The organism is Roseomonas sp. F4 (assembly GCF_053891155.1).
In genome coordinates this window covers 1-218,925 of record NZ_JBSSHK010000001.1, presented here as the reverse complement: position 1 = coordinate 218,925, position 218,925 = coordinate 1, and the positions used below count along the sequence as shown (strand labels likewise).

Below are 218,925 nucleotides of genomic sequence, written 5' to 3'. Positions count from 1 at the left end.
CCGCGCAGGTCTCCGCCTCATAGCGGAAGCTGTGGTCACGCAGGGTCTGGACGATGAAGGGCAGATCGCCCCGCGCATCCTGCCCGGTCCAGCGCAGAGTCCGCAGCAGATAGGTCGCCGCGGTCAGTGGATTGCCCAGGCGTCGTTCGAGACGGGCCATTTCCCGGAACAGGGCCAGGCGGCCCGCCCGGTGGCTCGGCACCAGGCTGGTGAGATACCGTAGTTTCGCCTCGGCCTCCTTCGCCGAGCGGTCGGGCATATCCCGCAGCTTCGCCATGCTCTGCGGCAGGGCGGACAGGCCGTGCAGCTGCCTGGATCGGGCCAGCAGGTCATTGATCCGGTTGAAGGAGCTGCTGTGCCGCCCGAGTTGCGTGCCCACGACGTCTCGAAGCTGCCAGGCCAGGGCCGCGCCCTTCCCCATCAGCCCCGGCGCGGACAGCACGGCGCGGATGCGCGCGCGACTTTCCGCCGGAAGCAGGACCCCGGACCGCGGACCCGCCACCGCCCGGACCCAGCCACCGAAACTGTGCACGCCCTGCCGCATCGCGGTCTTCGCCCGCAGCCGGGGATTCGTGCGGGCATCGACCAGACCCGGCGCAAGCTGCGCCGCGAGTTCAATGGCGGCTTCCCGCGCCCTGACATCCGTGGCGCCGCCGGGCAGGTGGATGCCCGAGAGCGAGGCATGATCCGGTTGCAGCGCGGCCCGCTGCAAAGCCTCCGCCAGCGCGTCGCGATGGCCATCATAGTCCCGCAGGATCGTCTCCGCGGTATCGGCCAGGCCGCGGGAACAGTCGATCGCCGACACCGTCCAATCCAGGGAGGGCAATTGCTCGCGCAGCCAGTCCGACACGCCAGCCCGGTCGGAGACGACCGTCGGGCAGCCCGCGCAGAGCGCTTCCAGCGCCGTCAGGTTGAAGGTGTCGTGGCGCGAGGGCACCAGCAGCAGCGTGCGGTCCTGGAATTGCGCCTGCATCGCCGTCGATGACAGCCCACCGGGCATCTCCAGCCGATGCTCCAGGCCACGCAGACGCGCGACGCTTCGCAGCGTGGCTTCCGATCCCACGCCCGTCCGGTTTGGCCCATCGGGTCCGATCAGCAAAAGGCGCCGGTAGAGATCCGGCGGCAGGCACCAGGCGGCGTCGATGAAAAGGTCAGGACCTTTCCACTTCTCCCGCCGTCCCGCGAAGACAAGGTCCGGCGCCCCTTCCCCACGCGATGCTGGCCGTGGGGCCGGCGCGCCGGTGACGACGAGGGGGTCGAGGTGATTCACCTCCAGCGGCGCCCTGCGCCGCCAGGCGGCGGCATAGCGCCGGCTGATCGCATAGCGCGCATCGGCGCCACGGAACTGCAGGCTTTCGCGCAGCCGCAACTCGGCCAGCGCCGAGGCCTGATCGCCGCCGCCCGGCCAGCCACCGCGGAAGGCATCGGAGAGCGTGCCATGGAGCGAGACCGCGACGACGCCGACGCGACATTGCTCCAGGGCCAAGGCGGGACGGATGAAGGGCCCGATCTGGGCGTAGTCCGGGGCATCGACGACGTCGAAATCGACCCGGCCGAGGGTCTCGGCAACGGACTGCGCCATGTTGCGCGCGATGTGCCAGACCCAGAGAAAATGCCGTTGTGCCGCAGGCACCGCCTGCGGCACCGGCGTCAGATGCCAGGTCAGCGGGATGCCGAAGGCATTGCCAGGGCGTGGCGCATCAGCGGCTTCATCGCGGCGGAAGTAGAAGAACGCGTCCTGCGGCCGTTGTTCGATGATTCGCCGGTAGACCGACTGGCCACCACCCACCTGCCCGAACAGATCGCTGTCCAGGATAAGAACGCTGCGTCCACCGGGTCCGGGGACCGGCCTGGCCGAATGCGCTGGAGCCGACATGGAATCAACCCCTCAGGATGGTGGCGCCCAATGTGTCCAGACCGACCGGGATCAGGGAATGGTCGGCCATGCCCGCGCGGAAGCCGGGCTGGCGATCCGGCGGCACCAGCATCAGCAGGAAGCCCCCGGCGCCCGCGCCGCAGAGCTTGCCGCCCAGCGCGCCGGCCGCGCGCGCCTTGTCATACAGGGCATCGATCTGGGGCGAGGAGACCTTGGAGGACAGGCGCTTCTTCGTCTCCCACCCTTCATGCAGCATGGCGCCGAATTCGCGCAGCATGGCTTCGGGATCGCTGCCTTCCAGCACCGTCTGCGCCTGATCGACCAGCGCCAGCAGATGGGTGAGGTCCTTGTCGGAGGCGCCGGACTTCGTCTTCTCCATCTGCTCCTCCAATGTCGCGGAGGCGAAGCGGGTCATGCCGGTATAGACGAGGAAGAGCGAGGTGGTGAGCGCCGCCTGACAGTCCGACGTCATCTGGATCGGGCTGATGCGGGTGCGGCTGCCCTCGAAATCGAAGCGGTTCAGCCCGCCGAAGGCGGCGTGGTGCTGGTCCTGCACGCCGCAATTCTCGCCCAGCAGACCGCGCTCGACATGCACCGCCTCCCGCGCCAGATCCATCTTGGTGGCGCCACGGCCCAGCAGTTCGAACAGTAGGTTCACGAAGCCGACGGTGAAACTCGACGAGGAGCCCAGGCCGCTGCGCGCCGGCAGGTCGGCCATGATGGAGATATCGAGCGGGCTGCCATAGCCGTAATGCCGGATCGCTTCCCGCACCACGGGATGCTCGATCGCATCCAGCTCCGTCACCTGTTCCATCTTGGAGTAGGAGATGCGGTAGCGGTAGTCGAGGATATTGGTCAGCCGCAGCGCCGCGACATAGACGTACTGGTCGATCGCCATGCCGAGAACGGCGCCACGCGCGCGCGCAAAATACTCGGGGTAGTCGGTGCCGCCGCCGAAGAAGGACACACGCAGCGGCGTGCGGGAGACGGTCATCATGGGCGGGACGTCTCTGCCTTATGGGCCGCGAGGATCTGCGCGACGCCCTGTTCCACACTCAACTTCGGATGCCAGCCGGTCTTCGCCAGGAAGCGGCTGGAATCGAGGCTCTTGTAGCCAGCGCCCTGGAAGGAGCCCGGCGGGCTGACGATGCGCGCATCCCAGTGCAGCGCCGCCAGGATGGCACGCGCGCATTCGCCGATCTCGACCGGCGCGTTCGGGGTCACGTTCAGCACGCAATCGGAGAAGGCCGCATCGGCGGCGATGATGGCGTCGATCTGGTCATGCGCATGCAGAAGGTCGCGGACCGTGCGCGGGTTCCCCCAGACCTCGAATTCCGTGGCGCCGCTCGCCTGCGTGCGGATGGCGCGGTCGATCATCGCAGCCATGAAATGCGCGCGGTTGTCCTCGGTATGGGCATACGGGCCGTAGACGGTGGCGAGCACGCAATGCAGCCAGGACATGCCGTACTGCTTGCCGAAGACCTCGCAGCCCGTCGCCAGCAACTCCTTCGCCAGGGCGTAGCCCTGCACGGAAGGATGCGGCCGGCCGATGCCGAATTCCGTCTCCGGCGTCGCATGATCGGTCTCGGCATAGGTGCAGGAGGAGCCGAGCGAAACCAGCTTCGCCTGCGGCTGATGCGCCCGCCAGGCGTCGAGCACGTTCAGATGAATGCGGGCATTGTCGCGCAGCAATTCGCCCTGAATGCCGAACTGAATCTGGCCGGTGCGCTGCTTGGTGATGGCATGGAAAATCCGCCCAGCCTTCGGCGCCTCGCGGAAGACGCGATCGACCACGGCAGCATCGGTGAAGTCGCCGGCGGCGCGGCCGACGGCGTGGACCGGCCAACCCTCGGCGGTCCATCGCTCGACAAGGTTGCGGCCGAGAAAACCGTCGGCGCCGAGGATGATGGTCGGACTATCGGCGTAGGGCATCGCGATACCAGGCAAGGGTTGCAGCCATGCCGTCATCCAAGGGGCGGAACGGCGCGAGGCCCGGCAGAACCTGTCGCAACTTTGTGGCAGTGGCGCGGCGGACCTTCACGCCGCGATTGCCGGCGGCCGGCGGCGAGGTCAGCTTGATGGGGCGCTGCCGGCCCGCCGCGCGCATGGCGCATTCGGCCAGGTCACGCACCGTGCGGGTCTCGCCAAAGGCGAGGTTCACCGCTTCCGTCACGCCGCGCAGCTTCAGCGATTCGACGAAAGCCAGGGCGGCGTCGCCCGCATAGATGAAATCGCGTTCGGCATCCGGGTCGCCACGTACCTCGAATTCCGGGGCGTCGCCGGCGGCGCGGATGACGAAGGCGGTGGCGACATGCGCCTCCGCCTCATCCAGCGTGTCATGCGGGCCGTATGGATTGGTCAGGCGGAAGCTGATCGTGCTGATGCCGGCGCGGCGGCGCCACAACTCGCCGGTGATCTCGCCCCAGCGCTTGGACCAGGCATAGGCGGCCTCGCCATCATGCGGCCAGTCATTCAGGTCGAGCGGCAGCGCATCATCCTGCACCGCCCAGCTCGCCGGATAGACGGCGGAGGAGGAGGCGGCGCGGATTTCAGAAATGCCGCGCGCCATGGCGAAGCGGTAGACCTGCTCGGTCATCGCCAGATTGGCGCTGAGGATGGCTTCCTGCTGCTTGCCAAACTGGGAGGCATAGTAGCGGAAGGCCGCGACATGGATGATCGCTGTGCCTTCCGGCAATGCCGGCAACCCATCCACCGCCGCGGCCGCGACCGTCATGGTGCAGCCCGGCACAGGGGCACCGGAGGCTGTCACGCCAACCACCATTGGCACCTGGCCGGCCAGCGCATCGACCACGTTGCGCCCGATGAAGCCGCTGGCGCCCCAGACGAGAACCGCGGGCGGCAGGGTCACGCGGACTCCTTTCCGTAGGCATGCACCTTCGGAATCGGCACCACGAGTTCGCCACCACCGGCCAGGTATTCGCGCTCCTTCACCAGGAACTCATTGATGAAATTCCAGGCGAGGACGAGGTAGGCGTCCGGTCGCGCGCCTTCCTCCGCTTCGATCGGAATGCGCACGCCGGGAATGGCGAGGCCGACCTTCATCGGATTCTTCTCGACCGCCTTCTGCACCAGGTCGGGACCGATGCCGAAGCTGTTGAGCAGCGTCGCGCCCTTGGCCGGCGCGCCATAGGCCCAGACCGACTTCCCGGCGCTCTTGTAGCCTTCGAGCAGCGCGACAAGGCGCTTGCGCAGGTCGAGCACATTGTCGGCGAAGTGGCGATAGGTCTCGATTTTGCCAAAGCCCTTGCGGATTTCCTCTGCCTGCATGGCTCGCACGCTGTCACCCACCGGGCGCACACCCTTGCGTGTCACATGCGCCTCGATCGAGCCACCATGGATGTCGACCAGGCTGGCCTCGAACACCTCCAGCCCATGCTGTTCCAGCAAGGCGGAGAGCGACTTCAGCGTGTAGTAGCAGAGGTGCTCGTGATAGACCTGATCGAAGGCAGTGTTCTCCACCATGCCGCCGAGATAGATCGCCTGCACCACGAAGACGCCGTCATCCGACAGCAGGCTCGCGATGCCTTCGACGACGCTGTGCAGCTCCTCCAGATGGAAGAACACGCCGGCGGCGGTGATGACCTTGGCCGGGCCGTGCTGCTTCAGGATGTCGGCGCAGCATGCGGCGTTGAAGAAGCGGTGCCAGGTCGGCACGCCCGCGTCCTGCGCCAGCTTCGCCACATTGCCGGCCGCTTCCACGCCCAGCACGCGGGCGCCGCTGAAGGCCCATTGCTTCAGCCAGGTGCCGTCATTGCTGCCGATATCGACGACGAGGTCGTCCGCCTTCACATCATAGGCGGCGGCAATACGCTGGCTGGTCGCCAGGAAATGCGCCGGCAGCGTCTTGGTGGTACCGGAGACGTAGGGGTAGTCGGTGAACATCGATTCCTTGGGAATCGTATGGTCGATCTGCACCATGCTGCAGTCGCGGCAGAAGCCGACGCGCAGCGGGTAATGCGGCTCCACCCCCGGGGCGAGGTCCGGGCGCACCAGGCGGTTGCAATGCGGCTGGTCGCCCAGGTCGATCACCAGCTCCACGCGATGCCCGCCGCAGCAACGGCAGGTCATATCGAGCATCACGCCGGGCGGCGGCACAACCATGCGGGATTTCACCTCAGACATTGGCAAAGCGCCCGTTGCGCAGCATGCGGTAGCCCTTGATGAGTTCCTGGATGCCCTTGTCCAGACCGTGGTCTGGCGCCCAGCCGGTCGCTTCCAGCTTGTCGTTGGAGACGACGTAGTCGCGCTTGTCGGGGTCCTCCCCCACCGGCGCTTCCAGCCAGACGAAGCCCGGCACATGCTTGGCGATGCGGTCGCAGAGCTGCGCCTTGGACAGGTTGGCTTCCGACAGCCCCACATTATAGGCCTGCTGGCGCATCGCATCGACATTGTCGATGCCGTGCATGAACGCCTTCACCACGTCCCGGATATGGATGTAGTTGCGGCGGAAATGCGCCTCGAACAAAACGACCGCACGATCGTTCACCGCGCGCCAGGTGAAGTCGTTCACCAGCAGGTCGAGCCGCATGCGCGGCGCCATGCCGAAGACGGTTGCGAGGCGGAAGGACAGGGAGTTGGGATGCGACAGCACCGCCTCCTCCGCATCCACCTTGGTGCGGCCATAGAGCGAGACCGGGCGCAGCGGCGTTTCTTCCGTGCAGAAGGCATTGCCCTCACCCACGCCGTAGCCGGAATTGGTGGTGGGATAGGCGATCAGCTGGTTCGGGCTGGCACGCTTCACCAGGTCCCGCACCGCGTCGCGGTTCAGCGTGCTGGCGCCGATCTCGTCGCGCGCGCAGAGCGGCGCGCCGACCAGGGCGGCGAGCGGAATGGCGATATCGGCCTCGCGCAGCAAGGGCTCCACCACCCGCATGTCACGGCAATCGCCCCGCACGGGGGTGAAATTCGGATCGGCGCAGGAATGGGCCAGAAAAGGCTCGCCGGCGGCAAATGTATCCAAGACGGTGACCTGCCAGCCGCGGGCGAGAAGCGCGGGAACCAGCATCGACCCAATGTAACCGGCCCCGCCGGTGACGAGCACGCGCATCTGTTTGTTTTCCTCAGGCAACCGCGTCCGAGCCGCGTATAGGATGGGCCATAGCCAGGAGCAACCTGGAGTGGCAGGTCAGCATTCGGTGAGAAGCGTCTGTAGCAACGTTCCCGGATTGTGATGCGCACGCCAGGCCGGGGCGCCCCGCCGGGCGGCTTCGGTCAGGCTGGGCAGCCGGTCCAGCGCCTCCGCCAGGCGGGGGCCTACAGCCGCACCGGGGGGGATGGCAACGGCCCGCTCCGCTCCCGCGGCCTCCGCCATCCAGCAGCCATCCGGCACCACCGCGGGCAGACCCAGCGCCAGCGCCTCGGCCAGGATGCCGCTGCTGCGGGCGCCATAGACGGCGCCGTCATAGGGCAGCAGCAGAAGGTCGGCGGCGGCCATCAATGCGGCGTAATCCGCGGGCTCCAACGCCCGTTCCACCAGGGTAACGTCGCCGCGGGCGCGCAGCGACCGTTGCGCTTGCTGCACCAGGGGATCCGCCTCCGCCCCTACTGGCCCGGACTGCACGGTGAAGCGCGCCCGGCCGGCCACGGCGGCGATCGCCTCCGGCAATCGTGAAAACCCCTTCTCGGCGCGGGCGCCGCCGGAAAACACCACATGCGGCAATCCGCCCGCCGGGCGCGCGTCCGGCATCGGCGGCACCTCCACGGGCAGCGGCACCGGGCGCACCGCCAGTCCGGACAGGTCGGCGAATTGGCGGGCCAGGGGTTCGGTATCGGCGAACAGCCGCAGATCAGCGCCGAAACGGGCCTGCAGCCGGGCGAACAAGGCGCGCAGCGGCTCCGGCGCCGGGTCATCCGCCTCCATCTCCGCCGGCATGCGGCGCAGCACCACCAGCAGCGTCACGGCGGGCAGGCCGGGCGTGGTGGCCACGGAATGCAGATTGGCGCCGGAGACGCTGTGCAGCAGCAGCCGGTCGCCGGGCCCGGCGCCGATCCGGCTCAGCTCCGCCGCCAGCTCCTGCCCCAGCGCATCCGCCGCGCGTCCCTGGCGCAGCCGCCGACGCAGCGCCCGCAGCGGCGGCGCGACCAGCCCGGCCAGCGGCGCCGGCAGATGCGAGGCGAGCCCGAAGGCCAGCCGCCGCCCCATCCCGCCGCCGCCCGCACTTTGATAGCGCGCGCCGAACACGGCGCGGACCGGAATGCGCCCCGCCTCTATCGTGCCTGTAAAACCCTGCCCGGCCAGCACCAGCGGCGCCAGCCCGGCCGCCAAGGCCGCCCCCGCCACCGCCGCGCTGTAGGACAGGTGATGCCCCGCCGGCCCGTTGAGACCGGGATCGGCAATCACGAACATCACGCGGGCAGCAGCCGGGCCAGGAAAGCGTCCAGGTCGCCGCCGGTGAAAAGATGCCCCGGCAGGCCACAGGCCGCGGCCGCATCCAGGTCGGACTGCTTGTCGCCGATCAGGAAGGAGCCTTCCGCCACCACCGGCCAGCCGGCGAGCAGATCCTGCACCATGCCCGGATTGGGCTTCCGGCGGCGGCAATCCAGCCGGTATTGCGGCAGCGGGGCCTCCGGATGGTTCGGGCTGTATTCGAAGGCATCGACATGCGCGCCGGCCGCGGCCAGCACGCCGGCCATCCAGCCATGCATCACATGGATCTGGCTTTCCGGAAACTTGCCCTTGGCGACACCCGCCTGATTGGTCACGACGAAGACGAACCAGCCTGCGTCATTGGCCCGCTTCACCGCCGCCGCCGCGCCGGGCATCCAGCGCACCTGGGCCGGGTCATGTGGCCAGCCTGTATCCTCGATCAGCACCCCGTCGCGGTCCAGGAACAGCGCCCGGCGATGGGCCATGGCCGGGATCACGGTCTGAGCGGCGGCTAGGTCCTCGGGGATGCCGATGTCGATGAAAGCGCCATCATAAAGCCCGCCGCGCAGCATCCCGGCCTGGGCCAGCTTCGGAAAGACGTCCGATTCCAGCGAGACGGCCCCCGGGCCGATATGGTCCAGGATCGGTTTGCGCAGCCAGTAGATGCCGCCATTGATTGGCCCGGTCCGCTCCGGGCTGCGGGCGGCAAAGCCCGAGATGCGACCCTCATCCGAGACCTCCACCGTGCCATAGCGGGCGCCCGGCGCGGTGCGGCGCAGCGCCAGGGTGGCCAGCGCGTCGCCGGCATGCAGCGGCAGGTCCAGCAGGTTCACGTCGAAACGGGTATCGCCGTTCAGCAGCAGGAATTCGTCTTCCAGCCGACCGGCGAACAGGCGCAATCCGCCGCCGGTGCCCAGCGGCTCCGGCTCCACCACCACCTCCACCCGGCTGCCGCGGACCATCTGGCCGTCATAGCGGTCGCGGATGGTGTGGCCGAGATAGCCGGCCATCAGGGTGATGCGGGGAATGCCGAATCGCGCCACCTCCTCCACCAGCCAGTCGAGGAAGGGGCGGCCCGCGACCTCCACCATCGGCTTGGGGATGGCATCGGTCAGCGCGCCGAGGCGCGTGCCGCGGCCGCCAACCAAAATGGCCGCCTGCCGCGGCAACCCATCACGCATCGGCGATCCGGGCTTCCACGGCGGCGCAGTAGCAATGGTACAGGGCCAGATGCACCTGCTGGATCGCCGGCGTGGACTTGGACGGCACCGCCAGCAGATGGTCGGACACCGCCGCCATCTTGCCACCACCCTGGCCGGTCAGGCCGATGGTCGCCATGCCGAGCTTCCGCGCGGCTTCGAAGGCCAGCACCACATTCTCCGAATTGCCGGAGGTGGACAGGCCGAGAATCACGCCGCCGGCCTCGCCATAGGCTTCCACCTGGCGGGCGAAGACGGTGGCGTAGCTGTAGTCGTTGGACCAGGCCGTCAGCACCGCGGGGTTGGAGGACAGGCAAATCGCCTTCAGCGCGCGGCGTTCCCGCAGGAAGCGCCCCACCATCTCACCCACAATGTGCTGCGCATCGGCGGCGGAGCCACCATTGCCGCAAACCAGCAGCGGCTTGCCCGCCATCAGAGCCGTGACCGTGGCCGTAACGGCCGCATCCATCGCGGCATCCAGCCCCTGGGCACGGGTACTGGCCAGCAGCGCCTCCGCCTCCGCGAGCCAGGCATCGAGCGTAATCATTTCGGATAGGAACCTTCCGGCGTGGTGTTTCCTGCCCGTGGTCCTAACCCGCTTACCCCCGCCGGTCGAGCCTGGACGCCACAGAATGACACGGCTAGAGGTGGGACAAATCAATTTGAGGTTGGAATGCGCGCCAGGATTCTCGACCTGATCCGAGGTGCCAAGGGCCTCACCGCCCTGATCCGACAGATCGCAGTACGGAACGCCCGCGGGGCTGCTCTGGACCTGCCAATGCTGGCACAGCATGGTTCCGGCTTCGAGAATCGCCGCCGCAATCCCCGGAACGGCCCGATCGACGAAAACGACCGCTCGCATCCGTCCATCGCATTCCGCCTCGTCGCCCGCCGCGCCTGACCTCACGGAACTGACCCATGCGCCGTCTGATCCTCGACACCCTGCGCCGCGCCACCGGCACCCTACAGCTCCGCCAGAGCGTGACCTTGTTGGAGGAGGAAGTCGCCCGGGCGCTGCGCCTGCCCGGCGCCGCACCCACCCCGCATGGGGCGGAGCTGGCGCGGCTGGCGCGGCATGCGGATTTTCCGCTGCAAGCCTGGTGGGAACGGTCCCTGTGGGAACCGGTGGTGCAGCTTGCGGTGCGCGACCATGTGCGGCCGGGCGACATCGCCTTCGATGTCGGCGCCAATGCGGGCGCCTTCGCCATGCAGATGTCCCGCCAGGCCGGGCCGCGCGGCACCATCTGCGCCTTCGAGGCCAGTCCCCGCATCATCGGCCGCACCCATCACAACATGGTCGCGGCGGGCTGCCACAATGTCACGCTGTACCACCGGGCCATCTGGAATCGCAGCGGCGACTTCGTGCATATCGCCGAGGGCAGCCACCTGAATGATCGCGTCGAGCAGGGCGCCGGCGGCATTCCCGTGCCCACTTTGGCGCTGGATGATTTCATCGCCGCCACCGGCCTCAGCCCCAGCTTCATCAAGATGGACATCGAGGGGGCGGAGCTGGACGCCCTGCGAGGCAGTGCGAAGCTGATCGCGGAGGGCCGGCCCATCATGGCGCTGGAACAGGCGCCGGATGACATGCGTTGCCATGAACTGCTGATCGCGGCGGGCTACCTCGCCGTCGATCTCGGCAGCTATCGCCGCATCACCAAAGGCGAGGATTTCTCCAATCCGACCGGGGTGAACAACGTGCTGTTCGTGCCGTCGGAGAAGACCGGCGACTCGCCCTACTTCGATCCGCGGCAGGAAGTGGTGGCCCGACTGCCCGCCGCCGCCTTCACCCGCGACGCGGCCGGCGGGGCGAGGCTGACGGAGGCCATGTCATTGCCGGCCGGGCGCTATCTGGTGCGCGCCGATTTCGCCGCCTCCGGGCGCAACAATGAGGTCTATGCCGGCATCGAGGCGGATGGCGAGACCGTGTTCCGCTACCACACCTTCACCGCCTTCATGGCGGAATGCTATCGCGACTGGGTCGTGCAGCTCGATCGCCCGGGCCGCATCACCCCCTTCCTGCGCTTCCTGAACGGCAGCGATGCCACGCTGGACTGGCGCGGGGCGGAAGTGCTGCGGCTACCCGCCTTCGACCATGTGGCGCCGCCGCTGATCTTCTGACGGCTGAGGGCCGGCGAGGACCAAGGCCCGCTCCACCCCGCCAAGATCCGGGCGGCAGGATAGCGGCAGCAGTCCTGCCTCCCGGGCCAGGGATTCCACAGCGGCGCGCTGACCCTGGCCGAGTTCCAGCACCGCCACGCCGCCCGGCGCCAGCAGCCCTGGCAGGGCGGCGGTGAGCATGCGGTAGGCATCGAGCCCATCCGCCCCGCCATCCAGCGCCAGCGCGGGCTCATGCCGCGCCACCTCCGGCATCAAGTCCTGGATGGTGGCGGTTTCGATATAGGGGGGGTTCGACAGCACGAGGTCGAAGCGCCCGGCCAGCGCCGTGGCCCAGTCCCCGGCCAGGAAGGCGCTGCGGTCCGCAAGGCCATTGGCAGCGGCATTTGCCGCCGCCAGTGCCGCCGCCGCAGGCGCACGGTCCACACCGATGCCGAAGGCGTTCGGGCGCTCCGACAGCACCGCGAGCAGCAGGCAGCCCGTGCCGGTGCCCAGGTCCAGCACACGCAGCGCCGCCGCCAGGTCCGGCAGGGCTTCCAGCGCCGCCTCCACCAGCGATTCGGAATCGGGGCGCGGGATCAGCGTGGCGGGCGAGACGGCGAGGTCCAGCGTCCAGAACCCCTGCCGGCCCAGGATATGCGCCATCGGCACATGGGCCAGGCGGGCCTTCAGGGCGGGGCCAAATCGGGCGACGGCCTCCGGCGGCACCATCGCGCGGGGATCACGCAAAAGCTGTTCGGAGGTGGCGCCCATGGCATGGGCGAGCAGCAGGCGGGCTTCCAGGCGCGGGCTATCGATGGCGGCCGCCCGCAGAAGCTGGCCCGCCTGACAGAGGAAGGCGCCGACCGTCTCGCCCGGCTCAGGACCCTTGGGTTCGCAGGCGCTCATTCGCCCTCGGCGGCCAGGCGGGCGGCCTCATCCTCCGCGGTCAGGGCGCCGATGATGTCCTCGAATTCGCCCAGCATCACGCGGTCGATCTTGTGCAGCGTCAGGCCGATGCGATGGTCCGTCACCCGGCCCTGGGGAAAGTTGTAGGTGCGGATGCGCTCGGACCGGTCACCGGTGCCGACCTGGCCCTTGCGGTCGGCCGCGCGGACGCCGGCGACCCGCGCACGCTCGGCCTCATAGAGCCGGGCACGCAGCACCTTCATGGCCTTGGCCTTGTTCTTGTGCTGCGACTTCTCCTCCTGCATCGCCACCACGACGCCGGAGGGGATGTGGGTGATGCGGACGGCACTGTCGGTCTTGTTCACATGCTGCCCGCCGGCGCCGGAGGCACGGTAGGTGTCGATGCGCAGATCACCCTCATTGATATGGACGTCCACCTCCTCCGCCTCCGGCAGCACGGCGACGGTGACGGTGGAGGTGTGGATGCGGCCCTGGGTTTCCGTCGCCGGCACACGCTGCACGCGATGCACGCCCGATTCGAACTTCAGCTTGGCGAAGACCCCCCGCCCCTCGATGCCCGCGGTCGCGCCCTTCACGCCGCCGAGGTCGCTGGCGTCGTAATCCAGGATCTCGAAGCGCCAGCCCTGGGTCGCGGCATAGCGCTGATAGGCGCCGAAAAGCTCCGCCGCGAACAGCGCCGCCTCGTCGCCGCCGGCGGCGGGGCGGATTTCCAGGATGGCGCTGCGGCTGTCGGCGGCGTCGCGCGGCAGCAGCATCAGGCGGATTTCGCGTTCCAGCCGCGGCAGGCTGTCGCGCAACTCGTAGTACTCGGCCTCGGCCAGCTCCCGCATTTCCGGGTCCGCCAGCATGGCCTCCGCCTCGTCCCGCGCCTTCTCGGCGGCGCGATAGGCTGAGACCTTCTCGACCAGCGGATCAAGTTCGGAAAGCTCCTTGGACAGCGCGCCGACCTGCGCGCCATCGGCGGTGTTCAGCGCGTGCCGCACCTCATCCGCCCGGCTCAGCAGCCGGTCGAGTTTTTGCGGGAGGCTCATGCGCTCAGGCGGCTGACCGCCTCGGCCAGGGGGATGGTCGCCTGGCTGCCGGCATCGAGGTCCCGCAGCTGCACCTGGCCCTGCGCCAGCTCATCCTCACCCAGGATCAGCGCAGCGCGGGCGGAGAGCTTGTTGGCCCGCTCCATCCGACGCTTCAGATTGCCCTTATAGGCGATCTCGGCCGGGATGCCGGCGCGGCGCAATTCCTGCAGCAGGCCGAGCGCCGCGACTTCCTGCGCCTCCCCCACCGGGATCACCGCGACGGGGCGCGGCGCCGGCGGCGTGGCGGCGAGCAGCATGGACAGCCGCTCCACCCCCGCCGCCCAGCCGACGCAGGGAGTCGCCGGACCGCCCATTTCCTCCACCAGCCCGTCATAGCGACCACCCGCCATCACGGTGCCCTGGGCGCCGAGGCGGTCGGTGACGAATTCGAAGGCGGTGTGGCTGTAATAGTCGAGCCCCCGCACGATCCGCGGATTTTTTCGAACCGGCACGCCAAAGGTCGCCAAGTGGCGCAGTACCGCCTCGAAGAAGGCCGAGGCCTTTTCGGTCAGGAAGGGCTCGATGGTCGGCGCGGTGGCGACGATGCGCCGGTCGCCCTCATCCTTGCTGTCCAGGATGCGCATCGGGTTTTTGGCCAGTCGCACCTGGCTGTCCTGGGACAGCCCCGACTGATGCGCGGTGAAATGCTCCACCAGCGCGGCACGATAGGCGTCGCGGCTTTCCGCGTCGCCTAGCGTGTTGATCTCCAGCACCACGCCCTCGCTGATGCCGAGGTCCTGCAGGATGTGCCAGCCGGCGGCGATCACTTCGGCATCCGCCAGCGGCTCAGCCGCGCCCAGCACCTCGGCGCCGATCTGGTGGAACTGGCGGTAACGGCCCTTCTGGGGGCGCTCGTAGCGGAACATGGGGCCGGCGTAGAAGACCTTGCGCGGCAGGTTGGACTGGGTCAGGCCGTTGGAGACCAGGGCGCGGCAGATGCCGGCGGTGTTTTCCGGCCGCAGGGTGATGGAATCACCGCCGCGATCCTCGAAGGAATACATCTCCTTGGACACGACGTCAGAGGTCTCGCCCAGGCTGCGGGCGAAGACGCCGGTGGCCTCGAAGATCGGGGTCGCCCATTCCTCATAGCCATAGAGCGCGGTGATGCGCCGCGCGGCCGAGATCACGTGGTGATGTGCGCGAAAATCCTCACCGATCAGGTCACGGGTGCCGCGGACGGGCTGGAGCGGAGGGTTTGCCATGGCATGGCGGGTAGAACGGCGCGCGGGCGTCGGCAAGAGGCTGGCGCGTCAGGCCCCTTCATCTGGCGGAACCAGGGGGCGCAGGCGGCTAACCAGGGGCGACAACTCAGCCGTCACGATCCGCCAGACCAGGTCGAGATCCACCTAGGTATAGTCATGCACGATCCGGTGGCGCATGCCCGCCATGGCCTGCCACGGGACATCCGGATGGGCCGCCTTGAAGCCAGGCGTCATCCGCCAGGCCGCCTCGTCCAGACCTTCCGCGAAGCGCAGCGCGGACTCCGCCGACTTCAGGATATCCCGCAGCAAGGCGGCATCGTCGCGCGGCGCGCGAGTCACGCGGCGAACAGCAGTTGGGCATCGCCCAGGATGCGGACACGGCGGAACGCAGTCTGGCTCTTCTCGATCGCCGGCCGGTCGATCAGGTCCACCCGGCGGCCGAACAGGGCCTCGAGGGCGTCCTTCAGATCGGCAAAATTGGCAAAGTCGAACCGCGCCTCGGGCGTGAACTACACCAGCAGGTCCACATCGCTGCTCGCGGGGTCGAAATCCTCCCCCCGCGCAGCGGAGCCAAAAACCTCCAGGCGGGTCACGCCAAAGCGCCGGCACAGCGCCGCGATCTCCGCCTGATGGGCGAGGATCGAGGGATGCATGGACCTACTCCGCCGCCTGCGCCGTCTCGGCCGCCGCCGCGGTCTCGGCGTCCTTCGCCGCCTTCATCGCCGCCGCCCGCGCTTCCACCAACTGCACGATGTGCTCCACCATCTCGTCAGTCTTCACCGTGTGGCTGGTCTTGCCCATGCCATAGACCATGTGCGTGCCCGCGCCGCCGCCGGTCAGGCCGATATCGGTCATCAGCGCCTCGCCGGGCCCATTCACCACGCAGCCAATGATGCTGAGGGAAATCGGCTGATCGATGTGGGACAGCCGGTCCTCCAGCTTCTCCACCGTGCGGATCACGTCAAAACCCTGCCGGGCGCAGGAGGGGCAGGAGATCACCTTCACCCCGCGATGGCGGATATGCAGCGATTTCAGCAGGTCCCAGCCCACCGAGACTTCTTCTTCAGGCTCCGCGCTAAGCGAAACCCGCAGCGTGTCGCCAATGCCGGCCCAGAGCAGCGATCCGAGACCGATGGAGGACTTCACCGTGCCCGCCCGCCGCCCGCCGGCCTCGGTGATGCCGATATGCAGCGGATGGTCGCAGGCCTCCGCCAGCTGCTGATAGGCCGCCACGGCCAGGAAGACGTCGGAGGCCTTCACGCTGATCTTGAAGTTGTCAAAACCTTCCTGGAGCAGATGGTCGGCGTGCCAGAGGGCGCTTTCCACCAGCGCCTCCGGGTTCGGCTCGCCGTATTTCTCCAGGAGGTGCTTCTCCAGGCTGCCCGCATTCACGCCGATGCGGATGGAACAGCCATGGTCACGGGCGGCCTGCACCACCTCCTTGACCCGTTCCTTGCTGCCGATATTGCCCGGGTTGATGCGCAGGCAGGCGGCACCGGCCTGGGCGGCCTCGATGGCGCGGCGGTAGTGGAAATGCACATCCGCGACGATCGGGACATTCACCTCCCGCACGATCTCGGCCAGGGCCGCGGTGGCCTCCGGCGTCGGGACGGAGACGCGGACGATATCGACCCCGGCCAGTTCCGACTTGCGGATCTGTGCGATGGTCGCGGCCGCATCCTCGGTCGGCGTGTTGGTCATGGTCTGGACGGTGATCGGGCTGTCGCCGCCGACCGGGACCTTGCCGACATGGATCAGCCGCGACTTGCGGCGGGTGATCTGCTGATAGGGTCGGTAGGCCATGCGGTTTCCCTGCGATCTTCCCAGCGGGCGTTCGTCCCGGGCCGGCTCAGCATAGGCTCCCCGGCCTGCCCCTCACAGGGCCTGGCCGGCGACGCATCTCAGCGCGTGCCGCCCCCGGTCGTTCCGGTTCCGGTCGCGCCGACCCCGGCTGTGCCAGTGCCGTTCCCCGTCGCCGGGGCACGGTTGCGGAGGCGGTCGGGGGCGAGGGAGATGTTGCGCCGCACGCCCACCTGTCCGTCCAACGCCTCGGAAATGGCACCGTCCACCACGATGTCCAGGCCTTGCGCCCGGCCGGTATCGAGCAGCAGCCCCTCCCGCACCGGCACCGCCCAGAATTCGCCGGGACGCAGCACGCGATTGACCAGCACCTGGCCGGAACGGCCTTCCCGCACCTGCACCCAGGCGCCGTCGGGGCCATCCGTCCGGGCGCGCAACGCCACGCGGGTGCCTTCGGGCAGACCGGGGATGACAATGGCCGGCGGTGCCACTGGGGCGGCCGCGACCGGCGCGGCGGCGGTTGGTGCGGGCTGTACCACAGGCGGCGGCACCGGCACGGTGGCGGCCTGTGCCGCGGTATTGGCGCCGGCGCCGGGGGCCCCGCCGCCCAGCGGCGGCAATGCGCCCATGGGCAGGGTGCCGACCGGCGGTGTGCCACCGGCCGACGCACGCGCGGCATCCCGCCCCGGCAATTGCGCGCGGCCCTGCTCGGCAGCCGCTTCAAGACGTTCCGGCACGGGTGGCACCGCATCGACCATGCGGTTGCCGGTGCCCGAGATATTGTACCAGGCGACATAGGCACAGATCGCCAGCACCGCGCCCACCACCACCACGGCACCGGCCGGCACGCCGCGTTCCGGCACGGGTTCAGGGAAGACCAGGTTGGTCTTGCCGTTCACCGCCGCGCCGGACATGTCGCGGAAGCGGCGCACCATCTCATCCGCATCGAGGCCGAGCGCCACCGCATAGGCCCGAACGAAACCGACCGCATAGGCCGGGCCAGGCAGGTCGCGCACACGGCCTTCTTCCAACGCTTCCAGATAGGGGCGGCGGATGCGCAGGCGCTGCGCCATCTCCTCCACGGACAGGCCGAGGGAGAGGCGCGAGTCGCGCAGCTCCTCGCCCACGCGGGCGGCTTCAGCGCCGCTGGTGTCGATGTGACGGGAGGTGCGTTTCATGTCATAGGCCACGGCTGAGACACCTAGCGCGGGGCCATTCAGCCCGCAAACCGATTCCGGTGCAGGCGGCGCAGAATCTCAGGGACGCCGCGCAGCCAACTGCCAGGACAGGGATTTATCCCGAATAATCTAGCCCCGCCGCGCAGCCAGCGCGACGGCCGCTTGTGTGACAAGTTCCTGAACGATCTCGGCCACGGGCTGTTCCCGCGTCACCAGGCCCACGCTCTGCCCGGCCATCAGAGATCCGTTCTCGACATCGCCATCGATCACCGCGCGACGCAGCGCGCCGGCCCAGAAATGCTCGATTTCCAGCTGCGCCGCGCCTTTCTCCACCTCGCCGGCCAGGAAGCGGCTGATGGTCGCGGCCTGATGCTCCAGGAAGCGCTTCGTGCCGCCATTCTGCAAGGCGCGGACAGGAATCACCGGGAACCGCTCATCCAGCTGGATGGTCGGCAGCGCATCCCGCGCCGCGCCACGGATGAAGGCCTTCTTGAAGGCCGGATGGGCAATGGATTCCGTGGCGCAGACGAAACGGGTGCCGAGCTGCGCGCCGGCCGCCCCCATTTCCAGATAGGAGAGGATCGCCTCCCCCCGCCCGATGCCGCCTGCAACAAACACGGGCACGTCGCGAATATGCGGCAGGATCTCCTGCGCCAGGACGGTCAGCGAAACCGGCCCGATATGGCCGCCGGCCTCGCTTCCCTCGATCACCAGCGCATCGGCGCCGGAGCGCACCAGCTTCTTGGCCAAGGCGAGGGCGGGGGCGAAACACATCACCTTGGCGCCGCCATCCTTGGCCGCCTTGATGGCGGAGCCGGGCGGGATGCCGCCGGCGAAGACGATGTGGCCCACCTTGTGGTCGATACAGGTCTGCACCAGCTGGTCCAGCCGCGGGTGCATGGTGATCAGGTTCACGCCGAACGGCTTGGTCGTCAGCGCCTGGGTGGCGACGATTTCCTGCGCCAGCCGGTCAGGCTCCATCGCGCCACAGGCGATCACGCCGAAGGCGCCGGCATTGGACAGGGCCGCGACCAGGTTGCGCTCGCTGACCCAGGACATGGCCCCACCCATGATGGCGTAGCGGCTGCCGAAGAAGGCAGCGCCGCGCGCCATCAGCGCATCGACGGCGGCGAACGCCTCGGGCGGCGCGGCGGCGGGGGTGTCAGCCGGCACGCCGGCGGGGGCCTGGGTCAACAGCGCATCCATCCTCTCAGCCCTCTCCGCGCCGGGCGGGCTCGGGCCCGTCCAGGCCATAGGCGGTGTGCAGGGCGCGCACCGCCAGTTCCGTGTAGTCGGCGGCCACCAGCACGCTGACCTTGATCTCGCTGGTCGAAATGACCTGGATGTTGATGCCCTTCTCCGACAGCGTCTTGAACATGGTGGCGGCGACGCCCGCATGGGTGCGCATGCCGATGCCCACGACGGAGATCTTGGCCACGTCAGGGTCGGCGATCAGCGCCTCGAAGCCGATCGCCTCCTGCTGCTTCTCCAGCAGGTCGCGGGCGCGGGGCAGGTCCGACCGGCCGAGGGTGAAGGTCATGTCCGTACTGCCATCGGCGCCGATGTTCTGCACGATCATGTCCACATTCACATTGGCCGCCGAGAGCGGGCCGAAGACGGAGGCGGCGATGCCCGGCCGGTCCGGCACGCTGCGAAGCGTCACCTTGGCCTCGTCGCGCGAATAGGCGATGCCGGAGACGATGGGCTGTTCCACGATTTCATCCTCATCCACGACAAGCGAGCCGGGCTTGTCCTCGAAGCTCGAAAGCACCTGAACCCGCACCCGCTGCTTCATCGCCAGCTCGACGGAACGGGTCTGCAACACCTTGGCCCCCACCGAGGCCAGTTCCAGCATTTCCTCATAGGAAATGCGTTCCAGCTTGCGGGCGCGGGGCACGATGCGTGGGTCGGTGGTATAGACGCCATCGACATCCGTATAGATATCGCAACGATCCGCTTTCACCGCCGCGGCGATGGCCACCGCGGACAGGTCGGACCCGCCGCGGCCCAGCGTGGTCACCCGGTTGTCCGGGCCGATGCCCTGAAAGCCGGCGACGACCGGCACCTGGCCCATCTTCATCCGCTCGATCAGCAGCGCACCCTCGATGCTGTCCACCCGGGCCTTGCCATGGGCATTGTCGGTGCGGATCGGCACCTGCCAGCCCTGCCAGGACCGGGCATCGACGCCCGCCGTCTGCAAGGCGATGGCAAGCAGGCCAATGGTCACCTGTTCGCCGGTCGCCACCACCGTGTCGTATTCCCGCGCATCATGCAGCGGTGACAGTTCCTGGCACCATTTCACCAGCTGGTTGGTCACGCCGGACATGGCGGAGACCACCACGGCCACCTCATGGCCAGCCTCGACCTCGCGCTTCACGCGCTGCGCGACATTACGGATACGGTCGAGATCGGCGACGGAGGTGCCGCCGAACTTCATCACGATGCGGGCCATGCTCGGGTCCGGGGGGTGGGTCCAGATAGCTTGGCGAGGCAACCCCTGTTGCGCCTCGCCGGGGCGCGGACAGATAACGGGGGGATCGCCGGCGGGCAACCATGACGCGGAGGGATGCAGCCATGACGAACAGCGCAGCGGCGAAAATCGGCACCACGGTGGAGGCCGAGCGCCGCAAATTCGATGCGCTGGCGGGCGAATGGTGGAATCCCGACGGCCCGATGCGCCCGCTGCACCGGATGAACCCGCTGCGCACCGGCTGGATCGCCGATCGCCTCGGCGGGCGCGACCTGACCGGCACGACCATCCTGGATGTCGGCTGCGGCGCCGGTCTGGCCTCGGAAGCCTTCGCCCGCATGGGCGCGACCGTGACCGGCCTGGATGCGGCCGGCGCGGCGCTGGAGGCCGCGCGGGACCATGCCGCCGCCGATGGCCTGTCCATCGACTACCGCCAGGGCGGGCCGGAGGATCTGCTGGCGGAGGGCCGGCGCTTCGATGCCGTGGTGGCGCTGGAGGTGATCGAGCATGTCGAGGACCGTGCCCAGTTCCTGGGCGCGCTGGCGGCGCTGGCGAAGCCGGAGGCGCCGATCTTCCTCTCGACGCTCAATCGCACCGCGCGGTCCTTCCTGATGGCCAAGCTCGGCGCCGAATATCTGCTGCGGCTGCTGCCGGTGGGCACCCATGACTGGCGGATGTTCATCACGCCCGGGGAGCTGGGCGCGGCTTTGCGCCCGACCGGCTACCGGATCACCGACCTGGCCGGGATGCGCATGTCCGCCACCGGCCAATGGTCGGAGACGAAGGATCTCGGGGTGAATTACCTGGCGATGGCGCGGCGCGGATAGTCCGGCCCCCATCCGTCCGAATCAGCCGGGCTGCGGCGCGAACCAGCTTTCGAACCGGGCAAAGGTCACCTCGGCGCCGGCGATCATCCGGGCCAGCCGCCCGGCCTCCGCCCCGCAGGCCTCGATGGCGGCGCAGCATTCGCGCCACATCACCCCGTGTCGGGCGCCATAGCCCAGCAAAAAGCTGCGCCCCACCTCCCCCGGCAGCACCCCATCCAGGGCGCGCGCCAGATGCTGCCCGCCCAGGGTGGAGCCCTCCAGCACATAGAGGCAGCCCATGGCGAAGCCGGCGCAGGATGGTTCCGGCAGCGCCGCCACCGGGGCGACCGGCGCCGCGCGCAGGGCGACGAGGTCCGCCACCAGCAGGGGGGACCGCCGGCGCTGGTCCAGCGCGATTCCGTAGGGGGTGAGCGAAGGTCCGCCGCTCAGAACCGCCTCGACCCCCAGATGGAAGCCCAGCAGCCGGCGCAGCAGCCCCACATATTCGGCGGGCCCGATGCGGCCCGCGGCCAGCCGCGCGAAGACCGGTACGCCATGCAACCGCTCATGCACCGCGCCGGTGGCCTGCCGAAGGGCCTGTCGGGCAGCGTCGCCGGGCATGGCCTCAGCCATCCTCGGCAGGGGGCGGGGCGCTGCCATGGCGGATCAGCGTTTCGAGCACGGTGGCCGTGCGGGCGACGGAGGCGCGGACCGATTCGAGCAGATCCGGCATCTGCGCCACGTCCACCCCGTCGGCGATCTCCAGCGCCGCGAGCTGCGCGTTCTCCACCACCGAGGCGAGGATCGCCTGATAGGCGAGGTCCGCCTGACGGTCGAAACGGCCGGCGGGGCGTCGGCTGCCTTCCTCGATCCCGGCCTGGAAGCGGCGGCGCGCCGCCTCCGCCGCCTTGCGCTCGGCCAGATCGTTGAAAAGGAAGACAAAGCCCAGCACGCGGTCGGGGGCGGAAAACACCGGATCGGCCCGCACCAGCACAGGGCGCCCCCCGGTCTGGCCGGCACCCTGGCCATCGGCCAGCCGCACCTCTCCGCGCCAGGACCGGCGATTCTCCAGCACGTCGCGCAACCGCCGGCCGACATCGGCGGAATCGGCGAAATAGGGCAGCAGATGGTCGATGCGGCGCGGCGCGGCGCCGCGCAGGCCCGGCAACAGCCGGTCGAAGGCCTCGTTGCGCAGGTCGATATTGCCGGCAGGGTCGCAGATCACCACCGGCTGGGCGGAAAGCCCGACTTGGCGCCGCACCTGGGCGAGCTGGTCCTCCGCAATCAGCATGCGGACGGAGCGGAATTGCAGCACCACATCGGTGACCGTGTCGCCGATCAGCCGCGCGGTGGCGAGATCCTTGGGCGACCAGGGCTCCGCCCGCCCCTCCACCACCTGGTTCCACTTGGCAAAGGACCGGCGCGGCGACAGGTCACGGGGGTCATCGCCCACCGTCACCGGCTTGGTCGGATCACCGCCCCAGGTGACGGTGGAGACCTGTTCCGGCCGGAACCAGATCAGATACTCCCCCGGCGCGGTGGAAATCGGCGCCGCCAGCACCCCGCTGGCCACCCGGGTCAGCCCGGCCAGATGCGGCGCATCGACCGACAGGGCGGCGGTCGCGATCACCGGCGCCCGCGGCCGGCTGTCCAGCCATTTGCCCAGGTCGCGCAGCCCGGCGGTGCCGGGCACCTCGCCGGCGGTCTGCGTGCTGCCCTCGAACAGCAGCGCGGCGCCGCTGGCCCCCAGCGGCAGCAGCAGGGTCTGGGCATTGTCGAACAGCGCGGTGCGCCAGTCGCCGTCGCGGGTGATCGCCTCGATCATCCGCTGTTCCAGCCGGCGCACGGCGAGCTCGGCCTGCGACTGGACGAAGGATTCCAGCGCGGCGATGCGGGTGCCCACGGCCTCCGCCAGCAATTCGGTGACGGCGCGCAGCGCGAAGGGAATGCGGCGCGGGGTCTGGTGGTGGCAGGAAATCAGCCCCCAGAGCCGCCCGCCCACCAGGATGGAGGCGACCAGCGTCGCGCCCACGCCCATGTTCTTCACATACTGGACATGCATGGGGGAGGTGCTGCGCAGGATGCACAGCGACATGTCCAGATCCTGCCCGGTCAGCGGCGACAGGCGGGGCTCCAGCGGCACGGGCGCGTAGTGGATATCCGTCACCACCCGGACGCGGCTGCGGATATACAGCCGCCGCGCGATGGCCGGGATGTCGGAGGCCGGGTAGCGATTGCCGAGATAGGGCTCCATCCCCGCTGCATGTTCCTCGGCGAGGACCTCGCCATGGCCGTCCTCGTCGAAGCGATAGACCATGACGCGGTCATAGCCGGTCAGGCCGCGGAAGATGCGGCACAGCTCCTCGCAAAGCGGGCGCAGGGCATAGCTGCCGAGAATCGCCTGCAAGGCGGGCTCCAGCCGCTGCGTCGCGTCGCCATCCTGCGCCGCGCGTTCCAGCTCCAGGATCAGGCCGCCGCCGGCGGGGCGGTGGATCTGCGCATCCAGCGCCACGCCCGCCTGGCCCGGCGGGATGCGCGCGGCCGCCGGCACCACGTCCAGCGCATCGGCCAGGAGCGGGGCGATGGCGCGGGCGATGTCAGGCGCGATGGCGCCGAGGCGCTGGCCCTGGGCCGGGGCGGGAAGGCCCAGAAAGGCGGCGGCGTTGGCGCTGGCTTGCAGCACCGTCAGCTCCGGCTCCCGCAGCAGCAGCAGGGCGCCATGCGGCTGGATCGAGGCGGCGAGATGGATCTGCTCCCGCTCGCAATTCGACAGATCGGCCGTGCCGAAGGCAGGGGAACCGGCGGATGCGCCGGGCAGGTCGATGGTCACCTCGGGCCGTCCTCGCTGACCTCGCGCGCTTCGCCGATGTCGTAGCGCTCCAGCTTGGCATAGAGGCTCTGGCGGCTCAGCCCCAGCGCATCGGCCGCCGCGGTGCGGTTGCCATTGGCCAGACGCAGCGCCTGTTCGATGCAGGCACGTTCCACCAGCGCCGCGGTATTGCGCACCATGGTGGGCAGCGGCACCCGGCCGACATCATTGGCCAGCATCCCGAGCGCGGTGCGCAGCGCGGCGGCCTCGCCGGAGGGCAGCACGCGGCGGCCGACGTCGCGGATGATGAGGCCGGTCATGCGCAGCCCGTCGCGGCTGACGGCGCAGCCGGAGATCTCCACCTCGACATCCGAGCCCAGATTGCCGGTGAGCTGGGTGGTGAACAGCCGGGCTTCCCCATGCTGGGCAATGGTGGCCAGCAGCACGGAAGCGTCCATGCCCGGCTGGGCCAGCCAGCGGTCCAGGCGTTCACCGATGATGGAGGCCTCGGTCCCGGCCTCGGCGAGGTCGAGGAATGCGCGATTGGCGCGGCGGATAGTGCCCTCCGCATCCAGCGCCACGAAGCCGTCGGGCAGATCCTCCAGCAACTCGTCGCCGCGCAGCTTCTGGGCGCGCGGCAAGGTGGCGGCCGCGGCGGTGGCGGCGGGGCTGAGCTGAATCAGGAAGACCGGCCCCGGCGTGCGCGCCATCAGCGAGGCGCGCAACAGCCAGGGCGTCGCCTCCGCGCCCAGATGCACCATGATGCCGGGCGCGCGGCCCTGTTCCCGGGCGCGCAGCAGCACGTCCCGCAGCGCGGCGCGGTCGCGCGGCGCGACCTCGTCCGAGAAATTCCAGCCCGGCGCCATGCCGAGTTCGCGGATCGCGGCCGGATTGGCCTCGACGATGCGGAGGGTGGAGGCGGCGATCACCAGCACGGCCTCGCTGGAGGCATCGAACAGCAGGCGGGACCGGGTCTCGATCTCGCGCAACTTCCAGTAATCCTGTTCGCGGGCCTGCTGCGCCGCGACCAGCCGCGATTGCAGCTCCGCCACCGCCTGCAAATTCTTGCCAACGGCGATCAGCCCGGCCTGCCCGCCGAGGCGGACGGTGGTGTATTCAATCGGCAGTTCGAGGCCGGAGGGAAAGCGCTGGGTGATCTGGAGATATGCGGAGACGCCGCTGGCGCGCGCATCCTCCACCATCCGCCGCACCTGCAGTCCCGCGATCTCCCCCACCGTCTCCATCCAGGGGCGGCCCAGCCATTCCTGCACCCGCTCCGAGGGGATGGCGTCGGACAGGCTGGCGTCACGAATCACACCTTCCCAGTCGAGGCTCAGGGTGATGTCGGGCTGGATGACGGCGACACGGGTCATGCGGGAATCCGATTGATCGGCCATCCCAGGGCGAACCTCCGCGGCGGCTGACGCATCGGCGGCGCTGGGATACGGCACGACGAGGTGTGTACCCATATGGCGACGCAGTCCACATGGATAAAGCGCCTTGCCTTCTACCTGGGGATTCGTCACCCAAACGTCAATCCAAATTGACGACAAATCTTGCGATTTCTCTGTATTTGTCCATTCAAGTTGACATCGCGGGGACCATGCCGCCCAATCCTGGCATGACATTGCGTGGCGATTCACCGGTCCTGGTGGTAGGGGCCGGGATTGGCGGACTCGCGACCGCCATCCATCTGGCCGCCGCCGGGCGCCCCGTGCTGCTGCTGGAACGCGCAGCGGCGCCGGGTGGGCGGATTCGCCGGCTGTATCCCGGCGGGCTGGCGGTGGAAGCCGGGCCCGCGGTGCTGACCCTGCTACCGGTGTTCCAGGCGCTGTTCGCCACCGGCGGGGCGCGGCTGGAGGATCATCTGACGCTCCGCCCCCTCGCCGTGCTGGGCCGCCATATCTGGCCGGATGGGCGGCAGCTCGACCTGCTGGCGGATCGGAGGGCGGCGGAAGCGGCGATCGGCGATTTCGCCGGCCCGGCCGCCGCCCGCGGCTTCCGCGCCTTCATGGCCCGCGCCACACGCTGCCACGACGCGCTGGAAGCCCCCTTCCTGATGGCGCAGCGGCCCGGGATGCTGGCGCTGGGTGCCCTGGCGGGCAAGCTCGGCACCTCCCCCTTCGGCACGCTCTGGGATGCGCTGGGGCGGGAGTTCGACGATCCTCGGCTGCGCCAGGTGTTCGGCCGGATGGCGGCCTATGTCGGCTCCTCCCCGCTGCTCGCCCCGGCCACGCTGATGCTGGTGGCACACGTGGAAATGTCCGGCCTGCACAGTGTCGAAGGCGGCATGGGCCGGCTGGCGGAGGCGTTGGCGGCGGTGGCTGTGGCGCGCGGGGTGGAAATTCGCCACGGCGCGGCGGTGGCGGAGCTGTTGGTGCAGGGCGGCCGGATCGCCGGGCTGCGCCTGGCCGATGAGACGCGGATCGCGGCACGCCAGGTGGTGCTGGCCACCGATGCGGCGAGCCTCGCCGCCGGGCATTTCGGCGCGGCGGCGGCAAAGGCGGTGCCCCGCCTGCCGGCGGCGCGGCGGTCCTTCTCCGCCTTCGGCTGGGCCATGGCCGGGCGGGTGGAGGGGCCGGACCTGCCGCGCCAGACGGTGTTTCATCCGGCCGACCCCGTGGCCGAATACGCCGCCCTCGCCCGGGGCCAGATGCCGGAGGTGCCGACCGTGACCCTCTGGGCGCAGGCGCGGCACGACCCCGCCCCCGCCCCCGAGGAGGCGGAACCGCTGATGGCCCTGGTCGCCGCCCCGGCCCGCGCCGATGCGCGGCCGGCAGACCCGGCCCCGGCGGAAGCCGCCAGCCTGGCCGCCATGGCGCGTGCCGGCGTGACACTGCGGCGCGATGCCGTGCTGGCGGTGACGCCGCGGGATTATGAGGCGGAGGCGCCTGGCACAGGTGGCGCGCTCTACGGCCAGGCGGTGCATGGCTGGCAATCCATCTTCAGCCGGCCGGCGGCGCGCACCGCCTTGCCCGGCCTGTATCTCGCGGGCGGCACCACCCATCCGGGGGCGGGGCTGGCCATGGCGGCGCTGTCCGGGCGGCTGGCGGCGGCGGCGGTGATGGGGGATCGTGGATGACGGCAGCGGGCTGGGCTTTCGATCGCAAGGCGATGCCGCGCGGCTATGGCTGGTGGTATCTGGACGCGCTGAGCGCCGATGGCCGACACGGGCTGACCATCATCGCCTTCATCGGCACCGTCTTCTCGCCCTGGTACAGCCTGGCCAAGCGCGGCGGCGCGGCGGCGGACCCGGAGGATCATTGCTGCCTGCATGTGGCGCTGTATGGCGCGCCCGGCGGCTGGGCGATGACCGATCGCCGGCGCGGCGCGCTGCGGCAAAGCGCGGATCATCTTCAGATCGGCCCAAGTTCGCTGCACTGGGATGGGCAGGCCCTGACCGTGCAATTCGAGGAGGTCACCGCCCCCCTGCCCCGCCCACTGCGCGGCACCGTGGTGCTGCGGCCGGAGGCGCTGTCCAACCGCGCCTTCCAGCTTGATTCCGATGGGCGGCACCACTGGCACCCGATCGCGGCCCGTGCCTCGGTGGAGGTGACGCTGGACAGTCCGGCGCTGCGCTGGTCCGGCGCGGCCTATTTCGACACGAACTGGGGCAGTGCCCCCTTGGAACAGGATTTTGTCGGCTGGGACTGGTGCCGGGCGCCAATGCCCGACGCCACCGCCATCCTCTACAACACCCAGCGGCGGGACGGGACGGAACAGGCCCTGGCCCTGCGGGTGGGGCGGGACGGCGCGGTGACGGATTTCGATCCGCCGCAGCCCGTGGAGCTGCCCCGGACCTTCTGGCGCATCGCCCGGCCAAGCCGGGCGGAAGGCGGGCAGGCACGGCTGGTGCGGACCCTGGTGGATGCGCCCTTCTATTCGCGCTCCGAAATCCGCACCCGGCTGCTGGGGCAGGAGGCGACGGCGATCCATGAAAGCCTGTCGCTGGACCGCTTCGCCTCCCCCGCCATGTACGCCATGCTGCCCTTCCGGGTGCCCCGGCCACTGCGATGAATGTCGCGGCCGGCATCTTCCGCCGGCCGAGCGGCCGAAGGGCCGCCGCCGCCAATGCGGCGAATGGCCGTGGTTCAGCGCCGCAGGCGCTGCGCCAGGTCGAACAGATGCGCCGCCAGGGCGGCGATCAGCGCCATCGCGACGAAGGGCCAGCCGGCCCCGGTCAGCGCCGCGCGCAGCGCCAGCACCAGGGCCACGCCCGGCAGCACCAACCCCGCCAGCGCCAGCGGGGCCAGGCCGCGCCCCGTCCGGCGGCGCCAGGCCAGCAGCAGCAGCGCCTCCGCCGCCAGCACCAGCAGGATGAGGTCGGCGACACGGCCAGAGGCGAAGAAATCCGCCATCACGTCCTGCCGTACACAACCGAAACTGACCGAGGTTTCATCGACCACCACCTTGCGCTACCACAGCCGCCTGCCACTTTGGCGATGTGGGGCGGGCCACAACACGCCGCTTGTCGGCACATGTCCAGGAACCAAAGGCCGGTCTTCACACTTTGGACCGGCACGGGCGGACTTCTAAGGAGGATGCTTCGAATGCGCTTTCTGACTTTGACCCTGACCACGGCCCTCGCTCTCGCCCCTTTCGCCGCCAAGGCGCAGGAAGGCGATGCCGCCGCCGGCCAGCGGGTGTTCAACCAGTGCCGTGCCTGCCACACGATCAATGAGGGCGGCCGCAACGGCGTCGGCCCGAACCTGCATGGCATCGTCGGCCGTGCCGCCGGTTCGGTGGAGGGCTTCCGCTATTCCGCGAATATGCAGGAATGGCGCACCGGCCAGACCTGGACCGAGGAAAATCTCCGCACCTATATCGCCAATCCCAAGGACGTCTTGCCCCGCGGCAGCATGTCCTTCGTCGGCCTGCGCAACCCGACGCAGCTCAACGACCTGATCGCCTATCTCAAGACCAACCCCTGAAAGGTCATTCGGACCGCCGCGTGACGCGGCCGGTCCGAAAGCCCTTGCGGCAAGGCGCGCCGGAAGGTGAGCCGGACGGCGTTATCGATACCGCCGTCCGGGACCGACGCGTGACTAGACACTTTCTCCCGCCAGGCCGATCTGCTCGAGCGCGATCGGAAACTGGCGCACCCTTACGCCCGTCGCGTGCCAGACCGCATTGGCAATGGCGCCGGCGGTGCCGGTGATGCCGATCTCCCCAACACCCTTGACGCCGAGCGCGTTAACATGGGGGTCCTCCTCCTCGACGAGGATCGCCTCAAGCGAAGGCACGTCCGCGTTCACCGGAATGTGGTATTCGGCGAAATCGGCATTCATCACCCGCCCCGTGCGGGGGTCCATCGCGGCGCGTTCGTGCAGCGCGAAGGAGACGCCCCAGATCATGCCGCCATAATACTGGCTGCGCACCATCCGCGGATTGATGATCCGGCCCGCGGCAAAGGCGCCGACCAGCCGGGTCACGCGGATCTGGCCGAGTTCGGGGTCCACCTTCACCTCGGCGAAGACCGCGCCATGCGCGTGCATGGCGTAATGCTCCGCCGCGGTCGGGTCCGCCGCCGCGCGGCCACGCCCCTCCACCATGTCGAGCCCGGCCCGCGCCAGGATGTCGGCATAGGCCTCGCTACGGCTGGCATCGTCCCAGCGGACCAGCCGGCCAGCGCGCGGCACCACGCCGACATTGCCCGCGCCGAACAGCGGGGAGCGGGGGTCCGCCACCGCCAGTTCCGTCAGCCGCGCGATCGCCTGCTCGCCAGCCGCATGGATGGCGCTGCCCGCCGTGGCGGTATGCGCGGAGCCACCCGCGATGCCGGCATTCGGCAGGTCGGAGCGGCCGCCGCGAAACTCTAGCTTCTCGACATCAAGCCCGAGGCTGTCGGCCGCGATCTGCGCGAAGGCCGTCCAGGCCCCCTGCCCCATGTCATGCGTGCCGGCTTCCATCAGCGCGCTGCCGTCGCGTCGCAACACGGCGCGGGCCTCGCCCTGGAAGATCAGCGCCGGAAAGGTGGCGGTGCCCATGCCCCAGCCGACCAGCAACCCGTTCTCATCCCGCATCTGGCGCGGCGCCAGCGGGCGGCCCTGCCAGCCGAAGCGTTTCGCACCCGCCGCATAGCATTCGCGCAGCGCCTTGGAGGAGAAGGGCTTGTTCGAGATCGGCTCGACCTCGGCGTAGTTCTTCAACCGGAAGTCCAGCGGATCCATGCCGCAGGCCTGCGCCAACTCATCCATCGCGCTTTCCAGCGCGATGCTGCCGCTCGCCTCGCCCGGGGCGCGCATGAAGCCCGGCGTGCCGGTGTCCAACCGCACCGCCTCGCTGGTCGTCGCGATCGCCGGCGCCGCATAGAGGCCCTGCGAGGCGGAACCGGCGGGTTCCAGGAAATCATCGAAGCGGCTCGTCGCGGTGCGCAGATGATGATGGATGGCGGTCAGCGCGCCGTCGGACGCGGCGCCGAGCCGCAGGGTCTGGCGCGTCGCCGAGCGATGGGTGACGGGGCCGTACATCTGCGCCCGCGTCAGCACCAGCTTCACCGGCCGTCCGACCATCCGCGCCGCGAGCATGCCAAGCACCTGCGGCCCGGCCAGCAGCTTCGAGCCGAAGCCGCCACCGATGAAGGGGCTGCGGATATCGATGCCCTCCATCGGAATGCCCAACAGCGCGGCCAGGCGCATCTGTGTCAGGGCGAAGCCCTGCGTCGGCATGTCGAGCGACAGCGCCTCGCCATCCCAGCTTGCCACAACGCCATGCGGCTCCATCGCATTGTGGAACTGCATCGGCGTCTCATAGGTCGCCTCGATCCGATGCGCCGCCGCCGCCAGCCCACCCTCGACATCGCCATGCCGCACCTCCGCCGGCGCGCCGACGCCGACCGTTTCCGGCACGTAGGTTTCGGGCGCATCCAGCGTCACCTGGACAGGCTCGGCTTCATAGCGCGGGGATAGCAGCGCGGCGCCTTCCGTCGCGGCCTCCAGCGTCTCGGCCACCACCACGGCGATGGGCTGCCCCGCATAGCGCACGCGGTCGTTCTGCAGCAGGTCCAGCTTGAAGGAGAAGGGCACGGATTTGTCGTCCGGGTCCTGGGCCAAAGCGGGGCGATTGTCCGGCGTCATCACCTCCACCACGCCGGGATGCGCAAGCGCGGCCGCGACGTCGAGGAAGGCGACGCGCCCGCGGGCGATGCGGCTGCTGGCGACCACCGCATAGAGCATCCCCGCCGGATGGTTGTCGGCGGCGAAGCGGGCCTGGCCCGTGACCTTCAGCGCACCGTCGCGGCGTGTGATCGGCTGGCCGATGCTGGAGCCATGTCGCATGCGGTGGGTGTCAGACATGGAGACCTCCATGGGTGGGGGCGAAGGGAGAGCCCGGCAGCGCCGGCAGACGCGCCGGCGTGCCGGCGGCTGCGAGCGTCAGCGCGCGCACCGCGATGCGGCGCGCCAGCTCGATCTTGAAGGCGTTGTCGCCGGAGGGCCGCGCCTCCTCCAGCGCGATCTCCGCCGCGCGCCGGAACGCCGCGGCATCCGGTGTGGCACCGGCCAGCGCCGCTTCCGCGGCCAATGCGCGCCAGGGCTTGGCGGCGACACCGCCAAGCGCCAGCCGCGCCTCGACAATCAGGCCGTCCTCCAACCGCAGCGCGGCGGCGGCCGAGACCACGGCGAAGGCGTAGGAGGTGCGTTCGCGCAGTTTGACGTAGCGCGCATGGGCGGCGAAGGCGGCCGCCGCCGCCGGCAGGCGCAGTGCGACCACAAGTTCGCCGCGTGTCAGCGCGCTCTCCCGCTCCGGCGTGTTGCCGGGCAGCAGATGGAAGTCAGCCAGCGCCATCTCGCGCCGGCCCTCCGGCCCTTCCAGCTCCACCACGGCGCCGAGCGCCACGAGCGGCACGCAGAAATCGGAGGGATGGGTCGCGATGCAGTGCTCGCTCCAGCCCATCACCGCATGCAGGCGATTCTCGCCATCCCGCGCATCGCAGCCGCTGCCGGCTTCACGGCGGTTGCAGGCGCTGGCAGTGTCCTGGAAATAGGCGCAGCGCGTGCGTTGCAGCAGGTTGCCCCCGACCGTCGCCGCATTGCGCAGCTGCGCCGAGGCGCCGGAGAGCAGCGCCTCCGCCACCGAGGGAAAGCGCTGCCGGAAGTCGGGGTCCTGCGCCAGGTCGGCATTGCGCACCTGCGCGCCGATCCGCACATCGCCATTCGGCAGTTGCTCGATGATGTCGAGCTCCGGAAGGTGGTTCAGGTCGATCAGCCGGTCCGGCCGCGCGACGCCGAGCTTCATCAGGTCGAGCAGATTGGTACCGGCGGCGAGATAGGCGCTGCCCGGGATCGCGGCGGCGGCGACGGCCTCCGCGACGCTGCGCGGCCGCAGATATTCGAAGCGGTTCATGCGGCCTTCTCCTGGCTGTCATGGGTCATGATCTGCGTGGCCTCGACCACCGCCTCCGTGATCCCGCGATAGGCACCGCAGCGGCAGAGATTGCCGCTCATGCCCTCCCGCACCCTTTCGGGATCGTCGCCGGCCTGGCCTTCGCCGATCAGGCCGATGGCGCTCATGATCTGGCCGGGGGTGCAGAAGCCGCATTGGAAGGCGTCATGGGCGATGAAGGAGGCCTGCACCGGGTGCAGCACGCCACCCTCCGCCAGGCCCTCGATGGTCAGGATCTCCGCCCCGTCATGGCTGATCGCCAACGCCAGGCAGGCATTCACGCGGCGCCCGTTGAGCAGGATGGTGCAGGCGCCGCACTGGCCGCGATCGCAGCCCTTCTTGGTGCCGGTAAGGTCCAGCCGCTCCCGCAGCAGGTCAAGAATGGTGACACGGGGATCGTCGATGTCGACCCGATGGGGGACACGGTTCACGGTGAGAGTGACCGACAAGCTCATGCGGAGCCTCCGATGAGGGCGGTTTCGGGGGTAGGCCGGCCGGCCAGAGCCACCTAGGTTTGGCCGGCACGGGATTCAGGCGGGTGCGGGGGCTACCCGCCGGGCCGTCGCGAGGTCATATACGGAGGGCGCCTCCGCTTGCAAGGCGCAGGCGGAGCGCCCCTCCGTTTTATTTTTGAGGAGATCCAGGTCACCCATGACCGACGAGGCAGGCCAGCGCGAGCGCAAGCCGCGGGCCGATTCCATCCGCAACCGCGAACGGGTGTTGGAGGCGGCGAAGATCGTGTTCAGCCAGGGCGGCACCGAAGCGGGGCTCGCGGCCGTGGCACGGCAGGCCGGCGTGGGCATCGGCACGCTTTACCGGCACTTCCCGACCCGCGAGGCGCTCTATGAGGCGGTCTACCGGCGCGAGGTGGAGCAGTTGTGGGAACTGGGCCGGGAGCTTGCCGCGTCGGCGCGGCACCTGGAGGGGCTGCGCCGCCTGCTGGAAGCGCTGGTGCAGCTCGTCGCGACCAAGAAGGGCATGGCCGCGACCCTTGCCTTGTCCGCGCACAAGCCGCCGGAGCTGATGGCCTTCACCACCAGCCGGCTGAACGAGGCGATCGGGATGCTGCTGCACCCGGCGGCCGCGGCCGGCGAGGTCCGGGCGGATATCAGCCCGGAGGATCTGCTTCGGACGGTGGTCGGGCTCTGCTACCTGCAGGAGGGGCCGGGCTGGCAGGCGCAGGCGATGCGCCTGCTCGATGTGTTCCTGGACGGGCTGCGGAAGAGGCCCGGCGATCCGCCGGACCATAGCTGACGAAGAACGCGGCGCGGCGGTCGCCTGATCGTCACGCCTGGGGGCGGCGCGGATGCTCCAGGAAGAAACGGAGCATTTCGCGCGACGCATCGGGTCCGCGCGGATCGGTATAGGATCCGGCGGGGCTGCCGCCGGACCAGGCATGACCGCCGCCATGGACCAGCCATTGCTCATGCAGCGGCTGGCCCTCCGTATCGCGATGGATGGTGCGGCTATAGGCATGGCCGCCCGGCACCTCCCCGCGCAGCAATTCGGTGCGCAGGGTGCCGGCCCCGGCGGATTGGGCGATGACCTGGTCGCCGTTGCGGGGGTGCACCGTCGGGTCCTGGTCCGCATGGAAGACGATGGTCGGGACGGTGCCCGGGTTGGCCGGCCCCGATACCGCCGCACCTTGGCGCATCGCCGCGAAGGCGGATGGCATGTCCCGCGCCGCGCCGCAGGCCAGCCCGGAATGGACCCCGGCCGCCGCATAGAGATCCGGATAGGCCTGGGCCATGATGGCCGCCGCGGCGCCGCCCGCGGAAAGCCCGGCGACATAGACCCGGCTCGGGTCGATCGCATGGTCGCGCATGACCTGGCGGGTGATGCCGGCGATCAGCGCGGGCTCGCCCTGGTCCCGCCGCTGGTCGGCGGGGCTGAACCAGTTCCAGCATTTCTGGGCATTGGCCGATTGCGTCTGGCCCGGATAGACGACCAGGCAGCCCTGCGCCTCAGCCAACTCGTTCATGCGCGTGCCGGCGGCGAAGTCGTCGGGCGACTGGGTGCAGCCGTGCAACATGACCAGCAGCGGCATCGCCGCGCCCCGATAGCCGGACGGGATATAGAGCTTGTAGCCGCGCTGCCCGGCCTCATTGCCAAAGGACCCCGCCAGGAAGCGGGCGCCGTCGGGCAGCGGCTGGGCCGCCGCCGGCCTGGGGCCGCGCATCCAGCTCGTGCCCGGCCCGGCCGCCGCCCGGCGCGGGCTCTGGGTGGGAGGGGGCGAGGCCGCGCCCGTCTCGGGGTCGACCTCGAACAGGCGGGGCTGGCGCCCGGCCGCCGGTGCGGAGGCCTTCGACGGGATGGTCTCCGCCGGCGCCTCGCCGCGCAGCAGCCGCTGCAACAGCGCGGTGGCCTCGGTCAGCTTGCCTTCGCGGGTGAGGCGGGTGGCCTCGATCATGGGGTTCGGGATCGCGTTCATCTGGATGCCTTCGCTGCGGGATGGGCCGGCCGGGCGCAAGCGGCCGCGTTCCGCAATCCGTTGTGGAATGCCGGTGGGGGTGGAGTCGGAGGTTGGCCGTCCCTTCGCGGGGACGGGGGTTCAGCGCATGCGGTCGGCGAGTGCGGCCTTCACCGCGGCGCTGGCCTGGAGCGCGCCGAGAACGGAGATCGAGGCGATCGTCGCCTGGGCCAGTTCCGGCGTGACATCCGTCGCGATGCTGGCAAGGCCCAGCACCCGGATATCCAGCCGCTGCCCCGCCGCGCGGGCGGCCTCCAGATCGGCGCGGCTGAAATGCCGCAGCCCGAGGTCCAGGCTTTTGCGGGCGACGGATTGTCGGGCGGCGTCCGCATGCCGCTCGATCTGGTTGCGGATCGCGGTGCGGATGAAATCGGTGCGGTTCGAATAGAAGCCGTCCTGGACCAGCAGGTCGACATGGCCGAGGTCGACATAGCCCAGGTTGATGGTGATTTTCTCGGTATCGCCGCCGGCCTTGGGCCGGAGTTCATGCACATTGCCGACCATCGAAACCATCCATCCACCATCCATGTGGATGGTAGATGGATGTCGTCAGTCGTCTTTCAAGCGGGACCCGCCGCCGGGTCTCAGGCCCCGGCGCGCTGGCGTACCTGCTCCAGATCCGCCGTCGCCACCACCACGCCATCCCGGCGCTGGCGATGCAGGGATGCCATCTCCCGGTCTCCGGGCGCCATCACCGGCGCGGCGGGATCGGCGGCCGGCGTGCTGTGCAGGATGCCGACGAAGTCATTCATCCGTTCCCGCAGCAATTCGGGCGTGGCGAGCTTGCTGGTGTCGATCAGAATGAAGACATGGCCGAGATTCTGGGCCGCGCCCGGATTCTTGTCCCAGGCCTGCACATGGGTGAGGTAGGCGGCGCCGGAGAGCAGGCCGGCCAGCAGGTCGACCATCACGGCCAGACCGTAGCCCTTATGGCCGCCGACCGGCAGCAGGAAGCCTTCCAGCCCCTTCTTCGGGTCCGTAGTGGGCTTGCCATCCGCATCCGTGGCCCAGCCTTCAGGCATCGTCTCGCCCTGCTGCAGCAGCTTGCGGATCTTGGCCCGCGCCGCAACGCTCAGCGCGATATCCAGGATGATCGGATCGCCGCCCGGGTTCGGCACGCCGATCCCCATCGGGTTGTTGCCGACGCGCGTATCCTTGCCGCCCCAGGGGGCGATGGTGGTGGTGGCGTTGCTGGCGATGATGCTGGCGAAGCCTTGCTCGGCCGCCAGATACGCATAGGGCAGGATCGGCCCGAAATGGTTGCTGCCACGGGCGAAGGCGGCGCCGATGCCGACCTCCCGCGCGCTGGTCATCGCGGCCTCCAGCGCCCGCATGCCGATCAGCGGGCCGATGCCGTTGCGGCCATCGACCATGGACAGGCCCGGCGCCATGCGCGCCACCTGGATATCCGCTTGCGCATCGATGCCGCCGACCACGACCCGGTCGAGATATTGCGGCACGCGGCTGATGCCATGCGTGCGCACGCCGAACAGATCGGCCAGCACCAGCACCTGGGCGGTCAGGGCAGCGTCGTCCTGGCGCATGCCGCCTTGCGTGAGGGCCTGCGTCGCCAGTGCCAGAAGCTCGGCTTCCGGAAGGGTGGTCTCGGTCATACCGCCTCGCAGATCAGTTTGAAGTGGGTCGGATGTTCCAGGTCCTCGGCGAACCAAGCGGTGATGCCGGCGCGCCGCTCGCCCACGAATTGCGGGCGCCCCGCCTCGTCCAGCCGCAGGCTCAGATCGTGGCCGGGGATCAGCAGCGTGCCAGGCACGCGACGCCACAGCTCCCAGATCATGGCGATGGAGGCCTCGCTGACCGCCTCGTCATAGGTCATGTCGGTCTTGCCCGAGATCAGCTCCGCCCGGTTCTTCGCCGCATCGCCGGTGAAGATCACCGGCAAGGGATTGCTGGTCAGGTGGAAGATCAGGCAGCCGGGCGTGTGGCCAGGGGCGAGATGCGCGGTCAGGCCGGGCAGGAATTCCTCCCCCGCCGCGATGCGGCGCAGGCGCGGGTCGCGCGCCAGCGCTTGCACATAAAGTTCCGGCAACGGGTCAAAGCCGGGTGGCTGGGCCACCGCCCAGTCCAGCTCGACTGCACCGATCCACAGCGCTGCCTTCGGGAACAGGGTGAAGTTCACCGAATGGTCGTAATGCGCATGGGTCAGCACGACGTCGGTGACGTCCTCCGGCGCCACGCCATGATCGGCCAACTGCTTCGCCAGGTGCTTGCGCACCCCGAAGGCGCCGACGTCGATCAGGATCGTCCGCGTTTCCGACCGCAGCAGGGCGATGGTGCTCCAGCCCAGTCCGCCATGGCAGACGGATTTGCCGGGAAAACCCTGCACCAGGATGTCGATCCGGTACATCGCGCTCAGCCTTCGACGGAGATATTGGCGCGCGTGATGATCTCCGCGAATTTCTGCGTCTCATCCGCCACGAAGCTACGCATCTGGTCCTGCGTCATCGGGCGGGGGATGGCGCCCTGTTCGACCAGCTTGGCCGCCAAGGTGGGATCAGCGATGGCGGCCGCGGCGGCTTCCGCGATCCGCGCCTGGATCGGCGCCGGGACGCCGGCCGGGCAGAACGTCCCGAACCAGTTGATCAGCTCATAGCCCGCCATGCCCGGCGCCTCGGCCAGCGGTGCCACCTCGGGCAGCTGCGGCATGCGGTCCCGCGAGGTGACGGCGACGGCCCGAATCTGCCCGGCCTGGATCAGCGGCAAGGCGGCGCCGAGGCTGCTGAAGCTCATCGTCACGCGGCCGGCGGCGACATCGGTGACGGCCGGGGCGGAGCCGCGATAGGGCACGTGCAGCACATCGGTGCCGGCCATGAAGTTCATCAACTCGCCAGCCAGCTGCTGCGGATTGCCGATGCCGGAGGAGGAGAAGCTGAGCTTGCCGCGATTGGCCTTGCAGTAGGCGATCAGCTCGGCCGGCGTGCGCACCGCGAGCGAGGCCGGCACCACCACCAGGCAGGGGATGGTCCCGGCCAGGGCGATCGGCGCGAGTTCGCGCGCCGGGTCGTAGGACATGCGGTCCTTGTAGAGCGAGGGATTCACCGCGATCTCGCCGGCTGCCGCCATCAGCAGCGAATAGCCATCCGGCGCGGCGCGGGCGACCGCATTGGCGGCGATCATCGCGCTGGCGCCGGGGCGGTTCTCCACCACCACAGGCTGGCCGAGCGCGGGGCGCATCTGCTCGCCGATCAGACGGGCGAAGATGTCCACGCCGCCGCCCGGCGGATAGCCCACCAGCATGCGCAGCGGCCGATCGGGAAAGCCGCCCTGCGCCAGGGCCGAACGGGATGCGAGCAAGCCCGCCGCGGCGGCAGCCCCAAAAAGACGACGTGTCAGCATGACTTGGTTTCCCTTTGCTTGTTGTCCTGGCTGCGGGGTTGCAAAGCCCTGCGCAGGATTTCCGGAATGATGCCGCCGCCCCGGATCAGGGCGACGTCCAGCGCCGTTTCCAGCAAGGCCATCGCCTCGCCGGTCTCCGTGGTGCCATCGGCGCGGTGCAGGCGCAGCGTCACCGGCGCGCGGGGCGCGAGCCGTGTGGGGTCCGCCAACACCTCGATGCGGTCGCCGGGCCGCAGCGCCAGCCCCACCGCATCCCATCCCTGCGGCAGGCGCAGCGGCAGGATGCCCATGCCGATCAGATTGGCGCGGTGGATGCGCTCGAAGCTCGCCGCGATCACGGCGCGGACGCCGAGCAGACGCAGCCCCTTGGCGGCCCAGTCGCGAGAGGAGCCGGCGCCGTAGCGCTCCCCGGCCACCACCACCACCGGATCGCCGGCGGCAGCGTATCGCGCGGCGGCCTGCCACACTGGCAGCGTCTCCTCGCCGATCCGCGTATGGCCGGGCGGCGCGCCGGGGGCCAGGTGGTTCACCAAGGTGCGGTTGGTGAAAAGCCCGCGCAGCATCACCTCCCAATTCCCGCGGCGGGCGGCATAGACATTGAGGTCCCGCGCATCCCCCCCCCGCTCCAGCAGCCAGGCGGCGGCATCGCTGCGCGGCGGAATCGCGCCGGCCGGGGAGATGTGGTCGGTGGTCACGTCATCGCCCAGCACCAGCAGAGGATGCGCAAGATAGGCAGGCGTGGCCTCCGTGCCGAAGTCGACGAAGGGCGGCCGGCGCAGATAGGTGGAGGCGGGGTCCCAGGGAAAGCGCGCGCCGGAGGGCGCCTCCAGCGCCGCCCAGGGGCCGGAAGCCTCGGCCTCGGCATGGGCGCTCGCGGCATCCCCCGGGTCATTGGCGACGGCGAGCAGCGCCTGCACCTCCGCCTGGCTGGGCCAGAGTTGCGCCAGATGCACCGGCGCGCCATCCGGCCCGGTGCCGAGCGCATCCCGCGTCACATCGATCCCCGCCCGTCCGGCCAGCGCGAAGGCGATCACCAGCGGCGGCGAGGCCAGCAGCGCCTGTTCGATCTGCGCATGCACGCGGCCCGGGAAATTGCGGTTGCCGGAGAGCACGGCGACGGGTCGCAGCCCGGCCTCCACCGCCGTCGCCATCACCGGCAGCAGCGGCCCGGCATTGCCGATGCAGGTGGTGCAGCCATAGGCGGCGATGCCAAAACCCAGCGCCTCCAGATCCTCCAGCAGCCCCGCCCGCTTCAGGCGCAGCGCCGCCGCCGGCGATCCGGGCGCGAGCGAGGTCTTCACCCAGGGCGCCGGCTTCAGGCCGAGCGCGCGCGCCTTGCGCGCCAGCAGCCCGGCGGCGACCAGCAGGCCGAGATCGGTGGTATTGGTGCAGGAGGTGATGGCCGCCAGCGCCACCGCATCCGCCGGCAGGCTGCCATCGCCCGGCGGCAGGCCCGCCAGCGCCGTCGCGACCGCCCCGGCCTCCATGCGGTCCTGCGGGCGCCGCGGACCAGCCAGGCTGGGGCGCAGGCTGGCGAGGTAGATCTCGATGGTCTCGGTATAGCGCGGCGCCGCATCCGGCGCGTACCAGAGGCCCTGGGCGCGGGCATAGGCCTCGATCAGCGCGCATTGCGCGGCTTCGCGGCCATTGTCGCGCAGATAGGCTAGGGTGCGCGCATCGATCGGGAAGCAGCCGGTGGTCGCGCCATATTCGGGCGCCATATTGGCCACCACGGCGCGTTCCCCGGCGGAGAGGCTGGCGATGCCGGGGCCGAAGAATTCGACGAACTGGCCGGCGACGCCCGCACGGCGCAGCCGCTCCGTCACCACCAGCGCCAGATCGGTCGCCAGCACGCCCTCCGGCAGCGCGCCCGTCAGCCGCACGCCGAACACATCCGGCAGGCGCAGCGACAGCGGCACGCCGAACATAACGCCCTCCGCCTCGATGCCGCCGACGCCCCAGCCGAGCACGCCGAGACCATTGACCATCGGCGTGTGGCTGTCGGTGCCGACCAGCGTGTCCGGGATGGCGATGCCATCCTCCACGGAGACGACCGTGGCGAGGCGTTCCAAGTTGATGGTGTGCAGGATGCCAGTGCCGGGCGGGAAGACACGAAAGCCGTGCAGCGCGCCGGCGGCCCATTTCATGAAGCGGTAGCGCTCGCCATTGCGCTCGAACTCGCGCGCCATGTTCCGCGCCAGGGCATCCGGCACGCCGGACACGTCGATGGCCACGGAGTGATCCACCGATGTTTCGACCGGGCAGAGCGGGTTCAGCCGCGAGGGATCGCCGCCTGCTTCCGCCAGGGCATCCCGCATCGCCGCGATATCGGCCAGGGCCGGGCCGCAGGTGGTGTCGTGCATCAGGATGCGGCGCGGCACGAAGGGAATTTCCGCCTCGCTGCGCCCAATCGCGGGCCAGGCGAGGATCGCCGCGCGGCCGGCGCGGGCGACCTCCGGATCGGGTTGGCGCAGCAGGTTTTCCAGCAGCACCCGGTGGCACCAGGGAAGGCTCGGCAGGCTGGCCCCCGCCGCGGCCGGCAGGTCCACCCGCAGGCAGGGCGTGAAGGCGCCGGTCAGGCGCACCAGGGGCGCTTCTGCTATCGTCATTCGCTCCCTCCCAGGGGCTGTCCCGCCTAAATTGCATAATAATCGCCTAAAATGCAATGCTTCCCTCTCTGCCTTTCTGCTGGAGACCCGCCATGCCCGATGCCAGCCCGCCGCGTGGGACCGCCGCCGAGCTTGCCGCGAGCATTGCCGGCGACATCGCTGCGGGCGCGCTGCCGGCTGGCCTGCATCTGGCGACCCAGCCGCTGGCGGACCGCTACGGTGTCTCCCGCTTTCCGGTCGCCCAGGCGCTGCGGCATCTGGCGAGCCAGGGCGTGGTGGTGGCGGAGCCGCGACGCGGCTTTTTCGTCGCCGCCGATGCCGTGGCGCGGCTGGCGGGCGCCGCTGCGCCGCCACAGGGACTCAACGCCACCTATTTCGCGATCGCCGAGGATCGTCTGTCAGGTCGCCTGCCCGACAGCATTTCCGAAGCCGCGATGCGGGAACGCTATGGCCTGAGCAAGGGCGCGCTGGCGCAGTTGCTGGACCGGATCGCCGCCGAGGGCTGGGCGGAACGTCGGCCCGGCTATGGCTGGCGCTTTTCCTCCGTCCTGACCACGCCGGATGCCATGGGCCAGACCTATCGCCTGCGCCAGGCGATCGAACCGGCGAGCCTGATGGAGCCCGGCTATCACCTGGAGCCCGCGACGGTAACGCGGCTACGCCTGGTGGAGCAGCACATGCTGGCCGGCGGCATCGAGACCGCGACCGCCGATGCGCTGTATGAACGTGGCGTGCGCTTCCATGAGGCGATTGTCGGCGCCTCCGGCAACCCGTTTTTCCTGGAGGCGCTGCAACGGGTGAATCGAATCCGCCGGCTGCTGGTCTATCGTTCCCTGGTCGATCGCCGGCGCTTCTGGCGCCAGGCGGAGGAGCATCTGGCGATTCTCGACCTGTTGCAGCAGAAGCGCCAGGCGGAGGCCGCGACGCTGCTGCGCGAACATCTCGGCCATGTCGTCGAGAGCCTGGAAGCCATGCGCCCGCTGATGGAGAAGGGGCGGTAGGCGCGTTCAGAGAATCTCGGCACTTGCGGCGAGGCGCATCAGCACCTGGCAGGCCGCGTCGAAATCCTCCATCCGCATCGCCTCATCCGGATTGTGGCTGCCATGCTGGTTGCGGATGAACAGCATGGCGGAGGGTATGCCGGCCTTGGCGAAGGCCGAGGCATCGTGGCCGCCCCCGCTCGGCATGCGACGATGCGCAATGCCGAGGTCCCGCGCCGCATGTTCCAGCGCCGCCATCAGGCCCGGATCGAGCGGCGTCGGCGCGCCGGAACTCTCCGGCCCCAGTTCGAAGCGCACGCCGCGCCGGGCCGCGATCTCCGCGACCAGGCGGTGCAGCGCCGCGAACAGCAGGTCGAGCGCCTGCTGGTCCACGCTGCGGACATCGAGCTTGAACTCGGCCTCGCCGGCAATCTTGGTGAAGCCGGCCTGCGCCGTGGTCGCCATGACGCAGAAGGTGCAGACCAGCTCACGCCCCGCAGCCTCCAGCGCCACCCATTCCTGCTCCAGCCGATAGGCCAGCTCCGCCAGGGCGGCGGCGGCATCGTGGCGATAGCGGCGCGGCGTGGCGCCGGAGTGGTTCCATTCGCCGATCACCCGCGCGAAACGGTGGCGGCGGCTGCCCGGTATGCCGGTGACGATGGCCAGGGGCAGGCCCTCCGCCTCCAGCACCGGCCCCTGTTCGATATGCAGCTCGATGAAGGCGGCGGTGTTTTCGGCACTGATCTCGACGCCGCCGGCGGCGCACCAGTCGGGATCGAAGCCCGCCTCGCGCATCGCTTGGCCCAGGGTGATCGGCGCATCCATCCGACGCACATCCAGCGCCTCCGCGGGAAACTGGCCCACGGCGGCGCGGGAGCCGGGGCAGCCGAAGGGAAACCAGGCGCCGGCTTCCTCGGCGCGGATCGCCATCACCTCGATATCGCGCGGCGGCACGAAGCCGGCCCGCTGCATGCCAGCCACCACCGCCAGCCCGGCCAGCACGCCGGCGACACCGTCGTAGTCGCCACCCTGCGGCACGCTGTCGAGATGGCTGCCGATGAGCAGGCGTTTTGCCGCGGGATCGCGCCCGGCCAGCCGGAGATAGAGATTGCCGGCGGGATCGGTGCGGGTCGCAAGGCCGATCGCCAGGCCGGCATCGCGCAGCAGGCCATGCGCCATGGCCTCGCCCGGCCCGTAGGCCTCGCGGGTGACGCCGCCGGCCGGATGGGCGGTGGCCTCGTGGATCTGCCTGAACAGGGTTTGGGCGAAATAGGTGTCGGGGAGGAGGTTCATCGTGCGCGCAGCAAAGCGCTTACGCGGCACCTGTTCCAGAAGCAGCTTTCCTGGCGCTGGGCCTCAGGATGCCTCGGGCTGTGCCGGATGAGGCTGTGCCAGTGCGCCGGCCTCCCGCAGCAGCCAGTCGCGCAGGGCGGCCAGCGGCGCGTCCCCGGCCCGGCCCGGCAGATGCGCCAGGTGCCAGCCGGTGCCGCGCCGCAAGGGCGGCACCATGGGCACCGGGTTCACCAGCCGTCCCGAATCCAGCTCCGGCTGCACCAGCCCGATATCCGCCAAAGCGACACCCAGCCCATGCATCGCCGCCTGTGGCGGCAGCAGGGAGGAGCCGAAGCGCAAGGGGCGCTCCGGCCGCAGCGCGCGCAGCCCGGCATGGGCGAACCACTCCTCCCAGTCGCCGGGCGCGGTGTCGGAGACCAGCAGCGTTTCGCGGGCCAGTTGCCGGGGCTCCGCCAGGTCGCGCGCGGCCAGCCAGGCCGGCGCGCAGACCGGCACCAGCCGGTCCGGAAACAACAGATGCGTGGCCAGATCGGGCCAGGGGCCACGACCATGCAGAATGGCGGCATCCGGCACCGGCGCCACGCCGCGCAACTCCGGCGTGTCGATCCCGGTGGACAGGCGCAGTTCCAGCTCGGGCTGCTCGCGATGCAGGCGGGGCAGCCTTGGCAGCATCCAGCCAATGGCGAAGGAGGTCTGCGCAAAGACCGAAAGCTGGGCGCGCGGCCGGGGTGACAGGGCGCGGGCGATGCCGGCTTCCATGCTGTCCAGCGCCTCCGTCAGCACCGGCACCAGGGCGCGGCCATCGGCCGTCAGGGTCAGGGACCGGGGACCGCGCTCGAACAATTTGCGGCCCAGCCCGGCTTCCAGCAGCTGGACATGCCGGCTGATCGCCCCGGCCGTGACCGCCAGCTCGCCCGCCGCCGCGGCGAAGCCACCCAGCCGCGCAGCAGCCTCAAAGGCGCGAAGGGCATTCAGCGGGGGCAATTGGCGGCGCATGCAGGCCCATTAAAGCTGAGGCTGGGGGTCATAACAACTGGTTTGCCTAAGCCAAGCGGGCCGCGCAGTTTGGCCGCAGGAAATCCAGCCACGGCGAACCCAAGCCGGAGTACCCCCATGCGACGCCATGCCGCCGCCCTGCTGGTCCTGTTCGCCTCCCTCCCCGCCACTGCGCAGGAGCTGCGCCTCGGCGTCTCCTCCGAGATCACCTCGGCCGATCCGCATTTCCAGTCGGCCAGCCCCAACAATGCGCTGTGGCGCCACATCTATGAACCGCTGGTCGGGCTGTCCGACACCGGCGACAGCGTGCCGGCGCTGGCCGAAAGCTGGAAGCTGCTGGACCCGACGAGCTGGGAATTCACCCTGCGGGAGGGCGCGCGCTTTTCCGATGGCACGCCCGTGACCGCCGAGGATGTCGCCTTTTCCCTGCGCCGCCCGCCGCTGGTGACGAACAGCCCCTCCTCGCTCGCGGTGCATGTGCGCAGCATTGCCGAGATCACGGTGGTCGATGCGCGCACCCTGCGGCTGCGCACGGCGCAGCCAGACCCGATCCTGCTGCAGAACCTGGCCGCCGTGGCCGTGGTTTCGCGCCGCGCCGCGGAAGGCAAGCCAAGCAATGCCTTCGCCACCGGCGCCGGCATCGGCAGCGGCCCCTTCCGCTTCGTCGCCTGGACGCCGGGCGAGCATTGGGTGATCGAGCGCAACCCGCTGGCCGAGGCGCCGGCACCCTGGGCGCGCGCGACCTTCCGGGCGGTCTCCGGCAATGCCGCGCGGACCGCGGGGCTGCTGGCGGGCGACCTGGATGTCATCGAACAGGTGCCCACCTCCGATCTGCCGCGCATCCGCGCCGACCAGCGCTTCACCCTCGTCTCCGGCGTCTCGACCCGGCTGATCTATCTGCAACCCGACACCGCGCGGCAGATCTCGCCACAGGTCAGCGGGCCGGATGGCGAGGCGCTGGATCGCAACCCGCTGCGCGACCTGCGGGTGCGCCGGGCGATGAGCCTGGCGATCGACCGCCAGGCGCTGGCCGAGCGGATCATGGAAGGCCAGGCCGTGCCGGCCGGCCAATTCCTGCCGGATGGCTTCTTCGGCACCTCCGACAGCCTGCGCCCGGATGCGGCGGACCCCGCCGCGGCCCGGCGCCTGCTGGCGGAAGCGGGCTGGCCGCGGGGTTTGCGTCTGGTGCTGGCCGGGCCGAACAACCGCTATGTGAACGACCGGGCAGTGTTGCAGACCGTGGCGCAGATGTTCACCCGCATCGGCATCCGCACCGAGGTCCAGGCCGAGCCCTTCGCCGTCTTCATCCCGCGCCTCGCCCGTCAGGAGGCCTCGCTGGCGCTGGCCGGCCTCGCCACCGTCTATGGCGATGCGGGGCGGCAGATCGCCGGGCTGGCGGCGAGCTTCGATGCCGGGCGCGGCGCCGGCAACTTCAATTACCTGCGCTATGCCAACCCCACGCTGGATGCGGTGCTGGATCAGGTACGGGGGGAAATGGACCCGGCCCGGCGGCGCGACCTGACGGCCCAGGCCAGTGAGATGGCGATCGCCGACCTGTCGGTGATTCCGCTGTATTTCCAGAAGGCGTCCTGGGCGCTGCGGCGGGGCCTGACCATGCCGGCGCATCCGGCCGAATATACCATCGCCACCACCATCCGGCCGGAGTGAGTCGCTTGCCGCATCCTGACATCGCCCGCACGCCGGGCCCCTTCGCCAACCGATCCCGAGCCGTGGCCCATCGCCTGCCCGGCGGCGGCGGTACCATCTGGGCGCTGGCCACCGCGCGTGACAAAAGCGCGGGGGTCGAGGCGCAGACGGCGGATGTGCTGGAGGTGATCGACGGCTATCTGGCCGCCGCCGGCACCGATCGGACCCGCCTGCTGCGGGCCGAGGTCTTCATGGCCGACCTCAGCCAGAAGGCCGCGATGGACGCGGCCTGGACCCGCTGGATCCCGGCCGATGAGGGCCCGGTGCGCAGCGCCGTGCAGACGCCAATGCCCGCCGGCGACCTGGTCGAGATCATCGTCACCGCCGCCCTGCCCGGAGAAGCCCCATGACCCGCCGCGACATCCTGCCCCCCGGCATATTCGGACAGAACCGCACCATGGTGACGCCGCATTACGCGGTTATGCCGCCCGAGGGCATTCTGGAAAGCCGCCTGCCGGGTTTTGCGGGCACCAAGGTGCATTTCCACACCTCCCCCGCCATGGGCGCGAACTTCGCCCAGGCGCTGCTGGTGATGCAGGAGGGTGGCGGCACCACCGCGCCCATCGAGGACGGGCTGGAGCATTTCTTTTATGTGCTGGCCGGCGAGGTGGAGTGCGGCGCCGATGATGAGCAGCGCCGCCTCGGCGCCGGCGGCTTCGCCTATGTGCAGGGCGGCCGCGCCTATGGTCTCCGCGCCCTGGCTGCCGAGGCGCGCGTCATCTGGATCAAGCGGCCCTACCAGCCGGCGCCAGGGATCGCACCGCGCGGAAGCTTCTTCGGAAGCCGGGATGCGGCGCCGCGCGTCAACAAGCACACCAGGGGTCGCAACTGGCAGGCGCTGCTCGGCGAGGCGGACCTCGCCATGGACATGGAGGTGAACATCCTGTCCTTCGCGCCCGGCACCTACTTCCCCTTCGTCGAGACCCACATCATGCAGCACGGCCTGTACATGCTGGAGGGCCAAGGGCTGTATCTGCTCGGGCGCGAATGGCACGAATGCTGGGCCGGCGATTTCATCTGGATGGGCGCCTATGTGCCGCAGCAGTTCTACGCCACCGGCTGGGGTGAGACGGCCTATCTCCTCTACAAGGACGTGAACCGCGACGTGCGGTTCTGACCCAGCGCGTCACGCCAACGCGCGCATATCCGCGAGCGCCTTGGCCGCCGCCGTCTTCATGAAGCCCTGGTCGGAGGAATAGACGAAGGCGGTGGCGCCGATGCCGGCCAGCCACTCGGCCTCCTTCATCCCGCCGACGAAGACCATCACCGGCTTGCCGGCGCGCTTCGCGGCGGCGGCGATGCGCTCCACCGCATCGCGGATCGGCGGCGCGTCATTGGTCGGCGCGCCGAGCGCGGCGGTAAGGTCGCCACGGCCGATGAACAGCGCATCGATGCCGGGCGTCGCGGCGATGGCGTCGATCTCATCCAGCGCCTCGGGATCCTCGATCTGCGCGACCACGGTGGCGGCCGCGTCGGCGGCCTCGATGTAATCCCACATCTTGCCGCCACCATAGCCGGCGGCGCGGACGCTGCCGGAATAGCCGCGCTTGCCGCCACGATAGCGGCAGGCGGCGGCCACCTGCGCGGCCAGGGCGGCGCTGGCGACATGTGGGACCAGGACGCCCGTCGCGCCGCAATCCAGCACCGAGAGAAGATGGTGCGGCGCCGGGCTGGGCACGCGCACCAGGCCGGCGGCGCCGGTGGCGCGGGCGGCGAACAGCGCCGCATCGGTGGCGGCGCGGTCGAAGGGCGAATGCTCCTCATCCACCACTACGAAATCGAAGCCGATGCCGCCCAGGATTTCGGTGGCATGCAGCGTAGGCGTCTTGATGAAGCTGCCCACCAGGCGTTCGCCGCGCGCCAGCCGGCTGCGGAAGCTGTTTTCGGGAAGAGGCATGAGGCTATGTCCTGACGGCTGGCGTTGACGGCAAAGTCTTGTTTCGATAAACAGAACAAGATTATTGTTGATAGAAACACTTGCCGGGACCGCCAGCACTGTCAAGCCGGCCCGGGGAGACCCTGCATGCCGCGCATCGACGGACCGACCCATGGCGAGGGGCTTCAAGCGGTGGCGATGGCCCTGCTGATCCTGGAACATCTGGCGCGGCAGCGCGGCGATGTCGGCGTCACCGAACTCGCCCGCGCACTGGAGACCACGAAAAGCCGCATCCACCGCCATCTGCGCACGCTGCTGGAGGCCGGCTACATCGTGCAGGCGCAGGAACGCTACCGCATCGGCCACCGCCTGGTGACGCTGGGCCGCGCCGTGTCCGAGAACTTCGACCTGGCCACCGTGGCGCGGGAGGAGATGCGCGCGCTGCGCGACCGCGTCGGCCAGACGGTGGTGCTCAGCCGGGCTGAGCCGGCGGGCGCGGTGGTGCTGGCGACGCTGCCGGGCCAGGACATGATCGAGATTTCCGCGAAGACCGGCGCCTTGATGGCCATGCATTGCACCGCCCAGGGCAAGCTGACCCTGGCCCATGCGGAGGCGGCGCTGCGCGATCGCGTGCTGCTCTCCCGCCTCGACATGCGCACCCCGCACACCATCACCGATCCGGACAAGCTGCGCGGCGAGCTGGACCGCATCCGCGCGCAGGGATGGGCCGCGGCGGCGGAGGAAAGCATGGTCGGCGTGAACGCCCTTGCCGCGCCGATCTACGAAGGTGGCGGTGGCATGGTCGGCGCCATCGCCCTGCTCGGCTCCATCCAGTTCATCCGGCGCGAGCCCGCGGCCGCGCAGATCCAGCAGGTGCGGGAGGCGGCGGCGCGAATCTCCACGCGCCTCGGCTGGGTGCTTGACAGCGCTGCGGGGTGACAACAAGACTGGCACATCAGAAGAAACTCTGTCTCGTTCAACGGAACAAGACAGGCTGGAGCAAACGCCATGGCCTATCATGCCTCCGACCCCCGCGCCGCCCTCGCCCCAGCCAGCGGCACCAAGGCGGTGGACGGCCCCTACGCCCCCGCGGACTACGCCAAGTTCTACGAAACCCAGCCGCAGGAGGAGGCGAATGGCGCCCGAACCTGGCTGGTGCGCGGCCGCAACTTCATCATCGCCTATTCCGAAGTGACGGAAGGCGCGGTGCTGGCGCGTCAGGGCCAGCCGGATGAGTATGTGCTGCTGCTGCCCGATCCCGGCCTGTCCGCCACCATCACCGCCGGCGCGGAGACGAAGACCGTCGAGGGCCACTCGCTCGCCTTCATCCCGCCGGGCGACAGCCGGATCACGCTGAACGGCAAGGGCCGCATCGTGCGGCTGTTCACGCCGCGCTCCGCCGATCTCGCCGCGCGTTGCAGCAATGCCGATCGCTATCTGGAACCAGACCCGCGCATTCCGCCGCTGCAGGACTGGCCGACGCCGCCGGATGGCTTCCGCATCCGCGACTATACGCTGAACGTACCGAAGGAGCCGGGGCGCTTCGGCCGCATCTGGCGCTGCACCACCTTCATGGTGAACTACCTGGACCCCGCCGCCGGCGCGCGCGACATCCGCAAGCTGTCGCCGCACCACCATGACGATTTCGAGCAATGCTCGCTGGTGCTCAACGGCTCCTACACCCACCACATCCGCTGGCCCTGGACGCCGGACCAGACCCAGTGGCGGGAGGATGAGCACGAGCTGTGCGGCGCCCCCTCCGTCACCGTCATCCCGCCGCCGAGCATCCACACCTCCCGCGCCGAGGAGGCCGGGCAGATGGTGGATATCTTCTGCCCGCCGCGCATGGACTTCTCCGCCAAGCCCGGCTGGGTGCTGAACGCCGCGGACTACCCGATGCCGAAGGGCTGATCCGCGGATCATGGGCCGGCCGCCTCAGCCCGAGGTCGGCCGGCTGCCCTTGAACAGCGGCTTCGTCGTCCGCGCCGCATAAAGCCAGCGCCCATCGGCGCCGCGTACGCATTCATCCGTCACCGCGCCGATCAGGATCGGCGGTTCCGACATCAGCGGCGGCACGCCATCCTCGGCATAGAGGCACATGGTCCATTCGGCCGTGGCGTGGTCGGCATCGTGCACCGTGACGTGGAAATTATGGATCAGGTGCCGCGCCACGCGCTCCCCGCGCCCCTCTCGCTCCGCATAGAAGCCACGGATCGCGTCGCGGCCTTTCCGCGCCTTGTGGCTGGTGGTGTAGACGCCGTCCTCGGTGAACAGCTCATGCGCCTTGCGGCCCCAGTTGGAATCCACATCGTGCCAGAAGGCGATGTTGAGGATTTCCAGCTCCTGCCGGATGCGCAGCTCGTCGATAGCCATGGCCTGATATGTCCTGTCTACAGGTAGTCGGTGAATTTCGCCGGATCGACCAGCTCGCCCCGGCAAAGCCCTTCCAGCGCCGCCTCGACCATCGCGATGCGGGCTTCACGCGTGCTGGCGCCGGCATGGGGGGTGGAGAGCAGGTTGGGATGGCGCAGCAGCCGGTCATCCTCAGGCGGCTCCTGCGCGAAGACATCGAGGCAGGCTGCCGTCAGCGCGCCGCTTTCCAGCCGCGCGAGCAGGGCCGCCTCGTTGACGATGCCGCCGCGGCAGGTGTTCACCAGCACGCAGTCCGGCCGCAGCCGCGCCAGCGTCGCCGCATTGTAGAGATCTTCGGTCGCAGGGCTGCGCGGGATGTGCAGCGACAGCACCTCCGCCCTCTCCCACAATTCGTCGAGGGAGACCGGCGTGACGCCGTTGGCCTGGTAGAAGTCCGGATAGTCGCGCAGGTCATGCGCCAGGATGGTGCAGCCGAAGGGCTTCAGCAGCCGCACCACCTCCTTGCCGATATGGCCGCAGCCATGCAGGCCGACGACGCGGCCCGTCAGGCTGCGACCGACGCGGGTGCGCGGCCTTTCGCCATTGCGCATGGCAAGGCTGAGCGGCGCCACCCAGCGCAGCCCGGCGATCATGAAGCACAGCGCGAGTTCCGCCACCGCCAGGCGGTTGACGCCGGGCGTGAAGCCCAGCCGCACGCCGTGCCGCTGGCAGGCCAGCAGGTCCACCGTGTTCAGCCCGACGCCGAAGATGCCGATGTCGCGGATATGCGGCAGGGCCCGCAGCATGCGGTCGCTCACCACATCGCCGCCCATGATCGCGCAGTCGCAATCGGCCAGGAAGGCGATGACCTCGTCTTCCGACATCCGGTGCCGGATGTCCTCGTTGAACTTCGCCTGCGGATACTGATCCAGGATCAGCGCGCGCATATAGGGCACGCTGCCAATGGCACCGTTGGTGACGCCGGGTCGGGAGAACACGTTCACTCCACGGAGATATTCGCGGCGGCGATGATGGGACGCCACAGTTCCACCTCCGCCACCATCCGGCGGGACAGCTCCGCCGGCGTGCCGCCGAGCTGGGTCAGGCCCAGCGGCGCCAGCAGCGACCGCGTCTCGTCCATGGCGAGATAGGCATTGCTCGCCGCATTCAGCTTCTCCACCGCATCCGCCGGCATCCGCGCCGGACCAAGCAGGGAGATCCAGCCGGTGGCCCGGTAATCCGCCACGCCCTGCGCCTGGATCGGCGGCACGCCCGGCAGTTGCGGAATCGCCTCCGCCGAGGTGACGCCCAAGGCGCGCAACGTGCCCGCCTGGATATGCGGCAGATAGGTGGTGACCAGGTCGATCCCCATATCCACCGCGCCGGCCAGCAGGTCGTTGGTCAGCGGGGCGGAGCCGCGATAGGGCACCAGGTTCAGCCGGATGCCGGTGCGATGCATCAGCAATTCGATGGCGAGATGCGCGGCAGAGCCAAGCGGCGGCGTGCCGCAATTCACCTTGTCCGGATTCGCCTTCGCGAAGGCGATCAGTTCCTGCACGTTGCGATAGGGCATCTGGCTGCGCGCCGCCATGACGATCGGCAGTTCCGCAAGCAGCGCGATCGGTGTCAGGTCCGTCGTCGGGTTGAAGGGCATCGACTTGAACAGCAGGGTGTTGTTCGTGATCGGGCCATTGGTGGTGATCATCAGCGTATGCCCATCCGGCGCCGCGCGGGCGACGGAGGCGGCGCCGATATTGCCATTGGCGCCGGAGCGGTTTTCCACCACGAAGGGCTGCCCAAAGCGTTCGGAGAAGTTGCGCGACACGGCGCGCGCCAGCACGTCGGTGGACCCACCCGCCGGCCAGGGCACGACGACGGTGACGGGCCGGTTCGGCCAGGCCTGGGCCGCCGCGGGACGCGCCGCGGCGATCAGGCCTGCGCCGAGGGCTAAACCGCCGATCCGCCGCCTTGTGATGCTGGACATGTGCTTCCTCCGTGGAGTTTCTTGATTGTCAGGCGCCGAAATACAGCCGCATCGGCGTGTCGCCGGTGATCAGTCGGCGCGTCGCCGCATCCGGCACCCAGTCCCGCAGATCCGCGATGGTCTGGGCATAGGTCACGCGGTCCTCGAAGGCGGCGAAGGGCCAGTCGCTGGCCCACATCAGCCTTTCCCCGCCCGAGACGCGCAGCAGCGCCTGGGCGTAGCTGCGCGTCTGGTCGCGCGACGGCATGCGAAAGCCGCCCGACATCTTCACCCAGGTGCGGCCGCGTTCCACCGCCGCCAGCAGCGCCTTGAAGCCGGGGCAGTTCACGCCCAGCGCTTCGTCCGGCTTGCCGAAATGGTCGATCACCAGCTTCACGCCGGCGCCTTCCACCGCCTCGATCACCTGCGGCAGCATCGGGCTGCTGACCAGGGTGTGCACATGCCAGTCCAGGTCACGCACACGACGCAGCAGCAGGCGGTATTCCGGGCTGGTCAGGTCGGGCGGATTGGGCACACGGCGGAAGAACAGGCGGATGCCGACGATGCCATCGGCCTTCATCCGTTCCAGCGTGTACATATCCGTCTCCGGCTGCACGAAGGCGGTGCCGCGCAGGCGCGGATGACGGCGCAGGGAGCGGATGACGTAGTCGTTGTACTGGCCATAGAGGCTCGCCGCCGCGACCACGCCGAAGCCGATGCCGTGGCGGTCCATCACCTCGATGAACTGCTCGGCGGAGGCATCCTCCGGCGGGTGATGCCAGGCCCAGGGGGTGATGGGCATGTCCTTGGTGTAGACGTGAAAATGCGTGTCCACGAGCGGCGTATCGGTGGCGGTCTCAGTCATTCACGGGGAATCCCTGCGCGTGCGGCCATGGCCTGCCAGAGCGGCACTTCGGCCCGCAGCCGCATGGCCAGCGCCTCCGGACCATCCAGCAATGTCTCCGCCCCCAGCTCCGTCATGCGTGCCGTGAGCACGGAGCCGCGGCGCAGCGGCGCCAGCTCCCGCATCAGCGTCGCCACCGCGGATTGCGGCAGGTCGCGCGGTCCGAACAGACCGAACCACAGCTCCACGCCGTCATAGCTCGGCACCAGCTCCGGAATGGCGGGCGTGTCGGGCAGCAGGGCGCTGCGGGCGCGGGCGCAGCTGGCCAGGGCGCGCAGCCGGCCGCCGCGAATATGTGGCAGCACCTCGATCGGACTGAGGAAGCCGCTATCGACCTCTCCGGCCAGCAGCGCCGTGGCGGAAGGGGCGGAGCCGCGATAGGGCACATGCAACAGATCCAGCCCGGCCCGGCCGCGCAGCAACTCCCCCGCCAGATGCACGGTGGTGCCGATGCCGGAGGAGCCGAAGCTGACCTGGCCCGGCGCTTCCTTCGCGCGGGACAGGTAGGCGGCCAAGTCGCGGAACGGCGAATCCGCCCGCACCACCAGCAGGATCGGGGATGCCGCCGTCAGCGTGATCGGCACCAGATCGGCCAGCGGATCGAAGCCCGGGTCGCGTTGCAACGCGGGCAGAATGGCGACGGCGGAGGTGGTGTGCAGCAGCATCTGCGCATCGGCGGATTGCGCCACGCTGCGGATGCCCAGCGCGCCGCCGGCGCCGGATCGGTTTTCCACCACGAAGGGCTTGCCGAGTTGCCGTGCGAGGTGGTCTGCGATGATGCGCGCCGGGATGTCCGTGGTGCCGCCCGGGGCGAAGGGGACGACGATGCGCACGCCCCGAGCCGGCCAGGCATCCTGCGCCAGGGCAGGCGCTGCGAGCGCGCCCAGGCCGGCCGCCAGCAAGGTGCGGCGTCGTGGAGCCAGGGCGAATGGAAGGGCAGCCGCGAACGGGCCGGACGACATGGCTTTCCTCCGCGGCGCGTGGTTCCGCGCCGTTTCGGTCAAGCTATCGACTTCGGCGGGGCCATCCAGCGCGACGCGCGTGCATTCCGCATTCCGGAATGGCGGGCATCGCCGCCGCCCGGCCGAGCCACGCCGTGCTTAGCTGCCGCGCGATGGAGGATGACGACGCATGCGGGTGATCGAGATAAGGGGCAAGGGCGGGCCAGAGGTATTGGCGCTGGCGGACCGGCCGGTGCCGTCCTGCGGGCCGGGGGAAGTGCTGGTGCGCGTCGCCGCCGCCGGGGTGAATCGGCCGGATGTGCAGCAGCGCAAGGGGCTCTACCCGCCCCCGCCCGGCGTCACCGACATCCCCGGCCTCGACGTTGCCGGAGTGGTGGAAGCGGTGGCGCCTGATGTCACCTGGCCACGCCCTGGCGATGCCGTCTGCGCGCTGGTCGCGGGCGGTGGCTATGCCGAGTTCTGCCTGGTGCCGGCGCCGCAATGCATGCCGATCCCGCGCGGCTTCACCTTCGCCCAGGCGGCAACGCTGCCGGAGGTGTTCTTCACCGCCTGGAACAACGTGTTCTGGCTCGGCCGCATCGCGGAAGGCGAGACGCTTCTGGTCCAGGGCGGCACCAGCGGCGTCGGCATGGCGGCGATGCAGATGGCCCGCCAATTGCGCAACGCCACCGTCATCGCCACCAGCAGCTCCGCCACCAAGCGCGCCGTCTGCCTGGAATACGGCGCGCATCATGTGGTCGATTACCGGGACGCCGATTGGCCGGAGCAGGTGCGCGCCCTGACCGGCGGTGCCGGGGTGGATGTGATCCTGGATGGCCAGGGCGGCGACTATACGCCGCTGGAGATGGCGTTGCTGGCGCCCGATGGCCGGCTGGTGCTGATCGCCAGCCACCGCGCGCCCAAGGCGGAGATCAGCACGCGTGACATCTACATCCGCCGCCTGACACTGACCGGATCCACCCTGCGCGCCCGCCCCGCCGCCTATAAGGGCCGCATCGCGCGGGAGCTGGTGGAGCAGGTCTGGCCGCTGCTGGAGGATGGTCGCATCCGCACCCATATCTGCGGCATCCACAGGCTGGAGGATGCGGCCACCGCGCAGGCCGTGCTGGATGCCAACGCGCAGATCGGCAAGCTGGTTCTGACCGTCTCCGACCTGGCGGAGACCCTGCCGCGGGCGGTCTAGCCGCCCATTCCGGCATGCGGAACGCGGACACTTCGCCCTCTGCGCCACCAAAAGCCCGCACTAGCTTCCCTCGCGAGAAGGCGAGGAAACGATATGCGGGCCGAAGGCCAAGACATTGCGCCCGAAACGGCGCGCTTCACCGTGCCGCCCTTGGCATGCGACGCCCATTGCCACGTCTTCGGCCCGGCCAACCGCTTCCCCTACGCCCCCAGCCGTCGCTACACGCCGGAGGACAAGCCGAAGGAGGTGCTGGCGGCGCTGCACCGGCGGCTCGGCCTGCAACGCGCGGTGATCGTTCAGGCGAGCTGCCACGGCACCGACAACCGCGCGATGGTGGATGCGCTGCGCAGCGATCCCACCCGCTATCGCGGCGTCGCCATGATCGACGATGCAACGACCGACGCCGAACTGCGAGAGATGCAGGGTGCCGGCGTGCGCGGCATCCGCTTCAACTTCATCAAGGCGCTGGGCGGCGCGCCGGACATGGCGCTGTTCCACCGCGCGGCGGATCGCGCCAGGCCGCTCGGCTGGCACATGGTCATGCAATTGCAGGGCGATGGCGTGCCGGAGATGGCGGAGGTGATCCGCGGACTTCGCATGCCGGTGGTGATCGACCATATGGGCCGCGTCGATCCCGCGCTCGGCGTCGAGGGCCCCGCCTTCCGCACGCTGCTCGATCTGCTGGATGACGAACGGATCTGGGTGAAGCTGAGCGGCATCGAGCGCATGACGCGCACGCCCTTCACCGAGGCCCTGCCCTTCGCCCGCGCCCTGCTGCGCGCCGCGCCGCATCGCGTGCTGTGGGGCACCGATTTCCCACATCCCAACCTGACTACGCCGGTGGATGAGATGGAATTGCTGAACCTGATCCCGGACTTCGCGCCGCGGGAGGAGGATCGGCAGCGCCTGCTGGTGGACAACCCCGCCACGCTCTACGGCTTCTGAAAGGCCCATCATGCCGGCCGTTGACTCCCATGCCCATGCCTTCGACCTCACCCGCCAGGGTTGGGGCGGCGATCGTGGCTTCGATATCCAGCCGAACGAGCTCGGCACCGCACCGCAGTTCCTGCACATGCTGGAAACGCACGGCTTCACCCATGGCGTGCTGATCAACCCACTGGGCGGCTACGGCGCCAACAACAGCTACATGCTCGAAGCCATCGCAGCATCGGGTGGCAGGCTGAAGGGCGTCGCGCTGCTGCCGGATGCGACGACGGAGGACGAGATCCAGCGCATGGTCGCCGGCGGCATCGTCGGCATCCGCTTCAACCTGGACTTTCCGACCAGCCCACCCCTGCTCGGCCCGGTGGGAGAGCGCGCCCTGGCCCGGGCGCGGGAGGTCGGCTGGTTCGCGCAGATTCACTACCACCACGGCGAATCGCTGATCGCGGCCATGCCCACGCTGCGCGCGGCGAAGCTGCCCGTCATCATCGACCATTCCGGCCGGCCGGAACTGGCGGACGGGCTGCGCCAGCAGGGCTTCCGGGCGCTGCTGGAACTCGGCCGCAGCAGCGATGCCATCATCAAGCTGTCCGGCGTGTTTCGCTTCAGCGAGACCGGCTCGCCCTATGCCGACACCGATCCCTATATCGCGGCGCTGGTCGAGGCCTTTGGCATCGATCGCTGCATCTGGGGGTCGGACTGGCCCTTCCTGCGCGCCAAGGCCCGCACCGATTTCGGTCCGCTTCTCGCGGCCCTGCACAGGGTCGTGCCGAATGCGGCGGATCGCGAGAAGATTCTCTGGACCAATCCGTCGCGGCTTTTCCGCATGACGTCGTGACAGCAAGCAAGGGAGGGCTTCGATGACCATCACCCGACGCGGTGCCCTGGCGGCGGCGAGCCTTGTCACTTCAGCCCTGGCTTTGGCCACGCGATCCGCCCGCGCCCAGGCCTATCCGAACCGCGCCATCCGCGTGATCGTGCCCTATGCGGCCGGCGGCGCGGACCAGTTCATCCGGCCGCTACAGGCCCGGCTGACCCAGGCGCTCGGCCAGCCCATCGTCATCGAGTCCGTCACCGGCGGCGGCGGTGCCATTGGTGCCAACCGGGTCCGCACCGCGGCGGCCGATGGCTACACGCTGCTCTTCGCCGGCACCGGCGCGCTGACGGCGGTGCCGCGGCTGCAACGGCTGGGCTATTCCATCGCGGATTTCGCGCCGATCGCCAATCTGATCGCCATCCCCTATGTGCTGGCGGGCCGCCAGGGCGCGCGCTTCAACGACTTCGCCGGCTTCCTGCGTGAAGCCCGCGCCAAGCCGGAAGGGCTGACCTACGGCACGCCCGGCGTCGGCAGCACGCCGCATCTGGTGGCGGAGGCGATGGCCAAGGCGGCCGGCGTGAAGCTGCTGCACGTGCCCTATTCCGGCATCTCCACCGCCGTGGTGGCGCTGCTGGCGGGCGACATCGATCTGGTGATGGGCGCGCCCAGCAATATCATGCCGCTGGTGGAACGCGGCGTGGTGCCGCTGGCGCAGACAGGCACGCGCCGCATCGCCGTGCTGCGGGACCTGCCGACGCTGCATGAATCCGGGCTGGAGGTGGACCTCGTCACCCGCTTCGGATTCTTCGCGCCGAAGGGCACGGAGGACGCGGTGATCGCGCGCTGGTCGCAGCTTCTGCTGGAGGGCGGCGCCGACCCTGCCTATGCGCAGGCCATGCAGCGCGCCTTCAACGAGGTGGAGTTGCTGGACCAGGCGCATTTCCAGAGCTTCCTGGCGGCGGAGGATGCGGCGACGGCGCAGCTTCTGGCCGCGCTGAACCTGACCGGCGGCTGACAACAGGAGCGAAGCGGATGAGCGACGTGAACCAGGGCGCCCTCGGCCCCTACGGCCTGCGCGGCAAGGTCGCGGTGATCACCGGCGGCAGCAGCGGCATCGGCGCGGCCTCCGCCCGCCGCCTGGCGGAGCAGGGGGCGACGATCGCCATCGGCTACAACAGCGGCCGCGACCGGGCGGAGGCATTGGCCGCGGAACTGCCGGGCGACGGCCATATCGCCCTGCACCTGCCAATGGCCGACGCCGCCGCGATCCGTGCGGCGGCGGCGGAGGTTGAGGCGAAGCTCGGACGGGCGGATGTGCTGGTGAATTCAGCGGGCACCACCCGCGCCGTGCCGCATGCCGATCTGGACGCGCTGGATGACGAAACCTTCGACCGCATCCTCATCACCAATGTCCGCGGCCCCTATTCCACCATCCGCGCCTTCGCGCCGCTGCTGAAGCGCAGCGGCGATGCGGTGATCGTCAATATCTCCTCCCTGGCCGCGATGAACGGGCTGGGCAGCAGCATCGCCTATTGCGCCTCCAAGGCCGCGCTGGACACGATGGGCCTGTCGCTGGCCCGCGTGCTCGGGCCTGAAATCCGCGTCATCGGCATCTCTCCCGCGGCCGTCGATACCGGCTTCGTGCCGGGCCGCAGCCGCGATGCCGTGCTGAAGCAGGCGGCGCTGACCCCGTTGAAAATCGTCTGCCAGGCGGATGACGTGGCGCTCGCGGTGGTCGCCGCTGTCACCCATTTGCGGCTTACCACCGGCACCGCGCTGCTGGTGGACTGCGGCCGGCATCTCTGAGGGCCGGCGCTTGGAGATCATCGACGCGCAGATCCACGAGCCGGTCGCAGGCAAACCCTTCGATCCTCCGCTCGACCCGGCGACGCGCGATGCCGTGCATGTGGAACTGGCGCGGGAAGCCATCGATTGCATGCGGATCGACCGCGCCGTGGTGGTGGCGCGCCGCGCCTTCAACGAGGCCTGCATCGCACGCTATCCGGAACTGTTCGCGGCGGTGGAGGTGATGGATCACGCCGCCGAAGATCTGGAAGCCCGGATGGCGGGCTTCCGCGCCCGCAAAGGCATGCTCGGCTGTCGCACGCTGGTGACGAACTATGCCGAGGTGCGGCGTGACCCGAACGTGGCGCTGCGGCTGAACGACAGCTTCCAGGGCGGCGGCTTCGATCGCTACTGGGCGTTGGCGGCGCGATACGACATCCCGATGTTCTTCTCCGCCCATGGTTTCGCGGCAGCGCTGCGGCCACTAGCGGAGCGGCATCCGGACCTGACCATCATCATTGACCACTTCGGCATCACCCAGTCCCTGCGGCGAGAGATTGGGGGCGATCGTTGGGCCGCCTTGCCTGCACTGCTGGAACTGGCACGCTATCCGAAGGTCTTCGTGAAGTGGTGCGGCGTGCCGCTCGTCTCCCGCGCCGCGTTTCCGCACGACGATGTCTGGCCCCATCTGCACCGCATCCTGCGCGCCTTCGGGCCGGAACGCTGCATGTGGGCCAGCGACTTCACGCGGCTGCGCTGGGGTGTGCCGGATCGCGCGGGCGCCACGGGCGTGCCGCCGCGCGCGGACTGGAAATCCTACGCCGACGCACTGCACCACCTGCTGCACACGGGTGAGATCTCGTCGCAGGACAAGGAACAATTGTTCAGCGGCGCGGTCCGTCGCGCGCTGCGCTGGACCAGGGAGGATTAGGCCCATGCCCATCACACGCCGCCACGCGCTTGCCGCCACGGCCGCCGCCTTCGCAGCCGCGCCGGCCCTGGCACAGGACTATCCCAGCCGGCCCATCCGCGTGATCGTGCCCTATGCCGCGGGCGGCACGGATCAGTACATCCGCCTGCTGCAAAACGATTTCGCGCAGCGCCTCGGCCAGCCCGTGGTGATCGAATCCGTGGTCGGTGGCGGGGGTGGCATCGGTGCCAATCGCGTCCGCACCAGCGCGCCGGATGGCTATACGCTGCTCTTCGGCGGCACCGCCGCGCTCACCGTCGTGCCGCGCATCCAGAACCAGCCCTATACGGCGATGGATTTCGCGCCGATCTGCAATCTGGTCGCGCTGCCGATCATCGTCGCGGCCAAGCGAGGCTTCCGCCATCGCACGGCGCGCGACATGCTGGCCGCCGCGCGCGCGCAGCCCGAAAGCATCTCCTTCGGCTCGCCCGGCATCGGCAGCTCCCCACATCTGGCGGGCGAAGCGATGGCGCGGGCGGCCGGGGTGAAGCTGCTGCATGTGCCCTATGCGGGCATCGCGCCGGCCATGACGGCGCTGCTTTCGGGCGACATCGACCTGGTGGTGGGGGCGCCCGGCATCATCATGCCGACCGTCGAATCCCACGGCATCCTGCCGCTGGCCCAGACCGGCGCCAGCCGCAGCGCCGCGCTGCCCGATCTGGTCGCGCTGACGGAGCTGGGGCTGGATGTGGATCTGGTGACGCGCTTCGGCTTCTTCGCGCCGAAGCAGACGCCGGAGCCGATTCTCGACCGGCTGAGCCAGCTTTTCCGCGAGGCGGCCGCGACGCCCGATTACGCCCAGGCGATGCAACGCGCCTTCAATGAGGTCCTGTTGCAGGACCGCGCGCAATTCACCCAGGCCCTTGTCGCGGAGGACCGGGCAATGGCGACGCTGATCGAACAGCTCAACCTGCGCTGAACCGCCTCAGGCATAGACGATGCCGCAGCCCGGCCCGGCGGGCACGGCGATCACGCCGTCCTCGATGGGCAGCGGCGTGAAGGGGTCGTCCAGTATGTGGTCATGCTCCGACAGCTCGCAGGCGAAGGGCAGGTTCCGCAGCGACGCGGCGGCATGGGCGGAGGCGCCCTGCAACAGCGCCGGCCCGAAGGCCGCGCCCATCCGGGTGGCGATCTGCCCGGCTTCCAGGATGCGCGCGGCGGTGACGAAGTTGCGCACGCCGCCGAGCTTGGTGAGCTTCAGGTTCACCACATCGGCGACGCGCCCCTGCACCACCCGGAGCACATCAGCCACCGTCTCCACCGTCTCATCCGCCTCGATCGGCACCGGCAGCGTGTGGGTGATCAGCGCGAGCCCGGCCCAGTCCGCCGCTGGCACCGGCTGTTCCACCAAGGCGATGTCCTGCGGCTCCAGCCGCCGCCAGGCCGCCAGGAAGCCCTTGGCGCTATAGGACTGGTTCGGATCGAGCGTCAGCGTCACCTCCGCGCCGACCGCCGCCCGCACCTCCGCCACGCGCCGCGCATCCAGCGCCGCATCGCCGGCCAGCTTCAGCTTCAGCGTGCGATAGCCCTTCGCCACCAGCGCAGCCGCCGCGGCCGCCATCTCCGCCGGAGCCTTGATCGGCAGGATGCGCGATTGCGGAATGCGGTCCCGGTAGCGCCCGCCCAGCAGTGCCGACAGCGGCAGGCCGGCGCGCCGGGCCTGAAGATCATGCAGTGCCATGTCGATCGCCGCCTTGACCGAGCGGTTGCCGACCAGCGTCGCCTCGACAAGATCCATGATCGCGGCCAGATCCGCGGGATCGCGCCCGACCAGCAGCGGCCGCAGGAAGTGCAGCGCGGCCTCCGCACCCGGCCCATGGGTGGTGATCGCGGGAATCGCATGGGCATAGCCCAGGCCGGTCACGCCATCCTCATCGGTCAGCACGATCACCCAACCCTGCAATTCCGCGACCGTCGCGCGCGCGAATTTCCAGCCCGGATCGGCCTGGCGCTGGGTGCAGGGGCGCAGTTCGGCTGTGACTATGGGCACCCGTCATTCTCCCGCTTTGGCTACTGAAGCTGCCATACCCTTCGACTCGCTCCCCGCGAAATCGGCCGATATTCCGGAATGCGGAACGTCGTGAGATAGTCGGACGAGGCGCCGGATCGCACATTAGATTGGCGCCAGGGAGCTGTTGTCGGGACAGCGAGGCGCGCCGCTGCGCCCGCAAATGCCGCGCTGAAGACGGACCGCAGAACCCCCGATCCCGCCAGGAGCCCTCGCCAATGCCTGTTTCACAGCCTCCGCCATGCCCGGCCAGGCGCCATCTTCTGCTGCTGGGGCCTCTGCTGCTCTCCGCCGGCCTGGCGCGGCCGGCCCAGGCTGCCTTCCCGGATCGGCCGATACGGCTGATCGTCGCCTATGCCGCCGGCGGCACCGGCGATCTGGTGGGGCGGCTGGTGGGGGAAGCGCTGTCGGCGCGGCTCGGCGTGCCGGTGGTGGTGGAAAATCAGGGCGGCGCCGGCGGCGCCATCGCCGCCCGCGCGGTCAGCCGCGCCGCGCCGGACGGCTATACGATGCTGCTCGCCGGCAATGCGATCTTCGCGATCCTGCCGCATATGGCCAATGTCGGCTTCGACCCGGTGAACGACTTCACCGCCATCGCCAATATCAGCGAATCGCAGCGCCTTCTCGCCGTGCGTCCCGGCCTGCCGGTGACGACGCTGGCCGAGCTGGTGGAGTACGGGAAGCGCAACCAGGGACGGCTGAACTACGGCTCCTCCGGCATTGGATCGACGCTGCATGTGATGACGGAGATGTTCCGTCGTGAAGCAGGCTTCGCCGCCGAGCACATCCCCTTCCGCGGCTCCGCCCCAGCGGTGCAGGCGATGCTGAGCGGCGATGTCGACTTCATGATCGACACGGTGGTGATCCAGCACGTGCAGCAGGGACGCCTGCGCGGCCTGGCCGCCGTCGGCGACCGCCGCCTTCCGCAATTTCCGGACATCCCCACCCTCGCCGAACAGGGCTACCCGAATGTCCGCACCTCCGGCTGGCAGGCGCTGATGGGGCCGGCGAACATGCCGCCCGATCTCGTCACGCTGCTCGCCGGCCATGTCGAGACGATGCTGCGCGATACGGCCTTCCTCGAACGCCTCGCCCGCGTCGGCGTCGTGCCCAGCTACCGCACACCGGCACAGCTCGCGGAGGATCTGCGGGAGGATACGCGGCAATTCGGCGCCATCATCCGCAGCAGCGGGATCTCCGCCGAATGACTGTCAGCCTGAACCGCCGCACCGCCGACTGGGCCGCCAACCTCTCGCTCGACAGCGTGCCGCCCGACGTCGTGGAAAGCACGAAGCTGCGCATCCTCGACCTGATCGGCGTCATGCTGGCCGCGAAGCCACTTCCCCTCGTCACCGCCGCGCGCCGCGCCGCGCTGGCGCTGGAAGGCGGCGGCGGCGCGCATATCCTGGGCGAGGCGGAAGACGTCGCACCCATGGCCGCCGCCTTCGTCAACGGCGTGATGACCGCCGTGCTCGAATTCGACGATACCCATATCGAAAGCTTCATCCACCCGACCGCGCCCTGCGTCTCCGTCGCCTTCCCCGAAGCGCAGCGCCGCCACCTCTCCGGCCGCCAACTCATCGAAGCCGTGCTGGTGGGCAGCGAGCTGACCTGCCGGCTGGGCCGCATCACGCCCGTGCGGCTGCACAACCTCGGCTTCCATCCCACCGCCGTCTTCGGCGTCTTCGGCGGCGCCTATACGCTCGCCAAGCTGCGCGGGCTGGATGCAGACATCACCGCCAACGCCATCGGCGCGGCCGGCAGCCTCTCCTCCGGCATCAACGCCTCCTTCGAAGACGGCAGCTCCACCAAGATGATGCATGTGGGCTTCGCCGCCACCGGCGCCCTGCGCGCCGTGGCACTGGCCCAGGCCGGCATCTCCGGCCCCGATCCGGTCTTCGACGGCCGCTTCGGCTGGTTCCGCAGCCATATCCAGGGCCGCGACGACCTGCGCTTCGACGCGCTCTGCGACGGCCTCGGCTCATCCTGGGAGGTGCTGAACATCGCCTCCAAGGTCCACCCCTGCGCCTTCACCATGATGCCGCATATCGAAGCCGCCATCGCCCTGCGCGACACCCACAACCTGCGGCCCGAGGACATCGCCCAGGTCATCTGTCAGATCGGCAAGCGCTCCTTCCCCACCATGTGCGAACCCGCAGCCGACAAGCGCCGCCCCGCCACCACCTGGCACGGCCGCATCAGCCTGCAACACACCGTCGCCGAAGCCCTCGCCCTCGGCCGCATGGACAAGGACGCCTACGCCGAATCCAGCCTGCGCGACCCTGTCATCAACGCCCTCGCCGACAAGGTGATCTACGAGGACGACCCCACCACCGAACCCACCCGCTCCGGCGGCTGCGTCACCGTGCTGCTGCACGACGGCCGCCGCCTGACCCACCGCATCACCGACATGCGCGGCACCCGCCACAACCCCCTGTCCCAGACCGACATCATCACCAAATTCCAAGCCAACACCCGCGACACCCTCACCCCCACCCAGGCCGAAACAGCCATCACCCAACTGCTGCAACTCGACCGCCTGGACGACATCGCGCCGGTGCTGGAAGGAGTGAGGGTGCGCGGGTGATCGCAGGGAGGGCGCTGCCCTCCCCGCACCCCTCCCGCGAAGGGGCAGTGGCCCCTTCGAACCCAGGGATGAGGGGCAGGATGGAGGAGGGGCATGGCGGAAGCGTCGGGCCAAGCGGTCGCGCCGCGCCCCTCCTCCATCCTGCCCCTTAACGGGATTCCAAAGGGACCACTGTCCCTTTGGCGGGGGTGCAGGGGGCAGCGCCCCCTGCAAGCAACCCACGCAACCTCAGCCCCTGTCAGCCACCCGCTGCGGTATTCGCGCCCAGGCCGGCGAGTTGGGCGGCGTTGGTGCTGACCATTTTGCGGACGTCGTCGGGGCTGTAGCCGATGGACAGGCACAGGCCGATGATTTGGCGGAAGCCTTCGACCGGCAGGGGTGCGTTGGTTTGGCCGAGGTCGGAGCCGAAGAAGGTGCGGTCGATGCCGGCGGCGTCGATGAGGGCTTTGAGGAAGGCTTCGTCGTAGACCTTCATGCGGTTCGGGATGAACATGCAGATCGAGTGTTCGATCCAGGCGCCCATCGAGACCAGTTCCTTCACGTCGGAGAGGGAGGCGCCGACGGTGTAGCTGGGGTGGTTGACCAGAAGGCGGGTGCAGCCGCGTTTCTTGGCTTCGTCGAACAGGGGCCAGACTTCGCTGATGTGCAGGTGGCCGCAGGACAGGACGACGTCGTGTTCGGCGATGATGTCGAGTACGTGCTTGACCGGGTCGAGCAGATCTCCGCGTGCGTCCAGCACGGACAGGCCGATCTGCTTCAGCATTTTGCCCTTGGTCGGCAGCAGGGATTTGCGGTGGCCTTCGCGGATGTGGTTGGCGGCGGAGACGGTGGGCATCCAGACCACTTTGGCGCCGGTCTTCACGGCGGGTTCGACGGCGAAGGGGTTGATGCCGCCGACCGAGTTGTTCAGCACGATGCTGCCGATGGGTTCGGCGATGGTGGCCTTGCCGGCTTCCTTCAGCACGTCGACGAAGGGGCCGGTGGGGTAGTAGTGGTCCTTGAACAGCACGGCGCGCATGCCGGCGGCGGCGCCTTGTTCCAGCGCTTCCTCATGGTTCAGCGCGCGGGCCATGACGGAGGGGCCGCTGTGGCAATGCAGGTCGATGGCGCCTTGCATCAGGCTTTCGATCAACTGCGGGTCGGCATTCATCGCGACGGCTCCTTTTCACGCATGGCATAGCGGCGGGTGCCGTGGTGGCGGCCCGCTGTCCTGCAGTTCTGTCCCGTGGGGCTGGTCATCCGTCGGCGAGGCTAGGGGCCGGCCCGGGCCGGGGGGAGTGCAATCTCCCCGCTTTCCGCATCGCGGAATCGGCGTCAGGCGCCGGGGGTCTGGCCCTGCTGCAGCCGTTCCATGGAGGCGGTGATTTGCCGGCTGGCGTCCTGCAAGGCGGGCACCAGTTCCTCGACCAGGACGGTATGGCTGACGACGGAGCGGAAGTAGCTGAGGCCCAGCGTGCCGGCGACCGATTCGCCCAGCATGATCGGCACCGCGACGGTGTTGGAATTGCGCGGTTCCACCTTCGGGTCGCGCTGCGCATAGCCCTGCCGCCGCACCATCGCGATCATGCCTTGCACCACGCGGTCCAGGTTCGGGGGGTTGTCCTCGGGGTCGGTGGAGGCGGCGAGCAGACGCAGCAGGATCTGCCGTTCTTCCTCCGGGCAGAAGGCGAGGTAGGCGCGGCCGATGGCGCGCGTCACCAGGCTGAAGCGCACGCCGACCGTGGCGTGGAAGGGGGAGACGGCGCTGTCGGCCATGGTGCTGACGCTGATGACCACGCGCCCCTGGTCCGGCACGGCGATCGCCACCGGCCATTTCAGCCGGCGGGTCAGATCCACCGCCCAGGGGCGTCCGGCTTCCGCCACCAGGGGTCCGCCATGGAAGCCGGAGCTGAGGGTGGCGACCTGGGAGGTAATGCGATAGCCCAGGCCGCGCTCGCCTTTCGCCACCAGCCCGGCCGTGGTCAGCGTGCCGAGCAGGCGCATGATGGTGGGCTTGGGCAGGTCGGTCGCGCGGTGAAGCTGGTCCACCGTGGTGTGGCGCTGGCGGTTCAGCTCCTTCAGCAGGTCCAGCGCCCGCAGCACCGATTGGACGGGAGGGCCGCTCATGCCGGGGCCGGCCAGCCGGTCGCGCCGCCGTCGCCCCTTGGACGGGGCCTGGTGTCGATGGACTGCATTGTTTCCTTCCCGGCAAGCGCGGCTTGCGGCCGCATTCCGCATGCTGGAACGACGCCAAGTCAAGCGCGGCGCCCGCAGCGCGGCTTTGCCTTCCGCCCTGCGGAACGCAACCACGCCGCGCTTGTCGCCGCCTTGCGGGCCTGGACAGGTTGCGCAGGCGTGCCGGGCGCGCGCCCGGATGCCGTCCAGGAGGAAATGACATGACCCCGTCCCAAGCCGCGAAAGTCGGCCGCCGCGGGCTGCTCGGTGCTTCGCTGCTGCTGCCCGGCCTTTCCGCGCGCGCCGCGAACTTTCCTTCCGGCCCCATCCGAATCGTCATCGGCTTCGGCCCCGGCGGCCTGGCGGATCTGACCGCGCGCTTGGTGGGGGAGCAGTTGGCCCAGCGCCTCGGCCAGCAGGTGGTGGTGGACAACCGCCCGGGGGCTGGTGGCGCCGTGGCCGCGCGCATCGGCGCGACGGCGGAACCGGATGGCCAGACGCTGATGATCCTCAGTACGGGCAATGCGATCAACAAGTCGCTGTTCCGCACCCTGCCCTATGACCCGGTGGCGGATTTCACCGCCATTTCCGCCATGGTTTCCTTCGACCTGCTGCTGCTGACCGGCGCCCATTCGCCGCTGCGCAGCGTGCAGCAGGTGCTGGCGGCCGGGCGTGGCGGCGGGCGGCTCGCCATCGGCACCATCAGCCCGGGCAGCACGCAGAACCTGGCGGCGGAATGGCTGCGCGTCGCCGCCGGGCTGGATGCCACCGTCATCCCCTATCGCACCACGCCGGAGGTGCTGACGGCCGCCCAGCGCGGCGATGTGCAGATCGCCTTCGAATCCTACGCCGCCGTGCGCGGCGCGCTGGAGGCCGGGCAGCTTCGCGCCGTCGCCAGCACCGGCGAAAGGCGGTCCCAATTGCTGCCGGATTTGCCGACGCTGCGGGAATCCGGCCTCGCCGACTATGCCGTCACCGGCTGGAACGCGCTGTTCGCGCCGGCGCGCACGCCGCAGCCGATCATCGATCTGCTGAACGGCCATCTGCGGGAGATCCTGGCCATGCCGGCGATGCGCACCCGGCTGCTCGGCCTGGGTGTGGAGCCCGCGCCCAATACGCCGGCCGAGATGGGCGCGCTGCTGCGGCACGACATCGCGCTCTGGGCCCAGGTGATCGACCGTGCGGCCATCGAGCGGCAGTGAAGGGAAAGACACCATGACCGTCACGACCCCGACCCGCCGTCGGCTACTGGCCACGGCGGGCGCGCTGGCGACCACGCTCGCCGCGCAGCCCGCTTGCGCCGCCGACTATCCGAACCAGCCGATCCGCCTGATCGTCCCCTTCCCGCCCGGCGGCACCGTCGATGTCACGGCGCGGCTGGTAATGGGCAAGGTGGCGGAGCTGTTGGGCGCTTCCATCATCATCGACAGCGCCCCGGGCGCCGGCGGCAATGTCGGCACACAGCGCGTGGCCCGCGCCGCGCCGGATGGCTACACGCTGCTGTTCACCGCGCCCAACCACACGATCAATCCAAGCCTCGGCACGACCAGCGGCTTCGAGCCGGAGCGCGACTTCATCCCGGTCTCGCTGGTCGCGCAGATCGCAGAGCTGCTGATCGCACCGCGGTCGGCGCCCTTCACCAGCTTCGCCGAATTCGTCGCCTATGCCCGCGCCAATCCCGGCAAGCTCACCTATTCCTCCGCCGGCATCGGATCACATCCGCATGTGACGATGGAGCTGATGCTGCGCCGGCTGGGGCTGGATGTGCTGCATGTGCCCTATCGCGGCGCGGCGCCGGCCTTCACCGACCTGGTGGCCGGCCGCGTGCAGCTCAAGCTCGACAGCCTGGCAACGTCGGCCGCCAGCCTGGCCGATGGGTCGATCCGGGCGCTGGCGATCGCCAGCAAGGAACGCTCCCCGAAACTGCCGGAGGTGCCCACCGTCGCGGAAAGCGGCCTGCCGGGCTTCGAGGGGATTCTCTGGATGGGCGTCGTCGCGCCGACCGGCACGCCGCCCGAGGCCATCGCCACCCTGTCGCGCGCTCTGATTGCCGCCGCTCAGGCGCCGGAGGTGATGGAGCGGCTGGACCGCGCGGGTGTCGAGCCGGTGGGCAACACGCCTGAGGAATTCCGCGCCCTCATCGCCCGCGAGATCCCGCTGTGGCGCGAGGTGATCCGCGCCGCCAACATCCGCCCCGAGTGAAAGCAGACCGCATGCCCCCGTTGACGCCACCGCCCGATCCCAATCCGAAGACGCCGCGGCTGGTCTGCCCGCCTGGCGCGGTGGATGGGCAGGTGCATCTGTTCGGCCCCGCCACGGAGTACCCTTTCGACCCCGGCAGCAAATACATCTCGGAGGATGCGCTGCCGGAGACCTGCATCGCCCTGCACAAGACGCTGGGCATCGCACACGGCGTGATCGTCAGCGGCGGCGGCTACGGCATGGACACAACCCATCTGGAACACACGCTGGCGCGCTTCCCGGCGCATTTCCGCGGCGTCGCTTTGCTGAAGCCGGAAACGCCGCAGGCGGAGATGGTGCGGCTGCACGCATTGGGCGTGCGTGGCCTGCGATTCGTCAGTCCGCATCACGGCGCGCATCTGCCGCATCTTTCGGAAACCGCGGCGGCGATGGCGGCGGAGCTCGGCTGGGTGGTGCAGTTCTACCCCTCGCCGCGCGACCTGGAGGATTTCGCGGATCGGCTGATGGCGCTGCCCGGCCCGGTGGTGCTGGACCATTTCGGCGCGGTGCCGGCGGCAGGCGGCACCGACCAGCCGGCCTTCCGCACCCTGCTGCGGATGCTGGACAGCGGCCGGGTCTGGGTGCGGCTGTCCGGGCCGATGCGCTGCACCGCGGAGGACTTCCCCTATGCCTCCGTCACGCCGATGGCCCAGGCGCTGGTCCGGCATGCGCCGGACCGGCTGATCTGGGGGTCCGACTGGCCGCATGTGAACATGCGCGGCCGGATCATGCCGAATGACGGCGATCTGCTGGACCTGATGCTGGACTGGGCGCCGGAGGAAGCGGTGCGCAACCGCATCCTCTCGGACAATGCGAGGAAGCTCTACGACTTCCCCGGCTGAGCCGCCTCAGCCCGGCGGCGGCGCCGTCCGGGCCATGGCCGGCATGGCGGAGACCTTCGCGTACCATGCCTCCAGCTTCGGATGGCCGGGCCGCCAGGGCTCATTGGCATAGCGGAAGTCGAGATAGCCGAGCGCGCAGGCGATGGTGATCTCGCCGATGGTGGTCAGCGCGCCCAGGCTGTCCGCCTCCGCCTCCAGGGCGTCGAGCGCGCGGCTCACCTTGCCCTGCTGCACGGCGATGTAGTCGCGGCGGCCCTCATCCAGTGGCAGCGCGATCTCCCGCCGGCGGGGCTGCGTCGCATCCATGATGCCGTCGCCCAGCGCCTGCTGGCGCAGCGCGGTCCAGCGCGCGGGGCCGGCGGCGGGGAACAGCTTCGGCGCATCGCCGATGCTGTCGAGATATTCACAGACCACCGGGCTGTCATACAGCGACAGGCCGTCATCCGTGACCAGGGTCGGGATCTTCGACAGCGGGTTGTGGTCGAGCAGCGCCGGGTCCTTGCCGGCATCCTTCCAGGCCTCGATGCGGCCGTCGATGCCGCGCTGGATGGCGCAGGCCATTGCCTTCCGGACATAGGGGCTGTTGGGCGAAACGGTGAGCTTCATGATGGGCGTTTCCTCGGGCGTCGCCGCGACTTTCGGCCGGGACGCGCCGGCCGGCAAGCCGCCGGCGGCGCGCTCAGCCCGCCGCCCGGGTCGTTTGCAGGCTCATTTCATGCAGCAGCCAGCCGGAGAACATCACCGCCTCCGGCCGCACCCGGCCCGGCGGCATCAGCAGCCAGTAGTAATCCTCGGTTGCCACAGGCGCCTCGCACAAGGCCACCAGCCGCCCGTCCCGCACCTCCTCCTCCACCAGCATCGGCGCGACGATGACCAGGCCGATGCCCTCGATGGCGGCCTGGATCGCCAGGCTGGTGCTCTCGAAGGCCACGGTGCGGTTGGGAAGGGTAACGCCGGCGGCAGCACCCCAGCTGGCCCAGTCGCGCGGCCGGGCGAGGCTCAGCAGCAGCGTCGCCTCCGCGAAGCTTCCGGCGAGGGCGGCGGCGACGGAGGGAGAGGCGTAGGGCGCCACCACATAGTTCTGCAGCCGCGTCGCCCCCGGCACCGGGCTGGCCGCGGCCCCCATGCGCACCGCCACGTCCACCGGATCATTGGCGAAATCCACCGGCTGGAGCGAGGTGGTGACCTCCACCGCATGGCTGGATTGCAGGCGGTAGTAGTTCGGCAGGCGCGGGATCAGCCAGCGCAGCGTCCAGGTGGTATAGGCCCGCACCCGTAGCGAGCCGGTGGGCGGGCGCAGCAGCGCCTCCGTCGCGCCGTGCAGCAGCGCGAATCCCTCCCGCAGCCCGGTGGCGTAGCGTTCCCCCACCTCGGTCAGGACGATGCGATTGGCCTTGCGCGCCACCAGCGCCACGCCCAGCCAGGCCTCCAGCGCCTGGATGCGCTTGCTGATGGCGGGCTGGCTGACATTCAGCCGCGCGGCGGCCTGGGTCAGGCTCGCGGTTTCCCCAACCAGGGCGAAGGCGCGCAGATCATCCAGCGGCGGCAGCCGGTTCAGCATCACCCAGCCTAATCCTGGCTTGGCCTAGCCGTCAATCTGGCCGCCTGTCGCCGCCCTCGTCCGGCGCCCATGCTGGGCCATGGGTGGAGGAAACAGGACATGGATGATGGGCAGGACAGGCCGCCTGGCCAATGCGCGGCGCTGTTCGACACGCGCCTGACCCGGCTGTTCGGCATCCGCCACCCGATCCTGGCGGGCGGGCTGATGTGGCTGGCGGATGCGCCCTATGTCGCCGCGGTGGTGCGCGGCGGCGGGATGGGCTTCATCACCTCCCGCTCCCTGCCCGACCTGCCGGCCTTCAAGGCGGAGCTGGCGCGCTGCGCGGCGCTGTCGGGCGGGCTGCCCTTCGGCGTGAACCTCTCCACCTCCCGCCACACCGCCGTGCCGCTGATGACCTATCTGGAGGCGGCGCTGGCCGCCGGCGTGCGGCATTTTGAAACCGCCGGCCGCGCCCCGGCGGATGACCTGATCCGCGCCATCCGCGATGCCGGCGCCGTGGTCATCCATAAGGTGCCGACGCTGCGCCACGCGCTGACGGCGGAACGCCTCGGCGTCGATGCCGTCGCGCTGGTCGGCATGGAATGCGGCGGGCATCCCGGCATCAACACGCATATGCCCACCATGCTCGGCGGCACCATCGCCGCCACGCGGCTGCGCATTCCCTTCGCCATCGGCGGTGGCATCGGCACCGGGCAGCAGATCCTGGCCGCGCTGGCGCTCGGCGCCGATGCGGTGGTGATGGGCACCCGCTTCCTCGGCGGCGCGGAGCTGACCGCGCACCCTGCCTACAAGGCCCGCATGGTGACGGCCGGGGAGGACGACAGCGTCACCGCCTTCGCCGGCAACCAGCCCATGGGTGGTGCCTGGCGCGTGCTGGACAATGCCACGCTGCGCGAAGTGCGGCGGCGGGAGGAAGCGGGCCTGACCACCCATGCCGACTTCGCGGACCTCATCGCCGGCCCCGTCAGCCGCGATGGTGCCTACCGCGACGGCGACGTCGATCGCGGCATGCTCTCCATGGGACCGGCCGTCTGCTTCATCGACCGGGTGGAGCCGATCGGCGCGATCATCGACCGGCTGATGGCGGAAGCCGCTGCCGCCCAGGCCCGGCTGGCCAAGCTAAGCCGGACATAGGCCAACTTGGAGTTGGTCTAGCCTGAGGCATTCCCCTCTATCGGCGGCGCCACGCCCTGACCACCATCCGCCGCATCGGGAGAACGACCAGAAATGACAACGCACCATGCCGGCTGACCCCATGCCGGCGGCACCGGCCCTCCACGCGCCCTGGGCGATGCGCGACAAGGTCGCCTTCGCCGGCATCGGCACCACCCGCTACGGCAATTTCCCGGAGACCGATTCCTACGGTCTGGGCTGCGAGGCGCTGAACGCGGCGCTGGAAGATGCCGGGCTGGAGCCTGGCGATATCGACGGCCTCATCGTCAACCGCATGCCCTCCTATGAGCGCTTCGCGGAGATGATGGGCATCAATCCGCAATACTGCCTGCTGACCGAAGCGCCGGGCCGCTTTTCCGGCGTGTCGCTGGCGCTCGCCGCGCAGGCCATCGTCTCCGGCGCCGCGAAGACCGTGGCGCTGGTCTATGGCAATAACGGCCGCTCCGTCCGCATGATGTATGGCGGCGGCGACAGCCAGTGGAGCCCCTGGGGCATGACCAGCCCCGGCGCCATCCACGCCATGATGTGGCGCCGCCACATGCACCAATACGGCACGACGCATGAGGATCTCGGCTGGATCGCGGAGGCCTTCCGCCACCATGCCTGCCTGAACCCGGATGCCGTGATGCATGGCCGTCCGATCACGCGGGAGGATCACGCCAAGGCCCGGCCGATCTGCGAACCTTTGCAGCTGCTGGACTACTGCCTGATCAATGACGGCGCCGTCGCCTGGATCCTGACCAGCGCAGAACGCGCGCGGGATATGAAGCGCCCGCCGGTGCTGCTCTCCGGCTATTCGCGGCAGGACGCCTTCCACTACGGCAGCGCGCCGCCGGACGACTTCTGGCAGCCGACGCTCGGCGTCTGTCAGAACGTCTACGACCGCGCCGGCATCGGGCGGGAGGAGATCCAGGGCCTCGGCATCTACGACAACTTCTCGCCGACGGTGATGTTCAGCCTGGAAGGCCTCGGCTTCTGCAAGCCGGGCGAAGGCGGCGATTTTGTCCGGGATGGCACGCTGCGCCTCGGCACCGGCCGCTGGCCCACCAACACCTCCGGCGGGCATCTCTCCGACAGCTACATGCAGGGCTGGGGAATCATCGCCGAATGCGTGCGCCAGCTGCGTGACGATTGCGGCGACCGGCAGATCCCGAACGCCCAGGCGATGCAATACATCTGCGCCACCAACATCGCGCAGAGCCTGATCCTGAGGAGGGATGCATGAGCCTCGCGACACGCCTGGCGCCGGTCGTCGACAACTGGAACCGGCCCTTCTGGGATGCCTGCCGCGAGCGCCGGCTGATCCTGCAACGCTGCACCGCCACCGGCCGCTGCTTCTTCCCGCCCGCCCCGGTCTCGCCATTCACCGGCAAGCCGGAATGGAGCTGGGTCGATGCCTCCGGCCAGGGGGAGCTGTGGTCCTTCGTGGTGTTCCACCAGAACTACTTCGCCGGGATGAAGGATGAACTGCCCTATCCGGTGGCGATGGTGAAGCTGGCGGAAGGCCCCTTCCTGCTGACCAATCTGGACGGCATGACGGCGGCGGAGGCGAAGATCGGCATGCGCCTGTCCGTGCGCTTCCCGGGCGGCCCCGGCGATTTCCTGCTGCCGCAATTCGGCCCTGCGGAGGTCGCGGCATGAGCGGCCCGATCCTGGTCACCCGCCACGACGGCTGGGCGGAAATCCGCATCGACCGCGAGGCCAAGCGCAATGCCATGGACCGCGCCAGCCGGCAGGGCCTGCTGGAAGCCTTCGAAGCACTGCGGGAGAACACGCGCGCCATCGTGCTGACCGGCACCGGCGCCGCCTTCTGCGCCGGCATGGACCTGAAGGAGCGGGAGGCGGATCGCCTGGCCGGCATCGAGGGTGCCGGCGAGGAATGGATCGCCGTGAACATGGCGATCCGTAGCCATCCGGCGATCTTCATCGCCGCGGTGAACGGCCTGGCACTGGGCGGCGGTGCCACGCTGATCAATTGCTGCGACCTGGCCATCGCCAGCACCAAGGCCAGCATCGGCTGCCCGGAGATGGGCTTCGCCACCTATCCCGGCATGGCCGGCCCGGCGATCCAGCTCTCGGGCATCACCCGCAAGCAGGCGGCCTGGATGGTGCTGACCACCAACCGCATCGACGGCGCCACCGCCGAGCGCTGGGGCATGGTGACGGAGGTGATGGAGCCCGACCGCCTGCTGCCCCGCGCGGCGGAGATCGCGCAGCAGGTCGCGCGCTTCGACGGCGTGGCCCTGGCCGAGAGCAAGAAGGCACTCGACCGCATCCCCGCCATCATCACCGATTGGCAGGAGGCGATGGATCACGGCCAGATGGTCAACCTGACCATCCGGTCCCGCACCTCCGCCCAGGCCGAGGGCAATGCCCGCTTCGCCGCCGGCATCAAGAATCCCGGCCAGGGGGCCTGAGGCGATGCGGGCGCCCTTCGCCGGCTATCGCGTGCTGGACCTCTCCGCCCAGGCGGCACAATTGCCGCATGCCCTGGCCGTCGCCATGGCGGCGCAGCTCGCCGCGCGGTTCGGCGCGGAGGTGGTGCGCCCCGCGGCAGAAGGCGATCTGCTGACCGGCCTGCCGCCGCTGCTGCCGGATGGCGGCAGCGCGCTGACCCATTTCCTGCTCGCCGGCCGCAGCGCGGCCGCCAGTGGCCCCTTCCACGCGGCGATCGGCGACAGCGGCGCCCTGCTTTCGGCCGAGGCGCCGCTGAAAGTGCGCGTCAGCGTCTTCGCCGCTGGGGACGACCCGCCGATGAGCGAGCTCGGGCTGATGGCGCTGTCCGGCATCCTGGCGGCGGTGCAGCCGCGCCAGGGCCTGCCGGCACGGCTCGGTGGGCATCAGGCGGCCTATGCCGGCGGCCTGGCGGCCTTCACCGCCCTGGCAGCCGGGTTGCGCGCCGGGCTGCCCGACACGGCCGATGTCTCGCTGTTCGATGTCGCCTGCTGGCTGAACTGGAAGGCCGCGGCCTCCGTGCTGCTGTTAGGGGAGGAAGCCGCCGGGCGGCAGCAGCGCGGCGACTGGCACACCCTGCCCGCCCGCGATGGCGATGTCTGCCTCGTCTATATGGCGAAGGACTGGCCGGCGCTGCGCGACATGGTGGGCGATCCGCGCCTTCTGGAACCCCGCTTCGCGACGCAGAAGGGCCGCGGCGAACATCTGGCGGCGCTGGATGCCATCCTGATGCCCTGGTTCGCCAGCCGTAGCCGCGCGGAGATCACCGCCGCCGCCCAGGCGCGACGCATTCCGGTGGGACCCGTGCTGACGCCCAGGGAGTTGCTGACGGATCGCCAATATGCCGCGCGCCGCTTCCTGGCCGCCGATGGTACGCCGCGCCTGCCCCTGTTGTGGAACGGCGCCCCACCCGAATGGAACAGGGGGGCGCTGGACAATGCCGCCTGATGCAAGGCCGCTCAGCGGCATCCGCGTGGTCGATCTCGGCTGGCTGACGGCCGGTGCCGCCAGCGCCACCCTGCTGCTCGACCTGGGCGCGGATGTGGTGAAGGTCGAAGGCCCCGGCGCGCTCGACCCGTTCCGCGACTGGGTGGGGGCGGAGCCCGGCAGCGACTGGTGGAACAACTCCCCCTTCTACAACTTCACCAATCGCGGCAAGCGCTCGCTCTGCCTCGATCTGAAGGACCCGCGTGGCCAGGCGGCGCTGCTGCGCGTGCTGGAAGGCGCCGATGTGCTGGTGGAGAATTACCGCCGCGGGGTGCTGGCCGCCTTCGGCCTGGCGCCCGCCATGCTGCGCCAGCGCTTCCCGCGCCTCGTCATCGTCAGCATATCCTCCCAGGGGGAGGATGGGCCGGATCGGGACCTGGTCTCCTTCGGTTCGACACTGGAAGGCACCGCCGGCCTCGCGGCGCTGACCGGCCATCCGGACAGCGAACCGGTGATCACCGGCCGCAACATCAACTACCCGGACCAGGTGGTCTGTCTTTTCGCCGCCGGTGCCATCGTCGCCGCGCTGATGCAGCGCGACGCGACCGGACAGGGCGCGCATCTCGATCTGTCGCAGCGCGAACTGACCTCCTTCCTGCTGGGGGAGGAGCTGATCGCCGCCAGCGCCGGGGCGCCCAGCGGTCGCCGCGGCAATGACGATGCCACCGATGCCGCCCAGGCCGTGCGCCGGGGCGCGGAAGGTGTCGAGGCGGCCTGGACCGGCGGCAAGGCCCAGGTGCGGGACGGCACGATGGTGGCGCGCTCCGCCGATTTCCGCGCCGGCACGGCGATCCTGCGCGATCCGCGAGGGGTGCCCGCCAAGGGCGTGCCCTTCCGCTTCGCCAGCCACCCGCCGGCGCTGACCAGCGGCACCGCGCCGCTGGGCGCGGACAACCGCGCCGTGCTCGCCGAGGCGGGCTTGGACGAGGCGGAGATCACCGCACTGGAACAGGCGGGGATTGCCGCCACCGCACCACGGCGAGGACCGGCCGCCTGACGGATGGCCTGACGGATGGATAGCCCGGGACGACCGCAACTGGCGCCCGGAATTGGGAGGAAACAACATGCACAGAAGAACATTGCTCGCGGCCGCCGCTGGCTTGGCCCTGGCCAGCCCGGCCATCGCCCAGAACTGGCCCAGCCGGCCGATCCGGCTGGTCATCCCCTACCCGCCCGGCGGCGGCACCGACATCGCCGGCCGCATCATCGCGCACCGCCTCAGCACCGTCTGGGGGCAGACGGTGGTGGTGGAGAATCGCGGCGGCGCCGGGGGCATGATCGGCACCCGCGCGGTCGGGCAGGCGGAGCCGGATGGCTATACGCTGCTGTTCAACGGCACCACCTCCGTCGTCCGCGACAATTTCGATCCGCGCAGCGTGGTGGATCACGTCGTCCGCGTCGCGGCGACCCACAACATCCTGGTGATCAACCGCACCATCCCCGCGACCACGGTGCCGGAATTCATCGCCTATCTGAAAGCCAACCCCGGCAAGGTGAACCATGGCACCGCAGGGCCCCTGGCCTCCCAGCACCTGGCGGCGGTGATGTTCGACCTGCTGGCCGGCACCCGGATGGAGAATGTGCACTACCGCGGCACCGGCCCCTCCGTCGTCGGCATCCTGGGCAATGAGGTGCAGTGCATGTTCGGCTCGATGAGCGCCGTGCTGCCGCTGATCCAGGATGGCAAGCTGGTGGCGCTGGCCACCTCCTCCGCCAGCCGGTCGCAGCTACTGCCGAGCCTGCCGACGGTGGGGGACTTCGTGCCGGGCTATGCGTCGGAGCTGACCTATTCGCTCTGCACGCCGCTGGGCGCCACACCCGCCCTGAAGCGACGGCTTGAGGAGACGGTGAAGGTGGCGTTGGACAATCCGGCGGTCGTCGAGGAACTGCGCATCCGTGGCTTCGAGCCGGCCTATGAGATCGGCGACAGCCTGCACAATTCCATCGCCGCCGATATGGCGCTTTGGGCGGATGTGACCCGCCGCGCCGGCATCAGCCTCGACTGACGCCACGCCCGGGTGTGATCCGCTGGCCCCCGGGCCAGCGGATCACACCGCGCCTCGTCCCGGGCCGTGGCGGCCCATAGGTGCCAGAAGGCTAAGAGGAGATGAATCAGGGTAGGCGACGCTCATCGCGCATAAGTGAAGTGGTTACATCCCGCAACCAGCGCACCTTCCGCCGCGTTCCAGCGCATGATGTTGCAGTGCGATACGCGAGCAGCCCCTCCTGCAGGACGCCACCAATGACCGAGCGTGAACTGGACCAGAAGATCGCTGAGCTGGACCGCCTGCTGAACGACCCGGAAACGCGCATGGATCCGCACAAGGTCTGGGCGCTGCTGGCGGAGATCAGCCGGCAGGCCGTGCCGCAGGCCCCGTCCGGCGGGTCGCAGCACCTGCGCGGCATGAGCCTTCAGCCCTAAGCCTTTCGCCGCGCCGCGATCAGGAATTCGCGGTTGCCCTCGGGACCCAGCAGCGGACTCGCCTCGACCCCCAGCACCTGCCAGCCCGGCAGTTCCGACCACCAGTGGCGAATGCCGGCGCAGACGCTGTCATGCACCCGGGCATCGCGCACCACGCCACCCTTGGCGACATTCGGCCCCACCTCGAATTGCGGTTTGATCAATGCCACGGCCCAGGCTCCGGGCCCGGCCAGACCGAGGGCGGCGGGCAGCACCGTGCGCAGGCCGATGAAACTGGCATCGCAGACCACGGCGCCCGGCGGCTCCGGGATGTTGGTGGTGTCGATGTAACGGGCATTGGTCCGTTCCATCACCACGACCCGGGGATCGTTGCGCAGCTTCCAGGCGAGCTGCCCATGGCCGACATCCACCGCATAGACCTTCGCCGCGCCGTGATGCAGCAGCACATCGGTGAAGCCGCCGGTGGAGGAGCCGACATCCAGCGCCGTGATCCCCTGGGCCTTCAGCCCGAAATGGTCGATGGCATGGGCCAGCTTCACCCCGCCGCGCGACACCCAGGGATGGTCCTGGCCGCGCACCTCCAGCGGCTGGTCCGGCTTCACCATGTCCCCGGCCTTGGCGATGCGGGCGGTGTCGGAAAAGACCTTGCCGGCCAGGATCAGCGCCTGGGCCTTGGTGCGGGTTTCGACCAGGCCCCGATCGACCAGCGCCTGATCCGCCCGCTGCTTCGGAACGGCGGCCATCAGGCGGCGAAACGCGCCAGCGCGGTGCGATCCACCGTGATGCCCAGCCCCGGCCCCTGCGGCACCCGCACCACGCCGCCCGTGAAGCCGATCGGCTCCACCAGCAGCGCGTCCCGCACCGGATGCGGCGACCGGTCCAGTTCCAGCAGCGGTGGGCGGGGGAACAGGCCAGGGGGATTGTCCGGGATCACCGCCAGCAGGTGCAGGGAGGCCGCGAGCGCCACGCCGGTGCCCCAGACATGCGGGTTGATGCGGACCCCGAAGGCATTGGCCATGTCGGCGATCTTCTTCAACTCCGATATGCCGCCACAGGCGGCGACGTCCGGTTGCAGGATATCCGCCACGCGCCGGGTGATCATGTCCCGGAAGCCCCAGCGGGTGAAACTGGCCTCGCCCCCCGCCACGGGGATGGGCTGGCCACGCTTCACCTCCAGATAGCCGTCGAGGTCCTCTGGCTGCACCGGCTCCTCGAACCAGCTGATGTCGCATTCGGCCACGGCGCGACCATAGGCGATGGCGGCCGGCACGTCATAGGCATGGTTGCAATCGACCAGCAGCCCGATGTTCGGTCCGATGGCCTGGCGGAAGTCGCGGGTCAGGGCGATATCCTCCGCCAGGCCCCAGCCGGTCTTCAGCTTGAGGATGGAGAATCCCTCCTCGAGCCGGTCCTCGGCCTCCTCCGTCAGGTAGCGCAGGTGGTCCTGGCGTTCGCGGCGGTAGAAGCCAGTGGCATAGGCCTGCACCTCCATCCGCAGCGGGCCGCCGAGCAGCTTGTGCACGGGCACGCCAAAGGCCTGTCCGGCGATATCCCATAATGCGATGTCGAGCGCGCTGATCGCCTCGATCACCAGCCCGCGCTGCCCGTGGTCGCGCAGCCGGTTGTACATCGCCTGCCACAGAGCCTCCCGCGCCAAAGCGTCCTGGCCGATCAGCAGCGGGGCAAGCCAGGCGCAGATCGGCGCGGTCAGTTCCGGCGGCCCAAAAGCCTCGCCCCAGCCGGTGATGCCATCCTCCGTCACCACCTCCACCAGCATGGCACCGCGCCGGCGATACCAGGCCTGGGAATAAGCGAAGGGCTCGGCGAGGTCCGCCATCAGCACATGCGGCGTGACGGACCTGATCCTCGTCGCGCGCATCAGGCGCGCGCCGGTTGGGCCTTGGCCTCCGCCATGCCGAGCGCCGCACGCGCGGTGGCGACGATGTGCCGCGCATTCAGCCCGGCCTGGTCGTACTGCACCTTGGGCGCCGCATGGTCGATGAAGCTGTCGGGCAGCACCATCGGCCGGAACTTGGTCTGTCCGTCCAGCATCCCCTTCCAGAGGAGGTGATGCGCCACCAGGCCGCCAAAACCGCCGACCGAGCCTTCCTCGATGGTGATCAGCACCTCGTGGTTCTTCGCCAGGCGCTCGACCAGCGCGGTGTCCAGCGGCTTGGCGAAGCGGGCATCGGCGACGGTACAGGTCAGGCCCTGCGCCGCCAGCTCATCCGCCGCCTTCAGGCATTCGGCCAGGCGGGTGCCATAGGACAGTATGGCGATGGCCGTCCCTTCCCGCAGCACCCGGCCGCGGCCGATTTCCAGAGGCGTGCCGCGGGCGGGCAGGGCCAGGCCGAGGCCCTCGCCGCGCGGGTAGCGGAAGGCGCTGGGGCGGTCGTCGATCTGGGCCGCGGTGGCCACCATATGCATCAGCTCGACCTCATCGGCCGCCGCCATCAGCACCATGTTCGGCAGGCAACCGAGATAGGCGATGTCGAAGCTGCCGGCATGGGTGGCGCCATCCGCCCCCACCAGCCCGGCGCGATCCATGGCGAAGCGCACCGGCAGGGATTGCAGCGCCACGTCATGCACCACCTGGTCATAGGCGCGCTGGAGGAAGGTGGAATAGATCGCCACGAAGGGTTTGAGACCCTCCGTCGCCATGCCCGCCGCGCAGGTCACGGCGTGCTGCTCCGCGATGCCCACATCGAAGCAGCGCTTCGGGAACTTTTTCGCGAAAAGGTCGAGCCCGGTGCCCGCCGGCATGGCCGCGTTCAGCGAGACGATGCGTTCATCCGCCTCCGCCTCCGCGATCAGGGCATTCGCAAAAACCTTGGTGTAGCTGGGCGGGCCGGGCGGGGCCTTGGCCTGTTCGCCGGTGATGACGTTGAACTTCTGGACGCCGTGATACTTGTCGGCGCTGGCCTCGGCAGGAGCGTAGCCCTTGCCCTTCTGCGTCACGACATGCAGCAGGATCGGCAGCGCATCCTCGGCATCGCGCAGGTTGCGCAGCACGGGCAGCAGGTGGTCCAGGTCGTGCCCGTCGATCGGGCCCACGTAATAAAAGCCCAGCTCCTCGAACAGTGTGCCGCCGGTCAGCAAGCCGCGGGCGAATTCCTCCGCCCGGCGGGCCGTGCGTTCCAGCGGGCGGGGGAAGCGCCGGGCCAGCTTGGCCATCATCTCCCGCACCGAGAGGAAGGGGCGGGAGGAGACGACCTTCGACAGATAGGCGCTCATCGCCCCCACCGGCGGGGCGATCGACATGTCGTTGTCGTTCAGGATGACGATCAGCCGCGCCTTGGCCGCGCCGGCATTGTTCATCGCCTCATAGGCCATGCCGGCGGACATCGAGCCGTCACCGATGATGGCGATGACCTGCCGGTCGTCGCCCTTGAGGTCGCGCGCCATCGCCATGCCGAGGCCGGCGGAGATGGAGGTGGAGGAGTGCGCCGCGCCGAACGGGTCGTATTCGCTCTCGGCCCGCCGGGTGAAGCCGGACAGCCCGCCCTCCTGCCGCAGCGTGCGGATGCGGTCGCGCCGGCCGGTCAGGATCTTATGCGGATAGGCCTGGTGGCCGACATCCCAGATCAGCCGGTCGCGCGGCGTGTCGAACACCGCATGGACCGCGACCGTCAGCTCCACCACCCCCAGCGAGGCGCCCAGATGGCCGCCGGTCTGGCTGACGGCGTCGATGGTCTCCGCCCGCAGCTCCTCCGCCAGTTGCTTGAGCTGCTCCCCCGAATAGTTGCGGAGATCGGCCGGGGTTCGGACGCGATCGAGCAGGGGGGTCGCGGGGGGCGCCATGGCTGTCAGCTCTTCCTCTCGATGGTGTAGGTGGCGAGGTCCCGCAACAGATCGGCACGGTCGCCAAAACTGTCCAGGTGGTCCCGCGCCTGGGCGACCAGGCGTTCGGCCTGCATCCGGGCGCGATCCAGCCCGAGCAGGCCCAGCAGCGTGGCCTTTCCGGCCGCCGCATCCTTGCCCGTGCGCTTGCCGGTTTCCGCCGGGCTGGCCGTGGCGTCCAATAGATCATCCGCGATCTGGAAGGCGGCCCCCACATCCCGGCCATAGGCGGCCAGGGCGTTGCGCTGGGCGAGCGGCGCCTTGCCGAGGATGGCACCGGCTTCCGCCGCGAATTCGATCAGGCGCCCGGTCTTCAGCAATTGCAGCCGGCCGACCTGCACCTCATCCAGGGGTTCATCGGCCGCCTCCGCCAGCATGTCCAGCATCTGCCCACCGCACATGCCGCGCGCCCCGGCCGCCTTGGCCAGGCAGCGCACCAGTTCGATCCGCACGGCGGTGTCGGCATGCGTCTCCTCCTCCGCCAGCGTGCCGAAGGCCAACGCCTGCAAGGCGTCGCCGGCGATGATGGCGGTGGCCTCGTCATAGGCCTTGTGCAGGGTCGGCTTGCCGCGGCGCAGGTCGTCATCGTCCATCGCCGGCAGGTCGTCATGCACCAGCGAATAGGCGTGCAGCATCTCGATCGCCGCCGCGACGCGCAAAGCCGCCTGGCGGGAGACGCCGAATTGCCGCGCCCCTTCCAGCACCAGGAAGCCGCGCAGCCGCTTGCCGCCGCCGATCACGGCATAGCGCATGGCGGCCAGCAGCGGGCCCTCCGGCCCTTCGGCCTGGGGCAAAATGAAGTCCAGCGTATGGTCGATATCCCGTGCGGCCTCGGCCAAAGCGGCGGCGAGCGGCGTGGTCGTTGCGGTAGCGGGCATCACGCCATGTCACGCAGGCTGCCGGCGGTGCCGGGGGCGGATTCGACGATGGCCTGCACCTTGGCCTCGGCCTCCGCCAGCTTCGCCTCGCAATGGCGGCGCAGCGCGGCACCACGTTCATAGGCCGCCACCGCTTCCTCCAGCCGGCCCTTGCCCGATTCCAGGTCCTTCACGATCCCCTCCAGCTCCGCCAGTGCCTCCTCGAAGGAGAGGGAGGCGACCTGCCTTGCCGTGTCAGGCTGAGTTGACATCAGTCTTGTCTTCCATGGGAAGGAAAAAACATACAGGGGCGGCGATTGACCCGGAAGGGCAGCGCCGCACGGGTCAGGCGCGCATCAGCGCCCGCACATGGGCCGCTGTGGAAAGCGCCAATGCATCAAGGTCATAGCCGCCTTCCAGCAGGCTCACCAGCCGGCCTTGGGCATAACGGTCGGCGATGGCGCAGAGTTCGGTGGTCAGCCAGGCGAAATCCGCCTCCCGCACCCGGAGCTGGGCGAGTGGGTCGGCGGCATGGGCGTCAAATCCGGCTGACACCACGACCAGTTCCGGCGCGAAGGTTTCGAGCGCCGGCAGGAGTTGGTCGCGCCAGGCGGCGCGGAAGGCGGCACCATCGGCGCCGGGAGGCAGCAGGGCATTGTGGATATTGCCGACGCCCCTTTCGACCACATCCCCGGTGCCGGGGTAGAGCGGCCATTGGTGGCTGCTGGCGTAGAACAGGCTGGCCTCGGCCTCGAAACAGGCCTGGGTGCCGTTGCCGTGATGCACGTCGAAATCCACCACCGCGACGCGGCTCAGCCCATGCACCGCCTGGGCATGCCGCGCCGCCACCGCCGCATTGGCGAACAGACAAAAACCCATCGGCTTATTCGGTTCGGCATGATGGCCCGGCGGGCGGGTGGCGCAGAAGACGCGGCGGACCTCGCCCTTGCAGACGGCATCGACCGCGGCGACCGCCGCCCCCGCCGCCCGCAGCGCGGCTTCCGCGCTGCCGGCGCTCATCAGCGTGTCGGCATCCAGCGCGACGATCTCATCCCCCTCCGGCCGGATGCCCAGAATGGCCTCCACATAGCCGGGCGGATGCACGCGCCGGAGCTGTTCCACGGTCGCCAGGGGCGCCTCGGCACGGATCAATTCGAGGAATTCCCCCGCATCCAGCGCCCGCAGCACCGCGCGCAGCCGGTCGGGGCATTCCGGATGGCCCAATCCGGGGTCGTGCCGCAAGCAGGCCAGGTGGGTGAAGAGCAGCACGCCCATGCTCATGCCCCATCCTGGGCTGCTGGATCCTGGGCGGGCGGGTCCTCACGCTTGCGCAGCGTGAAGCGGAACAGCCCCTTCTCCTCCGAGAAGCCCACCAGCGCATGGCCGGTCTCGGCCGCATAGGCGCGAAAATCCTTCACGCTGGCCGGGTCGGTCGCCAGCACCACCAGTCGCGCGCCGGGAGCGAGCGACCGCAGGGCCTTGTTGGCCTTCAATACGGGCAGGGGGCAGCTCAGCCCTTGGACATCCAGCATCGTCTCGCTCATGCGCGGGAGTCCACCACCCCGGCCGCCCCAAGGCAAGGCCGCTTGCGGAGCCCCGCGCCGGGCGTCACTTTGGGGGCATGAGATCGCTGCCCTTCCTGTCGACGCCGCATCCGCAAGGGCTCACCCCATGACCTGGCGCATCGGTGTCGATCTGGGGGGGACCAAGACGGAAATCGCGGTGCTCGCCCCCGATGGCATGCTGCGCCTGCGCCGCCGCCTGCCCACCCCGGCCACCTATGGCGGCACCGTCGCCCAGATCGCCGGCATGGTGGTGGCGGCGGAGGCTGAGATCGGACAGACGGCCAGCATCGGCATCGGCATTCCTGGCAGCGAGAATCCGGAAACCGGGCTGATCCGCGGCGCCAATTCCACCTTCCTCAACGGCCAGCCCCTGCGCGCCGACCTGGCCGCGCGGCTGCGGCGGGCGGTGCGGCTTTCGAACGACGCCAATTGCCTGGCGATGAGCGAATTCCACGATCTGCACGGCACCGGCTTCGCCGTCATCCTCGGCACCGGCGTCGGCGGCGGGCTGGTGGTGAATGGTCAGCTGGTGGAGGGCCGCAACCGCATCGCCGGCGAATGGGGCCACACCCCCCTGCCCTGGATGACGGCGGAGGAATTCCCCGGCCCCCGCTGCTGGTGCGGCCAGCATGGCTGCATCGAGACCTTCCTCTGCGGCCCCGCCTTGGCGCGGGACGCGGATGGGCCGGAGGCGCGCGATGCCTCCCCCCTGCCCGCCCGCGCCGCCGCCGGCGATGCCCGCGCCCGCGCGGCGCTGGAGCGGCATGTGGACCGGCTGGCGCGCGCCCTGGCGGGGGTGATCAACCTGCTGGACCCGGATGTGATCGTGCTCGGCGGCGGCCTGTCCAATATGGACCACCTCTATGAGGCCCTGCCGCGGCTGATCCCCCGCCACGTCTTCTCCGACAGTTTTGCCACGCCCGTGCTGAAGGCCCGGCATGGCGACAGTTCCGGCGTGCTCGGCGCCGCGCGGCTGTGGTGAGGCAGACCATCGCCGAGGGGATGATGGCTGGCGCCACGGGCGTGATGCTCGTGGCCATGTGGCACCTGGCACGGGCGATCTGGGCGGCGTTGCGGGCGATGCTTGCAGGCCATCGCGGCAGCTGGCTGCTGTGGGATTCCGCGCGCTTCTACGACAGCAGCCGCGCCCCGCCGGCCGCGGTGCCGCATGTGCTGGCGGTGCGGGGGGCGTTCTGGCGCATGTGGCCCTGGGCCGTGACCGCCCTCGTCCTGGCCATTCCCGCGGCCCTTCTGGGCGGCGCGTAATGCAGGCGCTCTGCCGGGATTGCGGCAGGCGCGATCCGGCGGGGCCGAACTGCCCCGACTGCGGCGGCCGGCGCATCCTGCGCCACCCCGAGCTCTTCGCCCTGCATATCGCCCATATCGATTGCGACGCCTTCTACGCCAGCGTCGAGAAGCGCGACCGCCCCGAGCTGCTGACCCGCCCCGTCATCATCGGCGGCGGCCGGCGCGGCGTGGTCTCGGCCGCCTGCTATGTGGCGCGCACCAGCGGCGTGCGCAGCGCCATGCCGATGTTCAAGGCGCTCGCGCTTTGCCCCGATGCCGTCGTCATCAAGCCCGACATGGCCAAATACGTCGCCGTCGCCCGCCAGATGCGGGAGATGATGGAGACCCTGACCCCCCTGGTGCAGCCCCTTTCGATCGACGAGGCGGTGCTGGACCTTTCGGGCACCGAGGCGCTGCACCGCGCCCCGCCCGCCATCGTGCTGGCGCGCTTCGCCCGGGCGGTGGAGACGCGGCTCGGCATCACCGTCTCCATCGGCCTGGCGCCCAACCGGCTGCTGGCGAAGCTGGCGGCGGAGCGCGACAAGCCGCGCGGCTTTGGCGTGCTGGGCGCGGAGGCCGCCGAATGGCTGGCGCCGCAGCCGGTGGGGCTGCTGCCCGGGGTGGGGCCGGCGCTGGCCCGCAAACTCGGCGCCGCCGGCTTCGCCCGGCTCGGCCAATTGGCGGCACTGGAGGCGCGGGAGGCCGCCCGCCGCTTCGGCGAGGACGGCCCCAGCATGGTGGCCCGCGCCCGCGGCGAGGATACGCGGCGCGTGGACCCCGCGCGGGAGACGAAAAGCATTTCGGCCGAAACCACCTTCGATACCGACCTGCGGACTCTGGCGGAGCTGGAGGTACCGCTGTGGCGGCTGTGCGAAAAGCTCGGCCGGCGGCTCTCCGAAAAGGGTTTTGGGGCCGCCGGGGTGGTGCTGAAGCTGAAGACCGCCGCCTTCGAAAGCCGCACCCGCACGGTGCGCCTCGGCCGCCCCACCCGGCTGCCCGAAATGCTGTTCCGCGCGGCCCAGCCGATGCTGGCGAAGGAGGCGACGGGGGCGGCGTTTCGCCTGATAGGCGTGGGCGCGCAGCCGCTGGCACCGGGGAACCAGGCCGACCTGCCGGACCTGGCGGACCCGGATTCGGCGCGGCGGGCGGATAGGTGGGCGGCGGTCGAAAAACTGCGGGCGCGGTTTGGGGAGGGGGCGGTGGTGAGCGGGCGGGGGTTGCCGGGGAAGCCACGGAGCGGCTGAGCGCCGCATTTGGGACTTGTCTTTGACCAGTTGGGGCGCCATCTTCGCCCAACTGGTTTGGAGGCCTGTGGCATGCTCACCAATTATGATGCCAAGGCGGTGGCCGAGGTGATGGGCATCGCCTTTCTGCGCGACAGCAAGGCGGCGGGGGCGGGCGATTTCGTCGTCCTGAACGACACCGGCCGTAAGGCGACCGGGTCGGAGACGGCCCTGGCGGCCTCCCCCGCCTTGATCGAAAAAGCGGTCGAGCGCGGCCTGCCGCGGCAGGCGCTGCGGCATGTGGCGGAATCGCTGGCCGGCGGCGACAAGGCCAAGGCGTCGAGCCTGGAATTCGGCGTGGTGCCAAAGACCACCCTGGAACGCCGCGCCCAAAACCTCTCGCCGCAGGAAAGCGAGCGGACCGAGCGGGTGGCGCGGCTATTCGTCCATGCCCGCCGCGCCTTGGGCACCGAGGCGGAGGCGCGGGCCTTCATGACCGCGCCGCATCCGGCGCTGGAGGGGCGCAGCCCGGTGGATGCGGCGCGCACGGACCTCGGCACGCGGCGAGTGGAAGAGGTTTTGAACGCGCTGGAATACGGGCTGGCGCTCTGAGCCATGCGCCTTTGGCGCATCGTCACGGGGCCGCATCCGATCTGGTCCGGAGAGGGTGCGCGGCTGTTCGGCCAGCGCTGGAATCCGCCCGGCCTGCCCGCGATCTACACCGGCACCAGTTTTGCGCTGTGCCTGCTGGAAGTTCTGGTCCACGCCAACCGCCAGTCCCCGCCCAGTGCCGCCCGCTATGTGGAAGCGGAGGTGCCCGAGGATGTGTCGCGGGAGCGGTTTGACCCGGCGCGGCATGCGGGGTGGGACGATCCGTTTGATATCTCGGTGGCCCAGGCTTTTGGGGGCGCGTGGCTGCAGGAGGGAAGGACGGCGCTGCTGATCGTGCCGTCCGTGGTGACGGGGGGGCGGGACGACAATGTAGTGGTGAACCCGGCGCATCCTGAGTTTGGAAGAGTGCGGGTGGGGGAGGAGCGGGCGGTTATGATGGATCCGCGGATTTTTAGGGGGTGAGAACCGCAGAGCGTTCCCCTACGATCCGAAAAGCTCTTCAGACAACCGTAGCCGAGTGGTGATGGTCGAATTTAAAACCGCACAGCCACTTATCGGCGATAAATATTCGAGACCACCGGGCTTTATGGACGCCACCAAGCCGATGAGGTCCAGATGACAATTAATGGCCACAAAGATTTCATTAGGACATTGCGCAAAAATCCCGAGAAATTTACTGTTATTCATTATTCATGCCAGAATTTGAATGACGAGAATGAGGGACTTTCGCCCCGAATAACCTCTATCGGTGTTTGCCATTACCAGACCGACCAAACGGTCAGCTTCTCTGCACATTCCGTCGCTGAAGAACTCGGGATTCCACGCGGTGAGGTACGAGAACGCTTTGATGAGGTCGAGAGGAGGCTGCTGTCGAATTTCTATGCCCTGGTCCGAGATCGGCGCGAAGGTTACTGGGTTCACTGGAATATGAGAAATTTAGTTTACGGATTCGAACATCTAAGCCATCGATATGCGGTACTTACTGGTGAAAATGCTCCCACAATTCCCGCCGAAAAGCGGATCAATCTGAATGAAATGCTCATCGACAGATACGGACCTGATTATGCTGCCCACACCCGCATGAAGTCGCTGATGGAGCTGAACGGGGGCATACCACGTCACTTTCTCACAGGCCCCGAGGAGGTGGAAGCGTTCGAAAACAATGAATTCTTAAACCTCCACAACTCCACCCTTTCTAAGGTAGGTTATTTTCGCTGGGTGATTAAAGAGTTCCTGAAAGGCAGCCTCAAGACAGCGTCGCGAGGACTGGGAATCCAGCTAGACAGGCTTTTTGAGAGCAGACATGCCAAAGCGTTGGCATTACTCGGCACACTAGTTGGTCTGGGCGCCGTCGCGTTGGAGCTTCTTACGCTTCTCTTTTAGCTTGACGTCCAACAACATCAATCGTTCCGCATCATCCGCACCACCCCCGAAAAATCCACACCCCCGCCCCCCTCCTCCACAAACCTCCGATAAACCTCCAAGGCCTTCGCCCCCACCGGCACCTCCACGCCCACCTCCCCCGCCGCCCCCACAGCCAGCCCCAGATCCTTCAGCATCAGGCTGGCCGCAAACCCCGGCACATAATCCCGATTGGCCGGGCTCCCCGGCACCGGCCCCGGCACGGGGCAGTACGTCGTCAAACTCCAGCTCTGGCCTGAAGACTGCGAAGCCACATCGAACAGCGCCTGGTGCGAAAGCCCCAGCCGCTCGGCCAGCACAAAAGCCTCCGCCGTCACGATCATCGTGGCTGCCAGCATCATGTTGTTGCAGGCCTTGGCCGCCTGTCCCGCGCCCACCTCCCCGCAGTGGATCGCGGCGCGGCCCATCTGGCGCAGCACGGGTTCCACGCTGGCGAAGGCGGCCGCCGGGCCGCCGACCATGAAGGTCAGGGTCCCCGCCTCCGCCCCCATCACCCCGCCGGAAACGGGCGCATCCAGGAAGGCGCGGCCGCATGCGGCGGCCACCGCGCGGGCCGTCGCCACATCGATGGTGGAGCAATCCACCAGCACGGCATCCGGCCGGCTCGCAGCCGCCATGCCGCCCAGCCAGGCCTCCCGCACATGGGCGCCTGCCGGAAGCATGGTGAAGACGATGTCGGCGCCCGTGGCCGCCGCCGCGCCGCTCTCGGCCGCCTCCGCCCCTGGCACGGCGGCGATGGCGGCGGGGGACAGGTCGAACACCGCCACCGCATGCCCGGCCTTCACCAGGTTCCGCGCCATCGGCGCGCCCATGTTGCCGAGGCCTACGAATCCGATGCGCGCCATGGCCGCCCCTCCCCCCTTCGTTCCGGGGGGAAAGGCTAGGCCGGCTTCACCCGCGCGTCACCGCTTTCCACCACGAAGCGCCCGCGTTCCTCCAGCGGCGCGCCGGGGCGGGTGATGAAGGGCACGGCGAGGAAACTCGTCGTGCAGAGGCGGGGGGAGAAGGTGTGGCGGCAATAGCCGCGGCGGTTGTTGTGGAAGACGATATGCGGATTCGCCGCCAGCGCCGCCGCCGTGCCGCGCCGTTCCTCGCTGCCATCGCCCTCGCTGCTGATGGAGGTGGCGGTGAATTCGGCGGCGAGCGCCGGCCCCTCCGGCACCGCCGCCACCGTGGCGGCATAGGCGCTGTGCACGTCGCCGGACAGCACGACGGTATTCGCCACACCCCGGTCGCGCAGCCCGTGCAGCAGGCGGGTGCGGGCGGCCGGGTAGCCGTCCCATTTGTCCATGCTGATGGCGCCATTGGGGGAAACGCGGGCGAACATCGGCACCTGCTGCGCCAGCACCTGCCACATGGCGCGGCTGTTCGCGGCGCCATCCAGCAGCCAGGCTTCCTGCACGGGGCCGAGCATCTGCGCATCCGGCCGCGCCACCTCCGCGCAGGGCGGCTTCGTGCCGTCGCCGCAGGGCTGGTCGTCGCGCTGGCTGCGCGTGTCCAGCAGGTGCAGGGCCACGGTGCCGCCATAGGTCAGGCGGCGATGGGCGAGGATGCGCGGGCCGCGCGGCAAGGCGGAGGCGCGGACCGGCATATGCTCGTACCAGGCCTGGAAGGCGGCGGCCTTGCGCAGGTCGAAGTCCAGCCCGTGTTCGCCGCGCCCGCCAGTGTCGCCGGCCCAGTTATTCGCCACCTCATGGTCATCAAACGTCACGGCGAAGGCATGGGCGGCGGCGGCGGCGGCGAGGTCCGGGTCCTGGCGGTATTGCGCGTGGCGGTCGCGGTAGTCCGCGAGGCTCAGCGTCTCCCCGCCCCGATGGCTGCGGATGGTCGTGCGGCCGGAGGACACGGCGCCGACCGGCCGCCCGGCATATTCGTAGATGAAGTCGCCGTAGTGGAAGACGAGGTCCACCTCCTCCCGCGCAATGTGCCGCCAGGCGGTGAACAGCCCGTGCTCATAGTGCTGGCAGCCGGCGGAGACGATCCGCACGGTGGAATCGGCCTCGATCGGCGGGGCGGTGCGGGCCTGGCCGATGCGGCTGGTCTGGCCGCCGCAGAGGAAGCGGTAGAAATAGGGGCGGGAGGGGCGCAGGCCCTCGACCTCCACATGCAGGCTATGGGCGGCGTCGGGCTGGGCAATGGCCGTGCCCTGGGCGGCGAGGCGGCGGAAGCCGGGGTCCTCCGCCACCTGCCAGGCGACCTCCACCGGCAGCGGGTCCAGCCCGCCATCGGGCTGTTCGGGGACGGGGGCGAGTCGGGTCCAGATCACCAGCCCATCGCGTCGCGGATCGCCGGCGGCGACGCCCAGGCGAAAGGGGTCCTCGGCGAATCGCGGATGGGCCAGGCCGGCGCGGGACGGCCGGGGGTTGAGCGCCGCCAGCCCCGCCAAGGCCACCGCCCCGCGCAAAACGCCGCGTCGCGAAAGTTCGGCCAGATGTCGCCGCACCGATGCCATCGCCGCTCCATCTTTCTCCGCCGCAATCGCGGTGTGCCGCCAGCGGCGGCGGTGGGCAAGGGGGTGTCATCAGAGATGGGAGAGGTGATGCATCTGCCCGCTGGCAGGGTGAGGTTGGCTGGCCTATGCAAGCGGGCGATGGCCAATCCGCGCACCCTCCCCCTGTTGTTGCTGCTGGCGCTGGGCGCCTGCCGGCCAAGCTACTCCCCGGACGACTACGCCACCGCGGCGGTGCAGCAGATGAACCGCGTGGAGCAGGCCGTCATCATCGGCGTGCGGCGCGTGACGGTGACGGCGGATGGCAATACCGGCGCCGCGACCGGCGGCGCGGCGGGCGGCATCGTCGGGTCCCAGGCACCGGGCGGGAACATGGCGGGCGCCATCGGCGCGGTCGGCGGCGCGTTGGTGGGCGGGCTGCTGGGCTCGGCGACGGAGCGGGTGGCCGGCAATACCACCGCCTGGGAATACATCGTCCGCAAGCCGAATGGCGATCTGCTGTCGGTGACGCAGCGGGACGAGGTGGCGATGGCGATCGGGGAAAGGGTGCTGGTGATCGCCGGCGCCCAGGCCCGCATCATCCCGGACTATACGCAGAACGTGCCGGAGGAAGGCGCCGGCCGCGCGCCGACTCCGGGCGCCGCGGCTGCGGGTCGCCCGGCACCGGCCCGTCCGGTCCCGCCGCCCCCGGCCCCGGCGCCGGATGCCCCCGTGCCGGAAGTCCCCGTGCAGGACGCCCCAGTGCCGGACGCCCAGGCCACCCCGCCGGCTGGCAGCGCCGCGCCGACCGAGCCGGCGCCCGCGCGCGAATCCTTGCCCCCCATGGCCCCGCCATCGGTCCCGCCAGAGCCCACGGCGCCGACCCCCGTAGCGCCGCCCCCGACGCCGGACCCGATCACGCCCGAGCCCGTCACGCCCGAGCCTGCCGCGCCAGCCTCCCCCGCCCCGGAGCCTGCCGCACCGGCGCCCTGAGCGCCGGCCCCTGGCACGCGGCTTGCGCTGCCGGGGGGCATGACCCGCATCGTCCTTCTCCTCCTGCTGATCCTGCCCCTGTTTGCCAGCCGCGCCGCGCGGGCCGAGGAAGGCCTGCTCTGCCGGGCCGCGATCCAGGCGGCCGAACGCGCCGCCGGCATTCCACCGCATCTGCTGACCGCCATCGCCCGCATCGAATCCGGCCGGCGGGACCCGGAAACGGGCGCTTTCCACCCCTGGCCCTGGACCATCAATGCCGAGGGACGTGGGCAATTCTTCGCCGGCAAGGCGGCAGCGATTGCCGGGGTGCAGGCCCTGCAGGCCGGTGGCATGCGCTCCATCGACGTCGGCTGCATGCAGGTCAATCTGCGCCACCACCCGGACGCCTTCCCCAGCCTGGAAGCCGCCTTCGACCCGCTGACCAACGCCACCTATGCCGCGCGCTTCCTGACGGAGCTGCATGGCCGTCTGGGTGACTGGAACCGCGCCGTCGCCGCCTACCACTCCCAGACGCCGGAGCGGGGGGAGCCCTATCGGGAAAGGGTGATGGCCGCCTGGGCGCGGGAACAGGGCCAGCCGCATGCGCCGCTGCCCAGCCCCAGCGCCAATACCGTGACCGCCGCCGCGCAGCCCGCGCCACGGACGAGTGGCGCCGCGATGCTGTCCAACGGCGCGGAACGGGCGGCGACGGTGGCCGCGCCGGCCGGCACCCAGGGGCGTGGGCTCGACGCCTATCGCAGCCTGCCGGTGCCCATCGCCGGCCGCAGCCGCGGCCTGCTGATGGCCCGGCGCTGACATGAAAAAGGGGCGGCCCTTGCGGACCGCCCCCTCCCCGAGGTCGACCGTTCAGGCCGCCGCGCGACCCTCGCCTTCCGGCGCTGGCCGCACCTCCAGCCCATCCGGGCCGGCGGTGACCAACAGCCGCGTGCCGTCATGCAGCGTGCCGGCCAGCAGCAGATCCGCCAGCTTGTCCTGCAGGCTGCGCTGGATCACCCGCTTCAGCGGGCGGGCGCCATAGGCCGGGTCGTAGCCGGCTTCCGCCAGCCATTCCCGCGCCGACTCGTCCAGCTCCAGCGCGATCTTCCGATCCTCCAGCAGCCGGCGCAGGCCGCCGAGCTGGATATCGACGATGGAGGCCATGTCCGCCCGGGCCAAGCGGCGGAACAGCACCACCTCGTCCAGCCGGTTCAGGAATTCCGGCCGGAAGCGTTCCCGCACCGCGCGCATCACCGCCGGCCGCGCCGCCTCGATGTCCGAGCTTTCGGGCAATTCGGCGATGGCCTGGCTGCCGAGGTTGCTGGTCAGCACGATGATGGTGTTCCGGAAGTCCACCGTGCGGCCCTGCCCATCGGTCAGGCGGCCGTCATCCAGCACCTGCAGCAGGATGTTGAAGACGTCGTCATGCGCCTTCTCCACCTCGTCGAACAGGATGACCTGGTAGGGCCGGCGGCGGATGGCTTCCGTCAGCGTGCCGCCTTCCTCGTAACCCACATAGCCGGGCGGGGCGCCGATCAGCCGGGCAACGGCGTGCTTTTCCATGAACTCGGACATGTCGATCCGGGTCATGGCGCGCTCGTCATCGAACAGGAAGCTGGCCAGGGACTTCACCAGCTCCGTCTTGCCGACGCCGGTCGGGCCGAGGAACAGGAACGAACCGATGGGCCGGTTCGGGTCCTGCAAGCCGGCACGCGCGCGGCGCACGGCCTTGGCCACCGCCTCCAGCGCTTCCTCCTGGCCCACCACCCGCTTGCGCAGTTGGTCTTCCATGTGCAGCAGCTTGGCGCGCTCGCCTTCCAGCATCTTCTCCACCGGAATGCCGGTCCAGCGGCTGACGACGGCGGCAATCGCCTCCTCCGTCACCGCCTCATTCACCAGACGCGCGTCGCCGTCCCCGGCTTCCGCCAGCTTTTTCTCCAATTGCGGGATGACGCCGAAGCGCAGCTCGGACGCCTTGGCCAGGTCGCCGCGATTCTGCGCCAGGTCGAATTCCGTGCGCGCGTGGTCTAGCTGTTCCTTCAGCTTCTGGCTTTCGACAACGAGCGACTTCTCCGCCGCCCAGCGGGAGGTCATCTCGTTGGAGCGTTCCTCCAGCTCCGAAAGCTCCTTCTCCAGCTTCAGCAGGCGGTCGCGGCTGGCGGCGTCGGTTTCCTTCCGCAGCGCCTCGCGCTCGATCTTCAGCCGCATCAGGTCGCGGTCGATCGCGTCCAGCTCCTCCGGCTTGCTGTCCACCTGCATGCGCAGGCGGGACGAAGCCTCGTCCATCAGGTCGATGGCCTTGTCCGGCAGGAAGCGGTCGGTGATGTAGCGGTTGGACAGAGTCGCGGCCGCCACCAGCGCGCCATCCGTGATGCGGACGCCGTGGTGCAGCTCATACTTCTCCTTGATGCCGCGCAGGATGGAGACGGTGTCGGCGACGGAAGGCTCGCCCACCATCACCGGCTGGAAGCGACGTGCCAGCGCCGCGTCCTTCTCCACATGCTTGCGGTATTCATCGAGCGTGGTTGCGCCGACGCAGTGCAGCTCGCCGCGCGCCAGGGCCGGCTTGATGAGGTTCGACGCATCCATCGCGCCATCGGCCTTGCCCGCGCCGACCAGCGTGTGCATTTCGTCGATGAACAGCACAATGTCGCCGGCGGCCTCCTCGACCTCCTTCAACACGCCCTTCAGCCGTTCCTCGAACTCGCCGCGATATTTCGCGCCGGCCACCATGCTGCCGAGGTCGAGCGCCATCACCTTCTTGTTCTTCAGCGCCTCCGGCACGTCGCCGCGGACGATGCGCAGCGCCAGGCCCTCGACGATGGCGGTCTTGCCGACGCCGGGCTCGCCGATCAGCACGGGGTTGTTCTTGGTGCGGCGGGCGAGGACCTGGATGGTGCGACGGATTTCCTCGTCGCGGCCGATCACCGGGTCGAGCTTGCCCTCGCGCGCCAGCGCGGTCAGGTCGCGGGCATATTTCTTCAGCGCGTCGAACTGGTCCTCGGCATTCTGGCTGTCCACAGTGCGGCCCTTACGGAGCGTCGCCAGCGCGGCTTCCAGCTTGGTCGCATCTGCATTGGCGGCCCGAAGCGCGCGGCCTGCCTGGCCCTCGCTGGCGGCCAGTGCCACCAGCAGCCGGTCCTGCGCCACAAAGCTGTCGCCGGCCTTGGTGGCGGCCTGCTGCGCGGAATCCAGCACGCGGACGATATCGGGGGTGAATTGCGGCTGGCCGGCGCCGCCACCCTGCACCTTGGGCTGCTTCGCAACCTCGGCATCGACCGATTGCTTCACCACGGCGGGATCGCCGCCCGCGGCGCGTATCAGCCCGGCGGCTGCGCCCTGCTCGTCATCCAGCAGCGCCTTGAGCAGGTGCTCCGGCGTCACCCGCTGGTGGAATTCGCGAATGGCGATGGTCTGTGCGGCCTGGAGGAAGCCCCGGGCGCGTTCGGTAAATTTCTCGATGTCCATCCTACATGTCCCTCCTGTGAGCGGACGGGCCTCCCTCGCCCCCGTATGGGCAGCGAGGGCTCGCCTCTGCCGGTGATGTGGTAAGCGGGGAGGTGACGCTTCAAGGGGAATAATGCATGCGCGTGGAACGGATCACCCGCTACCCGGTCAAGGGTCTGTCGCCGGAGGCGATGGAGGAGGTGGAACTGACACCCGGCCAGGGCCTGCCGGAGGATCGCCGCTTCGCCTTCGCCCATGCCGATGCGCCCTTTGACCCCGCGGCCCCGACCTGGCTCCAGAAGCGGCATTTCGCCTGTCTGATGGCCCATGCCCGCGTCGCCCGCATCCGCTCCGCCTGGGATTCCGCCACAGGACTGCTGGCGCTGCGCGCGGAAGGCGCCGCACCGCTGGAAGCCGACCTTGGCACGGAGGCCGGCCGCGCCGCCGCCGCCGCCTGGATCACCGATTTCATGGGAGAGGAGGCGCGCGGGCCGCTGCGCCTGGCGGAGGCGCCGGGCCATGCCTTCACCGATATCGCCGCCAAGGCGGTGTCGATCATCGGGCTGAATTCGGTGAAGGCGCTGGAGGAGAAGGTGGGCATGGCGCTCGACCCGCTGCGCTTCCGCGCCAATATCCTGGTCTCGGGCGGCGCGCCCTTCGCCGAATTTGGCTGGATGGGGCGGGAGATCCTGCTCGGCGGCGCCCGGCTGCGCGTGTTCAAGCGCACGCAGCGCTGCGCGGCGACGGAGGTGAACCCCGCCACCGCCGAACGCGATGCCCGCCCACAGCGCTGGCTGCGGGAGCATTTTGGGCACATGGATATGGGTGTCTATGCGGAGGTGCTGGACGGCGGCCGCGTGGCGCTGGGCGATGCGCTGGAGCCGGTGCAGGCCGAACTGCTGGGCTGAGATCGGCAGGCCTCCCCCATTGCGGGGGAGGCAGGCCGCTCAGTTGTCGCGCTGCTCGCGCTCCCGCTGGTCGCGGGGTTCCTCCGGACCGTCATCCGAGTCGTTGGAATGGCCATTGCCATTGCCGTTCGCATGGCCCTGGCCGTTCTGGGCATAGGGGGTCATGGTCATCTCCCCCGGCTCGCTTTGCTGGCCGCCTTCGCCGCCTTCCTGGTCCGGGCCGCCCTGGTAGCGGCGCTGCGGCGGATAAGGCTGGCCGCCCTGCTGCTGCTGGGCCTGGCTCATCGCATTCAGGATGCGGAAATAATGCTCGGCGTGCTGGAAGTAGCTTTCCGCCATCACCCGGTCGCTGGCGCCAGTGGCATCGCGGCCCAGCTGCAAATACTTCTCGAACAACTGCTGCGCGGTGCCGCGCAGGCGCATGTCCGGGCCGTTGCTGTCGAAGATGTGGTTGCGGTTCATCGGCTGATGACCGCCGCCACCTCCGCCGCCGCCCCCACTGCCGCCGCCCTGGCGATACGGCCCACCGCCGCCGCCGCCCCCGCCACCATGGCGATTGCCGCCACGGCCGCGCATGCGTTTCATGTTCATCGGTATGGCGTTCGCCGTCTCGCAATCGCGCCGCCGGACTGGGCCAGGCCCTTGCCGGGAACGCGGGATTATCGGGTTGCGTCGTCGCGGCAGGCCGGCATGCGAAAAGGGAAAGCCCCGCATCGCCGACGCCCGGCCGCTTCTGCCGGCGGTGCCAGGCCGCATTCGCGCGCCGGGCTCCGCCTGGATAGCTTAGTCCGCCGTCGCCGGACCGCCAACCGGTTTTTTTACAAGCCGGGTGGCGAGACTGCGCCACAATCGTCCAAGCGTGAGGGTGACGAGGAAATTTCCTCACCAATCAAGGGTTTGCGGGCACCACACGACCGCGTGCCTTTTTCAGTTCCGGCCAACAGCCCGGGTAAAGCCCACCAGCCGCTCCACCAGCAGAACGATGGCGAGCGCGATGACGATCAGAGTCATGGCCAAGGCCGCCACCAGCGGATCGGTGCGATTCTCGGCATAGCGGAACATCTCGACCGGCAAGGTGGACAGGCGTGGGCCGACTAGGAACAGGCTGATCACGGTCTCGTCGAAGGAGACCAGGAAGCAGAGCGCTCCGGCCGCCAGCGCCCCGGGCGCCGCCAGCGGCAGGGTGACCCGCAGCGCCGCCCGGAAGCGGGTGGCGCCCAGGGTCCAGGCCGCCTCCTCCAGATCCTTCGGCACGGCGCCGAAGGCGGTGGTCATGATACGCACGGCGAAGGGCACGGCCACCATGGCATGCGCCAGCAACAACCCCGGCCAGGTCGCCGCCAGCCGCACCGGCTGCAAGGCGAGCAGCAGGGCCAGCCCCAGCACCAGGGTCGGCAGCAGCAGCGGCGCGGCGAGAAAGCCGGCCATCACCCCGCGCCCGGGAAATTCCAGCCGGGCGATCGCATAGGCCGCCGGCATTCCCGCCGCCAGCGCCACCACCGCGACACACAGCGCCAGCACCGCCGAATTGCGCAGCGCCGCCATCAGATCCGCATTGTCCAGCAGCGCCGCATACCAGCGCAGCGAGAAGCCCGGCGGCGGGAAGTTGAGGAAATCCCCCGCCGAGAAGGAGATGACGCAGACCAGCAGGGCCGGCGCCAGCAGCAGCGCATAGCCGCAGAAGGCGGCCGCGCGCAGGAACCAGCCGGGCCTCATGGCGTGGCCCTGCGCAGAGTCAGCAGCCCACGCAGCACCATGGCCAGGATCAGCGACCCCAGCAGCAGCATCGCCATGGCCGCCGCCGCCGGCCAATCCACCGTCTCCAGCGCCAGGTCGAAGATTTCGGTGGCCACCACGAAGACCCGCCCGCCGCCCATCAGCCGCGGCGTGATGAAGGCGGACACACCCAGCACGAAGGCCAGCAGGAAGGCGGCCAGCAGCGCCGGGGAGGCGAGTGGCAGCGTCACCCGCAGGAAGGTGCGGCTGCGCGTGGCGCCGAGGGTCGCCGCCGCCTCCTCCAGCCGCGAATCCAGCCGGCCGAGCCCGGCGATCAGCACCAGGCAGCAATAGGGCATCAGGCTCTCGGTCAGGCCGATCCGCACACCGGTCAGGTTGTTGATCAGCCGCACCGGATCGCTGGTAATGCCGAGCGCAGCCAGCAGGGCATTCACCATGCCCCGGTCCCCCAGAATCGCCATCCAGCCGACGATGCGGGCGGTGCCGGAGACCAGCAGCGGCGCCACCGCCATCAGCGCCATCAACCCCTGCCAGCGCGGCGGCGCGCTGCGGATCAGCAGCGTTACCGGCAGGGCCAGCGCCACCGCCGCGGCGGCGCAACCCGCGGAGAGCGTCACGGTGTTCCAGGCGAGGTCCCAGGTGAAGTCGTCGGTGACGATGCGGGCATAGGTGTCGAAGGTCCAGGCCTGCTCCATCGCCCCCATGTCGGTGGTGCGGTTGAAGCTGATCCGCGCCAGCAGCAGCACCGGCCAGACGAAGCCCGCGCCCAGGATCAGCGCGGCGGGTAGGCACAACAGAAGGCCAATCATGCCGGGAAGACCCGCATATCAGCCGCGGCGAAGCCGAGCCGCACCTCCTGCCCCGGCTGAAGCGCGGCGCCGGGGGACCCGCCGGCGACCTCGGCCAGCAGGCTGCCCGCCGCCGTCTCGCACTCCAGGGTGATGATATCGCCGGTATAGACCCGGCGCAGCACCCGGCCGGGCAGCACATTCTCCGCCGTCGCATCGGCCGCCAATGGGTGGATATGATGCGGGCGGATGAAGATCTCGGCCTTGCCGGGGGGCGGTGTCTCCGCCGCCAGCAAGGTGGCGCCGCCGGCGCGCAGCATGCCGTCGCCCAGCACCTCCGCGCCCAGAATGGCGGCGCGGCCGACGAAGGTGGCGACGAAGCGGGTGGCGGGACGTTCGAACACCTCCTCTGGCGTCGCCAGTTGTTCGATGCGGCCGTGGTTCATCACGGCCACCAGATCGGCCATGGCCAGCGCCTCCGTCTGGTCATGGGTGACGAAGACGGTGGTGGTGCCGAGTCGCTGCTGCACGGCGCGGATTTCGTCCCGCACCTCCTCCCGCAGCTTGGCGTCGAGCGCCGAGAGCGGCTCATCCAGCAGCAGCAGGTCCGGCTGCGGCGCCAGAGCGCGGGCCAGGGCCACACGCTGCTGCTGGCCGCCCGACAATTGCCGCGGCTTGCGCTGCGCCAGGGCATCGAGGCCGACCAATTCCAGCGCGCGCGCCACGCGAGGGCCGCGTTCCGCCCTTGGCACGCCGCGCATTTCCAGCCCGAAGGCGACATTGCGGGCGGCGGTCAGATGCGGGAACAGCGCATAGGATTGGAACACCACGCCCATATTGCGCTTATGCGGCGGCAGCGCCGTGACGTCCCGTCCCGCGACCAGGATGCGGCCGCCATCGGGGGCCTCCAGCCCCGCGATCATGCGCAGCGTGGTGGTCTTGCCGCAGCCGGAAGGGCCGAGCAGGGCCAGCAGCGCGCCCTGCGGCAAATCGAGCGAAATCCCATCCACCGCGGGTGTCGCGGTGCCGGGGAAGCGCCTGGTCAGGCGCTCCAGCCGAAGATGGCTCACCGGCTGCTGGCGGCGATCACTTCACGGCGCCAGCGCTGGTTCCAACTGTCGCGCAGCCGCACCATCTCCGTCCAGTCGAGCGGGATGACCCGATCGCGGAATTCCGGCGCCAAGGCGGTGCGGCGGAGGGCGGCGGGGGACACCTGGGCGCGGCTGTTGGTCGGGCCGTAGAACATGCGCTCGGTGAAGGCAGCCTGCGGTTCCGGCGACAAGGCGTGGTTCATGAAGGCCAGCGCCTGGGCGCGGTTCTTGGAATTGGCGACCACGTTGATGGTGTTGATCTGGAACACCGTGCCTTCCGACGGCAGCGTCACGCCGATGCGGCCCTGGGACTGGTCGCTGTAGAGCTGGGCGCGGGCATTCCAGCCCGTGGCGAAGCGCACCTGGTCGTTCAGGATCAGCGTATAGCCATCCGGATTGGGGTCGAAGGTCTGCACCGCCGGCGCCAGTTCCCGCAGCCGGGGCATCGCCGCGTTCAGGTTGCGCCAATTGCCGCCATTGGCATGCGCCAGGATCGCCGTCAGCGCGAGGCCCTGGATGTTCGGCGGAGCGGAGAGCGCGATGCGGCCGCGATGCTCCGGCGCCCACATGGCGGCGAGGCTGGTCGGCGCGGGGGTCACCGCGCGGCTGTCATAGACCATCACCAGATGGTCGTAGGTGACGGCCGGGCCGCATTCGCCGCCCGCCTGGCGCCCCTGCTCATCCACATCGGCGATCACCGGCAGGGTGGTGGCGTCGATTTTCTCAACCAACCCCTCGGCGCAGGCGATGGCGGCGGTGGTGACATCCATGATGACCACGTCGATCTGCGGATCGGCGCGCTGGGCGCGCAGCGTGCCGAGCATGGCCGCGCTGGTGCCGCCATCATGGTACTGCACCGCCGTGCCGCGGGCGGCGGTGAAGGGGGCGATCACGGTCTGGGTGTAGTTGTCGCGGAAGATGCCGGCATAGGCCTGCAGGGTGATGCGCCCGCCATCCTGGGCCGCGGCGATATCGGGCGCCGCCAGGGCCAGGATGGCGCAGGCGGCAAGCAAGGTTTGGCGCATGGTTGTGAGGCCCCCGGTCTTTTCCAGGCGGAGCATGGCAAGCGGTGCCCCTGCTTGCCAAGCACCCGGATCACGACCAATTGAGGTCGTTGCGCTGCCGTCTGCCTAGGGCGCGGTCAGAAAGGCGCGGATGCGGTCGGCGAGCGGTGCCATGCCGACCACGCCATTGAGATGGCCGAGCGGCCCGGTCACTTCGGCCAGCTCGGCCGGCCTACCCACCCGTTGCAGGGTCGCCAGCATCTCCCGATTGTAGTCCAGCATGAAGACGCGGTCGGTGGGGCTGGCGATGACTAGCCAGCGCGCCTGGCTGCGGCCCAATGCCGCCTCCGTGCTGGGGTATTCGTTCAGGAAAAGCTGGTTGGCGCGGGTCAGGTACAGGAAGTGGTTGGCGTCGGAGGCACGGGCGCGGGCCATCGCCGCCTCGTCCAGCACCCGCTCCGCCTCGAACCGGTCGCCCAGGCGGCGGGCGGGGTCCTGGCCTTCCGGCACGGCGCGGCCGAAGCGGGCCATGGCGGGGCGGTCCTGGGCATGCACGCTGACGATCTTCAGCGCCGCCGCCAGACCCACCAGCGGCGGCTCCCGCCCCTGGGCGTAGTAGTCGCCATTGCGCCAGTTGGGATCGAGGCGGATCGGCGCCTCCCAGATATCCAGCCAGTTGAGCATCCAGGGATCGACCTCCCCGGTGCCGATCACCGGCATCACGCGGTCGATCATCTCCGGATAGGCGACGGCCCATTCGATGGATTGCAGGGCACCCATGGAGGGGCCGGTGACCAGGGCCAGGCGGCGCACGCCCAGGCTGTCCAGCAGCCGCTTCTGCACCTCGATGAAGTCGCGCATGGAGACCACGGGGAATTCCGTGCCCCAGTTCCGTCCGGTGGTCGGGTTCACCGAGACCGGGCCGGTGGTGACCGTACGGCCATCCCGCACATTCAGGTTCACCAAAGTGTCGGAGGAGACGACGAAGTAGCGATCCGTGTCGATCGCCTTGCCCGGGCCGATGATGGCGTCCCAATAGCCGGGCGGCTGGTCGGCGGCGTAGCGGCCGAAGGCATGGCTGTTGCCGGAGAAGAAATGCGCCACGAGCACGGCATTGTCGCCGGCGGCGTTCAGCCGGCCCGCGGTCTGGTAGCCGACGCGCAGCGCGGGCAGGGTGGCGCCGGAGCGCAGGCGGTGCTCCCCGACCTCGAAGACCCGCTTTTCGACGATTTCGGTTTGGGCCAGGCCGGGCACGGCCTGGAACAGGGTGACGGCCGCCAGGGCGGCGGCCAGCAACAGGCGAAGGCGCATTCTTTTCGGTCCCCTCCCAAGGAAACGGGGGGAGCCTGGGGCCGCGGCCGGCCTCGGCGCAAGGCACCAGTTTGGGAGGGTCGCCACCCCGTCTCGCCGCCGTCTCGCCCCCCGTCTCGCACCCCGGCGCCGGGCGCGCTAAACTCGCCGCAGCAACTGCCAGCCAAGGTCCTCCCCACCATGAACCTCGCCAAGATCCCCACCGGCAAGGCCCCGCCCCATGACGTCAATGTCGTGGTGGAAATCCCCCAGGGCAGCCAGGTGAAGTATGAGCTGGACAAGGATAGCGGGGCGGTGGTGGTGGACCGGTTCCTGTTCACCCCGATGGCCTATCCGGCCGCCTATGGCTTCATCCCCGGGACGCTCGCCGATGACGGCGACCCCGCCGATGTGCTGGTGCTGACCCCGGCCCCGGTGGTGCCCGGCTGCGTCATCCGCGCCCGCCCGATCGGCGTGCTGCACATGGAAGATGAGGCCGGATCGGATGAAAAGCTGGTCTGCGTGCCGCATGACAAGGTGCACCCGATGTATTCGGGCATCACCAGCGCCGAGGAACTGCCCGAGATCACCCGGCGGTCGATCGAGCACTTCTTCGCCACCTACAAGGACCTCGAATCCGACAAGTGGGTGAAGGTCCGCGGCTGGGGCTCGGCGAACGAGGCGGCGGAAATCATCCTCGCTTCCATGGCCGCCTATGAGAAGGCAAGCGAGAAGGGCCCGGCTGAGTAACAATCGGCCCCTATTTCCCCTCCCCGACCTGATTTTTCTCGGGCCGGGATGACGGGCGGCGTGGACAGCGCGCCGCCTGACCTGCAAGCTTGCCCCGGCCCGCGGTGCGGGACGGCATCCGTGCGGCTCCCCCCGCGCCTGGAACCGGCCTGCCAAGGACCGGGGGACCAGGAAAGAAAAAGCAGGGGGAGTTCGTCGCTTGATGACGCTCGCATTGTTGCTGATTATCGCATTGGGAACGCTGTCCATCGCCTATGGCGTGGTCACGGCGAAGGAGGTGCTGGCGAGGGATGCCGGCACCGCCCGCATGCAGGAAATCGCCAAGGCCATCCAGGAAGGCGCGAATGCCTATCTGAAGCGCCAATACATCACCATCGCCGTCGTCGGCGTGGTGCTGTTCTTCGTCATTCTGGCCGCCTTCGGCTTCGGCGGGCATGCCTTTGCCGTCTCCATCGGCTTCCTGATCGGGGCGCTGCTGTCGGGGGCGGCTGGCTTCATCGGCATGAACGTCTCCGTCCGCGCCAATGTCCGCACGGCCCAGGCGGCGACGCAGTCCCTTGCCTCCGGCCTCGACGTGGCGTTCAAATCCGGCGCCATCACGGGGATGCTGGTGGCCGGCCTCGCCTTGCTGGGGGTCGCCACCTATTTCCTGATCCTGGTGCCGATCGGTGGGCAGGCGCCCAATAGCCGGCTGGTGATCGACGCGCTGGTGGCGCTGGGTTTTGGCGCCTCCCTCATCTCGATCTTTGCCCGCCTCGGCGGCGGCATCTTCACCAAGGGCGCCGATGTCGGCGGCGACATGGTTGGCAAGGTGGAAGCCGGCATCCCCGAGGATGACCCCCGCAACCCGGCCACCATCGCGGACAATGTGGGCGACAATGTCGGCGACTGCGCCGGCATGGCGGCGGACCTGTTCGAGACCTATGCCGTGACCATGGTGGCGACGATGGTGCTGGCCGCCATCTCCTTCACCGCGGAAGCGCAGATCGCGGGCATGCTGTTCCCGCTGGCCATCGGCGCGGTCTGCGTGGTGACCTCCATCGCCGGCACCTATTTCGTGAAGCTGCCGGCCAGCAACAACATTATGCACGCCATGTATCGCGGCTTCATCGTCACCGGCGCGCTGTCGCTCGCGGTGCTGCTGCCGCTTTGCTACCTGGCCTTCGGCACCGGTTCGATCACGGCCGGGGGCCATACCTTCGGAGCTTTCGCGCTGTTCCTCTGCGGCGCGGTCGGCCTCGCCGTGACGGCGGCGATCGTGGTGGTGACGGAATACTATACCGGCACCCAGTTCCGCCCGGTGCGCTCCATCGCCGAGGCGTCCCAGACCGGCCATGGCACCAATGTGATCCGTGGCCTGGCCGTGTCGATGGAAAGCACGGCGCTGCCGGCGCTGATCATCATCGCCGGCGTGCTCGCGGCCTATGGGCTGGCGGGGCTGTATGGCATCGCCATCGCGACCACGACGATGCTGGCACTGGCCGGCATGGTGGTGGCGCTGGATGCCTTCGGCCCGGTCACCGACAATGCCGGCGGCATCGCGGAGATGGCGGGGCTTCCAGCGGAGGTGCGGGTTTCCACCGATGCGCTGGACGCCGTGGGCAACACCACCAAGGCGGTGACGAAGGGCTACGCGATCGGCTCCGCCGGTCTCGGCGCGCTGGTGCTGTTCGCGGCCTATACCCAGGACCTGAACCACTTCATCGCCAATCCGCAGACCTACCCGTATTTCGCCGGGATCGGCGTGCTGAACTTCAGCCTCTCCGACCCCTATGTCGTCGTCGGCCTGCTGTTCGGCGGGCTGCTGCCCTATCTGTTCGGCGGCATGTCGATGACGGCGGTGGGTCGTGCGGCGACCGCGGTGGTGGAGGAAGTGCGGCGCCAATTCCGCGAGCATCCGGGCATCATGACCGGCGCCGAAAAACCCGATTACGGGCGCGCGGTGGACATGCTGACCAAGGCGGCGATCAAGGAGATGATCATCCCCTCGCTGCTGCCGGTGCTGTCACCGATCTTCGTCTTCGTCGTGATCCTGATGATCGGCGGCAAGGCGGCTGCCTTCTCCGCCGTCGGCGCCATGCTGCTCGGCGTGATCGTCACCGGCTTCTTCGTCGCGGTCAGCATGACCACCGGCGGCGGCGCCTGGGACAATGCCAAGAAGTACATCGAGGAAGGCCACTACGGCGGCAAGGGCAGCGAGGCCCATAAGGCCGCGGTGACCGGCGACACGGTGGGCGACCCCTATAAGGACACCTCCGGCCCCGCGGTGAACCCGATGATCAAGATCACCAACATCGTGGCCCTGCTGCTGCTGGCCGTGCTGGCGCATAGCTGAGGGCGGCCCAGGCCATTTGATTAGGGCCGGCGGAGCGATCCGCCGGCCCTTCTTTTTGCGCCCGCCGCTGTGATAGCCTGTCGCTCATGGGCGCCATCCGAACCATCCTGCTGACCGACGAACAGATCGAGGCCGAGCGCCGCCTGACGGAGGCCGGAATCCACGTTGAAGCCGGCGAAATCTTCTCAGCCGGGCTCCGGGCCCTAGCGGAGGAGGCGGTGGTCGAACGCATCATCCGCGAACAGATCGACCCTGTCGCGGAGGCCATGCTGAGCGACCCAGCCGACGCTCTCCCTGCGGATCAGGTCTTCCGCGAACTGCGCGCACGTCTCGGGACGCGTTGAAACGACTGGAATTCACCCGCGCCGCGCGTCAGGACCTGTTCGAGCTTCAGGACCAGATCATCGCAGAGGGCGGGGAGGCGCGCGCCCTCGCCTATCTGGACCGCTTGATGCGGCGCTGCGCGACGCTGGAAGTCTTCCCGGAGGCGGGGCGCCCCAGGGGCACGCATGGCACCCGCAGCCTCGCCTTCGAACGGCGCGTGGTGATGATCTATCGGCTGCGGGGCGAGGCGGTGCGCATCCTCCGCGTGCTGTATGGCGGGCGGGACCTGCCCTGGTAGGGCGTCCTACCGCCCCCTGAACACCGGCTTCCGCTTCTCCACAAACGCCCGCGTCGCCTCCCGGAAATCCTCCGTGTAGGGGAAGCTCTTGCCCGCCTCGTAATCCTCCGCCGTCAGCGGCAGTTCCCCGCGCAGGCGCTGCAGCGCCCGCTTGTGAAAGCGGTTGGCGAGCGGGGCGCCCTGGGCGATGCGGTGCGCCATGGCCACCGCCTCCGCCTGCACATCCTCATCCGCCACCAGGCGCGATAGCAGGCCCTTTTCATAGGCCTCGGCCCCGGTGAAGACGCGGCCTTCCACCAGCAGCTCCATGGCAACGGCATAGCCGACCGATTGCAGGATCGGGTCCAACTCCTCATAGGCATAGAAGATGTTCAGGTTCCGCGCCGGGATGCCGATGCGGGTCGCCGGGCCGCCGACCCGGAAATCCGCCATCGTCGCCAGCCCCGCGCCACCGCCCATGGTCCAGCCGCGGCAGGCGGCGACCACCGGATGGCGGCATACCCGCAGCGACTGGAAGCTGCGGCCGATCTCGGCGGCATAGACCGCTTCCCGCTCCGGCGTCCCGCGCTCCGTCTCGAAGGCGGCGATGTCGGCGCCGGCGCAGAAGGCGTCCTCGCCGGCGCCCCGCAGCACGACGCAGCGCAGGCTGTCATCGGCCGAACAGGATTCCATGGCCTCGGCCAGGGCGATCCACATGGGCAGGTCCATCGCATTGCGCTTGGCCGGCCGGTCGATGGTGAGGATGGCGACGGCGCCATCGCGCGCCTGGGTGATGAGAGGATGGGGCATGGCGGCGACCGTAACGCCGGTGCGGCGGCTCGGCCAGAGGGCGTCAGGCAACCTCCGCTCCCTCCATCCGTTCTGACCCCACAGCCAAGGACATCCCAGCATGACCCAGACACGCACAGACCAGGCGGCCCGCGACAAGGTGTGGGAGCTGATTCGCGACATCGAGGTGGCGACCATGGTGACCCTCGACGGCGAGGGCCATATGCGCGGCCGCCCGATGCGCGCCGTGGAGATGAAGGAATTCGACGGTACGCTGTGGTTCTTCACCGCCGCCGGCTCCCCCAAGGCGGAAGAGATTCGCCAGGATGAGCGCGTGCTGCTGGCCTATGCCGAGCCCTCCGACCAGAACTACGTCTCCGTCTCCGGCTCCGCGCGCATCATCCGCGACGTGGCGCAGCAGAAGGCGATGTGGTCGGAGCCGCTGCGCACCTGGTTCCCCGGCGGTCCGGAAGACCCGAATGCGGCCCTGCTGAAGGTGGAGGTCGAGGGCGCGGAATACTGGGACGCCCCCTCCTCCACCTTGCTGCACGCCTATGGCTATGTGAAGGCGCGCCTCACCGGCGAACCGCCGAAGGCCGGCGAGAACGACAAGGTGTCCTTCAAGCGTCCGGCGTAACACCGGAGAGTTCAGCGACCAGCGCGCCCACCGAGGCGCTGTCCAGCCCGCCACGGCCGGAGGTGCAGAGCGCCTCCAGCATCTGCGCCGTCAGCGCCGTGGCGGGGGCGAAGACGGCGTGGTCGCGCATGGCGGTGGCGGACAGGCGCAAATCCTTGCGCATCAGCTCCGCCCGGAAGCCCGGCGCGAAATTGCCAGCCAGCATGCGGGCGGCGTGATTTTCCATGACGAAGCTGGCGGCGCTGCCGCCGCGCAACGCCTGGCGCATCTTTTCGCCATCCAGCCCCGCCTTGGCGCCCAGCGCCAGGGCTTCGGCCACAGCCAACATGGTCGTCGCCACGATCAGCTGATTGGCGGATTTGCACACCTGGCCGGCCCCGGCCGGGCCGAGATGGGTCAGGGTCTTGCCCATGGCCCGGAAACAGTGCTCAGCGCGGGCGAAAGCCGCCTCGTCGCCACCCACCATGCAGGTCAAGGTACCGTCCAGCGCGCCCTTCGGCCCGCCGGAAACCGGGCTGTCCAGCAGCAGCGCGCCAGTTTCCTCAGCCAGCCGCCGGGCGAATCCCGTGGCGGCGGCGGCCGAGATGGTCGAGAAATCCACCACCACCGTGCCGGGCGCCACGCCCTTCGCCACGCCCTCCGGCCCGAACAGCACCGCTTCCACATCCGGCGTGTCCGGCAGGCAGAGCGCGATGAACTGCGCGCCCCGCGCCGCCTCCGCCGGGCTGTCCGCCCAGCGGGCCCCGGCGGCCTCCAGCGCCGCCGCCTTGCCGCGGCTGCGGTTGGTGACGGTCAGGGCGAAGCCGGCGCGCGCCAGATTGGCGGCCATGGCGGCGCCCATCACGCCGAGGCCAATGAAGGCGGCGGGGGCGGGCGGCTGGATCGTCTCGGTCATGCTGTCTTCCTGGTCAGGTGCGGCGCATCGCGGCGCGGATATTGTCGAGCAGCGTGTCCATGTCGCGCTGGAAGTCGACGCCATTGGCATAGCCATCGGCCTCCCCGGTCTGCTCCATGAAGCGCAGCCAGCCGGGCGCCGTCATGGCCTGGCGGAAACGGTCATGCAGATAGGTCACCATCTCCGGCGTCATCCCCGCCGGGCCGACCCAGCCCTTCATATTGTCCGCCACCAGATCCACCCCCAGCTCCCGCAGCGTCGGCACCTGCGGATAGGCCGGCATCCTTTGCGCGGAGGCGCAGGCCAGCGGCAGGATGTCGCCGGAGGCCGCAAGCCCGCGCAGCTCGTCCGAGGCCTGCACCACCAGATCCACCTGCCCCGCCAGCACCGCCTGCTGCTGCGGGCCGCCGCCGGCATAGGGCACGTGCAGCAGCTCCGTCCCCGTCGCCCGGCCGAGCATGATGAAAATGGAATGCGACAGCGTGCCGACGCCGGAGGACCCATGGGTCAGCGCCTCCGGCCGCACTTTTGCGGCCTCGATCGCCTGCTGCATGGTGGTGAAGCGGCCGCCGCGGCCGCGGGCGCAGATGAAGTGGGCGTTGCGGGTCAGGCGGATGACGGAGGTGAAGGACCGCTTCGGATCATAGGGCAGGTCGCGATGCGCGGGCAGCGAGGTGCTCTCCGACCCGCCGGCGATCAGCAGCGTATGGCCATCCGGCGCCGCGCGGCTGACCGCCTCGGCGGCGATGGCCCCGCCGGCGCCCGGGCGGTTCACCACGACCAGCGGCTGGGGGAACAGCGGCGCGGCGGCCTCCGCGATGCTGCGGGCGATGATGTCGGAGCCGCCGCCCGGCGCGAAACCGACGATCAGCTGGATCGGGCGGGTCGGCTGCCAGCCGGATTGCGCCCTTGCGGCGCCGATGCAGGGCAGGACCAATGGGGCGGCCAGCAGGCCACGGCGGCTCAGCTTCATGGAAGGTCTCCCGGTTGCGGCCGTCTGCGCGGCGCGTCCGGAAACCATGCCGTCCCTGCCAACTGTCGGCAACCTCGCAGGCGCCGTGCGGGGTTCAGTCCCCGTCGTCGGGGATGTTGAGCTGGATGCCGCAGGCCTTGCAATGCACCGCATCCGTATCGTGCCGGCCGAGGCCGCAGCTCGGGCACCGAAAACTCACCTTGATCGGCCGGAACAGCGCCTGCGCCAGTCGCAGGAACAGCGTGACGCCGGCCAGCATGATCAGCACGGTCAGCAACCTGCCGCCCGTCCCCTCCAGCGTGATGTCGCCGAAGCCCGTGGTGGTGAGGGCGGCCACTGTGAAATACAGCGCATCCGCCCAGTTCGCGATGTCCGGGTTGCGGTTGTGCTGCGTCGCATGGACGAGGCCGGTCATCACGGCGATGAAGACCAGCAGATCGGCGGCGGCGATCGGCGCCTCCGGATTGCGGCGGAACACCGGCAGGTCGCGGCGCAGCTTGGCCAGCAGCCGGGCGGAGCGCAGCAGCCGCAGCGTCCGAAGGCTGCGCAAAAAACCCCAGCCGGGGGCGAAGGGCGCCAGCAGGAAGGCCATCACGGCGAGCAGGTCGGCGATGCCGGCGGGGTGCGTGATCTCCCGCCAGGGCCGAGGGCTGGCGCGCAGACGCAGGACCAATTCGGTGCCGAGCACCAGGCCGAAGGCGAAATCGACCAGCCGCAACACCGGCCCCTGCGGCAGGAAGGATTCGACAATGACCCAGAGCAGCGCCGCGAGATCCAGCGCCAGCAGCCCATAGCCGGCGCGGATGCCGACCCGGCCGGCGATCCTGTCGAAGGCGCCGACCTCGCTCGACATCAGCGCGTCGGCTTGGGCGGGGTCACGCCGTAGTCATAGAAGCCGCGACCGGATTTGCGGCCGAGCCAACCGGCCTCGACATATTTTTGCAGCAGCGGGCTGGGACGGTATTTCGGGTCGCCCATGCCTTCCTGCAGCACGCGCAGCACGGCGAGGCAGGTGTCCAGGCCGATATAATCCGCCAGTTCCAGCGGGCCCATCGGGTGATTGCAGCCCAGCTTCATGCCGGCATCGATGGAGGCGACATCGCCCACCCCCTCATGCAGGGCGAAGCAGGCCTCGTTGATCATCGGCAGCAGGATGCGGTTGACGATGAAGGCCGGGTAGTCGGCGGCATAGGCCACCGTCTTGCCCATCTTTTCCGCGAGTGCGGCCACCGCCTGCACCGTCGCATCATCGGTCGCCAGGCCACGGATGACTTCGACCAGCTTCATCAGCGGCACGGGGTTGAAAAAATGCATGCCGACGAAGGCGCCCGGCCGATCCGTCGCCGCCGCCAGACGGGTGATCGGGATGGAGGAGGTGTTCGACGCCACCAGCGCCCCGGCCTTCAGATGCGGCGTGAGGGTCGCGAAAATCTTGTGCTTGATGTCCTCGCGCTCGGTCGCGGCCTCGATCACCAGGTCGCAATCGCCGAAGGCGGCGTAGTCCGTGCTGGTGGAGATGCGCGCCAGGGCGGCGTCGCGGTCGGCCTGGGTCAGCGTGCCCTTCGACACCTGCCGGTCCATGTTCTTGGCCAGCGTGGCCATGCCCTTGTCCAGCGCGGCCTGCGCCACGTCGAGCAGCACCACCGTCAGCCCGGACTGGGCGGCGACATGGGCGATGCCATTGCCCATCTGGCCGGCCCCGATGACGCCGATTTTTTGCAACTCTGCCATCGTGGTCTCCGCCGGGTGGATATGGCGCGCCCTCTCCACCCAACGGGGGAGAGGGATGGAGTGAGGGGGGCTCCCCAGGACAAAGCAATCCCGGTCGATGGTGCCGTCCTCATTCATGGTCTGTGGCGCGGGCGGCGGAGCCCCCCTCACCCAACCCTCTCCCCCCTAAGTGGGGGGAGAGGGCTTAAGCGGGCTACTTCTGGTCCAGGGCGGCTTCCAGCTCCGGGATGATCTTGAAGACGTCGCCGACCAGGCCGTAATCGGCCACCTGGAAGATCGGCGCCTCCTCGTCCTTGTTGATGGCGACGATCACCTTGCTGTCCTTCATGCCGGCCAGGTGCTGGATCGCGCCCGAGATGCCGAAGGCCATGTAGAGCTCCGGCGCCACGATCTTGCCGGTCTGGCCGACCTGCATGTCGTTCGGCGCATAGCCCGCATCGACCGCGGCGCGGGATGCGCCGATGGCGGCGCCGAGCCGGTCGGCGATGCCGTCCAGGATCTTGAAGTTGTCAGCCGAGCCCATGGCGCGGCCGCCGGAGATCACCACCCGCGCGGCGGTCAGTTCCGGCCGTTCCAGCTTCACCAGCTCAGCGCCGACGAAGCTCGACAGGCCCGGATCGGCGGCGGCGGTGGCGGCTTCCACCGGGGCGCTGCCACCCTCGGCGGGCACCGGGTCGAAGCTGGCGGCGCGCACCGTCAGCACCTTCTTGGCGTCGGCGGTCTTCACCGTGGCCAGCGCATTGCCGGCATAGATGAAGCGACGGAAGGTGTCGGGGCCTTCGACGCCGGCAACGTCGGAGATGATCTGCACATCCAGCAGGGCGGCGACGCGCGGCATCACGTTCTTGCCGGCGGCGCTGCCCGGGGCCAGCAGATGGTCATAGGCCGGGGCGAGAGAGACCAGCAGCGCCGCCACCGGCTCCGCCAGCCCTTCGGCGGTCGGGCCGCCATCGGCGACCAGCACCTTGGCCACGCCCGGAAGCTGCGCGGCGGCGGCGGCGTCGGACTGCGCCAGCACCAGCACATGCACATCGCCGCCCAGCTTCTGCGCCGCCGCGACGGTGCTGCGGGTGGGGGTGGAGACGGTTTCGCCGCGATCGGCGAGCACGAGCACGGCCATGATCAGATCACCTTCGCTTCGTTGCGCAGCTTGTCGACCAGTTCGGCGACGCTGCCGACCTTCTTGCCGGCCTGGCGCTTCGGCGGCTCCTCCACCTTCAGCACGGTCAGGCGCGGCGCGGCGTCGACGCCGAGATCGGCCGGCTTCACCGTCTCGATCGGCTTCTTGCGGGCCTTCATGATGTTGGGGAGCGAGGCATAGCGCGGCTCGTTCAGGCGGAGATCCGCCGTGACGATGGCCGGCAGCTTGAGGGAGACGGTCTCAAGCCCGCCATCGACCTCACGGGTCACCTTGGCGGCGCCATCCGCGATCTCGACCTTGCTGGCAAAGGTGCCCTGGCCCCAGCCCATCAGCGCCGCCAGCATCTGGCCGGTGGCGTTCATGTCGTCATCGATGGCCTGCTTGCCCATGATGACCAGTTCCGGCGCCTCCTTGGCGACCAGCGCCTTCAGGATCTTGGCGACGGCGAGCGGTTCCACCACGCCATCCACCTCGACCAGGATGCCGCGATCGGCGCCCATGGCCAGCGCGGTGCGGATCTGTTCCTGGGCCGCGGTCGGGCCGACGGAGACGGCGATGATCTCGGTGGCAACGCCCTTTTCCTTCAGGCGCACGGCTTCCTCGACCGCGATCTCGTCGAACGGGTTCATCGACATCTTGACGTTCGCCGTCTCGACGCCGGAGCCATCCGCCTTCACGCGGACCTTCACGTTGTAGTCCACCACCCGCTTCACGGGGACGAGGATTTTCATTCTGTGCCGGGTCCCTGGTCGTTGCGCGGCGCGCTGTCTCGGCGCCGGGCGCCTTTCGCGGCTGCGAAAGACGTGACGAAAACGGCGCCGACCATAGGGCCGGCGCCTCGCGCGGGCAAGGCGGCGGCGGCCATTCGGGCGCCTGGACCGGTCATCCGACCGGCCCGCCGATCCTAGCCCCGCGCCATCAGCAGCAGCAGGAACAGCACCAGCGTCACGCCCTGCATCGTCACGCGCCAGCGCATCAGGCGGTTGGAACGGGTGCCGCCCCCGGCCTCGCTGCGCGCCAGGCCCAGCATGCCGGCCAGCATCACGCCAAGGGTGGCGAACATGGACACGCCCACAAGGACGGTGAGGAAAGTTGTCATGGACGCCAAGATGGCACGTCCCGCGATGGCGGCAAGCCGCCCGGGCTATTTCCGGGCGCCGGCGATGGCGAAGGCGCCGACCAGCACCGCGACGACGCACATGGCAAAGCCCGCGGCATAGCTGCCGGTCAGGCCGATCAGGCCGGAAAAGGCGGGCGGGGCCACCAGCATGGTCATGCCGAAGGCGAAGGACAGTGCCGCGGTGGCGCCCCCCACCTGGCCCGGCGGGGCCAGCCGCGCGGCTTCCGCCAGCATCACGCCGTTCCAGCCGATCGCGGTGCCACCCATCAGCATCCCGGCCGCGATCACCAGCACCCCCGGCCAGTCCGGCCCGGCGAAGACCAGCGCCACCCCGGCCACCGCCGCGGCCAGGCCGCAGACCGCCATGACCGGCGGGGCGCCGAAGCGATCCGCCAGCACCGCCCAGAAGATGCGCCCGAACACCCCGGCCGCCTGAGCCAAAGCCAGGCGCAGCCCGGCCTCGGCCAGGCTGGTGCCCAGGCTCGCCACCTGGAAGGCGACGAAGAAGGTGGAAAAGCAGAATTGCGCGATGCCGTAGCCGCAGGCCATCACCGTCAGCCGCGCCAGCGCCTTGTCGCTGCGCAGCAGGCTGAGATTGGCCGCCGATTCGCGCAGCACGGCCAGCAGCCCGGCGCTCGCCCCGGGCCGGTCGCGGCCGCCATCCAGCCCGGCCCGCAGCGGCTGGATCAGCAGCGCCACCAGGAAGGCGATGGCCGCCATGCACAGGATGGCGATGCGCCAGCCGGCCAGCAGCGCGATGGCCGGGGCCAAAGCGGCGACCACCATGGCCCCCAGCGGCACCCCCGCCTGCTTCAGGCTGAACACCAGCGCCCGACGCCGCGCCGGCGTATGCGCGGCGATCAGATGGCTGCCGCCGGGCGTCACCGGCCCATGCCCCATGCCGGCCAGCACGGCGGAGGCCGCGAGCGCCGCCGGATGGCCGAGCGCGGCCAGCGCGATGCCGCAGCCCAGAACCACCATGGCGACCTGCAACATCCGCACCCCGCCCCAACGGCGGATCAGCGGCCCGGTCAGCGGCCCGGTCACCAGGGCCCCGGCATAGACCAGGGCGGTGTGCAGCCCGGCCAGGCTCGCCGGCACCCCGGTTTCCGCCGCCATGGCCGGCGCCAGCACCGGCACGGTCAGGAAGGCGCCCATCCCGGCCAGATGCGCCGCCATCAAGGCCAGCATGATCATGGGCAGGGAGGGGGCGTTGGATGTCACCGCCGCATCCTCCGTCGGGATCGGTTGCACCGCAACATGGCGTGACGCAATTCCCTGGATGCGGTGCCGCAAGGATGAAGGGTTGACCGGGGATGGTCGGAAGGGGTTCACCCCCGCATATGCGCGTCCTCCTCCGTCTCCTCCCCCTGCTGGCCCTGCTGCTTGGCGGGCCGGTCCTCTCCCAGACCCCGGCGGCAGCGCCCGCGCCCGCCGCCGCCCCGGCCTCGGCGGAGATGGACCGGCTGCTCGCCACGCTGCGCAACGACGCCGCGCGCGCCGAATTGCTGCGCAACCTGGAAGCGTTGCTGGCCGCGCAGCGCGCCGGCGCCCCGGCCGCGACGCCGGACGCGGCCGCCGCCACCCCCGCGACCCCGCCGGCCGCGCCCGCCGCGGTAGAGGAGCCGGTGCTGTTGGCGCCGAACACGCTGGGCGCGCAGTTGCTGATGGGCGCCTCTCAGCGCCTGCAGAGCATTTCCGAAAGCCTGGTGGCGGCGGCGGAGGCGGCGACGGACCTGCCCTCCGTCGCCCGCTGGGCGTCCGACCTGGCGCGCGACCCGGTCACCCAGACCCGCGTGATCGACGCCGCCTGGAAGCTGATGCTGCTGTTCGGCGCCGGGCTGATCGCGGAATGGCTGGCGCGGCGCAGCCTGCGCCGCTGGTCCGAACGGCTGGATTCCATGGCGCCCGCGGCGGACGACCCCTGGACCTGGATGCGCCGGGTGCCGCTGGTGCTGGCCCGGCTGGTGCTGGACCTGCTGCCGCTGGTCGCCTTCGCCGTCATCTCCTACGGCATGATCGGCGCGGTGCGGCCGCTGCCGACCACCGAACTGGTGCTGCTGACCGCCAACAACGCCTATATCGCGCTGCGGGCGGTGATGGCCGTCTCCCGCATGCTGTTCTCCCCGGCGTCGAGCCATCTGCGGCTGGTGCCCTGCCTGGACGAGACGGCGGCCTATGTCACGGTCTGGGTGCGCCGCATCGCCAGCATCGCCATCTTCAGCTACGCGGTGGCTGAAGCCGGGCTGCTGTTCGGCCTGCCCTGGGCGGCTTACGACGGCATCCTGCGGCTGGCGGCGCTGGTCGTCTCGCTGCTGCTGATCATCGTCATCCTGCAGAATCGCGCCGCCATGGCCGATCTGCTGCGCGCGCCGGAGCTGAAGCCCGGCGACCAGCCGGACCGCATGCGCCGGCTGATGCGCACGCTGCGCGACCGCCTGGCCGAGATCTGGCATCTGGTCGCCATTCTCTGGCTGATGGCGCTCTGGGGCGTCTGGGCGCTGGAGGTGCGGGACGGGTTTGAGCGGCTGCTGCGCGTCTCCCTCATCACCCTGGCCATCCTCGGCATCGCCAAGCTGGTGGATGAGCTGCTGCGGCGGGGCATCACCCGGGGCTTCAGCGTCGGCCAGGATCTGGCGCGCCGCTATCCGGGGCTGGAAGCGCGGGCCAACCGCTACCTGCCCGTGCTGAAGGGCATCGTCAGCGCCCTGATCATGGTCATCACCCTGCTGTTCCTGCTGGAGGCCTGGGGCGTTTCCGCCTTCGCCTGGTTCCGCCGCGGTCAGCTCGGCGCCCGGCTGCTCTCCTCCCTGGTCTCGGTCGGGCTGACGGTGGTGGTGGCCATCACGGTGTGGGAGGTGGCGAATGCCGCCATCCAGCGCTACCTGGTCCGCCTGTCCCGCGACGCCCAGGCATCCCGCAGCGCCCGGGTGCGCACCCTGCTGCCGATGCTGCGCACCATCCTGTCCGGCACCATCATCGTCTTCGTGGCGCTGAACGTGCTGACCGAGATCGGCGTGAATGTCGCCCCGCTGATCGCCGGCGCCGGCGTCATCGGCCTGGCCATCGGCTTCGGGTCCCAGACCCTGGTGCGGGACGTCATCACCGGCATCTTCCTGCTGTTCGAGGATGCGGTGGCGGTGGGTGACGTGGTCTCGGTCGGCGGGCTGTCCGGCGTGGTGGAGCAATTGTCCATCCGCTCCATCCGCCTGCGGGCGCAGGATGGCTCGATCCACATCATCCCCTTCAGCGCCGTCACCACCGTCACCAACATGACGCGTGACTTCTCCTTCGCCGTGCTGGATGTCAGCGTCGGCTATGGGGAGGATACCGACCGGGTGGTGGAGGTGATGCGGGAGGTGGCGGCCGACATCCGCGCCGATCCGAAGTTCAACCCGATCATCCGCGACGAGCTGGAAGTGCTGGGTGTCGAGCGACTGGCCGATTCCGGGGTGCTGATCCGCGCCCGCATCAAGGGCGAGCCGATGGCGCGCTGGAGCATCGGGCGCGAGTTCAACCGTCGCATCAAGCAGCGCTTCGACCAGCTGGGCATCGAGATTCCCTATCCGCACCAGAAGCTGGTGATCGACCGCCAGCAGTCGCGCCACCCTGCGGAGGAAGGAGAGGACTTCCCCGGCGCCGCGCAACCCGCTAAGTCTTAGGGTGTGACGACCTTCCGGATCCTCACGGGCCGAATTACCGGCCCGGCCGCCTGACCCCACACCCCCAGGGTGTGGTCGCGCGCGGCCGGGTGCCTTCACGGTTTTTCGCCCCCGATCCGGAGTCCTTCCCCATGTCCTTCTACGATCCCGAGCCGCTTTGCGCGGCGCGCTTCACCGTCACCGCCGATGCCTTTCCCGGCCTGCTGCCCCGCGTGCTGGAGCCTTTCGCCAAGCGCGACCTGATCCCCGACCTGGTCCGCGCGACGCGGGAGGGAGAGGTGGTGCGGGTGGAGGTGGCGCTGCACGCCATGCCGCTCTGCATGGTGCATCTGGTGGCCGGCAATCTCGGCCAGATCGTCGGCGCCCGGCGGGTGGAGGCGATGGAGGGCCGCGTCGTGCGCCAGATGGAGATGGCAACGGCGGCGTGACCGGCCCCGCCGATTGAACCAAAGGGGTGGCAGGGCGATATGAGGGGTATCATGATGTACCTCCTCGCTCTGATCGTCCCGCCGCTCGCCATCCTGATGTCGGGCAAGCCCTTCCAGTCCGTGTTCAACGGGCTGCTCTGGATCGGCGGCCTGCTGTTCATCCTGCTGCCGTTCGTCGCCGGTCAGGCGGCCTGGGGCATCGCCGTGATCTGGGCGCTGGCCGTGGTGCACGGTCGCCGCAACGAGGCGCGCGACCGGCTGTTGGTGGAGGAAGCGCTGCGCCGCCGGGGCTAACCCCGGCTTACGGCGCCAGCCGCGCAAGCTGCCCGGCCTGCGCGGCGGCGATGGAGGCCTCCGCATCCGCCGGCAGCAGCAGCCGTTCGGCCACCAGCCGCGCGCTGGCCTGGCGCACCGCCGCCACATAGGCCTCCGGCGTCGGATACAGTTCGGCCAGTGAGGGGCGCGGATCGCCGGCCGCCTGGCGCGCTTCGCGGGTTTCGGCGAAGGGCACCACGCCGCCGACCTGGGTGCAGATCTCCTGCGGCCCCTCGGCGCCGGCCTGGGCGTTCCAGCCGACATAGGTGGCGCGCGGCGCCTCGATGATCGGCAGGCGGATGCCACCGATCGCATTCCCGTCCAGCCCGGCGCGGGGCAGGAACAGGGGGTAGCTGCCGCGGACCGTCGGCAACGGCGCCGTCTGCTCCACCAGTTCGGCCCGCACATATTGCCCGCGATAAAGCAGGCCCGGGATGGCCGGATAGACCATGTCCGGCCTGGTCAGCGTGCCGGCGGCGAGCGTCGGGAAGCGGCTGGCAGGCGGCTCCACCCCCTCCCGCACCCAGCGTTCCATGGCGACGATCAGGGCGCGCAGCGCGGGGCCCTGGCTCACCGGGTTCAGCGCCATGCCGCAGGCGGCGACGCGACGCGCCACGGCATTCCACGGATTGCCATGCGGCGCGCCGGTGACGAGATAGGCGCGCACATTGGCCGGCAGGTCGTGGTGATTGCCCTGGGTATCCGTCACCAGCAGGCTCGCCTGGGACCCCCAGAATTCGAATTCCGAATCCATATGCATGATGACGGGGCAGGTGTTGGTCAGGCTGCAGCGCTGCAGGATGCCGTCGCGCCGGCCGCTGACGGCATCGTCCATCACCGCATAGGTGAAGGGAAATCCGAGCACCGGAAACAGCCGATCATATTGCGGCCCGGGATTGCGCCCCGGCTGGCCAAAGCGCGCATTCGTAAAACTGCGGCGCGCGCCGGGGATCACCGGCATCATGCCTTCGAAGACCAGGCGCCCGGCCTCATCCTCATTCATGCCGAAATACAGCAGGTCGCGCAGCACGCGGCCGGATTGCGAAATGCCGAGGCCGATGGCGCGGTCCACGCCGGGCCGCCCCTCCGCCGCCAGCGGATTCTCAGGCCCCGTGGCGCGGCGCAGGAAGGCGGTGACGTCGCGGATCGCGGCCAGGCCGATGCCCGTCACCTGCGGGTCACGGGCAGTGTAGGTCAGCTCATAGAGCGCGCCCGGGGCCATGCCCTCCGGCCGCGTGATTTCCAGCGTGTTGTCGTCGATGAAGGTGAAGCCCAGCCCCGCCGGGGTCTGCCGCTCCATATCCGTCCGCGCGCGGACCGTCAGCCGGGCGCTGGCCCGATCCGCCACCGGATAGCTCAGCGTCACCCGCTGCGGGCTGGTGGCATTCGCAAAAGTCCATTCCTCGCGCGAGGGGCCGGTGATTCCGGCCGCGGTCGGCAGCGCGATGCGCAGCAGATCCGCCCCCGCCGGACTGTCATGCTGCCAGCCTGCCCAGACGAGGGTGAAACCCTGGTCGAGCAGGAAGCCATTGCCCGCATCACCGGGCTGCGTCAGGCGGATACCGGTCGTGCCCTCGCTGTCCTGCACCCAGCCGGGCAGCAGCTTGCGGCCGCGATTCAGCACCTCGAACAGCAGGGTGCCGTTGGGGCGCGCGGGGCGCAGGATGACGACATCGGTGGTCGCTTCCACCCGGCCCTGGGCGTTGCGCGGCGCCCGGTCCAGGTCGACGATCACCGCATTGCGCGGATTGGCGGGGTCGAGCGCCAGGGTCGCCCGCGCCGTGATCTTTTCCGCCGGGCCGCGCGCCCCGAATTCGCGGCCGCCCAGCGCTGGCGCTTCCCGCGCCAAAACCTCGAAGCGCACCACCTCGGCCGAGGCGGGCATGGCCCAACCGGCCACCAGCGCCAGGGCGCCCAGCATTGGCCGTCGCATCATCCCATGTTCCATGGCGTTTCCTCCGCGCTCTGATCCGGCGCTGTCACAGCCATGGTTCCGCCCCAAGCCGCCCCTTGGCAATCCCGCCAGACGCCCGTTCAGCGCAGAAAATCGCCCACCCCCTCGCGAAAGGCGCGGGCCGTCCCCTCCCGCGTCACGTCCCAGAGCGGGTTGTCCACGGCCAGGCGCTGCCCCCCATCCCGCGCCGCGCCGCGCAGCACCACCGGCAGCACCGCCCGGGTGGCGGCCCCCAGCAGGTCGAGCGGGATGCGGATGAAGACGCCATGGTCGAAGCCAGCCGCCCCCAAGCGGCGTTCCGGCGCGTCGGTGAGGGTGGCAAAGCCGCCGATCTCGATGCCGCTGGCAAAGCGCCGGCCGAGCTCGACCGTGCCGCCCCAATCCCCCGCCAGATACCGCCCAGCCCGCGCCACGCCGTACAGATTGTACCAGGGCAGGTCGGCATAGGCGGAGACATGCCCGGTCGTGACCTGATAGCCGAGCACCCCCAGCCGCTGGTCGTCATCCCGCTGCACCACCTGCGCGATATCGACGCCCAACGCCCAGGGCCGATTCTGTGGCCGCCACAGCAGTTCCGCCGAGACGCCGGCGAACATCGGCTCCAGATACCCCGCCGTCACCCGGCCAAACAGATCAGGGCCGAGGCCCTGAATGCGCTCCCCATACAGCGCCGCGATCGCCGTCTCCTGCCGCGCATAGCGGCCGACATCGCTGCGGACATGCGGCAGCGGGCTGTCGGAGGGCGCCGCCCCGCCCAGATTGCCGGCCAGGCCACGCGAAACGCTGCCGGCCAAAGCAAAGCCCCGCCCAAACTCCCACCGCGCCCCCGCCACCGCCGAGGCCTGCCAGCGCAGGGTCCGGCCCGGATCGCCGAGCAGCAGCGCCAGCTGCGGCCGCAACGTCCAGTCCACGCCGCCGCCATCCGGACCCAGATCATCGCCCCCGGCCGCATCGAGCGTGCTGGCGAAGAACAGCTCCTCCGCACTGCCATCGCCGCGGCCTGCCGCCTCCATCGCCCGGCGCGGCAGGGTCAGCCGCGCCACCTCCACCCCCATCTGGCGCCAGGAGATGCGCAGCACCTCCACCTGCGGCGGCAGATGCGGCTGCACCGCCCGCGCCACCCGCCCCGCCGCCCCCGCCAGGCGCCGCTGCCGCCCACCGGCCACGGCAATCCTCGCCTCCACCCCCTGGATCACCACCGACACCGGCCGAAACCCGGCCTCCGTCAAGGCCGATCGAATGGCCTCCTCCGGCGCCATCACCGCCGCCGGGCGCGGCGCCAAGGCCCGCAACGGCGGCACCTCCCGCACCCGATCCGGGTCGATCCGGGCCGAGACCCGAAACAGCAGATCGGTGCCATGCACCCAGTCGAGCCCCGCATCCCAGGCCTCGTTCGACCAATGCAGGCCGTAATTCACCCGGCTCTCCGCCCGCCGCCCCGGCCCGCCATGCCTCCCATCACGCCAGGCATCGCCCGCATATTCGACCTTTGCCCGAAACCCCCCCACCTCGCCCCAAGGCGTCCCCACCTCCGGCAGCGAATACTCCACGCCCCCAAAGGCTGCCGTCTCCCCATCCCGAAAACCCGGCACGCCCGCCAGCGGACTGCCGACATCACCCCCCGTCCCCAGCCGCCCCCAGCCCAATCCCAGCGTCACATCCCATGGCCCGAACCGCTTCGAAGCCACCAGATACTCACCCTGATACCCCCGCCCCCCGAACGCCTCCTGCACCCCCAGCGCCACCGCCGGCCACCCATCCCCCTCCGCCACCAACCGCAGCTTCACATCCCAGGCCTGCGCCGCCACCATCCCCCCACCCGGCGCCTCCACCCGCTCCGCCACCCGCAACCCCGTCTCCAACCACGGCAAAGCCTGCCAATTCACAAAGTGAAACCGCCGGTCCCGCCGCCACGCGCCCCCCGCCTCCACCCCCCCATCCAAGCGAAACCGCGCATTGCGCACCTCCACCAACCCCACCCCGCCGAAGCTGGACCCCGTCCCCGCCACCTCCTGCGCCAAGGCCGTGACGGGCAGAAGCAGCGTGAGGAGGAGGGTGGCGCGGGCGGCTCTGCAGGGGGACGCTGTCCCCCTGCACCCCCTGCCAAGGGGCAGTGGCCCCTTGGAACCCTTTGATTCATGAACGGAAATGGAGAGGGGCCTGAGCGACCGCTGGTTCGGCGCGCCCGTTGGCCCCTCTCCTTTTCCGTTCAAGGTCCTGAGGTCCAGGAGGCCTCTGCCTCCTCGCGGGAGGGTGCAGGGAGGGCAGAGCCCTCCTTGCAAACCACCCACGCCACCCCTCCACCTCAACGCAGCTCCCGCGCGATCACGGCCAGGGCGGCGGAGGAGATGGTGACTTGGCTCAGCACTTGGGTGAGGTCGCGAATGAAGCCCCAGGTTTCGTAGGGGGAGGGGTCTTGGGGGATGACGACGAGGCTGCCGGGGGGGATGGGGGGTCCGCCGGCTTGCCAGGCGGAGAGGCCGGCGGGGCTGGCCTGGCCGTTGGGCAGGACGATGAAGGCGCGGGCGGTGTCGGCGAAGCGTTGGGGGCCGCCGGCGGCGTTGGTGTAGTCGATGGCGCGCCAGCCGGTCCGGAACTGCAGGCTGCCGGGGTTCAGCACGGCACCGACGACGGTGACTTCGTTGGGGCGTTTCGGGATGACGATCAGGTCGCCGGGTTCCAGCAGGATGTCGCGGTCCGGGTGGGCGGCGAGCTGCACGGGGTCGGCTTCCACCACCATGCGGCCGGCGGCCTGGGCCTGGCGCAGGGCGTTGGCGAGTTCGCGTCCGGCGGTGATGGCGCTGCCGACATCGCCGGAGGAGCCGCGCCCGCCGGCCACGGCCTGGCCGGCGGCGACCTGGACGAGGGAGGTTTCGAGGTCGCGGGCGGTGCGGGCGAAACCGTCCTGCTGGCGTTGGCGGACGCTGTCGCGGGTGAAGATGGCGCCGTAGGGGTAGGCCTGGGGTGTCAGGCCGCCGGCGCGGGCGAGCAGTTCGGACAGGCGCTCGCCGCGGCGGATGTCGTAGCTGCCGGGGCGCTGGGCTTCGCCGGCCAGAACCACGGGTCCGGATTCGCGGTCGGAGAATCCGCGCGGGACGCGCAGCACGTCGCGGGGCGACAGGCGCAGGGCGCGGGCCTCGGCACTGCGCAGGTCGATCGATTGGCGCGACAGGCGCTGGGTGCCCGCCTCGCGCGCCAGTTCGGCGGCGGAGAGGTCGGCGCCGTCGGTGGTGCCGCCGGCGGCGGCGAGGACCAGGTCGAGCGCGGTGTTGTCCAGGATGGGAAACAGCCCGGGCTGCCGCACTTCCCCGCTCAGCAGCAGGGCGGAATCGAGCAGCATGCCGAGCAGTTGGGGGTATTCGCGGAAGACCGGCGGGCAGGCCGGGGCGCCGATCTCGGGAAAGCCGGCGCCGCGGGCATGGGCGAAGCGGGCGGGGGCGCTGCGGCTGGCGATGGCGAGCTGTGTGAGGGCGGGGCAGGCGTCGTCGGCCGGGGCCTCGCCGCGCAGGGCGCGCTGCACGGGAGGGCTGGCGAGGAAGGCGATGTCGGATTGGCCGAGCACGATCACCTCGTCGCCCTCGGCCAAAGGCAGGTTCACCTGGCCTTGCAGGGCAAGCGACAGGTCGAAGGGCAGGAAACGCCGGCCGCGCGTGGCGGGGTCCAGGCGCTGGATCACGGCGAGGCGCGGATAGGGGTCGGGCCGCACCAGCCGGGCATCGGTGAGCAGGCCGCGCAGCGTGACACCGCGGCGGCCGAGGGCGCGGGTGACGGGGGCGGCGACATGGCCGGCGAGGCGAAGCTGGTTGGTGACGATCTCGGCGCCCGGCTGCACCAGGATGCTGTCGCCACGCCGCACCAGGTCGCGCGGCCCGATCTCGGTGAAGCTGCGGGCGCCGCCGGCATCGGTGCCCTGCACCAGGTAGCGGTTGCCGGCCGGGCGCAGCGGGTCCCCGGCCAGGCGCAGCACGGTCGCGAGCGGCGCGGAGGTGGCACCGGCGGGCAGTTCATAGATGCCAGGGCGGGTGACCTCGCCGGCCACGGCGACGACGCTGCCAAGGGGCGGCACCAGGATGCGCTCCCCCTCCCGCAGCGTCAGGTCCGCGTCGCCCCCCTCCCCGCTCAGCACGGCGTAGAGGTCGATGGTCCGGCGGCCGTGCGGGCCGTCGATGCGGATGGCGCGCAGGCTGCCGGTGCGGCGCGGCCCGCCGGCCTGGATCAGCGCATCGAGGGCGGAGGACAGGGCGGTGACCGCCTGCATGCCCGGCCGCTGCACTTCGCCGGCCACCAGCACGCTGATCTGGCGAACCTGGCCGATGGACAGGAAGGTTTCGGTACCCGGCATGTCGCGGGCGACGCGGGCTTCGAGGTCGGCGCGCAGCGCGCCGAGGGTGCGGCCGGCGGCGGGGATGGGCGGCAGGTCGGGGGTCAGGATGGTGCCGTCCCGCTGCACGCGCAGCGTCAGCGTGGCGCGGGTGCGGCCGCGCAAGGCGAGCACCAGCTCATCCTCCCGCCCGATCACATAATCCTCCGGCAGGGCGCCGATATGGCCGGGGCCGCGGGCGCCGCCGCCAAAGCTGTCATAGCCGAACTGGCGCAGCGGCAGGCCAAGGCGGCCGGCGAAGAAGGCCTCGGTATGGGACAGGTCGCTGGGCAAGGAAGGGCTGGCGGCCGGGGGCGGGCTGTCGGCGGGTAGAGGCGTGCGGCCGGCAGTGGCGTCGCGCATGCGATTCAGGATGTCCTGCTGCGCGGCCGGCGGCAGGGTCGGCACCGGCAGGCCACCGGGCAGCAGCGCGGGCAATGAGGGGGGCGCCAGGGCCGATCCCTCCGGACTGGTCTGCGCCCGGCCGGGTGCCGGAGCCAGGGCCACCAGGGCGGCCATGAGCCAGGGCCTCAGGCGGGTCGAACGGCGTATCGGTTGCTGCCTCACCACAACTCCTGGATGAATTTGCTATCCACCGTTACGCCTGCATGCATCATACGCAGCGATTCATGTCTGACCAGATCCTCATCAATCCTTTACGAAAGGATGGGCCAGGCCGGCGTCTCCAGCGCTGGCGGCTGACCCTTGCGGCCGCCTGGGCGCTCGGTCCGCGGCCCGTCGGGCTGATGCTGTGGCATCGCAGCCTGATGGCCGCCGGCCTGCCCCAGCGCGCGCTGGCCCATGCGGCGGCGCCCGCCGGGCGCTTCCTGCCGACGGCGCCACCGCCGCCGCCGCATCTTCCGGCAGGCGAGGCCGATCGGCTCATCGCCGCCGCGCGCGCCCTGCCGGCGCGGCCGGACTGGCACGGCGGCCACGACGCCGCCGCGCCATCCCTGGGCCTCGACCTGTTCGCCGCCGGCGACATCCGCCCCGTCTGGGAGGCCAGCCGTTTCGCCGACCTGCTGCTGCTGGTGCAGGCCGCCCGCCTCGATCCGGCGGGCGAGCATCTGGCACAGGCGGAGCGGCGGCTGGCGGATTGGTGCGCCCAAAACCCCGCCTTTCGCGGCCCCGCCTGGGCCTGTGGGCAGGAGGCGGCGTTGCGGGCGCTGTCCCTCGCTTTGGCCCTGCTTCTGCTGGGGGCGGAACAGAACCCGCCGCCGGCCGCGCGCGACCTGCTGCGCCTCTGCACCCGGCGCATCGCCGCGACGCCGGCCTATGCGGCGGCACAGGACAACAACCACAGCATCTCGGAACCCGCCGGCGCCTTCGCCTGCGCCCTGCTGTTGCGCGATGCGGCGGGGACGGCGCGAGCCGCGCGGCGGCTGGCGGCGGCGGTGGCGCGGCTGGTGGCGCCGGATGGTGGCTTCGCACAGGTCTCGGCCGGCTATGCCCGGCTGGCGCTGGATGTGCTGGCGGTGGCGGAGCTTTTGCGCGCCCGGCTTGGCGCCCCGCCCTTTCCGCCCGTGCTGCGCGCCCGCGCCGCGGCGCTCACCGCCTGGCTGCACCAGCTGGTGGCGCCGGAGGATGGCTCCACCCCGGCGCTGGGGGTGGAGGATGGCTCGGCTTTCGCCGATCTCGGCCTGCATGGCCCGGCCGATGCACGCGGCAGCGTGGAGCGTGCGGCGCGGCTGTTCGCCGATGCCGGCGCGGATCTGCCGGAAGATGCCGGCTGCGCCTGGCTGGGCCTGCCCCTGCCGGCGGCACGGCTCGACCGGCCCGCGCGCTGGCGCGCCGCCGGCAGCATGGGCTGGGCGGAGGCCGGCGCCACCGCGCTGCTGCGCCGCGGCCCGCTGCGCTTCCGGCCGGCGCAGTCGGATCTGCTGCATCTGACGCTGCGCGACGGCGCCCGGATCGTGCTGCGGGATGGCGGCACCGGCGCCTATAACCCGCCCGCCCCGTGGTGGCCGGCAGCCCTGGCGGAGGCGGAGGCGCATAATGCGGTGGTGTTCGACGATCGGCCGCCGATGCCCCGGCTCGGGCGCTTCCTCTTCGCCCATTGGCCGCGCCTACGCGACCTGCCGGATGGCGCCGCCCGGCGCGACGCCGACGGCCATCGCCATGCCCGGCGCATCGCCGTGCAAGGCCGGGTCTGGACGGTGACGGATGAGATCGCCGGCCGCTTCCGCACCGCCGCCTTGCGCTGGCGCCTGCCGCCCGGGCCTTGGCGGCTGCTGCCGGATGGCGCCACGGACGGTGCCTTGCGCCTGCATATCACCGCCGATGTCGATCCGGTCCTGACGCTGGAGGGTGGCTGGGAAAGCCGCGCTTATGGCCGCATCGCCCCCTGCCCCGTCCTGCTGGTCCGCCTCACGGCCCCAGCCACGCGCGTGACGACATTAATTCATCTGCCGTGAGTATCGGGGGTTGTGTTTAGGTTGATTCGTTAACATTCTGCCGCCTCTTGGAGGGGCGCCATGCCGCTGGAGATGCTGGTCGGAGGGCTTTGGCGGGTCCGTTGGCGCGTCGCCCTGCTGGCGGTAGTGCTCCTGGGCGCTGGCGCGGCGGCGGTGCTGTCCTGGCCGCGCAGCTTCGTGGCGGAGGCGCTGGTCGCCCCCTCCGAAACCACGGGCATCGCCACCTCCTCCCTGCTCTCACCCTCCCCGGCCTTTTCCGGCCTGCTCGACCCGCGGCCCACCGGCAATTTCGCGATCTATCTGGGGGCGCTGCGCTCCGCCGAGGCCGCCACCATGCTGGCGGAAACGACTCCCCTGCTGGCAGAGCTGACGCTGCGCCGGGCGTCAGGGCCGTTGGGCGCGCTGCGTGAGGTGCTCGGCCTGCGGGCCTCGGCCGATCTGGACGATGCGCGGGCCTGGCTGGCGCGCCATCTGGCGGTGACCCAGACGCTCGGCGCGGTGACCTGGACCCTGGCCCTCGCCCATCCGGACCGCGACCAGGCGCTGGACGCGCTGCGCCGGCTGCATGCCTTCGCCGAAGCCAAGGTCCGCGCCGATCTGGAAGACATGGCCCGCCGCCGCATCGCCGCGCTGGATGCCCGGCTGGCGCGGGAGACCGATGTCTATATCCGCCAGTCGCTGTACGAAATGCTCGCCCAGCAGCAGCGCGTCGGCCTGGTGGTCGCGGCGGATGAGGCGGTGGCGGCGCGGCTGGTCTCCGCGCCGATGGTCGAGCAGCGCCCTTCCCTGCCCAACCGTCCCTTGCTGCTGCTGCTGCTTCTGGCCGCCGCGCCGATGGCCGCGTTGGCGATCGCCAGCGCAAGCCTGCTGCTGGGCGCCGCGCTGCCCGTCTCGCCACCGCTTCTGGAGGTGGCGGAGTGAGGGCCCTGCCGGCGATGGTGGGGTTGGTCGCGGCGGTGCTGCAGATGGCGGGGGCGCTGAAGACGGCGCCGCCCCTGGCCGCGCTGCCGCTGGACCTGACCTTGCTGAGCCTCGCTTTGCTGCTGCCGCTGCTGGCGCTGCTGCTGGCGACGCGGCGCTGGCTCGTGGCGCCGGCGATCGCCCTACCGGTCGTCGCCGCCGCGCTGCTCTGGCTGTGGCTGGTGGTGGCCGGCGCCTGGTCCCCCTCCCGCCTCATCCTGGCCCAGAAGCTGCCGGAGCTGGTGCTGGCCGGGCCGGTCATGCTGGCGGCCGGGCTGCTGGTGGGGGCGGAGCCGGTGGCGCGCCACGCCTTGTGCGGCGCCAGCCTCGCCATTGGCCTGATCCTGGCCGGGCTGATCCTGTCCGGCACTTCCGCCGGCCTGGCTGGGCTGCTGGAGGAGCAGGCGCGGGTGCATCACCAGCTCGCCGGCCTCGCCCTCGCCACGGCGGCGGCGCTCGCGGCACTGGCGGCGGTGGAGGCGCCACATCCCTTGGCCCGGCTCGTCTGGCTGGCGGCCTTGGCGGCGCTGGCCATGGCGGCGCTGCTGCCCGGCGGCCGCACGGCGCTGGCGGCATTGCTGCTCGGCGCGGCCCTGGCGCCCCTGTTGCGGCTGCGACCGGCGCAGGGTCTTGGCTGGCTCTGCCTAGTGCTGCTGGCCCTGGTGGCCGGCGCAGCGTGGCTCGCCGTGCGTCCCGACTGGGTTTCGGGGCTGCGCACGCTCGAAAGGCTGACCGCCGAGCCGGCGGGGCTGGAGGCGCGGCAGGTGCTGTGGTCGGAGGCGCTGCGCTGGGCCGGGCTGGCGGCGCCCTGGGGCCTCGGCACCGGCGGCTTCACCATCGCGGCCGGCCATGGCGAATGGCGCGGCCTCTACCCCCACAACCATGCGCTGGAAGCGCTGGCGGAAGGCGGGTTGCCCGGGATGCTGCTGTGGTGCGGTGCCTTCGGCGGGGCCGCTTTGGCCATGTTCCGCCTGGCGCCGCGCGTGGCGCCAGCGCGGCGGGCGCGGATCGCCGCGCTGGTGCTGCCGGTGGCGCTGACCATCCTGGTCTCCACAGATCTCGGCAACCGCATGGCCTGGTTCGCCCTCGGCCTCGCGCTGAGCCTCGGGGTCACGGCCCGCCCCGCCGATGTATGAGCGCTTCGGCAAGCGGGTACTGGACATCGCCGTGGCGGCGGCACTGCTGCTGACGCTGGCGCCGGTCTTCGCCCTGGTGGCGCTGGCGGTGGCGATCGCCCTCGGCCGACCGCTGATCTTCGTGCAGGCGCGGGCCGGGCGCGGCGGGCTGGCCTTCCCCCTGCGGAAGTTCCGCAGCATGGCGCTGGGCGATGCGCCGGATGCCGAACGCCTGGGCGGCTTCGGCCGGGCCTTGCGGGCCAGCGGCCTGGATGAGTTGCCGCAACTGCTCCATGTGCTGCGCGGCGAGATGAGCCTGGTCGGCCCGCGACCGCTGCCACCCGCCTATCTGCGGCTGTACTCGGCGCGACAGGCGTTGCGGCTGGCGGTGCGGCCGGGGCTGGTCGGGCCGGGGGTGGCGGCCGGCCGCAATGCCGTGCCCTGGCCGCAGCGGCTGGAGCTGGACGCGGCCTATGCCGCCAGCCCGCCCCGGCTGGGCCGGGACCTGGAGCTGGCCCTGCGCAGCCTGGGCGTTCTGTTGCGCGGCCAGGGCGTCACCGCGCCGGGCCATGCCAGCATGCCGGCGCTGGGGACCTACCCCGGCGCGCAGCACGTCTCGCGCGAATCTTCTGTTGTCGCACACCAAAAAGTGTGAATTAACTATTCTTCTATCAACCATTTGGTTTTCATGGGATCTCCGCCACAGCCCCCCTCCGCCAGCGTGCTGCCGTTCCTCCGGCCGAGGCCCGCTGCACGGCTGGCATTGTCCCCGCCGCATCTGGGCGGTGGAGAGGCGGAGGCCCTGCGGGCGACCCTGGACTCCGGTTGGCTGGCACCCGCCGGGCCGACCCCCGCCGCCTTCGAACTCGCCCTTTCCGCCGTCACGGGCTTCGCCGCGACGCTGGCCACCACCTCCGGCACCGCCGCCTTGCATCTGGCCTACCACGTGCTGGGCGTGGAGCGAGGGGACGAGATCTGGGCGCCCGGCCTGACCTTCATCGCCACCGTGGCACCCGCCGTGCAGATGGGCGCGATCCCGCGCTTCCTGGATGTCACCACGACGGGCTGGACCCTCGATCCCGGCCTGCTGGCGGAGGAACTGTCCGCCGCCGCACGCCGCGGCCGGCTGCCGCGCGTCGTGGTGCCGGTGGATCTCTACGGCCAGTGCTGTGACCTCGACGCCATCCTGGCCGCCTGCGACCGCTGGGGCGTCAAGGTGCTCTGCGACAGCGCCGCGGCGATGGGCGCGCAGCAACGCCGCGGCCGCCACGCCGGGCGGGGCGCGCATCTCGCCGCCTTTTCCTTCAATGGCAACAAGATCGTCACCACGGCGGGAGGCGGCGCCCTGGCCGGCGACGACCCCGCGCTGCTCGCCCGCGCCCGTCACCTGTCCCGACAGGCGCGGGAACCCTCGGCGCATTACGAGCATGAGACCACGGGCTATGCCTATGGCCTGTCCTCCGTCCTCGCCGCCCTCGGCTTGGCGCAGCTGCGGCTGCTGGAGGCGCGGGTGCAGCAGCGGCGCGCCATTTTCGCGCGCTATGCCACGGCGCTGGGCGACCTGCCCGGCCTGTCCTTCATCGCCGAACCCGGCTGGGGCCGCGCCAATCGCTGGCTGACCGTGGCGCTGTTCGACGCCGAGGCCTTCGGCGCGGACCGCGAGGCGGTGCGGCGGGCGCTGGAGGCGGAGGGTGTTGAAAGCCGCCCGGCCTGGAAGCCGCTGCCGCTGCAACCGGCCTTCCGCGACGCGCCGCGGGCCGGCGGTGCCGTCGCCGCCGGGCTGTTCGAACAGGGGCTGTGCCTGCCCTCCGGCAGCGGGATGACGGAGGCGGAGCAGGCCCGCGTCATCGCGGCGGTGCGGTCCTGTGCGCGGATTTGACGATCAGGCCTTCGACCCGGCCGGCCCGACGCCAGATGCCGGGGCGGGGCTGCGCATCCTGTATCTGCATCAGCATTTCTCCACCCCCGCCGGCAGCACGGCCACCCGCGCCTTTCACCATGCCGGCGCCCTGGCCAGCGCCGGCCATCGGGTGACGATGGCCTGCGGCCGCTATGACGGCGCGGCCACAGGCCTGTCCGGCCCCTTCCGCCATGGCCGCCGCGAAGGCGAGGTGGCGGGGTTCGAGGTGGTGGAATTCGACATACGCTGCGGCAATGCCCAGGGGCTGTTGGCGCGCAGCCTCGCCTTCCTGCGCTTCGCGCTGGCCGCCAGCCTGCTGGCCTTGTGGCCACGGCGGCAGGGTGCGCGGGATGCCGGTCCGTGGGACCTGATCATCGCCTCCTCCACCCCGCCCACCGTGGCGATCCCGGCCCTGCTGGCGCGGCGGCTGCGCGGCACGCCCTTCATCTTCGAGATCCGCGATCCCTGGCCGGAATTGCCGGAGGCGCTTTCGCGCGGTGGCGGCGCGGTACCCGGGCCGTTGCTGGTGCTGCTGGGGCTTCTGGCCAATGCCGCCTGCCGCCGGGCCGCCTGCGTGGTGGCGCTGACCGAGGGGATCGGGCGCCTCGCCTTGGAACGGGGCGCCGATCCGGACCGGCTGCGCGTGCTGCCGCAGGGCGCCGACCTGGTGCTGTTCCACCCCAGCATTCCCGGCTGGCGCCCGGCGGAGGTGGCGCCCGGGGAAGTGCTGGCCGTATATGCCGGGGCGCATGGCCCGGCCAATGGCCTGCATCAGTTGCTGGATGCCGCCGCGCGTCTGCGCCACACCGGGCTGCGCCTGGTGCTGGTGGGCGACGGCGCGCAGAAGCCGGAGTTGATGGCGCGCGCGGCGGCCGAGAAGCTGCCTGTCCTGTTCCTGGACCCGATGCCCAAGGTGCATCTGGCGCGGCTGCTGGCCGCGGCCGAGATCGGCCTGCTCTGCCTGGCGCCGGTGCCGGAATTCGCCGAATGGACCGCGCCGAACAAGCTGGCGGAGGGCCTCGCCTCCGGCCTGCCGATGGTCACCAACCTGCCGGGCCGCGCCGCGCGGCTGCTGGCCGCGGGGGGCTGTGGCCTGAGCGTGCCGCCGGGCGATGCCGATGCGCTGGCCGGCGCGCTGCTGGCCCTGGCCACCGACCCACCACGCCGCCTGGCCATGGCACGCGCGGCGCGCATCGTCGCGGAGCGCCATCTGGACACAAGGCGCATCGCCAGGCGGCTGGTGGCGGTGGTGGAGGCGGTGGCGGGCCACCGGCCCAGCCGCGCCATGTCCCCCGACAGCCGCGCCGCCGCCTGACATGGACGAGGCGAAATGTGCCGCACCTTTGGTGCTGATGCTGTCCGCCGCGCATCCGGCGGAGGATGTGCGGATCGTGGCGAAGGAAGGTGCGGCGCTGGCCGGTGCGGGATTCGCGCTGCGCCACCTGGCCCCCGCGCGCCCCGGCCCGCCGCCACCGCCATGCCGGCATGGCGTGGCGTTGGAAACCTTCCCCAGCGCGCCGGGCTGGGCCGGCCGGCTGCGCGGCATTCCAGCTTTGGCGCGGCGCGCCGCCGCCGCGCGGCCGGCGGTCATCCATGCGCATGAGCCGGATAGCTGGCTGGCGGCGCTGATCGCGGCACGGCGCTGCGGCGCGCGGGTGGTGCTGGATGTGCATGAGCACTACCCCTCCCGCCTCGACCCGCATCTGCCGGGGCCGTTGCGCGGCCCGGCGCGGGCGGCGCTGCGGCTGGTCTGCCGGCTGGCGGCGGCGCGGGCGGATGCGGTGGTGGTGGCGAAGGATGGGCTGGCCGGGGATTACGGCGGCGATGCGCGCTGCACCCCGGTGCGCAACTATGCCAGCCCGGTCGCCGTGGCGCCGCGCCAGCATGTCGCCGGGCCGCCGACCCTGCTGCATCTGGGCGCGCTGACCCGCAGCCGGGGTGCACTGCTGATGCCGGATCTGCTGGCGGCCCTGCCCGGGGCGCGGCTGCGCCTGATCGGCCGCTTCACCGATGACAGCGAACCCGCCTTCCATCGCCGCGCCACCCAGCTCGGCGTCGCCCGGCGGATCGAGGCGCTGGGCTGGATGCCGCGGGAGGCCGCGCTGCAAGCCGCCGCCGGCTGCGACATCGGCCTGGTGCTGTTCCAGCCCGGCGTCGAGAATCACCGGCTGGCGCTGCCGCACAAGCTGTTCGACTGCATGCTCGCCGGCCTGCCCGTCATCGTGCCGGATTTCGCCGAGGAAGTGGCGGCGGTGGTGCGGGAGAGCGGCTGCGGCCTGGTGGCGGATGTCAGCAACGCGGAAAGCCTCGCCGCCGCCATTCGCCAGCTTTCGGATCCGGCCCTGCGCGCGGAGCTCGGTGCGCGCGGTCGCCACGCCGCGCTGTGCCGCTTCGGTTGGGGGGCGGAGGCGGCGCGGCTGGTGCGGCTGTACCGCCGCCTGCTGACGGCGCCTCTGCGGGACGCGCCCGCCGCCGCCATGGCCCCGGTCCGCCTGCCCTCCTGAGCTCAGTCCACGCGGATATTCCCGGCGCGGATCACCTCCCGCCACTTGTCCAACTCGGCGCGGATCATCTGCGTATAGGCCTCGGCGCCCAGCGTGCCGGGGCGCACGCCGATGCGGCCGAATTTCTCCGCGATCTCGGGGGAGGCCATGGCGCGGCCCATCTCCTCCTCCCACCGCGCCTTCACCGCGGGCGAAATGCCGGGGGCGGCGGAGAAGCCGAACCAGTTGGTCGAGGCGACGCCCGGAAAACCAGCCTCCGCGAAAGTCGGCACATCCGGCAGGGCCGGGGAGCGTTCGGCCTCGCTGGTCGCGATCGGGCGCATGCGGCCGGCGCGCAGATTGGGCAGGGCGGTGGGCAGGCTTTCCATCAGCGCCGGAATCTGCCCGCCCATCACATCGGTCATCGCCGGCGCCGATCCGCGATAGGGCACATGGGTCAGCTCCACCCCGGCGGCGCGGGCCAGCAATTGCCCGATCAAATGGTTCATCGTGCCATTGCCGCCGGAGCCGTAGTTCATCTCCCCCGGCTTCGCCCGTGCCTGGGCCAGGAATGCCGCCAGGTCCGGTGCCGCGACATTCGGTCCCACGGCCAGCACACTCGGAAAGGTGCCGATCAGGTGGATATGCGTGAAATCCGCAACCGCGTCGTACGGCACATTGGCATAGAGCACCGGCCCGATGCCGTGCGAGGCGGCGTTGGAGATCATGACCATGTGCTGGTCGCCGCGCGCCTTGGCCAGCAGGTCGCTGCCCAGCATGCCGCCGGCGCCGGGGCGATTTTCCACCACGATGGGCTGGCCGAGCCTGGTGCCGAACCACTCCGCCAGGATGCGGGACAGGATGTCGGCCGCGCCGCCCGGCGGGAAATTCACGATCCAGCGGATCGGCCGCTCCGGCCAATTGGCCTGGGCGCGGGCGATGGAAGGCGCGGTGAGGCCCAGGGTGGCGCCGAGCAACAGGCGGCGGCTGAGGGTGGATGGGTGCGACAAGGCTCTTCTCCCGATTCTGGATCCGGTGATCCGTCGGGGGTCGGCAAAGCAAAGCCGGTGCCGTAGAGGATGAAGGCGCCTGATTCGCCGCCCCCGCTCGCTTACGGAGACCCCGCATGGAATTCGACCTTCTGCTCCACCAGGTCCGGCTGCCTCATTCGGCTGCAACTGACCCGTTGATGGACATCGGCGTGCAGGGCGGCCGCATCGCCGCCCTGGCGCCGCGGCTGGAGGGTTCGGCGCGGGAACAGGTGCAGGGCCAGGGCCGGCTGGTCTGCGCGGGCTTCGTGGAAACCCACATCCACCTCGACAAATCCTGCCTGTTCAACCGCTGCGACTGCGAGACCACGCGCTTCCCGCATCTGGCAATGGAGCGCGTCTCCGCCATCAAGCCGCAGATCACGGTGGAGGATGTGACGGCGCGGGCCGCCGCGACGCTGGAGAAATGCGTGCTGCACGGCTGCACGCGGATGCGCACCCATGTGGAGGTCGACCCGCGCATCGGCCTGCGCTTCTTCGAGGGTGTGAAGGCGCTGATCGACAGCTACGCCTGGGCCGTCGATGTCGAGATCTGCGTGATGCCGCAGGAAGGCCTGACCAACAATCCCGGCACCGACGAGCTGATGGTCGCCGCGCTACGCGCGGGCGCGAAGGTGGTCGGCGCCGCGCCGAACTACGACAGCGACCGCGCCGCGCAGATCCGCCGGGTGTTCGAGATGGCGCGCGAATTCGACGTCGACATCGACATGCATCTCGACAGCGGCATCAGCGGCGACGATCTCGACACGCATCTGGTCTGCGATCTGACGGAGCAATATGGCTGGGGCGGCCGCGTCGCCATCGGCCATGTCACCAAGCTGTCCACCATGAAGCCGGCGGATGTGGATGTGGTGGCGAAGCGCATGGCGGATGCCGGTGTGGCGCTGACGGTGCTGCCGGCGACGGACCTCTATCTCGGCGGGCGCCACAGGGATGCCGACGTGCCGCGCAGCGTGGTGGATGCGAACCGGCTGGTGGAATCGGGCGTGGTCTGCTCGATCTCCTCCAACAATATCCAGAACCCCTTCACGCCGTTTGGCGACGGGCAGTTGATCCGGCAAGCGAGCACCTATGCCAACATCATCCAGCGCGGCAATCCGGCGGATGTGCGGGCCGTGTGGTCGATGATCACCGACAGCTCCGCCCGGTTGTTGCGGCAGGACGATTACGGCATCCGCGAAGGCGCGCCGGCCGATCTGGTGGTGGTGGATGCGACGGATGAGGTGGATGCGCTGCGCAGCTTCGCGCCGGTGCTGGACGCCTTCAAGCGCGGCCGCCGGACGGTGACGCGGACCCCGGCGGTGCTTCACCGGCCGGGGTGAGGCAGGCACTACCACTCACCCAACCAGCCCCAGGCGTCGCGGCAGTGCCGCGACTCAGCGTGTTCAAACGCCGCATGAAGGGCGTCTATCAGCACTGCGCTGCCAAGCATCTGCACCGCTACGTCGCGGAATTCGACTTCCGCTACAACAACCGGAGGAAGTTGGGCGTAAATGACGCGGTCAGGACAGCGGGCGCACTCCGCGCATTGTCGGCAAGCGGCTGACTTACAAACAGCCAGTTGGTCGAGCGCGCTAAAGAACGCAATTGACAAGCAAAATCAGACGAATCATGGTCTGAACACAAAGCGGGGCCGGTTTCCCGACCCCGCCAACGGTTGACGCGCTCAAGCAAGTGGAACGCGATCATGACTGAATGCGCCAAAATAGACGATCAGGCGGGCAGTTTTGCTGCCGCCGCTCGCGCTATCGGCGCCGATGAAGGCGAGGACGCCTTCCGCGCTAAGCTGGCCGTGATCGGGCATCAGAAGCAGCATCTGGATCAACTGAGAGCGGCATCAACACCTGACAATTCAAAGACGCGAAAGCCTGGCGGTTGAAAGCGTCTCGGACGGATGCGTTGGCGCAAGAGCGTGAGGAAGCGAAGGCCCTTGCGCTCTTCCTGGAGGCGTTCTTCGACCGCTACATGACCGACGGCAAGCCTGTGCCGCCTGAAGTTCATCCAATGCGTGTTCTGGCCAGGATGGCTGAGAGGGCGCCCAAGCGCGCCCTTGCCGGTGTCCGAATGGCTGTTGCCGATTGCCTTGAAGTTTCAAAGCATTGGACAGACGCAAAGGTACAGGAGGCCGATGAGGCACTGAGCGCGGCAGGCGCACCGCGGCTGACAGATGTGCGACGCCACGTCACGGCACTTCACGCGCGACGATAAACGGCTCGTATTCGCCAAGTACATAATGCCTTTTTTGATCAGTGGTGAATGAAGACGGGGCAGCGGGCGCGGCGCAGCAGTTCATGCGTGGCGCTGCCCGTGAACAGCCGGCGCAGGCCGCTTTCCTCGAAGGAGCCCACCACTAGCAGCCGCGCGCTAAGCCCCTCGGCCTCGGCCAGCAGCAGATCGGCCGGGCGGTCGCCCACCATGGCGAGCGGCGTTGCCTCCAGCCCGTGATGGCGCAGATAGGCGCAGCCCTCCTCCGCCATCGCCAGCGCCGCGGCTCGGTCCTCGGCGGCGGAGGCGACGCGCACCGGCGCGCCCTCGGCCAGGCCCAGCAGGGCAAAGAGTTGCAGCGCCGCCATGGCAGGGATGGAGGCATCGTAGCCGACCAGCACCGGGCCTTCGGCCGGCGCCGATTCGGGTGGGATGACCAGCAGCGGGCGGGCGCCGTCCATCAGCAGGCGCTCGATCACCGGCGCCACGCCATCCTCCGTGGCTTCCAGGCCCAGGGTGCTGTCGCGGCCGATCACCAGCAGGTCGTGGGTGGCGCCGGCGCGCAGCAGGGCGGCTTCCGGCGCATCTTCCAATTGCAGCTCGGCATAGGGGTGGCCGGCGGCGGCGGCAGCACAATCGGCCAGTGCCAGCGCCGCATCTTCCCGCGCCCGCTTCACCAGCGCGGCGTCGCGCTTCGCCTTGAAGGCGGCGCCGCCGATCGGGACGAATTCGTGCTCGCTCTCGGTATGCGGCCGGTCCAGCACCACGGCGGCAGTCATCGCCGCGCCGCTGCGGCGGGACAGAGCGAAGGCGGCATTCTGGGCCGCCTTGGCACCGGGCGTGTCATCCAAAGCGACCAATAGGCTGCGCAGCATGCGGGGGCTCCTTCTGCCGCGCGATCCTAACGCAGGAGAGTGCGCCGCGGCACCCCGCCCTCAATGGCAGGCGGCGCAGCTTCGGGTGGCGAGGCGGCCCACCTCCCCCTGCACACCCGTACCCTGCACCAGCAGCCAATGGCCCAGCAGCGCGACACCCGCCAGCACCGCCAACAGACCGACCAGTCTCAGCATGGGAAGACCCTCCGCTGTCGGCCGCAGGCTATCAGCCCGGCGGGCCGGGCGGAAAGTTACGGCTGCGGGAAGCCCGCCGGCAGCAGCCCGGCCGCACCCAGCAACCGCAGCGCCGCGTCGCGCCGGAAGTCGCGCAAGGCGGCCAGGTCGGGCGCCTGGGTGTGCAGCGCGAAGGCCACAGGCGGCGCGGCGTCGCGCCGCAGGAAGCCCACATACCAGCCCTCCGCGCCCGGCCCGGGGCGGCGCGGGCCGGCACCGGTCTTGCCGTGCAGCGTCAGGCCGGGTGCGACGCCGGCCAAGCCCGCTTCCTCCAGCGCTGCCAGGCTGGCGGGCGCGACGCCGAGACGGCCTTCCAGCAGCGCAGCCAGGAAGGCCACCTGTTCCCGCACCGAAATCCGCAGCGTGCCATCCAGCCAGAAACGGTCAGAGCCCTCCGGCACCGCGGCATTGCCATAGCCCCAGCGCGCCAGCGTGGTGCGGTAGCGGGCCGTGCCGACCTGCCGTGCCAGGTCCTGGAAGTACCAGACGGTGGAGGCCCGGAAGGCCTCACCCAAGGTCTGGTCCCGGCGCCAGGCGGCCGGCCAGTACGGCGCGGCGGGTCGGCGGGCGGGGTCCCAGCGCCGGGCCGCGGCGAGATCGCCGGCGATGCCGCTTTCCAGCGCGATCAGCAGGTTGGGGATCTTGAAGCTGGACCATGGCGTGTGCCGCGCATCGAGCGCGCTGCCGGCCAGCATCCAGGCCCCGGGGCCGCCGACCTCCCGCGCCAGAAAGCTGACCTGCCGCCCGGCCTCCACGCCGAGGGCGCTGCGCGGCAAGTTCTGCGGCGCCTGCGCCAGCGCCGGGCGCGCCGCCAGCGCGGCAACCCCCGCCAGGATCAGCCCGCGCCGCCTCATCGCGGCCGCAGCGCCATGAAGCCGAGGGTGCAGACCAGCAGCCCCACCGCAAAAGTGGTCAAGGCCGCCGAGGGTCCGCCCCAGCCGGCCATGGCCCCCGACAGCGCCTGGAACACCGCCGCGCCGGAGAAGAAGAACAGATTGGCGGCGGAGAGCGCCCGGCCCGCCTGTTCCGGCGGCACCGCCGATCGCACGATGGAAAAGGCCAGAACCTGGAAGGAGATGATGCCGCCGAACAGCACCAGCAGCACCGCATCCCAGGCCACCGGCAGCATCGGCAGGCCGAGCATCGCGGCCAGCCAGCCGCCCGGCCCGCCGCCGACGATCAGCAGGATGAAGCCGGCGCAGGCCAGGTGGCTGCCGGCCATCAGCGCCCGGGCATGGCCGACGCGGCGCAGCACCAGACCCGCCAGCAGCGGCCCGATGGTCAGCGCCACGGTGCAGGCCAGCAGCACATTGCCCGCCGCCACCCGGTCCAGCCCCTTGCCCTCCATCAGCCAGGGCCCGCCCCACAGCCCGCGCAGGCCTAGCACCGCGGCGAAGGAGGCAAAGACAAAGACCATGACGCCGCGCAGCGCCGGCTGGGCGGCCATTCGCGCCACCTCCCGCAGATCGGCGCCCAGGCTGCGGGCGGGGACGGCCTCCGGCCGGTCACCCGGCACCAGCAGCGCCACAAGGGGCAGGGCCAAGGCGGCGATGCCGGCACAGGCCAGAAAGCCGGCGCGCCAGTCCAAGGCCTCCACCAGCAGGGCCAGCGGGCTGGCCGAGAGCAGCATGCCAGTATTGCCCAGCGCCTGGATCAGCCCGGACCAGACGGCGAAGCGCGCGGTGGACAGGCCCCGCGCGGCGAAGGTGATGGGGCACATCAGCATGCCGGAACAGCCGGCCCCGAGGACGATCTGGGCGAGCAGCATGGACCAGGGCCCGGTCGCCATGGCCCCCAGCACCGCGCCGCAGCCCGCCACCGTCAGCAGGCCCAGCGCCACGCGCTTCACGCCAAAGCGGTCGAGCGCAATGCCGACCGGGATCATCACCACGGCGAAGGCCAGCGGGAAGGCGCCGGTGATCTGGGCCAGTGCCTCCGCCGTCAGGCCGAGGTCGCGCATCAGCACATCCGCCGCCATGGCGGGGATGGTCCGCACGGCGTTGGAGAAGACATGGCCGAGGCAAAGCACCAGGATCGGCACCGCGATCCCGGTGGCCGCGCGGATCATCCCCTAATTCCGGAACATCTTGCCCGGATTCATGATGCCCTTGGGGTCGAGCGTCGCCTTCAGGCTGCGCATCACGGCCAGCGCCTCCGCGCCATGTTCCGTCTCCAGGAATTCGCGCTTGCCGAGGCCAATGCCATGTTCGCCGGAACAGGTGCCGCCGAGCGACAGGCCGCGCGCCACCACGCGCCGGTCCATATCCCAGGCGCCTTCCAGGCCCTTCGGGTCCTCCGGATTGTAGAGGATCATCTGATGGAAATTGCCGTCGCCGACATGGCCGACGATGCAGGTGGTGTGGCCGAGTTCGGTCGCTTCCTGTTTGGCGCCCACCAGCGCTTCCGCCAGGCGGGAGATCGGCACGCAGACATCGGTGGTCAGCGCGCGACGGCCAGGCTTCCAGGCGACGCCCGCCCAGTAGCTGTCATGCCGCGCCTTCCACAGTTTTGCCCGTTCGGCGGGATCGGTGGCCCAACGGAAGCCGCTGCCACCGTTTTCGGTGGTGATCGCCTCGACCATCTCGGCCTGTTCCTTCACCCCGGCCTCGGTGCCGTGGAATTCGAGGAACAGGGTGGTGAGCGGCGCAAAACCCTCGAGCTTCGAGAAGGCGATGGAGGCGGCCATCATGTCGTCGTCCAGCAGCTCGATCCGCGCCACGGGGATGCCGAGCTGCATGACCTGGATGGTGCTTTCCACCGCGCCGGCCAGGGTCGGGAACTGCACCACGGCCGAGCTCATCGCCTCCGGGATGCCGGTCAGGCGCAGGCGGACCTTGGTGACGACGCCGAGCGTGCCCTCGCTGCCGATGAACAGCCGGGTCAGATCGTAGCCATTGGCCGCCTTGCGGGTGCGGCCGCCGGTGGTGATCACCCGGCCATCCGCCAGCACCACCTCCAGCCCCAGCGTATTCTCGCGAATCGTGCCGTAGCGGACGGCATTGGTGCCGGAGGCGCGGGTGGCGACCATGCCGCCCAGGGTGCAGTGGCTGCCGGGGTCGACCGGGAAGAACAGGCCCTTGTCCCGCAGATATTCGTTCAATTGCTGGCGGGTGACACCCGGTTCCAGCAGGCAGTCCATGTCCTGCTCGTTCACTTCCAGGATCGCGGTCATCCGCGACAGGTCCAGGCTGATGCCGGCGCGGACGGGGTTCACATGGCCTTCCAGGCTGGTGCCGGCGCCAAAGGGCACCACCGGCACGCCATGCTGGTGGCAGAGCGCCAGCAGGCGGCTGACCTCCTCGGTCGTTTCGACGAAGGCGACGGCATCCGGCAGGGTCGGCGTGGAACTGTCCTCGCCATGGCTGTGCTGCTCGCGGATCGCGGCGTTGATCGTCATGCGTTCGCCCAGGAAGGCGCTGGCGGCCGCGATCACGGCATCCACCGGGCGGGGGGACAGGGTGTTCATGCAAAGCTCCGGCGGCACGGGCTGTTCCGCGCCCTGGGTCCAACCTGCCATGCGCGGCGCCGCCTCGCAAAGCCGCGCCCGGCGCGTTGACGCCCTGGCGGCGCGCGCCTAGCGTCGAGTCATCATACAACCACCCAAGGGGGAACGGATAAGATGGCAAATGGCGTCAAGGCAGCCTGGGCAGCAGGCAAGCCCGTGGTCAACGGGTGGCTTGCCATCCCGAGTGGCTTCACCGCGGAAGTCATGGCCCTGGCCGGCTGGGACAGCCTGACCGTCGATATCCAGCATGGCGTGCAGGACTACATGTCCATGGTCGCCTGCTTCCAGGGCATGCAGCCGCATGGCGTCACCCCCATGGTCCGCGTGCCGTGGAACGAGCCGGGCATCATCGGCAAGGTGCTGGATGGCGGGGCCAAGGGCGTGATCTGCCCGATGGTGAACACGGAAGCCGAGGCCCGCGCCCTGGTGTCCTACTGCCGCTATCCGAACAAGGGCACGCGCAGCTTCGGCCCGATCCGCTCCGGCATGTATGGCGCCGCGGCCGATACCAATGCGGCGAATGAGGACGTGCTGGTCATCCCGATGATCGAGACCAAGACGGCGCTCGACAATCTGGAAGCCATCGTCTCCGTCCCCGGCGTGGACGCCATCTATATCGGCCCGTCCGACCTCAGCCTGTCGCTCGGCATGGCGCCCCTGCAGGATCGGCGGGAGCCGGAGTTCCTGGCGGTGCTGGACAAGATCCGCACCACTGCCCATGCGCATGGCGTGAAGGTGGGCATCCACACCATGACCGGCGCCTATTCGAAGGAGATGTTCGAGCGGGGCTTCAACCTGGCGACCATCATGAACGACAGCGGCCTGATGCTGACCGCCGCCAAGGCCCAGGTCGCCATCGCGCGCGGCTGATTGCCGCAAGCCCTCCCCCGCTCGGCGGGGGAGGTGCTAGGCCGCCCGCCCCAGAATCCCCGCCGGCACCCGGCCCAGCCGCCGCGCCTCCTCCCACACCTTGCGAATCGCACCGGCGCCACGGCGCACGATGGCAGCCTCGTCCACGCCCTGCACCACGCGATCGCGGATCAGCGGCCGGCCATCCACCAGCATCGTGTGCAGGTCCGCCGCCACGCCATTGGTCAGCAGCGCCTGCAAGGGATTCCACACCGGCTGGTAGCGGGCGCCGGACAGGTCGAACAGCAGCAGATCCGCCGTGGCGCCGACCGCCAGCGTGCCGAGATCGTCGCGCCCGATGGCGGCGGCGCCCGAGGCCGTGGCGGCGCGCAGCATCGCCTCCCCGCTCGCAATGCCGCCGCGCCCGGCCTGCACTTTCGCCAAAAGCGCCGCGGCCCGCAGCTCCGCCACCATGTCCAGCCCCACGCCATCCGTGCCGACGCCGAGCCTGATCCCGGCATCGAGGAATCGCGCGAAGGGCACCGCGACGCCGAAGCGGGAAAAGGCGTAGGGGCAGGAGGCGACGGCGGCGCCGTGGTCGCGGATCATCGCCAGTTCGTCATCGGTGGCCATCACGCAATGCGCCAGCACCGTGCCGGGGCGCAGCAGGCCGAGGTCGCGGATGTGCTCGATGGGTGACTTGCCATAGCGGGCGCGCACGATGTCGAGCTCCACCTGGCTCTGCGCCGCATGGATGGTCAGCGGGCAGCCGATCTCGTCCACCGTGTCGCGGATGCGGGCCAGCAATTCGGGCGTGCAGGTATCCAGGCCATGCGGCCCGAAGCCGACGCGGGTGCGGCCGCGCGGCCCTTCGTCGTATTCCGCAAAAAGCTGCATCACCCGGTCGAAGCCGGTATCGGCCGCCTCCGGCGCCGTCACCGGCTTGCCGTCGGGCCCCATATCCATCTTCGGCGTGGAGAACAGGTAGGGGCAAGAATAGGTCCGCAGGCCAAGCCGGCGGCCGCGTGCGATGAAGGGGGCCTGCTGCAGCCGCCAGACATCCATGATGGTGGTGGACCCGCCCTTCAGCGTCTCCAGCAGCGCCATCTCCGCGACGTCGCCGATGGCCTCCTCGTCCAGCACCTCGGCCGCGATGTCGCCCAGCGGCATCAGCAGAGAATAGACGATGTCGCCGGGCAGCTCGCCATCCCCGATGTCATCGGCCAGGCCGCGGAACAGCGGCGCGCTGAAGGCGTGGTTGTGCAGATTGACGAAGCCCGGCAGCAGCAGCCCATCCGGCAGGCTGATGCGTGCGGCCTCCATGGTCGGGCGCTGCGTCACCACATCGCCGATGCGGCCGTCCTGCACCACCACGAAACGCCCGCCGCGCAAACCGTCCTGCGCGTCCCAGATCCAGCCGGGTTCGAGGATCAGCGTCTCCATGGGCAGGCCTCCGCACGATGCGCGCCGATCATGGCACAGGCGGTGGCCGCGGGAAGTCAGCCCTTGTCGGGCTTGGCCGGCGGCGCCTTCTTGGTCGGCTCGCGCGTGAAGGGGGAGGCCGCGGCGGCCTCCGGCTTCTTCGCGGCCTTGGGCTTCTTGGTCTCGCGATTGGAGCGCATCTGGCCCTTGGCCATGGTCGTCGTCCTTGATCGGGTTCAGGCGGTGGGCACGACGTCGGGCATCAGATCACAGGCCTGGGGGCGCGTCCTCGATATCTTCGGACCAGATGGTCAGCAGCCCGATCGCCCCTTCGGCGCGCGCGCGGTGCTTGTCCAGCGCCAGCGCCTCGATTCGCGGACGCACGGCGGCGAAACACTTCATTAGATCGGCCGGCTTGAAGCGGCGGATCTCGCTGAGGTCCTGCAACGCGTTCATCGAGATGGCGCAGGGGATCAGCCGCGCATCGTCCACAACCTCGAACAGCACGCGGCGCCCGTCCCAGCGCGGGGCGGGAAGCACGGGGAAGGGCTGGCTGGGGTGCGACATCGGGCGGTCCTCATCGGCGGGGGCGGGCACGACAGGACAAACGGGGGATTTACATGGCGATGCGCCGCGCCAGATACCAGCCATTCTCGGGCACCACCCTTGTCGCGAGCCGTTCGGCGGGGCATGGGAGGCGTCCTCGCCGCGCCGCCGGCTGACGATACGGCTGAACCCGCCTGTCTGCCCTCGAAGCCGCCCGCTCCGGAGAGCCTCGCCTGTTGGACACCGTCGCGCCCCGCCCGCTGTCGCCGGACAAGCCGCGCCACCGCATGGGGCAACCGGTACGTCGCCAGCTCGTACTGTTCGCGGCCGCGCTGCTGCTGCCGATCCTGATCTTCGTCACCATCCTCGCCTATCGCTTCACCGAGGCGCAGCGCAGCCGGCTGGAGGATGAGGCGCTGAACACCGCCCGCGCCGTCGCCCTGGCGGTGGATCGCGAACTGGCCGGGCTGGCTGCCACGCTGAACCTGCTGGCACTCTCGCCGCAGCTGCGCGCCGGCGACGTGGCGGGCTTCCAGGCGCAGGCGCTGGAAGCGCGGCTGCGGCTCGGCATGGCGGCTGTGCTGCGCGATGCGCAGGGGCGGGTGCTGGCCAATGCCTGGCTGAGGCCAGGTGATCCGCTGCCGGAGACCTCGCCCCTGCCGCTGCCCCAGCCCGGGCGGGACCGGCTGGTGGTGACCGACCTGTTCCAGGGCATGATCCATCCCGTGCCAATGTTCGCCGTGGAGATGCCGAACGGCATCATGGTGCCAGGGCAGGACGGCCCGCTGTTCCTCAGCCTCAGCACACCGGCCGAGCGTATCCGCCAGGTGCTGAAGGACCGTCAGGCGCCGGGGGGCTGGACGCTCGCCGTGGTGGATGGCCGGGGCACCATCCTGGCGCGCAACACGCGCCACCAGGATTTCGTCGGCCGTGGCGCCACCGCCGATCTGCGCGCCGCCACCACGGGGCAGGAGGGAAGCTGGCGCGGCATGACCGCCGACGGCACGCCGGTGCTCGGCACCTATGCCCGCCCCAGCCTCGCCGACTGGCGGGTGGCGGTGGGCGTGCCGATGGCCACGCTGAACATGCCGCTGCACCGCACCCTGCTGCTGCTTGGCGGCTTCGGCGCCATGGTGGCGGCGCTGTCGCTGACCATCGCGCTGCTGCTCGGCCATCGCATCGCCAATCCCCTGCGCCGCCTGGCGGCGGAGGCCGCGGCCCTCGGCCATGGCCAGGCCCTGGCGCCGGTGCCGAGTGGCATCCGGGAAGTCTCGGAAACCGCCGTCGCGCTGGCCGAGGCCGCCCGCACCATCCGGGGGCGGGAGGAGGAGCTGCGGCGGCTGAACGACCTGCTGGAAGCCCGCGTCGGCGAACGCACCCGCGACCTGGCGGAGACGAATGCGCGCCTGATCGCCGCCGCAACCGGCCGCGACCGGGCGGAGGCGCAGCTACGCCAGGCGCAGAAGATGGAGGCGGTGGGCCGGCTGACCGGTGGCGTGGCGCATGACTTCAACAACCTGCTCACCGTGGTGCTCGGCAATCTGGCCTTGTCGCGGCGGCGCCTGGACGAGCTGCCCGCCGAGACCGCCAGCGAAACGGCGCTGGAGCGGATTCGCCGCGGCATCGACAATGCGGCGGAAGGCGCCAACCGCGCCGCGACGCTGACGCAGCGCCTGCTTGCCTTCTCCCGCCAGCAGCCTTTGGCGCCGGAGCCTGTGGACGCCAATCGGCTGGTCGCCGGCATGTCCGACCTGCTGCGCCGGACCCTGGGCGAGGATATCGAGATCGAGACGGTGCTGGCCGGCGGGCTTTGGCGCGCCCATGCCGACCCGAACCAGCTGGAATCGTCGCTGCTGAACCTGGCGGTCAATGCACGCGATGCCATGCCGGACGGCGGCAAGCTGACCATCGAGACGGCGAATGCCCATCTGGACGAGGCCTATGCCGCGACGCGGGAGGAGGTGGAGCCCGGCCAGTATGTGGTGATCTGCGTCACCGATACCGGCACCGGCATGTCGGCGGATGTGCTGAGCCGGGTCTTCGAGCCCTTCTTCACCACCAAGCCCGTCGGCCGCGGCACCGGCCTCGGCCTCAGCCAGGTCTATGGCTTCGCCCGCCAGTCCGACGGCCATGCGGCGATCTACAGCGAGGTCGGCCAGGGCACCGTGGTGAAGCTGTACCTGCCCCGGCTGCGGGAGGGTGTCACGCCCCCCGCCCCCGTCGCCCCCATCTCAACCGTGCTGCCGAACGCCAAGCCGGGCGCGGTGGTGCTGGTGGTGGAGGATGAGGCGATGGTGCGGGACTTCGCCATGGCGGCGCTGGAGGAAGCCGGCTGCCACCCGATCGCCGCCGCCGACGGCCCCTCCGCCCTCACGCTGCTGGACGCGCATCCGGAGATCGCATTGCTGTTCACCGATGTGGTGCTGGTCGGGCCGATGAATGGCCGCGAACTGGCCGCGGCCGCCCTGGCCCGCCGGCCGCGCCTGCCGGTGCTGTTCACCACTGGCTACACTCGCAACGCCATCATCCACCAGGGCCGGCTGGATGAGGGGGTTAACTTCCTCGGCAAGCCCTATACCGCCGTGGCGCTGCTGGAGCGGATCGGCCAGTTGCTGCCGCAGGATCGCGGCTGACCGCCGCGGCCCTCCCCTCCGCCCCTCATTAACCGGGGTTTCACTGCGGCGCGGCACACTCCGCGCGCACCGGCCCGCGCACTAGGGGGTCGGCGGTGGAGCCTCAAAATGACCCTTCCCGCGACCCCGATCGACGCGCGGCGATGAGCGACAGCATCTTCGCCTGGACCTTCCGCGCCAATAGCGGCGATAGCTGGGGCGGCCTGCTGGTGGACGACACCACGCGCTATGTGGTCGGCAGCACCCTGGCCACGGCCCATGGCACCTACAGCATCGTCTCCGCCGAAGCGCAGGGTCGCGACCTCGGCACGCTGGGCATGGAGGAGGGCTGGATCTCCGTCGGCTGGTACCGCGACAGCCGGGGCAGCTGGATGGTGACCCAGCTGGGCGAGGCGACGGCGGCCGGGCTGGCGGGGATGGGGTCGGAGGTGGATGCCGCCTGGAACGGCGCCGCCTGGGACAGTTTCGGCCGCGGCGGCGCCGACCAGGCCGACCCCAGCTCGATGGCCAGCAGCCTGTTCACCTGGACCTTCACCTTCAACAGCGGCGATGTGCTGTACGGCACATTGCTGGCCGACAGCCTGGACTGGAACCCCGGCGACACGATGCGCACCAGCCATGGGCTGTATCGCATCCTCACGGAAACGCCCTTCGGCCAGAGCCAGTCGGAAGTGGCCCTGGACGGCACCGTCTATACCAACCGCTACTACGACAGTGCGGCGCGCATCGACTTCACGCTGGAAAGCGGCGGCGGCGCGCCCACCGGCTATGCCGGGCTGGGCAGCGAGATGGACCGCGCCTGGACCGGCACCACCTGGGCGCGGGTGGGTCAGGGCGGCGCGCTGGAGGCCGACCGGCCGCCGGACTCGCTGTTCGACTGGACCTTCCAGATGACCAATGGCGACCGCTATTTCGGCCGGCTCGCCAGCCACAGCACGGCCTGGGACGTGGGCGATACCCTGGCCATGTCCGGTGGCACCTACACCATCACCGCCGCCACCTCCCTCGGCGGGCAGGCGGTCGCCAATGGCACGGTCTGGACCACCGGTGGCTATTACGATTCCAGCGCACGGCAGCAACTCACCAGCTATTCCGCCTATGCGCAGGGCGGCGCGCCCACGGGCTATGGCGGCCTTGGCTCGGAATTCGACTATGTCTGGGATGGCGACGAATGGGATGATTTCGGCCGCGCCGGCACGGTGCAGGCCAGTGTCGAACAGCCGGCGCGGTTTTCCTGGTACTTCACCCACGGCACCAGCGGCGACCTTTATGCCGGCTATGTCGTGGCCGATTCCGGCCAGTATCAGGTGGGGCAGAGCTTCGCCGGCTCGCGCGGCACCTACACCATCTATGAGAAGGCCGGCTGGTCCCAGAATGCGGCGCCGGAAGGCACGGTCTGGGTGACCGACTACCGCGATGCGCAGTCGAACACCTGGATGAAGCCCCGCGCCTGGCAGCAGGGCCAGGCGACGACGCAAGCCGGGCTCGGTCAGGAATACGACTATGTCTGGGATGGAAACGAGTGGGATGACTTCGGCCAGGGCGGCATCTACCAGGTCGATGTCGGGCGCGACGGCTATTATGCCTGGGCCTTCTACAGCAATTCCGGTGACCTCTATGCCGGTTGGCTGTCCGAGGATTTCGCCCGCTTCAATATCGGCGACCGGCTACAGGGCGCGCATGGCTACTACGAGATCTACAACAAGTGGGAGCATGCCAATCCCACCGGCATCCGCGACGGAACCCTTTGGATCACCGATTACTATGACGGCAACAGCAACCGCTGGCTGCCGACGCGGTCCTGGGGCCAGAACGGACAGGCGGCCAGCGAATGGGGTATCGGCAACGAGTATGAATATGCCTGGACCGGCACCGAGTGGGTCGGCTTCGGCGTCGGCGGCATCCACGAGCTGGATGTGCCGCCGCTCTCGGCCAACAACCCGCCGGAACCGTTCGTTTTGTAGGCCGGCGCCTCAGCGCGCCGGTTTGCGGCAGATCATCACATCCTGGAAGGACATGTCGTGCTGGGGCGGCAGCAGCTCCAGCACCTCCAGGTAGCGGCCCCAATTGCGGCGCGCGACATCGGCCTTCCAGAAGGCCTGGCTGACGGCGATGTCGCCATGGTGGAACCAGTCCACATCCATGGTGGCGGTCTGTGTCATCCGGGCGGAATGCGCCCGCTTCACCCAGGCTTCCTCCCGGTTGCGATGGTAGAAGGCCCAGGCATTCTCGGTGTGGATCGTCTGCACCAACAGCCCGCCCGGCTTCAGCACCCGCCGCAATTCCAGCAGCCACATGTCCCACAGATATTTGATGTGGGTGAAGACGCTGAAACCGTAGATCACATCGAGGCTGTTATCCTCGAAGGGCAGATGCGGCTGCACCGTGCCGGTGCTGACCGTGTAGTGCTGCGGGAAATGCAGGCGCAGCCATTCGATGGGCCGCGCCTGAATATCCACGCCGTGCAGCCGCCAGCCCTGCGCCTGACGCTCCGCCTCGAAATGCCGCAGCACGCGACCGGAGGAACAGCCGAAATCGAGCAGCGCCAGATCGCGCGGTGAGCCCAGATGCCGGGAGATGGCGCCGCGCACGATCGCCGCATCCAGCCCGCCCATATGCAGATACAGCGCGTCATCCGCCGGGTAGCCAAAGCGATCGGCGGGGGCGGGCAGCGGCAGCACCTCCCCGTCCAGGGTCACCGGCGGGTCGAAATGCGGGGGCAGGCTGTCCTGGTCGTAGTCCAGCGGCTGGTGGAAGCCGAAGCGCGGCAGCACCGTGTATTCGGCCCGCACCATGGAAAGCGCCTGCTCGACGCGCGCATCACCCTGGGCCGCCAGGTCCTGATGGGCCTGCTGCATGGGCTCCAGCCGCGCCTCTAGGCCGTGCAGGGCCTTTTCCAGCCGCGCGCGATCGTGAAGAGCGGCATTGCGGCTTTCCACCAGTCGACGAAACTGCGGCAGAAGCATGGCGATTCGGTGCAGGGGAGACTGGCTCAAGCGGGCGTTTTCCCCAGATAGCCGGCATCTGGCGATGCGGCATGGTTTCGCGCGATACGCGATGTCTCGCATGTGGATTCGCGCGGATCAAGCGGCGCTCGCTTGCCGCCGGTGCCGGCATGGGCCAGAAACATCCATCAAATGGAAAGGGATACCGCCTCGATGCTACAGGCGTCGCGAGCCGTCTGGTTCGCCGTTCTGACCGTGGGCGGTCTGCTGATGCTGGACGCGCCATTCGGCCGTGCGGTGCTGGTGACGATTGCCCTTCTCGCCCTGCGCCTGACGCCGGTGCCGCCGCCGGTCGTCTTCTCGCTGGGCGCCGTCATCTTCGCACTCGGCCTGCTGCAATGGGCAACCGGGATCCTGCTGCTTCACTGAAGCAGCGATTCCAGGCCGCCGATCAGCGCGGCGGCGGCGCCGTTCCAGTCCGATTCCGCGGCCCCCGCCTGCCGCGCCTCCGCCCGCAAGGCATCAAGCCGCCCGGGCCGCAACAGGCCGGCGAGCGCTTCCGCGAAAGCCTCCGCGGTGACCGCCTCGGCCAGCACGCCACCCCGGCCCGGCCGCACCTGTTCCGTCAGCCCGCCCACCGGCGTCGCCACCACGGGCAGCCCCATCGCCAGCGCCTGCGGCACGATGCCGGACTGGCTTGCCTCCCGATACGGCAGCACCACCACATCCGACTCGGCCAGCAGCTCGGGAATCTCGGCCTCCGCCACCCAGCGCGACTCCAGCCGTACCCCCGGCAGGGTGGCCAGGCCGGAGGCCAGGCGCGCCGCATCCCCCTCCCCCACCACCCGCAGCGTCACCTCGGGATGGGATTGGCGCAGCAGCGCGAAGGCGTCGCGCAGCAGGTCGAGGCCCTTATAGCCCCGGAAACGCCCGAAAAAGAGCAGCCGGGTTGCAACCGCGGCCGGCGCCACCCGCACCGGGGGCGGCGCGGCCAGCAGGGCCGGCAGGCGCATGCGGATCAGTGGCAGGGCCGGCGCGCGCCGGGCCAGGGCGGCCGCGACCTGGTCGGACAGGGCCACGGCGGCACGGGCGGCGCGCAGTTCCCGCCCCAGGCGCCAATCCCAGCCCCAGGCGAAATCCCCCGGATGCGGCGCCGCATCATGCACCACCGGCACGAAGGGGATGCCGGCCTTCGCCAAGGCGGGCGCGACCAATGGCGTCCAGAGATGGGTCATCCCGGAAATAACGACATCTGCCCGGCGCGCACGGGCCAGCATTTGTCGTCGCAACGCCGGAACCCGCAGCAGCCCGGTGGCGAAACCGGGAATATCGCTGTAGGTGTCCACGATGTCGGTCGTGACGTTCAGTTTCCGGAAACTGTCCAGCAATTCACCCTGCGCCGAGACGGACAGGTCTAGCGTCACGCCCGGCCGTGCCGCGAGCGCCTGGGCCAGACCCAGAGTGAATTGGGCGCCGCCGCCGCGACGGCCCCAGTACCAGAGCAGGATCCGCATGGAAGCTGGCCCTACAGCAAGCGGGCGCGCAGGGAAATCGTCCGGCTGGCCTTCCGGCGCCGCGCAGGCCGCCATTCGCCCCACCCGCATCGAGGACCCCGCATGCTGGATTGCCTGACCGAGGCCGCCCCGACCCTGCCGCTGATCGCGGTGACGCCGGAGGGGCTGCCCGCCCTGTTGGCCCGCTTGCCCGCCGCCACCGCCCGCTTCCTGGAAGCCGGCGGCTTCGCGGCGCGCGCGCAGGAAATTCGCCTGCTGCCGGGCCCTGACGGGATCGCTGGGGCGGTTCTGGGCCTCGGTGGGGATGAGGAGGCCGCCGCCAGCCCCTGGGCCTTCGGCGCCCTGCCCTACGCGCTGCCGGAGGGCACGACTTGGCATATCGAGAATGCGCCGGATGCCGCGGCGGCGACGCTGGGCTGGTGCCTCGGCGCCTATCGCTTCGCCCCGCTGAAATCCCGCCCGCCGCGCCGCGCCGCGCAGCTTGTGCCGCCCGATGGGGCGGAGGCAGCACAGCAGCAGGCCGCCGCGATCTGGAACGGGCGTGACCTGGTGAACCAGCCCGCCAATCTGCTCGGCCCCAGTGAATTGGCCGCCGCCGTCGCGCGCCTCGCCGCCGCGCATGGTGCGACCTATGAGGAGGTTTCGGGCGAGGCGCTGGAGGCCGGCTTCCCGGCCGTGGCCGCGGTCGGCCAGGGCAGCCCGCGCGGCCCGCGCATCGCCATCCTGCGCTGGGAAGGCGCGGCCGACGGCCCGCTGGTGGCGCTGTGCGGCAAGGGCGTGTGCTTCGACACCGGCGGGCTGGACCTAAAGCCGGCGGCCGGCATGCTGCGCATGAAAAAGGACATGGGCGGTGCCGCGGCGATGATCGCCACCGCCGAGATGCTGATGCGGGCGAAGGCGCCGATCCGTCTTCTGCTGCTGGTGGGCGCGGTGGAGAACAGCGTCTCCGGCACCGCCTTCCGGCCGATGGATGTCATTCGCACCCGCAAGGGGCTGACGGTGGAGATCGGCAACACCGACGCCGAGGGCCGGTTGGTTCTGGCGGACCTGCTGACCTATGCCTGCGAACAGTCGCCCGACCTGCTGATCAACGCCGCGACGCTGACCGGCGCGGCGCGCGTGGCGCTGGGGCCGGACCTGCCGGCTTTATTCTCCGACGACGCTATTCTGGCAGAAAGTATTCTATCCGCTGGCAAAATGACATTTGATACATGCTGGCAACTTCCGCTCATGAAAAATTACGTTTCTTGGCTAGACAGTAGCGTCGCGGACCTTAACAACGTCAGTACGAAGCCCATGGCAGGCGCCGTGGTCGCAGCTTTGTTTCTGCAACACTTCGTCACAGCGGGCGTCCGATGGGCGCATGTCGATTTGTACGCATGGAATGATCAGACCCGGCCAGGACGGCCGGAGGGCGGCGAAATCCAGGCGGCGCGTGCCATTTGCGGCGCTGTCACACAATTGGTTTCTTGAAAACCATCAACAGGACGGTAACGAATTCGAGATGAAAAGGGAACTTTCTGCCTCGCGGCGCTCTCAGAAGGGCATAACCGGGCAACACCCTTCGGACGGCGAGACCAAGGTAGGGCGCGTCCGAGGCAAGAACGGGGCTGCCGGCAAGGCGTCCTCGTCTGGCCGCAAACGCGCTGAAGAAGGAATGGATGACATGGCCAATCAAGCGACCGCCGACCAGCTCGTCGGCATCCTGCGCGACACCGTCGTCGCCCTGGTGCGACGTGATGGGCCGGACCTCTCGGCACGCCAGCTCGGCGTGTTCCTGACGGTTTATCTGACCGACGGCCCGCATACCGTGCGCGGCCTGGCCGCGGAGCTGAACGTTTCCAAGCCGGCGATCACCCGGGCGCTCGACCGGCTGGGCGAGCTGGATCTGGCGCGCCGCAAGGTCGACCCGATGGACCGCCGCTCCGTGCTGGTGCAGCGCACCCTGAAGGGCGCCGCCTTCCTGCGCGACATGCGCAGCATCATGACGGCGGCCGAGCAGACGGCGCGTGAGACGGAAGTGCCGGAAGAGACCCGCAAGGCGGGTTGAGGATGGCGGCGGGCAAAGCCCCCGCCCTTTTCAGTACCCCGCGCTGAAATCCACCAAATTCAGCAAGGGCTGGCCCGAGCGGGCGCGATGCAGGTTGTCCACCACCTGCGGCGCCGCGCTGGACGGGATGGTGATGCTGGCCGCGTGCGGCGTCATCACCAGTTGCGGATGTGCCCAGTAGGGATGCTCCGGCGGCAGCGGTTCCGGCTGGAACACATCCAGCGCGGCCCCGGCGACATGACCGCTGTTCAGCGCCGCCAGAAGGTCGGCGTCCACCACATGACCGCCGCGTGCGCCATTGATGAAAAATGCGCCAGACGGCAGCGCGCCGAGTAGGCGTGAATCGACGATCCCACGGGTTTCCGGTGTCAGCGGCAGCAGGCAGACCAGCATGCGGCTGCGCGCCGCCATGGTCAGCAGCCCATCCGCCCCGTGGAACGTCTCAACACCCTCCACCTGCTTCGGCCGCCGCGACCAGCCGAGCACCGGAAAGCCAAGGCCATGCAGCAGGCCGGCGGCATGCGTGCCGAGCTCGCCAAGACCCAGGAAGCCAATCGGCGTTTCCGCAGTGACCGGCGCGGGCAGTTCCAGCCAGACGCGGTCCCGCTGCTGCGCGCGATACGCGGCATCCTGCCGATGGAAGCGCAGCACGTTCAGCAGCACCCATTCACCCATCTGGCCGGTCAGCATCCGGTCCACCAGCCGCGCCACCGGAATGCCCGGCGGCGGCCCGGGCGGCCGCAGCAGATGGTCGACGCCGGCACCCATGGAGACGATCAGCTTCAGATTCGGGTAGCGCCGCAGCTCCGCCATGTCGTGCGCGGTCCAGACCACCGCCGCCTCGATGTCCTCGGCCGGTCCCGCATCGGGAAACATGCGGATTTCGAGGCTGGGGTCGACCGCCAGGAGGGCGTCGCGCCACAGCGCCATGGCGGCGGGCTTGGTGGACAGCAGCACAGCCATGTCAGGCGGCATCCCTCAGTGTTTCGCGATAGACCAGCCGCGCGAAGGCCCGCCAGTCATCGCGCCGCGCGGCGGCGAACTTCCGGCCATCCGGCAATTCGGCATAAAGGCTCAGCACGCCCTTGGCCCAGAGCGCGTCGAAATGTGTTTCGGATTGCAACGCCCAGATGCTGGAACGCTCGAATACCCCGTCGCGAATCTTCGGCTGCACCTTGGCGAGCCACCACCAGCACCCCACCGCCAGGATCGCGCCGCCGAGATAATAATGCACCAGCGCGGTACCGGCGAAGGAGGTGACGAGGATGGTCGCCGCCGGCCAGACATTCTCGCCATAGCGGTAGACCGGGCTGCCGGGCGAATTCATCTTGCGGATATGGATGCCCAGCTTCACCTGCTGTGCGTCCAGCAGCGCCTTCAGCCGCTCCAGCGGCGGCCGCACCGCATCCTCCTCGGTCTCGCTCATTCCCGCACCACGCCTTCCCCACCGGCAGTGGCGAGATCGAAGGCCGCCGCCATCAGCGCGCGCGTGTAGGGTTCTTTCGGTGCGCCGACAACCGCCTGCGCCTCCCCTTCCTCCACCACCCGCCCGTCCTTCAGGACGATGATGCGATGCGCCAGCGCGCGGACGACGCGCAGATCGTGGGAGATGAACAGATAGGCCAGGCGATGCCGCGCCTGCAGGTCGCGCAGCAGATCCACCACCTGCGCCTGCACCGAGACATCCAGCGCGCTGGTCGGCTCATCCAGCACCACCAGCCGCGGCTTCAGCACCAAAGCGCGGGCGATGGCGATGCGCTGGCGCTGGCCGCCGCTGAATTCATGCGGGTAGCGGTCGAGCATGGTGCCATCCAGCCCCACCTCCTCCAGCACCGCGGCAACCCGCTTCGCCGATTCCGCGGGGGTCAGGTTTTCATGCACCCGCAGGCCTTCGCCCACGATCTCGCTGACCGTCATGCGCGGCGAGAGGCTGCCATAGGGGTCCTGGAAGACGATCTGCATGCGCCGGCGCAGCGGCCGCAGCGCGGCGCGGGACAGGCCCTGGATGTCGCGCCCCTCGAAGTGGATCGGCCCCTCGCTGGCCTCAAGGCGCAGCAAGGCCAAGCCCAGCGTGGTCTTGCCGCTGCCGGATTCGCCCACCAGCCCGACCGTCTCCCCTTCCCGGATCGCGACGCTGACGCCATCGACCGCCTTCACCTCGCCCACGACCCGCCGCAACACGCCCCGGCGGATCGGAAAATGGACTTTTATCTGGCTGCCACGGAGCAGTTCCTGGGCGTCCGGTGCCACGGGGTCGGGGCGGCCGCGAGGTTCGGTCGCCAGCAGCATCCGCGTGTAGTCGTGCTGGGGATTGCCGAAGACCTCAGCCACGGGGCCGGCCTCCACCGCCTCCCCATGCCGCATCACCACCACACGGTCGGCATGGCGGCGGACGATGGCCAGGTCGTGGGTGATCAGCAGCACGGCCATGGACAGGCGCCGTTTCAGATCGGCCAGCAATTCCAGGATCTGCGCCTGGATGGTCACATCCAGCGCCGTGGTCGGCTCATCCGCGATCAGCAGCGCGGGATCATTCGCCAGCGCCACCGCGATCATCACCCGCTGCCGCTGGCCGCCCGAGAGCTGGTGCGGATAGGCGTTCAGCCGCGCCTCCGCCTGCGGAAAGCCGGCGCGCGTCAGCAGTTCTACCACCCGCGCGCGCAGCGCGTCGCCGGACAGGTTCCGGTGCAGCGTTACCGCTTCCGACACCTGGCGACCCACCGTGTGCAGTGGGTTCAGGGAGGTCATGGGTTCCTGGAACACCATGCCGGCGATGCCGCCGCGCAGCCGGCGCAAATCCTCGCCCTTCGCGGTCAGCACATCCGTGCCATCCAGCGTGATGCGCCCCTGCGGATTATGCCCCGCGCCAGCCAGCAGGCGCAGGCAGGACAGGGCCGTCACCGACTTGCCGCTGCCACTCTCCCCCACCAGCGCCACCGTCTCCCCCCGCGCGACGGTAAAGGAGACGCCATGGACCACCACCTTGGGCCCGAAGGCGACCGAGAGATCCTCGACCTTCAGCAAGGGCTGAGTCATGTCCCGCCCCCCGGCAGCTTGCGCGGATCGAAGGCATCGCGCACCGCCTCCCCCACAAAGATCAACAGCGTCAGCATGCCGCCCAGCACGAAGAACCCCGTGATCGCCAGCCAGGGCGCCTGGAGGTTGTTCTTGCCCTGATTCACCAGTTCCCCCAGCGAGGGCGACCCCGGCGGCAGCCCGAACCCCAGGAAGTCCAGGCTGGCCAGCACCGTGACCGATCCCGACAGGATGAAGGGAAGAAAGGTCAGCGTCGCCACCATGGCATTCGGCAGGATGTGCCGCGTCATCAGCGCCACGTCGCTCACGCCCAACGCCCGCGCCGCCCGCACATAATCCAGATTCCGCCCGCGCAGGAATTCCGCCCGCACCACCCCCGTTAGCGACATCCAGGAGAACAGCAGCAGAAAGATCAGCAGGGTGAAGAAGGTGGGCTCCAGCACGCTCGCCAGGATGATCAGCAGATAGAGCTGCGGCATGCCCGACCAGATCTCGATGAACCTCTGGAAGCCGAGATCGACCCAGCCCCCATAATACCCCTGCACCGCCCCCGCCGCGATGCCGACCAGTGAGCTGACAATGGTCAGCGAAAATCCGAACAGCACCGACAATCGGAAGCCATAGATCACACGCGCCAGCACATCCCGGCTCTGGTCATCCGTGCCCAGCCAGTTCTTCCAGGAAGGCGGCGCCGGCGAAGGCTGGCCAATGTCGCGCACCACTGAATTGTGGCGATGCGGAATCAGCGGCCAGACCGCCCAGCCGCCCCGCTCCGCGAATTCTTTCGCCAGTTCCGGGTCGTGCCAGTCCATGGTGATCGGCAGCCCGTCCGGCAGCACATCACTCTCGGCATAACCCCCGACAATCGCCGGAAACAGCCAGCGATCATCAATCCGCGCCACCAACGGCTTGTCGTTCGCCAGCAGCTCCGCGAACAGCGTCAGCACGAACAGCGCGAGAAAGATCCACATCGACCAGTAGCCGCGCCGGTTCGCCTTGAAGTTCGCAATGCGGCGCAGGGTGATCGGCGTCATACGCGGCCCCTCACCGCCGCGCCTCGAAGTCGATGCGCGGATCGACCACGGTGTACATGACGTCGCCGATGATCTGCAGGATCAGTCCCATCAGGGTGAAGATGTAGAGGGTGCCGAACATGATCGGGTAATCGCGTCGGATCGCCGCCTCGAAGCCCAGCAGGCCGAGCCCATCCAGCGAGAAGACGATCTCCACCAGCAGCGCGCCGGTGAAGAGGATGCCGATGAAGGCCGCGGGAAAGCCGGCGATGATCAGCAGCATCGCGTTGCGGAAGACATGCCCATACAGGATGCGGGTTTCCGAATTGCCCTTGGCCCGGGCGGTGACGACGTACTGCTTGCCGATCTCATCGAGAAAGGCATTCTTGGTCAGCATGGTCAGCCCCGCGAAGCCGCCGATCACCAGCGCCAAGGTTGGCAGGGTCATGTGCCAGGCATAGTCCAGCGCCCGCTGCCACCAGGGCCAGAACTCGCTGCCCGAACTCGCCAGGCCGCGCAGCGGAAACCACTGCAGGAACGACCCGCCGGCGAACAACACCACCAGCAGGATCGCGAACAGAAACCCCGGAATCGCATAACCCACCAGCACCACACCGCTGGTCCAGATGTCGAAGCGCGACCCGTCCCGCACCGCCTTCCGAATCCCCAGCGGAATCGACACCAGATAGATGATCAGCGTCGACCACAGCCCCAGCGAAATCGAAACCGGCATCTTCTCCAGCACCAGATCCACCACCGGCCGATCGCGAAACAGACTCCGCCCGAAATCGAAGGTCAGATAACCCCGCATCATCTCCAGAAACCGGACATGGGCCGGCTTGTCGAAGCCGAAAATGCGCTCGATCTCCGCGACAATCGCCGGATCCAGACCGCGCGCCCCCCGATAGGTGCCCACCGGCCCTTCCCCTGACGACCCGCCGCCAGACCCGGACCCACCCGGCGCCCGAACCTCGCCACCCCCCTCACCCGTCAAACGCCCCAGCGTCTGACCCTCCCCCCGCAACTCCGCCAACATCTGCTCCACCGGCCCACCCGGCGCGAACTGCACAACAGCGAAATTGATGAGAATGATCCCGAGCAGCGTCGGCACCACGAGCAACAAACGACGGAAAATGTAGGCGGCCATGGGGGTGCGGCGCCTATGCGGTCGCAGGGGGGACGCTGTCCCTCCTGCACCCCCCTGCCAGGAGGCAGTGGCCTCCTGGACCTCGGGACCTTGAAGGGGAATGGAGAGGGGCCAGCGGTGCCGCTGAACAAGCGGTCGCGTCGGCCCCTCTCCATTCCCCTTCATGAATCAAAGGGTTCCAAGGGGCCACTGCCCCTTGGCGGGAGGGGTGCGGGGAGGGCAGCGCCCTCCCTGCAAGCCACAAGCGCAACACCCCCATCGCCACCTACAGGCTCCGTCGTGCGTCGGTCAGGGCGCGGTCCTTGGCGGGGTCGACCCACCAGGTGTCGAGGCCGAGGTTGTAGCGGGGGTTACGTTCGGGGCGGCCGAATTTGTCCCAGAAGGCGATGCGGAAGGTGCGGCTGTGCCAGTTGGGGATCATGAAGTTGTTCCACAGCAGCACGCGGTCCAGGGCACGGGTGCGGGCAATGAGTTGCTCGCGGTCGGGCGCGTTGATCACCAGTTCGACGAGTTCGTCGATCACGGGGTCGCTGATGCCGGCGACGTTCCGGCTGCCGTTTTCGCGGGCCTTGGCGGAGGAGAAAAAGTCGCGCTGCTCGTTGCCGGGGGAGAGCGACTGGCCGATGACATCGACGGTCATGTCGTAGTCGAAGGCGTCGGTGCGGGTCTGGTATTGGGCCGGGTCCACGGTGCGCACGCGGACGACCATGCCGATGCGTTCCAGCGCCTGGACATAGGGCAGGGCGATGCGTTCGAAGGTGGCGCCTTGCAGCAGGATCTCGAATTCGAAGGGCTGGCCCTGCGGCCCGACCAGGCGACGGTTCTGCACGCGCCAGCCGGCCTCCTGCAACAGGCGGAGCGCGTTGCGCAGGCCCTCGCGGTTGTTGCCGGAGCCGTCGGTGACGGGAAGCTTGTATTCGGCGGTGAAGACCTCGGGCGGGATGCGGCCGCGGAAGGGCTCAAGCACGGCAAGTTCGGCGCCTGTGGGCAGGCCAGATGAAGCAAGTTCGGAGTTGGAGAAATAGGACTGGGTGCGGGCGTAGCTGCCGAAGAACAGGTTGGCGTTCATCCATTCAAAGTCGAACAGCTCGATCAGCGCGCGGCGCACGCGGGCGTCCTGGAACAGGGGCCGGCGCAGGTTCATGGCGAAAGCCTGCATGCCGGTGGGCAGTTCGTGGCGCAGCTCGTCCTTCTTGGCCAGGCCGCGGCGCATGGCGGGGAAGTCGTAGCCGGTAGCCCAGTCACGGGCGCTGTTTTCCGTGCGGAAGTCGATCTGCCCGGCCTTGAAGGCTTCCAGCGCCACCGTTGTGTCGCGGAAGTATTCGTAGCGCTGCACGTCGAAGTTGTTGGTCCCCTTCTGGCTGGGGATGTCGCGCGCCCACCAATCCGGCACGCGGCGATAGACCAGGCTGCGCCCGGATTCGAAGCGTTCCAGACGATAGGCGCCGGAGCCGAGGGGGATATCCAGCAGCGGCCGGGTGAAGTCGCGCCCTTCCCACCAATGGGCGGGCAGCACGGGCATCTGGCCGAGGATCAGGGCGAGTTCGCGGTTTTCGTTGCTGCGGAAGCGGAAGGTGACGCGGCGTTCGGACTCGGCGACCGCCTCGGTCACGTCGCCCCAGTAGGAGCGGTAGAAGGGCCGGCCATGGGTGCGCAGCACGTTGAAGGTGAAGACCACGTCGGCGGCGGTGACGGGGCGGCCGTCATGCCAGCGGGCGGCGGGGTTCAGCTCGAAGCTGACGGCCAGGCGGTCGGCGGGCAGGTCGATCCATTGAGCGAGATAGGGGTATTCGCTGCTGGCCTCGTCGTTGCTGTTGGCCAGCAGCGTGTCGTAGATCAGGCTGATCCCGACCGCGGGCGTGCCACGCAGGGTGTAGGGGTTGAAGCTGTCGAAGGACCCCAGCGCGGTCAGGGTGATCTCCCCGCCCTTGGGGGCGTCCGGATTCACCCAGGGGAAATGTGTAAAATCCGCGGGCAAAGCGGGCTCGCCCAGCAGCGACAGCGCATGGGTGCGTATGGCCTGGCCGGGCGCGGCGGACCCGCCGGCGGGTGTCGCGGCATGCAGGGCCCCGGGCGCGAGGCCAAGGGCGGCGGAAAGGGCAAAAAGGTCGCGCCGGCGCATGGGATAGGTCTGCATGGCGTTAGTCTGGGGGTTCCCCCGCCGCGCCGCAACGGGCGCGCCGGGCTTCAGCCGGCCAAGAGTCCTGAAACCTCCGCCAGCATGGCCGGGTCGCCGAGCGCCAGCACGCTGCCATCGCCATCCAGGCGCAGCGGCCGGCCGGCCCAATCGGTGCAGCTGCCGCCAGCCCCCTCGATGACGGGCACCAGCGCGGCCCAGTCCCAGGGCTTCATGGTGGCGTCCACCACCGCATCCACCAGGCCCAGCGCCAGCAAGCCATAGGCGTAGCAGTCGCCGCCCCAGGTGGTGCGGCGGGCGGCGGCCTTCACGGCGCCGAAGCGGGGCGCGGTCTCCGCGTCAAACATGTCGGGGGAGGTGCAGGACAGTTCGGCCTCGGCCAGACTGGCACAGGGCCGGCAGCGCGGCGTGCCACCAAAGGCGGAGCGGAAGCGGGTCGGCTGGCCGGCCACGCCGATCCAGCGTTCCCCGGTGGTCGGCTGGTCGATCAGGCCAAGCACCGGCACGCCGCGATGCAGCAGGCCGATCAGCGTCCCGAACAGCGGGCGGCCGGTGACGAAGGCGCGGGTGCCGTCGATCGGGTCCAGCACCCAGACCCATTCGGCGTCGGGGTTGGTGTCGCCGTATTCCTCGCCGATCACCCCGTGATCGGGGTGGCGCTCGGCAAGCAAGGCGCGGATGGCTCGCTCGGCACCGCGGTCGGCCTCGGTGACCGGGCTGGCATCGCCCTTGGCTTCCACCAGCAAAGCGGAGCGGAACAGCGGGCGGATGACGGCACCCGCCGCCTCCGCCGCCGCTTCCGCCGCGGGTAGGAAATCCGCCGCCTGGCTCAGGGCAGCGGCGCCGGCTCGGTGGACAGCGAGCGCAGGAAGGCGATCAGGTCGGCGCGCTGGTTGATGCTGGACATGCCGGCATAGGCCATGCGGGTGCCCGGGATGGCGGCGGAGGGCCGGGTGATGAAGGCGTTCAGCGCCTCATAATCCCAGGGCTGATCGTGCTTCGCGCGCATCGCGGCGGAGTAGTTGAAGCCCTCCACATGCGCATGCGGGCCGTTCACCACATTCCAGAGGTTCGGACCCACGCCATTCGGGCCGCCCTGCACGAAGTTGTGGCAGGAAGCGCAGGCGCGCTGAGCGATCTGGCGACCATTATCCGCACTGGCGGCGGCCAGCAGCGGTCCGATCGGCACCACTTCCGCCGGCGCGGCGGGCGCCGCCGCGGGGGCCGGCGCGGCCACGGCCAGCGCACTGGTCTCCAGCCGCTTCGGATGCACGATGGCATCGCCGATCACGCCGGTCACCATGAATGCGATGCCGGCGGTCAGGACCGCCGCGAACACCTTGTTGGCTTCCAGACTCATCCTGGAGTGTACCCTTCCGAAGCGCCGATGAGGACCGCCGGTATTCGACCGCCGCACGGCCAGCATGAAAAACAGGCCGGAGAGGCGGGCTTGCGCCGGCCCCGGCCTGCCGTAAAACCCAGCGGACAATATAGGCGCCGCCAGGGAACCACAACCCAGCGGCGTGCAGGACGCCAGGACATCATGCCCCAGACCACAGCAGGCACAACGGCCGGCATTATCGCCTTCCAGGGCTTACCGGGCGCTTACTCCGACCTCGCCTGCCGCCAGGCCTATCCCGGCTGGACCACCCTGCCCTGCGCCTCCTTCGAGGCGGCGATCGCGGCGGTGCGGGAAGGCCGGGCCGGGCTGGCCATGCTGCCCTGCGAGAATTCCCTGGCCGGCCGGGTGCCGGACATCCACCGCCTGCTGCCCGATAGCGGGCTGCATGTGGTGGGGGAGCATTTCGAACGGGTCGAACACTGCCTGCTGGCCCCCAAGGGCGCCTCCATCGCCACGCTGAAGCGCGCCCACAGCCATCCGGTGGCGCTCGGCCAGATCCTGAACCTGCTGCGCGACCTGAAGCTGCAGCCGGTGATCGAGGCCGACACCGCCGGCGCCGCCAGCCTGATCGCCGAGCGTGGCGGGGTGGAGGATGCGGCCATCGCCAGCGAACTGGCCGCCGAGATCTACGGCCTGGAAATCCTGCGGAAGAACGTGGAGGACGCGGCGCACAACACCACGCGCTTCTACGTCTGCTCCACGACGCCCCTGGCACCGCCCTTCGAGGCCGGTGACTGGGTGACCAGCTTCGTCTTCCGCGTCCGCAACATCCCGGCCGCGCTGTACAAGGCGCTGGGCGGCTTCGCGACCAATGGCGTGAACATGACCAAGCTGGAAAGCTACATGGTCGGCGGCGCCTTCACCGCGACGCAGTTCCTGGCGGATGTCGATGGCCGGCCGGACGAGCCCGGCCTGGCGCGGGCGCTGGAGGAGCTGTCCTATTTCTCCGCCGATCTGCGCCTGCTCGGCACCTACCGCGCCCATCCGCTGCGGCTGGCGCAGCGCGAAGGGAACTGAAACGGTCAGTCGGCTGACGGATTTGTAAGCCACGCAAGGCCGCCCACAGCGCTTCCATTCGGGGTTTTGGGCGCCAGGTCACTGACTTCCAGCACCGACCACGCGCCCCGATCCTGATTGCCGACCCATGCCAAGGTGACGCTTTCGACAGCTTCCCGCCGATTCACGCTGCATTTGCACTCTTCGCGTGAATGTGCGCGCGGCCAGGTTGGCCGAGGAGCTTTGCGGAATGTCGTGGGTGAAGTCGATGGGTGTGGGGGCCAAGCTGATCATGGCCTTCGCCGTTGTTCTGGTGATCGCGGCCGGCGCGGGTGGCCTGAATGCCTACTTCCTGGAGCACGTCCATCAATCCGTTGGCTGGAACGCGCATACGCGAACGGTGATCGCCAGGGTCGAGGCTGCTGTCAGCGCCATGGTGGACCAGGAGACCGGCCTGCGCGGCCATCTTCTGGAAGGCGCGCCAGCCTTCCTGGAGCCGCTGCGCAGTGGCCGCGTCGTCTATGGCGAATCCCTGCGCGAGGCCCAGCGGCTGACCAGCGACAATCCGGCGCAGCAGGCACGCCTCGCGGAGCTTGATCGCGCCGCGCAGAACTGGATGACGCAGATCGCCGACCGGGAGATCGCCCTGGCCGCCAACGCCGCGACACTGCCGGAGGCACGGCGCATGGAGGCGTCGGGGGCCGGCAAGACCTCCATGGATGCCGTCCGCCGCATCGCAGCGGAGATCATCGGCGTCGAGCGCGATCTGCTGGCGCAGCGGCTCGCGGAGCAGGAGCATGCCTTCGCCGCGGCGACCTGGTCGCTGCTGCTGGGCGGCATCGCCGCGCTGGTTGCCTCCCTCCTGGCCGCATGGGCGATGCGCCGCGGCGTCGCCCTGCCGATGGCGAAGCTCGCCGCGCAGGTCGAGGCCCTGTCGAAGGGCGATTACAGCATCACCATCGAAGGCGCCGGGCGCGGCGACGAAGTGGGCAGCCTCGCCAGGGCGCTGGACATCCTGAAGACCGCGGCCGCAAGGGCCCGGACGCTGGAGGCCGAGGCCGAAACCGCGCGGCTGCGCGCCGAGGATGCGCGGGTGGAGGGCCAGCGCAAGCTGGCGAATGAGGTGGAACAGTCCCTGGGCGGGATCGCGGCGGCGCTGGGCCAGGCCTCCGGCACGCTGCGCAGCACCGCGGACGATCTGGGCGGCGTGGCGGATACGACCGCGACGGAAGCCTCCGCCGCCGCCGCCGGCGCCGCGCAGGCCAGCAGCAATGTGCAGAGCCTCGCGGTCGCTTCCGAGGAAATGGCTGCCACCGTGGGCGAGATCACCCGTCAGGTGGCGGAGGCGGCCAGCGTCGCGCGCAAGGCCGCCTCGGAGGCCCAGGCGACCGACGCCACCGTGCGCAACCTGGCGGAAGGGGCGCAGCGCATCGGCGATGTGGTGAAGCTGATCGCCGACATCGCCGGGCAGACCAACCTGCTGGCTCTGAATGCCACGATCGAGGCGGCGCGTGCGGGAGAGGCCGGCAAGGGCTTCGCCGTGGTGGCCAGCGAGGTCAAGGCGCTGGCCGGCCAGACCGCCAAGGCCACGGAGGAGATCGGCCGGCAGATTTCGGAGATGCAGGGCGCCACCGGGGCGGCCGTGGAGGCGATCACCAGCGTCGGGGCGACGGTGTCCCGCACCAACGAGATCGCCGCCGCCATCGCCGCGGCCGTCGAGCAGCAATCGGCCACCACCCAGGAAATCGCGCGGAACGTCGCCGAGACCTCCAGGGGCACGCATGAGGTCTCCGAAAGCGTCACGCGGGTGACCGACTCGGCGCAGCAGACGCGCAAGGCGGTGGAGGGTCTGCGTGGCGCGGGCATGGAACTCGCCGGCCACGGCACTTCGCTGCGGCGCGAATTGAGCGCCCTGGTGGAACGGCTGCGCGCCGCCGCCTGACCAGGGGGGGGCGCTACCGCGCCCCTCCAGCCACCACCGGCCGCTTCAGCAGTCGCAGCGCCACCGTGGTCACCACCGTCCCGGCGATCAGCGCCAGGATATAGCCGCCCAGATGCGTCACCGCATTCGGGATCGGCAGCACGAAGATGCCGCCATGCGGCACCCGCAGCTCCGCGCCGACCCACATGGAGATGGCGCCCGCGACGGCCGAACCCAGCACCAGGGCCGGGATCACCCGCAGCGGGTCCTTGGCGGCGAAGGGGATCGCGCCTTCGGAGATGAAGGCGAGGCCCAGCACGCCGGCGGCCGGCGCGGCCTCCCGCTCCTCGGCGCTGAAGCGGTCGCGGAACAGCCAGCAGGCCAGGGCCAGGCCCAGCGGCGGCGTCATGCCCGCCACCATGGCGGCGGCCATCGGGCTGTAGACCGCACTGGTCAGCAGCCCGGTGGAGAAGGCATAGGCCGCCTTGTTCACCGGCCCGCCCATGTCGAAGGCCATCATTGCGCCGATCAGCAGCCCCAGCGCGATGGCGCCGCTGCCCTGCATGCCGCGCAGGAATTCCGTCAGCGCGGCCAGCGCGGCGGCCACCGGCGCGCCGGCGACATAGATCATGGCGAGGCCGGTGATCAGCGTGCCCAGAACGGGCAGGATCAGCACCGGCTTCAGCCCCTCCAGCGTCCGCGGCAGCCGCAGGTTGCGGTTCAGCCAAGCCACCACATAGCCGGCGAGGAAGCCCGCCACGATGCCGCCGAGGAAGCCGGCATTGAGCTGGCCGGCGATCATGCCGCCGATCATGCCCGGCGCGATGCCCGGCCGGTCGGCGATGGAATAAGCGATGTAGCCGGCCAGCGCCGGCACCATCAGCGCCAGCGCGGCGCGGCCGCCGATCTGGAACAGCGCGCCCGCCAGCGTGTCGCGATGCGCGTCGTCATAGGCGTAGATGCCGCCGAAGGCGAAGGCCAGCGCCACCAGCAGCCCGCCCGCCACGACGAAGGGCAGCATGAAGGACACGCCGGTCATCAGATGCTTGTAGGGGCCGGTCGCCGCCGGCTTGGCGGGGGCCGATTCCGCCTGAGCGGCGGCACCCTGCGTGGTCGCCTCGGCGAAGGCGCGGGCGACCAAAGCCTGGCCGGCATTGATCGCCGGCTTGGTGCCGGACTGGAACAGGCGCTTGCCGGCGAAGCGGGACAGGTCGACCTGCGTGTCGGCGGCGATCAGCACCAGGTCGGCGGCGGCGATCTCCTCCGCCGTCAGCGCGTTCTGCGCGCCGACCGAGCCCTGGGTCTCGACGCGGATGGAATGGCCCAGCGCCTTCGCCGCCTGTTCCAGCCCCTCCGCTGCCATGAAGGTATGGGCGATGCCGGTGGGGCAGGAGGTGATGGCGACGATGCGGCGCGGGCCCTGCGCGGCGGGGGTGGGCGCCACATCCTGCGGCAGGGCGCGGGCCAGCACGGCGCCGGCATCGGCCAGCACCTCCTCCAGCCGTGCGCGCAGCGTGGGGCGCTGTTCCAGGCCATTGGGTGCCTGCGCCGACTCCCCCACCAGCAGCAGGGCGTCGGCCGCGTGCTCGGCGGGAAGCGGGGTCAGCACCTGCTGGCCGCTGCGCACCTCCACCGGCATGTCGAGCCCCAGGCGGCGCGCGGCGGCACGCAGCGCTTCCGCCGCCAGCATGGCCTTCACGGGGCTGTCCCCCGAGGCGACCACGGCGATCATTCCGGACATATGTTTCCCCTCCATGGTCAGGCCAAAGTTTCGGCGTGCAGCGCGGCGGCGATCGCCTCCACCTCCGCCCGCGCGGGCAGGCCAGCGCCGGCGCGGCGCAGCTTGGCGGCGGAGAAGGCGGAGGCCCGGCGGGCCAGGTCGGGCAGCGGCAGGTCCTCGGCCAGCGCGGCGGCGATGCCCGCGACCATGGCATCGCCGGCGCCGACGCTGCTGCCGCCCGCCAAAGCCGGCGGCCGCACCAGCACCGCCTGCCCCTGGCTGACGAAGATCGCGCCCTCCGCGCCCAGTGAGACGGCAACGACGCCGATGCCCCGCGCGGAAAGGCCCCGCGCCGCGCCGAGCAGCGCCGCGCGGTCGCCCAGCGCCTGCCCGGCCCAGGCTTCCAGCTCATGCCGGTTCGGCTTGATGGCATCCGGCAGCACCGGCCCGGCGAGCAGGGCGGCCAGGGCCGCGCCGCTGGTATCGGCCACCACCCGCGCGCCGGTCAGCCGCGGCAGCAGCGTCGCATAGACATCCGTTGGCACGCCGGGCGGCAGGCTGCCGGACAGCACCGCGACGCGGCCCGGCCCGGCGGCCTTGCGCAGCGAGTCCAGCACCTGGTCCAGCGCCGCCGCGCCCGGCGCCGCGCCGGGCAGGTTGATATCCGTGGTGGCGCCGGTCGCGCGGTCCAGCAGCTTGATATTGGTGCGCGTCTCGCCGGGGATGCGCAGGCAGCCATCGGCGATGCCGCGCGCGGCGAACAAGGCGCGGAAGGGCGCGTCATTACCCTCCCCCAGCAGCCCCACGGCGCGGACGGAGGCGCCCCAATCGGCGAGGCAGGCCGCGACATTGATGCCCTTGCCGGCCGCGTGCCGCACCGCGCCACGCGCCAGATTCACCTCGCCCGGGCAAAGCCGGTCCAGCTCCACCGTCTGGTCGATCGCCGGGTTCAGCGACAGGGTGACGAACAGCGCGGCCATCAGGCGGCCGCCTGGGCGGGGGCAACGATCGCCTCCAGCTCCGTTTCCAGCACCCGCACCTCCTCCGGCGTGCCGCAATCCAGCGCGCGCGCGGCCAGCGCCTTCAGCGCCTCCATGCTGGCGCCGCGCAGCATCGCCTTCACCGCCGGGATGTCGCGCGGCGTCATCGACAATTCGCCCACACCCATCCCGGCCAGCAGCGCCGCACCAAAAGGCTCGCCGGCCAGCCCGCCGCAGACGCCGACCCAGCGGCCGTGGCGTTCCGCCGCCTGCACCGTCATGGCGATCAGCCGCAGCACCGCCGGATGCAGGCTGTCCGCCTCCGCCGCCAGGTCGGGGTTCTGGCGGTCGATCGCCAGCACGTACTGGGTCAGGTCATTGGTGCCGATGGAGAAGAAATCCACATGCGGCGCCAGCGCATCCGCCTGCACCGCCGCCGCCGGCACCTCCACCATGATGCCCACCGGCACCTCCGGCGCGCCAAGCTCCGCGCGCACCCGCTCACAGGCCGCGCGCAGCGCGATCACCTCCGGCACCGAGGTCACCATGGGGAACATGATGGAGAGCTTCCCGCCCGCCGCCGCGGCCCGGTACAGGGCGCGCAGCTGCGGTTCCAGAAGATCCGGCCGGCGCAGCAACAGGCGGGCGCCACGCACGCCGAGGAAGGGGTTCGCCTCCACCGGCAGGCGCAGATGCGGCACCTGCTTGTCGCCGCCGATATCCAGGGCGCGGACGATCAGCGGCCGGCCGTCCAGCGCCGCGATCATGGAGCGGTAGATGGCGTATTGGTCGTCCTCGCCCGGCGTGTCGCCGCGTTCCAGGAACAGGAATTCGGTGCGCATCAGGCCCACCGCCTCCGCCCCTTGTGCCAGGGCGAAGGGCACCTGGTCCGGCAGGTTGATATTCGCCGCCACCTCGATCCGCACGCCGTCGCGGGTTGTCGCCGGCTCCGCCCGCAGCGCCGCCTCCCGCGCCCGTTGCGCCTGCTGGGCGGCGATGAAGGCCTGGGCGGAGGCACGGTCGGCCTCGCTGGGGTTCAGGTGCAGCCGGCCGGTGGCGCCATCGATCACCGCCTCCGTCCCATCCTCCAGGTCCAACACTCCACGCCCGCCGGCGACCAGCGCCGGCAGGCCCAGCGTGCGGGCGAGGATGGCGGTGTGGGAGGTCGGGCCGCCGGTGGCGGTGGCCAGGCCGACGATGCGGCGCGGATCGAGGCCGGCGGTGTCGGAGGGCGACAGATCCTCCGCCACCAGGATCACCGGCCCCTCCGGCAGATCGGCCAGGGAGCCGCCTCGCAGCGACGGGTCTATCTGCCCGAGCACCCGCCGGCCGACATCGCGCAGATCCGCAGCCCGCCCGGCCAGCACCGGATTGCCCAGGGCGGCCAGCGAAGCGGCGACGCGTTCTACCGCCTGATGCCAGGACCAGGCCAGGCCATGGCCCTGCACCATCAACTGGCAGGTCACGGTGATGAGGTCCGGATCCTCCAGCAGCCCGGCCTGGGCGCGGAAGATGGCGGCATCGGCGGCGCCGAGGCGGCGCGCCGTGTCATCCTCCAGCGCCTTCAACTGGGCGCGGGTGCTGCGCAGCGCGTTCTCCAGCTGCGTGCCGCCCTCGGCCAACGGCAGCGGGATGTCGTGGATGGCGGCCGCGGTGTCGGTCAGCACATGCAGCCGGCCGATGGCGAGCCCCGGGCTGGCGCCGATGCCCGGCAGGGTGACGGTGCCGGCGGCCGGTTCCCAGCCACGGCCGGCAGGCGCCACGCGGCGCGCGGCCAGGGCGGCATCGGCCTTTTCCTGCGCGCTGAGCCCGGTGATGGCAGCACGCATGCGCGACAGCGCCACGCCGGCCTCCCGCCCCTCGGCGGAAACCACGATGGCATCCCCAGCGCGCAGGCCGAGCTGCAACAGGCTGACCAACGCCGCTGCATCGGCGACCTGGCTGTCATGCCGCACCTGGATGCGGCAGCCGGCGCCCCGCGCCGCCTCCACCCAGCGGGTGGCCGGGCGCGCATGCAGGCCGGCGGGGTAGTCCACCACCCAGGTGAAGCTTTCGGCCAGATCGGCGACAGGGGCGCCGGGCGCGGCCTCGGCCGGGGCGGCGCCGAGGGCGGCGATGATCTCGCCGGCATCCTCGGTCCGGAACAGCCTGGCCAGCGCCGCCTCGTCGCCGAGCAGGCGTGTCAGGCGGCGCAGGATGGCGATGTGCTCGTCGGAGGCGGCGGCGATGCCGATGACCAGATGCGCGATCTGGCCAGGGTTCCAGGCAATGCCATCGCGCAGTTGCAGGATGGCGATGCCGTTGCGCCGGACCATGCCGCGGTCCTCCCCCATGCCATGCGGGATGGCGACGCCGTGGCCGAGGAAGGTGTTCGCCGCCTGCTCCCGCCGCGCCATGCTGTCGGCGTAGGCGGGGTCGACGCAGCCGGCGGCGGCCAGAAGCTGCGCCGCCTGGGCGATCGCCTCCGCCTTGTCCGCCGGACGCGCGTCCAGGCGGATGAGTTCGCGGGCGATGGGCATCGGGGCTGTTTCGGCCATGGGGACGTTCCTGGCGGTTTCTTGGCTGCGGCTGCCTGGCCATGAAAACGTTTTCACAAAAATCTGTCAAACCGTTTTTGCGTGGGGTCGCAGTAATGCGTTGAGGCGCCTGTGGCAGCGCGTTAGGCTGGCCCCAACCATGAAAACGATCCCATGACCGTCAGCATCAAGGATGTGGCCCTGGCGGCAGGCGTGTCCCCCGCCACCGTGTCCCGCGCCCTCGGCAAGGGGCCGGTCAGCGCGGAACTGCGCGCCCAGGTGATGCAGGCGGTGCGGGCCACCGGCTACCGCCCCAACCTGGCCGCCCGCCGACTACGCTCGCAGGACAGCGGCACCATCGGGCTGATTGTCGCCGACCTCGGCAACCCGTTTTTCACCGGCGTCGCCCGGGCCGTGGAACAGGCGGCCTATGAGGCCGGGCTGCGCGTGATCCTGTGCAACACCGACCGGAATCCGGAGCGGGAGGACAGCTATCTCGACCTGATGCAGGCGGAGCGGGTGACCGGGCTGATCCTGGCGCCCACCCGCACCACCGCCGCCCGCCTGTCCGCCCGAGCGCTTCAGGTGCCGACGGTGCTGATCGACCGGCCGGGGCCGCCGGGCGAATTCGATGCCGTGCTGCTGGACAATGCCGCGGCCGCCGGCAGCCTGGTGGACCATCTGGTGGCGCGGGGTCGCCGGCGCATCACCGGCCTGTTCGGCGAAAGCAGCGCCACCGGGCTGGAGCGGGCAGAGGGTTTCCGGGCCGCCATGGGGCGCCATGGGCTGGTCGCCGATGCCCGGCTGCTGCCCACCGATCTGGCGCCGGAGGTCGCGGCCCGCGCCCTGCTGGCGGTGCCGCAGCCGCCGGATGCGCTGCTGGCCGCCAATTCGCTGCAATTGATGGGCGCGCTGCGCGCGGTGCGCGCCGAAGGCCTGGCGGTGCCGGGGCGCATCGCCCTGGCCGGCTTCGACAACGAGCCCTGGACCGAACTGGTCGAACCCGGCCTGACCGTGATCGAACAACCGCTGGAGGCCATCGGCCAGACGGCCATGGCCCTGCTGTTCGACCGGCTGCGCGCGCCGCTGGCGCCGGTGCGGCGGGTGATGCTGACCGGCCGGCTGATCCAGCGCGGCTCCACCGCCGCGCGGATGCCGGCCTGAGTCTACCCGACCTCGGTCAGCCAGGCCTCGAACCGCGCCGTCAGCGGTTCCAGATGCCGCGCCCAGAACAGGTCGTCGATCGGCAGGGATTGTGACAGGGCGGCGGGCGCGGTCGGCAGCTGCGCCTGGAGCGGGGCCGGGATCAACGGCTCCGCCGCGCGCAGCGTGACCCCGTGCAACGTGTGCTGCGCCAGCCGAAGCTGCACATCCGGCCGCGCGGCATAGGCCAGGAAGTCCAGCGCCTGTAGCCGGTTGGGACTGCCGCGCAGGATCGCCCAACTGTCCAGCGTCGCCAGGTTCTGCGCCCAGCTCAGGCCGAAATCCCGCCCGTCCAGCGCATTCGCCAGGGCGATCCGGCCATTCTGGGCGCAGACCATCGCCACCTCGCCGCCCGCCAACCAGGCGGAAGGCTGCGCGCCACGTTCCCACCAGGCGGTGTCGTCCCGGATCGTCCGCAGCCGGCGGAAGGCGCGCGCCTGTCCTGCAGGCTCGGCCAGCGTCGCATAGATCTCGGCGGGCGCGACGCCATCGGCCAGAAGCGCGATCTCCATCGTGCCGCGCGGGCCCCGGCGCAGCGCCCTGCGACCGGGAAAGCGCGCCGTGTCGAACAGATCCGCCCAGCCCGTGGGCGTACCCTGAAGTTGGGCGCGGTCCCAGGCCAGCACATAGGCATAGCGGCTGGCACCGACGCCGCATTCCTGCACCGCCTCCGGAATATAGGCGGCCTCGCCGCCGATGGCGGACCAGTCCAGTGGCTCGAACAGCCCCTCGGCGCAGCCGATGCGAAGCTGGTCGCCGCGCACTTGTATCAGGTCCCAGGTGCCGGCCTGGGCGCGCGCGCGCAGCACGGCAAGACCGCCATCCCAGGTTTCCTCCAGCAGCCGCCGGTCCCGCGCCGTCATCCAGGGGCGGAAGGCGGCGTCGCGCTGCGCGTCCTGCAAGGCGCCACCGAAGGAGACGATCGTCAGGTCGCGCGGCGCCTGGGCGCGGGCGGAAGGCACGCCTGACCCCGCCAAGGCCCCCGTGCCAAAGGCCGCCAGCCAGTCCCGCCGTCGCATCGCATGCACCCCTGTGCCGCCTGGCGGAAGCCTATCCCAGGGGCGGGGGGCTCTGGAAGGCGCAGCGGCCCCATTGAAACGGCTTCATCATGGCTTCACACTGCAACTTGCGGCCCGACTGGCGCGTTCGACCGGCGCCAACGATCCCAAAGGAAATTCAATCATGTCCCAGATGGGCAATGACATCCGCAATGTCCGCGACGAAGCTTCCGCCGCCGGCGGCCGCCTGGCCGACGACGCCCGCGCCGAGCTCGCCCGTCTGCGCGGCCAGGTGGAGCGCCTGATGGAGGAGCGTGTGACCCCCGCTCTGGGCCATGCCGCCGAGACGGTGGAAGACTACGGCCGCCGCGCCCGCGACACCATCGAGGACAATGCCAATGCGCTGTCCGAGACGGTGCGCGCCCAGCCGCTGCTTTACGTGTCCGTCGCGGCGCTGGGTGGCTATCTGCTCGGCCGCCTGATGGGCAGCCGCACCTACGTCTACCCGGACCGCAAGTAAGCGGCGGGCGGCGGCATGCGCCTGCTGAGCCTTGCCCGCGCCGCTTGGCAGGCGGAAGGGCTGTACCTGCGCCGCACCAGCCGGGGCTACGCCATCCAGGCGGGTCTCGGCGCGGTCGCGGCCGTGTTCGGCCTGCTGATGCTGGTGATGGTCCATATCGCCGGTTTTGCGGCGCTTGTGCCGAGCCAGGGGCCGGTCTGGTCGGCGCTGATCGTCGCCGGCTTTGACCTGGTGGTGGCCGTCATCTTCGCCCTGGTGGCACGGCGCCCGCCGCGCGACGAGGTGGCGGAGGAAGCCCTGCTGATCCGCAAGGCGGCGATGCGCCAGATGGGCGACACGGCGACGCAGATGGCCATTCTGGCACCCCTGCTGCGCAGCCAGACCTTGAAGAAGGGCGCCTTCGGCGCGGCGATCACCGCCGCGCTGGTCGCCTTCTTCAACCGGCGCTGAGGGCTTTCGTCACGCGGCGCGAAGCTGCGTGACGAAACGCTCCATCTCGTCCCGCAATCCGCGCGACTGCGTGGTGATCTCGATGGATACGGCACGCACGGCATCCGCCGCTTCGCCCGCCGTCTCCGCACGTTGCTCCACCGCCAGCACCGCGCCGGAGACGGCGGCGGTGCTTTCCGCTGCCTGACCCACGCTGCGGGCGATCTCCGCCGTGGCGGAGCCCTGTTCCTCCACCGCCGCAGCGATCGAGGCCGCGATCTCGTCCAGCTCCGCGATGGTGGTGCCGATGCGCGACACGGCGGCGGCATTGCCGGCGGCGGCCTGGCGCATCTCCTCGATCTTCTGGCTGATTTCCTGTGTCGCCGTCGCGGTCTGCGCGGCGAGCTGCTTCACCTCGCTGGCCACCACGGCAAAGCCCTTGCCGGCATCGCCCGCGCGCGCCGCCTCGATGGTGGCGTTCAGGGCGAGAAGGTTGGTCTGGCCGGCGATGTTGGTGATCAGCCGGACCACGTCGCCGATGCGCGACGCCGCCTCGTTCAGCGCCTCCACCTGCTGGGTGGTGCCCATCGCCTCCTCCCGCGCCCGGCGGGTGACGGTCGTCGTCTGGCTCATCTGACGGGCGATTTCGGAGATCGAGGCGCTGAGCTGCTCGGTCGCCGCCGCGGCGGTGGTGGCGTTGCGGCTGGCATCGCCGCCGGCCCCGCGCGCCAGGCTGCTTTCGCGACGGGTATCGGCCACCGCCTCCCCCATGCTGTCGGCCGCGCCGGTCAGGCCTCCCGCGGATTTGGACAGGGCGCCGGCGATGCCGCCGAGGCTGGCTTCGAAGCCGCGCACCAACGTCTCCCGCATCGCATGGCGCTCGCTGCGCGCCGCCTCCGCCGCCGTCTTCGCTTCGGCTTCCATCGCGTGCTGGCGCTGGGTGTTGCTGCGCAGCACCTCCAGTGCCCTGGCCATCACGCCGATCTCGTCGCCCCGCGCCAGGTCGGGCACGGGCTGGGCGGTTTCCCCGGCGGCGAGGCTTTCGGTGCGGCGGATCAGCCCGCCGATCGGCCGGGCGATGCCACGCGCCAGCAACAGGCTGCACAGCAGCGCCACCAGCAGCGCCGCGGCGATGGCGCCGAACAGCCAGGCCTGGTCCGTGGCGGCACGCGCCGCCGCGGCGGTCTGGTCCAGCAGAAGCTCGGCGATCGCCACCGGACGGCCGGCATAATCCGTCAGCGGCATGGTGGTGACGGCAAAGGACTGCTCCCCATCGACCAGCAGGCGTGCCGGCGTCGTCCCGGACATGCCGGCCTGCAGCATCGCCGCATCGGCCAGCCCCTGGGGCCGGGTGCCGGCGATCCGGGCGAGGCGCCCTTCCGGCCCGGCATGGATGACGATATCCGCATTCACCGCCTGACCGATGCGACCCAGCAGGTCGGGGCCGATATTCGATTGCGCGAGGACCACGCCCAGCACCCGCCCCTGCCCTGTCACCGGCACCACGGAGGCGGCGGTCAGCCCGGTGCTGCCGGATGCAAGCCCGGCGACGGCACGCGCCTCCCGCGCGCTGGCCACCACATCCGGGCGGCGCGCGCCGATATCCTCGGGCGCCGACATGGCCGCGTGGGACCGGTAGTGCAGCATGGCAGGCGGGACGGCGATGCCGAAATTTGTCACCAGCCGTTCCGCGGTCAGCGCCGCATGCACCGGCGCGATGGCCGCCGCCATGCCGGCCTGGTCAGCCCGGCCCACCGCGTCCACCAGCACGGGGTTGGCGGCCAGGGTGCGATTCAGCGTCTCCAGCCGCGTCAGTTCGAGGGTGAAGATCTGCTGGGTGGCGGAGGCCGTTCGCCGTGCCGCCACCTCCACCGCCGCCGCATGCTGCGCATTCTCCTGCATCAGGGCCATGCCGAGCAGCAGCGCTGCCACCGTGCCCGTCAACGCCATGAAGGCCAGGATGAGTCGCGACTGGATGGAGCGGAGGCGATGCATGCGCTTGGTATCCCGGAATGCCAGATGCAGGCTGCGGGCGCCGGGGTTCCACGAGCGTTAAACGGGACGCGAAATTCCGAAATTATTACGGAGATGTTAGAAGCCATCTAGACGCCGTGAACGGGCCCTTGCTCAGCCCGGGACAGGCTTCCAGGACGGTTCGAACCCGATTGGATTCTTCTTGCCCGCTGGCCGGCGCCGGGCAGATGATAACGACAACAAATCGGAGGAAACCAGGATGCGCCGGATCGCCGCGGTGTTGCTTGCCCTTCTCTGTGCGCCCGCCGCCATGGCCCAGGGACGAGGGGACCCCAACGCGCTTCGGGTCAAGCTGTTCGGCGACCTGCGCTCGATCGACCCCTTCATCAGCCCCGAATACATGGCCCGCAACCATGGCTACATGGTCTACGACACGCTGTTCGCGCTGGATGCGCGGCTGGTGCCGCGGCCGCAGATGGTGGCGCGCTGGTCGGTCAGCGCGGATGACCTGACCTGGGATTTCACCCTGCGCGAAGGCCTGCGCTTCCATGACGGCGCGCCGGTCACCAGCACCGACGTCATCGCCAGCCTGCGTCGCTGGGCTGTGCGGGACGGGCTGGGCCAGCAACTGATCGGGCTGACCTCGGCGATGGAGCCGACGGCGCCGGACGCCTTCCGCATCTCGCTGCGCGCGCCCTTCGGCCTGATGCTGGAGGCGCTGGCCCGCCCCTCCGGCCAGCCGGCCTTCATCATGCCGGCGCGCGTCGCCGAAACGCCGGCCGCGACACCGATCACCGACCCCACCGGCAGCGGCCCCTTCACCCTGCGGCGGGAGGATTGGCGCGCCGGCGACCGCGTGACCTATCGCCGCAACGCCGCCTACGTGCCGCGGGCGGAGCCGCCGGATGGGCTGGCCGGCGGCAAGATGGCGCGGATCGACAGAGTGGAATGGATCTACCTGCCGGATGCGCAGACCGCGCTGAACGCCCTGATGGTGGGTGAGATCGACCTGTTCGAGGAGCTGCCGCCCGACCTGTTCCCCGTGGTGCGGCGCAACCGCAACCTGCGCATCGGCGCGCAGGACAATGTCGGCGTACAGCCGATCTTTCGCATGAACCAGGCGGTGCCGCCCTTCGACAATCCCCGGCTGCGCCAGGCGATGCTGCATCTGGTCGATCCCGCCCTGGTGCTGCCTGCCTATCTGACCGACCCGGCGCTGTGGCGCGATTGCCGGTCCTTCTACGTCTGCGGCAGCCCGCACCACACCAGCCAGGGCTGGGTGACGCCGAACCTGGCGGAGGCCCGGCGGCTGGTGGCCGCCAGTGGCTATGACGGCACGCCGGTGGTGGTGCTGGACGCGCAGGACAGCACCATTTCCCACACCATGGCGCTGGTGACGGCGGATCTGCTGAAGCAGGCCGGGATCGCGGTGGATGTGCAGGCGATGGACTGGGCGACGCTGGTGCAGCGACGCCTGTCCCGCACGCCGGGGCCGCAGGGCTGGAACCTGTTCGTCTCCGCGCCCTCCGGCCTCGATGCCATGAATCCGGCGGGGCACAATGCCATGCGGTCCGCCTGCGAGCGCACCGGCCTGCCCGGCTGGCCCTGCGATGCGGAGATGGAGCGTCTGCGCGACGCCTTCCTGGCCGCGGCCGGGGAAGATCAGCGCCGCGCCCTGGCGGCCGAGTACCACACCCGGGCGCTGGCCAGCGTGCCCTATGTGCCGCTGGGCCAGTTCAGCTTGGTGCGCGGCTATTCGGCGCGGCTGCAGGGCATCCTGGATGCGCCGGTGCCGGTCTACTGGAACATCGCCAAGCTCAACGAATAGGGGAGGCGCTGTCCTCCGCCTCCGCCACGCGCCGGGGCTTCAGGGGCGTCAGGGCGTAGAGCGTTATCGCGGTGAACAGGCACACCATCACCGCGACGTCGTAGCTGCCAAGCGCGATGGCCGCGCCCATGGCGCCCGTGGCCCAGATGCTGGCCGCCGTCGCCGTGCCGCGAATGGCCGCGCCGCCCTTCAGGATGGCGCCGGCGCCGATGAAGCCGATGCCGGTGATGACGCCCTCCACGATGCGGGCGGTGGCTTCCGGATTGCCCGCAGTGATGGTCTCGGCGGATTGGACGAATCCGCAGGCGGCGATGGCGACCAGGGGGAAGGTGCGCAGGCCGGCGCTGTTGCTCTCCCTCTCCCGGTTCCAGCCGATGATGAAGGCCAGCACATAGGCCAGGCCAAGATCGCGGGCATGCGGGCCATAGGCGGCGAGGAGGTCTTGGGCCTGCTCGGTCAACCAGATCGTGTTCACGCGCGTCATCCTCCGCGCCGGCGGGTGCGGTGCCGGCGCGGTGGCAACAACCCCGTGGACCCGTCGGGGTTGCAGCCTATCCCGCGGACGGAGGCGCCAACGCCTCAAACACCAGCATGTGGCGGCCGCGATGGCCGAAACTGTCGCATTCCGTCATGCCGATATCGGTCAGCACCTGGCGGGAGGCGACATTCCCTTCCCACGCCACGGCGATGATGCGCGCCAGCCCGCGCCGAAAGCCGAAGGCGAGCGCCGCCCGCGCTGCCTCCCGCGCAAAGCCCTTGCCACGGCATTGCGGCCACAGCGCGTAGCGCAGCGCCACGCCGCGGCCATCCGGCCGCTCCATCAGCCCGGTGATGCCGAGGAAATCGCCAGTCGCGCGGTCATAGACCGCCCAGGTGCCGTAGCCGCGCACCAGCCAGAATTCCATGTCGTCCTCCAGCTCCTCCCGCGCCCTTTCGGGCGTGCGGGTGCCGTGGAGCATGAGGCCGAAGGCGGCCTCGTCGCCCTTGAGGGCGATGAGGTCCGGCAGGTTTTCCGGGGCGACGGGGCGCAGCGAAAGGCGCGGCGTGGTGATGCCGTTGCCTTCCGCCAGGCGGGGTTGAACCAACCCCCTACCGGGCCAGCGGGCGGTACTTGATGCGGTGCGGCTGGTCCGCAGCGGCGCCGAGTCGACGTCGCTTGTCCGCTTCGTAGGCTTCGAAGTTCCCCTCGAACCACTCCACGTGGCTGTCGCCCTCGAAGGCGAGGATGTGCGTGGCCAGGCGGTCGAGGAACCAGCGATCGTGGCTGATCACCACGGCGCAGCCGGCGAATTCCTCCAGCGCGTCTTCCAGGGCGCGCAGCGTGTCGATGTCGAGGTCGTTGGTCGGTTCGTCGAGCAGCAGCACATTGTGCTCCCGCTTCAGCATCTTGGCCAAATGCACCCGGTTGCGCTCGCCGCCCGAGAGCACGCCGACGCGCTTCTGCTGGTCGGCGCCCTTGAAGTTGAAGGCGGCGACATAGGCGCGGGACGGGATGGTGCGCTTGCCGATGGTGATCTGGTCCATCCCGTCGGAGATTTCCTGCCAGACGGTGCGGTTGTCATCCAGGCTGTCGCGGGACTGGTCGACATAGCCCAGCTTCACCGTGTCGCCGACGACGAGGCTGCCGCCATCGGGCGTCTCGATGCCGGTGATCATCTTGAACAGCGTGGACTTGCCGGCGCCGTTCGGGCCGATGATGCCGACGATGCCGCCCGGCGGCAGCTTGAAGTTCAGGTCGTCGATCAGCAGGCGGTTGCCATAGCCCTTGCGCAGCTGGTCGGCGACGATGACGGTATTGCCCAGGCGAGGCGCCGGCGGGATGACGATCTCGGTATCGCCGCTCGTCTTCTCCTGGCTCTTGGCCAGCATCTCCTCATAGGAGGCGATACGCGCCTTGGACTTGGCCTGCCGCGCCGCCGGGCTGCGGCCCATCCATTCCTGTTCCTTGGCGAGCTGCCGCTGCCGGGCGCTTTCCTCGCGCTCCTCCTGCTGCAGGCGCTTCCGCTTCTGGTCGAGATAGGCCGAGTAGTTGCCCTGATAGGGGAAGCCCCGGCCGCGATCGACTTCCAGAATCCAGTTGGTGACGTTGTCGAGGAAGTAGCGGTCGTGCGTGACGATCAGCACGGCGCCCTTGTAGTCCTTCAGCGTCTGTTCCAGCCAGGCGACGGATTCCGCGTCCAGGTGGTTCGTCGGCTCGTCCAGCAGCAGCAGGTCGGGCTTTTCCAGCAGCAGCTTGCACAGCGCCACGCGGCGCCGCTCGCCACCCGAAAGATGCGCCACGGGGCTGTCGAAGGGCGGGCAGCGCAGCGCGTCCAGCGCGATCTCGATGCGCCGGTCCAGCTCCCAGCCCTCGGCGGCCTCGATCTTTTCCTGCAACTCCGCCTGTTCGGCGAGCAGATCGTTCATCTGCTCCTCCGTCATTTCCTCGGCAAACTTGTCGGAGATTTCGTTGAAGCGCTTCAACTGGCCGGTCAGGTCGGCGAACGCCTCCATGACGTTCTCGCCGACCGTCTTGGTCTCATCGAGGTGCGGCTCCTGCGGCAGGTAGCCGACCTTGGCGCCCTCGGCGGCCCAGGCCTCGCCGCCGAACTCCTTGTCCTGGCCGGCCATGATCTTCATCAGCGTGGACTTGCCGGCGCCGTTCGGGCCGAGCACGCCGATCTTCACATCGGGCAGAAAGGACAGGGTGATGCCCTTGAAGACTTCTCGCCCGCCCGGATAGGACTTGGTGAGGTCTTTCATGACGTAGACGTACTGCCAGGCGGGCATGTGCGAAGAACCCCAGCGAATGTTCAGCGGGTTCTAGCGCGACGGTCGGTGCCGGGCAAAGGGTGTCCAGGGCGCGCCACCCGCGCCCCGGACGTCGCAGGACGGCGCGGCGCCGTCAGAACCGGAGCGTCAGATGCGCCCGCGTCCCCAGGCTCTGCGTATCCTCCCCGACCTGTCCGGCGAGAGAAACGCCCAGGGTCAGGGCCGATGTCAAAGCGGCTGAGACATTCGCCTCCGCCACCGCCGCGTTCCGCGCCAGCGGCGTCCCGGCGACGGTGAAGGCATCGGACCCCGCCAGGCGGAGCGTGGAGTCCGGCGTCACATCCCCCCAGGCATGCCGCCAGCCGAGCATGCCGGAGGCACCCAGCGCCACATCGCCCACCATCACGCGGGTCTCTCCGCGCAGGCCGAGCGTCGCATAATTGACGCCCGTCTCCTCCGCGCGGCCGGTCAGCGCCGCCGCGCCACCGCGTTCCGTGAAGCCATCGGCCTTCACATCGGCCCTCGCCAGGCCGGCGAAGGGCTCGATCGCGACCTGTCCCAGCGCCGTCTGGCCCAGTTCCAGCCGGTAGCCGAGCTCGCCGAAGACCTGGATCGTCCGCGCGGTGCCGCTGCTGGACAGTGCATCCGAGAAGCCGGCGAAGGCCGGGCTGCGCCGCGTGGACAAGTCACTCCAGGTATGCGCGGCGCCCAGCCTCAGGCCGAGACGGCCCCATTGCCGGCCGCCATAGAGGCCAAGGGTCGTATTCTCCGACGTCCCCTTGGCGTTGCGCGCGCCGGATTCGAAGCCCGATTCCCCGAAGCCGGCCAGCAGGCCGATCCGCCAGCCGTCGAGCGTCGGCAGATCCGCCCCCACCACCAGGCCACCGCTGTCATGCGTCATGGACGCGGCATTGCCATCACTGCCGCTCCGCCCCCAGGCGCCATAGGCCTGCGACCAGAAGGTGGCGGCAGGTGCCGCGCCCGGGGCGGCGCCATCGGCCCCATCGCCCATGCCGGGCAAAGTGCCGCCGACACCGCCGAAAGCGCTGCGGAGGCGGTCCAGCGCGGCGTGGCGGGTGAAGCGCGTCTCCTCCGCCAGCGCCCCACGGATGGAAGCGTGGATTTCGCCCGAGAGGCTGTCAAAGGCAGCCTGCGCCCCCGAACTGGTCTGCTGCGCGCCAATGGCGGTGCGCAATGCACTGCTGGCGGCCAGTCCCTGCGCCGCATCGGCGACGGCCCGCTGGTTCGGAGTGGCGGCAACCGCTTCGAAGGCGCGGGATTGCGCCGGCACCAGGGTGACGCCGCTGGCGCCATACTGGGCATAGAGCTGGTAGAAAGTCGAAATCTCCGGGTCGCCCGTCACGACATACTGGCCGGTGACCCCACCGGTGGCACTCAGCACGGTGTAGACCGTGTCGAGCGACACGGGGCCGCTGCCGGCGCGCGTGACCTGAAGGATGGCGCCCGGCTCCAGCGTAGCGGTGCCGTTCACGACGAGGCGGTCGGCGGTGACGCCGGGCACGATCTCCGCGGCGAGGATCGCCCCGGCGGCCTGGCGATAATTGCCGGCGATGGTCAGCGTGCCCGGGCTGTTGCCCGGCGCGATGGTCGAACCCGCCTGGGCCAGGACATTGCTGACCGTGCCGGAACCGCTCAGCGTGCCGCCGCTGCCCACGGTCACCGTTGTGCCGCTGCCGCCCAGCACACCGTTCACCACCAGCCTGCCACCGGTGACGCTGACGGAACCTGTGTAGCCGGAGGCGTCGCCCGAATAGACCGTGGTGCCGGCGGCCTGGATGATGCGCCCGCCGGTGCCGTAAAGCCGCTGGTCGAAGGCGTAGGCCGTGCCGGTGTGGTTGAACAGCAGCGTGGCGTCGCCCGCGCCGAAGAAGATGCCGTTGGTCGCACTGACCGTGCCCGGCGCCGCCGCGGCCTGGCCCAGCCCGCCGCCGATCGCCAGAACGCCGCGGCTGCCGGCATTGGTCGCGATGTCGAGAATATTGGCGGCCACCAGGGCGCCGCCATTCTGCACCGTGACCTGGCCGTCGCCGTTGAAGCCCACGCGGAAATTGCCGTTGAAGCCGGTACGGCGAAGGCTTTCGTAGCGCGAACCCGCGCCGGTGATCACCATCTCGCCGAAGGACCCAGTATCGGTGCCGACGGCCCCGGTATAGGCGGTGACCACGGCGCCATCCGCGATGGTCAGGCGCCCGAAACCCACCACGCCATTGCCGTTGCCGCCGACATAGAGGTTCAGCGCATTCTGCAGGGTGGTGCCCTGGCCGGTCACCGTGGCATTGGCCCAACTCACCCCCGACCCGCCGATATAGGTCGCATCGGCGATCACGCTGGCGCCGTTGGAAATCAGCAGAGTCCCCTCATTCGGCTCCAGCCACCCCGCGGCCGAGCCCCAATCCGATGGCAGGGTGCTGGTGCGCGTGCCGATATCGACCGTCGTGCCCGGCCCGGTGATGGTCAGGCTGCCCCCTGCGCCGAGACGCAGCGTGCCCTCATAGGTCGTCAGCCGCGCGCCATCGCGCACCGACAGCGAACCTGTTCCGCCGAGGCCGAGTTGGATCAGGTTGGTGTTGGTCCAGGAACTGCCGGCGCCGGAGATGGTCACGCTGCCGGCCCCATCGGCATTGCCGATCGTTGTCGTCTCGCCCACCGCCACGGTACCGCCGCCGCTGAGGTCGAGAGTCCCGCCCTCGGTGACGATGACGCGAAAGGCGCTGGCCGCCCCGCCTTGGATGACCGGGTCAGCCGGCCCCGCACCGCCGATGGTCACCGCATCCGCCCCGCCCGGCACAGCGCTGATCCAATTGCCGGCGGTGAACCAGTCCGCGCCGACAGCGCCGGTCCAGGACTGGTCAGCGAAAGCGGCGGCGGAAAGTGCGGTGGTGGACAGCAGGATGGTGGCCAGCACCGGCCAATTGCGGGGTCGCGACAGAACCCGAGGCGCCAAAGGCCCACCGGAGAGTTCCAGCGGACTCAACATGCCATCTTTCATGATCTGCTTCTTCCCATGAAGAATATTTAAGTTTGATGCTTTCCATCAATACTTAATTTTCGACAGAATCGAGGTATCTCAACTTTGTCGTATTTACGGTAACAACGATCGTTTGGAGTCGCAACCGCATCGGTTGCATATTTTTTCGCGCACAACCTTCCCGCGCAGCGAAGGCTGCAGCGCCATCTGATGCAGGCACTGACCCGCCAGAACAGGTCGCACCGAGGGGAGCGGGATGCCGAGGTCGCGGGACCTCAGCCCGAATGAACGCCGGAAGCCAATTCCGGCGGCCGTCTAAACCCCGATCAGCCGCACGCCCGTATAGGCGATCGCCGCGATCAGCAGGCTCAGCGCCACGCCGAGGCCCAGCGGCCGCAGACCGCGCGCGCGCAGCGCCTTCAGGTCGGTGGACAGGCCGAGTGCCGCGACGCTCGCCGCCATCATCAACGGCACCAGGAAGCGGGAGGCATCGATGGCGATGCGCGGCACGAGCCCGGTGGAGACCACCGCCACCATCACCAGGAACCACACCGCGAACCAGGGCACCTGCACCTTGGCCGTGCCGCCGCCCTCGGCCGCGCCGCGCGCCACCCACCAGCCCAGCGCCATGATCGCCGGCGCCAGCAGCATGACGCGCGCCAGCTTCATCACCGTGCCGGATTGCGCCGCCTCCGGCCCACCCGCCGCCGCCGCGCCGACCGCCTGCACCACTTCATGCAGCGAGGCACCGGCCCAGAGGCCGTAGCTGACGCTGTCCAGGCCGAAGGGGCTTGCCAGCAGCGGCATCACCACCAGCCCGACCGTGCCGCACAGGGTGATGACGGCCAAAGCGTAGGTCACGTCCTCGTCCTTGGCCCGCACCACCTGGTTGGTGGCGACGATGGCCGACGCGCCGCAGATGCCGGTGCCCATGCCGAGCAAGGCGGCCAGCCCCGGCTGCACGCCAAGCAGCCGGCCCAGCCAGATCGCCGCCGGCACCGTCACTCCCACCACCACCACCGCCAGCGCCAGCGCGCCCGGGCCGAGTGCCAGCACTTCCGTCGCCGTCACCTGCAAGCCCAACAACACAATGGCGAAGCGCAGCAGCGGCCGGATGGAGAAGGCGAGGCCGGCATCGAGTACCGGCTGCCTGCCCCTGGCGGAACGCCAGGCAAGGCCCACCAGCAGCGCGATCACCACCGGATTCAGCGCGGCGATGCCGGAGGCATTGCGCAGCCAGACGGAGGCGATGGCGATGGCCAGGCACAGCAAAAGCCCTGGCGCCAGCTTGCGCAGCTTCGGCCCCCAGCCCGCGGGCTTGCCCTCTCCACCCGAAGCAACAGCCGCCATGCCGAAATCTCCAACTCCGATCCGGCATTTGCAGGCAGGATCATTTGCGCAGGGCCGGTTCGGGGAGGAAATTCGGCCTGATTCCGTATAGGCGCCGTCCCCGCCGTGGCCAAGCCGGTCCCGGTGGACAGCGACCCTCATTCCCGGCATGGCGGAACCTCCACTGCCGCGGGACATGCCGGCCGATGATCCAGCCGCCGCAAGCCGACGAAACCCTGCTGAAGCCGGCGGTGGGGGTGACCCTTGGCGCGCAGGCGCTGGTGGTGCTGGCCTCCCTGGTGCTGCCGGTGACCGCGGCGCTGGTGTTGCCGGCGACGGGCCTGCCGAAGGCAGCGGTGGGCTGGTATGCGGCGCTGCTGTTCTCCGCCGGGGCGGTCTCCACCCTGGTGACGCCGCAGCTGGTCGCGACGCTGGGGCCGGTGCGGGTGCATCAGGCGATGCTGGCCTCCGCAGGCGCCGGGCTGCTGGCGTTGGCGATGGCGCATCCGCTGGCCATGGCGGTGAGCGCCGTGCTGATCGGGTTGGCCTATGGCCCGGCCAATCCTGCGAGCTCCGCTTTGCTGTCGCGGCTTTCGCCGGCGCATCTGCGCAATCGGGTGTTTTCCATCAAGCAGGTCGCGGTGCCGGTGGGCGGCGCCTCCGCCGGCGTGGTGGTGCCGGTGCTGGCGGCGGGGCTGGGCTGGCAGGCGGCCTGCCTCGCTCTGGCCGCGTTGATCGGCCTGGCGGCGCTGGCGGTGCAGCCCTGGCGCTGGCGGCTGGATGCCGGGTCGCTGGCGCCGCGCGGCGGCGGGCTGGGGCTGCTGGCGCCTTTCGCCGCGGTGCTGTCGGGTGGGCCGACGCTGCGGCTGGGCCTCGCCTCCTTCTGCTTCGCCTGCGTGCAATTCACCTTCTCCGCCTTTCTCGCCACCGTGCTGGTAACGGTCGCAGGATGGAGCATCGCGGCGGCGGGGCTGACCCTGACCATCGGCCTGCTGGTCTCCATCGCCGCGCGGCTCGCTTTGGGCTGGGTGGCGGACCGGGTGGCGCCGGCGCGGGTGCTGGGCGGGCTGGGGGTGGTGATCGCGCTGGCCTGCCTGGCCTGCACGGGCCTGGGGCCGACGACACCGGTCTGGCTGGTCTGGCTGGTGGCCGGGCTGTTCGGCTTCGCCGCTTTCGGCTGGAACGGCATCTGCCTGGCGGAGACGGCGCGGCTGGCGGCGCCAGGGCGGGTGGCGGCCGCGACCTCCGGCATCATGATGATGATCTATTGCGGGGCCTGCCTCGGCCCGGCGGTTTTCGGCACGCTGCTCTCCGCCACCGGCAGTCCGGTGGCGGGCTTTCTTCTATTGGCCGGCCTAGCGCTGGCGCCGCTGGCCTGGCTGCGGCGCTGAGCTTCAGCCGAAGATAAGGGAACGGTGCAGCGCCACCCCCGCAAAGGCACCATCCCCCACCGCCAGGGACACCGATCCCATCCCCCGTGCCGCGTCGCCGCAGGCAAAGACGCCGGGCACGCTGGTGAGCTTCGTGGGATCGGTGCGGATGAATGCCCCGATCGGCCCCTCCTCCATCACGCATCCGAGCTGGGTCGCGAGGGGGCTGGCGAGGCGGATCTGGGGGACCAGGAACAGGCCCCGCAGGGCGATGCTGCGGCCGTCCTGCAACGCCGCCGTCGCCCCCGCCCCGCTGAGGGCCACCACCGGCGTTTCCTCAATGGTCACGCCGCGCGCCTCAAGCGCCGCGCGCTGTGTCGCATCCGGCGGGTAGCGGCCCTGGGTGAACAGGGTGGTGGGGCCCCATTCGGGGATCAGCATGGCCTGGTGGAACCACGTCTCGGTGGTCGCCAGCACCCCGAGCGGGCCCTGTTCCAGCTCATAGCCGTCGCAATAGGGGCAGAGGAAGACGCTGCGGCCCCAGCGCTCCGCGAGCCCTGGAAGCTCCGGCAGGATATCCACCACGCCGGTCGCCAGCAGCAGGCGCCGTCCCTGCGCCATCGCGCCGGATGCCAGTTCCACACGGAAGCCCTCCGCCTCCACCGCGGCCCGGGTGGCGCTGTCGGCCGCCCAGGTGACGGTGGGGTAGCGCAGCAACTGGGCGCGGGCCTGGTCGGCGATCTCCCCCGGCGCCACGCCATCCTGCCCAAGGAAGCCATGGGACTCGGCGGCGAAGCGGTTGCGCCGCTGCCCGGCATCGACCACCAGCACCTGCCGACGGGCGCGGGCCAGTTGCAGGGCCGCGGCCATGCCGGCGTAGCTGCCGCCGATGATGATGGCGTCATGCCGCATGGGTCGCATCCTGCTTCGCGGCTTCAAGCCGCCGATGGAAATCGGCCGAGAGCGTGGCCAGGGTGATGGCGCCGAAGCGCTGCACCAGCATCGCCTCCACCTCCTCCAGCGTGTCGGCCAAGGCGTGGTTCACCGCCTGCTCGACCAGGCATTGCGGCGTGGGGGAGCGGTTGCCGATGGCGAAAACCTCCGGCGCGCCCAGGGCCTCATGCACGTCACGCAGGGTGATGGAGTTCAGGTCGCGGGCCAGCCGCCAGCCGCCGCCATGGCCCTTCTCCGAACGGACCAGGCCGTTCTCCCGCAGCCCCGCCATGGTGCGGCGGACCAGGGCGGCATGGCTGCGCATGCACAGCGCCAGGGTTTCGGAGGTGGTGGGTCCGTCATGTTCGGCCATGTGCAGCAGGGCATGCAGGGCGGCGGAGAGCCGGCTGTCCTTTATCATGCATCATCAAATGATGCGTGACTTGCCCACCGTCAACCCGTCGCCCTACAGGTTGAACGCCACCCGCCCCGTCCCCCCGATGTCATAGCCCCCCATCCGCGCGGCGCGGGCCGCGAAGGTCTCGCCACGGGCGAAGCCGAACAGCGCCTGCAAGGGTGGCTCGAAATACTGCCGGCGGGGCATCACCAGGTCGAAGCGCTCCCGCATCAGCGGCACGAAATCCAGGCCGCGGGAGGCCGCCTCCGCGCGGATGCCGAAGCCGCAATCGGCGCGGCCCTCCGCCACGGCGGCGGCGACCTCATCCTCGGACAAGGCCGGTTTGGCCAGGAAGCCGATCGACTCCAGCCGCAGCCCGGCCTCCGCGAGCAGGTGCATCAGCAGCACATGGCTGCCGGCGCGGGGCTGCCGGCCGATGACGCGAAGCCCCGGGCGAGCCAGGTCGGTCACGCGCAGGATGCCGGCGGGGTTGCCCGGGGCCAGCAGCAGCCCCTGGTCGCGCCAGGCCCAGACCAGCCCGACCACCGGCTGGCCAGCCAGCAGGTCCCTTGCCGCCGGTTCGTTGAAGGCACCGCTATCGGGGTCGAGCAGATGGGTGGCGGCCGCCACCGCCTGCCCCCCGGCCAGCGCCGCCAGCCCGTCCAGACTGCCGCCCGCCCGCAGCGCCAGGCCGCAGCCGGATTGCCGCACCGCCCAGTCCAGCAAGGGATCGTGGCTGCCGGCCAGGATGGGCGGCGGCGCGGCATGGCCGACGCTTTCGGCCAACTCCGCCTGTCCCGCCAACCAGCGTTGCAGCGACAAGCGCGGGAACAGCCATTTGCCGCCAAGCTGCACCGCCGGCAGGCGTTTGGCGCGGGCCAGATCATAAAGCGCCCGCTCCGACAGGCGCAGGAAGGCGGCGGCCTCCTTCAGCGTCAGCACATCCGGCATATGGCGGCAAATTCCGGCAGATTGTGGCGTATACAGCGGCCTCACCTTGGTTGACGTCAAGAGCCGCCACACCCAGCCTGCGCGGCGATGAACGATTTGCATTCCGCACTTGGACAAGCGCTGGGCCTGGTCGCCAGCGGCGACCCGACTTTGGCGCAAATCGTGCTGCTGTCGCTGCGCGTCAGCCTGACGGCCGTCGCGCTCGCCGCGCTGGTCGGACTGCCGCTGGGCGCGCTGCTGGCGGTGGCGCGGTTTCCGGGCCGTGGCGGCGTGGTGGTGGCGCTCAATGCGCTGATGGGGCTGCCGCCCGTGGTGGCCGGGCTGCTGATCTACCTGCTGCTCTCCCGCTCCGGCCCGCTGGGCGCGCTCGGCCTGCTGTTCACGCCGACCGCCATGGTGATCGCCCAGGCCCTGCTGATCGCGCCGATCCTGGCGGCGCTGGCCCGGCAGGTGCTGGAGGCGATGTGGGAGGAATATGCCGAACAGCTGCGGAGCTTTGGCGCCGGCCCGTGGCGCGCGGTGCCGACGCTGCTCTGGGATGGCCGCTTCGCGCTGCTGACCGTGCTGCTGGCGGGTTTTGGCCGCGCCAGCGCGGAAGTTGGCGCGGTGATGATTGTCGGTGGCAATATCGAAGGTTTTACGCGCGTGATGACAACCGCCATCGCGCTGGAGACCAGCAAGGGCGACCTCCCCCTGGCCCTGGCGCTCGGCATCGTGCTGATGGCGATCGTGCTGACGGTGAACGCGCTGGCGCAGACCTTGCGCGACCTCGCCGCGCGGCAGGCCGGCTGATGCGCGCGCCGGAGGCCATCCTGCCGCTGCGGGCCGAGGGTCTCGGCTTTTGCGCCGGCGGCGTCGCGATTCTTCAAAGCATCGGCCTGACCATTGAGGCGGGGCGGCCGACGCTGGTGGTGGGGCCAAACGGCGCGGGCAAAAGCGTGCTGCTGCGGCTGCTGCATGGGTTGCTGTCCCCGACTGCCGGGGCGGTGCGCTGGGACGGCCCGGCCGCCGATCCGCGCCGCCACCAGGCCATGGTGTTCCAGCGCTCGGTGCTGCTGCGGCGCTCCGTCCTCGCCAATCTCCGCTACCCGCTGGCGCTCGCCGGGCTCGACAGTGCCGAGCAGGACAAGCGGGCGGCGGAGGCGCTGGCGCTGGTCGGCATGGCGGCGCTGGCGGACCGCCCCGCGCGCAAACTTTCGGGCGGGGAGCAGCAGCGCCTGGCGCTGGCCCGCGCCGCCGCGTTGCGGCCGGAGGTGCTGTTCCTCGACGAGCCCTGCGCCAGTCTCGACCCCGCCGCGACCCGCGCGGTGGAGGAGATCATCCAGGCGCTGGTCGCGCGCGGCACCAAGCTGGTGATGACCACGCATGATCTGGCGCAGGCCCGGCGGCTCGCTGGCGATGTCGCCTTCCTGCATCGCGGGCGCCTGCTGGAACACGCGCCTGCCGATCGCTTCTTCACCAGCCCTGCCACGGAAGAAGCCGCCGCCTTCCTGCGCGGCGAGCTGCTGTGGTGAGACCTGCCAAAGGGAGAAACACCATGTTCCGCCGACTTCTGCTCGCCGCCGCCATCGCGCTCGCCACACCGGCCTTCGCGCAGGACCGCAGCATCACCGTCGCCAGCACCACCAGCACGGAGCAGTCGGGACTATTCGGCCATATCCTGCCGATCTTCACGCAGGAGACGGGCATCACCGTGCGCGTGGTGGCACTCGGCACCGGACAGGCATTGGATGTCGGCCGCCGCGGCGATGCCGATGTGGTCTTCGTGCATGACCGCGTGGCGGAGCTGCGCTTCGTGGCAGAGGGCCACGGCTTGCAGCGCCAGCATGTGATGTTCAACGACTTCGTCATCGTGGGGCCGGAGGCCGATCCGGCCGGCATTGCCGGGTCCCGCGACACCGCCGCCGCGCTGAAGCGCATCGCCGAATCCCGGGCGCCCTTCATCTCCCGCGGCGATCGCAGCGGCACCCATGCGGCGGAGTTGCGGCTGTGGCAGCAGGCAGGCGTCGACCCGGCCGCCGGTCGTGGCGTGTGGTACCGCGAGATTGGCCAGGGCATGGGCCCGACGCTGAACACCGCCGCCGCCCAATCCGCCTATGCCATGACCGATCGCGGCACCTGGCTGTCCTTCCGCAACCGCCAGGGGCTGCGCATCGTGGTCGAGGGTGATACGCGGCTGTTCAACCAGTATGGCGTCATGCTGGTGAACCCGGCGCGCCATGCGCATGTGAAGCGGGAGGATGGCCAGCGCTTCATCGACTGGATCGTCTCCCCCGCCGGCCAGGCCGCCATCGCCGGCTACAAGATCAATGGGGAGCAGCTGTTCTTCCCGAACGCGGCGCAGGCCGAGCCGGGCGCATGAGGCGCGCGCTGCTGGCGCTGCTGCTGGTCGCCTCCCCGGCAATGGCCGAACCAGTGCGCCTCGCCGCCGCCGGGTCGCTACGCGCGGCGCTGGCCGAGGTCGCGACCGCCTTCGAGGCGACGCCTAGCGGCGCGACCGTGGCGCAGAGCTATGCGCCCTCCGGCCTGCTGCGCCAGCGCATCGCGAAGGGCGAGGCCTTCGACGTCTTCGCCTCCGCCAATATGGAACATCCGCGGGCGGTGGAGCGGGGGCAGCCCACCGCCGCCTTCGCCCGCAACCGGCTTTGCGCCATCGCCAGGTCGGGGCTGGAGGTGACGTCCGAAACGCTGCTGGCGCGGATGCTGGACCCGGCGGTGCGGCTCGGCACCTCCACCCCACGCGCCGACCCGGCAGGCGACTACGCTTTTGCGCTGTTCGCGCGGGCGGAAGCCGTGCAGCCAGGCGCCCGGGCGACGCTGGAGGGTAAGGCGCGGCTGCTGACCGGCGGTCCCGACAGCGCCCGGCCGCCGGAGGGGCGCGACCTTTATGCCTGGCAGTTCGAACGCGATGCCGCCGACCTGTTCCTGACCTATTGCACCAATGCCGTGCTGGCCCGCGCCGCTGACCCCAACCTCCAGCAGGTGACCGTGCCGCCGGCGCTGGAGGTGGCGGCGGAATATGGCGTGGTGGTGCTATCACCACTGCCGGAGGCAGCGGGCTTCGTCCGCTTCCTGCTGGCGCCGTCAGGCCAGGCGATTCTGGCCCGGCACGGTTTCGCCCCGCCGGCTTCCCCTTAAGGGCGCGCCAGCCCAGATGGGCGCTCAGAAAGAGGACCACCCCATGCTGAAACGCTCCGCCCGCAACCAGTTCGCCGGCACCATCCGCGAGATCCGCAAGGGGGCCACCAGCTCCGACGTCATGGTCGGGATTGCCGGCTGAGATGCCACGCCGCCGGGCGCTGATCGGGGCCGCGCTGGCGGGGCTGGCCAAACCAGCCCGGGCCGAGCGGCTGGTGGCGGATGCGACCACGCGCCGCATCGCCGTGCCGGACCGCATCACCCGCGTCCTGCCGGCCGGGCCGCCGGCGGCCATCCTGCTCTACACCCTTGCGCCCGATCTGCTCGCCGGGTGGCCTGCCCGGCCGCCCAGCCCGGCGGAGGCGGCGTTCTTGGAGCCCCGCGCCGCCGCCCTGCCGCAGATCGGCCGTCTGACCGGGCGGGACAACACCGCCAATCTGGAGGCCGTGCTGGCGCAGCGTCCGGACCTCGTCCTCGACTACGGCGCGGTCGGCCCGACCTATGTCTCGCTGGCGGAGCGCGTGCAGGCGCAGACCGGCCTGCCAAGCCTGCTGCTGGATGGCGCCCTGCCCCTGATTCCCGAAACCTATCGCCTGCTCGGCGGCATTTTGGACCGCGCCGAGGCGGCCGAGAGCAAGGCCGTGGCGGCTGCGCGCATCCTTGAAACGGCGCAAGAAGATGCGGCGCGCCTGGCCGCGCGGGGCCGGCCGCGCGTGCTGTATCTGCGCGGGCCGCGCGGGCAGCAGACCGGGCTGGTGGGGTCGATCACCACCGAGATGCTGGAATTCGCCGGGGCCGAGAATGTCGCGGGCTCGCTCGGGCCGGGCAGCATCGCCCAAGTTTCGGTGGAACAGGCGCTGGCTTGGAACCCCGACTGGGTGATCGCGAGCCATCCGGCCTTCCCGGACTTCGCGCAGGCCGATCCGCTGTGGCGGGCGCTGCCGGCGGTGCGCGCGGGGCGGCTGGTGCTGGGGCCGGGCCTGCCCTTCGGCTGGGTGGATTTCCCGCCCTCGGTGAACCGGCTGCTCGGCCTGCTCTGGCTGCCCGTGCTGTTCGGCCTGCGCCCGGCGGCGGGGCTGGCCGAGGCGGCGGCCGACTTCCACGCGCTGTTTTACCACCGCCGGCCGGAGCCGGTGCAGATCGCCGCCCTGCTGCGCCCGGCGCTGCCCAACCGGTGAGGCGCCTCGCCTGGCCCTTGGCCTGGCTGGCGCTGGCCGCGGCGGTTCTGGCGGCACTGTCGGTCGGGCGCTTTCCGATTTCGGCGGCGGAGCTGCCGGGCATCCTCTCGGGCGCCGATCAGGGGCCGGCGGCGCTGGTGTTCTGGAACATCCGGCTGCCAAGGGTGCTGGGGGCGATGCTGGTCGGCGCCAGCCTGGCCGGGGCCGGGGCGGCCTTCCAGGCGATGTTCCGCAACCCCCTGGCCTCGCCGGATCTGTTAGGGGTGACGGCGGGGGCCTCGCTGGGCGCGGTGCTGGGCATCTTCCTCGGCCTGCCGGTGGCGGCGGTGCAGGGGCTGGCCTTCGCGGGCGGCATCGCCGCGGTGGCGGCGGTGGCCGGCATCGCGGCGCTGGTGCGCGGACGGGGCGGCGACCCGGTGCTGGTGCTGGTGCTGGCCGGCATCGCCTTCGGCGCGCTGATGGGGGCGGCGATCAGCCTGCTGAAGATCCTGGCCGATCCATACAACGAACTGCCGGCCATCACCTTCTGGCTGCTTGGCACCCTCTCCGGCGCCAATCGGGGGGACGTGCTGGCGGCGGCGCCGGCCGCCCTGCTCGGGCTGGTGCTGCTGGCGGCATTGCGCTGGCGGCTGAACCTGCTGGCGCTGGGCGAGGATGAGGCCCGCGCGCTGGGCGTCCGCACCGGTGCGCTGCGCGCCACGGCGGTGGCTGCCGCGACGCTGGCGACCGCCGCCGTCACGGCGCTGGCCGGCGCGGTGGGCTGGGTCGGGCTGGTGGTGCCGCATATGGCGCGGCTGCTGGGTGGCGCGGAGCTGCGCCGGGTGCTGCCGCTCTCCATGCTTCTGGGCGCCGCCTTCCTGCTTGCGGTGGATACGCTGGCGCGCAGCGCGGGGCGGCTGGAAGTGCCGCTCGGCATCCTGACGGCGCTGCTCGGCACGCCGCTGTTTTTGGTGCTACTGGCACGGGCCGGTCGTCGGTGACGGCGCTGCTGGAGGCGGAGGGCCTCGCGATCGGACATGGCAAGCGGGTGGTGGCACGGGAGATTGCGCTGCGGCTGGAGCCGGGGCGCGTGCTGTGCCTGCTCGGGCCGAATGGCGGCGGCAAGACCACGCTGCTGCGCAGCCTGCTCGGCCTGCTGCCGCCACTCGCCGGCACGTTGCGGCTCGGCGGCGCGCCGCTGGCCTCGCTGAGCCGGCGGCAGGTGGCGCGGCTGTTGGCCTATGTGCCGCAGGCCGCCCCCGGCGGCTTCGCCTGGCGGGTGCGGGAGGTGGTGGCGATGGGCCGCGCCGCCTGGCTGCCGCTGCTGGCCATGCCTGGCGCGCGGGATGCGGAGGTGGCCGAAAAGGCGCTGGACCGGCTCGGCATCCTGCATCTGGCGGACCGGCCGGTGACGGAGCTTTCGGGCGGCGAGCGACAGTTGGTGCTGATCGCCCGCGCCCTCGCCCAGCAGGCGGCCGGGCTGGTGCTGGACGAACCCACGGCGAGCCTCGATTTCGGCAACCAGGCGCTCGTGCTGAACCAACTCCGCACCCTGGCGCGGCGGGATGGGCTGGCGGTGCTGATGACCACCCACCACCCGGACCACGCCTTCCTGCTGGCCGATGAGGTGGCGCTGCTGCATCACGGGCGGATGGAAGGTCCGGCACCGCCGGAAGCGCTGATCACGCCGGTGCGTCTTCAGGCCGCCTATGGCGTCGCCACCATGGTGGGCGTGCTGGAGACGCCGCAGGGCCCGCGCCGCATCTGCGCGCCGCTGGTGCCGGAGTAGCATCTTCAAGCCTTGCGACTTCGCAAGGCGACTCGGAAAATGCGTTGGAAAAAGTAACGCTACTCGGCCATCTGCTGGCGCAGCCAGTCCAGCTTCTCCGCCACCGCCGCGGCGGCCAGCGCCTCGATCTCCCGATAGGCGGCCAGCACGTCCTCCCCGAAGGGGGTCAGCGCGCTGCCACCGCCGCGCGCGCCGCCCTTAGCCGGAGCCAGCACCGGTTCGCGGAAATGCGTGTTCATAGCGGAGGCAAGGTCCCAGGCGCGCTGGTAGGACATGCCCAGCCGCCGCCCCGCCGCGGCGATCGAGCCGGTCTCGCGGATCGCCTCCAGCAGATCGGCCTTGCCCGGGCCGAAGGGCATGTCCTTGGCCAGCAGGACACGAATCCGAAGGGAATTGTCGGGGGTGGGCATGGCGGCAGGGAACCATGGACAGGGCCGCGCGGAAACGGGGCTTGCGCTATCTTCCGTCATGGATATCGTCCCGCACGGATATCGTGAAGGAAGCCGATGATGCGCCGCCTGATCCTGGCCGCCCTCGCCATGCTACTGGCGGCGCCCGCCTTCGCCCAGCAGCCGGCCACCGTCTTCGCCGCCGCCAGCCTGACCGACGCGATGCGCGTCTTGGGACAGGAATGGGCGTCACGCGGCCATCCGGCGCCTCGCTTTTCCTTCGCCGCCTCCTCCGCCCTCGCCCGGCAGATCGAACAGGGGGCGGGTGCGGATCTGTTCCTCTCCGCCGATGAGCCCTGGATGGATTTTCTTCAATCGCGCGAGCTGATCGTGAATGGCAGCCGCATCAGCCCGATCGGCAATGCACTGGTACTGGTGGCACCTAGCAGGCCCGCCCGCGCGGCCGTGGTACTCGGGCAGGAAACCAATCTGCTGGCGCTGGCCCAGGGAGGGCGCATCGCCACCGGTGATCCGGCCCATGTGCCGGTCGGGCGCTATGCGGAGGCGGCACTGCGCTGGATGGGGCAGTGGGAGGCGGTGTCCCCGCGCCTGGCGCGGGCCGACAATGTCCGCTCCGCCCTGCTGCTGGTGGAGCGGGGCGAGGCGCCGCTCGGCATCGTCTATTCCACCGATGCCGCCGCCTCCTCCGGCGTCGCGGTGCTGGGCACCTTCCCGGTCGAAAGCCATGCCCCCATCACCTACCCCTTCGCCCTGACGCGCCGCGCCGCTGGCAATGCGGAGGCCGTTGCCCTGCATGCCTTCCTGGCCGGGTCCGACGCCGCGCCGATTTTCGAGCGCTTCGGCTTCCGCCTCGCCCGCTGATGGAATTGTCGCCGGAGGAGTGGCAGGCCGTCCGGCTGAGCCTGGACGTCGCCCTGCGCTCCGTCGCGCTAGGCCTGGTGCCCGCGGTGCTGATGGCGCTGCTGCTGTCGCGCGGCCGCTTTCCCGGGCGCTTCCTGCTGGATGCGCTGGTGCATCTGCCGCTGGTGGTGCCGCCGGTGGTGGTGGGCTGGGCGCTGCTGATGCTGTTTGGGCTGCGCGGGCCGATCGGCGGGCCGCTGCATGACTGGTTCGGCATTCGCCTGGTCTTCACCACCGAAGGCGCGGCCCTGGCCACCGCCGTGATGTCCTTCCCGCTGATCGTGCGTGCCGTGCGGCTGGGCCTGGACCAGGTGGACCCGGGGCTGGAGGCCGCCGCGCGGACGCTGGGCGCGGGGCCGGTCGACCGCTTCCTGACCATCACCCTGCCGCTGATGTCCCCGGGCATCCTGGCCGGCGCCGTCACCGCCTTCGCCGCCGGCCTCGGTGAGTTCGGCGCGGTGATCACCTTCGCTTCCAATATCCCAGGCGAGACCCAGACCCTGCCGCTGGCGATCTATACCGCGACGCAGAGCCCGGGCGGGGAGGCCGCCGCGGCTCGGCTGGCGGGCATTTCACTGACCCTGGCCGTGGCCGGCCTGCTGCTGGCGGAGCTGATCGCGCGGCGCATGCACCTGCTGCTTGGGCGCGGTTAATGCTGGAAGTCACGCTGCGACATCGCTACGGCCGCGACGGCTTCGCGCTGGAGGCCGCCTTCGGCGTGGCGGAGGCTGGGGTGACGGCCCTGTTCGGCCCCTCCGGCTGCGGCAAATCCACCATTCTGGGCATCGTGGCGGGGCTGCTGCGGCCGGATGTTGGTCGCGTGGTGCTGGACGGCACGGTGCTGCTGGACACGGCGCAGCGTATTGCCCTGCCGCCGGAACGCCGGCGCTGCGGCGTGGTGTTCCAGGATGCGCGGCTGTTCCCGCATCTCAGCGTCGCTGGCAATCTGCGCTACGGCCAGAAGCGCGCCCCGCCAGGCGCCACCGGACCCAGCTTTGAGGAGGTCGTGGCGCTGCTCGGCCTGGAGGCGCTGCTGGCCCGCCGGCCCGCCGGACTTTCGGGAGGCGAGCGCCAGCGCGTGGCGCTCGGCCGCGCCCTGCTGACCCGGCCGCGCCTGTTGCTGATGGACGAACCCCTGGCCGCACTGGATGCGGGCCGGCGGGCGGAGGTGCTGCCCTTCCTCGCCCGGCTGCGCGACGCCACCGGCCTGCCCATCCTTTATGTGACGCATGCCTTGGAGGAGGTGGACGCGCTGGCCGACCGGCTGGTGCTGCTTCAGGACGGCCGCGTGCTTGCCGAAGGCGGGGTAGAGGCGCTGACCGCGCGCACCGACCTGCCACTGGCCGCCCGCCGCGATGCCGGCACGCTGCTGAGCTGCCAGGTGGGCGGCACCGATGCGGGCGGGCTGACGCGGCTGAATTTCGCGGGCGGCACGCTGCTGTCCACCGCACGGCCGGAGCCTGTGGGCACCCGTCTGCGCCTGCGCATCCGGGCGCGGGACGTGGCAGTGGCCATCGTGGAACCGCAGGGCCTCTCGACCCGCAATATTCTGGCCGCGGAGATCGCCGCGATCAGCCCCGGCCGCGGGTCTCAGGAGGTGTTCCTGCAGCTTTCCATTGGCCCCAGCACGCTGCTGGCACGGGTGACACAGGACAGCGTGTCGCGGCTGGGACTGGAACCGGGTCGGCGCGTCTGGGCGCTGCTGAAGGCCGTGACCTTCGACCACCTGGCGCCAGGGCCAAACAACCCTCCATGAGGGCGGCTTGCGGCAAGCAGCGGGATGCAAAATCCGCTCGGGCTATTTCGCTGGGTGGCTTGCAATCCCGCTTGGGCATGGTAGGAACCCCCCACCGACGGAGCGCGGGCGTAGCTCAGGGGTAGAGCACAACCTTGCCAAGGTTGGGGTCGAGGGTTCGAATCCCTTCGCCCGCTCCAATTTGCTCCATTCTGATCAGTACCTTTGCTGTTTTCCGGGGCCGCGGTGAACGCTTCCCCGGCCGATTGGCATATTGCGGGGAAGCTTGAGGGAAGCTCCTGCTAGGGCACTGTAGCGTGCCCCGTACCGTTGCGGGCGGACTTTTGGCCTCAAATGGCTGCCAGCGGTCGTAGTCGTAGTCGTAGTCGTATCCTCGTAGGGGCGCACGCGGCTGGCTTCCCAGGAGCGGGTGAGAGTTTGGCGGCTGTCGCCGTGACGGGGTCCGGGGCCGAGAGAGAGGCTCGCGGCCGGCCCGTCATGGAGAACCGCCATGACCCGCTCCGCGACGCGGCCGGCCCCGAGCGGCCGAGCCTCGAGTGACCGCGCGAACCTCTACGACGAAATCACCAGCAAGATCATCGCTGAACTCAAGGCAGGGCGCCTGCCCTGGGTGCAGCCCTGGGGAACCTCGGGTGTGGCCGCGCCCCTCGCCCTGCCGAAGAATGCCGCGACCGGCCGGCGCTACTCCGTAATCAACGTGCTGATCCGCCGTCGTCGAGTGCGGCTACGCTGGCCAGAGTTGGCTCACCTTCCGCCAGGTGCTTTCGCTCGGCGGCAGCGTCCGCAAGGGCGAACGCGGCACGACCGTCGTCTATGCAGACCGCTTCATCCCCGGCGAGGAACGCCAGCGCGCACAGGAAACGGGCAAGGACGCCCGGGCGATCCACTTCCTCAAGCGCTTCACCGTCTTCAACGCCGAGCAGTGCGATGGCCTCCCGCCCGAACTGGTGGCGGCTGTGCCGCCTGCGGATGCCTCGCTCATCGAGCCGCGGGGCCAGGCGCTGATCGCTACCTCCGGCGCCGACCTGCGCATCGGCGGCGAGCGCGCCTACTATGACGTGCTCGGCGACTTCGTCCGCGTGCCGCCGCCGCAGGCCTACTTCCAGCCGATCGACTGGCACCGGACCGCGCTGCACGAACTCGGCCATTGGACGGGGCATACATCACGTCTCGCCCGTGAGATCGCTAACAGCTTCGACTCGAAGAAGTACGCGCAGGAGGAGCTGGTCGCCGAGTTGACGGCGGCCTTCACCTGCGCCGCGCTCGGGATCGTGCCGACGGTGCGCCACGCCGACTACATCGGCTCCTGGCTGGAGGTGCTGCGCGAGGCAGGCGCCCGAGGTAGCCGCGGTCAATTCTCTCCGCTACGGCCATTTCGTTGACGGATGCGTAGCGCCCATTGGCCAGCATGCGTTGGTACCGGAACCCCCTGGCCAGCGCCTTCACCAGCGCAGGATCGGTCCCTCTTCGTGACTGGCGCCACGCCATCCGCCATCGGCGTCACGACAGTCTTCCGGCCCGGTCGATGGCGAAATCGCCAGCCGCACCCGGGCCGTGATGCTGGTGGCGGCCGTCATGCCGCCGCCCTCAGTGCATCGGGAGGGATGGCGCCGAGGTCGCGGACCAGGCCGCCGAGCCCGTCCAGCCGCAGCCGAATGTCAGCGCCGGCCGGGCCGATCACCACCCGCTCCACCAGCGACCGCACAATGCGCGCCTGCTCTGCCGGGAACAGGTGCTCCCACAGCGGGTCGAGCCGATGCAGCGCATCCTGCGTCTCAGCCTCGGTCAGGTCCGGCGCATCCCTCCGCGCCGCACGCCATGTGCCGACCACAATCTCGGGCTGCCGCAGCAGCGCGCACCTGGTCCCGTCTCGGCAGCCGGTCAGGGTCCCTGTTTTACACTGATTAACGTCAGACTTCCGGCCGCCCGTGCTAGCATAAACTCGCTGGCTCGCTCTTGGCTCCTCTCACGCCAACTCGTTTCCATTGAGGCAGAAAATAATATCACAATTGTCGCCGAACGTCATACCTCCATGAGGGAAGCTTTGTATTTGGGGCAATCGCCTCATTTGCAGGTGCAGAGGGCCCCGCAGGGCGGTCTGCATCCCATGCCAAGAAAGGAAATCGAATCACCATGACATCCGAAGCCAAGATGAAGTCCAGCGTTCTACCGACAGGCGGTGGCGCTGCACTGATGAATCCCGCCGACGTGCTCATCCTTTTGCTGGATCATCAGTCCGGACTGTTCCAGACGGTGAAAGATATCCCCCTCGCGGACCTGCGCAGGAATGTTGAGATGATCGCGAAACTCGCGACTCTGCTCAACATTCCGGTTATCACCACGGCCTCCGAACCGAATGGCACGAACGGTCCGCTCATGCCGGAAATTCACCAGCATGCCCCACAAGCGGTCTACGTTTCCCGCAAAGGGGAAGTGAACGCCTGGGACAACGACGATTTCGTGGCGCAGGTTCGCTCGACCGCCCGGAAGACGCTCGTCATCGCCGGCGTCTGGACCAGTGTTTGCGTGATGTTCCCAGCGCTCGATGCCCGTGAGGCCGGGTATGAGGTCTATGCCGTAATGGATGCGTCAGGCGACCCGAGCGAGATGGCATCACGGACGTCCCTCGCGCGTTTCGTCCAGGGCGGGATTAAGCCGATATCCACCAACGCGCTTTTGTCCGAACTCCACCGGACGTGGGCCCGCCCGGAAGCCGCCGATCTCGCCCAGCTCTATGGGCTTGTCGCACCGAACTACGCAGCGGTTATCGAGAGCTATAAAAGGGCGCAGGAGACTGTCAGGGCGGCATAGCGAGATGGCTTGGCGGTAGCTCCATAGTGGCGCGCTGACGCGCCTGCGCGCCCGGAAATCCGGCGCCGATCCCAATTCGATTAAATCCGCCCCAATGTCCATCAATCATTTGCCTGCCGCGCAATTGGATGCCCGATCTACGGTAGCGGCCTTTAATTCCAGTGGATGCCATGGAATCAAGATCCGTCGAAACCGAGGAAAAAATTTACCGCTTCGGTGACTTCCGGCTGCTTCCGGCAAGGCAGTCATTGCTGCGTGGCACCCTGCCCTTGCGGGTCGGAAGCCGCGCACTCGATCTGCTGCGGCTTCTGGTCGAGCGCCCCGGCGAGTTGATCACCAAGGCGGAGCTGATCGGCTCCGTCTGGCCGGACACTTTCGTTCACGAGAACAATTTGAAGGTTCACATCGCGGCACTGCGCCGCGCCTTGGGTGAAGCCGGGTCCGACGCATCCTACATCGCAACCATCGCGGGGCGTGGCTACCGCTTCGTCGCTTCCGTGCGGTTAGAGCAGCCCACATCGGGCGACGCGATCACCGCTTCGATGTCATGCGACGCCGCTGACCCGCTGCCACCATCCGGCATCTTTGGTCGCGACGACGACATCACGCGGATCACCGAGATGCTGGCTTCGCGGCGCTTCCTGACTATTGTCGGCCCCGCCGGCGTCGGAAAGACCACTGCGGCCCGGGCGGCCGCCCGGGCCGCGGCGTCGCATCACCCGGACGGAATTTGCTTTGTCGATCTGGCCGCAATCGGGGATCCCCAGCTCGTCGCGGCCGCGATGGCAGCTGCCATCGGGGCTGGGGGCAACCTGAAGGATATCCTGGCCGGCATCGTCGATGCGCTGCGGGGCCAACGGAAGTTGCTGATACTGGACAATTGCGAACACGTCCTGCGGGCGGCCTCCGTCGTCGCCGATCACATCCGCGCCGCGCTTCCCGACATCGCGATACTCGCCACGAGCCGCGAGCCCTTTCGATCCAAGAGCGAGGCGGTTCATCGCCTGCAACCTCTGGCCTGTCCGGCATCAGATGAAGGAATCAGCCACGACCAGGCCATGACCTTCTCGGCCGTCGAGCTGTTCGTGGCACGGGCCCGCAGGGCCACCGGGTTCAGCATGACCGATACGACCGCACCGGTCGTCACCGCCATCTGCCGGCGGCTCGATGGCATTCCGCTTGCCCTCGAACTCGCGGCGCCGCGGCTACGCGCCTATACCGCGCCAACCCTTCTTCGCCTGCTGGAGAAGAGCCTCGAGCTGCTGAGCTACGGCCCCGCCGATGCGCCCCTTCGTCAGCAGACCCTGCTGGCGACCCTGGATTGGAGCTATCGGCTGCTGTCGGAGGACGAGGCGGCCGTGCTGCGATTCCTCTCCGTCTTTGCCGGCGCCTTCACGCTCGAGGACGCCATCGGCGTCGGCCAGAACCTGGCGCGCGCACCGGAGGAGGTCGTAGGCTGCATCGATGGCCTTGTGAGCAAGTCGCTGCTGTCGTCGAGCTTCGTCAACGGCGCCGTGCTGTACCGCCTGCTGGACACGACCCGCAGCTATGCTGGCGATCGGCTGCGTAGCCTGGGCGAGCACCGGGACGCACACACAGCCCATGCCGCACATCTCCTCATGCTGCTACAGCGAGCAGAATCCGAATTGCAATGGCGTGTCCACGAGGAATGGACCACGACATACGGTCGTCTGGCCAATGATGTGCGTCGTGCGCTCAACTGGTCCTTCGGCGTGGATGGCGACCAGATGCTGGGCGTCCAGCTGACCGCCTGCGCCATCCCGCTCTGGGACGAGATGTCATCGGTCGGTGAGGGCGGCCAGCATGTGCGGCGTGCCTTGCAGTCCACCGCTCTGCTCAATTGCGATCTCGCCTCGCGGATGAAGCTGATGACTGCACATGCCTGGGGCCTGAGCCACACCGAGCGCTTCGCACCGGGGGGCGAGGCTGTCTGGCAGGAAAGCCTGCGACTAGCCGAGCTTGCAGGTGATCAGGACTATCAGATAAGGGCCGCTCTGGGCCTCGTTGTGCTGCAATGCTTCTATGGCCAACATCGCCAGACCTTGAAGAGCGTCGCACGATTCCTCTCGATCGCGGAGGTGAACGACAGCTCCGCGGTGCCGGCCGGGCAGCGGATGCGTGTCATGACGGAGTTCTTTCTTGGCGATGTGACGGGTGCGCATGATGCCTTGAACCGGCTGGTGCGATGCGACGACAGCATCGTGCGGCGTTCGCGCCTCGCGCGCTTCCAGTTTGACTGGTATGTCGCGATCAGGACGTCGCTCGGTGTCGTGGAGTGGGTTGCCGGCTACCCAGGGGAAGCCGTTGCCACGGCTCAGGCCGCGCTGGATCGAGCGACGGAGATCGGGCACGTTGTCTCGCATTCCACGGCCCTGGTACTGGCAGCGATCCCCATTGCGCTCTGGATGGGGCAGGTCGACGTGGCGGAACGCCACCTCACCGCCTTGGTTGCCAATCTCAGGCGGTGCGAAGTCGTCATCTGGGAACCGGCTGCCCGCCTTTTCGAGGGGATGATCCGCCAGGAGCGCGGCGATGCCGAGGGTGTCCAATGCATGCGAAGCGCGCTCGATGAGATGATGGCCACCAGCTTCCTCGGCAGGATGCCGAACTTCCTGAGCATGCTTGCCGAGGCGGCTTTGCGCCATGGTCAGCCGGGTATTGCAGGCGATAGTATCGCAACCGCGCTTGATCTTGTGGAACGCAATGAGGAGCGTTGGTGCCAACCGGAGGTCCTGCGCGTGCACGGCCGTTTGCAGTGCCACGAAGGTGACGCAGGGCGGGCCGAGTTGACCCTGCTGCGCGCGGTGAAGCTGGCCAGGGCGTCGGGCGCAAGGATGTTCGAGCTACGCGCCGCGCTGGATCTGGCCGATCTCTGGTTGCAGGACGACCGCTCCGATGAAGCCCTTGCCCTGCTCGCTCCGATCTGCGACCGCTTCGACGTCGCGACTGCCGGGCGGGATTTCCTGCGCGCGAAGCGACTGCTTGCTCAGACACGCAGGGAGCTTCGGTCTTGTGAGGGCGCTTCCCGCGCCCATTCAGGCGGTCGCCTCCGGCGCGCCGATGCATGACAAGATCTGACCGACCTGGCGGATCTCATCCTCATTGATGCCGTGACCCATTCCGGGATGGATGCGCAGGATGACCGCGCCGCCGAGCGCGCGCAGGGTGCGTGCGGTTTCCTGAACCCGGGCAAGTGGAATGTGCGGGTCGGCGTCGCTGCATCCAAGGAAGATCGGGCTGTTGTGCAGGCTGCCGGTACAGGCACGGGCGGTCCCATCCGGACCGATCAGACCCCCGCTCAGTCCAATCACCGCCGCATAGCGCTGGGCATGGCGCGCGGCGTATTCCAGCGCCAGGCAGGCCCCCTGGGAAAACCCCAGCAGTGCCACGCGCGCGGGCGGAAAGCCCGCATCCGCCAATCGCTGGAGCAACGAGGTCACGGTCCCGAGGGCGGCCGATAGACGCGGCTCGTTGCGCTCCACTGGCGCGAGGAAATCGTGCGGATACCAGCTGCGCCCCGCGGCCTCCGGCGCCAGCCAGGCGAGATCCGGCTGCGTCAGCGCCTCCGCCAGGCTGAGCATACCCTCCGCATCCCCGCCGCGTCCGTGAAACATCAGCACCGCCGCTCTTGCCCGATGCAGCGGTGCGCCAAACTCGACAACCCGCGTCATGCGGCATCCCCTGGTTCGGACATCATGGCGACCGCCAGTCAGGACTGGTCGCGTGGTGCTGTTGGAACGCCTGCGGCGGGGCAATCACCAGGATCTTCCCCGACGGGCTGACAGACCGGAGGCCGGTGCCCCACGCCGTGTCATCGTCGGCGCCACCTCACAGCAGCCAGCATGGCGGGCGCATTTGACGGCGCGCCCGCCTCGCATGCGCCGAGCTGCCGCGCAGACACGGCGAGAGGCGGTCGTACCCCTGCAGGATCAGCGCCGCGGTGTCCCGACATTGCCGTCCAGGGGCGCGCCGTAATGCGTCTGTCCCGGCGCGCCCAGCTCGCTGTTGTAGCGCAGGATATAGACCGGCCCACCACCGATGGCCGGTCGGCCGGCGCCGTAGGTCACACGGAATTCGTTGTTGCCGGTCGTTTCCAGCCGGGACACGTCGCCGCCGACCACCGGGCTGCAATTCATCGAATAGACGACTTCGACATTCTCGCCGGAGCCGCGAACTTCCTGCACCTGACAGCTCATCAGTGTCTGGGCGCTGGCCGGCAGCGCGGCCAGCGACGTCAGCAGGGCGGCGGCAATGATGGGGAATTTCATGGCGTGATCCTTCCTTGTGAGGCAGCCGGGCGGATTTGCCAGGCGGCGCTGGGCTCGGTTCTCGGGCGGTAGCGTCGTCGCTGCCGTCGCCATGCATTGGGCCCTGGCTATGGCCGTCCTGGATTGTCTGTTTCGCGCCTCTTCACTCGATACCGAGATATCGGCTGTCGCTGCGGGTCACGCCGCATCGCTCATCGATTTATGTCGATTAACTCACGTCAGGCGGCGCCGGCACGGAGGATGGGCGTCACATCGAGATGCCCGGAGCGCAGCATGAACCCGCCGCCAGTGCTTCCAACCGCCACCGCAACCGGCAGTGATCCGGCGTGTATCGCGCCGCCGCGGCCGACCTATCGGGGGGGCGAGATGCTACGCCAGGCTCATCGACGCTGGAATGCGATCGGTGCATCACTCAGCGAGCTGCGCTGCGGCCCCGCGTTGCAGATATCGCTCTGGGCAGAGGGTACCCAGCTCTCCGTGATACTGGAAGAGATAGGAGGCCGTACCAGCATCTGCGTCAGCCCGCGCAACAGCATGCCGGCGCCGCTCGGAAAGCCGCTCCCGATGTCGTTCATACCGCCACGGCTTCGTGCAAGGGCAGAGACGCGCGGCCTGCGCTATCTCCGTCATCTCGTGCTGCAGTTCGATGGCGGCGCCTTGGCGGAAACGCGGGACAAGGCGGTCGATCTGCAAGGCTTCCTGGCGGACTGGCCGATGTTCTTCTGCCCGCGGCTGCTTTGTCTGGCGAAGGCATTTGCCGACGAATGCGAGAGTCCGGAACCGGAGAGCCAACTCCATGGCGACGGTCTTGCCGCTGAATTGCTGGACAGTCTCGCGCAGCTCGCGGGTTCAGCCGGCCCGTCGGAAGCGCAGGGTCTGCTCGCGCCCTGGCAGCTGCGGCGCGCTGTCGAAATCCTGCGCGAAAGGCTCGACGAGAACGTGCGAATGCACGAGCTGGCAGCGGAAACACGACTGTCCGTGTCCTACTTCTGTCGCGCCTTCAAGGCCTCCACCGGCATGCCGCCGCACCGCTGGCAGTTGCAGGCGCGGATCGAGCGGGTGAAGGAACTCCTGCTCGATGATCGTGATTCGATGGCGGAGATCGCGGTGATGGCGGGCTTCGCCGACCAAGCCCATATGACGAGAACCTTCAGCAGAATGGCAGGCATGAGTCCTGGTGCCTGGCAGCGCCCGCGTCGGGTCGCGCTGAAGGCGGCCTGACGCCGTGCAGCCCAAGGTGCTGGTGAAGTGCTTTTGATGCCTGGCGGCTCGGTGTCGTGACGAAGGGGAGACGCCGTCCCTGAAATTTTCGGATGCGTCAGAGGCCAATTTCGCGCCGGAGGCGTGCATTCTCCGCGCGCAGGGCCGCCAGTTCGTCCCGTATCGGTGCGAGTATGGACGCCAGCTCCGCTTCGGTGAATCGCGGCGTGATGTGCTGGGGGCAGTTCCAGTCGAATGCATCGACAGCGATCAGGACGGTCCGTTCGATCCGCGCGGCATAGTCGGGTACTGCAAGACGCTCGATCAATGCCGGGTCGGCCTGCGCATCGATGACCTGCATGCGCCCGAAGATCTTCAGACGCTGTCGGCGCGGATAGTCCATCACGAAGAGGGAGACGCGGTCATTCGCCGTGACGTTGCCGACGGTCAGGTACTGTCGATTGCCGCGGAAGTCGGCAAATCCCAGCGTCCGCTCGTCGAGCACCCGCAGAAAGCCGATGGGCCCACCGCGGAACTGAACATAGGGCCACCCCGTCTCCGAGACGCTGGCCAGATAGAAGCCATCGCAGGCGGCCACGAAGGCCTGTTCCGCCGCGCCGAGGCGAAGATGGCTGATGTGCTCGTCGGGGGATGCGGCCGGCTCGGCGCGCAGGCTCTTGGCGCTGCCGCCATAGCGGTCACGCGCCTCAAGGACCGATGGCGTGGTCGCAATCTCAAGATATCGGTGCCGCATGACATCGTCTCCTGTCGCCGCCGGGCCTGGCCCGGCGGCGGAATCATCAGGCCTTCAGCTCTGCAGCGCCCAATCCGCGACATCCCACCGAAGCTGCCCTCGATCGGAGATGATGCGGCCGAGGCCTGGGAATGGCATGTGCGTCGCCGCGATCAAGGCGCCCTCCGCGGCCGCCCGGGGAAAGAAGCGATCGCGCATGGCCTGCGCGGCCGCGCGGTCCTGCTCGAACAGGAAGCCCACATCGGTCGCCACCGGATGGATCACCGGGAAGAGCATGTCGGAGACCATGATGAGGCTCTGCCCGGCATCCTCGACCCGCACCCCGATATGACCGGGCGTGTGGCCCGTGAGATCCACGATGGAGACGCCGCGCACGATCTGGCGTTCACCATCGATGGCCTGCAGTCGCGGATAGAGCCGTACCACCTCGGCCGACATGCGGAAGCTGTTCTGCAGATAGTCGGGGGCGCCGCTGCGTTTCGCCGGATCGGTCCAGTGGGTGATGTCGCGCCGGTCGATATGCAGCTCCGCATTGGGAAAGTTCTTCTGTCCGCCGACGACCAGCCCGCCCATGTGATCTTCGTGCATATGGGTGACGATGATGGCGTCGATCTGATCGCGGCGCAGGCCGAGTGCCGCGAGCGCCTGCGGCAATGAGCCGGTCTGCCCGATCGATCCCGCCGGCCCGGTATCCACGAGGATCCGCCGCTCGCCATCCTCGATCAGGTATTGGTTGAAGACGAAGCGGAGGCCGCTCTGCCGGGCCACGAACTGCGTCGTCGCGGCCTGCTCGACCTGTGCGGCCGTGCGGCCCGGGAAGAAGTTGTAGGGCATGTCCGCATAGCCATCCGTCAATGCGGTCACGGTGAAGCGGCCGATGCGGATCTGCGCCAGCGGCGTCACGCTCGCCGGCGGCGTCGCGGCAGCCGCGCCGTGGCGGGTGCCGGCGAGAGGCAGGATTCCGGCACTCAATGCGCCGAGCGAAAGGCCGCGCCCGAAGCTGCGACGAGATAGGTTTGTCATGATTGGCTCCTGGTTTGCCGTGACGCATCCCATGGGGCCCTGGCGCCTCATCGGTCCGCACACAGGCATGGAACAGGCCGACAAGGCGTCCCTGCACGCTCGGCATGTGTCCAGAATGCTCCGGGACCGGGCGTGTCGCTCCACCTCATCTCCTGCTGCTGGACGATAGTGGCCACGACCGCAACCACGTCAGTAAATGGTTCTAAATCGCGATGAAGCGCAGTGCCTGGACGCGGCCTCGGCAAGCCGTTGGTCATGCGATGTCGCAGACGAAGCAGGGGCCGCCGCAATTTAGAAGCCTTAACCACGCGACCACCGGCAGGCCACCTACCATCCGCTTGCACAGCACGGCCAGGATGTCCGAATGCCCATCGAGATACGATCCACCCATTCGCGTTGCTTCGGCAGGCCATGCGCCGAGGCGGTTGTTCAACCCCTAGCGACGCTTCCGTCCGGAGTGGCGCTCCGCCTCAGGAAATGGAGACCATCATGTCGATTGGTAGCATCATTCGGATCGCCACTGCCGGCGTTGCGCTCCTACTCGGCGCGACGCATTCCGGCACAGCACAGGAGCGCACAGCCGTGAAGAACATAGTTCTTGTGCATGGCGCCTGGGCAGATGGCTCGGGCTGGCAGGACGTGCATAGCGCGTTGCGGGCACGCGGCTACGCGGTCAGCATCGTGCAGAACCCGCTGAGCTCGCTCGCCGACGATGTCGCGGCGACACGGCGCGTGCTGGCGCGGCAGGACGGACCGGCGCTGCTGGTGGGCCATTCCTATGGCGGCGTGGTCATCACGGAAGCCGGTCTGGACGAGAAGGTCGCCGGCCTGGTGTTCGTCGCGGCCTTCATGCCGGATGCCGGCGAATCCGTGCTCGGCATGATCGCCGGCGGGGCGCCGCCGCCGCTGCAGCCCTCCAGCGATGGCTATCTGTTCTTCGATCCCGCGATCTTCCCACAGGCCTTCGCGCATGATCTTCCGGCGGAGCGCGGTGCGCTGCTCGCCGATGCGCAGGCCCCGGCCGCCATGGCAGCCTTCTCCGCCCAGGTCACGGTGGCAGCCTGGCGTTCCAGGCCGACAGCCTATGTCGTGGCGAGGGAGGACCGAATCATTCCGCCCGAAGCGCAGCGCCAGTGGGCGGCGCGCGGCAACGCCACGGTCACAGAGGTTCGCGGCAGCCACGCGGTGTATATCTCGCAGCCCGAGGCGGTTGCCGACGCGATCGACCGTGCGGCGCGCGCGACGCCACGCTGAAGGTTGCTTGCATGCAAGCAGAGCATGTGAGGCCAGGAAGGGGCCGCGGGGCGCTGCGCGGGGCCCTCGCCTTTGTCAGGCGAGAATGGGCAGCGCAGCCTCGATGTCGCGTCGGCGGGATTCGAGTCCTGCCGGCAGTTTCAGCGCGGAGCCGAGCATGTCGGCAGGCTCGTCCACGTCAAAGCCGGGCAGGTCGGTCGCGATCTCGAACAGCACATGACCGGGCTCCCGGAAATAGATGGAGCGGAAATAGTTGCGATCCTTCTGCTCCGTCGTGTGCAGCCCATGATCGCTCGCAAGCTTGCGCACCATCGCCGCCTGCGCCGCATCGTCGACGACGCGGAACGCCAAGTGATGCACAGAACCGCGGCCGAGCCGTGCTGCGGCGACGCTGCCGACCGCGCGCAGATCAACGATGCCGCCGATCGCGGTGCCCTCGGCCTGGTAGCGCGTGATATCGCCGTCCCGCCCTACCTCGGTGAAGCCGAAGACATTGCCGAGGACCGTGCCGGTTGCCGCCGTGCCATCCAGCATCAGGCTGACGCTGTGGAAGCCGCGCAGGGCATGCGCGACGGGGATCACGCCATTGTCCCAGGCGGGCTCCGCCTCGATGCCGGCGATGGCCGCCAGTGCCAGGCGCAATCCATCGGGATCGCGGAAGGTCAGCAGGGTTTTGCCGAAGCGCGACGTGCGTTCGATGTGCTGGCCGGCAAGCCGCTTCATCCAGTAGCCGACGGCGGATTCCGGAATCCGGAACACGGTCTCCTGCAGCTCGCCGGCGCCGGCACGGCCAGGCGCCGCGTGGTCCCAGGGGAAGAAAGTGAGGATGGTGCCGGGGCTGCCGGCGGCATCGCCGTAGTACAGGTGATAGGCACTGGGATCGTCAAAATTCACGGTCTTCTTCACCAGCCGCAGTCCAAGGATGCGCGTGTAGAAGTCCAGATTGCCCTGCGCCTTGCCGGCGATGGCGGTGACATGGTGGATGCCGTTGCGGTTCATGCTGCCTGCTCTCCCTGGAAGCGTCCGGTGCTCCAATCCTTCCAGGAAGCAAGCCGGGGTGCCGATGGCGCTAGAACAAATCGCCCGCCGCTTTGCCGTACGACGATTGTCCTTCTGTCTCCGCCGAGACCACTCTTGTCACCGCGCGCTTCAAGCCCATTCCAAACGCCACGGTCCGGGGGGCTGCCCAGGTGCTTTGTCTGGCGTGCACCTGCAATGCAATCTGTGGCAAGAGCGACAAGCCAGTATGAACGGTGCAGGAGTGGTTGTGGCCGGGTCGAAGGTTGAGCAGATGGCTTTCGGTCCCTACCGACTGCTGCCAGGGCAGAAACTGCTTCTGCGCGACGGTCGGGCCGTCAGGCTTGGCGGGCGCGCCTTCGATCTCCTCCACCTCCTGGTACTGCGTGCCGGCAGCGTGGTGAGCCGGAAAGACCTCACCGCCTGGGCCTGGCCAGGACTGTTCGTCGATGAAACCAATCTTCGCGTCCACATTGCCGCACTGCGGCGCATTCTGGGCGAGGACGATGTCCAGGCGCGCTACATCACGACGATGGCGGGCCGCGGCTACTGCTTCGTTGCGCCAGTGTCTGGAACTGCGCCGCCGGAGGCTGGGGTGGCGCAGGCCGTGCATTCCCTGCCCATGCCGCTGGGCCGCATCTATGGACGCGAGGACGCGATCGCGTCGTTGGTCGGGAGGCTGGCCGAGGATCGCTTCGTCACGCTGGTAGGGCAGGGCGGGATCGGGAAGACCACGGTCGCCGTCGCCGCGGCGGGGCGGCTGGCGTCGGAACTCTCCCTCCAGGCCCAGTTCCTGGATCTCGGCCCGCTCACCGACCCGCGCCTGGTCATTGGGACGCTGGTCGGCACGCTCGGGCTGGAATCGTCGGGTGGCAATCCGTTGGCCGCGCTGCAGTCCTTCCTCGCGACACGCCAGATGCTGCTGCTGTTCGACAGTTGCGAGCATCTGGTGACCGAGGTGGCGGAGATTGCCGTCAGCCTGCTGCGCGCCGCACCGGGCCTCCTGGTGCTGGCGACGAGCCGGGAGCCCCTGCGGGCCGATGGCGAATGGGTTCAGCGGCTCGAGCCGCTGCCAACGCCCGTGGAAGGCGGCGATCTCACTGCCGATCAGGCGCTCAACTACCCGGCCGTCGCGCTCTTCGCCGCACGCGGCGCGGCAAGCTGCGAGGGGTTCACGCTCTCAGACCGGGATGCGCCCCTGGTGATCGACATCTGCCGCCGGCTGGATGGTAACCCCCTGGCCCTGGAACTGGCGGCCGGCAACCTGCCGCATCTCGGCCCGGCGATGCTCGCGCAGCGCATCGGTGAGCGGTTCGGGCTGGCGATGCCGGGGCGGCGGACGGGGCCTCCCCGCCAGCGCACCCTGCGTGCGACCCTCGACTGGAGCTTCAAGCTCCTGCCACCCGAGGAACAGGCCCTGCTTCGGCGTCTCGGCATTTTGCGCGGCCCCTTCTCGCTGGAAACGGCGATCGCCGTGGCGGGGGTGGAGGAAGCCGATAGCGTGCTGTTGCGGCTCGCGGCGCTGGCGGACAAGTCGTTGGTGTCAGTGGATGTTGGCGGCCACGATATGACCTATCGTCTGCTCGATGCCACGCGCGCCTATGCAGCGGAGAAGCTGCGCGAGTCCGGCGACCACGATGCGACGGCGGAGCGCCACGCACGCCATCTGCATGACGAACTGCTGCGCTTGCATGAGACGAACGGCTTTGTCTCCGACGACCGCGAGGCACAGCGGCGCCTGCTCAACGAGGTGCATGTCGCCCTCGACTGGGCGTTCAGCGCGGCGGGCCAGTCGGACCTGGCGGTCTCCCTCACCATCGCGGCGGTCCCTCTCTGGATGCGTGTCGCCTTCATCGACGTCTGCCGGCGGCGTGTGGATCAGGCGCTGGCCGCGCTCGGCTCGGGCACGCGCAGCGCGGCAGCCATGCAGCTTTACGAGGCAATGGGCGTGCTTTTGCTGCACATCCGTGGCGCCGGGCCGGAGATGGAGGCGTGCTGGAGCAAGGTGCTGGAAATCGCCGAGAGCCAGGGGAATCTCGAATTCATTCTGCGCGCTCTGTGGGGCCTCATGCTGGCCACCATGCACGCACCGCTTCGACGGCCGCTGGCCTTCGCGCAGCGCTTCTATCGGGAGGCGCAAGCCTCCACCGATCCCGCCGATGTCGCCATCGCTGAACGCATGCTCGGCTATGTCCACCATCTCATGGGGAACCAGATCGAGGCGGAGACGCGCACACGCCGGATGCTCGCACTCTATGTCGATCCGGGCGATGCGCGACACCTGCTGCGCTACAATTTCGAGCCGCGCGTCTCGGCCGAAGTGGCCCTGGCGCAGATCGAATGGCTGCGCGGCGCACCCGATGCTGCGGCGGAGCGCGCCGAACTGGCGCTGGCCCTGGCGCTCAAATCGGGCCACGTGCCTTCGCTGTTCTACGCGATCACGCGCGGGGCGGGTTCCGTACATCTGCTGAACGGCGCGATCGAGGCCGCGGAACGCGCCCTCAAGCCATTGAGCGCCGAACTTTCGGGATATGGCACCTGGCGCCTCTGGACGCTGGCCTATGGGGGCATCTTCCGCATCCGCCGCGGCGCTGTCGAGGAAGGCGTGCAGATGCTCGCGGGGGCCATCCAGGCGATGCCGGAAAACTCCTTCGGGAGTCGCAACTGGCTGTTCCATGCGGAATTGGCCGAGGCCCTGACCCGGCTGGGTCGCGCGAGCGAGGCGCTCTCTGTGCTGGACCTCGCCTTGGCCCGCTCTGCGCGTGTGGAGTACCGCTGGTTCGATCCGGAATTGATGCGGCTGCGTGGCGAGAACTTGCGGGCCCGTGGTGCGGTCGCCGATGCGAAGCTCGTCCTGGAGGAGGCGCTCGAGCTGGCGCGGGCGCAGGGTGCCGTGGCCTGGGTGCGGCGGCTCCAGGGCAGCCTGGCGCGCCCTGCTGGTGGCGCGCCGTGAAGCGGCAGGACCAGCGCATTGCGAGCCGCGTCGACGAGGGTGATCATCCCATGCTGGACAGGCAAAGCGCCGGCACGGCATAAGATCGCCGCCGGTCATTGGGGGGATCATGTGGTGCGTCGCCAGATGCGGCTGGCCCTCGGGTTATTGGCGGCGATGGCGCTGGCGGCGCCGGCCGGAACCCAGACCCTGACCATCGGCCTGTCTGGTTCGCCGACCAGCTTCGATCCGCACTTCCACGCCCATGCGCCAAGCCTCGCGCAGCACCGCCAGGTGTTCGAGCCGCTGGTCGCGCGCAGGGCCGACCTGGCGCTGGAGCCAATCCTGGCGCGGAGTTGGACACCGCTGCCTTCGGGCGATGGCTGGGACTTCCAGATCGACCCCGAGGCGCGCTTTCAGGACGGCACGCCGGTCACCGCCTCCGACGCCGCCGCGAGCCTGGAGCGGGCTGCCACCATTCCGAACAGCCCGGGCCGCTGGACGCCCTTCCTGGCGGAGGTTGCCGGGGTGGAGGTGGTGGATATGCGCAGGTTGCGGATCCGCACGAATGGCCCCGCGCCACTGCTGCCGGGCTCGCTGCCGACCATCCTGATCGTGCCGGAGCGCATCGCCCGCAGCGCGACAACGGCCGATTTCAACGCCGGGGGCGCCGCGATCGGCAGCGGCCCGTATCGGTTGGACAGCCTTCGCCTGGGCGAGCGCCTGACCCTCACGCGCGATGCCGGCTGGTGGCAAGGCTCACGCATGCCCGCCCAGCCCTGGGCGCGCCTCGATATCCGCGTCCTCACCCAGGATGCGGCCCGCGTGGCCGCGCTGCTGTCGGGCGCGGTTGAGGCGATCGAGGCAGTGCCGCCGCGGGATGCGGGGCTGATCGCCGCAGACAACCGCTTTCACTTGGCGCGCAGCCCGAGCGCGCGGCTGGTGTATCTGGCGCCCAGCCAGGCCGCGGCGGCGCCGGGCCTCACCGATGCGCGCGGCGCCGTGCCGCCGCACAATCCCCTGCGCGATATCCGGGTGCGCCACGCGCTGTCGCTTGCCATCAACCGGGATGCGCTGGTCGCGCAGGTGATGCAGGGCGAGGCGGTTGCGGCTGGGCAGTTCCTGCCGCTGGGCCAGCCCGCGGTGGTGCCCGATCTGCTGCCGGACCTCCATCGCCCCGAGGAGGCGCAGCGCCTGCTGGCCGAGGCCGGCTGGCCGGACGGCTTCCGCCTGGTTCTGACAGGCCCGAACGACAGGCTGCCCAATGACGAACGGATCCTCCAGGCCGTGGCCCAGATGTGGGAGAGGGTGGGCATCCGCACCGATGTGCAGGTGATGCCGGCCGCGGCCTTTTTTCCGCGCTTCGTCCGCGGTGAATTCGGGCTCGGTCTCAACAGCTGGAGCGGCACCTCCGGCGAGCCCAACACCTTCCTCGTCGCCCTGCTCGGCGCGCGCGATCCCCAGCGTGGCCGCGGCACCATGAACCCGACCGGATACGCGAATCCGCGCCTGGATGCGCTGATCGACCGGGCAATGGCCACTGCCGACGCGCCGGCACGGCATGCGACATGGGCCGAGGCGACACGTCTCGCCTTCGTCGAGGATCGGGCGATCCTGCCGCTGCTTCATCTGGTGAACATCTGGGGCATGCGCCGGGGCCTGGACTATGAGGCGCGCGCCGATGAACTGACCATGGCAATGGGATTCCGCCCCGCGCCGCGTTGAACGCATGCGCGATGCGTTTTCACACCGATTTACAACATCCTCCGACGCGTGCCGCGCATGGTTGGCGCAAGGGCGGGCCGTGGATGACGCCCATCGCTGGAGCTAATCCCATGCAGATCAAGACAGACCGAACACCGTTCGCCCATGACGCTGCCGCCTCATCATAGCAGCGGGAGTCCCGGTATGAGCACGAAGCGGGGTGTCGACGCCCTTCTGACGCCCGAGGATAGCGTGCTGCTGCTGATCGATCATCAGCCTTTCCAATTTGCCAATCTGCATAGCCACGAGCCGGCCATGGTGGTCAGCAACGTCGTCGGCCTGGCAAAGGCGGCCCAGGTCTTCGCTGTACCAACCATTCTGACCACGGTGCTCAAGGCGCAGGCAGGGCTGCTGATTCCGCAGCTCCAGCACGTCTTCCCCGAGCAGGAGCCGATCGATCGGACCTACATCAATACGTGGGAGGACCAGCGCGTGGTTGCCGCCGTGCGGCGCACCGGCCGCCGGAAGCTGTTGATCGCGGCCTTGTGGACGGAGATGGGTTTGGTCATGCCGGCAATCCACGCTCTCGCCGATGGCTATGACGTCTTCGTTGTTGTCGACGCTTCCGGCGGCATGACGGCGGAGGCGCATGAGATGGCGGTGCGTCGCATGGTGCAGGCCGGCTGCGTGCCCATCACCTGGTTGGCGGTGATGGGCGAATGGCAGCGCGACTGCGCCCGGCAGGGCTCGCTCCCCTGCGTTGCAGATGTTCTGGCCGCGCATGGCGGGGGCAGCGCTGTCGCCCTGGGTTGGGTGCGGCAGTTGCTGGCCGCAGGCCATTCCGCATGACGAGGCAATCGATGGTGCCGGCGGCGCACATCGCCGTGCGGCAGGCGGCTAGCGCTGTCGGATCGCCAGAAGATGGCGCACCGTTGGTGCGTCGGCTCCGATATGAAATCGCCTGACATCATCCTGCATCGCGGCATCGGCCTTGGAAACGCGGCGATGCTGGCGCAGATGCTCGGCCCAGCTTTCCAGCATGAACCACTCCACCAGCCGGTCCGGCGCGGCCGCATCCCCGGTGACGCCCCAGGCACAGGCGCCGTCACGCCGGCGCTCACCAGACAATTGCGTCAGCGCCTTGAGGAAGGCCGGGCGGTCTGCCGTGGCAATGCGATATTCGATCAGGACAAGCACCGGGCCGCCCTCATTCTCGACCGCCTGTGCGACCCGTGGCTCTTGCCAGTGCCGCGATGCGGCCAGATCGGCATCGCCGACCGGCAGTTTGAAGCGATGCAGCAGCACGGCCACCAGTGTCAGCCCGCCGGCGCCGAGCAACAGCGCCGCGGGCACGCCGAACGCCTCGGCAACACCGCCCCAGACCAGGCTGCCAAAAGCCATCGCGCCGTTGAACACAGTGAGATAGACCGCCAACGCCCGGCCACGCACCCAGTTCGGCAGGATCGCCTGCGCGGTGCCGTTGAGCGTGGTCAGGGCGACGATCCAGGCGGCCCCCAACAGCAGCAACGCGATCAGGGCGAGCCCTGATGGCGGGGCGAAGGCCAGCACGGCCATGACCAGAGCCGTGATCGTGGCCGAGAGCAGCATCAGCCCATCCACATCGATCCTTTCGCGCAGCGCCGGCAGGGCCAGGGCACCCAGGATGGCGCCGGCGCCGACCGCACCCAGCATCAGGCCATAGAATCCGGCATCGCCGCCCAGCAGATGCCGCGCCACCAGCGGCAGCATCGCCCAGACCGCGCTGGCAAAGGCGAAGAAGATCGCGGCCCGCAGCAGCACGACATGGAGTTCGCGGCTGGCGCGCGCATAGCGCAGACCGGCGCGGAAGGCGCCCGGGAATCGCTCCGACAGCGGGTCCCTTTCCGTCGCCGCATGTGGCCACCACAGCAGCGCGGCGACGACGATGAGGCAACTCGCCACGTCGGCGCTATAAGTCAGCGCCGCGCCGAAGGAGGCGAGAAGCAGGCCGCCTGCGGCCGGTCCGATGGAGCGCGCCACGTTGACGCCAAGCGAATTCAACGCCACGGCGCCCTTCAGATCTTTTGGCGAAACGAGTCCCGGCACGATGGCCTGCCAGGTGGGTGCCATGAGGGCGGCGCCGATGCCGCCGAGGAAAGTGAGGCCGATCAGGGCCTCGATCGTCATCCGGCCCGAGAGTGACAGCGCGGCGAGTGCGAGGCTGACGGCCCCAAGCAGAAGCTGGACGGCGATCAGCAGCTTTCGACGATCGAGAATATCCGCCAGCACGCCCGCCGGGATCGCCAGCAAGAAGATCGGCAGCGTCCCCGCTGCCTGGATCATCGCCACCGCCGCCGGGCCCGCCGAGAGGTCGGTCGCCAGCCAGAAGCTGGCGACGTCGCGCATGAAGGTGCCGGTGTTGCCGAGGATGGTGGCTGCCCAGAGCACCGCGAAGGTGGTCTGGCGCAAAGGTGCGAAGCTGCCCGAAGCCTCAGCCACACTGCCGTTCCCTGTCACACAGGGCCACCAGCAGGAAGCCACCCGCGAGGCCGAGATGCTCGTAGAAGGCGTTCGCCGTCATGAACCGCTCCTGCCCCGTCGGCAGCGCCCAGTAGCGGTTGGCGATGAAGCTGGCGGACAAGGTGAAGGCAGCCAGCGCGAGCGCACCGAGCCAGCGCAACCGTCCCGTCAGGACCATGGCGCTACCGGCCAGTTCCACCGTGATGGTGGCGATGGCCATCAGCGTGGGAAAAGGCAGGCCGAGATGGGCCAACTCCGCGACGGCGCCGCCGAAATCCAGCAGCTTGTTGAGGCCGCCCTGCAGGTAGGCGGCGCAAAGCCCCAGCAGTCCGATCCAGCCGAGGATGCGGCGCGTTGCCATGTCTAGAACGCCCAGCAGGAGCAGCCGAGCGCGCCCCAGAAGGTCCGGTCATCGCCCGCTGGCGTGCTGGACGCCCAGGCGCGGGCATGATCATGCGCGTGGAGGTTGCAGGCGCTGTCGCAGCAGCGTGCCATGGCGGTGAAGCCGCGTCGTGCCGCCCGACGATCCTGATAGCCGCCGACGCGGCGGACCGGGGACCAGTCCGGCATCGCTGGAGGCAGCGCGGGCGCCAGCGGGGCGAAGTTGCCGGCGCCATGCACGATGCGCCCGCCGACCACCGTCAGCAGGGAGGTGACGTCCTGGATCTCGTCACCGGGGATGGCAAAGTAGTCGCGATCCAGCACGGCGAGGTCGGCCAGTTGGCCCTCAGCGATCATTCCCTTCTTGCCCTCCTCATTGGAGAACCAGGCGACCTTCTCCGTCAGCATCCGCAGCGCCGTCTCGCGGTCCAGAGTGTTGCGCTCCGGCGTGATGCGCAGGCCGCCGATGGTCTTGCCGGTGGTCAGCCAGTAGAGCGCGACCCAAGGATTGTAGGAGGCAACGCGCGTGGCGTCGGTTCCGGCCGAGACCTTCACGCCCATCTCCAGCATCTTTGCCACAGGCGGCGTGGCCTCCGCCGCGCGCGCGCCGTAGCGCTCGACGAAATATTCCCCCTGAAAGGCCATGCGGTGCTGCACCGCGACGCCGCCACCGAGGCGCGCGATGCGGTCGAGGCTTCGCTCGCTGACCGTCTCCGCATGGTCGAAGATCCAGTGCAGATCACCGAGCGGCATCTCCTCGTTCACCTTCTCGAATACATCGAGGGCGCGGGTGATGGTCTGGTCGTAGGTGGCGTGCAGTCGCCAGGGCCAGCGATTCTGCACCAGGATGCGGATGACCGCTTCAAGTTCCGGCTCCATCTCCGCCGGCATCTCCGGACGTTCGAAGCGAAAATCCTCGAAGTCCGCGGCGGAGAAGACCAGCATCTCGCCCGCCCCGTTCAGCCGGAAATAGTCGTCGCCCTGTTGGTACCTGGCGCTGCTGGTCCAGCGGAGAAAGTCGTCCTTCTCGGCCTTCGGCTTCTGGGTGAACAGATTATAGGCGATGCGCACCGTCAGCTCGCCATCGGCGGCCAGCTTCTGCACCACGGCATAATCCTCGGGAAAATTCTGGAAGCCGCCGCCAGCGTCAATCGCGCTGGTCACGCCGAGCCGGTTCAGGTCACGCAGGAAATGGCGCGTCGAGTTGAGCTGGTAGTCGAACGGCAGGGCCGGTCCCTTGGCGAGCGTCGCGTAGAGGATGTTCGCATTCGGCCGCGCCAGCAGCAGGCCGGTTGGCGTCCCGGATGGGTCCCGCTGGATCTCGCCGCCAGGCGGGTTGGGCGTATCCCGGGTGTAGCCGACCGCACGCAACGCGGCGCCGTTCAGCAGCGCCCTGTCGTAGAGGTGCAGGATGAAGACGGGCGTTTCCGGCGCGGCGGCGTTGATCTCCTCCAGCGTCGGCAGCCGCTTCTCGACGAATTGATGCTCGGTGAAGCCGCCTACGATGCGCACCCATTGCGGCGGCGGTGTGATCGCCACCTGGCGCTTCAGCATGTCCATCGCATCGGCGAGGGAGCGCACGCCGTCCCAGCGCAGTTCCATGTTGAAATTCAGGCCACCGCGGATCAGGTGCAGATGGTTGTCGAACAGCCCGGGGATCACGCGGCGCCCCGCGAGTTCGATGATCCGCGTCGTCGGCCCGGCGGTCCGCAGGATGGCGTCGGCATTTCCCACCGCGGAGAAGCGGCCGTTGGTGATCGCCACCGCCTCCGGTGCCGGTCTTGCGCTGTCCAGCGTGGTGATGCGGCCACCATGCAGGATCATGTCGGGTACGGCGGTCTCTGCCACGACGGGGCTCCGGTTCAAGAGGACGGCGGCGGCGAGGCTTGTGGCGAGTTCACGCCGGGTTGCTGCTGGCATCAGCCCGCCTCCCGCCCGGCCGAGCCGTGCCCTGGCAGATGTCCGAAGATGTGCCTGACGCAGTCGCTCCGTCGCGCGGAAACTGCATTTGGGTGGCTGGTGAGGATGCGCCGCATGACCGGCACCACCTGCTCGCCCAGCAGGATGCCGAGCAGACCCAGGAGTGCCACGATCGGCGGCGCGGGAGATCGCACCTGAAGCAACCCGTAGATCAAGCCTACAGGAAGTCCTGTACCAAGCGAGAGGAGATAGAGTTTCACGACAGCCTCCGTCGATCATAGCGATCACGCGTTGATGCGCGAAAGCGGATGCGGCATGGCGGCGATTCGTACGCCCAGGCTGCTCGATGTATTGGATGATTTTACCGTCCTAGGTCGCGTGGAGAAACCTGCGGCTGGGGGTTCCCAGACCGCCGCTGGCGTGATTCCACGCTGATCTCTGGCATGGAGATCAGCGTTGATCCGCGGGCTGCTGACGGACGAGGAGTGGTTTTTCTTCGAACCCTTCGTGGTGTCAGCCAGCCCGCTCGGCGGCAGGCCCGCTCGCGACCACCGGCGAGTGCTCGACGCCATCTTCTGGATCGCGCGCGCCGGCGCGCCGTGGCGTGATCTGCCCGCCGAGTTCGGCAACTGGAACTCGGTGTTCCGCCAGTTCCGGCGGTGGACCGCCTCGGGCTTATGGGACGTGATGCTGGAAGCCTTGGCTGATGGCGGCGGTGACGCCGACCTCCCGCAGATGATCGACAGCACCAGCATCCGGGCGCACCACTGCGCCGCCGGCGGAAGGGGGGG

The 218,925-nt window shown here is 69.9% G+C and carries 207 protein-coding genes, 1 tRNA gene and 2 pseudogenes (1 of these 210 only partly in view); 93 read left to right on the top strand and 117 right to left on the bottom strand.

All coding sequences use genetic code 11. From position 1 onward, the window contains the following. The 9 genes from ACVFYP_RS01050 to ACVFYP_RS01010 form a co-directional block, all read right to left on the bottom strand. A protein-coding gene (locus ACVFYP_RS01050) for a glycosyltransferase (protein WP_499198261.1) crosses the window boundary here: on the bottom strand, nucleotides 1–1,876 show its 5' portion. 1,256 nt of this gene lie to the left of the window's left edge; only the first 1,876 of its 3,132 coding nucleotides appear in the window; it begins with the start codon at nucleotides 1,874–1,876; its stop codon lies beyond the left edge, outside the window. A 4-nt stretch (nucleotides 1,877–1,880) separates the two neighbouring features. After that, entirely contained in the window at nucleotides 1,881–2,873 is a 993-nt protein-coding gene (locus tag ACVFYP_RS01045; protein WP_499198260.1) for a GHMP family kinase ATP-binding protein, read from the bottom strand. Beyond that, the gene (locus tag ACVFYP_RS01040) at nucleotides 2,870–3,808 is read right to left on the bottom strand and encodes an NAD-dependent epimerase/dehydratase family protein (protein ID WP_499198259.1); all 939 of its coding nucleotides are present in this window, start codon (nucleotides 3,806–3,808) and stop codon (nucleotides 2,870–2,872) included. The genes ACVFYP_RS01045 and ACVFYP_RS01040 overlap by 4 nt, the downstream gene beginning before the upstream one ends. Beyond that, nucleotides 3,792–4,745 carry an NAD-dependent epimerase/dehydratase family protein gene (locus ACVFYP_RS01035; protein WP_499198258.1) on the bottom strand — a complete coding sequence of 318 codons (954 nt, stop codon included), beginning with the start codon at nucleotides 4,743–4,745 and terminating at the stop codon, nucleotides 3,792–3,794. The genes ACVFYP_RS01040 and ACVFYP_RS01035 overlap by 17 nt, the downstream gene beginning before the upstream one ends. Further along, nucleotides 4,742–6,019 carry a class I SAM-dependent methyltransferase gene (locus tag ACVFYP_RS01030; protein WP_499198257.1) on the bottom strand — a complete coding sequence of 426 codons (1,278 nt, stop codon included), beginning with the start codon at nucleotides 6,017–6,019 and terminating at the stop codon, nucleotides 4,742–4,744. Before ACVFYP_RS01030 ends, ACVFYP_RS01035 begins: the two co-directional genes overlap by 4 nt. Further along, nucleotides 6,012–6,944 (bottom strand): NAD-dependent epimerase/dehydratase family protein, encoded by a 933-nt coding sequence (locus tag ACVFYP_RS01025; protein WP_499198256.1) that lies wholly within the window; start codon nucleotides 6,942–6,944, stop codon nucleotides 6,012–6,014. Before ACVFYP_RS01025 ends, ACVFYP_RS01030 begins: the two co-directional genes overlap by 8 nt. A gap of 78 nt (nucleotides 6,945–7,022) precedes the next feature. Further along, the gene (locus tag ACVFYP_RS01020) at nucleotides 7,023–8,243 is read right to left on the bottom strand and encodes a glycosyltransferase (protein ID WP_499199523.1); all 1,221 of its coding nucleotides are present in this window, start codon (nucleotides 8,241–8,243) and stop codon (nucleotides 7,023–7,025) included. Then, entirely contained in the window at nucleotides 8,243–9,445 is a 1,203-nt protein-coding gene (locus tag ACVFYP_RS01015; protein ID WP_499198255.1) for an HAD-IIIA family hydrolase, read from the bottom strand. Before ACVFYP_RS01015 ends, ACVFYP_RS01020 begins: the two co-directional genes overlap by 1 nt. Beyond that, entirely contained in the window at nucleotides 9,438–10,010 is a 573-nt protein-coding gene (locus ACVFYP_RS01010; RefSeq protein WP_499198254.1) for a D-sedoheptulose-7-phosphate isomerase, read from the bottom strand. Before ACVFYP_RS01010 ends, ACVFYP_RS01015 begins: the two co-directional genes overlap by 8 nt. Before the next feature lie 126 nt (nucleotides 10,011–10,136). Between ACVFYP_RS01010 and ACVFYP_RS01005 the strand changes: the two genes are divergently transcribed. Next, complete coding sequence (locus ACVFYP_RS01005; RefSeq protein ID WP_499198253.1) at nucleotides 10,137–10,364, top strand: hypothetical protein; 228 nt, start codon at nucleotides 10,137–10,139, stop codon at nucleotides 10,362–10,364. Between the two features lie 17 nt (nucleotides 10,365–10,381). Next, nucleotides 10,382–11,584 carry an FkbM family methyltransferase gene (locus ACVFYP_RS01000; RefSeq protein ID WP_499198252.1) on the top strand — a complete coding sequence of 401 codons (1,203 nt, stop codon included), beginning with the start codon at nucleotides 10,382–10,384 and terminating at the stop codon, nucleotides 11,582–11,584. Here the strand turns inward: ACVFYP_RS01000 and prmC are convergent. The 9 genes from prmC to ACVFYP_RS00955 all read right to left on the bottom strand — a co-directional run bounded on the left by prmC (nucleotide 11,543) and on the right by ACVFYP_RS00955 (nucleotide 20,195). Beyond that, a complete protein-coding gene (gene prmC / locus ACVFYP_RS00995) occupies nucleotides 11,543–12,469 on the bottom strand; it encodes a peptide chain release factor N(5)-glutamine methyltransferase (RefSeq protein WP_499198251.1) in 927 nt (308 codons plus the stop codon). The two genes, ACVFYP_RS01000 and prmC, sit on opposite strands and share 42 nt — an antisense overlap. Further along, the gene (gene prfA / locus ACVFYP_RS00990; RefSeq protein ID WP_499198250.1) at nucleotides 12,466–13,521 is read right to left on the bottom strand and encodes a peptide chain release factor 1; all 1,056 of its coding nucleotides are present in this window, start codon (nucleotides 13,519–13,521) and stop codon (nucleotides 12,466–12,468) included. Before prfA ends, prmC begins: the two co-directional genes overlap by 4 nt. After that, nucleotides 13,518–14,765 carry a histidine--tRNA ligase gene (gene hisS / locus ACVFYP_RS00985; protein WP_499198249.1) on the bottom strand — a complete coding sequence of 416 codons (1,248 nt, stop codon included), beginning with the start codon at nucleotides 14,763–14,765 and terminating at the stop codon, nucleotides 13,518–13,520. The genes prfA and hisS overlap by 4 nt, the downstream gene beginning before the upstream one ends. A 144-nt stretch (nucleotides 14,766–14,909) precedes the next feature. Next, a complete protein-coding gene (locus ACVFYP_RS00980; RefSeq protein WP_499198248.1) occupies nucleotides 14,910–15,104 on the bottom strand; it encodes a HepT-like ribonuclease domain-containing protein in 195 nt (64 codons plus the stop codon). Nucleotides 15,105–15,274: 170 nt separating this feature from the next. Further along, nucleotides 15,275–15,418, bottom strand: a complete 144-nt coding sequence (locus ACVFYP_RS00975; protein WP_499198247.1) for a nucleotidyltransferase family protein — start codon at nucleotides 15,416–15,418, stop codon at nucleotides 15,275–15,277. Nucleotides 15,419–15,422: 4 nt separating this feature from the next. Further along, entirely contained in the window at nucleotides 15,423–16,568 is a 1,146-nt protein-coding gene (ispG, locus tag ACVFYP_RS00970; protein WP_499198246.1) for a flavodoxin-dependent (E)-4-hydroxy-3-methylbut-2-enyl-diphosphate synthase, read from the bottom strand. A 98-nt stretch (nucleotides 16,569–16,666) separates the two neighbouring features. Further along, entirely contained in the window at nucleotides 16,667–17,743 is a 1,077-nt protein-coding gene (locus tag ACVFYP_RS00965) for a helix-turn-helix domain-containing protein (RefSeq protein WP_499198245.1), read from the bottom strand. A 129-nt stretch (nucleotides 17,744–17,872) separates the two neighbouring features. Beyond that, nucleotides 17,873–18,856, bottom strand: coding sequence for an NAD(P)H-dependent flavin oxidoreductase (locus tag ACVFYP_RS00960; protein ID WP_499199522.1), 984 nt, complete (start codon nucleotides 18,854–18,856; stop codon nucleotides 17,873–17,875). A 97-nt stretch (nucleotides 18,857–18,953) separates the two neighbouring features. Further along, entirely contained in the window at nucleotides 18,954–20,195 is a 1,242-nt protein-coding gene (locus tag ACVFYP_RS00955; RefSeq protein WP_499198244.1) for an aspartate kinase, read from the bottom strand. Between the two features lie 122 nt (nucleotides 20,196–20,317). Here ACVFYP_RS00955 and ubiG point away from each other — a divergent pair, with 122 nt between their 5' ends. Beyond that, complete coding sequence (gene ubiG, locus ACVFYP_RS00950; RefSeq protein ID WP_499198243.1) at nucleotides 20,318–21,040, top strand: bifunctional 2-polyprenyl-6-hydroxyphenol methylase/3-demethylubiquinol 3-O-methyltransferase UbiG; 723 nt, start codon at nucleotides 20,318–20,320, stop codon at nucleotides 21,038–21,040. Nucleotides 21,041–21,061: 21 nt separating this feature from the next. On the opposite strand, the gene ACVFYP_RS00945 is transcribed toward ubiG, so the two are convergent. From ACVFYP_RS00945 to ppsR, 3 genes are read right to left on the bottom strand one after another with little or no spacing between them, the layout of a single operon-like run. Continuing rightward, nucleotides 21,062–21,640 carry a biliverdin-producing heme oxygenase gene (locus ACVFYP_RS00945; protein ID WP_499198242.1) on the bottom strand — a complete coding sequence of 193 codons (579 nt, stop codon included), beginning with the start codon at nucleotides 21,638–21,640 and terminating at the stop codon, nucleotides 21,062–21,064. A 4-nt stretch (nucleotides 21,641–21,644) separates the two neighbouring features. Beyond that, on the bottom strand, nucleotides 21,645–23,849 hold the full coding sequence (locus tag ACVFYP_RS00940) for a GAF domain-containing protein (RefSeq protein WP_499198241.1): 2,205 nt from the start codon (nucleotides 23,847–23,849) through the stop codon (nucleotides 21,645–21,647). Beyond that, on the bottom strand, nucleotides 23,846–25,201 hold the full coding sequence (gene ppsR, locus ACVFYP_RS00935) for a transcriptional regulator PpsR (RefSeq protein ID WP_499198240.1): 1,356 nt from the start codon (nucleotides 25,199–25,201) through the stop codon (nucleotides 23,846–23,848). The genes ACVFYP_RS00940 and ppsR overlap by 4 nt, the downstream gene beginning before the upstream one ends. A 230-nt stretch (nucleotides 25,202–25,431) precedes the next feature. On the opposite strand from ppsR, the gene ACVFYP_RS00930 reads away from it, so the two are divergent. Together ACVFYP_RS00930 and ACVFYP_RS00925 are read left to right on the top strand one after the other, a co-directional pair. Further along, entirely contained in the window at nucleotides 25,432–26,910 is a 1,479-nt protein-coding gene (locus ACVFYP_RS00930) for a phytoene desaturase family protein (protein ID WP_499198239.1), read from the top strand. Next, nucleotides 26,907–27,845: a carotenoid 1,2-hydratase family protein gene (locus tag ACVFYP_RS00925; protein WP_499198238.1), complete on the top strand. Its 939-nt coding sequence runs from the start codon at nucleotides 26,907–26,909 to the stop codon at nucleotides 27,843–27,845. Before ACVFYP_RS00930 ends, ACVFYP_RS00925 begins: the two co-directional genes overlap by 4 nt. 74 nt (nucleotides 27,846–27,919) lie before the next feature. Here ACVFYP_RS00925 and ACVFYP_RS00920 read toward each other — a convergent pair whose 3' ends face one another. After that, the gene (locus tag ACVFYP_RS00920; protein ID WP_499198237.1) at nucleotides 27,920–28,234 is read right to left on the bottom strand and encodes a hypothetical protein; all 315 of its coding nucleotides are present in this window, start codon (nucleotides 28,232–28,234) and stop codon (nucleotides 27,920–27,922) included. Nucleotides 28,235–28,378: 144 nt separating this feature from the next. Here ACVFYP_RS00920 and ACVFYP_RS00915 point away from each other — a divergent pair, with 144 nt between their 5' ends. Beyond that, nucleotides 28,379–28,759 carry a c-type cytochrome gene (locus ACVFYP_RS00915; protein ID WP_499198236.1) on the top strand — a complete coding sequence of 127 codons (381 nt, stop codon included), beginning with the start codon at nucleotides 28,379–28,381 and terminating at the stop codon, nucleotides 28,757–28,759. A 114-nt stretch (nucleotides 28,760–28,873) separates the two neighbouring features. Here ACVFYP_RS00915 and ACVFYP_RS00910 read toward each other — a convergent pair whose 3' ends face one another. Genes ACVFYP_RS00910 through ACVFYP_RS00900 form a run of 3 tightly spaced genes read right to left on the bottom strand, consistent with a single transcriptional unit; the run spans nucleotide 28,874 to nucleotide 32,665 of the window. Further along, nucleotides 28,874–31,123: a xanthine dehydrogenase family protein molybdopterin-binding subunit gene (locus ACVFYP_RS00910; protein ID WP_499198235.1), complete on the bottom strand. Its 2,250-nt coding sequence runs from the start codon at nucleotides 31,121–31,123 to the stop codon at nucleotides 28,874–28,876. Beyond that, nucleotides 31,116–32,171 (bottom strand): FAD binding domain-containing protein, encoded by a 1,056-nt coding sequence (locus ACVFYP_RS00905; protein ID WP_499198234.1) that lies wholly within the window; start codon nucleotides 32,169–32,171, stop codon nucleotides 31,116–31,118. Before ACVFYP_RS00905 ends, ACVFYP_RS00910 begins: the two co-directional genes overlap by 8 nt. Continuing rightward, entirely contained in the window at nucleotides 32,168–32,665 is a 498-nt protein-coding gene (locus tag ACVFYP_RS00900) for a (2Fe-2S)-binding protein (protein ID WP_499198233.1), read from the bottom strand. The genes ACVFYP_RS00905 and ACVFYP_RS00900 overlap by 4 nt, the downstream gene beginning before the upstream one ends. Nucleotides 32,666–32,861: 196 nt before the next feature. On the opposite strand from ACVFYP_RS00900, the gene ACVFYP_RS00895 reads away from it, so the two are divergent. After that, nucleotides 32,862–33,464: a TetR/AcrR family transcriptional regulator gene (locus ACVFYP_RS00895; protein ID WP_499198232.1), complete on the top strand. Its 603-nt coding sequence runs from the start codon at nucleotides 32,862–32,864 to the stop codon at nucleotides 33,462–33,464. Between the two features lie 31 nt (nucleotides 33,465–33,495). Here the strand turns inward: ACVFYP_RS00895 and ACVFYP_RS00890 are convergent, their stop codons facing one another. From ACVFYP_RS00890 to acnA, 6 genes are all read right to left on the bottom strand, one after another. Continuing rightward, nucleotides 33,496–34,641 (bottom strand): extracellular catalytic domain type 1 short-chain-length polyhydroxyalkanoate depolymerase, encoded by a 1,146-nt coding sequence (locus ACVFYP_RS00890; RefSeq protein WP_499198231.1) that lies wholly within the window; start codon nucleotides 34,639–34,641, stop codon nucleotides 33,496–33,498. A gap of 120 nt (nucleotides 34,642–34,761) precedes the next feature. Further along, complete coding sequence (locus tag ACVFYP_RS00885) at nucleotides 34,762–35,193, bottom strand: CopG family transcriptional regulator (RefSeq protein WP_499198230.1); 432 nt, start codon at nucleotides 35,191–35,193, stop codon at nucleotides 34,762–34,764. Nucleotides 35,194–35,264: 71 nt separating this feature from the next. Further along, complete coding sequence (locus ACVFYP_RS00880) at nucleotides 35,265–36,293, bottom strand: Ldh family oxidoreductase (RefSeq protein WP_499198229.1); 1,029 nt, start codon at nucleotides 36,291–36,293, stop codon at nucleotides 35,265–35,267. Beyond that, on the bottom strand, nucleotides 36,290–37,045 hold the full coding sequence (locus ACVFYP_RS00875; RefSeq protein WP_499198228.1) for an MBL fold metallo-hydrolase: 756 nt from the start codon (nucleotides 37,043–37,045) through the stop codon (nucleotides 36,290–36,292). The genes ACVFYP_RS00880 and ACVFYP_RS00875 overlap by 4 nt, the downstream gene beginning before the upstream one ends. A 5-nt stretch (nucleotides 37,046–37,050) precedes the next feature. Further along, nucleotides 37,051–38,034 carry a tripartite tricarboxylate transporter substrate-binding protein gene (locus ACVFYP_RS00870; protein ID WP_499198227.1) on the bottom strand — a complete coding sequence of 328 codons (984 nt, stop codon included), beginning with the start codon at nucleotides 38,032–38,034 and terminating at the stop codon, nucleotides 37,051–37,053. After that, nucleotides 38,028–40,643, bottom strand: coding sequence for an aconitate hydratase AcnA (acnA, locus tag ACVFYP_RS00865; protein WP_499198226.1), 2,616 nt, complete (start codon nucleotides 40,641–40,643; stop codon nucleotides 38,028–38,030). The genes ACVFYP_RS00870 and acnA overlap by 7 nt, the downstream gene beginning before the upstream one ends. Nucleotides 40,644–40,735: 92 nt before the next feature. Between acnA and ACVFYP_RS00860 the strand changes: the two genes are divergently transcribed. Beyond that, nucleotides 40,736–41,644 (top strand): GntR family transcriptional regulator, encoded by a 909-nt coding sequence (locus tag ACVFYP_RS00860; protein WP_499198225.1) that lies wholly within the window; start codon nucleotides 40,736–40,738, stop codon nucleotides 41,642–41,644. A gap of 6 nt (nucleotides 41,645–41,650) precedes the next feature. On the opposite strand, the gene ACVFYP_RS00855 is transcribed toward ACVFYP_RS00860, so the two are convergent. Together ACVFYP_RS00855 and ACVFYP_RS00850 are read right to left on the bottom strand one after the other, a co-directional pair. Beyond that, entirely contained in the window at nucleotides 41,651–42,916 is a 1,266-nt protein-coding gene (locus ACVFYP_RS00855; protein ID WP_499198224.1) for a Zn-dependent hydrolase, read from the bottom strand. Between the two features lie 63 nt (nucleotides 42,917–42,979). After that, nucleotides 42,980–43,912 carry a LysR substrate-binding domain-containing protein gene (locus ACVFYP_RS00850; protein ID WP_499198223.1) on the bottom strand — a complete coding sequence of 311 codons (933 nt, stop codon included), beginning with the start codon at nucleotides 43,910–43,912 and terminating at the stop codon, nucleotides 42,980–42,982. A gap of 117 nt (nucleotides 43,913–44,029) precedes the next feature. On the opposite strand from ACVFYP_RS00850, the gene ACVFYP_RS00845 reads away from it, so the two are divergent. From ACVFYP_RS00845 to allE, 3 genes are read left to right on the top strand one after another with little or no spacing between them, the layout of a single operon-like run. Further along, nucleotides 44,030–45,580: an ABC transporter substrate-binding protein gene (locus ACVFYP_RS00845; RefSeq protein ID WP_499198222.1), complete on the top strand. Its 1,551-nt coding sequence runs from the start codon at nucleotides 44,030–44,032 to the stop codon at nucleotides 45,578–45,580. Nucleotides 45,581–45,585: 5 nt separating this feature from the next. Beyond that, nucleotides 45,586–45,969, top strand: a complete 384-nt coding sequence (locus tag ACVFYP_RS00840) for a RidA family protein (RefSeq protein ID WP_499198221.1) — start codon at nucleotides 45,586–45,588, stop codon at nucleotides 45,967–45,969. After that, nucleotides 45,966–46,736 (top strand): (S)-ureidoglycine aminohydrolase, encoded by a 771-nt coding sequence (allE, locus tag ACVFYP_RS00835; RefSeq protein WP_499198220.1) that lies wholly within the window; start codon nucleotides 45,966–45,968, stop codon nucleotides 46,734–46,736. The genes ACVFYP_RS00840 and allE overlap by 4 nt, the downstream gene beginning before the upstream one ends. A 9-nt stretch (nucleotides 46,737–46,745) precedes the next feature. On the opposite strand, the gene ACVFYP_RS00830 is transcribed toward allE, so the two are convergent. After that, nucleotides 46,746–47,516, bottom strand: coding sequence for an HpcH/HpaI aldolase family protein (locus ACVFYP_RS00830; protein ID WP_499198219.1), 771 nt, complete (start codon nucleotides 47,514–47,516; stop codon nucleotides 46,746–46,748). 126 nt (nucleotides 47,517–47,642) lie between these two features. Between ACVFYP_RS00830 and ACVFYP_RS00825 the strand changes: the two genes are divergently transcribed. Both ACVFYP_RS00825 and ACVFYP_RS00820 read left to right on the top strand, forming a co-directional pair. Next, the gene (locus ACVFYP_RS00825; protein ID WP_499198218.1) at nucleotides 47,643–48,434 is read left to right on the top strand and encodes an IclR family transcriptional regulator; all 792 of its coding nucleotides are present in this window, start codon (nucleotides 47,643–47,645) and stop codon (nucleotides 48,432–48,434) included. Nucleotides 48,435–48,503: 69 nt separating this feature from the next. Beyond that, the gene (locus ACVFYP_RS00820) at nucleotides 48,504–49,406 is read left to right on the top strand and encodes a cupin domain-containing protein (RefSeq protein WP_499198217.1); all 903 of its coding nucleotides are present in this window, start codon (nucleotides 48,504–48,506) and stop codon (nucleotides 49,404–49,406) included. Nucleotides 49,407–49,430: 24 nt separating this feature from the next. On the opposite strand, the gene ACVFYP_RS00815 is transcribed toward ACVFYP_RS00820, so the two are convergent. From ACVFYP_RS00815 to ACVFYP_RS00795, 5 genes are read right to left on the bottom strand one after another with little or no spacing between them, the layout of a single operon-like run. Beyond that, nucleotides 49,431–49,868 carry a nuclear transport factor 2 family protein gene (locus ACVFYP_RS00815; RefSeq protein ID WP_499198216.1) on the bottom strand — a complete coding sequence of 146 codons (438 nt, stop codon included), beginning with the start codon at nucleotides 49,866–49,868 and terminating at the stop codon, nucleotides 49,431–49,433. Between the two features lie 17 nt (nucleotides 49,869–49,885). Then, nucleotides 49,886–50,845 carry an NAD(P)-dependent oxidoreductase gene (locus ACVFYP_RS00810; protein ID WP_499198215.1) on the bottom strand — a complete coding sequence of 320 codons (960 nt, stop codon included), beginning with the start codon at nucleotides 50,843–50,845 and terminating at the stop codon, nucleotides 49,886–49,888. 2 nt (nucleotides 50,846–50,847) lie between these two features. Then, nucleotides 50,848–51,831: a Bug family tripartite tricarboxylate transporter substrate binding protein gene (locus ACVFYP_RS00805; protein WP_499198214.1), complete on the bottom strand. Its 984-nt coding sequence runs from the start codon at nucleotides 51,829–51,831 to the stop codon at nucleotides 50,848–50,850. A 28-nt stretch (nucleotides 51,832–51,859) separates the two neighbouring features. Next, the gene (locus ACVFYP_RS00800) at nucleotides 51,860–52,675 is read right to left on the bottom strand and encodes an amidohydrolase family protein (RefSeq protein ID WP_499198213.1); all 816 of its coding nucleotides are present in this window, start codon (nucleotides 52,673–52,675) and stop codon (nucleotides 51,860–51,862) included. Beyond that, nucleotides 52,672–53,676 (bottom strand): Bug family tripartite tricarboxylate transporter substrate binding protein, encoded by a 1,005-nt coding sequence (locus ACVFYP_RS00795; protein ID WP_499198212.1) that lies wholly within the window; start codon nucleotides 53,674–53,676, stop codon nucleotides 52,672–52,674. Before ACVFYP_RS00795 ends, ACVFYP_RS00800 begins: the two co-directional genes overlap by 4 nt. A 169-nt stretch (nucleotides 53,677–53,845) precedes the next feature. On the opposite strand from ACVFYP_RS00795, the gene ACVFYP_RS00790 reads away from it, so the two are divergent. The 7 genes from ACVFYP_RS00790 (at nucleotide 53,846) to ACVFYP_RS00760 (ending at nucleotide 60,292) form a co-directional block, all read left to right on the top strand. Next, nucleotides 53,846–54,859 carry an NAD(P)H-quinone oxidoreductase gene (locus ACVFYP_RS00790; RefSeq protein ID WP_499198211.1) on the top strand — a complete coding sequence of 338 codons (1,014 nt, stop codon included), beginning with the start codon at nucleotides 53,846–53,848 and terminating at the stop codon, nucleotides 54,857–54,859. Between the two features lie 93 nt (nucleotides 54,860–54,952). Next, a complete protein-coding gene (locus ACVFYP_RS00785) occupies nucleotides 54,953–55,804 on the top strand; it encodes an amidohydrolase family protein (protein ID WP_499198210.1) in 852 nt (283 codons plus the stop codon). Between the two features lie 10 nt (nucleotides 55,805–55,814). Beyond that, entirely contained in the window at nucleotides 55,815–56,639 is an 825-nt protein-coding gene (locus ACVFYP_RS00780; RefSeq protein WP_499198209.1) for an amidohydrolase family protein, read from the top strand. A gap of 22 nt (nucleotides 56,640–56,661) precedes the next feature. After that, entirely contained in the window at nucleotides 56,662–57,633 is a 972-nt protein-coding gene (locus ACVFYP_RS00775; protein WP_499198208.1) for a Bug family tripartite tricarboxylate transporter substrate binding protein, read from the top strand. Between the two features lie 17 nt (nucleotides 57,634–57,650). Next, complete coding sequence (locus ACVFYP_RS00770) at nucleotides 57,651–58,424, top strand: SDR family NAD(P)-dependent oxidoreductase (protein ID WP_499198207.1); 774 nt, start codon at nucleotides 57,651–57,653, stop codon at nucleotides 58,422–58,424. Nucleotides 58,425–58,434: 10 nt separating this feature from the next. Beyond that, complete coding sequence (locus ACVFYP_RS00765) at nucleotides 58,435–59,334, top strand: amidohydrolase family protein (protein ID WP_499198206.1); 900 nt, start codon at nucleotides 58,435–58,437, stop codon at nucleotides 59,332–59,334. Between the two features lie 4 nt (nucleotides 59,335–59,338). Continuing rightward, nucleotides 59,339–60,292, top strand: a complete 954-nt coding sequence (locus tag ACVFYP_RS00760) for a tripartite tricarboxylate transporter substrate binding protein (RefSeq protein ID WP_499198205.1) — start codon at nucleotides 59,339–59,341, stop codon at nucleotides 60,290–60,292. 6 nt (nucleotides 60,293–60,298) lie between these two features. Here ACVFYP_RS00760 and ACVFYP_RS00755 read toward each other — a convergent pair whose 3' ends face one another. Further along, nucleotides 60,299–61,363 (bottom strand): mandelate racemase/muconate lactonizing enzyme family protein, encoded by a 1,065-nt coding sequence (locus ACVFYP_RS00755; RefSeq protein ID WP_499198204.1) that lies wholly within the window; start codon nucleotides 61,361–61,363, stop codon nucleotides 60,299–60,301. A 236-nt stretch (nucleotides 61,364–61,599) separates the two neighbouring features. On the opposite strand from ACVFYP_RS00755, the gene ACVFYP_RS00750 reads away from it, so the two are divergent. Both ACVFYP_RS00750 and ACVFYP_RS00745 read left to right on the top strand, forming a co-directional pair. Continuing rightward, nucleotides 61,600–62,589, top strand: coding sequence for a Bug family tripartite tricarboxylate transporter substrate binding protein (locus ACVFYP_RS00750; protein WP_499198203.1), 990 nt, complete (start codon nucleotides 61,600–61,602; stop codon nucleotides 62,587–62,589). Beyond that, on the top strand, nucleotides 62,586–63,968 hold the full coding sequence (locus tag ACVFYP_RS00745) for an MmgE/PrpD family protein (RefSeq protein WP_499198202.1): 1,383 nt from the start codon (nucleotides 62,586–62,588) through the stop codon (nucleotides 63,966–63,968). Before ACVFYP_RS00750 ends, ACVFYP_RS00745 begins: the two co-directional genes overlap by 4 nt. A 238-nt stretch (nucleotides 63,969–64,206) precedes the next feature. On the opposite strand, the gene ACVFYP_RS00740 is transcribed toward ACVFYP_RS00745, so the two are convergent. Then, nucleotides 64,207–65,085 (bottom strand): DUF6282 family protein, encoded by an 879-nt coding sequence (locus ACVFYP_RS00740; protein WP_499199521.1) that lies wholly within the window; start codon nucleotides 65,083–65,085, stop codon nucleotides 64,207–64,209. Nucleotides 65,086–65,282: 197 nt separating this feature from the next. Further along, nucleotides 65,283–66,074 carry a DNA-binding transcriptional regulator gene (locus ACVFYP_RS00735; RefSeq protein ID WP_499198201.1) on the bottom strand — a complete coding sequence of 264 codons (792 nt, stop codon included), beginning with the start codon at nucleotides 66,072–66,074 and terminating at the stop codon, nucleotides 65,283–65,285. 269 nt (nucleotides 66,075–66,343) lie between these two features. On the opposite strand from ACVFYP_RS00735, the gene ACVFYP_RS00730 reads away from it, so the two are divergent. Genes ACVFYP_RS00730 through ACVFYP_RS00720 form a run of 3 tightly spaced genes read left to right on the top strand, consistent with a single transcriptional unit; the run spans nucleotide 66,344 to nucleotide 69,205 of the window. Continuing rightward, on the top strand, nucleotides 66,344–67,324 hold the full coding sequence (locus ACVFYP_RS00730) for a Bug family tripartite tricarboxylate transporter substrate binding protein (protein WP_499198200.1): 981 nt from the start codon (nucleotides 66,344–66,346) through the stop codon (nucleotides 67,322–67,324). Between the two features lie 13 nt (nucleotides 67,325–67,337). Beyond that, nucleotides 67,338–68,324 carry a Bug family tripartite tricarboxylate transporter substrate binding protein gene (locus tag ACVFYP_RS00725; RefSeq protein ID WP_499198199.1) on the top strand — a complete coding sequence of 329 codons (987 nt, stop codon included), beginning with the start codon at nucleotides 67,338–67,340 and terminating at the stop codon, nucleotides 68,322–68,324. A gap of 11 nt (nucleotides 68,325–68,335) precedes the next feature. Beyond that, nucleotides 68,336–69,205 (top strand): amidohydrolase family protein, encoded by an 870-nt coding sequence (locus ACVFYP_RS00720; RefSeq protein ID WP_499198198.1) that lies wholly within the window; start codon nucleotides 68,336–68,338, stop codon nucleotides 69,203–69,205. Between the two features lie 6 nt (nucleotides 69,206–69,211). On the opposite strand, the gene ACVFYP_RS00715 is transcribed toward ACVFYP_RS00720, so the two are convergent. Together ACVFYP_RS00715 and ACVFYP_RS00710 are read right to left on the bottom strand one after the other, a co-directional pair. Further along, a complete protein-coding gene (locus tag ACVFYP_RS00715) occupies nucleotides 69,212–69,811 on the bottom strand; it encodes a glutathione S-transferase N-terminal domain-containing protein (protein WP_499198197.1) in 600 nt (199 codons plus the stop codon). A 73-nt stretch (nucleotides 69,812–69,884) separates the two neighbouring features. Beyond that, on the bottom strand, nucleotides 69,885–70,766 hold the full coding sequence (locus ACVFYP_RS00710) for a LysR family transcriptional regulator (protein ID WP_499198196.1): 882 nt from the start codon (nucleotides 70,764–70,766) through the stop codon (nucleotides 69,885–69,887). A 99-nt stretch (nucleotides 70,767–70,865) separates the two neighbouring features. Between ACVFYP_RS00710 and ACVFYP_RS00705 the strand changes: the two genes are divergently transcribed. The 8 genes from ACVFYP_RS00705 (at nucleotide 70,866) to ACVFYP_RS00670 (ending at nucleotide 77,802) form a co-directional block, all read left to right on the top strand. Further along, the gene (locus tag ACVFYP_RS00705; protein WP_499198195.1) at nucleotides 70,866–71,900 is read left to right on the top strand and encodes an NAD(P)H-dependent flavin oxidoreductase; all 1,035 of its coding nucleotides are present in this window, start codon (nucleotides 70,866–70,868) and stop codon (nucleotides 71,898–71,900) included. Between the two features lie 106 nt (nucleotides 71,901–72,006). Then, nucleotides 72,007–73,164, top strand: a complete 1,158-nt coding sequence (locus tag ACVFYP_RS00700; protein WP_499198194.1) for a thiolase family protein — start codon at nucleotides 72,007–72,009, stop codon at nucleotides 73,162–73,164. Next, nucleotides 73,161–73,580 carry a Zn-ribbon domain-containing OB-fold protein gene (locus tag ACVFYP_RS00695; RefSeq protein WP_499198193.1) on the top strand — a complete coding sequence of 140 codons (420 nt, stop codon included), beginning with the start codon at nucleotides 73,161–73,163 and terminating at the stop codon, nucleotides 73,578–73,580. Before ACVFYP_RS00700 ends, ACVFYP_RS00695 begins: the two co-directional genes overlap by 4 nt. Continuing rightward, a complete protein-coding gene (locus ACVFYP_RS00690) occupies nucleotides 73,577–74,356 on the top strand; it encodes an enoyl-CoA hydratase/isomerase family protein (RefSeq protein WP_499198192.1) in 780 nt (259 codons plus the stop codon). Before ACVFYP_RS00695 ends, ACVFYP_RS00690 begins: the two co-directional genes overlap by 4 nt. 4 nt (nucleotides 74,357–74,360) lie before the next feature. After that, entirely contained in the window at nucleotides 74,361–75,341 is a 981-nt protein-coding gene (locus ACVFYP_RS00685; protein ID WP_499198191.1) for a CoA transferase, read from the top strand. Beyond that, nucleotides 75,331–76,377, top strand: coding sequence for a CaiB/BaiF CoA transferase family protein (locus ACVFYP_RS00680; RefSeq protein ID WP_499198190.1), 1,047 nt, complete (start codon nucleotides 75,331–75,333; stop codon nucleotides 76,375–76,377). Before ACVFYP_RS00685 ends, ACVFYP_RS00680 begins: the two co-directional genes overlap by 11 nt. Before the next feature lie 67 nt (nucleotides 76,378–76,444). Continuing rightward, nucleotides 76,445–77,386: a Bug family tripartite tricarboxylate transporter substrate binding protein gene (locus ACVFYP_RS00675; protein ID WP_499198189.1), complete on the top strand. Its 942-nt coding sequence runs from the start codon at nucleotides 76,445–76,447 to the stop codon at nucleotides 77,384–77,386. Nucleotides 77,387–77,622: 236 nt separating this feature from the next. Continuing rightward, the gene (locus ACVFYP_RS00670; protein WP_499198188.1) at nucleotides 77,623–77,802 is read left to right on the top strand and encodes a peptide chain release factor 1; all 180 of its coding nucleotides are present in this window, start codon (nucleotides 77,623–77,625) and stop codon (nucleotides 77,800–77,802) included. Here ACVFYP_RS00670 and ACVFYP_RS00665 read toward each other — a convergent pair. The 7 genes from ACVFYP_RS00665 to ACVFYP_RS00635 form a co-directional block, all read right to left on the bottom strand. Then, the gene (locus ACVFYP_RS00665; protein WP_499198187.1) at nucleotides 77,799–78,545 is read right to left on the bottom strand and encodes a TlyA family RNA methyltransferase; all 747 of its coding nucleotides are present in this window, start codon (nucleotides 78,543–78,545) and stop codon (nucleotides 77,799–77,801) included. The genes ACVFYP_RS00670 and ACVFYP_RS00665 overlap by 4 nt on opposite strands. Then, on the bottom strand, nucleotides 78,545–79,681 hold the full coding sequence (locus tag ACVFYP_RS00660; protein WP_499198186.1) for a mandelate racemase/muconate lactonizing enzyme family protein: 1,137 nt from the start codon (nucleotides 79,679–79,681) through the stop codon (nucleotides 78,545–78,547). The genes ACVFYP_RS00665 and ACVFYP_RS00660 overlap by 1 nt, the downstream gene beginning before the upstream one ends. Further along, a complete protein-coding gene (dxs, locus tag ACVFYP_RS00655; RefSeq protein ID WP_499198185.1) occupies nucleotides 79,681–81,603 on the bottom strand; it encodes a 1-deoxy-D-xylulose-5-phosphate synthase in 1,923 nt (640 codons plus the stop codon). The genes ACVFYP_RS00660 and dxs overlap by 1 nt, the downstream gene beginning before the upstream one ends. Before the next feature lie 5 nt (nucleotides 81,604–81,608). Then, nucleotides 81,609–82,520, bottom strand: coding sequence for a polyprenyl synthetase family protein (locus ACVFYP_RS00650; protein ID WP_499198184.1), 912 nt, complete (start codon nucleotides 82,518–82,520; stop codon nucleotides 81,609–81,611). Further along, nucleotides 82,520–82,771 carry an exodeoxyribonuclease VII small subunit gene (locus tag ACVFYP_RS00645; RefSeq protein ID WP_499198183.1) on the bottom strand — a complete coding sequence of 84 codons (252 nt, stop codon included), beginning with the start codon at nucleotides 82,769–82,771 and terminating at the stop codon, nucleotides 82,520–82,522. Before ACVFYP_RS00645 ends, ACVFYP_RS00650 begins: the two co-directional genes overlap by 1 nt. 73 nt (nucleotides 82,772–82,844) lie before the next feature. Next, on the bottom strand, nucleotides 82,845–83,774 hold the full coding sequence (locus tag ACVFYP_RS00640) for a histone deacetylase family protein (protein WP_499199520.1): 930 nt from the start codon (nucleotides 83,772–83,774) through the stop codon (nucleotides 82,845–82,847). 2 nt (nucleotides 83,775–83,776) lie between these two features. Beyond that, nucleotides 83,777–84,043, bottom strand: coding sequence for a sulfurtransferase TusA family protein (locus ACVFYP_RS00635; protein ID WP_499198182.1), 267 nt, complete (start codon nucleotides 84,041–84,043; stop codon nucleotides 83,777–83,779). 127 nt (nucleotides 84,044–84,170) lie between these two features. Here ACVFYP_RS00635 and ACVFYP_RS00630 point away from each other — a divergent pair, with 127 nt between their 5' ends. The 6 genes from ACVFYP_RS00630 to ACVFYP_RS00605 all read left to right on the top strand — a co-directional run bounded on the left by ACVFYP_RS00630 (nucleotide 84,171) and on the right by ACVFYP_RS00605 (nucleotide 88,569). Beyond that, on the top strand, nucleotides 84,171–85,046 hold the full coding sequence (locus ACVFYP_RS00630) for an ROK family protein (protein WP_499198181.1): 876 nt from the start codon (nucleotides 84,171–84,173) through the stop codon (nucleotides 85,044–85,046). Then, on the top strand, nucleotides 85,043–85,330 hold the full coding sequence (locus ACVFYP_RS00625) for a hypothetical protein (protein WP_499198180.1): 288 nt from the start codon (nucleotides 85,043–85,045) through the stop codon (nucleotides 85,328–85,330). Before ACVFYP_RS00630 ends, ACVFYP_RS00625 begins: the two co-directional genes overlap by 4 nt. Further along, on the top strand, nucleotides 85,330–86,595 hold the full coding sequence (locus tag ACVFYP_RS00620) for a DNA polymerase IV (RefSeq protein ID WP_499198179.1): 1,266 nt from the start codon (nucleotides 85,330–85,332) through the stop codon (nucleotides 86,593–86,595). Before ACVFYP_RS00625 ends, ACVFYP_RS00620 begins: the two co-directional genes overlap by 1 nt. 72 nt (nucleotides 86,596–86,667) lie before the next feature. Beyond that, nucleotides 86,668–87,186, top strand: coding sequence for an Xre family toxin-antitoxin system antitoxin (locus tag ACVFYP_RS00615; RefSeq protein ID WP_499198178.1), 519 nt, complete (start codon nucleotides 86,668–86,670; stop codon nucleotides 87,184–87,186). 3 nt (nucleotides 87,187–87,189) lie between these two features. After that, a complete protein-coding gene (locus tag ACVFYP_RS00610; RefSeq protein WP_499198177.1) occupies nucleotides 87,190–87,648 on the top strand; it encodes an RES family NAD+ phosphorylase in 459 nt (152 codons plus the stop codon). A gap of 153 nt (nucleotides 87,649–87,801) precedes the next feature. Continuing rightward, the gene (locus ACVFYP_RS00605; RefSeq protein WP_499198176.1) at nucleotides 87,802–88,569 is read left to right on the top strand and encodes a hypothetical protein; all 768 of its coding nucleotides are present in this window, start codon (nucleotides 87,802–87,804) and stop codon (nucleotides 88,567–88,569) included. A gap of 17 nt (nucleotides 88,570–88,586) precedes the next feature. Here the strand turns inward: ACVFYP_RS00605 and mmsB are convergent, their stop codons facing one another. Continuing rightward, entirely contained in the window at nucleotides 88,587–89,453 is an 867-nt protein-coding gene (mmsB, locus tag ACVFYP_RS00600; RefSeq protein ID WP_499198175.1) for a 3-hydroxyisobutyrate dehydrogenase, read from the bottom strand. A gap of 35 nt (nucleotides 89,454–89,488) precedes the next feature. Beyond that, the gene (locus ACVFYP_RS00595; protein WP_499198174.1) at nucleotides 89,489–91,060 is read right to left on the bottom strand and encodes an alkaline phosphatase D family protein; all 1,572 of its coding nucleotides are present in this window, start codon (nucleotides 91,058–91,060) and stop codon (nucleotides 89,489–89,491) included. Between the two features lie 138 nt (nucleotides 91,061–91,198). On the opposite strand from ACVFYP_RS00595, the gene ACVFYP_RS00590 reads away from it, so the two are divergent. Continuing rightward, nucleotides 91,199–92,029, top strand: a complete 831-nt coding sequence (locus ACVFYP_RS00590) for a hypothetical protein (protein WP_499198173.1) — start codon at nucleotides 91,199–91,201, stop codon at nucleotides 92,027–92,029. A gap of 39 nt (nucleotides 92,030–92,068) precedes the next feature. Next, nucleotides 92,069–92,824 carry a lytic transglycosylase domain-containing protein gene (locus ACVFYP_RS00585; protein ID WP_499198172.1) on the top strand — a complete coding sequence of 252 codons (756 nt, stop codon included), beginning with the start codon at nucleotides 92,069–92,071 and terminating at the stop codon, nucleotides 92,822–92,824. A 51-nt stretch (nucleotides 92,825–92,875) separates the two neighbouring features. On the opposite strand, the gene clpB is transcribed toward ACVFYP_RS00585, so the two are convergent. Further along, nucleotides 92,876–95,473, bottom strand: coding sequence for an ATP-dependent chaperone ClpB (gene clpB, locus ACVFYP_RS00580; RefSeq protein ID WP_499198171.1), 2,598 nt, complete (start codon nucleotides 95,471–95,473; stop codon nucleotides 92,876–92,878). 116 nt (nucleotides 95,474–95,589) lie between these two features. Here clpB and ACVFYP_RS00575 point away from each other — a divergent pair, with 116 nt between their 5' ends. Then, the gene (locus ACVFYP_RS00575) at nucleotides 95,590–96,360 is read left to right on the top strand and encodes an MOSC domain-containing protein (RefSeq protein WP_499198170.1); all 771 of its coding nucleotides are present in this window, start codon (nucleotides 95,590–95,592) and stop codon (nucleotides 96,358–96,360) included. A 39-nt stretch (nucleotides 96,361–96,399) separates the two neighbouring features. Here ACVFYP_RS00575 and ACVFYP_RS00570 read toward each other — a convergent pair whose 3' ends face one another. From ACVFYP_RS00570 to ACVFYP_RS00545, 6 genes are all read right to left on the bottom strand, one after another. After that, nucleotides 96,400–96,951: a DUF4167 domain-containing protein gene (locus tag ACVFYP_RS00570; RefSeq protein WP_499198169.1), complete on the bottom strand. Its 552-nt coding sequence runs from the start codon at nucleotides 96,949–96,951 to the stop codon at nucleotides 96,400–96,402. Between the two features lie 336 nt (nucleotides 96,952–97,287). Continuing rightward, entirely contained in the window at nucleotides 97,288–98,076 is a 789-nt protein-coding gene (locus ACVFYP_RS00565) for an ABC transporter permease (RefSeq protein WP_499198168.1), read from the bottom strand. Then, nucleotides 98,073–98,906: an ABC transporter permease gene (locus tag ACVFYP_RS00560; protein ID WP_499198167.1), complete on the bottom strand. Its 834-nt coding sequence runs from the start codon at nucleotides 98,904–98,906 to the stop codon at nucleotides 98,073–98,075. Before ACVFYP_RS00560 ends, ACVFYP_RS00565 begins: the two co-directional genes overlap by 4 nt. Continuing rightward, nucleotides 98,903–99,955 carry an ABC transporter ATP-binding protein gene (locus ACVFYP_RS00555; protein ID WP_499198166.1) on the bottom strand — a complete coding sequence of 351 codons (1,053 nt, stop codon included), beginning with the start codon at nucleotides 99,953–99,955 and terminating at the stop codon, nucleotides 98,903–98,905. The genes ACVFYP_RS00560 and ACVFYP_RS00555 overlap by 4 nt, the downstream gene beginning before the upstream one ends. Next, nucleotides 99,952–101,001, bottom strand: coding sequence for an ABC transporter substrate-binding protein (locus tag ACVFYP_RS00550; protein ID WP_499198165.1), 1,050 nt, complete (start codon nucleotides 100,999–101,001; stop codon nucleotides 99,952–99,954). The genes ACVFYP_RS00555 and ACVFYP_RS00550 overlap by 4 nt, the downstream gene beginning before the upstream one ends. A gap of 105 nt (nucleotides 101,002–101,106) precedes the next feature. Next, the gene (locus ACVFYP_RS00545) at nucleotides 101,107–102,291 is read right to left on the bottom strand and encodes an E22 family MetX-like putative esterase (RefSeq protein ID WP_499198164.1); all 1,185 of its coding nucleotides are present in this window, start codon (nucleotides 102,289–102,291) and stop codon (nucleotides 101,107–101,109) included. Nucleotides 102,292–102,471: 180 nt separating this feature from the next. Between ACVFYP_RS00545 and ppa the strand changes: the two genes are divergently transcribed. The 4 genes from ppa (at nucleotide 102,472) to ACVFYP_RS00525 (ending at nucleotide 105,977) form a co-directional block, all read left to right on the top strand. Further along, nucleotides 102,472–103,020 (top strand): inorganic diphosphatase, encoded by a 549-nt coding sequence (ppa, locus tag ACVFYP_RS00540; protein ID WP_499198163.1) that lies wholly within the window; start codon nucleotides 102,472–102,474, stop codon nucleotides 103,018–103,020. Nucleotides 103,021–103,222: 202 nt separating this feature from the next. Continuing rightward, nucleotides 103,223–105,355, top strand: a complete 2,133-nt coding sequence (locus ACVFYP_RS00535; RefSeq protein ID WP_499198162.1) for a sodium-translocating pyrophosphatase — start codon at nucleotides 103,223–103,225, stop codon at nucleotides 105,353–105,355. Nucleotides 105,356–105,441: 86 nt separating this feature from the next. Beyond that, nucleotides 105,442–105,699, top strand: a complete 258-nt coding sequence (locus ACVFYP_RS00530) for a hypothetical protein (RefSeq protein WP_499198161.1) — start codon at nucleotides 105,442–105,444, stop codon at nucleotides 105,697–105,699. Further along, on the top strand, nucleotides 105,696–105,977 hold the full coding sequence (locus ACVFYP_RS00525) for a type II toxin-antitoxin system RelE/ParE family toxin (protein WP_499198160.1): 282 nt from the start codon (nucleotides 105,696–105,698) through the stop codon (nucleotides 105,975–105,977). Before ACVFYP_RS00530 ends, ACVFYP_RS00525 begins: the two co-directional genes overlap by 4 nt. Nucleotides 105,978–105,983: 6 nt before the next feature. On the opposite strand, the gene ACVFYP_RS00520 is transcribed toward ACVFYP_RS00525, so the two are convergent. Further along, nucleotides 105,984–106,817, bottom strand: a complete 834-nt coding sequence (locus tag ACVFYP_RS00520) for an enoyl-CoA hydratase/isomerase family protein (protein ID WP_499198159.1) — start codon at nucleotides 106,815–106,817, stop codon at nucleotides 105,984–105,986. A 49-nt stretch (nucleotides 106,818–106,866) separates the two neighbouring features. Here ACVFYP_RS00520 and ACVFYP_RS00515 point away from each other — a divergent pair, with 49 nt between their 5' ends. Next, nucleotides 106,867–107,382 carry a pyridoxamine 5'-phosphate oxidase family protein gene (locus tag ACVFYP_RS00515; RefSeq protein ID WP_499198158.1) on the top strand — a complete coding sequence of 172 codons (516 nt, stop codon included), beginning with the start codon at nucleotides 106,867–106,869 and terminating at the stop codon, nucleotides 107,380–107,382. Here ACVFYP_RS00515 and ACVFYP_RS00510 read toward each other — a convergent pair. The 8 genes from ACVFYP_RS00510 to ACVFYP_RS00475 form a co-directional block, all read right to left on the bottom strand. After that, on the bottom strand, nucleotides 107,366–108,277 hold the full coding sequence (locus ACVFYP_RS00510; protein WP_499198157.1) for an NAD(P)-dependent oxidoreductase: 912 nt from the start codon (nucleotides 108,275–108,277) through the stop codon (nucleotides 107,366–107,368). The two genes, ACVFYP_RS00515 and ACVFYP_RS00510, sit on opposite strands and share 17 nt — an antisense overlap. Before the next feature lie 13 nt (nucleotides 108,278–108,290). Then, complete coding sequence (locus ACVFYP_RS00505) at nucleotides 108,291–109,250, bottom strand: Bug family tripartite tricarboxylate transporter substrate binding protein (protein WP_499198156.1); 960 nt, start codon at nucleotides 109,248–109,250, stop codon at nucleotides 108,291–108,293. A gap of 94 nt (nucleotides 109,251–109,344) precedes the next feature. Then, nucleotides 109,345–110,103, bottom strand: coding sequence for a potassium channel family protein (locus tag ACVFYP_RS00500; protein WP_499198155.1), 759 nt, complete (start codon nucleotides 110,101–110,103; stop codon nucleotides 109,345–109,347). Continuing rightward, a complete protein-coding gene (locus ACVFYP_RS00495) occupies nucleotides 110,103–110,981 on the bottom strand; it encodes a 3-hydroxybutyryl-CoA dehydrogenase (RefSeq protein WP_499198154.1) in 879 nt (292 codons plus the stop codon). The genes ACVFYP_RS00500 and ACVFYP_RS00495 overlap by 1 nt, the downstream gene beginning before the upstream one ends. Before the next feature lie 193 nt (nucleotides 110,982–111,174). Beyond that, on the bottom strand, nucleotides 111,175–112,101 hold the full coding sequence (locus ACVFYP_RS00490; protein ID WP_499198153.1) for an electron transfer flavoprotein subunit alpha/FixB family protein: 927 nt from the start codon (nucleotides 112,099–112,101) through the stop codon (nucleotides 111,175–111,177). A gap of 2 nt (nucleotides 112,102–112,103) precedes the next feature. Further along, complete coding sequence (locus ACVFYP_RS00485; RefSeq protein ID WP_499198152.1) at nucleotides 112,104–112,853, bottom strand: electron transfer flavoprotein subunit beta/FixA family protein; 750 nt, start codon at nucleotides 112,851–112,853, stop codon at nucleotides 112,104–112,106. 173 nt (nucleotides 112,854–113,026) lie between these two features. Further along, nucleotides 113,027–113,221 (bottom strand): twin transmembrane helix small protein, encoded by a 195-nt coding sequence (locus ACVFYP_RS00480; protein WP_499199519.1) that lies wholly within the window; start codon nucleotides 113,219–113,221, stop codon nucleotides 113,027–113,029. A gap of 45 nt (nucleotides 113,222–113,266) precedes the next feature. Next, the gene (locus tag ACVFYP_RS00475; protein WP_499198151.1) at nucleotides 113,267–114,466 is read right to left on the bottom strand and encodes an MFS transporter; all 1,200 of its coding nucleotides are present in this window, start codon (nucleotides 114,464–114,466) and stop codon (nucleotides 113,267–113,269) included. Between the two features lie 119 nt (nucleotides 114,467–114,585). Between ACVFYP_RS00475 and ACVFYP_RS00470 the strand changes: the two genes are divergently transcribed. The 3 genes from ACVFYP_RS00470 to ACVFYP_RS00460 all read left to right on the top strand — a co-directional run bounded on the left by ACVFYP_RS00470 (nucleotide 114,586) and on the right by ACVFYP_RS00460 (nucleotide 117,626). Next, nucleotides 114,586–116,904 (top strand): mechanosensitive ion channel domain-containing protein, encoded by a 2,319-nt coding sequence (locus ACVFYP_RS00470; RefSeq protein ID WP_499198150.1) that lies wholly within the window; start codon nucleotides 114,586–114,588, stop codon nucleotides 116,902–116,904. A 131-nt stretch (nucleotides 116,905–117,035) separates the two neighbouring features. Beyond that, entirely contained in the window at nucleotides 117,036–117,332 is a 297-nt protein-coding gene (locus tag ACVFYP_RS00465) for an ACT-like domain-containing protein (RefSeq protein WP_499198149.1), read from the top strand. Between the two features lie 51 nt (nucleotides 117,333–117,383). After that, on the top strand, nucleotides 117,384–117,626 hold the full coding sequence (locus ACVFYP_RS00460) for a hypothetical protein (RefSeq protein ID WP_499198148.1): 243 nt from the start codon (nucleotides 117,384–117,386) through the stop codon (nucleotides 117,624–117,626). A 7-nt stretch (nucleotides 117,627–117,633) separates the two neighbouring features. Here ACVFYP_RS00460 and ACVFYP_RS00455 read toward each other — a convergent pair whose 3' ends face one another. From ACVFYP_RS00455 to ACVFYP_RS00445, 3 genes are all read right to left on the bottom strand, one after another. Continuing rightward, the gene (locus tag ACVFYP_RS00455) at nucleotides 117,634–119,583 is read right to left on the bottom strand and encodes an alpha/beta hydrolase domain-containing protein (protein ID WP_499198147.1); all 1,950 of its coding nucleotides are present in this window, start codon (nucleotides 119,581–119,583) and stop codon (nucleotides 117,634–117,636) included. Between the two features lie 98 nt (nucleotides 119,584–119,681). Further along, nucleotides 119,682–121,637, bottom strand: coding sequence for a YjbH domain-containing protein (locus ACVFYP_RS00450; protein WP_499199518.1), 1,956 nt, complete (start codon nucleotides 121,635–121,637; stop codon nucleotides 119,682–119,684). Between the two features lie 269 nt (nucleotides 121,638–121,906). Continuing rightward, nucleotides 121,907–124,480: an SLBB domain-containing protein gene (locus tag ACVFYP_RS00445; protein ID WP_499198146.1), complete on the bottom strand. Its 2,574-nt coding sequence runs from the start codon at nucleotides 124,478–124,480 to the stop codon at nucleotides 121,907–121,909. Nucleotides 124,481–124,590: 110 nt separating this feature from the next. Between ACVFYP_RS00445 and ACVFYP_RS00440 the strand changes: the two genes are divergently transcribed. From ACVFYP_RS00440 to ACVFYP_RS00410, 7 genes are all read left to right on the top strand, one after another. Continuing rightward, a complete protein-coding gene (locus ACVFYP_RS00440) occupies nucleotides 124,591–126,375 on the top strand; it encodes a heparinase II/III domain-containing protein (RefSeq protein WP_499198145.1) in 1,785 nt (594 codons plus the stop codon). Between the two features lie 60 nt (nucleotides 126,376–126,435). Then, on the top strand, nucleotides 126,436–127,296 hold the full coding sequence (locus tag ACVFYP_RS00435; protein ID WP_499198144.1) for a hypothetical protein: 861 nt from the start codon (nucleotides 126,436–126,438) through the stop codon (nucleotides 127,294–127,296). After that, complete coding sequence (locus ACVFYP_RS00430; protein WP_499198143.1) at nucleotides 127,293–128,471, top strand: O-antigen ligase family protein; 1,179 nt, start codon at nucleotides 127,293–127,295, stop codon at nucleotides 128,469–128,471. Before ACVFYP_RS00435 ends, ACVFYP_RS00430 begins: the two co-directional genes overlap by 4 nt. Then, a complete protein-coding gene (locus tag ACVFYP_RS00425; RefSeq protein ID WP_499198142.1) occupies nucleotides 128,464–129,105 on the top strand; it encodes a sugar transferase in 642 nt (213 codons plus the stop codon). The genes ACVFYP_RS00430 and ACVFYP_RS00425 overlap by 8 nt, the downstream gene beginning before the upstream one ends. 108 nt (nucleotides 129,106–129,213) lie before the next feature. Continuing rightward, nucleotides 129,214–130,329 carry a DegT/DnrJ/EryC1/StrS family aminotransferase gene (locus ACVFYP_RS00420; protein WP_499198141.1) on the top strand — a complete coding sequence of 372 codons (1,116 nt, stop codon included), beginning with the start codon at nucleotides 129,214–129,216 and terminating at the stop codon, nucleotides 130,327–130,329. Then, entirely contained in the window at nucleotides 130,316–131,665 is a 1,350-nt protein-coding gene (locus tag ACVFYP_RS00415) for a glycosyltransferase family 4 protein (RefSeq protein WP_499198140.1), read from the top strand. Before ACVFYP_RS00420 ends, ACVFYP_RS00415 begins: the two co-directional genes overlap by 14 nt. A gap of 1 nt (nucleotide 131,666) precedes the next feature. After that, entirely contained in the window at nucleotides 131,667–132,854 is a 1,188-nt protein-coding gene (locus ACVFYP_RS00410; RefSeq protein WP_499198139.1) for a glycosyltransferase, read from the top strand. A 2-nt stretch (nucleotides 132,855–132,856) separates the two neighbouring features. Here the strand turns inward: ACVFYP_RS00410 and ACVFYP_RS00405 are convergent, their stop codons facing one another. Beyond that, nucleotides 132,857–133,843 carry a Bug family tripartite tricarboxylate transporter substrate binding protein gene (locus tag ACVFYP_RS00405; protein ID WP_499198138.1) on the bottom strand — a complete coding sequence of 329 codons (987 nt, stop codon included), beginning with the start codon at nucleotides 133,841–133,843 and terminating at the stop codon, nucleotides 132,857–132,859. A 116-nt stretch (nucleotides 133,844–133,959) separates the two neighbouring features. Between ACVFYP_RS00405 and ACVFYP_RS00400 the strand changes: the two genes are divergently transcribed. Further along, nucleotides 133,960–135,204, top strand: a complete 1,245-nt coding sequence (locus ACVFYP_RS00400) for an amidohydrolase family protein (protein WP_499198137.1) — start codon at nucleotides 133,960–133,962, stop codon at nucleotides 135,202–135,204. Nucleotides 135,205–135,260: 56 nt separating this feature from the next. Then, nucleotides 135,261–135,460 (top strand): annotated as a pseudogene (locus ACVFYP_RS00395) (transposase); the annotation flags it as partial. An 88-nt stretch (nucleotides 135,461–135,548) separates the two neighbouring features. Here ACVFYP_RS00395 and ACVFYP_RS00390 read toward each other — a convergent pair. From ACVFYP_RS00390 to ACVFYP_RS00365, 6 genes are all read right to left on the bottom strand, one after another. Next, complete coding sequence (locus ACVFYP_RS00390) at nucleotides 135,549–135,707, bottom strand: hypothetical protein (protein WP_499198136.1); 159 nt, start codon at nucleotides 135,705–135,707, stop codon at nucleotides 135,549–135,551. A gap of 421 nt (nucleotides 135,708–136,128) precedes the next feature. Next, nucleotides 136,129–136,962 (bottom strand): universal stress protein, encoded by an 834-nt coding sequence (locus ACVFYP_RS00385; RefSeq protein WP_499198135.1) that lies wholly within the window; start codon nucleotides 136,960–136,962, stop codon nucleotides 136,129–136,131. A gap of 60 nt (nucleotides 136,963–137,022) precedes the next feature. Beyond that, entirely contained in the window at nucleotides 137,023–137,157 is a 135-nt protein-coding gene (locus ACVFYP_RS00380) for a hypothetical protein (RefSeq protein ID WP_499198134.1), read from the bottom strand. A gap of 56 nt (nucleotides 137,158–137,213) precedes the next feature. After that, the gene (locus ACVFYP_RS00375) at nucleotides 137,214–138,050 is read right to left on the bottom strand and encodes a penicillin-binding transpeptidase domain-containing protein (protein WP_499198133.1); all 837 of its coding nucleotides are present in this window, start codon (nucleotides 138,048–138,050) and stop codon (nucleotides 137,214–137,216) included. Beyond that, on the bottom strand, nucleotides 138,047–139,264 hold the full coding sequence (locus tag ACVFYP_RS00370; protein WP_499198132.1) for an MFS transporter: 1,218 nt from the start codon (nucleotides 139,262–139,264) through the stop codon (nucleotides 138,047–138,049). The genes ACVFYP_RS00375 and ACVFYP_RS00370 overlap by 4 nt, the downstream gene beginning before the upstream one ends. A 3-nt stretch (nucleotides 139,265–139,267) precedes the next feature. Continuing rightward, nucleotides 139,268–140,662, bottom strand: coding sequence for an FAD-binding oxidoreductase (locus ACVFYP_RS00365; RefSeq protein WP_499199517.1), 1,395 nt, complete (start codon nucleotides 140,660–140,662; stop codon nucleotides 139,268–139,270). 153 nt (nucleotides 140,663–140,815) lie between these two features. Between ACVFYP_RS00365 and ACVFYP_RS00360 the strand changes: the two genes are divergently transcribed. Continuing rightward, nucleotides 140,816–141,571, top strand: coding sequence for an HpcH/HpaI aldolase family protein (locus ACVFYP_RS00360; protein ID WP_216873081.1), 756 nt, complete (start codon nucleotides 140,816–140,818; stop codon nucleotides 141,569–141,571). Nucleotides 141,572–141,607: 36 nt separating this feature from the next. Here ACVFYP_RS00360 and ACVFYP_RS00355 read toward each other — a convergent pair whose 3' ends face one another. Genes ACVFYP_RS00355 through ACVFYP_RS00345 form a run of 3 tightly spaced genes read right to left on the bottom strand, consistent with a single transcriptional unit; the run spans nucleotide 141,608 to nucleotide 143,539 of the window. Further along, nucleotides 141,608–142,993 (bottom strand): amidohydrolase family protein, encoded by a 1,386-nt coding sequence (locus tag ACVFYP_RS00355; RefSeq protein ID WP_499198131.1) that lies wholly within the window; start codon nucleotides 142,991–142,993, stop codon nucleotides 141,608–141,610. 56 nt (nucleotides 142,994–143,049) lie between these two features. Beyond that, a complete protein-coding gene (locus ACVFYP_RS00350) occupies nucleotides 143,050–143,187 on the bottom strand; it encodes a hypothetical protein (RefSeq protein ID WP_216878220.1) in 138 nt (45 codons plus the stop codon). 52 nt (nucleotides 143,188–143,239) lie between these two features. Continuing rightward, nucleotides 143,240–143,539 carry a DUF1488 family protein gene (locus ACVFYP_RS00345; RefSeq protein WP_499198130.1) on the bottom strand — a complete coding sequence of 100 codons (300 nt, stop codon included), beginning with the start codon at nucleotides 143,537–143,539 and terminating at the stop codon, nucleotides 143,240–143,242. A gap of 215 nt (nucleotides 143,540–143,754) precedes the next feature. On the opposite strand from ACVFYP_RS00345, the gene ACVFYP_RS00340 reads away from it, so the two are divergent. Together ACVFYP_RS00340 and ACVFYP_RS00335 are read left to right on the top strand one after the other, a co-directional pair. Then, entirely contained in the window at nucleotides 143,755–146,151 is a 2,397-nt protein-coding gene (locus ACVFYP_RS00340) for a hybrid sensor histidine kinase/response regulator (RefSeq protein WP_499198129.1), read from the top strand. A gap of 143 nt (nucleotides 146,152–146,294) precedes the next feature. After that, the gene (locus ACVFYP_RS00335; protein ID WP_499198128.1) at nucleotides 146,295–148,115 is read left to right on the top strand and encodes a hypothetical protein; all 1,821 of its coding nucleotides are present in this window, start codon (nucleotides 146,295–146,297) and stop codon (nucleotides 148,113–148,115) included. 9 nt (nucleotides 148,116–148,124) lie between these two features. On the opposite strand, the gene ACVFYP_RS00330 is transcribed toward ACVFYP_RS00335, so the two are convergent. Next, nucleotides 148,125–149,147 carry a class I SAM-dependent methyltransferase gene (locus ACVFYP_RS00330; RefSeq protein ID WP_499198127.1) on the bottom strand — a complete coding sequence of 341 codons (1,023 nt, stop codon included), beginning with the start codon at nucleotides 149,145–149,147 and terminating at the stop codon, nucleotides 148,125–148,127. A 141-nt stretch (nucleotides 149,148–149,288) separates the two neighbouring features. Between ACVFYP_RS00330 and ACVFYP_RS00325 the strand changes: the two genes are divergently transcribed. After that, on the top strand, nucleotides 149,289–149,525 hold the full coding sequence (locus ACVFYP_RS00325) for a hypothetical protein (protein ID WP_499198126.1): 237 nt from the start codon (nucleotides 149,289–149,291) through the stop codon (nucleotides 149,523–149,525). On the opposite strand, the gene ACVFYP_RS00320 is transcribed toward ACVFYP_RS00325, so the two are convergent. Further along, nucleotides 149,519–150,610: a glycosyltransferase family 4 protein gene (locus tag ACVFYP_RS00320; protein WP_499198125.1), complete on the bottom strand. Its 1,092-nt coding sequence runs from the start codon at nucleotides 150,608–150,610 to the stop codon at nucleotides 149,519–149,521. The genes ACVFYP_RS00325 and ACVFYP_RS00320 overlap by 7 nt on opposite strands. Nucleotides 150,611–150,712: 102 nt before the next feature. On the opposite strand from ACVFYP_RS00320, the gene ACVFYP_RS00315 reads away from it, so the two are divergent. Together ACVFYP_RS00315 and ACVFYP_RS00310 are read left to right on the top strand one after the other, a co-directional pair. Beyond that, the gene (locus tag ACVFYP_RS00315; protein ID WP_499198124.1) at nucleotides 150,713–152,083 is read left to right on the top strand and encodes a leucyl aminopeptidase family protein; all 1,371 of its coding nucleotides are present in this window, start codon (nucleotides 150,713–150,715) and stop codon (nucleotides 152,081–152,083) included. 193 nt (nucleotides 152,084–152,276) lie between these two features. Further along, nucleotides 152,277–152,660 (top strand): MarR family transcriptional regulator, encoded by a 384-nt coding sequence (locus ACVFYP_RS00310; RefSeq protein WP_499198123.1) that lies wholly within the window; start codon nucleotides 152,277–152,279, stop codon nucleotides 152,658–152,660. Nucleotides 152,661–152,690: 30 nt separating this feature from the next. Here ACVFYP_RS00310 and ACVFYP_RS00305 read toward each other — a convergent pair whose 3' ends face one another. The 8 genes from ACVFYP_RS00305 to ACVFYP_RS00270 form a co-directional block, all read right to left on the bottom strand. Beyond that, nucleotides 152,691–153,623: a 2-hydroxyacid dehydrogenase gene (locus tag ACVFYP_RS00305; RefSeq protein WP_499198122.1), complete on the bottom strand. Its 933-nt coding sequence runs from the start codon at nucleotides 153,621–153,623 to the stop codon at nucleotides 152,691–152,693. Between the two features lies 1 nt (nucleotide 153,624). After that, nucleotides 153,625–154,086 (bottom strand): hypothetical protein, encoded by a 462-nt coding sequence (locus tag ACVFYP_RS00300; RefSeq protein WP_499198121.1) that lies wholly within the window; start codon nucleotides 154,084–154,086, stop codon nucleotides 153,625–153,627. Then, complete coding sequence (locus ACVFYP_RS00295; RefSeq protein ID WP_499198120.1) at nucleotides 154,083–155,696, bottom strand: ABC transporter ATP-binding protein; 1,614 nt, start codon at nucleotides 155,694–155,696, stop codon at nucleotides 154,083–154,085. The genes ACVFYP_RS00300 and ACVFYP_RS00295 overlap by 4 nt, the downstream gene beginning before the upstream one ends. Continuing rightward, nucleotides 155,693–156,730 (bottom strand): ABC transporter permease, encoded by a 1,038-nt coding sequence (locus ACVFYP_RS00290; RefSeq protein ID WP_499198119.1) that lies wholly within the window; start codon nucleotides 156,728–156,730, stop codon nucleotides 155,693–155,695. Before ACVFYP_RS00290 ends, ACVFYP_RS00295 begins: the two co-directional genes overlap by 4 nt. A 10-nt stretch (nucleotides 156,731–156,740) precedes the next feature. Further along, the gene (locus ACVFYP_RS00285) at nucleotides 156,741–157,856 is read right to left on the bottom strand and encodes a microcin C ABC transporter permease YejB (RefSeq protein ID WP_499198118.1); all 1,116 of its coding nucleotides are present in this window, start codon (nucleotides 157,854–157,856) and stop codon (nucleotides 156,741–156,743) included. Between the two features lie 265 nt (nucleotides 157,857–158,121). Then, nucleotides 158,122–159,993: an extracellular solute-binding protein gene (locus ACVFYP_RS00280; protein ID WP_499198117.1), complete on the bottom strand. Its 1,872-nt coding sequence runs from the start codon at nucleotides 159,991–159,993 to the stop codon at nucleotides 158,122–158,124. Nucleotides 159,994–160,043: 50 nt separating this feature from the next. Continuing rightward, nucleotides 160,044–160,826, bottom strand: a complete 783-nt coding sequence (gene hisN, locus ACVFYP_RS00275) for a histidinol-phosphatase (protein WP_499199516.1) — start codon at nucleotides 160,824–160,826, stop codon at nucleotides 160,044–160,046. Continuing rightward, nucleotides 160,823–161,353, bottom strand: coding sequence for a c-type cytochrome (locus ACVFYP_RS00270; RefSeq protein WP_499198116.1), 531 nt, complete (start codon nucleotides 161,351–161,353; stop codon nucleotides 160,823–160,825). The genes hisN and ACVFYP_RS00270 overlap by 4 nt, the downstream gene beginning before the upstream one ends. A gap of 183 nt (nucleotides 161,354–161,536) precedes the next feature. Here ACVFYP_RS00270 and ACVFYP_RS00265 point away from each other — a divergent pair, with 183 nt between their 5' ends. Then, nucleotides 161,537–162,412 (top strand): prephenate dehydratase, encoded by an 876-nt coding sequence (locus ACVFYP_RS00265; RefSeq protein ID WP_499198115.1) that lies wholly within the window; start codon nucleotides 161,537–161,539, stop codon nucleotides 162,410–162,412. A 229-nt stretch (nucleotides 162,413–162,641) separates the two neighbouring features. Next, nucleotides 162,642–164,333 (top strand): methyl-accepting chemotaxis protein, encoded by a 1,692-nt coding sequence (locus tag ACVFYP_RS00260; RefSeq protein WP_499198114.1) that lies wholly within the window; start codon nucleotides 162,642–162,644, stop codon nucleotides 164,331–164,333. A gap of 13 nt (nucleotides 164,334–164,346) precedes the next feature. Here ACVFYP_RS00260 and ACVFYP_RS00255 read toward each other — a convergent pair whose 3' ends face one another. The 3 genes from ACVFYP_RS00255 to ptsP are packed head-to-tail and all read right to left on the bottom strand — an operon-like array spanning nucleotide 164,347 to nucleotide 169,549. Beyond that, a complete protein-coding gene (locus ACVFYP_RS00255) occupies nucleotides 164,347–166,053 on the bottom strand; it encodes a PTS fructose transporter subunit IIC (RefSeq protein ID WP_499198113.1) in 1,707 nt (568 codons plus the stop codon). 17 nt (nucleotides 166,054–166,070) lie between these two features. Continuing rightward, on the bottom strand, nucleotides 166,071–167,012 hold the full coding sequence (locus ACVFYP_RS00250; protein ID WP_499198112.1) for a 1-phosphofructokinase family hexose kinase: 942 nt from the start codon (nucleotides 167,010–167,012) through the stop codon (nucleotides 166,071–166,073). Then, entirely contained in the window at nucleotides 167,012–169,549 is a 2,538-nt protein-coding gene (gene ptsP, locus ACVFYP_RS00245) for a phosphoenolpyruvate--protein phosphotransferase (RefSeq protein WP_499198111.1), read from the bottom strand. The genes ACVFYP_RS00250 and ptsP overlap by 1 nt, the downstream gene beginning before the upstream one ends. Before the next feature lie 153 nt (nucleotides 169,550–169,702). Between ptsP and ACVFYP_RS00240 the strand changes: the two genes are divergently transcribed. Then, nucleotides 169,703–170,692 carry a LacI family DNA-binding transcriptional regulator gene (locus ACVFYP_RS00240; protein ID WP_499198110.1) on the top strand — a complete coding sequence of 330 codons (990 nt, stop codon included), beginning with the start codon at nucleotides 169,703–169,705 and terminating at the stop codon, nucleotides 170,690–170,692. Between the two features lie 2 nt (nucleotides 170,693–170,694). On the opposite strand, the gene ACVFYP_RS00235 is transcribed toward ACVFYP_RS00240, so the two are convergent. After that, nucleotides 170,695–171,750, bottom strand: a complete 1,056-nt coding sequence (locus ACVFYP_RS00235; protein ID WP_499198109.1) for an extracellular solute-binding protein — start codon at nucleotides 171,748–171,750, stop codon at nucleotides 170,695–170,697. Nucleotides 171,751–171,913: 163 nt separating this feature from the next. Here ACVFYP_RS00235 and ACVFYP_RS00230 point away from each other — a divergent pair, with 163 nt between their 5' ends. Continuing rightward, nucleotides 171,914–172,249 (top strand): hypothetical protein, encoded by a 336-nt coding sequence (locus tag ACVFYP_RS00230; protein WP_499198108.1) that lies wholly within the window; start codon nucleotides 171,914–171,916, stop codon nucleotides 172,247–172,249. A gap of 15 nt (nucleotides 172,250–172,264) precedes the next feature. Then, nucleotides 172,265–172,699 (top strand): phage holin family protein, encoded by a 435-nt coding sequence (locus tag ACVFYP_RS00225; protein WP_499198107.1) that lies wholly within the window; start codon nucleotides 172,265–172,267, stop codon nucleotides 172,697–172,699. 9 nt (nucleotides 172,700–172,708) lie between these two features. On the opposite strand, the gene ACVFYP_RS00220 is transcribed toward ACVFYP_RS00225, so the two are convergent. Continuing rightward, nucleotides 172,709–174,673: a methyl-accepting chemotaxis protein gene (locus tag ACVFYP_RS00220; RefSeq protein ID WP_499198106.1), complete on the bottom strand. Its 1,965-nt coding sequence runs from the start codon at nucleotides 174,671–174,673 to the stop codon at nucleotides 172,709–172,711. A gap of 238 nt (nucleotides 174,674–174,911) precedes the next feature. On the opposite strand from ACVFYP_RS00220, the gene ACVFYP_RS00215 reads away from it, so the two are divergent. Further along, nucleotides 174,912–176,480 carry an ABC transporter substrate-binding protein gene (locus ACVFYP_RS00215; RefSeq protein WP_499198105.1) on the top strand — a complete coding sequence of 523 codons (1,569 nt, stop codon included), beginning with the start codon at nucleotides 174,912–174,914 and terminating at the stop codon, nucleotides 176,478–176,480. On the opposite strand, the gene ACVFYP_RS00210 is transcribed toward ACVFYP_RS00215, so the two are convergent. From ACVFYP_RS00210 to ACVFYP_RS00190, 5 genes are all read right to left on the bottom strand, one after another. Further along, nucleotides 176,470–176,955: an MgtC/SapB family protein gene (locus ACVFYP_RS00210; RefSeq protein WP_499198104.1), complete on the bottom strand. Its 486-nt coding sequence runs from the start codon at nucleotides 176,953–176,955 to the stop codon at nucleotides 176,470–176,472. The two genes, ACVFYP_RS00215 and ACVFYP_RS00210, sit on opposite strands and share 11 nt — an antisense overlap. Nucleotides 176,956–177,031: 76 nt before the next feature. Further along, complete coding sequence (locus tag ACVFYP_RS00205; RefSeq protein WP_499198103.1) at nucleotides 177,032–177,565, bottom strand: GNAT family N-acetyltransferase; 534 nt, start codon at nucleotides 177,563–177,565, stop codon at nucleotides 177,032–177,034. Between the two features lie 4 nt (nucleotides 177,566–177,569). Continuing rightward, entirely contained in the window at nucleotides 177,570–179,249 is a 1,680-nt protein-coding gene (ettA, locus tag ACVFYP_RS00200; RefSeq protein WP_499198102.1) for an energy-dependent translational throttle protein EttA, read from the bottom strand. Nucleotides 179,250–179,364: 115 nt separating this feature from the next. Further along, nucleotides 179,365–182,229 carry an autotransporter outer membrane beta-barrel domain-containing protein gene (locus ACVFYP_RS00195; RefSeq protein ID WP_499198101.1) on the bottom strand — a complete coding sequence of 955 codons (2,865 nt, stop codon included), beginning with the start codon at nucleotides 182,227–182,229 and terminating at the stop codon, nucleotides 179,365–179,367. A gap of 306 nt (nucleotides 182,230–182,535) precedes the next feature. Then, on the bottom strand, nucleotides 182,536–183,570 hold the full coding sequence (locus ACVFYP_RS00190) for a YeiH family protein (protein ID WP_499198100.1): 1,035 nt from the start codon (nucleotides 183,568–183,570) through the stop codon (nucleotides 182,536–182,538). Between the two features lie 185 nt (nucleotides 183,571–183,755). Between ACVFYP_RS00190 and ACVFYP_RS00185 the strand changes: the two genes are divergently transcribed. Continuing rightward, on the top strand, nucleotides 183,756–184,940 hold the full coding sequence (locus ACVFYP_RS00185; RefSeq protein WP_499198099.1) for an MFS transporter: 1,185 nt from the start codon (nucleotides 183,756–183,758) through the stop codon (nucleotides 184,938–184,940). 3 nt (nucleotides 184,941–184,943) lie between these two features. On the opposite strand, the gene ACVFYP_RS00180 is transcribed toward ACVFYP_RS00185, so the two are convergent. From ACVFYP_RS00180 to ACVFYP_RS00170, 3 genes are read right to left on the bottom strand one after another with little or no spacing between them, the layout of a single operon-like run. Beyond that, entirely contained in the window at nucleotides 184,944–185,831 is an 888-nt protein-coding gene (locus ACVFYP_RS00180) for an NAD(P)/FAD-dependent oxidoreductase (RefSeq protein WP_499198098.1), read from the bottom strand. Continuing rightward, complete coding sequence (locus tag ACVFYP_RS00175; RefSeq protein WP_499198097.1) at nucleotides 185,821–186,273, bottom strand: Rrf2 family transcriptional regulator; 453 nt, start codon at nucleotides 186,271–186,273, stop codon at nucleotides 185,821–185,823. Before ACVFYP_RS00175 ends, ACVFYP_RS00180 begins: the two co-directional genes overlap by 11 nt. A 45-nt stretch (nucleotides 186,274–186,318) precedes the next feature. Continuing rightward, a complete protein-coding gene (locus ACVFYP_RS00170) occupies nucleotides 186,319–187,200 on the bottom strand; it encodes a substrate-binding domain-containing protein (RefSeq protein WP_499198096.1) in 882 nt (293 codons plus the stop codon). Nucleotides 187,201–187,287: 87 nt separating this feature from the next. Here ACVFYP_RS00170 and ACVFYP_RS00165 point away from each other — a divergent pair, with 87 nt between their 5' ends. The 7 genes from ACVFYP_RS00165 (at nucleotide 187,288) to ACVFYP_RS00135 (ending at nucleotide 193,284) form a co-directional block, all read left to right on the top strand. Then, nucleotides 187,288–187,992: an ABC transporter permease gene (locus ACVFYP_RS00165; RefSeq protein WP_499198095.1), complete on the top strand. Its 705-nt coding sequence runs from the start codon at nucleotides 187,288–187,290 to the stop codon at nucleotides 187,990–187,992. Then, complete coding sequence (locus ACVFYP_RS00160) at nucleotides 187,992–188,714, top strand: ATP-binding cassette domain-containing protein (protein ID WP_499198094.1); 723 nt, start codon at nucleotides 187,992–187,994, stop codon at nucleotides 188,712–188,714. Before ACVFYP_RS00165 ends, ACVFYP_RS00160 begins: the two co-directional genes overlap by 1 nt. 23 nt (nucleotides 188,715–188,737) lie before the next feature. Beyond that, on the top strand, nucleotides 188,738–189,562 hold the full coding sequence (locus ACVFYP_RS00155; RefSeq protein ID WP_499198093.1) for an ABC transporter substrate-binding protein: 825 nt from the start codon (nucleotides 188,738–188,740) through the stop codon (nucleotides 189,560–189,562). Beyond that, on the top strand, nucleotides 189,559–190,338 hold the full coding sequence (locus ACVFYP_RS00150) for a molybdate ABC transporter substrate-binding protein (protein ID WP_499198092.1): 780 nt from the start codon (nucleotides 189,559–189,561) through the stop codon (nucleotides 190,336–190,338). Before ACVFYP_RS00155 ends, ACVFYP_RS00150 begins: the two co-directional genes overlap by 4 nt. Before the next feature lie 143 nt (nucleotides 190,339–190,481). Then, on the top strand, nucleotides 190,482–191,516 hold the full coding sequence (locus ACVFYP_RS00145; RefSeq protein WP_499198091.1) for an ABC transporter substrate-binding protein: 1,035 nt from the start codon (nucleotides 190,482–190,484) through the stop codon (nucleotides 191,514–191,516). Further along, the gene (locus ACVFYP_RS00140) at nucleotides 191,513–192,496 is read left to right on the top strand and encodes a FecCD family ABC transporter permease (protein WP_499198090.1); all 984 of its coding nucleotides are present in this window, start codon (nucleotides 191,513–191,515) and stop codon (nucleotides 192,494–192,496) included. The genes ACVFYP_RS00145 and ACVFYP_RS00140 overlap by 4 nt, the downstream gene beginning before the upstream one ends. Beyond that, complete coding sequence (locus ACVFYP_RS00135; protein WP_499198089.1) at nucleotides 192,493–193,284, top strand: ABC transporter ATP-binding protein; 792 nt, start codon at nucleotides 192,493–192,495, stop codon at nucleotides 193,282–193,284. The genes ACVFYP_RS00140 and ACVFYP_RS00135 overlap by 4 nt, the downstream gene beginning before the upstream one ends. 59 nt (nucleotides 193,285–193,343) lie before the next feature. Here the strand turns inward: ACVFYP_RS00135 and ACVFYP_RS00130 are convergent, their stop codons facing one another. Continuing rightward, nucleotides 193,344–193,694 carry a winged helix-turn-helix domain-containing protein gene (locus ACVFYP_RS00130; protein WP_499198088.1) on the bottom strand — a complete coding sequence of 117 codons (351 nt, stop codon included), beginning with the start codon at nucleotides 193,692–193,694 and terminating at the stop codon, nucleotides 193,344–193,346. A 99-nt stretch (nucleotides 193,695–193,793) separates the two neighbouring features. Between ACVFYP_RS00130 and modA the strand changes: the two genes are divergently transcribed. The 6 genes and pseudogenes from modA to ACVFYP_RS00100 all read left to right on the top strand — a co-directional run bounded on the left by modA (nucleotide 193,794) and on the right by ACVFYP_RS00100 (nucleotide 197,732). Beyond that, complete coding sequence (modA, locus tag ACVFYP_RS00125; RefSeq protein WP_499198087.1) at nucleotides 193,794–194,555, top strand: molybdate ABC transporter substrate-binding protein; 762 nt, start codon at nucleotides 193,794–193,796, stop codon at nucleotides 194,553–194,555. Then, the gene (gene modB / locus ACVFYP_RS00120; RefSeq protein ID WP_499198086.1) at nucleotides 194,555–195,247 is read left to right on the top strand and encodes a molybdate ABC transporter permease subunit; all 693 of its coding nucleotides are present in this window, start codon (nucleotides 194,555–194,557) and stop codon (nucleotides 195,245–195,247) included. The genes modA and modB overlap by 1 nt, the downstream gene beginning before the upstream one ends. Beyond that, nucleotides 195,247–196,350: a molybdenum ABC transporter ATP-binding protein gene (gene modC / locus ACVFYP_RS00115; RefSeq protein ID WP_499198085.1), complete on the top strand. Its 1,104-nt coding sequence runs from the start codon at nucleotides 195,247–195,249 to the stop codon at nucleotides 196,348–196,350. The genes modB and modC overlap by 1 nt, the downstream gene beginning before the upstream one ends. A gap of 104 nt (nucleotides 196,351–196,454) precedes the next feature. After that, a tRNA-Gly gene (locus tag ACVFYP_RS00110) sits at nucleotides 196,455–196,529 on the top strand. A gap of 311 nt (nucleotides 196,530–196,840) precedes the next feature. Beyond that, a pseudogene (locus ACVFYP_RS00105) lies at nucleotides 196,841–196,993 on the top strand (ArdC-like ssDNA-binding domain-containing protein); the annotation flags it as partial. A gap of 115 nt (nucleotides 196,994–197,108) precedes the next feature. Then, the gene (locus ACVFYP_RS00100; RefSeq protein WP_499198084.1) at nucleotides 197,109–197,732 is read left to right on the top strand and encodes an ArdC family protein; all 624 of its coding nucleotides are present in this window, start codon (nucleotides 197,109–197,111) and stop codon (nucleotides 197,730–197,732) included. 60 nt (nucleotides 197,733–197,792) lie between these two features. Here the strand turns inward: ACVFYP_RS00100 and ACVFYP_RS00095 are convergent, their stop codons facing one another. Both ACVFYP_RS00095 and ACVFYP_RS00090 read right to left on the bottom strand, forming a co-directional pair. Continuing rightward, on the bottom strand, nucleotides 197,793–197,927 hold the full coding sequence (locus ACVFYP_RS00095; RefSeq protein WP_499198083.1) for a hypothetical protein: 135 nt from the start codon (nucleotides 197,925–197,927) through the stop codon (nucleotides 197,793–197,795). Next, nucleotides 197,924–198,181, bottom strand: coding sequence for a hypothetical protein (locus ACVFYP_RS00090; RefSeq protein WP_499198082.1), 258 nt, complete (start codon nucleotides 198,179–198,181; stop codon nucleotides 197,924–197,926). The genes ACVFYP_RS00095 and ACVFYP_RS00090 overlap by 4 nt, the downstream gene beginning before the upstream one ends. 302 nt (nucleotides 198,182–198,483) lie before the next feature. Between ACVFYP_RS00090 and ACVFYP_RS00085 the strand changes: the two genes are divergently transcribed. Continuing rightward, the gene (locus ACVFYP_RS00085; RefSeq protein WP_499198081.1) at nucleotides 198,484–199,161 is read left to right on the top strand and encodes an isochorismatase family protein; all 678 of its coding nucleotides are present in this window, start codon (nucleotides 198,484–198,486) and stop codon (nucleotides 199,159–199,161) included. 170 nt (nucleotides 199,162–199,331) lie between these two features. Next, nucleotides 199,332–202,250: an ATP-binding protein gene (locus ACVFYP_RS00080; protein ID WP_499198080.1), complete on the top strand. Its 2,919-nt coding sequence runs from the start codon at nucleotides 199,332–199,334 to the stop codon at nucleotides 202,248–202,250. On the opposite strand, the gene ACVFYP_RS00075 is transcribed toward ACVFYP_RS00080, so the two are convergent. Next, entirely contained in the window at nucleotides 202,218–202,853 is a 636-nt protein-coding gene (locus ACVFYP_RS00075) for an alpha/beta hydrolase (RefSeq protein ID WP_499198079.1), read from the bottom strand. The genes ACVFYP_RS00080 and ACVFYP_RS00075 overlap by 33 nt on opposite strands. 258 nt (nucleotides 202,854–203,111) lie before the next feature. Then, entirely contained in the window at nucleotides 203,112–203,450 is a 339-nt protein-coding gene (locus ACVFYP_RS00070) for a hypothetical protein (protein WP_499198078.1), read from the bottom strand. A 273-nt stretch (nucleotides 203,451–203,723) separates the two neighbouring features. On the opposite strand from ACVFYP_RS00070, the gene ACVFYP_RS00065 reads away from it, so the two are divergent. Continuing rightward, a complete protein-coding gene (locus tag ACVFYP_RS00065; protein WP_499198077.1) occupies nucleotides 203,724–204,671 on the top strand; it encodes a helix-turn-helix domain-containing protein in 948 nt (315 codons plus the stop codon). A gap of 97 nt (nucleotides 204,672–204,768) precedes the next feature. Here the strand turns inward: ACVFYP_RS00065 and ACVFYP_RS00060 are convergent, their stop codons facing one another. Continuing rightward, nucleotides 204,769–205,404, bottom strand: a complete 636-nt coding sequence (locus ACVFYP_RS00060; RefSeq protein WP_499198076.1) for a pyridoxamine 5'-phosphate oxidase family protein — start codon at nucleotides 205,402–205,404, stop codon at nucleotides 204,769–204,771. Nucleotides 205,405–205,458: 54 nt separating this feature from the next. Then, complete coding sequence (locus ACVFYP_RS00055; protein WP_499198075.1) at nucleotides 205,459–206,511, bottom strand: MBL fold metallo-hydrolase; 1,053 nt, start codon at nucleotides 206,509–206,511, stop codon at nucleotides 205,459–205,461. Between the two features lie 393 nt (nucleotides 206,512–206,904). Here ACVFYP_RS00055 and ACVFYP_RS00050 point away from each other — a divergent pair, with 393 nt between their 5' ends. Beyond that, nucleotides 206,905–207,681 carry an alpha/beta fold hydrolase gene (locus ACVFYP_RS00050; protein ID WP_499198074.1) on the top strand — a complete coding sequence of 259 codons (777 nt, stop codon included), beginning with the start codon at nucleotides 206,905–206,907 and terminating at the stop codon, nucleotides 207,679–207,681. Between the two features lie 75 nt (nucleotides 207,682–207,756). Here ACVFYP_RS00050 and ACVFYP_RS00045 read toward each other — a convergent pair whose 3' ends face one another. Further along, nucleotides 207,757–208,680, bottom strand: a complete 924-nt coding sequence (locus tag ACVFYP_RS00045) for a ring-cleaving dioxygenase (protein ID WP_499198073.1) — start codon at nucleotides 208,678–208,680, stop codon at nucleotides 207,757–207,759. Between the two features lie 292 nt (nucleotides 208,681–208,972). Between ACVFYP_RS00045 and ACVFYP_RS00040 the strand changes: the two genes are divergently transcribed. From ACVFYP_RS00040 to ACVFYP_RS00030, 3 genes are all read left to right on the top strand, one after another. Continuing rightward, nucleotides 208,973–211,651 carry an ATP-binding protein gene (locus ACVFYP_RS00040; protein WP_499198072.1) on the top strand — a complete coding sequence of 893 codons (2,679 nt, stop codon included), beginning with the start codon at nucleotides 208,973–208,975 and terminating at the stop codon, nucleotides 211,649–211,651. 114 nt (nucleotides 211,652–211,765) lie between these two features. Further along, complete coding sequence (locus tag ACVFYP_RS00035) at nucleotides 211,766–213,355, top strand: ABC transporter substrate-binding protein (RefSeq protein ID WP_499198071.1); 1,590 nt, start codon at nucleotides 211,766–211,768, stop codon at nucleotides 213,353–213,355. Between the two features lie 183 nt (nucleotides 213,356–213,538). Continuing rightward, nucleotides 213,539–214,183, top strand: a complete 645-nt coding sequence (locus ACVFYP_RS00030) for a hydrolase (RefSeq protein WP_499198070.1) — start codon at nucleotides 213,539–213,541, stop codon at nucleotides 214,181–214,183. Nucleotides 214,184–214,231: 48 nt separating this feature from the next. Here the strand turns inward: ACVFYP_RS00030 and ACVFYP_RS00025 are convergent, their stop codons facing one another. The 4 genes from ACVFYP_RS00025 to ACVFYP_RS00010 all read right to left on the bottom strand — a co-directional run bounded on the left by ACVFYP_RS00025 (nucleotide 214,232) and on the right by ACVFYP_RS00010 (nucleotide 218,394). Then, a complete protein-coding gene (locus ACVFYP_RS00025; protein WP_499198069.1) occupies nucleotides 214,232–215,812 on the bottom strand; it encodes an MFS transporter in 1,581 nt (526 codons plus the stop codon). Then, the gene (locus ACVFYP_RS00020; protein WP_499198068.1) at nucleotides 215,805–216,194 is read right to left on the bottom strand and encodes a DoxX family protein; all 390 of its coding nucleotides are present in this window, start codon (nucleotides 216,192–216,194) and stop codon (nucleotides 215,805–215,807) included. The genes ACVFYP_RS00025 and ACVFYP_RS00020 overlap by 8 nt, the downstream gene beginning before the upstream one ends. 2 nt (nucleotides 216,195–216,196) lie before the next feature. Further along, nucleotides 216,197–218,062 carry an amidohydrolase gene (locus ACVFYP_RS00015; RefSeq protein WP_499198067.1) on the bottom strand — a complete coding sequence of 622 codons (1,866 nt, stop codon included), beginning with the start codon at nucleotides 218,060–218,062 and terminating at the stop codon, nucleotides 216,197–216,199. Between the two features lie 71 nt (nucleotides 218,063–218,133). Next, entirely contained in the window at nucleotides 218,134–218,394 is a 261-nt protein-coding gene (locus ACVFYP_RS00010; RefSeq protein ID WP_499198066.1) for a DUF1427 family protein, read from the bottom strand. Between the two features lie 196 nt (nucleotides 218,395–218,590). Between ACVFYP_RS00010 and ACVFYP_RS00005 the strand changes: the two genes are divergently transcribed. Continuing rightward, the coding region (locus ACVFYP_RS00005; protein ID WP_499198065.1) for an IS5 family transposase at nucleotides 218,591–218,925 on the top strand (335 nt) is incomplete at its 3' end.

What these genes read in the sequence shown, in the direction of transcription:
- ACVFYP_RS01045 (WP_499198260.1), bottom strand. Translation starts at nt 2,873, where the DNA reads ATGATGACCGTCTCCCGCACGCCGCTGCGTGTGTCCTTCTTCGGCGGC.
- ACVFYP_RS01040 (WP_499198259.1), bottom strand. Translation starts at nt 3,808, where the DNA reads ATGCCCTACGCCGATAGTCCGACCATCATCCTCGGCGCCGACGGTTTT.
- ACVFYP_RS01030 (WP_499198257.1), bottom strand. Translation starts at nt 6,019, where the DNA reads ATGTCTGAGGTGAAATCCCGCATGGTTGTGCCGCCGCCCGGCGTGATG.
- ACVFYP_RS01025 (WP_499198256.1), bottom strand. Translation starts at nt 6,944, where the DNA reads ATGCGCGTGCTCGTCACCGGCGGGGCCGGTTACATTGGGTCGATGCTG.
- ACVFYP_RS01020 (WP_499199523.1), bottom strand. Translation starts at nt 8,243, where the DNA reads ATGTTCGTGATTGCCGATCCCGGTCTCAACGGGCCGGCGGGGCATCAC.
- ACVFYP_RS01015 (WP_499198255.1), bottom strand. Translation starts at nt 9,445, where the DNA reads ATGCGTGATGGGTTGCCGCGGCAGGCGGCCATTTTGGTTGGCGGCCGC.
- ACVFYP_RS01010 (WP_499198254.1), bottom strand. Translation starts at nt 10,010, where the DNA reads ATGATTACGCTCGATGCCTGGCTCGCGGAGGCGGAGGCGCTGCTGGCC.
- ACVFYP_RS01005 (WP_499198253.1), top strand. Translation starts at nt 10,137, where the DNA reads ATGCGCGCCAGGATTCTCGACCTGATCCGAGGTGCCAAGGGCCTCACC.
- ACVFYP_RS01000 (WP_499198252.1), top strand. Translation starts at nt 10,382, where the DNA reads ATGCGCCGTCTGATCCTCGACACCCTGCGCCGCGCCACCGGCACCCTA.
- prmC (WP_499198251.1), bottom strand. Translation starts at nt 12,469, where the DNA reads ATGAGCGCCTGCGAACCCAAGGGTCCTGAGCCGGGCGAGACGGTCGGC.
- prfA (WP_499198250.1), bottom strand. Translation starts at nt 13,521, where the DNA reads ATGAGCCTCCCGCAAAAACTCGACCGGCTGCTGAGCCGGGCGGATGAG.
- hisS (WP_499198249.1), bottom strand. Translation starts at nt 14,765, where the DNA reads ATGGCAAACCCTCCGCTCCAGCCCGTCCGCGGCACCCGTGACCTGATC.
- ACVFYP_RS00975 (WP_499198247.1), bottom strand. Translation starts at nt 15,418, where the DNA reads ATGCATCCCTCGATCCTCGCCCATCAGGCGGAGATCGCGGCGCTGTGC.
- ispG (WP_499198246.1), bottom strand. Translation starts at nt 16,568, where the DNA reads ATGGCCTACCGACCCTATCAGCAGATCACCCGCCGCAAGTCGCGGCTG.
- ACVFYP_RS00965 (WP_499198245.1), bottom strand. Translation starts at nt 17,743, where the DNA reads ATGAAACGCACCTCCCGTCACATCGACACCAGCGGCGCTGAAGCCGCC.
- ACVFYP_RS00960 (WP_499199522.1), bottom strand. Translation starts at nt 18,856, where the DNA reads ATGGCGCGCGGCGCTGCCTTCTTCGGCAGCCGCTACGCCATCATGGGT.
- ACVFYP_RS00955 (WP_499198244.1), bottom strand. Translation starts at nt 20,195, where the DNA reads ATGGCCCGCATCGTGATGAAGTTCGGCGGCACCTCCGTCGCCGATCTC.
- ubiG (WP_499198243.1), top strand. Translation starts at nt 20,318, where the DNA reads ATGACGAACAGCGCAGCGGCGAAAATCGGCACCACGGTGGAGGCCGAG.
- ACVFYP_RS00945 (WP_499198242.1), bottom strand. Translation starts at nt 21,640, where the DNA reads ATGCCCGGCGACGCTGCCCGACAGGCCCTTCGGCAGGCCACCGGCGCG.
- ppsR (WP_499198240.1), bottom strand. Translation starts at nt 25,201, where the DNA reads ATGACCCGTGTCGCCGTCATCCAGCCCGACATCACCCTGAGCCTCGAC.
- ACVFYP_RS00930 (WP_499198239.1), top strand. Translation starts at nt 25,432, where the DNA reads ATGCCGCCCAATCCTGGCATGACATTGCGTGGCGATTCACCGGTCCTG.
- ACVFYP_RS00925 (WP_499198238.1), top strand. Translation starts at nt 26,907, where the DNA reads ATGACGGCAGCGGGCTGGGCTTTCGATCGCAAGGCGATGCCGCGCGGC.
- ACVFYP_RS00915 (WP_499198236.1), top strand. Translation starts at nt 28,379, where the DNA reads ATGCGCTTTCTGACTTTGACCCTGACCACGGCCCTCGCTCTCGCCCCT.
- ACVFYP_RS00910 (WP_499198235.1), bottom strand. Translation starts at nt 31,123, where the DNA reads ATGTCTGACACCCACCGCATGCGACATGGCTCCAGCATCGGCCAGCCG.
- ACVFYP_RS00905 (WP_499198234.1), bottom strand. Translation starts at nt 32,171, where the DNA reads ATGAACCGCTTCGAATATCTGCGGCCGCGCAGCGTCGCGGAGGCCGTC.
- ACVFYP_RS00900 (WP_499198233.1), bottom strand. Translation starts at nt 32,665, where the DNA reads ATGAGCTTGTCGGTCACTCTCACCGTGAACCGTGTCCCCCATCGGGTC.
- ACVFYP_RS00895 (WP_499198232.1), top strand. Translation starts at nt 32,862, where the DNA reads ATGACCGACGAGGCAGGCCAGCGCGAGCGCAAGCCGCGGGCCGATTCC.
- ACVFYP_RS00890 (WP_499198231.1), bottom strand. Translation starts at nt 34,641, where the DNA reads ATGAACGCGATCCCGAACCCCATGATCGAGGCCACCCGCCTCACCCGC.
- ACVFYP_RS00885 (WP_499198230.1), bottom strand. Translation starts at nt 35,193, where the DNA reads ATGGTTTCGATGGTCGGCAATGTGCATGAACTCCGGCCCAAGGCCGGC.
- ACVFYP_RS00880 (WP_499198229.1), bottom strand. Translation starts at nt 36,293, where the DNA reads ATGACCGAGACCACCCTTCCGGAAGCCGAGCTTCTGGCACTGGCGACG.
- ACVFYP_RS00875 (WP_499198228.1), bottom strand. Translation starts at nt 37,045, where the DNA reads ATGTACCGGATCGACATCCTGGTGCAGGGTTTTCCCGGCAAATCCGTC.
- ACVFYP_RS00870 (WP_499198227.1), bottom strand. Translation starts at nt 38,034, where the DNA reads ATGCTGACACGTCGTCTTTTTGGGGCTGCCGCCGCGGCGGGCTTGCTC.
- acnA (WP_499198226.1), bottom strand. Translation starts at nt 40,643, where the DNA reads ATGACGATAGCAGAAGCGCCCCTGGTGCGCCTGACCGGCGCCTTCACG.
- ACVFYP_RS00860 (WP_499198225.1), top strand. Translation starts at nt 40,736, where the DNA reads ATGCCCGATGCCAGCCCGCCGCGTGGGACCGCCGCCGAGCTTGCCGCG.
- ACVFYP_RS00855 (WP_499198224.1), bottom strand. Translation starts at nt 42,916, where the DNA reads ATGAACCTCCTCCCCGACACCTATTTCGCCCAAACCCTGTTCAGGCAG.
- ACVFYP_RS00850 (WP_499198223.1), bottom strand. Translation starts at nt 43,912, where the DNA reads ATGCGCCGCCAATTGCCCCCGCTGAATGCCCTTCGCGCCTTTGAGGCT.
- ACVFYP_RS00845 (WP_499198222.1), top strand. Translation starts at nt 44,030, where the DNA reads ATGCGACGCCATGCCGCCGCCCTGCTGGTCCTGTTCGCCTCCCTCCCC.
- allE (WP_499198220.1), top strand. Translation starts at nt 45,966, where the DNA reads ATGACCCGCCGCGACATCCTGCCCCCCGGCATATTCGGACAGAACCGC.
- ACVFYP_RS00830 (WP_499198219.1), bottom strand. Translation starts at nt 47,516, where the DNA reads ATGCCTCTTCCCGAAAACAGCTTCCGCAGCCGGCTGGCGCGCGGCGAA.
- ACVFYP_RS00825 (WP_499198218.1), top strand. Translation starts at nt 47,643, where the DNA reads ATGCCGCGCATCGACGGACCGACCCATGGCGAGGGGCTTCAAGCGGTG.
- ACVFYP_RS00820 (WP_499198217.1), top strand. Translation starts at nt 48,504, where the DNA reads ATGGCCTATCATGCCTCCGACCCCCGCGCCGCCCTCGCCCCAGCCAGC.
- ACVFYP_RS00815 (WP_499198216.1), bottom strand. Translation starts at nt 49,868, where the DNA reads ATGGCTATCGACGAGCTGCGCATCCGGCAGGAGCTGGAAATCCTCAAC.
- ACVFYP_RS00805 (WP_499198214.1), bottom strand. Translation starts at nt 51,831, where the DNA reads ATGTCCAGCATCACAAGGCGGCGGATCGGCGGTTTAGCCCTCGGCGCA.
- ACVFYP_RS00800 (WP_499198213.1), bottom strand. Translation starts at nt 52,675, where the DNA reads ATGACTGAGACCGCCACCGATACGCCGCTCGTGGACACGCATTTTCAC.
- ACVFYP_RS00795 (WP_499198212.1), bottom strand. Translation starts at nt 53,676, where the DNA reads ATGTCGTCCGGCCCGTTCGCGGCTGCCCTTCCATTCGCCCTGGCTCCA.
- ACVFYP_RS00790 (WP_499198211.1), top strand. Translation starts at nt 53,846, where the DNA reads ATGCGGGTGATCGAGATAAGGGGCAAGGGCGGGCCAGAGGTATTGGCG.
- ACVFYP_RS00785 (WP_499198210.1), top strand. Translation starts at nt 54,953, where the DNA reads ATGCGGGCCGAAGGCCAAGACATTGCGCCCGAAACGGCGCGCTTCACC.
- ACVFYP_RS00780 (WP_499198209.1), top strand. Translation starts at nt 55,815, where the DNA reads ATGCCGGCCGTTGACTCCCATGCCCATGCCTTCGACCTCACCCGCCAG.
- ACVFYP_RS00775 (WP_499198208.1), top strand. Translation starts at nt 56,662, where the DNA reads ATGACCATCACCCGACGCGGTGCCCTGGCGGCGGCGAGCCTTGTCACT.
- ACVFYP_RS00770 (WP_499198207.1), top strand. Translation starts at nt 57,651, where the DNA reads ATGAGCGACGTGAACCAGGGCGCCCTCGGCCCCTACGGCCTGCGCGGC.
- ACVFYP_RS00760 (WP_499198205.1), top strand. Translation starts at nt 59,339, where the DNA reads ATGCCCATCACACGCCGCCACGCGCTTGCCGCCACGGCCGCCGCCTTC.
- ACVFYP_RS00750 (WP_499198203.1), top strand. Translation starts at nt 61,600, where the DNA reads ATGCCTGTTTCACAGCCTCCGCCATGCCCGGCCAGGCGCCATCTTCTG.
- ACVFYP_RS00745 (WP_499198202.1), top strand. Translation starts at nt 62,586, where the DNA reads ATGACTGTCAGCCTGAACCGCCGCACCGCCGACTGGGCCGCCAACCTC.
- ACVFYP_RS00740 (WP_499199521.1), bottom strand. Translation starts at nt 65,085, where the DNA reads ATGCAAGGCGCCATCGACCTGCATTGCCACAGCGGCCCCTCCGTCATG.
- ACVFYP_RS00735 (WP_499198201.1), bottom strand. Translation starts at nt 66,074, where the DNA reads ATGAGCGGCCCTCCCGTCCAATCGGTGCTGCGGGCGCTGGACCTGCTG.
- ACVFYP_RS00730 (WP_499198200.1), top strand. Translation starts at nt 66,344, where the DNA reads ATGACCCCGTCCCAAGCCGCGAAAGTCGGCCGCCGCGGGCTGCTCGGT.
- ACVFYP_RS00725 (WP_499198199.1), top strand. Translation starts at nt 67,338, where the DNA reads ATGACCGTCACGACCCCGACCCGCCGTCGGCTACTGGCCACGGCGGGC.
- ACVFYP_RS00720 (WP_499198198.1), top strand. Translation starts at nt 68,336, where the DNA reads ATGCCCCCGTTGACGCCACCGCCCGATCCCAATCCGAAGACGCCGCGG.
- ACVFYP_RS00715 (WP_499198197.1), bottom strand. Translation starts at nt 69,811, where the DNA reads ATGAAGCTCACCGTTTCGCCCAACAGCCCCTATGTCCGGAAGGCAATG.
- ACVFYP_RS00710 (WP_499198196.1), bottom strand. Translation starts at nt 70,766, where the DNA reads ATGCTGAACCGGCTGCCGCCGCTGGATGATCTGCGCGCCTTCGCCCTG.
- ACVFYP_RS00705 (WP_499198195.1), top strand. Translation starts at nt 70,866, where the DNA reads ATGGATGATGGGCAGGACAGGCCGCCTGGCCAATGCGCGGCGCTGTTC.
- ACVFYP_RS00700 (WP_499198194.1), top strand. Translation starts at nt 72,007, where the DNA reads ATGCCGGCTGACCCCATGCCGGCGGCACCGGCCCTCCACGCGCCCTGG.
- ACVFYP_RS00695 (WP_499198193.1), top strand. Translation starts at nt 73,161, where the DNA reads ATGAGCCTCGCGACACGCCTGGCGCCGGTCGTCGACAACTGGAACCGG.
- ACVFYP_RS00690 (WP_499198192.1), top strand. Translation starts at nt 73,577, where the DNA reads ATGAGCGGCCCGATCCTGGTCACCCGCCACGACGGCTGGGCGGAAATC.
- ACVFYP_RS00685 (WP_499198191.1), top strand. Translation starts at nt 74,361, where the DNA reads ATGCGGGCGCCCTTCGCCGGCTATCGCGTGCTGGACCTCTCCGCCCAG.
- ACVFYP_RS00680 (WP_499198190.1), top strand. Translation starts at nt 75,331, where the DNA reads ATGCCGCCTGATGCAAGGCCGCTCAGCGGCATCCGCGTGGTCGATCTC.
- ACVFYP_RS00675 (WP_499198189.1), top strand. Translation starts at nt 76,445, where the DNA reads ATGCACAGAAGAACATTGCTCGCGGCCGCCGCTGGCTTGGCCCTGGCC.
- ACVFYP_RS00670 (WP_499198188.1), top strand. Translation starts at nt 77,623, where the DNA reads ATGACCGAGCGTGAACTGGACCAGAAGATCGCTGAGCTGGACCGCCTG.
- ACVFYP_RS00665 (WP_499198187.1), bottom strand. Translation starts at nt 78,545, where the DNA reads ATGGCCGCCGTTCCGAAGCAGCGGGCGGATCAGGCGCTGGTCGATCGG.
- ACVFYP_RS00660 (WP_499198186.1), bottom strand. Translation starts at nt 79,681, where the DNA reads ATGCGCGCGACGAGGATCAGGTCCGTCACGCCGCATGTGCTGATGGCG.
- dxs (WP_499198185.1), bottom strand. Translation starts at nt 81,603, where the DNA reads ATGGCGCCCCCCGCGACCCCCCTGCTCGATCGCGTCCGAACCCCGGCC.
- ACVFYP_RS00650 (WP_499198184.1), bottom strand. Translation starts at nt 82,520, where the DNA reads ATGCCCGCTACCGCAACGACCACGCCGCTCGCCGCCGCTTTGGCCGAG.
- ACVFYP_RS00645 (WP_499198183.1), bottom strand. Translation starts at nt 82,771, where the DNA reads ATGTCAACTCAGCCTGACACGGCAAGGCAGGTCGCCTCCCTCTCCTTC.
- ACVFYP_RS00640 (WP_499199520.1), bottom strand. Translation starts at nt 83,774, where the DNA reads ATGGGCGTGCTGCTCTTCACCCACCTGGCCTGCTTGCGGCACGACCCC.
- ACVFYP_RS00635 (WP_499198182.1), bottom strand. Translation starts at nt 84,043, where the DNA reads ATGAGCGAGACGATGCTGGATGTCCAAGGGCTGAGCTGCCCCCTGCCC.
- ACVFYP_RS00630 (WP_499198181.1), top strand. Translation starts at nt 84,171, where the DNA reads ATGACCTGGCGCATCGGTGTCGATCTGGGGGGGACCAAGACGGAAATC.
- ACVFYP_RS00620 (WP_499198179.1), top strand. Translation starts at nt 85,330, where the DNA reads ATGCAGGCGCTCTGCCGGGATTGCGGCAGGCGCGATCCGGCGGGGCCG.
- ACVFYP_RS00615 (WP_499198178.1), top strand. Translation starts at nt 86,668, where the DNA reads ATGCTCACCAATTATGATGCCAAGGCGGTGGCCGAGGTGATGGGCATC.
- ACVFYP_RS00610 (WP_499198177.1), top strand. Translation starts at nt 87,190, where the DNA reads ATGCGCCTTTGGCGCATCGTCACGGGGCCGCATCCGATCTGGTCCGGA.
- ACVFYP_RS00605 (WP_499198176.1), top strand. Translation starts at nt 87,802, where the DNA reads ATGACAATTAATGGCCACAAAGATTTCATTAGGACATTGCGCAAAAAT.
- mmsB (WP_499198175.1), bottom strand. Translation starts at nt 89,453, where the DNA reads ATGGCGCGCATCGGATTCGTAGGCCTCGGCAACATGGGCGCGCCGATG.
- ACVFYP_RS00595 (WP_499198174.1), bottom strand. Translation starts at nt 91,060, where the DNA reads ATGGCATCGGTGCGGCGACATCTGGCCGAACTTTCGCGACGCGGCGTT.
- ACVFYP_RS00590 (WP_499198173.1), top strand. Translation starts at nt 91,199, where the DNA reads ATGGCCAATCCGCGCACCCTCCCCCTGTTGTTGCTGCTGGCGCTGGGC.
- ACVFYP_RS00585 (WP_499198172.1), top strand. Translation starts at nt 92,069, where the DNA reads ATGACCCGCATCGTCCTTCTCCTCCTGCTGATCCTGCCCCTGTTTGCC.
- clpB (WP_499198171.1), bottom strand. Translation starts at nt 95,473, where the DNA reads ATGGACATCGAGAAATTTACCGAACGCGCCCGGGGCTTCCTCCAGGCC.
- ACVFYP_RS00575 (WP_499198170.1), top strand. Translation starts at nt 95,590, where the DNA reads ATGCGCGTGGAACGGATCACCCGCTACCCGGTCAAGGGTCTGTCGCCG.
- ACVFYP_RS00570 (WP_499198169.1), bottom strand. Translation starts at nt 96,951, where the DNA reads ATGAACATGAAACGCATGCGCGGCCGTGGCGGCAATCGCCATGGTGGC.
- ACVFYP_RS00565 (WP_499198168.1), bottom strand. Translation starts at nt 98,076, where the DNA reads ATGAGGCCCGGCTGGTTCCTGCGCGCGGCCGCCTTCTGCGGCTATGCG.
- ACVFYP_RS00560 (WP_499198167.1), bottom strand. Translation starts at nt 98,906, where the DNA reads ATGATTGGCCTTCTGTTGTGCCTACCCGCCGCGCTGATCCTGGGCGCG.
- ACVFYP_RS00550 (WP_499198165.1), bottom strand. Translation starts at nt 101,001, where the DNA reads ATGCGCCAAACCTTGCTTGCCGCCTGCGCCATCCTGGCCCTGGCGGCG.
- ACVFYP_RS00545 (WP_499198164.1), bottom strand. Translation starts at nt 102,291, where the DNA reads ATGCGCCTTCGCCTGTTGCTGGCCGCCGCCCTGGCGGCCGTCACCCTG.
- ppa (WP_499198163.1), top strand. Translation starts at nt 102,472, where the DNA reads ATGAACCTCGCCAAGATCCCCACCGGCAAGGCCCCGCCCCATGACGTC.
- ACVFYP_RS00535 (WP_499198162.1), top strand. Translation starts at nt 103,223, where the DNA reads ATGACGCTCGCATTGTTGCTGATTATCGCATTGGGAACGCTGTCCATC.
- ACVFYP_RS00530 (WP_499198161.1), top strand. Translation starts at nt 105,442, where the DNA reads ATGGGCGCCATCCGAACCATCCTGCTGACCGACGAACAGATCGAGGCC.
- ACVFYP_RS00515 (WP_499198158.1), top strand. Translation starts at nt 106,867, where the DNA reads ATGACCCAGACACGCACAGACCAGGCGGCCCGCGACAAGGTGTGGGAG.
- ACVFYP_RS00510 (WP_499198157.1), bottom strand. Translation starts at nt 108,277, where the DNA reads ATGACCGAGACGATCCAGCCGCCCGCCCCCGCCGCCTTCATTGGCCTC.
- ACVFYP_RS00505 (WP_499198156.1), bottom strand. Translation starts at nt 109,250, where the DNA reads ATGAAGCTGAGCCGCCGTGGCCTGCTGGCCGCCCCATTGGTCCTGCCC.
- ACVFYP_RS00500 (WP_499198155.1), bottom strand. Translation starts at nt 110,103, where the DNA reads ATGTCGAGCGAGGTCGGCGCCTTCGACAGGATCGCCGGCCGGGTCGGC.
- ACVFYP_RS00495 (WP_499198154.1), bottom strand. Translation starts at nt 110,981, where the DNA reads ATGGCAGAGTTGCAAAAAATCGGCGTCATCGGGGCCGGCCAGATGGGC.
- ACVFYP_RS00490 (WP_499198153.1), bottom strand. Translation starts at nt 112,101, where the DNA reads ATGGCCGTGCTCGTGCTCGCCGATCGCGGCGAAACCGTCTCCACCCCC.
- ACVFYP_RS00485 (WP_499198152.1), bottom strand. Translation starts at nt 112,853, where the DNA reads ATGAAAATCCTCGTCCCCGTGAAGCGGGTGGTGGACTACAACGTGAAG.
- ACVFYP_RS00480 (WP_499199519.1), bottom strand. Translation starts at nt 113,221, where the DNA reads ATGACAACTTTCCTCACCGTCCTTGTGGGCGTGTCCATGTTCGCCACC.
- ACVFYP_RS00470 (WP_499198150.1), top strand. Translation starts at nt 114,586, where the DNA reads ATGCGCGTCCTCCTCCGTCTCCTCCCCCTGCTGGCCCTGCTGCTTGGC.
- ACVFYP_RS00465 (WP_499198149.1), top strand. Translation starts at nt 117,036, where the DNA reads ATGTCCTTCTACGATCCCGAGCCGCTTTGCGCGGCGCGCTTCACCGTC.
- ACVFYP_RS00460 (WP_499198148.1), top strand. Translation starts at nt 117,384, where the DNA reads ATGATGTACCTCCTCGCTCTGATCGTCCCGCCGCTCGCCATCCTGATG.
- ACVFYP_RS00455 (WP_499198147.1), bottom strand. Translation starts at nt 119,583, where the DNA reads ATGATGCGACGGCCAATGCTGGGCGCCCTGGCGCTGGTGGCCGGTTGG.
- ACVFYP_RS00445 (WP_499198146.1), bottom strand. Translation starts at nt 124,480, where the DNA reads ATGGCCGCCCTGGTGGCCCTGGCTCCGGCACCCGGCCGGGCGCAGACC.
- ACVFYP_RS00440 (WP_499198145.1), top strand. Translation starts at nt 124,591, where the DNA reads ATGTCTGACCAGATCCTCATCAATCCTTTACGAAAGGATGGGCCAGGC.
- ACVFYP_RS00435 (WP_499198144.1), top strand. Translation starts at nt 126,436, where the DNA reads ATGCCGCTGGAGATGCTGGTCGGAGGGCTTTGGCGGGTCCGTTGGCGC.
- ACVFYP_RS00425 (WP_499198142.1), top strand. Translation starts at nt 128,464, where the DNA reads ATGTATGAGCGCTTCGGCAAGCGGGTACTGGACATCGCCGTGGCGGCG.
- ACVFYP_RS00410 (WP_499198139.1), top strand. Translation starts at nt 131,667, where the DNA reads ATGGACGAGGCGAAATGTGCCGCACCTTTGGTGCTGATGCTGTCCGCC.
- ACVFYP_RS00400 (WP_499198137.1), top strand. Translation starts at nt 133,960, where the DNA reads ATGGAATTCGACCTTCTGCTCCACCAGGTCCGGCTGCCTCATTCGGCT.
- ACVFYP_RS00385 (WP_499198135.1), bottom strand. Translation starts at nt 136,962, where the DNA reads ATGCTGCGCAGCCTATTGGTCGCTTTGGATGACACGCCCGGTGCCAAG.
- ACVFYP_RS00380 (WP_499198134.1), bottom strand. Translation starts at nt 137,157, where the DNA reads ATGCTGAGACTGGTCGGTCTGTTGGCGGTGCTGGCGGGTGTCGCGCTG.
- ACVFYP_RS00375 (WP_499198133.1), bottom strand. Translation starts at nt 138,050, where the DNA reads ATGAGGCGGCGCGGGCTGATCCTGGCGGGGGTTGCCGCGCTGGCGGCG.
- ACVFYP_RS00370 (WP_499198132.1), bottom strand. Translation starts at nt 139,264, where the DNA reads ATGATCCGCGCGGCCACCGGGATCGCGGTGCCGATCCTGGTGCTTTGC.
- ACVFYP_RS00365 (WP_499199517.1), bottom strand. Translation starts at nt 140,662, where the DNA reads ATGAACACCCTGTCCCCCCGCCCGGTGGATGCCGTGATCGCGGCCGCC.
- ACVFYP_RS00360 (WP_216873081.1), top strand. Translation starts at nt 140,816, where the DNA reads ATGGCAAATGGCGTCAAGGCAGCCTGGGCAGCAGGCAAGCCCGTGGTC.
- ACVFYP_RS00355 (WP_499198131.1), bottom strand. Translation starts at nt 142,993, where the DNA reads ATGGAGACGCTGATCCTCGAACCCGGCTGGATCTGGGACGCGCAGGAC.
- ACVFYP_RS00350 (WP_216878220.1), bottom strand. Translation starts at nt 143,187, where the DNA reads ATGGCCAAGGGCCAGATGCGCTCCAATCGCGAGACCAAGAAGCCCAAG.
- ACVFYP_RS00345 (WP_499198130.1), bottom strand. Translation starts at nt 143,539, where the DNA reads ATGTCGCACCCCAGCCAGCCCTTCCCCGTGCTTCCCGCCCCGCGCTGG.
- ACVFYP_RS00335 (WP_499198128.1), top strand. Translation starts at nt 146,295, where the DNA reads ATGAGCGACAGCATCTTCGCCTGGACCTTCCGCGCCAATAGCGGCGAT.
- ACVFYP_RS00325 (WP_499198126.1), top strand. Translation starts at nt 149,289, where the DNA reads ATGGAAAGGGATACCGCCTCGATGCTACAGGCGTCGCGAGCCGTCTGG.
- ACVFYP_RS00320 (WP_499198125.1), bottom strand. Translation starts at nt 150,610, where the DNA reads ATGCGGATCCTGCTCTGGTACTGGGGCCGTCGCGGCGGCGGCGCCCAA.
- ACVFYP_RS00315 (WP_499198124.1), top strand. Translation starts at nt 150,713, where the DNA reads ATGCTGGATTGCCTGACCGAGGCCGCCCCGACCCTGCCGCTGATCGCG.
- ACVFYP_RS00310 (WP_499198123.1), top strand. Translation starts at nt 152,277, where the DNA reads ATGGCCAATCAAGCGACCGCCGACCAGCTCGTCGGCATCCTGCGCGAC.
- ACVFYP_RS00305 (WP_499198122.1), bottom strand. Translation starts at nt 153,623, where the DNA reads ATGGCTGTGCTGCTGTCCACCAAGCCCGCCGCCATGGCGCTGTGGCGC.
- ACVFYP_RS00300 (WP_499198121.1), bottom strand. Translation starts at nt 154,086, where the DNA reads ATGAGCGAGACCGAGGAGGATGCGGTGCGGCCGCCGCTGGAGCGGCTG.
- ACVFYP_RS00295 (WP_499198120.1), bottom strand. Translation starts at nt 155,696, where the DNA reads ATGACTCAGCCCTTGCTGAAGGTCGAGGATCTCTCGGTCGCCTTCGGG.
- ACVFYP_RS00290 (WP_499198119.1), bottom strand. Translation starts at nt 156,730, where the DNA reads ATGACGCCGATCACCCTGCGCCGCATTGCGAACTTCAAGGCGAACCGG.
- ACVFYP_RS00285 (WP_499198118.1), bottom strand. Translation starts at nt 157,856, where the DNA reads ATGGCCGCCTACATTTTCCGTCGTTTGTTGCTCGTGGTGCCGACGCTG.
- ACVFYP_RS00280 (WP_499198117.1), bottom strand. Translation starts at nt 159,993, where the DNA reads ATGCAGACCTATCCCATGCGCCGGCGCGACCTTTTTGCCCTTTCCGCC.
- ACVFYP_RS00270 (WP_499198116.1), bottom strand. Translation starts at nt 161,353, where the DNA reads ATGAGTCTGGAAGCCAACAAGGTGTTCGCGGCGGTCCTGACCGCCGGC.
- ACVFYP_RS00265 (WP_499198115.1), top strand. Translation starts at nt 161,537, where the DNA reads ATGCCCCAGACCACAGCAGGCACAACGGCCGGCATTATCGCCTTCCAG.
- ACVFYP_RS00260 (WP_499198114.1), top strand. Translation starts at nt 162,642, where the DNA reads ATGTCGTGGGTGAAGTCGATGGGTGTGGGGGCCAAGCTGATCATGGCC.
- ACVFYP_RS00255 (WP_499198113.1), bottom strand. Translation starts at nt 166,053, where the DNA reads ATGTCCGGAATGATCGCCGTGGTCGCCTCGGGGGACAGCCCCGTGAAG.
- ACVFYP_RS00250 (WP_499198112.1), bottom strand. Translation starts at nt 167,012, where the DNA reads ATGGCCGCGCTGTTCGTCACCCTGTCGCTGAACCCGGCGATCGACCAG.
- ptsP (WP_499198111.1), bottom strand. Translation starts at nt 169,549, where the DNA reads ATGGCCGAAACAGCCCCGATGCCCATCGCCCGCGAACTCATCCGCCTG.
- ACVFYP_RS00240 (WP_499198110.1), top strand. Translation starts at nt 169,703, where the DNA reads ATGACCGTCAGCATCAAGGATGTGGCCCTGGCGGCAGGCGTGTCCCCC.
- ACVFYP_RS00235 (WP_499198109.1), bottom strand. Translation starts at nt 171,750, where the DNA reads ATGCGACGGCGGGACTGGCTGGCGGCCTTTGGCACGGGGGCCTTGGCG.
- ACVFYP_RS00230 (WP_499198108.1), top strand. Translation starts at nt 171,914, where the DNA reads ATGTCCCAGATGGGCAATGACATCCGCAATGTCCGCGACGAAGCTTCC.
- ACVFYP_RS00225 (WP_499198107.1), top strand. Translation starts at nt 172,265, where the DNA reads ATGCGCCTGCTGAGCCTTGCCCGCGCCGCTTGGCAGGCGGAAGGGCTG.
- ACVFYP_RS00220 (WP_499198106.1), bottom strand. Translation starts at nt 174,673, where the DNA reads ATGCATCGCCTCCGCTCCATCCAGTCGCGACTCATCCTGGCCTTCATG.
- ACVFYP_RS00215 (WP_499198105.1), top strand. Translation starts at nt 174,912, where the DNA reads ATGCGCCGGATCGCCGCGGTGTTGCTTGCCCTTCTCTGTGCGCCCGCC.
- ettA (WP_499198102.1), bottom strand. Translation starts at nt 179,249, where the DNA reads ATGCCCGCCTGGCAGTACGTCTACGTCATGAAAGACCTCACCAAGTCC.
- ACVFYP_RS00195 (WP_499198101.1), bottom strand. Translation starts at nt 182,229, where the DNA reads ATGTTGAGTCCGCTGGAACTCTCCGGTGGGCCTTTGGCGCCTCGGGTT.
- ACVFYP_RS00190 (WP_499198100.1), bottom strand. Translation starts at nt 183,570, where the DNA reads ATGGCGGCTGTTGCTTCGGGTGGAGAGGGCAAGCCCGCGGGCTGGGGG.
- ACVFYP_RS00185 (WP_499198099.1), top strand. Translation starts at nt 183,756, where the DNA reads ATGATCCAGCCGCCGCAAGCCGACGAAACCCTGCTGAAGCCGGCGGTG.
- ACVFYP_RS00180 (WP_499198098.1), bottom strand. Translation starts at nt 185,831, where the DNA reads ATGCGGCATGACGCCATCATCATCGGCGGCAGCTACGCCGGCATGGCC.
- ACVFYP_RS00175 (WP_499198097.1), bottom strand. Translation starts at nt 186,273, where the DNA reads ATGATAAAGGACAGCCGGCTCTCCGCCGCCCTGCATGCCCTGCTGCAC.
- ACVFYP_RS00170 (WP_499198096.1), bottom strand. Translation starts at nt 187,200, where the DNA reads ATGCCGGATGTGCTGACGCTGAAGGAGGCCGCCGCCTTCCTGCGCCTG.
- ACVFYP_RS00165 (WP_499198095.1), top strand. Translation starts at nt 187,288, where the DNA reads ATGAACGATTTGCATTCCGCACTTGGACAAGCGCTGGGCCTGGTCGCC.
- ACVFYP_RS00160 (WP_499198094.1), top strand. Translation starts at nt 187,992, where the DNA reads ATGCGCGCGCCGGAGGCCATCCTGCCGCTGCGGGCCGAGGGTCTCGGC.
- ACVFYP_RS00155 (WP_499198093.1), top strand. Translation starts at nt 188,738, where the DNA reads ATGTTCCGCCGACTTCTGCTCGCCGCCGCCATCGCGCTCGCCACACCG.
- ACVFYP_RS00150 (WP_499198092.1), top strand. Translation starts at nt 189,559, where the DNA reads ATGAGGCGCGCGCTGCTGGCGCTGCTGCTGGTCGCCTCCCCGGCAATG.
- ACVFYP_RS00145 (WP_499198091.1), top strand. Translation starts at nt 190,482, where the DNA reads ATGCCACGCCGCCGGGCGCTGATCGGGGCCGCGCTGGCGGGGCTGGCC.
- ACVFYP_RS00130 (WP_499198088.1), bottom strand. Translation starts at nt 193,694, where the DNA reads ATGCCCACCCCCGACAATTCCCTTCGGATTCGTGTCCTGCTGGCCAAG.
- modA (WP_499198087.1), top strand. Translation starts at nt 193,794, where the DNA reads ATGCGCCGCCTGATCCTGGCCGCCCTCGCCATGCTACTGGCGGCGCCC.
- modB (WP_499198086.1), top strand. Translation starts at nt 194,555, where the DNA reads ATGGAATTGTCGCCGGAGGAGTGGCAGGCCGTCCGGCTGAGCCTGGAC.
- modC (WP_499198085.1), top strand. Translation starts at nt 195,247, where the DNA reads ATGCTGGAAGTCACGCTGCGACATCGCTACGGCCGCGACGGCTTCGCG.
- ACVFYP_RS00095 (WP_499198083.1), bottom strand. Translation starts at nt 197,927, where the DNA reads ATGACGGCCGCCACCAGCATCACGGCCCGGGTGCGGCTGGCGATTTCG.
- ACVFYP_RS00085 (WP_499198081.1), top strand. Translation starts at nt 198,484, where the DNA reads ATGACATCCGAAGCCAAGATGAAGTCCAGCGTTCTACCGACAGGCGGT.
- ACVFYP_RS00080 (WP_499198080.1), top strand. Translation starts at nt 199,332, where the DNA reads ATGGAATCAAGATCCGTCGAAACCGAGGAAAAAATTTACCGCTTCGGT.
- ACVFYP_RS00075 (WP_499198079.1), bottom strand. Translation starts at nt 202,853, where the DNA reads ATGACGCGGGTTGTCGAGTTTGGCGCACCGCTGCATCGGGCAAGAGCG.
- ACVFYP_RS00070 (WP_499198078.1), bottom strand. Translation starts at nt 203,450, where the DNA reads ATGAAATTCCCCATCATTGCCGCCGCCCTGCTGACGTCGCTGGCCGCG.
- ACVFYP_RS00065 (WP_499198077.1), top strand. Translation starts at nt 203,724, where the DNA reads ATGAACCCGCCGCCAGTGCTTCCAACCGCCACCGCAACCGGCAGTGAT.
- ACVFYP_RS00060 (WP_499198076.1), bottom strand. Translation starts at nt 205,404, where the DNA reads ATGCGGCACCGATATCTTGAGATTGCGACCACGCCATCGGTCCTTGAG.
- ACVFYP_RS00050 (WP_499198074.1), top strand. Translation starts at nt 206,905, where the DNA reads ATGGAGACCATCATGTCGATTGGTAGCATCATTCGGATCGCCACTGCC.
- ACVFYP_RS00045 (WP_499198073.1), bottom strand. Translation starts at nt 208,680, where the DNA reads ATGAACCGCAACGGCATCCACCATGTCACCGCCATCGCCGGCAAGGCG.
- ACVFYP_RS00040 (WP_499198072.1), top strand. Translation starts at nt 208,973, where the DNA reads ATGGCTTTCGGTCCCTACCGACTGCTGCCAGGGCAGAAACTGCTTCTG.
- ACVFYP_RS00030 (WP_499198070.1), top strand. Translation starts at nt 213,539, where the DNA reads ATGAGCACGAAGCGGGGTGTCGACGCCCTTCTGACGCCCGAGGATAGC.
- ACVFYP_RS00020 (WP_499198068.1), bottom strand. Translation starts at nt 216,194, where the DNA reads ATGGCAACGCGCCGCATCCTCGGCTGGATCGGACTGCTGGGGCTTTGC.